Raw genomic sequence first — 185,000 nt, forward strand, 5'->3', positions numbered from 1 at the left:
GTGCGTTGGTTTTCTTTTATTCATAGTAGTTACTTCTAATGATAATCTTCGTAGTCGACTAATATTGCGTTTTCACCTTCGAATTCAAATGTAATACGCCAATTTCCATTTACCCAAACCGACCATCGATCTTGTTCCTTCCCTTTAAGTTGATGCAATTTAAATGAAGATAAATCCATATCCTTTGGATTTAATGAAGCGTCTAATCTATCTAAAATTCTACCTAACTTACCTGCGTGATCCGGTTGAATTCCTTTCTTACTGCCGGTTTCAAAATACTGCTCCAAACCTTTATGTTTAAATGAAATTATCAATCGCCTTCACCGTAACCCAATAGGTTACAGTGTCAAGCGATTTAATGATTCAAAGCCAAATTTGCCAAACTGTCGCCTAACGAAAGAGTCTCCTCGACGTTGCGTCTCCGAAGCGCTTGTGCGCGAAGGAGTTGGCACGAGGTTCGAGTGAGCCTTAGCGAACGGCGCGCGAACCGAAGTGGCAAAGCAATGTGGCTTTAGCCCGAAGTGAGAGTCGCATTAGCGATCTCGAACGGAGTGAGGAGACGAAGTTATGCGAAGATGCGCTCCTCTTAAAACAAAATCAATATTTGTAGAACTCGCTAAAGTTTCCTCGCATAATTGTTTTTCACAAACTTCATTATATAGCTATTCAAGCCTTCTCCAGATTGAGCAAGCCGCTTCATCTGTTCAATATTGCTACTACCTGCTGACTGATAGGTATAAAGATATGCACCACCGGATTTAAAATAAATTGTTATTGAATCTGGTCCAATATCGTATCCAGAAATACTTGAATCATTATCTAAATCTTTGTAATATTCCAAAATTATACTCCCATAACAAAAATTCATAATAAATATTTTTTTCAGTTTTTTCCACACGTAGAACTAACATTTCCTGAAGCAAGTTTTATCGAGCTATCAATAGTTAACGTTTCGTTTTTCTTTCCATTATGTTCCTTACATAGTGGTATAATATACCAGTTAAAATCAACTACATCTCCCCTTTGAACATGAGCACCGACTTCTGGTTTATTAGAACAATTTTCCACAGAGCAGTAAGCAGGAATCTTCTGGGTGCTGAATTTTTCCCAATGAGCAAGCCAACTAGGGCATTTACATGTATTATCGCTTGTTCCGTTAATATTTTTTATTTTCATACAAAATCCTTATTCAACTATTTTATATAATTAGAAAATACTAGCAATACGACTTTATAGTATTAACATTTTGATTCGGATGTTTGCGCATTTTCGCATAACGAAAGAGTCTCCTCGACGTTGCGTCTCCGAGCGCTTACGCGCGAAGGAGTTGGCACGAGGTTCGAGCGACCGTAGTCGCGTCCCGCGAACCGAAGTGACAAAGCAATGTGGCTTTAGCCCGAAGTGAGGGGCGCATGAGCGATCCCGAACGAAGCGAGGAGACGAAGTTAGACGGCGTTTCGTAAACGCTCATCCATTCTCTACTCATTAGCTAAGCGTTGCTTTTTAAGGGGTAAACGAATATCACCAACGAATACGTACCTTATTTTACCATCGTTCATCATTTTATGAATCGATTGTCTACTTAATTTCAATCGTTTTGCCATTTGATCGACGCTTATTAAATCTGCAGCAACGGTAACTTCTGCATCTTTCTTAGCTTTGAATTCAGCAATAACAGAATTAATATGGTTCTGTGATTTTCTTGTAAAAATTCCATCCTTACATGCTTTACAAAAATATCCATCTAACCCAGTAATTTTAATCGAACCATAATTCTTAACTGAATAACTTTCTGTAACTTCAGATTTGAAAATCATACTCTTTTCAGCGCCACAGGAAGGGCAATTAATCCATTTTTTATCCTTCATAAATCCTCAGCTCCTTTGAATGAAATAATAATCGTGTTTTGATTTACGATTTGAATTTTGATATATGCTTTAATATTAATAATTTCTTTTTTGTAAACATCTTGCCAAAGCCGATGATCATTGTGAGAAGTCATAGATTTATAAAAATAGATTGATTCTAATTCAATTATTTCTTTTAGAATCTCTTCTTCAGAAAACCCAAAATGCTCAAGAGCAGTTTTTTGCGCATTTCGCGTAATTATATATTTATTCTCCGAAATTAGCTTTTTAACTAATTTTAAAGAATAATGGCATATCTTTTTCTCCATTCAAATTCATTTTATTTATTGAGTTGACAATGTCAACCAATTAAGCTAAATTTTTCACATAGTACCCGCCAACCTACGAAATGCCGTCTAACGACGTAGGTTTCTCGACGTTTGCGGTTCTGGAGCGCGCTAAACGCGCGGAAGAATTGGCACGAGACTTGAGTGAGCCGTAGCGAACGACTTGCAAGTCGAGTGACAAAGCAAATGTGGCGAAGCCCGCAGTGAGTCCGAACGGGAACCGTGAGTGACGAACGAAGCGAGAAACCGCAGTTAGCCGAAGTTTTCGCCTATTCCAATTGGATTCATATTTCCAATAGAGACAGATAATTTAACTTCTTCATCTTCTTTGTGATCAAGACGTGGTTGTAAGCCAGCTAAAACAAGTATGTATAAATTATAAATCGAGATCTTCGTATCTTTAATTTTTAATTCCCCGATATGTTGCACGTTACAAAATTTAATTCCCCAGTGTTTATCGAAGAACAATTGAAAAATTGATTCTGTTTGGTTGCTTTGATCAAATTTTTCCTCTGGAAAAATTGTTTCCATTATTCTTCGTATTTCCATCTTAGAAAGAGTAATAAAGCTTTCAATTCCATTGAAATAGCGATTAAACCAATCTATTGAATATTCATCAATTAAACATCTATTTAAGCGATCAGTTGAAATCATTCTTGCAGCATTAATAATAGCGGGTCCGTAATAATTATCTCCTATTTTCACAACTTGATCATAGGAAGTCGTATATCGAACAGAGAGTTTTCCGACGATTTCTCGTATTTCCGGACTCAAATGATAAGTATTATATAATTTTAATGCGACTTCATACCACATAATATAAGATATCGCATGGAGTGGCGTGGGAAATATGCAGATTGCCCCATCACCAGTATCCGCGACCACAGGGTCATCTAAACCTTCAAATAAAAATAATTCATTTTCCCGTAGAATGTCCATAGTCATCACATGAACTGCTTGAATCACCAAAGGAATGAGAAGTATTCTTTTAATATCATTCAAAGAATACTTATAGGTATCAATGCAGACAATGGATGCTTTAGTAATCTCCGAAACTTTGAGCAATTTATCTAAATTCTCTTCTGCCTCTTCAATATGAGGATGAGGAGCAGGATTTTTGTAAACGAATCCTTTATTAGAAAAGCATTTAAATAATTCTTCTTTAGAAATCGTGTGGATTTTTGTTTTCATAATTTTAATTGAGAAAATTTCGGCTAACGAAATAGGCTTCTCGACGTTCGCGGTTCTGGAGCGCGCTATACGCGCGGAAGAATTGGAACGAGGTTCGAGCGACCTTAGTCGCGTCTCGCGAACCGAAGTGACAAAGCGAATGTGCCGAAGGCCAAGCGAGAGTTGCGAAGCAATCTCGAAGCGCAGTGAGAAGCCGCAGTTAGGCGCCGTCAATTAAACTCATTCGGAAAAGTCTGACGTGCAATTCGTTTAATGAGTTCATTATTTTTATAGTTTATCTGAATAGCTCTTCGAAAATATAAAACAGATTTGATATTATCACCTTGAATTTTCCAATAAATAGCTAAATTATATAAAGCACTCTGACATCTGATATTTTCAGAATCTAATTTCTCCCACTTTGAATAAGCAAATTCTAAATTACACGTAAATTTTTCCAAACAATCTATGGTTTCGAGTAGCTCAGTTCTTATGTCAAGATTTTCATCGTCTGCTAATAATTCAACAGAGGTTTTTAATTTCTTAGGAACTAAACGTTGTTTAATATTCTCTGCTTTCCCTTCAATTGTATTACATTTTGCACAAGCGGTTAACATTAGCTTGACTGTGTTTTTAGATAGATCAATAAGTCGGACACTGAACATATTCGTGATATTATATTTTTCTGAACTTTCATTACTTTTCATGATTATCATTAAAAAATCAATATTGAATACTTCGATAAATTTTTTGCCTCTACCACTTGCGAGTGCCTTCCAAACCTGATTCAGAGAATATTTTGCAAATTCCTTAGAAAGATCACTCACTCTTAAATATTCCACTTTCCCCAAAGTTTTATAGATCTTTTCTTGGTCTTCTAAACTTTCTATTTCGGAAAATAGTAACCCGATTCTATTTCTTTCATCATAAAATGTTCTTAGTCTAAGCTCTTCTATATCATTTGATGATTCTGGTAAATATAAAGTCAATTCCTTAGAGAACAGATTCATCGAGCATAAATATAATAGTGCGATAAATATCTTAGTCATAATTAATTGATGGCGTCTAACTCAAACTAGCTGATTGTAGACTATAAATCGCCTGTGCGAGTGTCGTATAAACGCCCACAGTATCCGGATATGCGACAGTCGTCAAGGTCAACCGCGCACTCGGGTCATTCCGAGGGTTCAAACTTCCTTCAAACTTCCGGCTTTAGGGACCAGAGATCGAGAGGGCTGGTCACTTCTGTCAGACGAATCTGACTGACACGGGTGTAAATCTCGGTAGTCTTCACGCTTTTATGGCCGAGAAGAAACTGAATGTGTTTGATGTTCGTTCCTGCTTCGAGCAAATGAGTCGCGAACGCGTGACGAAGACTGTGAATGCTGACTGCTTTTTTGACCCCTGCTTTTTCCTTGGCGATCTCGAAGATTCTTTCGGCCGAACGGATATGCAAGTGTTTGGAAGCGTCCTGTCCCGGAAATACCCAGTCTTCGTACGGAAACTTATCTCGGAATTCTTTCCAGAGAACGGCGCACGCCTGCGATAACATCGTAAACCGATCCTTCTTTCCTTTACCTTGTCTTACTTTAAGAGTTCTTCTTTTATCGTCGATATCTTCCGGTCGAAGTTTAACAAGTTCGCTGACCCTTAATCCGCTGGCATAACAAAACGAAAGGAGAAGTTTGTGTTTCGGATTCAGCGTCGCTCCGAGAATATTAGAAACTTCGAATGTGGAAAGAATATCCGGAAGTTTTCGTTCCCGTTTCGGCCTCGGTAAATCTCGGAACCAAGGTTTACCGAGATAGGCGCCGAATAAAGAATTCAACGCTTGAATCCGCGCCGTAATCGTTGCGGGACTCAGTTTCTTTTGCAGAAAGGAAAACTCTAAAAAAGAATGAACGTCCTTTTTCAGAACGTCTTTCGGTTCCTTACCGATCCAGCGCAAGAATGAGACCACGTTCGAATAATACGACTGAATCGTTCTTCGAGACGAATTCCGCATCCTTAGGTTTTTGATCCAATCTCGAAGCGCCAACTCGCCCATAAGGGAAACTTTACAATTTTTGAATCCTTGGAATTTCTCCAGAAGCTCATCGGAAAAAGGGAGAATCCAGTGTTTCTTTACGGGATCCCATTTAACCTTGGGAATACGACGGACAAACGCATATGCCTCCGGATCGTAAGAATGCCGGACAAAAAGAAATCTTCCTCGTTTTTCTAAGATGAAATGCATGAGGAAAGATTACGAAATACTAAATATATGTATAGTTATTTTTGCGATTGAGGGAAGGTACAGCTTCGCCGGGTCGGTCACATGGTTTTGAAAAAATAGATGCGCTGTAGTATACGTCAAGGAGATTCCGACACATTTTCCGACCTAGATTGCTTTCATTTTTCATATCTCTGAAATTCAGAATCATTTTGAACGAAAAGTGACGTTAAGGCGTATAAAATATTGGATTCTTTCCGAAGTCTGGCGTTTGGATCAGCCCGCTCTTCGCGGAAATGCACGAGAAATTTCCATCCGCAGATAGGAATGCGAACTCGGTTTCAAAATTCCTGCAAAACGGAGGATAAGCGGGAGAATAGGACAAAGAACGTTCGTCATCGTTTTTTTCGGACAAGAACGGCTTTGCTGTTCTGATGATGAATCGGGCAACAACCACTACTACAAAAATCAAAGTGGCGGTAAAGCCGCTGCGTCACGATGTACGGACGCGCCAAGAAAGAATATTCTAAAAACGGAATGTTATTTCGATTTCAGGGATGAGAAAGCCTTAGCCCAGTCTCGCTTGAGATATTCGAAAATTTTTTCCTTGTTCAAGCGTGCATCTTGTTTCCCGAGTTCGTACGCCCTTCTGACTCCGATCGGATCGGTATAATCGAAAGAAGTGATCGGCAACGGTTCGGAAGGCATCTGTAAAAAACAACGTTCGAGCAATTTCGGATCCTTCCCTATGATCGTCGTGGGTTCGTAGTAGATTCCGATCGTCTTTTTATCGGGAGGAAACGCTTCGAGCAGAAGGTTGTTCGTCAATCCTCCGTCGAAATAATATTCTTTTCCGAGACTTTGCACGGATACGATCGGCGGTACGGAGGAAGAATTGAGAATGATCTGTTCGACCGTTTGTTCGTTCTCGAAGTCCTTTTCCGTAAATAAGACTTCTTTCATATTCCAATTTCGGAGAATTCTCTGCATTCTTTCGGTGTTGAGTCCGCGGAGACGATCCCGTTCGTCCTCCAGAAACGCCTTTGCGGTTTCGGCGATCAGCCTCGCCAAACGGAACTTATTCTTGAAAGAATCCTCTTTGGGAATGGCGCGTAACGTGTGAATGAATACTTTCGTTCCGGACTTAATGATCTTTTGAAAGTCCATTCCGAATCGGATCGTTTTCCGATACATTTCCTCGTGCGGAAACGCCCTTTCCCCTTTGAAAAGTCGACTGAAATAAAAGTTCGCAGGATTTTTACGGACGATGTTTTCGAAAAAGGCCACACATTCTTCCTCGTCTCCGCAAAGAAGACAAAGAACCATGGCCGCTCCGGCGGAAACCCCGGATACTTCCCGGAATTTAAGCCCCCAGCTTTTCATTTCGTGGCCGAATCCCAATCCGTAAAACGCCTTACAACCTCCTCCGGCGATCGCAAAACAAATTTCGTCTTCAAGCCAAAGTCCTTGAAAGGCTTCTTCGATGGCGTTCGGGGCTTCTTGTTTTCGTTCAAATGCGATCGAGTCGTCTAAAACGGGAGGCATTTCTTTTTCTTTCTCCGGATCCTGATGGAACCATTGTCGAGCGGAGCCCGTCTTTCTGGAAAGAAATTATTCGCTTTTGAAATCGTTCGATTTTCCCTTTTCCGTTTAGAACTTGTCCCAAAACCGGAACTCTGTGGGAACTCCTGCGTGGTCAATCGACGAAAATCCTCTTCGAAAGCCAAATAGGCCGAAATACAAAGCTTTTGTGGGAACTATTACAGTTATGCTCCGAGTTTGGAACAAGTTCCAGAGCTATTTGTGGGAACTCCTGCAATGTTTTTCCGGTTTTAGAGATAATCGCTTATGGCAAACGAACAGATTCTTTTCAACGGTTGCGATAGCGATTGAAGCGGAAATCCCCGAGCGGTTCAAATAGAGAATCCGGATCGAACGATAGAAGTGCGAGGGATTGGAGCGGAAAGCGCGGCGCGAGCACGAAAGCCGGTTCGATCGAACAACAGCCCGCGGCAAGTTCCGCGAACACTGGCCTATTCGCGAGCGAATCGCCCTTATTTTTTACGTGGAATTTCGACGGTTTGAGAATGTGTTGGATTTCCTGTGCGTGAATTCATCTATATCAGAATTACAGCAATTCGTTGTGACAACAATCGACGGAGAACTTTTGTGGGAACTCCCGCGTAATCGTAATTTTTTTTCTTTCCTATTCCTGTTCGGCCGGATTGTCGGCGATCGCCTGCTTCTCGAATCCGTAACCCCTTCTTTCCATAAAATCCCCGACCATAAGCGCGACAAAACTCGCGGTCAAACCCGGGATCGACGCGGGAGTTTCAAAATTCATTATATTCCAAAAAAGCCATACGATGAATCCGACGATCATGGAAAATACGGCGCCTGTCGACGTCGAACTTTTTCGAAAAAGCCCGGCCACAAGCGGAACGAACAAGGATACGAGACTCAGAGCGGACGCCTGCGACACAAGTTCGTAGATATTGCTCTTGGTAATCGCCATCGACAACGATACGACCGTAATGGCGACCACCGAGATCCTCAGAATCCGGAGCAGTTTTTTCTCGTTCGGATCTTTGAGAAACGGACGCACGACGTTTTCGCCTAACACCGATGCAGGCGCTAGGATCGCGCCGCTCGCGGTGCTCATCACCGCGGATAACAACGCTCCGAAGAATAATATCTGCGTGAACAATCCGGTATGCGTCAATACGGTTTTGGGAAGAATCATCTGCGCGTCTTCTCCCGCGATTTCCGGATACACTTTTCGCGCGCAAAGTACGGCGAGAAGCGGAAGCATAGCGACGCTCAAATAAAAAAAAGATCCAAGCAAGGAAGAATACACGGCGATCTTTTCGGATTTGGAAGCCATCACCCTTTGAAATATATCCTGTTGCGGAATCGAGCCGAGTCCGATCGTCATCCAAGCGGCGATATAAACCAAGACGCTCTTCGTTTCCATCTCGGGCACGAATCGGAAAAATCCCGGTTTTGTCGAGGAAAGCACGACGTCCAATCCTCCCGCCTGCGAACTCAGATCCCAAACTAGATAAGCAAGTCCTAATACGATTAAGATCGTCTGTAAAAAATCCGTAAGAGAAATCGCCCACATTCCTCCGATCACCGTGTAGATCAACACCACACCGGCTCCGATGAAAATTCCCGTCGACACGGGCAGATCCGTAAGAGAATGAAGAATGATTCCGAGCGCGACGAACTGCGCCGCGATCCACCCGAAATACGAAGGAATCATAAAGACGCTCGATACGATCTCCGCCCTTCTTCCGAATCGATTCTTATAAAAATCTCCGAAGGTGAGAATGTTCATCCGATAGAGAGGTCGTGCAAAAAACACTCCGACTAAAAAAAGACAAAGGGCCGCTCCGAACGGATCTTCTATGACTCCGAGAACTCCTTCCTCGACAAAACGCGAAGACGCTCCGAGCAAGGTTTCCGATCCGAACCAGGTTGCAAATAATGCGGAGGAAGCGAGAAAAAGCGGAAGTCTTCTTCCCGCGAGAACGTAGTCTTTCGAATCGCTTACGAAGCGCGAGGCGGCGGCTCCGATGAGAATCGTAGTGAGGAGATAGAGGACGACTGAAATTCCGAGCAATGATTTACCTTCGATCTTCTCCTTTCCTATTTTTGTCTTAGGAAGGCAATTCAAATCCCGGATATTTTCAAACGGAACGACGGATTCTTTTTTTCTTCCTCGTTTTTAGGAAACAAATCCGATTTGCGATTCAAGAAGAATCGCGATTCTTTCCGGCTCGCGTTTCGAATTGTGAATCGAATACCTTTCCATTTTTCGGTTTGCCTTTGCGGATAGCCGTCTCGTTCCAATTCACCGCGGGCGCCGCGAGCGAGACCGGAAGACGGGAAAGACTTACTTTTTTAGAACCGCTTTTTTACAAAGCTCGGCCAACTCCGTATGCGATAAGCCCTTTGTTTCACCAAGATTCTTAGGAGAATTTCTGACAGGAAGTCCTGCAAACCCGCCTTCTTTCTCGGAAAGATTGATCAGACATTCCCGAGAGGGTTCGCTTCCTTTTAGTTTCTGCATTTTTTCCGAAGCGGTCGTAAAACCGTCCTTCGTGTTTTCAAAAACGAATTCGGACTTTCCGTCCGAACGACCGGAAACCGCGTTCACACGTTCCGAGATCAATTTGAGTTCGGTCGGAGACAGAATGAGAAGCGTAAAGATGATCAGAATTTCGGACATTCTTTTTATTCCTTAGGAAGATTTCGGAGATTCGTTGCCTCTTGAATGAGAATCGCCGCGGCTTCTTCCTGAAACCGAATCAACAATTCCAATTCTTCATCGGAATATTTTTCGAAAAGGTTTCGCATCGCTTCTCCCATCGCAGCATACACCTTCGCGGTTTCTTGCATTCGTTCCGGATTGAATTCCACCACAACCTTACGCCGGTCGTTCGGGTCCGCCACGCGGCGCACGATTCCGGATTTCTCCAAACGATCGATCACGGTTGTGACCGCCCCCGTTGTTAAACCCAAGGATTGAGCCAATTTTCCGGCGGCGATCGGACCTTCTTCCAGAAGAGGAAGAGTTTTCATATCCGTCGCGTTCAACCCGAATCGTTCCGCCGCGGCCTGATGGAACAAAACGGTCGCGTTGCTGGATCGATGCCCCGTTAGAGACATTTTTTGTAGGAGCTCCTCACGGGAGAGTTTTCGGGAGTTTTTGGTTGACATATTTAGTTAGATTTATTAAGATACTTAACAGTTCTAGCAATTGCAAGAAAAATAGAACCGGAAAAGGAGCTTTTTCATGAATCTACAAGGCAAAGAATGGGAAGAATCCGTCAAGCTTTCGCTCGGAAAATGGTACAGCTGGGATACGCCGATCGGATTGAGCGTGGCGATGGTCAGTTTCGGGATCTTTTTGGTGCTTCTAACAGTTGTCGGTTATATCGGAAAATCCATCGCGCTATTGCAATAAGAAGAATCGGAGACGGAAACCGCTTTCAAAAAACCGTTTCCGAATTCGACAACCCTCCTGTCTATGGACTTTCTTACAAAGGTCGGCGAGTTCGGAATGGCTCAAACATTCCGTCTCGCCTAAATCTTTCGGAAAATCCCGATCGTCAAGAAAGACGCCCGGCGCATTTTAATAAAATGTAACGAGATCCGCGATCGGTTCCCTCGGAGTATGAAACGAATTCAAGTCGGAATCGATCTTCGGGTATCCCAAACTCAAACCGCAAACCACTTTCTCCGTCGCGGGAAGATTCAACTCTTGTCGAACGACTTCGGGAAAGGCGGATAACGCGGCTTGCGGAACGCTTCCCAAACCGTAACCTCTCGCCAAAAGCATCAATGTATTCAGATAACAACCGATGTCCAACGCGATGTAAAAATTCAATTCGAACTCGGTCGTGATGAACACGGCGGTCGGCGCGCCGAAAAATTCGAAGTTGCGCAGCATAAAACCGTCGCGCGCGTCTTTGTCTTTTCGTTCGATACCGGCGACACCGTAGATTTTCATCCCGAGATCGAACATTCTCCGTTTTGCGTCGGAAGGGAAACCGGTAGGCCAAACGGTATCGGGAACCGGATCTCCTTGTTTGGCGCGGTCGACGAGTAGCTCCGCCATACGATCTCTTCTCGCACCGCTCACGACATGAACTTTCCAAGGCTGACTGTTCTTCCAGCTCGGAGCGCGCAAAGAATTCCGAAACAACTCGGAAAGAATTTTTTCGTCGATCGGTTTGGATTCGAAGTCTCGAATGCTATGACGCGTATTGACCGCCTCTTCTACGGTCTTAGCCGCGCCCGTTATATTTACGAATTCGGATTGTGTGGATTCCATAAAATCTCCAAAAAGACTTGCATTTTCGAACGTTTCCGGCTTTGATAAAGGAAGAAAAAACCAGAACAGACAAGTCTGTCTGCTATTGAATCAAAAAGGAAAGAAAATGTCAAGTCGAGAATCCGGACCCAAGGATAGAATTCTAGAAACCGCGGTCCGATTGTTTCAAACGCAAGGCTACGGAAATACGGGAATCAATCAAATCATCCAGGAATCTAAAACCGCTAAAGCGAGTTTTTACGACCATTTCCCATCCAAAGACGATCTTGGAAAGGCAACCATAGAATTTTACGGAAACGAACAAATCCTTTTGCTCGAACGTTTAAAGTCCCGCTCGGAAACTCCCAAAGAATTCATCCGCGCGTGGACCCAAATCCTGCGCAGACAAACCAAAAGCACGGGATTTGCCGGCTGCCCGATGGCAAACACGGTGGCACAGATCGCCTCCACTTCGCATTCCATTTCCGAAGAAGCGAGAAAAGTTTCCCTGCGAACGATCGATATTCTTACCGAATATCTTTCGCAGTGGCAGCAAACGGGTTTGATTACGAAACAAGCCGATCCGAAACTTTTAGCGCGCAGAATTTTTGCCTGTTACGAAGGAGTTCTGCACACTTGGAAATTGACGGGAAAAGTAAGCGCGCTCGACGACTTGCCGATTCTCGTGGAAGCGGTTTTCGCAGCAGCGGCGTGATATCGAAATTGACCAAATAGAATACCCCCTATCCTATGTAACTATGAAATCCGAAACCGGCACAAAATTGCTCATAAATCGAATCCACCGCATCCAAGGCCAATTGGAAGCAGTGGAAAAAGGTCTTCAAAACGACACGATGGATTGCGAAAAAACGCTTCTTCTTTTAAAAGCGGCGAGCCAAGCGATCAAAAAGTTCGGAGAAGCGTATGTTCAAGAGTATATGGATCGTTGTTTAATCGAGAGCAAAAAGAAGCCCGATATGGAAAACATTCGAACCGCGATCAAAGCCGCCTTCTTCCTTTGAGAAATTTCTCTCCCACTTAAGGAATAAAAAATCGATAAATACCGACGTGCCCGTAAAAAACTCTTGTCCGTTTTATATACTATACGGGGTATTGTATAATTATACTCTATGGGGTATATAAAAAAGGAGAATCAGATGAACAGTTGGTATTTGGAAAGGTATTTATTTTTGATCGCAGGCACGGTTTCCCTTGCGGGATTGACTTTGGGATTCTTCGTGAATCAATGGGGATTCGCCTTCAATCTTTTGGTAGGGTTGAACCTGATCCTGTTTTCGTTCACGGGATTTTGTCCGATGTCTTATTTTTTGAAAAAGATCGGCATTCCGTCCCTTGCGGAAATCAAAGGCGGAAACAGATGAGATCCGCGGCCGTCTTTACGATCGTGTTTTTGTCGTTTGCGTTTTTCGAAAACGTTTCCGCGACGGAAGAGAAACGAATCGAGTTCTCGGAAATATGGGATCAAATCCGGTCCCAATCCGCCGTTTTAAAATCCAAAACGGCGGAAGTCCGAGTCGCCGAAATCGGAAAAGACCGCGCCGCAAAACACTGGCTTCCGAAAGTATATGCCGACGTTCGTTCTTACAGAACGAACGATCCTGCTTTGAACTTCCTCGGGAAACTCGGACAAAGATCCGCAAACCAATCCGATTTTTCCACTGCGAGCGTTCGAGCCCAACCTTCGAACTTTCTCGACGCGAACAATCAACCGTATACCGTCTTAAATTCGGATTCGGTCAACCTCTTTGCAAAAGACACGCTCAATCGTCCGGGCGATCACACGTATTCCCGCGGCACGATCGGCGTGGAACTTCCCCTCTTTGAAGGAGGAGGAAAAACGGCGGCTCATTCCGCTCTTGAAAAAAGGTTTTCCGCGGTAAAATCGGAGCAACAATACATTCGTATTTTAGAATATTCAAATGCGGCTGCGGCTTTCCAGTCGATTTCGCTCTCGGAGGAGAATCTCGCGAAAACGGAATCTTTACTCCGGGAGATCCGCGATTTTTTAGGTAGATATAGAATCGGAAATCGCGATAACCCCGTGGGGTATTCCGGTTTTCTCGCGTTACGCAGTCTTCAAAATCTTTTGGAGGTTTCCAAAAAGGAACAGGAGACCGCGCGCAGAACCGCCGAAGAAACGATTCGCATGATGGCTCCGGAGATTTCGGAGGAACAACTTCGTCCGAAGCGAATCTCACTCCTGAAATTTGCGGACCAATATCTTCCTCTTCCCGCTTTGCGTGAATCCGGACATACGCCTCTTTCCGAAGCGTTTCGCTTTCATTCAGAGGAAGCGAAAGCAGGGATCGAAGCGGAACGCGCCCGTTTTCTTCCGAAGATCGCGGCTTATGCGGAAACCTACGCCTATGACGGCAGTCGAAATCAGGCGAACGCTTACAACGCCGGTGTTTATCTTCAGATGAATCTTCTGAGTCCTTCCGATCTTGGCGCTTTGGACGAAGCGAAGGCGAAAGAAGAAGCAGTCCGTAAAAAAGCGGAAGAGATCCGTCTCAAAGAGGAAGGGAATTTTCGGCTTCTTCTTTCCAGAGAAAAAAGTATATTCGATAATTTGAATTCGATTTACGACTCCGTCCGTTTTCAGGAGGAGCAGCTCAAAATTTCTCAGAGATTGTTTCAGAACGGCTCGATTTTCGCGCCTCAAATGGCGGAATCATTTTCAAGAATGGCCGAACTGTTACGAATCAAATCCGCAACGGAAACCGAATATCTCCGTATCCGCGGAGAACTTTCCCTTTACAACGCAAAAGGAGCATCCAATGAAAACGAATTCTAATCCGTCTAAATCCGGCGTCGGCTTTGCGGGAAAAATCGCCGGGGCATTCGTCCATTCCAAGTTGACTCCCGTATTGATTCTTTTCAGTTTACTACTCGGTTTGATCGCCGTGTTTCTGACTCCGAAAGAGGAAGAGCCTCAGATTTCCGTTCCGATGATAGACATTCAACTCGCGGCTCCGGGTTTTAGCGCCCACGAAGTGGAACGAAAAATCACGGAGCCGGTGGAACGGTCCGTTTGGGGTTTGGAAGGAGTGGAGTACGTGTATTCTTCCAGTACGGATCACGGCGCGTTGGTTACGGTTCGTTTCGAAGTCGGTCAACCTTTGGAACCTTCTTTGGTGAAAATCCATCACAAACTTCTCGAGATTAGAAACGATCTTCCGCCTAACGTAAGTTATTCCTCAGTCCGTTCCTTGACCATAGACGACGTTCCCTTTCTTGCGCTGACGTTCAGTTCGGATCAGAGAGACGATTTTTCCCTCCGAACGTTAGTCGCTCCTTTAGCACGAGAATTGTCCGGAACACCCGACCTTTCGAAGGTGGAACTTCTCGGAGGAAGAAAACGATCCGTACGCGTCATCGCGGACCCGGTTCGATTGAATCGTTATGGAATCGGGCTTTCCGATCTGGCAAACGCTCTCCGTGCAAACGACGCGTTTCTTCCCGCGGGTCAAACCTGGGGGAAAAATCAAAATTACGACGTGGAAGTGGGGACAACGATTTCGCGTTCGAACGACGTGCGTTCTCTTCCGATCGCACAAAGAGGCGGACGGGTGATTCGAGTTTTCGAAGTGGCCGACGTCATCGACGGCCCTCAGGAAAAAACGAAAGAATCGATTCTTTATGAACGGGAGAATTCTTCCGTTGCAAAAACCGCCGTTACGATCAGTTTCGCAAAACGGAAAGGTACGAACGTCGTGCCTCTTTCGAAAGAACTTTTGGACAAGGCGGAATCGTTTTCAAAACGTCTTCCTCCCGACGTTCGGATGTCCGTACTGCGGGATTACGGCTCCACCGCCTCCGCGAAATCCAACGAGTTGATCGAACACTTGTTGATCGCCACGATCTCGGTCGCGATTCTCATCGCGTTATGGATGGGTTTGCGCGCATCGCTCGTCGTTTCGGTTGCGATTCCGGTGACTCTCGCGCTGACTCTGGCTTTGTATTACTTTTTGGGATATACGTTGAATCGGGTCACGTTATTCGCGCTTATCTTCTCGATCGGGATCTTAGTCGACGACGCCATCGTAGTCGTGGAAAACATTGAACGCCATCTCAAAGAAAATCCGGAGTTGGGAATTTTACGGGCAGCGTTGAACGCGGTCTCCGAAGTGGGAAATCCCACGATCCTCGCCACGTTCACCGTGATCGCGGCGATTCTTCCGATGGCGTTCGTAAGAGGACTGATGGGTCCGTATATGAAACCGATTCCCGTGGGTGCGAGTCTTGCGATGATTCTATCCCTGCTCGTCGCGTTTATCGTAACTCCTTGGATGAGCGTTCGAATTTTAAAACACGAAGCGGAACATTCTCCCGAAAAACGGGAACGCCAAAAGATTTCCAAACTGGATCGGCTCTACATTCGATTTACCGATTGGCTTTTGCGGAACAAAAAGAATTCCGCCAAGTTCCTCGTCGGAGTGGCGACGCTTCTTTTGATTTCGTTCGCATTCGTCGGATTGAAGATCGTAAAAGTCAAAATGCTGCCGTTCGACGACAAGGACGAGTTTCAGATTCTGATCGACTACGATCCGAAAACTACATTGGAAAAGAACCTGCAGATTTCCAAACGTCTCGCACAAGAAATATTAAAAAATGATAATGTAGAAAAAGTGCAGATTTTTGCGGGAGAAGCGGCGCCCTTTTCCTTTTCGGGTATGGTCAAACACAGCTTTTTACGAAACGACGATTGGAAAGCGGACCTGCATATCGTTCTTAAATCGAAAGACGAACGAAACTCGAAAAGTCACTCGATCATCGAGTCGATCCGTCCGATTCTCGCCGAGTTTGATAGGAATGAAAACGCCCTGACAAAGGTTTTGGAAATTCCTCCCGGTCCTCCCGTGCTTGCCACCTTTGTCGCGGAGATTTACGGTCCTTCGGAAACGGAACGCAAACAAGCGGCGGCCAAGGTGCGCTCGATTCTTTCCGAACAGGAAGGTGTCGTCGATTTGGATTCAAGCTTGAGAACGGGACGTCCTAAGATCATATATCCGTTCGATACGAACCTCGGCGGAATTTTGGGAGTTCGATCTGAAACGGCCGCGAGAGATTCTCGGATTTTGTTTTCGGAAACCGCCCTATTCTCTTTGAGCGAGGCCGTAAACCCCGAAGAAATCACGGTGGATCTTTCCGTTACAAACTCGGCCCGATCCTCCGCGCATCCGTTTCACGGCCTGGGAGTTTCCACGTTCGAAAGCGGAGTCGTATCGACCGAACGATTATTCAATTCTCCTTATATTCAAAATACGGTATATTTGAATCGGAAGAATTTGAGACCGGTGGAATACGTCACGAGCGAGTTTAGCGGAGCGGAAGAAGCGCCCGTCTACGGGATTCTTAAACTGTCTCCGAAAATTCCGTTCCCGACTTCCACGCTCGAAACGCCGAAACAAACCGATCAGGTCTCGATCAAATGGGACGGAGAATGGTTCATCACCTACGAGGTCTTTCGTGATTTAGGAGGAGCTTTTGCGATCGTGATGATTCTGATTTACGTTTTGATTTTGGCGTGGTTCGGAAGTTATTCCGTTCCTCTTGTGATCATGGCTCCGATCCCGATTTCGTTAATCGGAATTCTTCCGGGACATTGGTTTACGGGCGCGTATTTTACCGCGACGTCGATGATCGGTTTTATCGCGGGAGCGGGAATCATCGTACGGAATTCGATCATCCTCGTGGATTTTATCGAATCGGAACTCAAACTCGGGAAACCGTTGCGCCAAGCGGTGATCGACGCGGGAGTCGTTCGATTTAGACCGATGCTTTTGACCGCGGCCGCGGTCGTTGTGGGAAGTTCGATCATGCTCTTTGATCCGATCTTTCAAGGTTTGGCCGTGTCATTGATTTTCGGAGAAGTGGCTGCGACCTTACTCAGTCGATTTACCGTTCCGATTTTATACTTTTGGTTTTTGGGAGAACAAAGAAAGAACGCAATCCTGCATTCTTCTTCCATGACGGATTAAAAAATCTCGCTCCGAACGATTTGAAAGTCTGTACGTTTTTTCAGCACATCCAAGGATCATTCATTTCGGAATCGAATTCACTAATACGTTCGATGTATTGGTGAGCGATTCCCACTTTTTTTTCTAAGAATTTTTCGGTTCAATTTCGCGGAGATATGTCTTTCAACCTTCTTCAATAAATTATTGCAGCAACCTTTTGTAACGGTTGTGCCTCATTTTTTTTCAAAAACAAAATTAGATTCAAGTGCAGAAGAACGACGAAAGAAAACCTTTTGCTCTTACGTTTTGTTCCTTATTTTAAAATTTTTTTTAAAATCGAACGTAGGATCGCTCTGGAAACAAAAGACTTCACTTTATAGCCTGCAATGATTTTGAAGCTTTAAAGAACGATAATCTATCTTGGTCATGAAAAAATCCCTTCGCTTGCAGATTATCGTTATTTATACGATCTTAACGGTCGTCAATCTTACGTTTGTAGCGGTCATGATTTTTGAAAACCAAACCGATCTTTTGATCTCCAATTTCACGCTCGAATCCGATCGAGTCGCGCGCGAAATTCTAAAGAAGGTGGAATCCTTCGGCAATATCAACTTTGAAGACGCGACCCAAACCGACGAGTTTCAATCCAAATTGCTCAGCATCGGACTTACGAACTTTTCCGTAATCGCCGCGGAAGACGCTTCTTTAGAAAAAACGCATACTCTCCTTTCCAACGGAGTTACGGCGTCCGTAGCGGATCTCAAAACGAAACTCAAAAACATGACCAACGCCAAAGCGGCGTTGAATACTTCCTATGATATCGAACTCGATACCGATCATTTTATCGTAAATCTGATCTTTTATCTGAATCCGAAAACGTTTCTGATTTCTCAAATTAAGATGAGGGAGATGGTCGATCGTCTACGTTCTCTTTACATCCAGCTCGGTTTGTTGCTGGTTTGGGGATTTGCCTTTCATATCCTTTTCGGAATTTTTCTCTACCGCAAGATTTTCGTGCGCCTGTTTCTTTTAAAAGAAGTTAGCGAAACGATGGCAACGGGAAATCTCAACGCGAGAATTTCCTGGAACGTCTCCGCGCAAGACGAATTGGACGCGTTAGGAAACACGTTTAACGGAATGGCGGAACAGATTTCCTCTCAATTCGATTCTCTTCGATTGAAGAACACGCAGATTCAAACCGAATTGGAAATCGGAAAGAACGTTCAGGAATGTTTTCTTCCCGAAAAACGGAAGAATTTCAATCTGATCGACGCCGAAATCGTCTATCAACCCATGAGGGAAGTCAGCGGCGACATCTACGACATCATCGAAATCAACGATACAAGAACGGCCTTCTTTTTGGCGGACGCAACGGGACACGGAGTTTCGGCGGCGTTGATCACTTCGATCATCCACTACAACGTGGAAAACATCATGAAAGAAACCGTCAATCCCGCGTTTATCTTCAACCGTCTCAGCGACAATCTGTTCGAGACGTTGCAAGGAACGTTCTTTGCGACGGGAATCTTCATTCTTTTTGAAAAGGAAGGAGGTTACGCCTACTTCTGCAGCGCGGGCCACAACCCGATTTATTACTACCGCAAGGCGCAGAATAAGATCGTCGTTCTCAATTCCACCGGGTTCGTACTCGGAATCGGAATCCCAGACGACTACAACGTGTTGAAAATCAAAACGTCTCCTGGCGATAAGATTCTCGTTTATACGGACGGTGTTTTGGACGCGACCAACGAAACCAACGAACCCTTCGGAGACGATCGTTTGATCGAGGCGTTTCAAAAATACGCGACGCTTCCTACCGGAGAATTAACCGAAAAGCTTAGAGGAGAAATTCATTCCTACGCGAATGTTTTTCCGGACGACGTAACGTTCGGAATCTTAGAGATCACCGAATGAAAAAAAGTGTGTTCATCGCTATTTTAGGATTTCTATTGATCGTCTTTTTCGGTCTTGTCGTACTCGACACAAAACTCTACGAACTCAAAGTCACTCTCGAAAAGAGAAAACTCTTCAACTTCTCCTTTTCGAGCGAAATTCTCCGGTCCAAATTCGAAAGTATTCTTTCCAACCGGGACAATATTCAAGCGGAGATGAATCTCAACAATCTCCAGAGTTCCCTGATCGAAAGCAATCATCTCGAATCGTTCAGCGTCGGGGTTTTACAGAGTTTCGGTTCGGTTTTGATCAACGCGGTCCGTTTCGTAACTGGCAAACCTCCCATCGATTTCGAAATCAATTCCTCCAAAATCCGCGCCTTGGAACACGCATTCAGTCTGGAACGGAACCAAGGTTATAAGGAAGCCTACCAAGCCTACGGAGAAACGTTAGGCGACTTCGCAAAAGGAACGGACGAAAGCGGGTTCATTCTTCTTCATCAAGGATTTTGTCTCGCGGTTCAAGGAGAATTCGATCACGCTCTCAAGGATTTGGAAAGCGTTCTGGAAAACAATCCGGGAACCGTCTTCGCAAACGACGCGGAAATTCTCATCGCGATCCTGCAAAAATCGAAACAAAGCGCTCAAGAGATCGAGGAGAATTTCGACAGTCCCGAATCCAGAGCCAGAGCCTTTTTTGCAAAGGGAAACTACGCCAAGGTTTTGGAAGAATTCGCCAAAGCGAAGATGGATTCCGCCGAGATGCGCTACATCCGCGCCTATTCTCTGGAAAAGACCGGAAATCAGAGCGCCGCGATCACGGAATACGCAAAACTCGCCTTTTCCGATACGGATAAGGAAATCGCGATCAAAGCCAATCGAAGACTTCTGATGCTCGGATATTACTACAACGCCGGCAGCGAGATCGCGAGAATCTCCGATAAAAACGCGGAACGTCTCGGTGATAAGAGCGAAGCAGCGGAAATCAAAGCCTCTTCCGAAAAACTAAAACCCGCTCCCAGCTTGGAGGACAGTTTCAAAAGTTTTCGGGAATCCGCCAAGGTCGACGACAAGAAAAATCTTCTCAGTTCCGAACTGCAGGATATCGTCTCTAAGTCGGACGCGTTCTTAAAAAAAGCGGAAGAAGAAGCGAAAGCCGACGCACGGAACTTTATCGCGGTGCAAGTCGCGGATTCCGTTCCCGTATACGGCGATAAGATCGTAATCGACGGAGATCAGACAAAACTCTACTCCGCTCACTTCCCCGTTACGATACCGACCTACACGATCGATTCCATCGCGTTGATGAGAACTCCCGTGAAAGCGCAGCACAAACTTTTATTCGTTCGGAATTCGCAGAAAACCCCGTTTTTAAAAGCGATCTTCGAGGACGACCAATCGATCACCTTAATCGAAAAAAAATCCAAAAAGAAAATCAGCCTGAGCGAGCCGATACAAATCGAGTTATCCAAATGAGAAGAATCCCGATCTACGTTCTATTGTTTACTTTTATCACGGCGAGTCTTTCCGCGCATCGAGTGATTTTAAAATCCGGAGAAGTTCTTTCGGGAGAATTGAAAGAAACGGAAGGCGCTTCCGATCATATCATTCTCAATACCGAAGACGAAGACATTAAGATTTTCAAAAAGGACGTGGCCGAGATCTTTTTCGAAGAATCCGGAAATCATCTTTGTATGCGTTTGAAAAAACAGACCGAAACGAAATGCGGTTTAAAACTTCTCAAACTCAATTCCAGCACGGTGTATTATATCGACGAAAACAACCGTTATCTCCGTGCGTCTTTCAAAGACTTGGAATCGATCACGATCGAAGCCGCTTCCACGAAGGTTTTGGAACAATTCGCGAAAGCCGGATTTTCCGTTTTAATTACGTCCAAAGATAAAAAAGAAGTTCGAGCGCCGATCGCGGAAGTGAACGAAAATTCGGTTCTCATTCAAAAAGAATCCGAACCCGTGCCGACCGAAATAACACGCGACGAAATCTCCACCCTTCATTACAAAACCGCGGAGGAGGAAAAAGAGATTTCGGAAGAAAGCACGAGCAAGGAAATCCGACTGATCGATTATCTGATTCCGGGTTATTACATTCGCAAACAGGGTTATGTCAAAAGCGGAACGACTTTGATGGGTTTGACGGCTTTTTTGATGGCCGGATCCGTCTATGAATTTATGGCTGCAAAGAACTCGGAAGGGAAAACCCCCGTTTATATTCCGCAAAGCAACGGATCGATTCTGTGGGCGGAACAAGCCAACGGAGAATTTGAAAAACACAAACAGCTGAATCAGCTTTTTTTAATTTCTTTGGCTTGCACGTATTTATTCAATGCGGTACTACTTACGTTTCCGGTGACGTTCGCCTTCTTTTTTCACGACGGAGCCGCGGCCCCCGCAATCAATCCGAGTCCGGAACTCAATCCGATCGGGAAAGATCAAAAAATCGAAATGAAAATCAATATTAATTTTTAGGAAAACAAAAATGGAAGCAACCAATAATTCAAAAGATGAGTTATCCGTAGAGATCGTGTCCAATTCTCACGTAAATCACTTACTAAAACCGCATATTACGATCGTGAAAACGAACGGGGAAGTAAATATTTTCTCTTCTAAGAAACTCAAGGATCTATTCAATCTGAAAATCGACGAAGGAGCGAGGGTTCTACTTTTAGATCTTTCCGCGACGACGCATATCGATTCTTCCGGACTCGCGGTTCTGATCAGCACGCAAGCCAGATTGATGAAGCAGTTAAAAGGAGCATTGATCGTGTATTCGATCCCGAACGCGATCAGCAAAATTTTCGAACTAACAAGATTGGACAAATTGATTATATTGTCGATCGACTTGGACGAAGCAATGGACAAAGCGATGACGTTTTGATCGAAAAAAGAAGCGATTTTTCGGACTCGAATGTTTCGGGTTCCGAAAGGGCCGCCCTACTCGAAAAGAGAACTTTCTTCCGAGGACTGGGCGGATAGATTTTTTTCCGGAAGAATTCTTATCGAAAAAGATCCATTCTTCTAAAATTTCCCTTCAATAACTATCTTTAATCAGATAATCGAGGTGCAGACGAATATCGGACTCGTCGGTCGTATCGTCCAAAAGCGTATCGTTTGAAATCTTCTCATTCAAAACCTGAGCCAATTCCGAATCGTTCTTAGCGAGATAGACTCCGTTAAAAACGGAATAATTTTCGATCCACAATTCCAACTTTCTACACTCGGATAAGATTACGCAATTCTGGTTTACCCGAATCGAGTCCGAGATCATCTTTCGAAAATTGGTAAGATTGATGAACTCTTCGTTTTCGATCTTATTCAAATCCAAAATGTAGATCCCCGAAAATTCGTCCAAAATCGATAGGATGATATCGCGAACGTTCATAATGGAACGATTGTCGATCACTCCCGAAAGTTTAATCAACATAACTTTGGTAGTCGTTCCCTGTACATTGAATGTAACGAACTCATTACTAACCTGCATTTGCGCCCTCATAGTTTGATTTTATTGTCTGATACATAAGATAGAATGACGGACATCGCAGTTCGAATACGAGTCGTCGAAATTGGAACTCATGACCAATGCCGAAACGGTGTTCGCACTCGAAGTCCAGTTCGAACAATCGACCGATGTCTGAAACGAATTGTAATATCCCGACCAAACGACGGGGGGATTCGGCAGAATCGAATTGGGAATCCCGTTGGTCAAAGGAATCGGAAGAATTCCCGACGGATCCTCCGAGGCGGGCGCGGGAGAATACGCCGCTCCTAAGAAGAAATGAATTCTTCTTTCATCGTTGCTGTGAATGTAATATCGCAAACCTCTGCGCATCGGCCAAACGGAGATTCCGCTCTGTTCGATGTTCAGGGCCGGTTTCCGAGTAACCGTAGTCGCTAAAAATGCGGAATATTCTCTTTTATCTCCGGGCAGAAAGTCGCTTTTTTCCGTCTGACAGATCGCATCCGCACCGGCAAGACCGCCTAAATCGCCGGTAAACCCGGTGCCGTTTGCCGTTGCAAAGAACATACATTTATCCGCTTCTTGGATCCGTATATTTACTTTTCCGATCCCAACGTTGTTTTCCGTTTTTAAACCAAGAACATAGTTCTCTTCTTCGCAATTTGCATCCGTAGCGACGGCAAGACGAATGAGAATTTTCGGGGAGCCGGACGTGCGTTGTATTTCCGCTTCCTCGGAGAAAGTCAAGGAGTCGTCGTCGGGTGCATTCAATTCTTTGAATATTTTGACTTTTTGAATATCCGAAGATGTCGTTATGCCCAGCTCTATGGTTCTGGAGCTCCCCTCTTCCAAAATCAGATTCTCAGTTCCGTTCCTCAAAGAATGAGCGCTGTATACGAATGCGTTTAACAGAAATCCGACCGGACTATGCGAAACATCGAGTTCGATCGGCTCCGCTTGTGCGCAGTGTAGAAGAAAAGCTCCCCCAAAGATCCAGAGTATATTTGTAAAATGAGTCGCTTGAAATTGCAACAAAGGATGTTTGAAAGAGCCTTTCCATCGAAAATCAAGACGAAGAACATTTGGCATACCTATAGTTTATAGAATCCACTGTCTTTGTTCGCCGCATTCTATAAAAGGAACACTTTTTTATTATTGGCCCCTTGAAAGTTACAAAGCTATTCTATTCTTTAGGATTTTATGTTTTTCTAACTTATCAATTCGAATTCATATTTCTATTTTGAATACTTTACTTTGATAATTCTGAAAAATGAATTTTAATTTAAAACGGATCAAACAAGTTTTACGATTCTTCGGTTGAAAGATAACCTAAATGCCGAGTCAGAAATCGACTGGAAAAATATTCGAATGGAAAGAGCGTTTAACGCAGAACGCTTGATGGGATTATCGAGGAATTTGAAAGGAAGAAAGATCTTGAATCAAGGTCGGCTTTCCATAGTGATACCCTTGGAGATAATTCGCACCGTAATCGATCGCGATATTTTCCAAGATCGCGTTTTCGATTCCTTCAAAAACGGTTTTCTTACCGAGCGAAGAAAGAACTTGAGAAATGGCTTTCAAAACGCTTCGTTTGCTGTGATTGACGTCGACTCCGATCACAAGGCTTTTATCCAATTTCACATAATCGCATTCGATTTTTTCGATTCTGGAAAAATTCGAATTCCCGATTCCGAAGTCGTCGATCGCAATCTGAAACCCGAAACGTTTTAAAATCGCCATCTGTTCGATGATCAGAGCGGTTTCTTCGTAACGGCTTTCCGTCATTTCCAAAACGATCGAATTCGGATTCAAATTCAGCTTTGAAAAATAAGAAATCAAATTGTCCGCAAATTCGGGATTCTTCAATTGAAATGGAGAAACGTTGATCGAAATCAATGCGTTCGAAACCGAAGAATCGCTTTTTCGAATTTGAGAAAGATCCCAGAGAGCGCTTTGAATCACCCAAGCTCCGATGGAACTGATCAAACCGGATTCTTCCGCTAAAGGAATAAACACGTCCGGACTGATCATCCCTTTTGCGGAATGATTCCAGCGCGAAAGCGCTTCCAAAGAATGAAGTTCTTTCGTTTCCGAACGAACGATCGGTTGATAATACAAGAGGAGTTCCTTTTTGTGAACCGAATTGCGAAGGGATAAATACGTGGAAATCAGATTGGAAGAATCGTTTTGGCTCTGTGTCGCATAACGGCTGAACGGATAATCGATCACTTTTTTCAGATTGGCCCGCAGCCCTTTGAGAATTCGTAGCGGACTCGTATCGGTCTCCGCCGTATGGTAACCGCCGATCGAAAGTTTCAGATGAAATTCGTGATTTTCAATTTGAATCGTGTTCTTCATATACGAAATCAAACTGGAAGGAATCCAATTGATATCGACGTCCGGTTTGTTGATCTGATACGCGAAGAAAATCTGATTCGTGGAAATCCGAAGCCCCACGTTTTGACTGTTCGTAATCGTTAAGAATTCCGTATGCAGATCCAAAAAAACCGCTTCGTATACCTGAGTTTCGTATTTGTGAAGAAAGGGGTGATTGTAAATTTCAATGTTTACCAGATAAAAATACGTTTTTTCAAGCTTGAGAGTTCTCACCAAATCGTGTTTGAGAGAACGAAATCTTTGCACTCGATTCTTTTCGAGATTCGATAGAATTCGAGTCGTGGATTCGATATGCGCGAGAACGTAACCGCCTTTCGGATTGATTTCAAAATTAACCCGATAAATGCGATCGTTGTTCGACCGCACCATCAACTGGACATTTCTGCCGTTCTTGAATCTGCGGAGAGTGGAAACGGCGGAATGAAGATTTCCGTAATCGATAAATCTTTCTACGATTTTTTTGAGTTTTGCTTCGGAATCCAAGAGCGGATTGTAATTCGGTTCGGAATACAATTGCTTCCCTTCCAGGTTATAGAGAGAATAACTATATACATCCATTACATGTGGCTTATTCTCAATGTAGAAAGCGCTGCTTTCAGAAATCATACATCGATTTTATACTATAAATTCATTCTTTCTTTTCATCTTATAACATAAATTTCAAAAGAAATTTAAGGAAAATTTTCAACTTATAGTAATCTATCCACTTCGATAAGAAGACCACAGCGATCAACGCAAATGAACAAACCGATCGAAGAACGTTTCGTTTTGTTTTGTTTTCAAGAAATTGGTAAATTATCACTTTCTAAAGTAGGCAACGGATCCCCGCATGGCTCAACTAAGCTCACATCCTTCTTTTAGAAAAACCTTTTTTCTTCCCGGCGGTTTGTCGGCAGTTCAATTTATGAAAAGGAACGATTCTTTCAAAAAGAAAAAACGTGCAATGGGAACCTGCATTTCGGCAGGGCTCCCGAGTCGAATCTCCCCCAAACAAGGGATTTTTTTACAATTTTCTTTGAATAAAAAAGTGTCACTCACCGTCCTTCTCTTTTCTCGAGATGAATTTTCTGCGCGAGTCGCCTGATATCTTCGAAAACCTTCACGAATTTATGAATTTACATTCCTGTTGAACGGAAGCGTAGGCAAAAGGGGCATTTCCTTTTAATTTTTTTTCTACTTTTACGGAGCGCATCAAAGCGATCATTCGTTTCTATGACGGAAAACGAAGTCGAATTGGGTAAAACGAGTTATACGTTTCTCAATTCAGCATGTTTTTCTTTTTTCAAATCATCGCATTCGCACAAATTCATTTGAATTTCATGAAATCAATTCTTTCCATAATATAAATTGAAATGTGCATTTCCTTTAATTCGACATGAATCTGTTGATTTGATTGCAGGCCCAACAGAAAGACTCAGAAATTAATTTCTTTCATTTCATTTCATTTAACGATAGAACGTTAGATACAATCCTTATTCTCTTGCGACACTTCCGACCCAAGGATTCTTGAACTTCGTTTAACATTTTAAAGATTTCTAAATTAACGACTATACTCCGAAAATAAGAATTGGTTGATCTGTTTGTATTTTTTGAACATCAATTTAAAAAGAATTTATTTTTTTTTACAATACATTGATCGCAGGTTATAAACCGAATAACCATAATCCAATTTAAGGATGGGTTCTGGAATATTTTACATACAAAAGAAACTATTTATCACTTGAATTGATCTTAATCTATAGAGTTGTTAATCGAAATAAAAGTAATCACGAATATTCAAAATTTCTTTTACAATTTAAATGTCAATTTCACCTTCGTATATAGAATGATTTCTTTTAATTGAATTTGAATGGACCAAATTGAATTCAAATTAAAAATGAATCTCGTGATTGGAATATGGTGAGTTCACTGACTTTAATTAGAGATGAGCTTTGGTTTTCTTAACAAATAAATGGAGAAGATACAAAGCGAATAACGGATATGGCGAATATTTTAGATTCAATGTTAAATGAAGAAATCTTATTGAGCTTGATAAGATTTGGAGCGGGCTTTGCCTTAGTCCTGGGAATTGGAAGTTGGATTCGTGCGAACAGACAGATCGATTATCTGGTATCGACCGTCTTGGTATTGACGGCGATTTTTCAGTTCGTCGACGAATCGAGCCTGAATTGGGTCACTCTTCCCTGGCTTCGTAAATTTCTCTTTTTGATCGATATCATCGCTTTAGCCGCAAGCGGCACGATCGTATTTCTGATCTCAACGATGATCTTTAAGAAGTTTTCGACCCTTCCTCTCATCTATTATTGGAATCTGTTGGGGCCTTTTATTCTCGCGCTGCCGATCGCGACGTTTTACGAGCAACAAGGCACTCAAGAGCTGGAATTCTTCTTATTTGCGGCCGATTTGTATGTTTTCGTCTATTTCGTAATTGCGGTAGCCAATGTATTTATCGACAAAAAATACGAATCTTCTTCGTTCAGTTTTCGGACAATTCTTACGCTGGTGATCTTGATTTCGCTGTGTATTCCCTTGGAAATCCTCGGAATCGTGTTTGAAAACAAGATTCTCGTGCTTCTTTCCAGCGTCCACACCACGTTTGCGGTCGTTTTTTACTACTTTCTGACTCTCATCCATCCGAATCTTTTGGATTTTTTAACGATCGAACCCGGCAAAAACCTAGTCAAACGTTCCCTTTTACACGACGTAGACATCAACGCGTTGGAAGAAAAACTCGCGCATATCATCAAAGAGGAAAGAATTTATTTGGATGAAGACATCCGCCTCCCCGACGTTTCGGAAGAACTCGGAATTTCCGTTCATCAGCTTTCCTTTTTTCTGAATAATCATCTTGGAATCAATTTCAACAACTATATCAATCGTTTCCGGGTGGAAGAAGCCAAGTCGATGTTGTTGAACGACCCGGCTCGTTCGGTTGTTTCGGTCGGAATCGCCGTCGGTTTCAATTCCAATTCTTCTTTTTATAAGGCTTTTTTAAAGGAGACGGGAATGTCACCGAAACAGTTTCGGGAAACTCAGCCCAAAGTGCTTCACTTTCAGTCTTCATCGGCGGACATTCAATTTAGAAATTAAGAATCCGGGAAAAGAATTGTATACGGAGCTTCCGGCAAACAAGGGTCATACGATTGTGACCCCGGTTCGCCGAGTTTTTTTCTACGAGTTGTTATACGATCCTACTTCAGATTAAATTAAATTCTAAAATGGCATATATGATATTTATAATTTTCCTTTTTTAGAATTATATTTACCGATGACCGGACGGGATCCGGCGGGTTATACTCGATGGAACGCAATACAAAGATAGAACGATTCTATTGCAAGGGATGATTTCGAATGTTTAATTTCAATAACTTCTCCGAGATTGTATCTTCTCTATTTTTTTCCGAGATTCATCTGTTCTACGCGCACGCGGCCGGCGTCGGAACGGGAATCGTGATGGCGATCGTAAAACTGTATTCGGGCAAAAGGGACGAATTCAGTAAGGCCTATGGAACGATTCTTCTCAGCGTCAGCATCTTTTTGATGGTGAACAACAAGGTCATCTTCCCGCAGGAATCGGACCCGCGATTGGAAAAAGATCCTCTCTTTCTAGGAATTTATTTCGGTCTTGTTCTGTATGCGTCTTCCGCGGTTTTGATTTGTATCCGTTTCGTCCTCGATCGCCTACACAACCCTTGGTTTTACTGCAAGCGACTGATCGTAATCATCCCGATTGCGATGGGAAGCGCCTTCGCGGTTCCAGGAACGATTTTCATTTGTATTTGCGATTCGATCGCGGTTTCTCTGATGTCTTACACGACCGTTTGGTCCATCATAGAAATTCGATCTTCCGCAAAGCCCCGTGTTTTCTTTAACTTTCCTTTTATTACCTCTGCGATTACGCTTTCGCTGATTTTGGACTTGCTCGGAACCGTTCTGCATTCCACGAGAATTCTGATGTTTTCCGAGCTGATTCCGGGAATTATGATCGCGTATATCACTTTGATCGAACGGTTTTATCCGATTCTTTTCAGCCGCGCGTATGGAGAATCGAACAAGGAGTTTGTGGACAGTCATTCGTTGGTTGATTCTCCCGTGGAAGATCTGATGGAATCGGAGATGCTTTCGGAAGGTTCTAGAAACATTTTAGAAGGAGTGGAACTGGAGAAGATCGAAGAAAGAATCAATTCCTTTCTTCAAGTGAGAGGTTACGCGGACGAAGAGTTGCGTTTGCCGGACTTTGCTTCCTATCTCGGACTTTCCACGCACCAAGCTTCGTATTATCTCAACAAACACATGTCCATGAAGTTTGCGGACTTCTTGAACATGAATCGGATCGAAGACGTTAAACGGAATCTAAGAAACAAGTCTCATATGAATTTATTGCAGATCGCTTTAGAATGCGGGTTCAACTCCGCTTCTTCCTTTCATCGAGCTTGTGTTAAATTTACGGGGAAGTCTCCGAGAGAATTTCGAAAACTAATCAATTCTCAGAATTGAAAATTCGTTTCAAAAAACGCAAACGCGGGCAATCCATTGTTTGCGTCGTGTGATCCTTTCGCTCAAAACGAATCCGATCCATACTACACGTTAGTTGTCTTTTCTCTCAATTAAACAAAGCGCTTTGACGATTTAGTCCTTTTGGTTTAAGCGAATACACCTCTTTGCCATTCCATCGACATGAACGAACGAAAGAATTCTTCCTTTTTTTCAAAGAAGCATCCTGGATTTTTGGTCCGAAAAAACGATCCAAATTCATGGCTTTAGAAAAACTTATCAGGTTATAACGCGGGCGGAAATCTCGCTCTTTTTAGAATAAATTTACGTGTATATAGAAAGGATGTTGGATGTCTTGATTCTCTTCTCCGTTTTCAGGAAAAGGAAGCAGTTTCGATTTTGAATCCAAGTTGGATCTCGGGGATTTCCCGATTCTTTCTTCGGAGAATGAATCGATTTTCTTTAGAGAAATCGCACGGAAACCATTCCGTTCGTAAATCATCCAACAAGCGGTTCCAATTCTTTTGAGTCATTTTTTTATTTTTGGATGGATCATTGCAGGAAGTAGGTAAAAAATTTATGAAAGAAAAACATCGATTCAATTCGTTCCAGAGTCGGATTCTTACATTCTTTTTTTGGAAAAGAAATCGCTTCCCCTTGAGAAGCCGCACACCGCTCGTCCTTTCTCCGTTGTTATTCATTTTCCTTTCAATCCATTGTTTAGGAAGTTCGAATTCTTTTAGTTTCAAAGGTTTTTTCGGTCCGATGAATCTTTTTCAATCACCGACAGATCCACTTTCTCTCAATTATTCTTCAAGTCCTTATGTTCTTACGAAAGACGCGCCGATCGCTACGATCCAACCCAGCACCGCGGGGTTGATCGAACAATGTTCCGCAAGCCCCGCGCTCCCGGCGGGACTCGCGATTGACGGCAAAACCTGTGCGATTTCAGGAACTCCGACGGTCAACCAAGCGGCGACGAATTACACGATCACCGCCAGCAATTCTTCGCAAAGCAAAACCAGTTCTATTCTTATAAGCGTGAATATGAATCCTCCCGCGGCGTTGAATTTTGCTACGGGCGCTATGGTTTTTACCGTCGGCACTTCCACGTTTGCGCCGATCGTTCCGACCTATACCGGCACAATTACCGCTTGTACTTCGGACATTCCCCTTCCGACGGGATTGAGTCTGAACGCCTCGAATTGCGGAATTTCCGGAAATCCGACCACGCCCCAAGCTGCGACCAATTATACGATTACGGGAAGCAACGCGTTCGGGAACACCAGTACGACGATTTCCATTACGGTAAACCTCGCGCCTCCTTCCGCTTTGAATTACGCGGGAAGTCCGTATGTCTTTACGGAAAACGCGACAATCGCAACGATCATTCCTACGGTTACGGGAACGGTGACCAACTGCGTCTCCGATATTGCATTTCCTGCAGGTTTATTTTTAGACAATACGAATTGCCGAATCACCGGAACTCCCACCGTTGCGCAAGCGGCGACAAACTATGTAATCACCGCGAGCAATCCGTTCGGAAGCACGACCTTCCCGATTACGATTACTATAAATTTAGCCCCGCCCTCGGCTTTGAATTTTGCAGGAAGCTCTTATACGTTTACGGAGAATTCTACAATTGCAACGGTAACGCCTACGTTCACGGGAACTGCGACGAACTGCGTTTCCGATATTCCGTTGCCGAACGGTTTAGGAATCAATGCGGCTACTTGTGCGATTTCGGGAACTCCGACAACAGCACAACCTGCGACGACGTATACGATCACCGCGAGCAATCCATTCGGAAGTACGAATACAACGATTTCCATCACGGTAAACTTAGCTCCTCCTTCCGGATTAACGTATGCGGGCGATCCGTTCGTTTTTACGCAAGGTGCAACGATTACTACGGCGACTCCAACCGTCACGGGAACCGTCACGAATTGTACTTCGGATATTCCCTTACCGGCCGGTTTGAATCTCAATACGACGACTTGTGCGATTTCGGGAACTCCGACGACCACTCAAGGAGCGACCACATATGCAATCACTGCGAGCAATGCATTCGGAAGCACCACCCGAAACATTTCCATTAAAGTGAACTTGGCCCCTCCTACAGCGCTGAGTTACGCAGGAACACCTTTCACTTTTACACAAGGGGTTACGATCACAACCGCAACTCCTTCCGTTACGGGAACGGTCACCGGATGCAGTTCGGATATCACACTGCCTACAGGACTAGGGCTCAATCCAACCACCTGTGCATTATCGGGAACGCCGACCGTAGCACAACCAGCTACGACGTACACGATTACTGCAAGCAACGCATTCGGAAGCACTAACACTACAATTTCGATCACGGTCAATTTGGCTCCTCCGACGGGACTCGCTTACTCCGGTAGTCCGTTCACATTTACGCAAGGAACGGCGATTCCTACACAAACACCTTCGTTAACCGGAACGATTACAAGTTGTACGTCGGACATCACATTGCCCGCTGGACTTGGACTCAACGCAACCACATGCGCATTGTCCGGAACGCCGACCGTAGCACAACCAGCTACGACGTACACGATTACCGCAAGCAACGCATTCGGAAGCACCAATACGACTTTTTCCATCCAAGTCAACATTCCTCCGCCTTCTTCGTTGAACTACGCGGGTAGCCCGTATGTTCTTTTTAGAGGAATGGCCGCAACGGCGACTCCGACGTTTACCGGAACCGTAACCAGTTGTACTTCCGATATCGCTTTGCCGGCCGGTCTTTCGATCAACGCAACTACCTGTGCGATTTCGGGAACACCGACTTCATTTCAGTTGGCGACTGCTTACACAATCACTGCGAGCAATTCTTCGGGAAGCACGACCGCAAATATCAATATCATGATCTTCGGAACGGCGCCTCTCAAAACGATGCAGATCAATTGTTGGGATTCTTCGGGGACTTTGGACGCAACCTGCTCTTTGGCAAGCTCAGCGGGACAGGATGGGAAACTCCAGAAAGGAGTCAATCCTGCGTTCTCCCTGCTAACCGTAAACGGAAACGAATATATAACACTCGATGCAAACACCGGTCTCTATTGGAAAACCTGTCATCAGGGTAGAACCAATTCGGATTGTTCCGGCGGGTCCAACACTCTCTACGACTTAACGGGCGCGACCAACGCTTGCCTCGCTTTAAACGCACTTAATTCAGGCGCGGGATATGCGAATCGAAATAACTGGCGACTTCCAACAATTTCGGAAATCGAAACGTTAGTCGACTTCAATGCGGCGGCATCTCCTCGAACCTTTACGACCGCATTTCCGAATGCGACGGGAAGCTATTACTACTGGAGCTCGACTCTATATCTCCCGGATACGACGAAGTCATTGGTTCTGTATTTTTCCGACGGGGGAACGACTTGGACCACAAGCTCTTCGGCTGGATCTCTGGCCCGGTGCGTTTCTCCGTAAAAAGGTAAAAACAGTATGAAATTCAAATATGTGAATCTTCCATCGTTGCCCAAAAGAATCCGAAATCCGATTTCGAGAACCGAAACCTCAAAGAACGCAAAGGAGACCGCAATGAGCTTACGACAAATTCGAAATAAAATGAAAATGTGGAATGCAGTTTTTATTTGGGGAATCATCTCCTTCCTGTATGCCATGACACTTTCCTTGTCGGCTGCTCCCTTTGTGGATAACAACGACGGAACGATCACGGACATCGGGAAGGGTCTCATTTGGCAGAAATGTACAAACAACTTATCCGGAACCTCCTGCGGAACGGGAGGGACGAATCAATTAAACTGGGCTAACGCGCTCACATACTGCAACGGCCTCTCATTAGCAGGGAAGACCTGGCGGCTTCCATCGGTGACCGAATTGAGAAGTATCTTGGATCATTCTGTCGGAGTTTCTCCGTTGATCAATGGAACGTATTTCCCCGCAACGCCAACGCAGTATTTTTGGACTTCGACCACATATAAGCTGAGTACCACAAACGCTTGGGCGATCAACTTTCAATCCGGATTCACCTCCGGTAGCGCTTCCAAAGCAACCACCTACTATGTTCGCTGTGTGACCTCCGCACCATAACCGGATGCAAGGATTTAATTTTATAAGGAAAATTCGGGGCGTTCCCGCTCCGCGGTCGGGCTCCAACTCAATGTTGCTCCTTACGGTCGCAACATAATGCTCCAGTCAATCAATCGCGGATCGGGAAGTCGTTTCAAAAGAAGGCGATAAAACGATTGATTGACTCCGCTTCGATCCCTAACGCAGGAATCTCATTCGAACGAATGATAATTCCATACTTTTAGAAAAGATAAACAAAGTAAAAACGATCCCGTTTATCCCGTTCGCGACAGAATCTTCATTTCGCATTAAAAAATCGGATCATTCCTCTTAAAATCAATGCCGAAATGGCATGAGGTAAACTATTTGTCAATTTTCTAGTTTACTTATACTCCCCTTTCAGAGACATGGCTCATAGAAGCGTTCGATAAGAATCAAACCAAATCACTTCGGTTTAGAATGATTCAAATTATACAACGATACTCAGAATCAAAATGAAATCATTTCGTATTAGCAAAACAGCGTCTTTGCAAATCATCGAGTTGTTCAATCGATACTTTGCAATTACGAATCGATTCTTACATTATAGATTCAACGTACAGTATCAAGTTCGAAACCAAGGGATCCAAAAACACGATCTTCCATTAAGCGAAAAAATAAGCCGAATCGAAACAACCCGGAAGTTTTTAAAGAGCCTCCTATTTGAAAATATAAAATTCGAATCCGCAAATAGAGAGCTCGTAGCTTATGAATACTCACATCCAGAATTTCTTAATTACCGTCTATAATTCGAAACTAAGATCAAGCTTCGAGTATAGGTCGGTTTTGAAATCCGATCTGCAATCGTGCATCGAGAGGAATATTTTCTCCGCGTTTATTTTGTTTTTCGGAGCTTACCTTGCGCTCTGGAACGGAATCGTTTCCGAGGCGCTCGATACCGGAGCATTCCCTAAACTCAAATGGATCGCATTGATTTATGGAACCGGAATCTATTCTTTTCTATTGCTCCGAATGACGATCCAAAACGTTCTTCAAAATCCGGTTCCGTGTAAGACCGTTCTCCGAAACGCCGGCGGTGCGGGCGCTCTTTCTTTCATCTTTTTGATTTATTTCGAAGAACCCGCTCCTCTTTTAATCGCCGGAGAACTCGCGTGCTTCAGTATTTGTCTGATTACGGTCGTTGAAAACGGTTTGTTTTTCCGCAAAGCCGAGCCGAATCGGAAAAATCCGTATCTGTTCGCGATCCCGGTCGGATTCGGCGCGGGGATTCTGGGAAATGTAATCGGGATAACGTTTTATAACTCGAACTGGAACAGTATTTCAAACTATACTCAAATACTTCTCGTTTCAATTCTATACTTCATCAACAGGGAAGCCGCAAACCGGAATCTGAAAAAATCCGAATTCAAAGAGTTTACGGAAAACGAAGAGATCGAGGAAATCAACGAACAGCCGTCGACCTTAAACGATTCCGAACGAACAAACGATCGGATCGAGGAAAAAAATCTTCTCAAAGAGGACGATCTTAAACGCGCGGAAGAAAGATTGAGCGCCTTTATAGCGGCGAAATTATACGCGGATGACAGCATCCGTTTGATCGATCTTTCCGCGTATCTGGGAATCAGCCTTCACCAAGCATCTTTTTATTTGAACAATTATAAGAACACCGGCTTTTCCGATTTTATCAATCGCAATCGCATGAACGATGCAGTACGCCTTCTCTCGGAAAAACAAAACATGAATCTCTTGGACATCGCGTTCGAATGCGGATTTAACTCCTACACTTCCTTTCATCGGGCGTGTAAAAAGTGGGCCGGCGATTCTCCAAAGGGACTCAGAAAGAAAGCTCTCCTTTAAGAAATCAGGGAACATCCGTTTCGGTTTTTCCCGAATTCCCGAAAAACCGAAACGTTGACAAAAGATTCCGCGTCCAATCAATAGAACACACACGATTACGATTCCCGATATGATTGAAAGAATTTTAGAGAGAACGACACGGCTTTTTTTATCCGCCGGATTTGCCAAAACGAACACGGATGAAATCGCCAAACATATAGGAATCAGTAAACGTACCCTTTATCGATATTACGACGCGAAAGAAAAATTGATCAGCGCGGTTTTCGATTTCATTAAGGAAAAAATCAAAAGCCAGCACGAAGCGATCATCGCCGATAAATCCAAAAGTCCGAGTCAAAGACTGCGCGAAATCCTGTTTATCGTTTCTGAACTAGGTTCGAAGATGGGGAAACCCTTTGCAAGGGACATTCAGAATCTCCGCCCCGATCTTTACTCCATGATGCAGGAATACCGTCGGGAACGAATGAGACGACTCGCTGATTTAATCCAAGAAGGTCAGGAAATCGGCGAATTTAGAAAGGATATCAATCGCGAACTTACGATCGATATCTTGGTCGCAGCATTGGACGGAGTTATCAATCCCACGTATCTAACCCAAACCGACCACTCGATTGCAAGCGCCTTCGAAAGCATTTTTAACATGTTTTTGCAAGGAATCGAATGCAGGAGCGAAAACATTCCCATAATTGATCGCAAACAAACGCTCCCGCTTGATTCACATTCCGGCATTTTCTTGTTCCAAGTCATGCACTTTGACGACTATGAAGAAAAAGACCCCCACTCGATCGAACCTCTTCTTCCTAAAGAAAACAAAAAAAAATCTACCTGGCTAATGAATGCAAATTAGCCAAATAGATTCAGTGCTGTGTTTATGGAGATATAGGAGCGAGTCGATTGAATCGTTTTCTTTCAATGGAACGTTATTCTTCCTTTATTCTAATATAAGTTTGATTTCAAATCTCCCCTAGTTATAAATTGAATTTAAGAATTAAAGAATGACAACTCGGCAACGATCATTAGCATCACATTCGATTTCCGCAATAGGATTTGATTTTTTCCGATCCCGTCTCCAAGCCGAACAGAAACGATTTACCCCATCCGGCGTTGTCCGAAGTTATACAAAAAATTGCGCAAGGAAATATAGATTTTCTTTAATCAAAATAAAAAGGAAGGAAGAAGTCCGTACTGCGGAGAATCGGAGAAGATTGAAAACGAAAACTCTCTAAAATTATCTATCTGGCTCGTTGTTGCGAACGGAACCAGATAGACGAGTGTAATAGAGTGAGTTCCCTTCTACACTCAATAGTATAACAGATCTAAAATTGGGTTCCCTTCAAAATATAAAATGAATATAAGAAATTATTTTCGCTCTGATTTTTTATAAGAACCTGTCCCACAGAAAACTCAGCGACACCGCTCTCTACGGATCGCAGCGGGAAACTCAGCGACGCTGCTCTCTACGGATCGCAGCGTCAGGACAAGAACCTTGCAGCTTGCTTTTCTATCCAAGTAGAAATAAGTTTTGGCACAAGCTGTAATTCATAATTCGAATTCGCGGATCAAAGAGTCCAGTTCCAACTCTTTTTTTAAATCTTCGAAATTCAGAATCGGGTCCACGTCCCGCAGCTTACTGGAATTTAGAATCCAATTGTAAACTTTTCTTTCACTCGTCATGATAAAGTAACGGACAAAACGCTCCGAAATGCCGAGCAAAATATTGGTAAAGGCTCTTACGAACTCGGCATCGGGATTTTTTACCCCTCGAATATCAATGACCAACGTCCCTTCCAATTCGTGGAATATTGAGTGCAATTTTGCGGGAATCCCTCTCAAGGTTTCGTGATTCACGATGCCGGAAAATTCGATAATGAGAAGCTTATAACAAACCGAATTGACTTGTAGATCTTTTAACCCGTAGTCGATTGCAATTGTATGGCCCATATAAAACTCCGAAACAGGAAACGCGATTTTTTCAAATCAATCTTTCAAAAGAATCGCTTTGTATTTTTACAAACTATAACAAATCGGATTTCGAAAAGCTGCTCAGCTTATAGCTTGAAGAATAAAAGTTAAATCTGAATGATAGATCGACTTCCCTTTAATGAGAGGGAACGGTTGCGGGCATTTTAGGATCAAACGCACAAACTCGATTTCTTCCGGAAGACTTTGCACGATACAAGGCTTGATCCGCGTTCGCAAAGGCTTCTTCCAAGTTTCTCTTTCCTTGTGAAATTCCGATACTCAATGTCACCGGCCTTCCATCCTCGAGGTGAATTCGATTCTCCACTTCTTTGCGCAAGTTTTCCGCGATGTTTATCGAGTCCTCTTGCGTCGCTCCGAATAAAAAGACTGCGAATTCTTCCCCGCCCCAACGGCAAACGGCATCGCTTTGTCGCACGGAATCGTTCAATACCTGTGCGACTTTCACGAGCGTTTTGTCCCCCGTCTCATGGCCGAATTTATCGTTCACCTGCTTGAAGTGATCGATATCCACCATCAAGATCGTCCAATCGTGCTTTCCGTTACGGCTTTGACGGTTTCCGATCGCAAGAGACTTCTGTGTTAATTTCAAAAATCCCCGGCGATTCCAAATGCCGGTCAATGGATCGGTATGAATCAACGTGGAAACCTGATTCATCGATGATCTCAGCTTAATATAGAGAATCAGAACGATGGAAAACGTGAATACGAGAGCCCAAAACGGCAATAGATTTTTCAATATGTAAAGAATATATTCAAAAATCTTAATTTCGTGAACGAGCCACATCTCGTTGTTTTTAATCTGAAATCCTATCCAAAAACTACCGTCTTTGATAAAGAACGATTCTTCGGGGGTCATGATCAGGGAAGCGACGTTTACCGGCAGCCGGTCGTTCAGTTTAAACGGACCGGGTTTTGCGACGATCTTTCCGTTTTCGTCGATGAGCATGCTTTCTCCGATACAATCCCCGCTTTCTAAAATTCTCCGCATCGCATCCAAACCGATATCGATCGATGCGACCCCTAAGAATTTCCCTTTTACATACACGGGCTCGGAAACGGTGATCATCAAACCCTTTCCGGCAAGATCTTCATAGAGATCGGTGATGATCTGACGTCCTTGCGGGTTTGCCTGCGGATTGGCCTGAGTCCAGAAAGGTCCGGTGTAGAGATCGTCCGTGAAATAATAATTTTCGTCCTTGAATTTGGGAGTGATGTAAAGGAATTTCTGCGCGGATAAATAATAAGCCCATACGACTTCGCTTTGTTTTTCGGTGAGGGATTCGAATTGTCCTCTTAAACTCAACGCGGCTTCGATTTCCTTCAAATGCTGCGGCTCGACCTTTGCGATCGATCCGACCGCGGTGAGCGTTCCCGCATCCGCGCCGTCGATCAACTCACGGCTTACATTGGGAATTCCGAAACGATTCAGATTCGGATAGGTCTTTAACTTTTTCAGCAAACTCGGATTGGCAGGCACATCCTCATTAAAGTTGAGATAATCGGCAATCGACAAGCCCAGGGCTCTCGTCTGCGATCCCACTCTGCGGATATAATCGTTCATCACGCGGGCTCTCATGCCTACGATCCGATCGATTTCTTTTTCCATTCTAAGATTTTCGTAGATGAGAAACAAAAACATTAGAATCAAAATCACGGCTAAGAGAGAGAAGATGATTCGCTTTTTGATTCTTACCTTTTCGACTTGTACACCGATACGATTCTTTAACTGCAATGGATTCACCTCGAGAACGGAACCGTTGGACCGTTCTCGAAGCCGATACTATCAACTCTTTTCAAAAATAAATCCAAAATCTTTTTCAGCACTTCTCAAAATAAAATTTGAGAATCAATCCTTTAAATTGTAGAAGATATGAATCTTTAGATGTTTTTCCTCCCAATAGATTGGCAAAAAGTTCTTCAGATTTGACAAAAACGCAACCGTTCCGAGTTTCGAGATGGATTATAAACATGAAATTCTGTTAGCCAACGGATCGCATGATCACTTCGCATACATTATATAACAAAAAGAATTTTTCCGCATTGTGTTTGGATTCAAAGAAGATTTGGGCTCAGCGAAAGAAATAATTTCATCTTATAATAAGGAAAGATGAGACAAGGAAAGCATCGACGAAAAATCCGAGAGCGGGCGTCACTTCCGTTTAGCAAACGAATTCAATCTTTATAATATATCGTCGCCCACGGACGATTCAAATCAAATCCGTGACGGTTTCAAATACGCAGACTCGATTTCTTCCGGATGTTTTGGCCTGATACAATGCTTGGTCGGCGTGAGTAAAGGCTTCCTCCAAACCGCTTCTACCTCCTCTTCCTTCCGAAATGCCGATGCTCAGCGTTACGGCTTTTCCGTCTTGTAGAAAGACTTTGTTTTCCACTTCCTTGCGGAGATGTTCGGCGATGTTCACGGAATCTTCCGGATTGGCTCCGAATAAAAATACGGCGAATTCTTCCCCGCCCCAGCGACAAAGCGCATCGCTCTGTCGAATACAGGTTCCGAGCACTTGCGCGACTTTGACGAGAATTCGATCTCCCGTATCGTGTCCGAATTGATCGTTCACTTGTTTGAAGTGATCTATATCGATCATCAGAATGGTCCAGTTTTGTCCGTGGCGATTGCTGATCGCGAGAGCCTTTTGTGTCAGTTTTAAAAAACCGCGACGATTCGCGATTCCCGTCAACGGATCGGTGTGAATCAATTGGGAAACATGTTCCATCGAGGACTTCAACTTTATATAAAGAATGAGCACGATCCCGAGCGCGCAAACAAGTCCCCAGAACGGCAATAAACCCGTAATGATGTAGAGAATAAACCAAATCGCGGAAATCCGATGTATTAAACGGACATCACCTTCTTTGATGTCGAAGAAAACCCAGTAATTTCCGCCCTGTAGAAAGAATTTCTCCGAAGGTCCGCTTGGAACTTGAATCAACGAATCGTTCAAATCGATCGGCGCCACTTTTGCGATGATCCGATTGTTTTCGTCGATCAGAATACTTTCTCCGATACAATCCCCCACTTCCAAAATTCTCCGCATCGCATCCAAACCTATGTCGATCGAAGCGACCCCGAGAAAACGATCTCGAAAATACACGGGCTCGGAAACGGTGATCATCAAACCTTGATCGATGATATCGTTGTATAATCCGGTGATGACCTGTCTGCGATCCGGATTGGCCTCGGGAGTCGCTTGCACCCAAAACGGCCTTTCATACAATCCGTCATTGAATACGTCCTTGTAAACATTACCTTTAGGCGCGTAATACATAAACCCCTGCGCGGATAAATAATACGCCCATATAAATTCGCTTTTTGTTTCTACAAGCGTATCGAATTGTCCTTTCAAACCCAACGCGGCTTCCGCTTCTTTTAAAAGAAAGGGCGTAATCTGTTTGAAATACTGCGGCGCTGGGGAGGTTTGCGAGGTTTCCCCAGCAAGCGCTGGAGAATTCCTTACATCTCGATTTTCAATTCCGAACAATTTCAAACTCGGAAAGTTGCGGAACTTCCGAAGAACCGATGCGCTTGGAGTTTCATCCGAATGATACAGCATCGCGTTCGTAATCGACGACCCCAATGCCTTGGTTTGATTGCTGACTCTACGAATGTAATCCTGCGTCACTCTCGCTCGCATCCAAACGATTCGATGAATCTCTTCCTGTTTCTTTTTCGCTTCGTAAACGAACGTGCCTATGATTAAAACGGGGGCAATCGTCAAAACCATAAGAATCGTTTTTCGTTGAATTTTCTTCTCGTTCTGATGTACGTTCATGCTTGGAATCGCTCGTATTTCCCGAGTGCAGAATCAGCAGGAAATTGATTCTACGCAAATGTTTATTTAATTTTAGCCAGTTTGGATCGTATGATTCTATATTTTAAGAAGGGATGGAACAAAGTTCCCAAAAGAACCTCGGGAAGAATGATAAAATGATAACTTTTTAGGAGGATGACGTTTCTGAAGAAACAGAATGAATTCTGCTCGGAAGAGGTTCCTTTTGTCGGAACGGATTTAAGTGAATTCTAAAAAATTCCTTAAAAAGAATTCATTTCAATAACTTGAAACGCAATTTAGACACAATTAGAAAGATGATTCGAAAAGCAAAAAGAAGAATGAAAATTTTAAAATCAAATTATAAAAGAAGAACGAGCCTCTTCTTCGATTCGATCGCGGAAGAGACTGCTTTCCGCAAGCAAGTCAACGCTCGTTGCTTGCGGAATTTGCGATCCGATTAAGGGGTTGCGAATTTTTTCTTAACCAATTCCAAAACCGTTCGGAATTGTTCCGGCGTCATTTTGCTCTGAGCGCCCAATTGCGAATTTTCCAAATCGCTGTGCTCATGGCTGTACGGTACATTCGATTTTTGTAAATCGGCGGGCGTGATGTAAATCGTTTTGTTTCCTTTGGTTACCGCCAGGTAATCGGAATCGTTGATCTTTTTGGAATGACTCTGCATATTTTCCAATTCGATTTGACCTTCGCAATGACAAGTAAACGTCATATCCTCGTAGATCGAAGTATAAAATTTAGTTCCCCGTACGCCCGCCGTTGTGGTCGGCGTGTGCAGGCTCATCCGATCGGTTTTGAGAAGTTTGTTCGCAAGAATCCAAGAGCTTCCTTTGTTTTGAAGAAACGACTTCTCGTCGGCGTCCGCCTTGACTTGAAACTCGGAATCCGATTCGATTTCGATCACGTAAGAATTCTCCCCAAATACGAGCGTAGCGACCGATTGAGGACCTGTAACGATCGTATCTCCGACTTCGAGCACTTGCGAAACGGAGGCCTTGCGTTTTTGATCCCCTCTTTGAACGCTCACATCGCCCTTAACGAATGTGATCGCGCCTTTGTGCGGATCCGTTTGTTTTTTTCCGCAATCGGCCAAGAACGCGGCGATACAAACCGCAAAGAACAACATCTCGATTCTTTTCATAAATTCTCCCATAGATAAAGTCAGGTTTTGAAATCGAACTCCAAACAATGTTCTCGGATTGTGAAAAGGCAAACGAAATATTTCCGATCGGATTCCTGAATTCTTTTTTGCGGAGTCGAATTAGAATCGAATCTTAAATTTACAGCGAAGAAAGCCTGTTTTTTCGGTAGAGGGCGGGCGACAGACCCGTGGCTTTTAGGAATTGAGAATTGAACGCCGATTTGGAATTGAATCCCACTTCGAATCCGATATCCAGCACGGCCTTTTGCGGTTCTTCAATCAGAAGCCGACACGCTTCCTGAACGCGATAATGATTGACGAGTTCGTAAAAACTCATTCTCTGAACTTCGTTGAGATAACGGGAAGTTTGATGCAGACTCAAACCCAGACCGGCGGCGAGATCGATCAGTCTCAATTCTCCGTCCCGATAAAAGGCGCGGCTTTCCATCATCTCCTTGAGCTTCCGATCGGCTTGCAGAATTTCTTCGCTTAACAAAACGGTGTTTTGATACTTGGAGCTTTGGATCGCCACGGTCATCTCGTTGAAAAACGCGGGGTGATTTTCCCGCAAAACGAACATCAAAAGAACGACCGAAACGATGCAGGAAGCGCCCGTTTTAAACAGAATTTCGTTTTTCAAAAAGAAAGCGGAGCCGATGAGGACGTTCGCCGATACGGGCAATAGAAGAATGATCCACACGAGTTTCAATTCATAGATCTCGTATTTCCGGCTGATCCGCAGATAAACACGCAGGCAAAGAATGGAATATAAGGAAACTTGAATGCACGCAAGAAAAGTCGCGAGATGAATCGGGTCCCATTGAAATCTGCGGAAGCTGTTCGAAACCCCTTCTTTCAAAACGTCCGGTTCCTGCAAAAAATAGGCGATTTCGAAAATCGCGAATACGACCGCGGGTATAAAATGAAACCAGTATCTGACTCCGATTTCCCGAAAGGAAATCCTTCCTTCGGAAATTTTATGGAGATGGGATTTTACGTAAACATATACGAGCGGACCTACGAGCGTGATTCCCGTAAATAAAAAACAGAATAAATACGGAACCGCAAGCAGGGAAGGTTCGAAATACCAGGCATAACGAAGCAAAATGCTTCCGGTAAGACATTGGATGAGGATCAAAGTCGGATTGATCGGAGTTTTTTTGACCGATTCCAAAATCGAATAGAAGAAGGCGTTCGCCGCTCCGAAGTAAATAAAGAATGTCAGACTCGAATTCAGATATTCCATCTTTTTGATTCCGTTTCGTTTTTCAAATTCTTCCCGGACGATTCGCGGTTTAACGACCTATCCGATAGGATCGCACGGCCCAACCGATCGGGAAGGTCGATCCTTCTTCCCCGATGGTTTATAGTTTCGGACATGAAACGCAAAACACATCCTCTCGCAGTCGTACATCTCATAGGAACCCAGGAAGAAATGGGACGTCAGTTCGGTGAAATCATGAAGAACATCGGAGAGTTCGAACCGATCTTCGATTTTTATCCGGTTATGGCGCGCAACTTACTCTTAGGTAGCCTTCCACGCGACAAACGCAATTTCCCCGCAAAAGGATTCCTATCCATGTATCTCAAGTTCGCGCAGAATCAAATGAGAAAACGCAGGCCGGAAGAATTTTCTAAACGGACAATCGCCGCGTTGCAAGCCGCGGGTAAAACCGCCAAGATCGAGAAGGATCTGTTCACGATGGATGCGTTTCAAAACTCGGTGGGACTTTTAGGCGCGATTCAGATGTTGCCCGAACTCGCCCACTTCGGCGGATTCGGTAATTCGCAATTGGTGCCCGCCTGCACGAGCGCGGCGGTCTGGGGAAGTCACAGCAAGGACGGAATGTTATATCACGCCCGGAACTTCGACTTTCCGGGAGTCGACGTATGGGATTTAAGACCCGTGGTGGTTTTTTGCACTCCGGTAAACGGCCTTCGATACGGATACGTCACTTGCAGAGGAGCGGACGCTCCCGGAATCACGGCGTTCAACGAAGCGGGATTGACTCTTTCGTTTCACACCCGCTTTCACAAAAAGATCGGATCCAAAGGTTTGGGAGTGATCGACTTCGGGCATAAGATCATTTCCGAATCGCATAACATCGATGAGGCGGTCGAGATCGCGAGAAAACACAAAATCAACTCCACGTGGGGAGCGATCGTTACGAGTTTCCGGGACAAAGTTTCAAAGGCGGCGGTCATCGAAACCAACTTCGGCGATATGGACGTTACGTATTCCCAAGCGGGTTCGGAATCCTTCGTAAACACCAATCACTATTTGAGTCCGCGTCTGCAAAGCGGAGAGATCTTGGCTTCTCCGGTTTTTTACAATCACACGTTCGGAAGATACAAACGAGCGCATCAGATTCTCGCCCAAAGCCGTTCCAAAGGAACGAGCGTAAAGGATCTGCAGAATTTGTTAAACGACACGGTTGATCCGAGTAGCGGAGAATTTCGAGTCATGGGTTCCACGATCCGTCAGATCACGTCCGTTAAATCGGTGGTGATGAGCCCGGAAGCGCAGAAACTTTATATCTCCGTCGGAGCCGCCCCCACGGGAGAAGGACCGTATCTCGAAATTCCGATCGTCTGGGAGGACGGGCCCGGCTATTCAATCGTCGATCCGAGCGGCAAACGTACGTCGATCGCAAAGAAAAAGTCGATTCAATCGGAAAAGCCCACGGCCGTCGAACATTATAAAGAAGCGATGTTGATCAACGACAATCCGCAGTTAGGCGGAATCCCCGAGATATTCGATCAACTGGAGCAGGCAAAGAGGCTCTCACTCAAAGATCCGGCCCTTTCCTTTTTGCAAGCGATCCTCAAGTTGGAAACGGGAGAATGGAACGAAGCGATCCGGCTTTTAGAGGAATCTGCCGCGTACGAATCCGGTTCCTTCCGAAAAAACCAGGCTCATCTTTGGCTCGCTCGCACCCAGTCCGCGATCGGAAAGAAAAAGACGGCGGATCATTATTACGAAAAGGTAATGAACGGTCCGAACACCGCGGACGGTTTGATTTGGAAAAAGAAAGCCGTGGCGGACAAAGGGTCATATTCCAAACGAAAATTGAAACAGGTTTCGCCGAATTTTCTGTTGGTCGACGTGAACGAACTCTGAAGAAAACGAAGAATTGCTTTTCCAAAAAAAGACATTTGTCATTCTTTCCAAATAAGAATCGCTAAGAACGTTCCGTTGAATTCGGATCGTTTTTGTTTCTTGAGGGAATTAACGTATGAATTTGGAAGCAGCAAAGAATTTCTGTGTTCGCTGGTTGTCCGCTTGGACCGGTAATCGGCCGGAACATCTTCTCACCTTTTATGCGGACGACGCGTTTTATTCCGATCCGACCGCAAAGAAAGGCTTGCGAGGCCGCGGAAAACTTCTTTCCTACTTTAGGATTTTACTTCGGAATAATCCGAACTGGGTTTGGACGCACGACGAAATCATTCCGAACGAGAAAGGATTCGTTTTAAAATGGAAAGCGGTGATTCCCGTTCGGGATACGGAAGTGATCGAATACGGAATGGACATCGTGGAAGTGGAAAACGAAAAGATCACCCGCAACGAAGTTTATTTCGACACGAGAAAGCTGATGGAAACGATTCAGAATCGTTGAAAGAAAGTTACGATCCTTCCGCCCAGCGTTCTCTTACTTCGAGAAGTTTCGGCATCACTTCCAAAAAGATCGGAATCAAACTCGGATCAAAGTGTTTGCCGGATTCTTTTTGAATGTAATCGATCGCTTCCGAAATTTCCCAAGCTTTCTTATACGGCCTTTGCGTCGTGAGCGCATCGAAAACATCGGCTAACGCGACGATACGAGCCTCGATCGGAATCGCTTCCTCTTTCAATCCGCCCGGGTATCCGGAGCCGTCCCATTTTTCATGATGATTCAATGCGATCGTCTTCGCTAATTGCAACAATCTGGAATCGTGATCGCCGATGATTTCCGCTCCGATGGTGGGATGTTTTTTCATCACTTCCCATTCTTCGGGATCGAGCTTTCCTTGTTTTTGTAATATATTATCCGGAATTCCGATCTTCCCGATGTCGTGCATCGGAGAAGCGTGAAGCAAGTCCTCCGCGCAATCGGGAGAAAAGCCCGCGGCCAACGCGATGATACGGGAATAATGACTCATACGGATTACGTGAAGACCCGTTTCATTGTCCTTGTATTCGGCGGCAAGTCCGAGTCTTTGAATGATTTGCAGACGCGTTTCCCGAAGTTCCTCGGTTCGAACCAACGAAAGATGCGTTTTCACCCTTGCCTTTACGATCGCAGGGCTGATCGGTTTCGTGATATAATCCACCGCGCCCGAATCGAATCCGTCCGCTTCGTCTTCTTCGTCCGCCATCGCGGTCACGAAGATGATGGGAATTCTCGAAGTGGAAGGTTCGGCTCTGAGAATTCTACACGTTTCATGACCGGTCATGCCGGGCATCATCACATCCAGAAGAATGATGTTCGGCTTTTCGGATTTGGCGAGTTCGATTCCTTTGTAACCGTCCTTCGCGAAGTACAAACGATAATCCGCGCTCAGAATCTGTTTCAACACCTGAAGATTCGCGGCTTCGTCGTCTATGATCAGAATTTTGGCCTGTGAATTCGTAACTATGCTCATTTAACTTTCAATTCCCGGAATATTCAAAAAAGATGAAAATTCAAATAATCTCGACCGCGCCTCTTCGAATTCGAACTGATTGACGTTGGAAAGGAATTTTTCGATCCGCTCCTCCTCCACTTTTCCGGCGATCAAGGTCAACAATTCGTTGATATGCGATTCTTCGATCGTTCCTCTTTGAAACGCGTTTAGAATTTCCGGGAACAAAATTCTGATTCGTTCCTTATCGGATTCGCTGGGCGCGATCAACGCGGGAATTTTCGTTTCCTTCCTGGAACCGGAAACCCCGTCCAACCGAAGAACGGAAGCGAGTTCGCTTAACAATTCGGGAAGATCGATCGGCTTGGCGACGAAACCGTCCATTCCCGCCTCTTTCGCCGCTTCCCGATCCTCTTGAAATACGCTCGCGGTCAAAGCGATGATCGGAGTTCTTTTTACCTTCTCCTGCGTTTCATGAAAGCGGATGATTCTTGCGGTTTCCAAACCGTCGATACCCGGCATTTGAACGTCCATAAAGATCACGTCGAACGTTTCTTCCGAGTATTTGCGGACCGCGTCCTCCCCTCTATAAACTACCGAAACGGCGTGACCTTCGTTCGTCAGAAGAAGTTTGAGTAGTTCCGTGTTCTTTTCCATATCGTCCACGACGAGAATCTTGAGTTTCGGGTATCGATAATCGAACGGCTTTTCCTTATGCGAATCGATCCTCGTATTGGGAACCAAAGGAAGCCTAACGTGAAATACGCTTCCTTTTCCGAATTCGCTTTCCACCCAGATTTCGCCCTTCATCAGATCCGTTAACTGTTTACAGATCGTCGTTCCCAAGCCGGTCCCGCCGTAACGTCTCGTGGTCGAAATGTCCGCTTGCGTAAACGGATCGAAGATCTTATCCAATCTGTCGGCCCGGATTCCGATTCCGGTATCCTTTACGGAAAAATGTATATAAGAATCCTCTGAATCGATTCGGAAAACGACCTTGCCTCGATCGGTGAACTTGATCGCGTTTCCGATCAGATTGGTGAGAATCTGGCGGATTCTTAAGGAATCGCCGATGAAAAATTCGTTCAGATTCGGATCGCGGATCACTTCGAACTCGAGATTCTTCTTGCGCGCGTTTAAGCCGAAGATGGACTTCAATTCGCTTATCAATTTAAAAAGGGAGAACGTGTTGTTTTCCAGCTCCACCGCTCCTTTTTCGAGCTTGGCGGTGTTGAGAATGTCGTTTAACAAACGCAACAAGGATCTAGCCGAACCTTTGATGATTTCAAGATGACTGACTTGATCCTTCTTCAATTCTCCCGAAAGAAGAACTTCCGTAAAGCCGATGATCGAATTCATAGGAGTTCTGATCTCATGACTCATGTTCGCGAGAAAGGAGGTTTTAGTAAGCGCGGCGAGTTCCGCTTTTTCCATGGATCTTCGTAATTCTTCCTCCATGTTTCTTCGTTCGGTGATGTCCAAAATAACGCCGTCCAAAAAAAGGACTTCTCCGTTGCCTCCGAAAATGGCGCTGCCGTGGCCCCAGCACCATTTGACGTTTCCGTTTTTATCGAGGATACGGTATTCCAAGACGAAGGCCTTTTTCTTTTGGACCGCTTCCTGCACGACCGCGCCGATGCGTTCCCGGTCTTCCGGAACGATCAAGTCGACGAAGTATCGTTTCGGATTCGGTTCCGTAAAATCGCTGACCGGATAACCGGTTAACGTTTCCACCGCTTCGCTCAAAAACACGATGGTCCATTTATCGTTCAGCAAACAACGATACGTGACGCCGGGAATGTTTTCGATGAGGGAACGTTTTTGAAGTTCGCTTTGTTTCAGAGCGGTCTCGATCAGTTTTTGTTCGCTGATGTCCGTGACAAAACAAACAAGAATGTCTTCGTTCGGAAGTTTCGCATAACCGACCGCTAGACGAATCGGAAATCGCCCTCCGTCCTTTTTTAAACCGAAGGATTCCTGACCCGTGCCGATGAATTTTCCGAGAAGTCGCTTATCAATCCAGTCTTCCTCTTTGTTTCCGAGCGCTTCCGGAATGAGAAGCTGGATGTTCTTACCGATCACTTCTTCGCTTTGGTAACCGAATATCTTTTCGGCGGAATTGTTGAAATCAAGAATGCGGCCTTCCTTGTTAAGAGTAAACACTCCGTCTACCGCGGTCGTAACGATCGCTCTCATACGGGTTTCACTCGCGCGGAGGTTGTTGACAAGTTTTCTATAACGGATGAACGCATTTACCGCAAACGTAAACGCGGTGAACGTGATCGTAGTGATCGAAACCGCCAGCGCTAAAAAAGTAGGATTGGAAGATCCTGCGGCAAAGGAAGTGTCCGGAGTTCCTATGAATCTTGCGGCGAACATTCCGGTATAATGCATACCGGAAATCGCAAGTCCCATCACGGAACCCGCGATCAAAGTGGAAACGTTTCGGCTTAATTTTAAATTCGATAAACCGAAACGGACCCAAAGGGAAAGAATCGCGAGAATCACCGCGACTAAAATCGAAAGCGAGAAGAATACGGGATCGTAACGCAGTAAAACATCGGTTCTCATCGCAGCCATTCCGGTATAGTGCATGGCTCCTATACCCGAACCCACCAACACGCCGCCGAAAACCAATTCCACCCAGTGAATCTTGGGGCGCGCTACGTACGCAAGAGCGATCATAGAAGCGACGAAGCTCGGAATCATCGAAACGATGGTAAGAGTTTTGTCATAAGAAACGGTCGTGCAGAGTTGAAAGGAAAGCATTCCGATAAAATGCATCGCCCAAACTCCGCAACCGAGCGCAAGACTACCTGCAAAAAGAATCAGAAGCTTACTTCCTTTACTAGAAGACTCGGGGTCACTTTGACCGACCATCTGAAGCGCGATAAACGAAGAAAAAATCGAAACAAGAACGGAAAGAACGATCAGCGCCGGATCGTAGGAACTGGGAAGAAAGGGGGTGGACGTATCGAATAGAAAAAAATTCTGAAACAATGTCATAAACGAATCGGATATCCCAAAAATAAAAAGCCGCAAAACTTCGACCAAACCGGTCGATTCCGAAGTTTTTCAGCGTTCGGCTACTTTTTCAAATTTTGGGTCCCGAAAATCCGATTGGACCTCGCGGGTATTCGCTTATTTTTTATAGTTTAATAAGCCCTATTATTTAAGCAATAGAAAATATCTTTCGTTCCGCTTCTTATAAATTAGGAAATCGAGTTGGAAGCTTGAAAGCGGACTCTCCGATTAGCGGGAAGGATTCTGTTGTTCTAAGGAATATCCGGTAATCAGATTCAAACAATATCCAACGATTCCTTTACCTATATACATCGCATCCGATTCCGGTCTGCATTTCCCGGAGTCTGCGCACACTTGATGACTTACGATGCAAGAAATCAGTAATTTGTCGTAATCTCGAGCATCGTTTTCCGCGGAACGATTACACGAGAAGAAACAAAGAAGCAATGGAATTAGAATCGCGTTCCTAAGTATTTTCATTGCCAGTAACATAATTGATCCGATAAAAATCGCACTCGGGAGAATTCCGTAAAGATGAAATCAACGAAATTTACGAAAATGGAAGTTCATCGAAATAGGATCAAAGGTTCTTCGTTTTAAGAAGAGATTTCAACAATTTTAATGTCCTTCAAATCCTCGAAAAAACTTCGCCCAAAAGCTCGGCGACGATACCTGCGCCCGCCATCGAACCGGAAGCGGCGGCCAATAGAACGGAATGACCCATCGTAACATTATCTCCGCAAGCAAAAACCCCGTCCACGGTCGTTGCGCCTCTTTCGTTCACTTTGTAAAAACCGAACTGAGTTTTTTCGCAACCGAGTTCTTCTCCGATTTGCGATTTGAGTTTGAACGGTAAGAGCGGTTGAAAGAAGGCTACTTGCCGTTCCACGACTTGACCGTTTGAGAGTGAAATCCCTTTGAGTTGTTCGCCTTCATGCACGAAACCTACGATCGGATCCTCGATTAGTCGAATACTTCTTCTGTTTAAAACTTCTTTCTGTTCTTCAGTGAACACCGCCTTCCCATTCGTAAGCAAGATCAGATCGGAAGCCAAGTCGTTTATCAAAGATACCATGTGAAACGTCATTTCAGAATTAGAGATCAGACCGATTCGAGAGCCGCGGATTTCGAATCCATGACAATACGGACAATGAAAAATGGATTTCCCCCAAAGCTCTTTAAAACCGGGAACAAGCAAAGGACGGTCCTCCACTCCGTAAGCGAGTACCACTTTCTTAAAAGAAGCCCGCTCTCCCGAAGAAAACTTTGCGGTAAAACCGGAAACGGATTTCTCTACGGACAAAACCGAACCTTCAAAGAAAGAAATCGTCTTATATTTTTCCAAATCCTTTTTCACCAGCCTTCTCCACTCCGCAGGATGAATTCCATCACGCGTAGGAAAATTATTCAGATGAGAGGAAGGGGCGTTTCTGGGACGATTGTCGTCGCACACCAAAGCCGTTCGGCTCATACGACCCAAAGATAGGGCGGCGCTCAGACCCGCAGGTCCGCCGCCGATAATCAACACCTCGGAATCCAACTTCATAAAACTTTTCTCCTTGAAAAGGAACGCTTTTGCGTTCCACTTCGACATTCTAATTAAAAAAATCGAAACGCCGTTGCAGATGTAAAGAATAATGCGGGGAACATTCCATTTTTTTGATATTATTCCGAATTTAGTTGCTTAATTGATACCATAAAGGTATCAATGTTCTATGGACCTGTCAAAACTGAAGTCGTTTATCGTCGTCGCCGAAGAATTGAACTTCCGAAAAAGCGCGGAAATCCTGGGGATGTCGCAACCGCCCCTGACTCGATTGATCTCTTCCTTAGAAGAGGAACTCTCCACGAAGCTGTTCGAACGTACGACACGGCAGGTTCATCTGACCGGCGCGGGAATTTTTCTTTTGAAAGAAGGAAAAGAAATCATTGCACGGGCCGAAAATCTCGAAAGAGAAGTGCGTTCTATCGGCAAACTCAAGGCCGGAAACTTAAACATCGGATTCTCAACAACTTCCTTCTTAGCGAACCTGCCGCAAATCATCGGAGAATTTCAAAATCAGTTTCCGAAACTGAAATTTCAGCTCCATCAAGAAACAAGAATTCGGATTTTAAAAGGGTTACGATCGGGCCAATTCGACGTTTGTTTTATGGAAGGAAGCGGCTTCGAGGAAGGATTGGAAAGTCATTCCGTTCACGACGAAGGACTCGGAGTCTTGGTGCCGAAAAAACACTCCCTCGCAAAACGAAAAGAAATCGAACTTCGAGAATTGAAAGACGAAACGATCATTTTACATCCGAAAAAAGAGGCAGGAAAATTCTACGATACAATCTCTCAGCTTTTCAAACAAAGCGGTATCAAACCGAGGATCTATGTAAAAAACGATCGAGAAAGTTGTCCCATCCTAGTGGCGACAGGCAAAGGAGTTTCACTTACCGTATTAGGAGCTCAGAATATCGCGCCTTCGGAAACTCAATTCGTTCCGATCAAAAGATTATATCTGCCGGTTTCCGTCTTTTGGTCCCCGGAAAACAAAAACCCTTTGCTGAAAACTTTTTTAAGTTTTGTGGTCGAAAGCGATTCCTTTAAGAATAAAAAAGCGGAATGCCTGATGGACGTAATGAGATTGTAGATACGGATTCAAACGAGAAATTCTTTGCTCCGTAGAATATTCGGAATCCTATAAAACCGCGCAAGATCGAAAGCCGTATCTACCGCTCAGCGGCCATCAACAACGCGCATCAGCGAATTCTCATCCGTGTGAGAAAAGATTTTGTCATAGATTTGAATCTTTAATTCTTGAGAATAAAAAAGATGATCGCCTCGAATGATAAGAATATTCTTAAATTCTAAAGCTTTTGCGTTGGATGTCATAAACGGCGGCTGGATAATTCCCCAATCCGCGCTCCCCTCTTTTGCCTTGACTTCCAGATGAATCGGATCGCCCGCCTCGACGTAACTTCCACCCGCAACGACACACGTTCCTCTCGGAATCACAAAGGAATGAAACACGATCCCCGTTTTCGCTTCCCACATCCAATATCCCGTTTGGTCATGAATCACCTGTTTGGTCGACTTATCGGTCACCAACTGTCTGTAAAACAGACCCGCTAAAATCTGAGATTGCGCGTTCGTCGTAATGCCGATCGGTTCGTAAGAAACCGTTTCGTAGTATTGTATGACCCCTTTTCCGATCTTTTGCGGCGAAATATCAAGTCCCTTATCCCCTTCCCATCGTCCGATCAAACGGGCCAATGGACCGTAAATTCCGTTATCATTAGAGTTTTCTTCTTCGCTTGATTCGTTCCTACTTTGATCCACAAATGCTTCCATGACAAGGCGCTCCGTATTGCACTATATTCTACTTTACTAAATTACTTCCGAAAGAATTCCGTTAAGACCGAAGCGCCGTTTCCGTATTTAACTATCTATCGAGCTGATTTAGCGCTGCGAAACTGTCTCTTGTAAGCTTAGACGATTTCCGCAAGAGCCGCCGTCGGTTTTTCGAATAAAATCGACATGGTCTTTAGATCGGGGCGGGTTTCGGGGAAAAAACCTTGTTGTAGCGGTAGGTTTTGTCGAATGTAATCTGACCAATTTTTATAGGAGCATTTTTTATTACCCTGAAACCGCTTCTAATCGAAACGATAACTCTTCAAGGATCGATTCTCTGTTAAATGAAAAAATCGATCTTCATTCTCCATTAGAATTTTAAAAAATCGCTTCATATTTTCCTTATTATGGGAATAATTAAAACGATTGCAGAGTCTTAAATGAAATATTCGCCGAACAAAAAACGATGCTTATGAACCCGTGGAAGGTTATTCTGCTACATTTCGTAATACCTCTTTGCCTCATTGCATGCAATGGCACAGGAAGCAAAACATATGTTGCGGAAAAGGGAATCATCGATTTATCGGATTGGGACCCGACTTCGGGTGCAATCAATCTCAATGGGGATTGGGAATTTTGTTGGGATCGTTTCGTATCGCCGAACGCCGAAGAAAAAGAATGGAAGGAGAATTGCAGCGGATATTTTCCTGTTCCTTCCTATTGGAAATTTTATGAGATAGCCGGAAAAAATCTGCCCCCGGACGGCAAAGCCACTTACCGATTGAAGATTAAACTACCGATCCATTACAACGGCTCCTATGGTCTACGCTGGACGGAGATTTTGTCCGCCTTTAAGATGTATATGAAATCGGATATCGTGGCTCAAGTCGGACAGGTCGGAAGTAGTTATGAAACGATGACCCCTCAATTGAAACCGGATCGAGCCTTTTTAGGGAATCTTGAAAAGGAAGTTACGATCGTTCTTTGGGTCTCGAATTTTAATCACGAAAATCACGGCATCTGGCAACCGATATATTTCGGCGAGTGGGAAGAGATTCGAAATTCTAACCGAATGTATGCGATGCTCGAAACAGCCGGCTTCGCATCCATCTGTCTCATGGGGCTATATCATATTATTCTATTCTTTTTCAGACGAGGTTCCAAAGAGTATCTGTATTTTGGATTATTCTGCATTCTTATGGGAATACGTCAGCTTCACAACGAGAATCACACTTTCTACCCAAACCTTATTATCAAACGGACATTGAACAAATCATCTACGATTGGCTCGTCAAGACGAAGTAGAATCAGATTCTGAAATATTCCATACGATATCCGCGGATTACGCATTGAATCAGCAAAACGTATCTTAAAGGAAAACTGATACGTCGATGAATCGAAGACTCGACTTTTTCGACGTTGGCCCCAAACGAACAACGCCGTTCTTATTTAAGTCGAAATTGTTTAAGCTCTAATCTGTTTTTGACCGTTGCATTCGGGTCATCAATCTCAACGACTTCTCCTCTGGATACCATCGGCGCAATCGCTTGAATGACTTTACCGCGATTCATGAATGAATCTTTAAGACCGATCCGTTTGACAAGCTCGGGTAAGGTCAAAACTCCTCCCGCGTCTTGAAGTTCTTTAAGAATACTCGGTTCTAATTTTTTTCCGCGACGCGCGACGATACCCAGCGCCAAAGCGACGCCGATTCCGGCAACAATACTCGTTATGATCGTGTCATCCATTGTAGATCCCTTTTGGCGATACAAAATACAGACTCTCTCCAATGTGTCAAGACTAATATTAGAGATTCAGAATATTCTAAGTTGTATACAATAACAAGAATGAACCTTTTAAATAAAGGAACAAAGGCGTATTTATTTGGAATATAACTCTCTCCGTTCGTATCCGGGAAATTTTTATACTTCTACCCCGCTACATCCGCAAACTTTGAAAGACAAAAGAAATCACAAACGCAGGAATTCGAAGTTCAGTTTCAAGATTCGATACCAAACGTAAGAGCGCCGTGATTTCCAAAGTTCGTCATTGGGAATAGAGACATTCGTCCAATTCGTTTAAGCTGCCGTTTTCTTGATCGGTGGTTGAGGACTTTTTTTCGGTTTTGAAGAAGTAAATTGATCCACCACTTCCGAGAATTTGTTGCGAACGTCCTCGTATCCCTTTTCTGCCTGGTTCGCTAATCCCGAATATCTTTTGAATATCGTATCTACGAACTCACGCAATCTCATTACGGATTCGGAGTTATCGGCGGCGCCTTTTGCTACCAAATTCTGGAAGTTCTTATTTAAGGTCTGTTTCAGATTTTCAATTTGTTCCCTTCCGATTTGTAGAACACCAAATCCTGCGTTTAATCCGTCTCTGATTTGTTGATCCATTATTTTCTCCTTTGAAAAAGTTGATTCGAATTTATACCGAAAGAGCGAGTTCGTCCAATACTTTAAAAATTATTCTCCGAACGTCGAAACTCGAGATTGAATCGAACGGACTATGTCCCGTAAATGAAGAACCGCCAAATCGATGTTACTTGGTTTACGTCTTTACCGTTATAATCGATTTTCAAAAGCGAAAACTCTCCGCATAAAGTCCTACGAATCGTCTAAAACGATGCAAAAGAATTCGTTTCATAAAAATGAATGCGAACGTTTTGTCGAAGTTTCATCCGATTTCATTCCGGTATAAAGATAATGAATCAATTCCTTCGTGATTCTTCTTGCTTCTTTCAGATCTACGGACCGAAACATAACTTGTTTTCCCGCTAAGAGGACAGCAATGCCGTGCACCATGGTCCAAGCGGAAGTCGCCGAACTTACGGCATCCTCGGTTCGAATGACTCCCGCCCGCTGACAATCGCGGATGATTTCGACGATGATTTGAAAGGATTCATCTTCCGTTCTAACCAAGGATTTGTATTTAGAATGGCTCTCGATCTGATTTCCGTACATGATACGGAAAAGATCCGGAAATTCCAGAGCGAATTCCACGTAACAAACACCCGATTCGCGAAATAGCAGAAGAGGTTTTTTCCTATATTTGATCTGCAATTTTCTTTGACGCTCGGCGAGCAACCGAAAGCCCTCTTCCGCTATGTCCGCATATAAGGATTCTAAATCCTCATAGTGTCGATAAGGCGCGGATTGACTGACTCCCGCGTAGGCGGCGGCTTTTCTAAGACTCAACGCCTTATAACCTTCTTCTTTCAGAATGCGGAGTGAAGCCTCTAATAAGGCTTTTTTTAAGTCGCCGTGATGATACGAAATTTTATCGGAGGAGTTTTTCATGTTGACGATTATTACATCTATCGCTATTATCGGATATACAAATGTGATAACTGTTCACATTAAATCGATCCGGGAGGATTTTGTCAATGAATATCGATCAAATAGGAAACGAGTTCGATATAATATTTATAGGTTCCGGAATGGGAAGTCTTTGCGCGGCCAGCCTTCTGGCTCAATCTTACGGTAAAAAGATTCTTATACTGGAAAAACACTTTCAACCCGGAGGTTTTACGCACGAGTTCCAAAGGAAACAAGTCAAGTATCATTGGGATGTAGGAATCCATTACGTTGGAGACATGCAGGACGACGGCCTTTGCAGAAAAATCTCGGATAAGATTACCCGAAAAAAAGTCCAATGGAAGAGAATGCCGGAACCGTTTGAAAAGTTGATCTTCCCTACGGTGTCTTTCGACATCTATGGCGATCCGGAGAAATTCAAATCGGACCTAGTAAATAAATTTCCAGAAGAAGCGGCAGCCGTCGATCGATATTTCAAAGATATCAAGAAGACTTCGAATCTGTTCGGGAAATCGATCATGATGCGACTTGCTCCTCCCCCTTTGGATTCCGTGGCCGGACTTTTGGGAGAATCGAAAATCTTCACTCTCAAAGATTACTTGGATGTGAACTTTAAAAGCCAGGAACTCAAAGGAATTCTCGCAGCCCAATGGGGGGATTACGGATTGCCTCCGTCGAAAGTCGCTTTTGCAATGCACGCAACTCTTGTACAACATTACCTTTACGGCGGCTATTACCCGATCGGCGGCGCCGGAAAAATTTTCGACGCGGTAGAACCGATTCTGGAGGAATTCGGAGGCGCGGTTCTTTCATCCGTTGAAGTTAAAGAAATTCTAATCAAAGAAGGAAAGACCGTCGGAGTCAGGGCCAAGGCTCTTCGAGGAGAGGAATCGGAAAAGGATTTCTTCGCACCGATCGTCGTTTCCTGTGCGGGCGCTTATCCGACTTATACGAAGTTGATTCCGGAGAATTATCCGATTCCGTTTCGAAAAGGTCTAAAAGAATTTTATAATAAAGAAAAGATGACTACGAGCGTCTGTCTTTATCTCGGCTTGTCGGAAAGTCCGGCAAAGTTCGGTTTTAAGGGAGAGAATTATTGGATCTTTTCCTCAAGCGATCACGACCAAAACTTTTCGGAAAGAAACGATTGGATCGGTGCGGATGGAGAAATTCCCAATCTTTACCTTTCGTTTCCAAGTTTGAAAAACCCGGAGGCGAAAAGTCATACGATGGATGTGATCACGTTCACGGATTACGAACATTTTTCTCCCTGGAAATCGGAGCCTTGGAAACGAAGAGGAGAGGAATACAAACTACTCAAAGAGAAAATCACGGAAAGAATTCTGACAACCTTGGAAGCTCGTTTTCCGGGAATCACAAAAATCGTGGAATACGCGGAACTTTCGACTCCGATCACCAACGAACATTTCACTTCGCATCCGGACGGAGCGATCTACGGCTTGGCCTGCGTTCCCGAAAGATACAAAAAGGAAGAATGCCCTTGGTTCAACGTTCGAACTCCGATAGAAGGTTTGTATCTTACAGGCGCCGACGCGGCTTCTCCCGGAGTTGCGGGAGCGATGATGGGAGGTCTTGCTTCCGCACTTGCGATTACCGGAAGCGCCGAACTTCTGAAAGAGTTACGCAACTAAACAAGTTCTTCCGCGTTCGATCCTTTGGAAAGAATCGGACGCGAAAGATGTCGAGTTTTCGAACGGAAAACATGTCGACTATTTTCGAATATTTTACGGATGATATATTCATAATTTTTAATTTACCAATTTGCGAAGGAGCCTTCAATATCGGACACAGCCCTCCGGACTGCAGCGAAAGGAAACATCCTTAGAATCGCGATTTATTTCGAATTCAATCTCATAATCGTAGAATTTCGCCTTATCTTCGTGAAATTCCAAACGCAGTTTGTATTTTCCGGGTAAAAAGTAAAACCCGATCTCATCGAAACGGGAAGGTTGCACGTGATAGGAATAAAAAAGAGTTCGTTTTTCGGAGCCGATATTCAAGGACAAAGGTTCCTGAAAATCTTTCCACGTCAGCGAAAAGCGGATCTTCGGCGAACCGTCCACGGATAAACGTTTTGTTTTTTTAATCTCGTCGAGAACATTCTTCCAATTCGATTTCCAATACGATCGGATCAGAGTCATTCCCGCATCCGATTTGTTATACGTTTCCCGGTCGATTCCCACTTGTACACTTTCTCCGCCACGATCATAGATCGTTTCCTTTCTTGTTTCGATTCGATCAAAACGATTTTTCACTAACGTTTCGTATAAATTCCGAAACAATACGGGATCGGTCTTAAAACAAAGAATCTCCTCTTTTCGATCCCTTCTTTCCTTAACGTAAGAAAGATCTTTCGAAAAATAAAATTCGGTATTGTCCGGCCGCATTCCTCCGCCGCGATGAAATTCCAAATAAAACTCGGCAGGCATTTCTTTCGGCAGAGCGCTCAAACAAAATACGAAGAACATTTGAATCGAGATCAAGAGCAGACAATTTCTTAACATGCGACGATCCTTTATGCCGGGGGCATTTTTTCGAATTTCGGAATAGACGGATCCATTTGATCCCAAGCGTGACCGCGCACTGTGTAGGTCACCGCTTGCGGTTTGTATCGATGAGGTTCGTCCAAACTCGCGGCGTGCACCGTAAAAAGTTCAGGCATTGCAGCGAAGGTCATGTACACGGGCGAGCCGCATTTTGGACAGAACGCGGAAGTCTTAATGCCGCCGCTATCTCCGACCCTATCAAAATGGGTCGCTTTGCCGTTCAGGTTTACGGCCGTTCGAGTTGGAAACGTCAGATAAGATCCATGACCGGTACCGCTCATCCGTTGACAATCCCGGCATTGACAATCGTTCATAAATATGGGTTCATCGGAAATGGTGTAACGGATTGCACCGCATGCACATCCGCCCGCGTAAGACGCATTCATGAAAGATCCGCACTCGAAGTCGACTTCGGTTTAGCAAAGACATCGATACCCTGCCCCGTTTCCAGCAATGACTTCAGACTGGAAAGCACAATCGGCCAACCTTGTTGGATTCCCTTTGCCATTCCGCTTCCCGCTTCTAGTTCGTCATGAGTGACCGTTAGGCGCACCATATCCTCGTATTCCTCGACATTGAAAGTCACTCGACTATAACTTTCCGGATCTGCCGCTTGGGAAGGGCTCGCCCAAGTGATTACGAGGCGACTCGGCGGCATAACCTCGACCACCTTTCCGACGATGTTCACCGTTCGTTGTTCGTTCGCACGCACATGTTCCCATGTGGATTCAGGTTTCCAGTCGGAGATATTCTCGTGACCCCAATAGAGCCTCGCGACCTCGGGCTTTGTGATCGCCTCGAAGACTTTCTCCGGTGTCGAGCGGATATAGGTCACGTAAACAAAACTCGTTTTCTCTTTACTCATGGTTCTCTCCTTCAAGTTCCTTCTTCAGATCATGCAACAGACTCAGTCGCCGATGTTCAAATTTCCTCACCCACCGCTCGTATATCTCGTGCAGAGGGACCGGATTGATGAAATGCAGCTTCTCGCGACCCCGCCAAACTATGCTGATCAGGTTGGCTGTTTCAAGGAGCCCGATATGCTGCGTTGCCGATTGTCGTGTCATATCCAAGTGCTCGCAAAGCTGACTTAGGGTCTGGCCGTTCTTCTCATAAAGAAGGTCCAATAACTTTCTGCGTGTCGGGTCTCCTAACGCTTTGAAAACAAGATCGGCGTCCATTCGTTGTGCTTGTTAGAAAACAATATGCAGTTAAATACCTGCATGTCAAGTAAAATATTCGAAAAATACCCGACCAATCGATTGATAAAGGAACGGCACTCAGAACAATGAGAAAGAAAATTGAAAACAAATGACCTATTCCTTCTTCTTCACGCAACTCTCCAAAAGCCTTATCACCGCGACTGCAGAAGAACTTAAATAAGGGGCTGAATCGAATGGAAAAACACAGAATCTTTACTATGCCTTTCGCAAGCGTCTACCCTATGTATATTCAAAAAGCGGAACGAAAAGGACGAACCAAAGAGGAAGTTGATACGATTATTTTTTGGCTCACGGGATACGATTCGAAAGGTTTTCAAAAACAACTTAAGAATGAAGTCAGTTTCGAAGAATTCTTCGATCAAGCTCCTCATATCAACGATCACGTTTCTCTCATCAAAGGAGTCGTTTGCGGTCTTCGTGTAGAAGAAATCGAAGATAAACTGATGCAGAAAATCCGTTATCTGGATAAGTTAGTGGATGAATTGGCTAAAGGAAAGGCGATGGAAAAAATTCTACGAGATCCGAATCAAAAGCGATAGCGGTTATAGACTACTCCGTGCCGTTCGGTGATACTTTTATACGGCACGGATAACCTACTGCAGATTTATCCTGCAAGCTCCGTCAATAATCGATCGAGCGATTCGCAAAGCGGTATCCAACCTTCGGCCGCACCAAGTTCCATCTCACGCACTTCGGCGGAAGCGTATTTCCATACGTGCGTCAAAAGCGTGAGATCTCCTTCGGTCGTAAAGGTACGCGACTCCACGGTAGCATCCGGATTTTCCGGACCATCCGGATTAAACGAGGACATGTCCGTAGCATAATTTTCATCGTTCGCCACTTTCTCTGGCGCGATCACTTCTAAAAATTTTCCATAAATACCCATTTTGGTTCCTTTGGAATCCGCAAAGACATACAGATATTTACCGCCGACCCGAAGATCGTTTTCTATAGTCTCAATCGTCCAACCTTCGGGACCGGTCAGCCAACGACGCATCAGTTCGGGTTTGGTAAAACAATCGAATACCAATTTTCGCGGTGCGGCGAAATAGCGCGTGAGTACGACTTCGGTTTCTCCCCGCAATTCTATCTTGACTTCTTTTTGATCCGTTTTCATTTTCATTGATCTCCTTTTGATTGCATCGTCTGCAATTCTTCGAGTAACCCATCGAGCACCTGATAACGTCCCTCCCACATCCGGCGATACTTTTCGATCCAATCCGTGGCTTTCTTGAGCGGCGCGGTTTCAAGTCGTCGCGGTCGCTCCTGTGCGCGGATCGTGGTCGAGATTAGGCCCGCTTCCTGCAAAACTTTGAGATGCCGTGAAATGGCTGGCTGGCTCATTTTGAAGGGTTTTGCGAGTTCCATGACCGTTAATTCGCCTTTTGCAAGGCGCATCAGTATCGCACGGCGAGTAGAATCAGCGAGTGCGGCAAAAGTAGAATCGAGAGTTTGCATAGCTAAATTGTTATATAAATAACCTGCTATATAATAAAATAATGTCAATCCTTTTGCGGTTTCTTTTTGCAAAAAGAAGGTAAACTATAAAGAATTAGTCGGGATTTTGATTCGCACTTGCGCACGAAGCTGTTCGTATCGTTTTCGAAACACTTCGTTCGGAATCCGTTCTTCTCCTTTTCTTCTTAGGTCGGCCAGAAGCCCATTGACAAAATACATTTCGATTTTGCCTTTGTTTTTGGCCGGTACGGCGCAACGATCAAAATTAGAATCTTTTTACAGGATAAAAAAACGTCACGAGTCCGATCGAAACCCGATTTGTTTCACATTTGCTTTCTGTAATGAAGAGCCACGGCGCCGGATTGAAACGTTTCCGAACCCAGAAATTCAAGCCTCAAAACCTCCGGAAGATGCACGGCGTTAAACAAGCGCGGTCCCTTTCCGGCAACAACCGGATGAACCACAAAACGATACTCATCGATCAAACGATGTTCCGTAAGCTGGGAGGCTATGCTTAAACTGCCGACGGCAATGTCTTTTCCGGATTGTCGCTTTAACGCAAGCGCTTCTTCCGCAAGATTTGTGCGAACGATTCTCGTGTTTGTCCCGGGCGCTTCGGTCAATGTGGTTGAGAATACAACTTTTTCGAGCGAATCAAAAACTCGCGCAAAATCGTTGGTTGCTTGCGATTCAGATTGGCTCTTGGCGATGTCGGGCCAATAAGGAACCATAAGCTGATACGTGATTCGGCCATAGAGGATGAGGCTCGTAGTGCGCAAAAAATCCGCAAAATATTCATGCAACCTTTCGTCGGCGATCATACCCGTATGGCTGCAATTTCCGTCGGTCGTCATATTGATTGCAAAAATAATTTTTCTCATAGGCAGTTTATATTTCGTTCGTTGAAAAGTTCAAGCATCAATTGATCGGACTTTACTTTCCGGGGCACTGAGTCAGAAGAAGACGTTGAGAAATCGCGGCGTTTGATTCGACATGGCGAAGATTTAAGAAAAGAAAATTAAAAGAACCGTTTTAAAATCACTTACTCATCGCAAGAATTCAATTGCATTCAGTCGTAATCGCCGGATCCAAAGGGAACGAATTTTTTTCGATCTCCTTCTTCGGTTATATGCCGACTTGATTCCAATCGTGGCAATCTATCTTTACAATTCGTTCACGGTAAAGAAGCGATAGAAATATCGTAAATGCGAGTATATGCTCATGTGCTTATAGATCGACACAAGTACTCATCCGGAATGTATCCGCAAAACGATAACCATGTGCTTTGCAAGTTTCGCGTTTTAAAATATAACTTTCCGATCGCCATAAGATAACTCCTTCTATACGGTTTTGCCACATTTTAAATGAATTTCACCCTCCTCCATTTTTAGTTAGATATAAAACGAATTGAGCGCGAATAATTTCGTAAAATCACTATCGAGTTTATAAACTCGATAGTGCGCAATCCGAGATTCAACTAAAATCGAACCAATCGAAAAACGATCCAAGAGGTTATATATGTCGTTCGATATTTATTTTGCGAGTGCGATCCAGTATATTGTATTGGGTTCAATTTATTATTATAAAAGAAAGAGGCCTTTCCACAAGAAACAAGCCTTGATCCTTATTTTTATCGGTTTCAATCTGCTTATTTTTTCGAATCAGTCTCAAATGACGGAGAAGATTCTACAATCTATAGGGAACTTTCTTTACTCCTTCTTCACCATAGCCGGAAGCATTATCATCTATACCGTCTGCAAAGAATCGTTCGAATTCACCGAGATGAAAAGAAACGATTCTCCTCTCAAGACCGAATTAAAAAGGGAACTACTTCTTATCGGGACCATATCTTTGATTTTTAGCGCGACGATCATCTATTTTTGGCATAATTCCGAAACTAAAACCCTGCCGAATCTCTTTGCTACAGTCAGCGGCGTTTCAATCACGATTCTAACGTTCTATTGTCTTTACGTTCAGTTTTTCGTTAAGAGTTATTACGTAAAGAAAGGGCTTAAACTGATCTATTTTCTCATCGCCCTTATGCTGGTAGAAAAACTAAACCAAATTCTCCCTCTATCTTATTCGGACTCTGCAATGAAAATCAGCTGTATTGTCTATACGATCTCGCCTATTTTCCTGTTCAGCAATCTGATTACATTCCCTTCCCCCAAAAAAGAAAATGTGAATCGAGGAACAGCAAGTTCGTCTTCCAATTCCTACCAAAAAAGAACGACCAGCGATTATCTCATAACGAGTTTGGACAATGAAAGAATTATGGAAAAACTGTACGACTTATTCGTAAAAGAAAAGATTTTTTTGGACGAGGATATAAGGCTTCCTTCCGTTGCTACGGAAATGGGCCTCTCCGTTCATCAACTTTCCGCGTTCATCAATCGTTATCTTCGAACCAATTTCAACACTTTCGTAAACTATTACCGCATCAAAGCGGCAATGTCGCTGCTGAAAGAAGAACCCTCCCGATCCGTAATTTCGATCGGTATGGCGGTCGGATTTAATGCGCTCTCCACGTTTCAAAGATTCTTCGTATATGCCACGAAAATAACTCCGAGTAAATATCGGGAAGAAGCGCTGCAAGGACGCGATGTCGAGTTTAATCCGATATTTCAGCCGATCGAATCCGAAATCCGGAGGTTCGAAGATCAGTATATGAGAAAATCGGACGATTTCACCGTTTCAGAGCGTTATACGAATGCATCCGTTTAAACTTCCCATCTATTTAAAGGAAAGTTGATCGCTGGAATTTCGATGGAAAATTTTTCCGGGATACGGATTTAAAAACGAATTCGAAAAAAAATATTTACTAAAACGAATTCATCGTATAACGTTGCGCGACTATTTTCCAACGGGATCATCGTTCAGGGTAAGCGATCCGAGTTCGGTCATTATGAGTCAAATCGTCGGTTACATTTTTAGTCAGTTTGTAGGTTTCGGCGGCGTTCTTTCTCTGATATTCGGTTTGATCCAAATTCTTAAAGGACGAAGCCGAAAGAACTGGATCGTCTTTGCCATTTTCATCTCCATGAGCTTTTTTCTGATCAAAGGACTCGTATTGCTCAACGGGTTGGGCCTAAACTACTCGCACTTCTTTTCGAGTGAAATATTCTTTATCCTGTTGATCGGTCCTTCCCTTTTTATTTATTTCAATCTACTTCTTTTGGATGAAAAGGTGAATCTGAAAGCGCTCCTTCCGCACTATGTTCCCGCGGTTCTCTTTTTATTCTACTTTTTGATCGATACTTTATTTCTTTTTTACGAAGGTAAGCCATTCTCCGACCTAAATGAAAAATTCGAATCGCGGTACGATCTGGCATACGGATTTTCAACCATAATCACTCTCGCATATATGTTCGTGATTTTGGTCAAATTTCTCCAGCTTTTCCAAGGAAGCTTTTCAGAATATCCCTGGTCCAAACATATCATCGGAATCTTGAGCGTCGGTATAGCCGGAGTCATAGTTAATTTGTGGATCGACTTCCGGTTTTTATTTCCGGGATTCTCTTATTTTCTCGAACTCTATATCTTAGACTTATGTATGCTTACTCTCACCGTTCTTTACGCTTTCGTAATAAGTCAGATCTATCCGATTACGTTTAACATCATATCGGAAACCTTTCAAAAAATGCGGTATCAGAAAACGACGCTGCAAAATATCGACCCGGACGATCTTACCGAAAGATTGGAAAGATTGATGCTGCAAGATAAGATCTATTTAGAGACCGGAGTAACTTTGAATCTTCTCGCCAAAAAACTGAATATAAAGTCGCATCAACTTTCCGAATTTCTCAATAAACATCTCAACAAAAGTTTTTTTACTTATATCAATTCTTTTAGAATTGAAGAGGCGAAAATGCGCCTTATAAACGAAGCCGAAAGTTCGGTGATCAAAATCGCTTATGACAGCGGTTTTAATTCTTTATCCGTTTTTAATACGACATTTAAAAAAGAATTAGGACTTACTCCTTCCCAATTCAAGAAGAAATATTCTAAAAAAACGAACCAATCCTCCGTAAGAAAAAACCTGAAACGAAAAGTCGAACCTCGTTAATTCGCTCGTTGCAAAAAGTATATACGCACGTAGCGTTTTATAGAATTGGGGGACGATTCCCTAAATCGCCGCTATTCTCAGTGCATGCTTAACTCGTTGGAGGACCTCATGAAGTTAAAGGCTGCACATAAGTCTCATATCTTTTTCTGTCTCCGATTCTATTCGTTTCTTTTATTACTTCTGACCGTTGTCTTAAACTGCCTTACGGATGACGGAAAGAGAAACGGTTCTTTTTTCTTCTTCCCGTCTAGCATAGGTCCCGATATCGGAAAGAAGCCTACCATTCCTTCGGTGGGCAAAATCACCTATTCCTCGGCGAATACCATTTATCTCAGCGGACAAAGCGGCGCTATAGAATATTACGATATTCAATGGAGCAGTTCCCTCGATGCTTCCTATCAAATTCGATACGGCGCTACGAATTGCTCGGACGGTAGTTTGTACGATTCAGGTTCGATATCCGCATCCGTTTCGAACACTTCCAGAATTCATGCCGTTGCGGGAGCGGTTCCTCTCATCGTCGGCAGCAATTCGATTCGTATTTGCCTTTTCAATATAAGCGGTACGAATCTTTGGGATTCGTATGCGATCCTGGCTGAAAGAGATGACACGCCTCCTACGGTTAGCTTTTCTCCCTCATCAGGGACGTTCGGAACTGCCGCACCTAGCATTACAATTTCCTGTAGTGATACGGGGAATTCCGGCTGTAACAAAATTGCCTTTCGAACGGACGGAACGGCGGCTTCCATTTCGAACGCGGGAACAGCCGCAACGGGAAGCTCTCTGTTTTCCTCCGCGTTATCGCTACCCAACAATACAACCACAAACTTAAGTGCGATTGCGGTAGACAATGCCGGCAACATCGGATCCGCGAATGCGGCAACGTATGTTGTGGCGGTCGGCAATCCCACAATTACGATCGTTTCGTTAAGTCCAACGATCATCAAGTCATCCGGAAGTTCCAATCTACGTTGGAAATCGGATATTGCCGGTAACTATTCAATCCGAGTGGGCGGAACCGATTGTAGCAACGGAACTTCCCTCAGTACCGGTTCCGCCGCCGCCAATACAAACGTTGATTACACCGTCGCTGGTTCCAGCCTGGTAGCAGGCTCTAACACTCTGCGGGTCTGTCTAACTACCGCCGGCTCCAATCAGGGTTACAGTACAGCGACGATAACGAGAGACGATACCGCCCCTCAGATCGTCGCAACTTCTCCGGTTATCAGTCCGAACGCCGCGGCTTATTCTTTAAACGTTACACAACGAACGTTTAGTCTGACCTTCAACGAAGATATGGATACTTCTTCGATTCCTATTCCGCAACATAGAGATCAAACTCAAGGCGGAGATCCGGAAATCAAATGGCCCGGAGCAATCGGAAGCTGGAGCGCGGATAAAAGAACCTATACTCTGAACGTTCAAAGCAATTTACCCGAGTGGCATAAATTCTATTTTCTCTATGCAAGTTCTTCTTTCAAAGATATTGCAGGAAACATCGTTGCTTCCAGTCCCGTCGTTTCCGTAGTTTCAGGAAACATCAAACTCGATCACGGCACGATTCACGACACTCGATATTTGGCCCCTTCCGATTCCCGGCAAATGGATTGTACGGATACGAACGGAGTCTCGATTTCCTGCAGCGGAAGCGGTCAAGACGGAGAAACGAACGCACTCGCTTCCGGCCTACTCCCTCCCGGAACTCTCGCCGGTTTTCCCTCGGATTACGTGACCGTCGATATTAGAAATTCTAGATATTGGAAATCTTGTCTTGCGGACTATGAATGGAATGGAGTCACCTGCTCCAAAATCTGTGCAGTCGATTTAAAATGGAACGGCTCCGCCTGCGTAGCGGACGTAGGAAATCCGTATAAATCTTTCAATCGATCTGTCGAGGATTGTTCATCTCTCAATACAAGAAATTCAGGAGCGGGATACGCGGGAAGAACCGGTTGGAGAGTTCCCACAATAGCCGAATATTATACGATCTTGGAATACAATGGGAGTTCCGGTAACGAGACGATTCCTGAAACGTATTTCCCCGGGATTTTACGCAGCAATTTCGAACGCTACTGGAGTAGTAGCAATGGAATCACGATCAATAATACAAACCGTTACGGGTACGGCGCAAATCCTCCATCCCCGAATCCATCTCACTCCATCGAACAATTATCCAACGGTCCGATTCCGGCCGCCTACAATTATTCGGACCCTTCGCTTTTGATTAGCTGGGGGGCTTGGTCCGTCACGGTTTTTGAAGGAATTACGCACGTATCCAATAAACTAAAAAATAGCGGATGGTCCGGCAATTTCGATTATACGTCAATGTGCATTTCGGATTAAATTAGGAGTTAAACATGGAAATAATATTTAATAGATTTATAATGTACAAAATAGTCAGAATCCTCATCGTGTTTTTCAGTTTTTCCGCCTCCGTGACTGCTTTGGACGGGCCTTTTACGGATAATTTAAATGGAACGATCACGTCCGGCAGCGGGCTTGTTTGGCAGAAATGCACGCAAGGACAGGGCGTTACGGATTGTAGTATCGGAGCGCCGATCACTTCTAACTGGACTTCCGCTCTCGGCTATTGCAATACTCTTACGTTAGGTGGACGCATATGGAGATTGCCAAACGTTAAAGAGCTTATGAGTTTGGTCGACCACGGCCGATCCGCAAATCCGATCGTCAACACATCCTTTTTTCCGAATACACAAGGAGCTTTCTATTGGACCTCTACATCCGGAATTTCAACGGGAACAAGTCCGAACGTCGCCACAGATTCCGATCCAGCGGTTCACATAGCTACAACGGCATCCAATGACAATACCTATCAAATTCCAAGAAACACCCAGTATCGTAAAATGGCGTACATCGTGGACTTCAGAATGGGTGGAGTTATCGAATTCTTAAAAAGCGATTCGACGACTGCTTACGTCAGATGCGTAAGCGGACCTTAATGAAAGGTGCTATAAACGTAAATCCGAACCGGAACCTTGATTTACGTTTATAGATGTTACTTTCCACTGGATCCAAACCGAATGATTGGGAAGAATTGCGCGGTCGAATTAAAATTCCACGATTGAAAAGATTCATTCATACCGGAGATGGTAGTATTAAAGGCTGATCGATGCAAAATACCGGCAACGAAATATTGGCAATGGAGAGAAGAAGTATCCCGACATTTTATAATGTTTTTAGACTCTGCGTCCTATTCGGATTCTCTGAATTGAACCGTTCATTTATAGGCAACGACTTAGCGCCGACTCAAAAACCCGCAATACATGAGCCGTAATCAAAGTCCATTAAGATTATAAAATAGAAATGTCGCAATCAGATAAGCGTTCACAAATAAAAATAAATTGATATATTAAATATTATTAATATACATATTTCTAATCAATCATAAAGTTAAAGTTAGTTGACAAATCGAATGGGATTCAAGACAACTCATCGAAGGCTATCGAACTCAAGAGACGGAAAGACCCCAAAGAATTCATAGTTTATTTTTTTACGGGAGAAATTGTTGATGCAAAGAAAAATAAAAAAGCCGCTTAAGCTACTGGTATTTGGAATTTTGATAACTTCATTCGGACTATCCGCTGAAAACAAAAGAGGGCCTTTTTTCTTTGAATTTACATACGGGCAAGGATTCAAATATTTGAATGCAACGCCGCGCAAAATGGATGAAGACGGCAATATTATGGATAGAGAAGTTAAATTCGATAACGTTAATATTATCGGACCTTATACAACGGAATTCGGAACGCCAGAAGACAAGATTGCAAGCGTTTATGCTTTTAACAATGCCCCGAAACCTAAAATAAGCGGGCAAAACACTTCTTTCTTATTTGAATATTTAATTAAATCCAAATATGGATTAGGTTTTAGCCTAAATAATGCGGAGTTTCAAGCTTCCAATCTATCTTATCCGAAACTTAGTTATCTTTTAGACCTTGGAATCCTTCGTTCCATTTCGCCTGCGGCGCTATATATACCAATCGATCAACTCGTCAAATCAGAGATAGTCCTCCCCTATTTCACCTATCAAGATAATTCATTCTTACGAATCCGAACCTTCAATTTCCATTTCGCATACCACTTTCTTGAAAATTCCGCCTTCGATCCTTATATTCGCCTCTCGGCTGGTTACGGAAAGGATTCTATTAATAATACGAAAATAATCCAAACAAGTATTATAATCGGTTCTCGATATTTCATTCTCGAAAGAGCTTATTTATTAGGAGAGTTAACAGGTAACAACTACGATGCCTATGCAGAAACAGGCGGTAGCGGCTTTCACAACTTCTTGGATGTAAAGCAAAGACATATTTGGTCATTCCAAGAATACTCAGCAAAATTTGGCATTGGATTCAATCTATAAAAACCAGTTTGATTTAAACTTTGGTTTTCACAATTTCGAATTTAACGGAATATTTTGAAATCCGTTCGCCCATCTCGTAATTGGATATTCTAATGGAAGGGTAAATATTGCATCTTATCGAATATAAACTATACGTTCTCATTCGGCTGCTCTTTGAATCATCGGGAACCGTAATAAGGAGCCGGTCCTGAGTTCCCGAGCAAGCTTTTGTTAAGAGAAGAACTGGAAACAATCAAAGCGTTCTGTATAAGATTAGATATATGTTTAAAATCGTATTATAATAAATATCTAGATTTCAATCCACAGGAAAATTGAATATGACTTATCGAATTCTAAAATACGAAATCACCTATCCATAGATGACAGTCAAAACTCACTTAATAAACTATGAATTTGAACTATATCTTATAAGTTATCGCGATCGCGCAACTCTGCTTTTTGATTTTCAACTTTTTACTCAGAGTTCGATTCTCCGCGAGGAGATTTCTTGGCAGTGATTCTGTACATTCTTAATCTTCTACTTTTACTGGACGTACCGGCTCACGCACACTCGTTTGTTTTTCAAAACCGTTCACAAGGTTCACCACGAATCCATTACGCCTACCCCTTGGGCCGCATATTCATTCAGTCCTTGGGAAGCATTGGTTTATGCGATGATTATGCCGATCGTGGCGTTTTTATTTCCGATCCATCCTTTGGCTCTAATGATCTTTATGACGTTTCAAATCGTGAGAAATGTTTTGGGTCACAGCGGTTACGAAATTTTTCCAAGCTGGATGGGGAGCAATCGGATTCTGAAATACGTGAATACGAACACAAATCACGATATGCACCACGGCACATTCCGTTACAACTTTGGACTCTATACCACCGTATGGAATTATCTCTTTGGACGGCTCATCCGAATACGAAAAAACATTTTTTGAATTAACAACTCGGAAGAACGAAGAAACAAATTCAATATCCAAGAAAGACAAAACAGATTCCGCAACGAAAGAACCGGAAATCATCGCGAGCTAAGATTGAACTTAACTTTTTGAATACGACCGCATTCTATAAAATCTTCTTCTTAAGAATGCGGGTCACAAGGCCTCACTTCTGAGCAAGAAATCCATAGTGATACGGAGGCAAGTCGATCGGATCTGACGATTCGATTTGAAAGCCCGCTTCTTTTGCCCAATCATAGATATTTTCCGGCCTTGGACGAATTTCCATTTTAGGCCCCCGGGGAGTGGAAGAATCGTAATTCCAATGTACAAGTCCTGCTTTTCCTCCGGGTTTTAAAATCCTATATGCTTCCTTTAAAATCGAAATCGGATCATCGTGATGCAATAGATTGAAGATCATGACGTAACCTACCGTATTCTCGTCTAAACCCGTTCCGGATGCGATGATATCCCTTTCAACGGGAAGGATATTTGCGAAATTAAATAAACTCGCCTTTTCGTGAAGATCCCGCACCAATTCATCTTCAATCTCAAAGGCGAAAATTCGATTCTGCGTTTTTCCAGCGAGAGAAAGCGTAAAGGTTCCGTAACCGGAACCGAATTCTACGATTTCCCCTTCCGTTTCGACAACCTTCATCCGATCCAGGATCAAAGGAACGTTAAAAAGTGTATCCCAATAAGCCGCTTCCGGCATTCCGCTGTCTCTGACTTTCATCACTTCATTTCAGTAAAAAGTCTTGACATTGTCAATCAAATATTCAAATATATATTTGAATATTTGAGGGAATATGAAACCAGAAAAAACCGGCCGTGAATTCAAGAACTTCATCTACTCCAATCTGGCAAAGTATGGAAAGGCACTTTCCGATCCGAAACGAATCGAACTGCTGGATCTTTTGATACAAGCGGAAAAAAATGTAGAACTCCTATCCAAAGAAATCGCCATGAGCGTGGCGGCGACCTCGCATCACCTTCAAATCTTAAAGGAAACCAGACTTGTGCGGGATCGAAAAGAAGGCCGGAATATCTATTACCGAATCGAACAAGCGGGGCTTGAAATCTTCAATACGATTTCGTCGGCAGGAGCCGAATTCAACGCGGAAATCAAGATGGAAATGGATTCTTTCTTTGACGGAGAGAGAGAATTAAACGAACTCGATTATAAGGATTTTCTAAAACAAGTTATCTCCAAAGACGTCATTCTCGTCGATGTGCGCCCAGAAAACGAATATAACGCAGGACATGTGCCCGGTTCGCTCTCCATTCCACTTGGCGATCTCAAATCCAAACTCGACCAACTTCCCAAACGCAAAAAGATCATTGCCTATTGCCGAGGAAAATACTGCGTTTTATCGAAAGAAGCCATGGAAATCCTTCGAAAAAAAGGTTTAGATGCATATCGGATCGGAGACGGTCCTATGGAATTTTTGAATCAAGGAATTCGTTTAACAAAACAAGGAGACAACTGATATGAAACGCATAGTAATTGTCGGCGCCGGAGTCGGAGGCATTGTAGCTGCAAGAGAGTTGCGAAAAAAGAACCGCAATGCAGAGATCGTAATGATCGATCGTTCCGACGTGCATACGTTCGCCCCGTCCCTAATTTGGGCCTTAGTCGGGAAACGATCCCCCAAGAACTTTCAAAAAAAGATCCGCCCTAAGGGAGTAAATCTCATTTCCGAATCGGTGCAATCTATCAACTGGGAACGAAAAATCGTAAAAACGGATTCGAAGGAAATTCATTATGATTTTCTGATACTATCACCGGGTTCTGAGTTAAATCCAGATAAAATTCCAGGCTTTCAGGAGAACGCTTTCAACCTTTATTCCTTGGAAGGTGTGATGAAGGCAAAAGAGCAATTGCTTTCTTCTCAATTCAATAAGGTAACAGTGATGATTTCCTCCACTCCGTTTAAATGTCCGGCGGCTCCTTATGAAATAGCACTACTCGTTCAATCCATGCTCCTGAAACAAAAAAGAAAGATCACTGTGGAAATCGTAACGCCCGAAGAAATGCCGATGTCCGCAGGCGGACCGGAAGCAGGTATTCAGCTGGTTGAAATGTTAAAACGAAATGGAATTGAATACCATAATCGTAAAACGGTAGGAAGGATAGATTCGCAAAGTAAAGAACTGATCTTTACCGATGGAGAATCCTTAAAGTTTGAGTTGCTTCTCGGAGTTCCTGCTCACACACCTCCTTCTTTCTTGAAGAACTCGCCGATTGTTTCCGAAACCGGTTGGGTAAAGGTAAATGCAAATACCTTACTAACGTCACTTCCGAACGTTTACGCAATTGGGGACGTTACGTCAATTCCTTTACCATCCGGGAAACCTCTCCCTAAGGCCGGAGTCTTCGCACATGCTCAAGCCGAAGTCGTTGCATCCAGAATTTCTGATGAACTGAATCATCGAACTCCGCAGAGCATTTTTCAAGGTGAAGGAAGTTGTTTTTTGGAAGTGGGAGACGGAAAAGCGGGTTTTGCTCAGGGAAAATTTTATTCCGAGACTGGGCCAGGCGTACAACTCCGCGCACCTTCTTTTCTCTGGCACTGGGGAAAGGTTCTCTTCGAGAAGTGGTGGTTGTGGCATTGGGTTTAAACAAAATATGAAGGAGAATCTTCTATGAAACTCGGCATCGTCATTTATTCCGTGGAACCGGAAACGGTATATAACGCATTTCGAATCGGCAATCACGCGTTGAAAAAGGGAGACTCCGTAAGAATCTTTCTTTTAGGCGCAGGAGTCGAAGTTGTTAAACTGAAGTCCGAAAAATTCAAAATCGAAGAACAGATAGATTCCTTTCGGGTCGGAAACGGAGAAATTTTAGCATGCGGAACCTGTTTAGATCTCAGAGAAACAAATGGCGGAGATTCTTGTCGTTATTCCAACTTAGCAGATCTATACGAAATCATCGAATCCAGCGATAAGATACTTAGCTTTTAATTCGAACCGCTTAGTCAAAGCCGCTTTCTCTGCTTACGGGTATATTCGTCCTGAATATCCTCTCGCTCCATTCCTCACCAAGCTCCCTTTCTTCCAGCATCTTCAGTCCTGCAATCTTTCAAGTCAGGGAGTAGACGAACTCTAAAATCTCTTAAGAATTCCCCTTCCCACTACTCCATCGAACCCGATTCAAGTCCATTCAACATCCCTTTCTATACCAACATCACCAAAAAAGTCCTTAACGAATTCTATCCAAAGCACTGCCCTAACTGCAATGACCAATTCTTAACGAAAGAAATCTCTACAAGACCAGATGTGATTCGATGCGAAGTCTGTAGATATCAATGTTCAAGACTCAGCTATACTCCTTTAAATCACTTTAAGTTACCGCTGTGGATGTTTGGATTCGTATTCTATGAATCATTGATACAGTATCCTAAAGTCCTGACATCAACTGAAATCGCGCGAAAACTCAAAATCAGTTACAAAGCAGCATCATTGTTAAAGAGAAGATTCCAATTACTCTGTTCTGATCTATTACCAATCTACAAAGAACTTACCTTCAAGGCTTTAGAAGAACGGTTCAGAGACTTTAGATTAGATCCGAACTCAGATGCTTCTCTTACTCGTAAAATGGCTCAGAAACCCTATGTATGCGCTGATTCAGCGGTTTTGTACAGTGCGAGTCAAAGAGCGAATAAAGGAAGAGCAAGATACAAGAAGACGGGTTTAACTGCCTCGATTTACCTTTCAGAGAAGTTAGGAGGGAAACAAGTTGGAACGCTATTTCATTCCATTGCGATCAAGAGCGGACCTGCATTCTTCACTTCTATCTCAAATACGAAAGCCGATACCATCGGACCTCTACTTGTAGAACAGCTTCCATACTCTACTCCGCTCTTTACCGATGAAGGTTATCCTTGGCTCTTCGGAGTCTTCAAAAATCACAGGTCAGTGAATCACAACGCTAAGTCGAAAGATGCTCGATACAAGTTAGCGAAGAATCGTTGGTGCAGGGATGGAGTTCACAATCAAGTCGCTGAAGGAAATCATCGATTGGTTAAAGCCGCTTTCTCCGCTTACGGATACATTCGACCTGAATTCAGTCAGTTGTATTTGGATGAGTTCAGTTTCTTGAAGAATGCGAACATTCTTGGCCTGGATTCTCTCGGGAGTAGACGATCGGAAGAAATTCTTAAGAATTCCAATTCCTCTACTCCTGTGAGGAATGGTTCGAAGGGATTCCTGAATTCACTCATCCTTAAACAATTCATCCGTAAATCTTGAATCGCTTACCAATCTGCTTTCCAAAAGATTAAAGCTCACTCTTCGAAAATAGGGATCGATCATTTTCAGATATTGTTTTTTCGTTCTCACGTAGGCGTAAGGATCCTCAAAGTAGATATCCTTCTTCATGCGGATATAATCGTCTTTCGTTGGAACGGAAAAATATAAGTATTTTACGATTTTATGAAGTTTTTCGAAAACGGGTCGCAGATCCCCTTGAATGTATTGAACGACCGAATTACAAATTCCTAAATCAAAAGGAAGATGTACGAAGTATGAAAGATCCAATTCCTGAACGGTCGTGTTCAGTACGGACATATTCCAAGCGCGAATCCATTTTTGAGCGAGCAGTTCGTCGAGCATTTGTTCGGAAGGATCGATGGCTAAGACGCGTCCTGGTTTGAAAATCCTGACCATCTCCTTTAAAAGGATTCCCTTGCCGAAACCGAAATCGGCGATCGAATTCACGTTGATTTCCATCAGATTCAAAATCGATTTCGCATAACGTGCGTGCTCTTTCGCGTTAAAGGTTGCGTCCACGTCCGTTCCGGAACCGTAGATATCCCTCCAATACGCTTTTTCAAAAGGAAGACCGTTTGCGCCTAACGTCAATTCCTCGTCCTCGGAAGAAGTTTCGTTCTTACTCGAACGGGATAAATTCAACTTATCCTTGTAAAAAGCGAAGGAAGAAACGCCCCCCTTCGTTTTGGAATCGGCGTTTTTGTTTTTCAGGTTCGATTTTTTTTTCCAGATCGGTTTCAAAGGTTTCGACTCGCAGAGTTCAAGGAATCAATTCCGGACTCAATGCGGAAGAAGAAAAAATCCCCGTAAGAAAACGATTCATCCCCTTCTCTCCCGTTTTGGAAGGAAGCTGCGCTTTGGCTTTCTCGACCTGAACCTTAATCTGAGTGTTCTCTTTTTCGGCCAAAATTACCTTCGTTAAAAATCCGGTGATGAGAATCTGTTCTCCCGATAAAAATACGAACTGAGGATTTTTGAACTTATACCGTTTGAGCATTTCCCGTTTGTCCGCAAGCCAGACTTCTTCCAAAAAAAGATAATCGCGATTCTTCCATTCTTTCGGTTTGATCGGCTGTAGTCTTTGTTTGGAATGAAAATACACGTAAGACGAAACCGCCGGGCTCGCGTAAATCTTCTCGTCCGTTTGGATGACTTCCCTGTTCTTTAAGTTTACGAGATCTTTGGCAAACGCTCCGAGTTTGGCCGCGTTGATTCCCGATGTCGGTTTAACGGAAAAATAAGCGGACACAAGAAGAATCACGAACAAGACCGCGCTCGCCGCAACGGTGCCAAGTTCCTTTTCCGATCGCAGTAAAAAACTTCCGATATACAAAATCACGAACAACGGTCCGAAGTTCGCCAAGTAGTTCCAGAGAAGTTTGTAAAACGTTTCGAAAGAATTCTCCCCGTAAAAATTCGTCGTGATCAATACGACGAGAAGAGTGATAAAGACTGCCATATAAACGAGAAGCACGAGCTGAGGAATGTTTCTTCGTTTGAAAAACACGGATTGATTCTTCTTTCTTTCGCGAATTCCCACCGTTCCCGCCTTGATCACGAAAATCGTAAGCCCGACAAGAAACACGGTAAAATGAGAAAAGAAACTTCCGAGAATACAAATCACGAGCAGGAATATGTCGCCCAGGGTTTCCATGCGGAACGCGAGAAACAAAATCAAAAGAAAAAACAAGCTGAACAATTCGGGATAAAAAAACAAAGGCATCGAATACGTCAGCGGCGTAATCGCGGAAAGATAACAGAGAAGATAGTGATTCGGTTTCCACTTCTCCCTTTGCAGAGTGTATCCGATCAGATGAATTCCGAGCGAAAATATAAAAGCGGAAAGAGAAAACAAAGCCGTGGTATAATTGAGTCCGGTAAGAGATTTCCAAAGATTCAGGATCAAAAAAGGAAGCGGGGGTTGATCGGAGAAGAATTTTCCTTCTTCCGTTAAGGAACGGAGATTGGCGAGCATTTCGATCGCTTCGGGATTCAAAGGTTCTCCGAACCAGTTGTACAATACCGAAAGGACGACCGCGAGACCGATCGCGGATAGGAAAAGGAAGATTGGGTTGGCTTTATTGCTTCTTTCTAAGTCCATGGGAGCCCGTAGGGTTTTTGCGGAAATCAGAGCAAGGATAAAAATTTGGGTGAAATTCTACCAACACATTTTGAAGTAACAATGAGAACCTCGAATCGGGATAGAATTCATGGAAAACAAAGATCACATCCTTTACGACAAAGCGGGAAAACCGTCCAAAGAACCGGCCTGGATCTTCAGAACCTACGCGGGACACACAAACGCGAGAGAATCCAACGAACTTTTTAGAAAAAACCTCTCCAAAGGCCAAACCGGTCTTTCCATCGCCTTCGACCTCGCGACCCAGTGCGGTTACAGCTCCGATCACGCGATCGCAAGACCCGAAATCGGGAAAGTGGGAGTTCCGATCAACACCTTGGAGGATTTTAGAATTCTCTTTCACCAGATTCCCATCGAGGAAATGAACACTTCGATGACGATCAACGGGACTTCGATGTATCTTTTGTCCCTTTACGTCGCCCTCGCCCAGGAACGAGGCGTGGACATCGGACTTCTCCAGGGAACCACACAAAACGACATCATCAAAGAATATCTCGCCCGAGGAACTTACATCTTTCCTCCGGCTCAGTCGATCCGAGTGATCGTGGATATGTACGAATATTGTCTGAAGAATATTCCGAAATGGAACCCGTCTAACATCTGTTCGTATCACTTGCAGGAAGCGGGAGCGACCCCGGTTCAGGAACTCGCATTCGCGCTCGCAACTGCAATGGCGATCCTCGACGCGATCAAGGAAAGAAACTGTTTTACGCCGGACGAGTTCGAGCAGTGTGTGGGGAGAATTTCGTTCTTCGTAAACGCGGGAATCCGTTTCGTGGAAGAGATGTGCAAGATGCGCGCCTTCACCGATATGTGGGACGAGATCACGAGAGATCGTTACGGAGTGAAACAGGAAAAATACCGCCGTTTCCGTTACGGGGTTCAGGTGAACTCGCTCGGTCTTACCGAAGAACAGCCCGAAAACAACGCGTGGAGAATTCTCATCGAAGCGTTAGGCGTCACCATGAGCCGCGACGCTCGCTGCAGAGCGCTTCAGCTTCCCGCTTGGAACGAAGCCCTTTCCCTTCCAAGACCTTGGGATCAACAGTGGTCTTTGCGATTGCAGCAGGTTCTTGCGTATGAAACGGATCTTCTCGAGTATCCGGATCTATTCGAAGGTTCTAAAGTAGTCGAAAGCAAAGTAAAAGAACTCAAGGAAGAAGCTTACAAAGAGATTCAGAAGATTCTCGATATGGGCGGAGCGATCAAAGCGATCGAGAACGGTTATATGAAATCCCAGCTTGTCAAGTCGCAAGCGGAACGTCTCGCAAAGATCAACAATAACGAACTCATCATCGTCGGTAAGAACAAATGGACCGAGGGAACCCCTTCTCCATTGATGACCGATCAGGACGGAGGCGTTTTCAAAGTGGATCCTAAGTCCGCGGAAGAAACTCTCGAAGTTCTCGCAAAAGTAAAAGGCGCAAGAGACGCGAATAAGGTTAAGGCCGCGCTGGAAACTCTCGAAGCCGACGCAAAAGCGGGTAAGAATCTGATGTACGCATCCATCGAATGTGCGAAAGCCGGAATCTCCACGGGAGAATGGGCGGACGTCCTTCGATCCGTCTTCGGCGAATACAGACCTGCGACCGGAGTCGAAGGACAAAAACTCAATCTGGAAACCGAAAAAGTCGTTCGCGTTCGCGGGAAGGTAGAAGCCTTCCTAAAAGCGAGCGGCTCCAGACCGAAGATCGTGGTCGGCAAACCCGGGTTAGACGGACATTCCAACGGAGCGGAGATGATCGCCGTGTCCGCGAAACACGCGGGATTCGACGTGATCTATTCGGGAATTCGCTTAACACCGGAAGAAATCGTTCAAACCGCGGTGGAAGAAAACGCGGACGTGATCGGAGTTTCCATTCTTTCCGGTTCGCATTTGGAACTCGCGGAACAGATCTTCTCGGAATTGAAACACTACAAAGCCGATATCCCTGTCGTATTCGGTGGAATCATTCCTCCTTCGGACTTTGACGCTTTGACGAAACTCGGAGTGAAGGCGATCTTCACGCCGAAGGATTACGATCTGATGGACGTGATGGAAAGAATCATCGACATCATTTCCAAAACCGTAAAAGCCGCCTAACGCGGATTTGTTTTCGTTTCGGGCACGGTTGTGAAACATCACAAAGAAGATCTCGCCGAACTCATCGAAGGTGCGCGGGAGGGAGAAAAATTTCCTCTCGCGAAACTGATCTCCGGTGTGGAAAGACCGGATTCGTTCGAGTTTCGGAAAGGGTTGTTTGCAGCCCTCGCGCAGCGAGGGCTGAACGGACAGAATTCGTTGACGGTGGGATTTACCGGTACTCCGGGCGCGGGAAAATCCTCGTTACTCGGAGAACTCGCGACTCAATTTCTCAAAGCCGACGACGGTGAAACGATGGCCATCGTAGCGATCGATCCTTCCAGTCATATTTCGGGCGGTTCGTTGCTCGGCGATCGAACCCGTCTTTCCCTTCCCGCACGGGAAAAGAGAATCTACTTTCGTTCCCAACCGAGTCAACTCGAACTCGGAGGAGTGAATCCGTATACGTATCACGTCATCCGGTTGCTTCGTTGTTTTTTTCGCTACGTTTTCATTGAAACCGTCGGGATCGGTCAAAACGAGATCGAAGTCTCCAAGTTGACAGACCTTTCCTTTCTCGTATTGCAACCGTTAGGCGGAGATCAGGTTCAATTTATGAAAAGCGGAATCATGGAAGTTCCGGATTCGTTCATTCTAAACAAATGCGACGAAGAAGTCCTCGCGAATTCCAGTTATCACACGCTGATTACGACTTTGGAATTCTTGAAGGACATTATGCCCGGCAAGGAACTTCCTCCCGTTTTCAAAACCTCCACCAAAACCAAATACGGAATCGCGGAACTTCTGGATTATATCCGAAAGGCAAAACCCGTTGCAGACCGTTCCAAGGAAACCGATCTGCAACTTAGGAAATGGATCAAAAACGAATTCGGGAACTTCGGTTTAAAAGTCATCGAGAACCTCCCCTATTCACCCGGCTTGGGTTTCGAAACTTTGGAAGGTTTGGCTCTTGAGGAGATCCGCAGAAAGTTGAAATCCGAATCGTTTTAAAGAAAAAACCGTTAAACCGACATTCTCTAAAGCAAAAATATTAGAATCTCCTTATCTTTCCCGCAAGAAAACGCTTTCGCACTTTCACGTTCGCTCAACGGCCTTTCTTTTTTCGAAAAGCGATCGTTTTTAGACCTTCCGGTAGAAGGATTCTTCCCTTTGCGCGCGTCAAATTTTCGCATGTTTTTCACCGATTCATTTTCGTTTGTATCGAACCTTTGTTTCGCATTAAAAATTCGATCTCTATCGGTTGCATTTTGTGTCGGAACCGCCGTCGGATTGACCGCCTCTATAAGCGGTTCTATTTTTGCGGATTCCGCCTATTCTAAGTTAGATTGGGAAGTCATCGAACAAGACGACTACCCGCAGATCGCACCCCCTTCTTCGGATGAAAAAGTGAGGAGCTTTCAAGGCGCCTTGATTGCGGGGAATTGGCTTTTGTGGCCCGCGATTCTTCCTGGAGCGAACGACAAGGAAAGCCATGGAATTCTTTTTCGAAACTTAAAAAACGGCGAAGCGAAACGAATCGATTTAGGCGAACCGGTCCGCGGTTTGGCTTGGGATCGGGAGAATGATCGGATCTACGCCCGTCTTAAGAAAGAGATCGCGGTGCTTACGAGCGGTAACCTCGAAGTAAAACGGAAAATCCCGTTCGTTCCCACGAACTCGGGTTGGACCTCGATCGGAATCTTTCAGGGAAAACTATTTGCGATTCAAGGAAATACATTCACTTTTTATGATATAGAAACGGGCAATGAAATCGAAAACAAGGAACTTCCGATTTCCAAGGTTTCACAGGCTTATGTTTGTTCCGACCAGGAGATTTTTCTTTGGTACAGCGAAGGAGAATACAATCTTCATTCTTACGATCCTCTTTTGAACACCGTCAAAGATCGTTATTCAGCGCGGATCGACTCCAAGTCCGCGCCGAAACTCGCCTGCCGCGGAGATCGGCAAGGTCGTTCGAACTCGATCGGATTTGCTTTGATGGACCCGGAAAAAAACGTGTATAAGAATTTGGTCAAGGTCGGAGATCAGTTGTATCCGACCTCAAAAGGGAATCAACTTCTCAAAGGAAATCTGAGTTATCGATTTTCCCCTCAGAAAGATAAAATTTCTTTCAACGTTACGGTCACCGCAAAGGAAAAGGATTCTCCCGAAACCGAACTTGCCGTAGTAATCCCGCCTCGAGAAACGGCGTATCAAATTCTCAGCGGAGAGACGGTTTCTAAAAATGGAATATTCAAAGACGATGATCAAGGGAATAGAACTTTGATCGTTAAAGTCCCGGCTTTGTCGGCGGGCCAGTCTTGGTCGGAGACAGTCTATTCGGCCAAATTGACCCGATTTCATATCGATTCGGGCCTTTCCAATTTTAATACATCCTGGGAAGATTGGAAAGTCGACCGCGACTGGAAACAATTCCTGGAAGATAAGTCGGTTTATAAGATCTATGATCCAGGTATCGTTTCTGCCCGGGATCAACTCAAATCGGAGACGAGCAGCGTCGAAAGTTATATCCAAGCGGTTTATAAACATATTACTAAGAATTTAGTCTACAAGCAGGACGGCAGATTCGATCCCGCGCCGGTCGTTTTGCAGAACGGCCACGGTTCCTGCACGGAACACAGCTATGCGCAGATCGCTTTGCTGAGAAGCGCGGGAATTCCTGCACGCCTCGCTTGGAATTGGCTACCCGGCGCGACCAAAGTCGATTTCAATCATAAGATCGCAGAAGTTTGGCATCCTTCCTTCGGCTGGATTCCGATGGAACCGCTCGCGTACCCGAGAGTAAGGGCCGGGCTAACGCATGCAAAACATATTATATTCGCGGTACTGAATTCGCCTTCCCATTCGATCGTGAAAGGTGGAGACGTTCTATTGAATTTCACGAAACCCTCCGGCGGCGCTTCAAGAAGCATGAACATCGAGTTGATGCCGGACGAATCGGTCTCGTTTCGAAGTGCGTCCTCGGAGGAATCCGTTTCCAAGGATTTCTTTCCAAAGGTCAAACCGATCCAAAATCGGATTCTGGATAAGGGTGAGGAAAGAAACGTGGAATAGTCCTTTATAGCTTACGCGCAATTTATGGTGATTGTTGTTGAATAACGCGATTTCATGTGGGTCGGGTTCGTAAGTAATAAGGATATTCGGTGGTCATTGGGTTTGGTTCGAATTCTAATTCTCGTGAGATGAGATTTTCTCGTAGATTTAAGGTCCAGATCATTCTGTAAGTCCCGTGTAAACTAGGAACTCCTCTGTTTAAAGTTTCCACAATAGAATCCCCGACTCCATTGTCTTCCAGCCAAAGCATATAATTAAACAAATAACACCGCGACACACCATGAGCCGCGGCCAACGCTCCTAAAACGGCCCAAGCCCCGGTGTTCACTCGAATCGTCATTTTCTTCATTCTCCCGACACCCCGATTGTATCGAATCTTACCCGCTTTCCAATGAAGACGCTTTTTAGTCGCAAGATATTTACCGTATCTTCTCAATAGAAACGTAAGCCGATGCGGAAGAATTTTCTTTTCTTGAGGATCCAATCGATCCCAATACGAATAAGGCACCAACAAAGAATCTATACCCAACTGACCTTCGATCAAAATCGATTCGATCTTTTCACCGGACGAAAACCACAACATTTCCATACAAAGAAACGGTTCTCGGAAACGAAATTCCGGTTCAAAATCGAAGATTTTTTTAAACGTTCTCCATAGATCGTCGCTCTTGTCCTTGACATCGGAAATTTATTTCTTACTCTATTTCCCCTATGAATCCGAACAAGACCTTGCTACTTTTCTTAATACTATCCCTTCCCCTATTCGCCGAAACCGAAAAACATCCAAATCATGCGATCGGAGAGTCCTTACTGAAAATTTCCAAACGCGCCAATCTTCCCGAGGCCAGCGTAAGCGGTTCCGGCTATAAAGCGGTAGTTCTTGTGGGAGACGTGGACGGGGACAACGGGCCGGGAACATTAGGATACATTAAGAACATGCAAGGAGTCGCAAAGGTTCTTAGGGAACGCGGCGTCCAAGTAACGGAATACTACAGTCCGAAAAATTCATGGGATCAAATCAAAGGCTCTATCCAAGGAGCGAACTTGGTTCTATATGCGGGTCACGGTGTGGGAAGCAACTTAACCGATTCTCCGTATCATCAAAAGTATGTGGGCGGTTTTGCATTAAAGGGAAAATTCGTTTCGAACGACGATGTGGAAAATACTCTCAAACCCGCGCCGGGTGCTGTCGTACTTTTCTTAGGCGCTTGTTTTACGGCGGGCAATATGGCTTATGATATGGGGGTAATCGATGCGGAAGAAACGAAACACAGGGTTTCGATGTATTCCGCGCCTTTCTTAAAGGCGGGTTTTCAAGGTTATTATGCGACATGGGCTCCTTGGACCGCTCAAAGTTTGATCGCGGAGCTTTTTACGGGAAAGAATTTCGGAACCGTTTATGATTCTCAAACCAATCTTGCCGAAGTGACAAAGATCGAACATCCGGCCTATTCCAACGGAAAGTTATTCTTTCATAAAGGAAAACAAGAATCCAGAGTCGTATTCGATTATGCCTTCGCAGGGAATCCGAATGCGCGCATCTCCGATCGGGCAAAAGAAGAATCGAAACCTTCCGACAACGCGGCGACAACGACCTCGCTGACGCCGGAAGAACAAACCGCTAAAAACAACGCGCTCGTCAAAGCCACTTATAAGAAGGATCTGAAAACTGCAGTCAAATTGTTAAGCGAAGGGGCCGATCCGAATACGGAAACGAAAGGCTGGAGAATCCTTCACCTATCCGTTTATTTCGATCTACCCGAACTCGTAAAGGCGCTCTTGGACAAAAAGGCGGACCCGAATTATCAGGTGGACGGTTATACGGCTCTTTCCCTCGCAACGGCTTACGAACGTTCGGCGATCATTCCTCTTCTGGAGGCTGCCGGAGGAACTAAATCCCGATCTACTTCCACGAAACCGAAACCGTAGGGGATCGATTCTTCGTCAAAAAATCATTTCAATACTTTGAATGCGTGCGTCCAGGATTGTGATAAAAATCCGGGGATACACCAAAGAATACAAAGCGGCTCGATCGCACGGGCCGCTTCGACTTTTCCCATATCTTCCGTTTCCCATCCGAATTCGTCCAAGATTTCTCGAACTTGTTTTTTCGCGGCCTCGTCGTTCCCGCAGATAAACATACTCGGAGTTCCTCCCTTCAAGCTCGGATTGACCATCAATCCGCTTCCAACCGAGCTGAAACACTTTACGAAGTTCGCCTTCGGAACCTGTTTCTGAAATTGCTCCATTAGAGATTCATTGTATGTTGTAAAGAATTTCAATACTCCGTTTACGGGAGGTTCTTCCGAAATCGGGTTGGTCGTATCGATCACCGTTTTTCCGGTAAGCGAATCCACTCCTGCCAATTTCAATACTTCGGATGCGATGTTTCCCTTCGAACAAAGAACCAAGATGTCGCCGAAACTCGCCGTTTCCGCAAACGTTCCGATCGAAGCGCCGCTTCCCGCTTTAGACAACCATTCTTTGAGTTTTCCGGGATCTCTCGTTCCGATCTTTACTTCGGCGCCGTGTTTTAAGAATCCGTTTGCGAGCGTCTGCCCTACTATTCCCGAACCTAAGACTCCGATTTTCTTTCCTTTCATAAAGTTCCTCCGATTCAGGTTACTCTTCGTAGTATTTCAAAAGGATCAAACAAGATTTAAGATCGGCTTTTATTTTTATATAAGACTACACGTCCGAAACAGACACCCCATTCAACGATCGCATTAAATATATGAAAATATTTGTTTCCTAAATCGGGACGGACTTTAGCTTGATTCCTTAAATCGATCGGCGACGATCCGATTAAAATCAATACAATCTATTTAGAGTGAATCTTTGACAAGGAGTCAAAAATGAAAAATCCTTTCCGTTCCGCATGCGCGACCATCGCACTTGTGTTTTCTATCTCGCTTCTTCCTTCGATTCTTTTTGCGGAAGAAGACGCACATTACATTCAACCCGATGATTTTTTTATCACGAAAGAAGAATTCAAAAACCAGTCTTGGATTTACGTTCATCTCGCCAAACAACTCACCGCACCTTCCTCAAAAACGAAAAACGAAGCGGAGTTTCTTCAAGTGCATGACGGCAATAAGGTTTGGACGAAATTCTTTTATGCGACCGAGATTGCGAAACAAAACGATCTGAAAATCGGCAGCATCGTAATCATGGCGGACCTCGGAACCGAAGACGGATATCGCGCTCCGGAAAGCAAAGACGAAGCGCGCACCTGCGGCTGGTTCATCGCCAAAGTAACGGACGTTTCCGATCTTTACAAAGGAATCGTTACCGTTTCAGGCGGTTACAAAATCAAAGTGGATGCGATCCGAGTTCCCGTAAAACCGGTTCACAAAGGAAAATAATCCTTCCGCATTTCTTTTCTAAATCAAAGGGTCGAAGTTCCGGCCCTTTGCGTGGCAAAAGACATCCATTCGGCGAAAATTCCCCGCCTCACTAAATAATTCGCCGCAAAGCGGAATCCGTTCATCGAAATTTTTCCCTTTTCTTTTTTTCGAAACGCCGTAATTTTTCTGCAACCTCCCCCCGGCAACCCGCTCCTATTTATCAACAGGAGTTTACTAGATGGCGATCATTCTATCGTTCTTTATCGGGCATTGGTTCTTATCGGCTTTCGCTCAATCGTTCTTTCTTCACAGATACGCGGCGCACGCGATGTTCAAAATGAACAAGTTCTGGGAAAAGTTTTTTTATCTTTTTACCTGCGTGGCTCAGGGTTCTTCCTTCTTGAATCCCCGCGCTTACGCGATCATGCATAGACAACACCACGCTTACAGCGATACGGGGAAAGATCCGCATTCTCCCGTTGCTTCCAAAGGATTTTTGGATATGATGTGGAAGACCGCGCTGAATTACGAATCGATCCTGGATCGTAAAGCGAACGTTGAAAAAGAATTCAAAGGAAATTATCCGGAGTGGCCGGCGATCGACATGTTGAGCGATTCTTGGACGTTCCGGCTTTTCTGCGGAACCCTTTACACGTTATTCTATCTTTACTTTGTTCCTGCGGGTCAATACGGCTGGTATCTTTTACTTCCGATTCATTGGTTGATGGGACCGATTCACGGCGCGATCGTAAACTGGTGCGGTCACATGTACGGTTACAGAAACCACAAAGAAAATCCGGACAATTCCAAAAACACCCTATTCGTAGACTTTTTGATCGCAGGAGAATTGTATCAGAACAATCACCACGCGCATCCGAATTCTCCGAACTTTGCGTTTCGTTGGTTCGAGTTGGATCTCACCTATCAAGTGATGAAAATCCTTCACATGCTGAGAATCATCAAAATTCAAAGAACCGTCTGGACCGAAAAAGGCAAGAAAGTCCTTCGCGGTTCGGACGTGATCGTCGATCCGACATCCACAATCGCCGCTTAAGTTTTACACCTGATAACCGGCCCGCCTTCGGCGGGCCGCATCACGGCCAAACCCGCTTATTCTATATTTTCCAGATCCTTCAGAACTTCTTCCTCGTAATTCTTTTTTAAACGATCCAAAAATCCCTCCTGCAAAGGAATCCGATCGTTCAGAATCAGGGAAAACAATTCGTTTAACAATTCCCGTTCGTCGAACCCGGTGAACAACCATTCCAACAGTTCAAGCGCGAGATCCATTCTTCCTTCGGTCGCGATCATCGTCTTGAATTCCTGTTTGATCTCGTTTCCTTTTTTGGATTTGAGAAACCCGCGGATTTTTTCGGGATAAAGGTTGAGAAGGGTTTGTTTTTTTGCGTTGGGTGTGAATACGAAATTCTTTTTATCGGAAGGCAAATGCGAAAGAACGGCGGCTTCCGCATCCACGACGTTTACTCCGTCTTCCTGCAAGGTTTTGAATAGAACTTCTCCGAGTAAAAAATCACGGAACGGATGAAACGGAAATCCTCCGCTTGAACCGGCACCGCTTGTTCCGCCGGTTCCGGCTTCGCCTCCACCGGCGTTCATTCCTTTTCGATCTCCACTTGTTTGCGGACTTTCTCGAAAAGATTTTCCAACTCCGAAGGAGTGAACTCTTTCGTCGGTTCGAACGAACAGAACACGGCTCTATAATATTTATCCTTGTGGACCAGATAAAAACCGGCTTCTTCCATCAGCGTTCTCAGTTTTGTTTCTCGGGAAGAAGTGACAACGATGGTGACGGAGGAAAGTTTGCTCTTTCTGTGATCGATATGAAAGTAACAGAGGGCTTCTTCCGGATCGAGTCGATCGATCTCTTCCTTGATCTCGTCGAAACTCGTCACGTCTCTCGGCCCTTTCGGATCGCGGTAATTGATCAGCACGCGTTTGAAGTAATGAACCTTGTTCCCTTCGGGGGTGATCTCGACCCCGTTCAGTACTCTTCTCTCGTCGGCGAGTTCCTTCATGAGGAATTCTCCCCTGCCCCGCGAACTTTCTATGTCGAACAGCTCGGAGGAGAAGTCTCCTTTCTTAACGTTCTCGTTGATCTGCGAAAGGGTGTATTTCATCCCCGGCTGCATCTCGTGTTTGAAGGACATCTTAAAAAAGGGATTCACAACTTCATTATGTAATTCTAATTCGATTTCCGCGTATTTTCCCTGACCGTGTTCCACGATGTTTTGCGTGGCCTCGGTCGCGATGATGCGGATCGTGTCCGGATCGAGTCCGGCTAACGAGGAATAACGATGAACGAAATTTTTGATCTCGTAGAGGGTTCCCAGACTTTCGTCGATTCTTCCCCGAATCTCGTTTTCCACGATCTCTTCGCGGAAGATTCTGGCGTAATAACGAACGCTCGCCATTCCCTTTTTCAGATAGGGAGAATGCGCCGTGTTCTCTATTTGCCGTTTGAGTCGTTTGTTTTCATCTTCTAATTCTTGAATTCGTTTCTCTTCTGGGGACATAAAGCTCTTTATTTCTGTAACGAGATTTTCACATTCCCGATCGCCAAACCGGTGGATTTCTAAACTAACTTTATATGCTTTGGGTTCAAGTGATAATTCGTTTTTTATGCTGAAAAAACAAAACCAATCCGTTCGAGCTTTAACTTCAGCGAGTTTTTATGAGCTTTCGTCAAAAAATATTTTTAATCTTAAGTGCAAGTCAGTTATTTCTCGTTTTGATTTTAGCGGTCACCTTTATCCAGATGATCGATCGAGTCAAAAACGAACCTCAGGATAAACGAGCCCTCGACAAATCCGTCGATTTTCAAAAAGAACTCAGACACAAGGAAGAGACGATCCGTTTTATGCTCAAAGAGTTGGAACGGAATTCCAAAACGATTTCGATTTTGGAGGCGGGTTCCGGCAACCGAGGTCTTTTGGATTCTCAGAGAGAATACTTTTTGGGAATCATGAAACAATACGATCTTTCGATCTTCGAAGTGATTTCCTCTTCGGGCAAGGTAGTATATCGGTTTCACAGACCCGGCGATTTCGGAGACGACAAGTCCAAACAAAAGATCGTTCAGGAAGCGCTGAGCGGCAAGATCGCCTCCACACTCGAACTCGGTCACAGCGGTCTCGGACTCCGAGTCACTTCTCCGCTGCGAAACGGCTCCTTGGTCTTAGTGGGTCAGGTCGTGGATCAAAAATTCACGGAGAACATCACCGGCTCGAGCGACGTTCAGATGGCGATCTACGAAAAGGAAAAACAAATCTCCGCATCCGGTCCCCTCATCCGGGAATATCTGAAACATCATCCGATCGATTCTCTCAAAAGCGGGAACCGTTTTTCGTTCGGAGGAAAATACTTTTATCTTACGCGCATCCCGTACGAAAATAAGGGACTGACCAATCTCGCCCTCGAGTTCGTTCTTTTGATCGACGAAACGGAGCTGCATACTACTACGCGGAATCTCTGGATCTACTGCGGGCTCTTGGCTCTTTCGATCTTTATCGGAATTCTTCTCGTATCCTATCTTTTTTCGAGGGACATCATCAACGCGGTCAAGGCTCTCAACTTCGCGATGAAGAATCCTTCCGAAGACGAAACCACGATCATCGATTTGGACCGCACGGACGAACTCGGTCAAATGGGGGAAGTGTTCGTGAATATGAAAAAGGAACTTCTCGATCATCAGCTTTTTCTCGAAAGAAAGGTGGAGGAAAAAACGCAGGAACTTCAGGAAACGTTAAACGAAGTCCAGTCTCTCAAGGAAAAACAGGACGGGGATTATTATCTCACTTCCCTTCTCATTCAACCGTTGACTTCTCTGCGTTATAGCGACGAGAATACGAAGATCGAATCCATTCTCAAGCAGAAGAAGGAATTCCGCTTCCGCACGAAGAATTCGGAAATCGGAGGAGATCTCTGTTCCATTCAAGAAATCACCTTGAACGGCAAGATTTATCTCGTCGTTTTAAACGCGGACGCGATGGGTAAATCCATCCAAGGCGCGGGCGGCGCGCTCGTGATGGGGACCGTTTTCAAAGCGATCGTAACAAGAACTCAGCTTTCCCGATCCAATCAGAAGAAAACGCCCGAGAAATGGCTGAAGGACTGTTATACGGAATTGCAGAACGTATTCGTCACGTTCGACGGCAGTATGCTCGTGTCCGCCGTCATAGCTCTCATCGATCACGAAACCGGAGCCTTGTATTCCATCAACGCGGAACATCCTTGGATGGTTCTTTACAGAGACGGGAAAGCGAGTTTTCTGGATCCGGAATTGCTTCTTCGTAAGATCGGTTTTACGGAGAATGCGTCCGAGCCGATCATCCGCGTTTTTAAACTGGAACCGAACGACTTTCTGTTTATCGGTTCTGACGGAAGAGACGACATTCTTCTGCGCAAGCCCGGATCCGACGAAACGTTTATGAACGAGGACGAAACTCTTTTTTTGCGGCTCGTGGAACTCGCCAACGGGGATCTGCACGATCTCGAAAAACTGATCGCTCACGCGGGAGAGGTCACGGACGACCTTTCCATTATGAAAATTGCATATAAAATTCCCACGGAGATTTCCCTGCAAAAGGTTCCATCCGCCGGGGACGAATACAATCTTCTCGTCAAGGAAGGGATTCAGCAGATCCGAAAAAAGAACCTTTCACAGACGAGGAATCTTTTCGAAAAAGCCCTCGCGATCAGCGATTCCGACCCGGGTCTTTACAAACAACTTGCAAGAATCTGCATTCATCAGAAGGACTACGCTCCTGCGGCGAACTATTCCGAAAACTACGTCGCCAGGTTTCCGTTCGACAACGAATTTCTATATTACACTTCCTTTACGCTTCGAAAAACGAAGGAATATCTAAAGGCGATCGAATACTCGGAACGTCTTCGTTCCCGCGAACCGGGAAACATACGGAACCTCAAACATCTCGTGGAACTCTATCGTCTCGTTGGGAACCGTTCCAAGTTCCGTATGATTATGACGACTCTCAAAGCGATCGTCTCCGAAAAGGAATCGAGGGACGAGGATCGGGATCAGGACGTTTCTTCCGAACAGATTTTGGTTTGATTCGACTCGGGTCCGATTTTTTTTGTTCGAAGAAACCCGCGCATCTGCGTGAAATTTGCGGCACCGAAAATTCTTTCCCGCCGAAAAATGGGTTTCTGTTTTCCAAACGGTCCTGTATTTGGATCAATCAATGTCTTTGGAGAGATTAAAGGCCGCAAAACGGGTTCTTATCTTGGGGAAACGCACCAAGTTCGAATTGGATTTGGAAGAATGGGGTTCTCTCGAAAAAATCGAAAAAATTTATAAGATTCAAAACGATTCGTTTGCGAGAATCCACGAATCGCATCTCCGACAACTTGCAAACCGGGAAACTCTCAAACGGCTTTTCCCCAATAGCACGTTTATCTTTCGAAAGAATATGGACATCCATCCTCCGTCCGACTTCGATCTCGTGATCGCGCTCGGCGGGGACAATCATTTCACCTTCGTCGCGCACCACGCCGTGGACACGCTCGTTTTGGGCTGTAATTCCGATCCTCCGACGTCCGTAGGCGCTCTTCTCTCCTTTCACGTGGAAGACATCAAAAAAGCCCTGGAAACAGGCTGGTCCAACGCCGCCATCGAAGAATGGCCTCTCATCGAAGTGAAGATCCATTATCCCGACGGGAGAAAGGTCAGCACATTACAGGGGATCAGCGAAATTTCGATCCGAAACAACAGTCCCGATCTCACGAGTCGGTTTTTCATCCACCACGGGAACGAAATGGAGGAACAGAAATGTTCGGGGCTTTTGGTTTATACGGGCGCAGGTTCGACCGGATGGGTTATGTCCTGTGAAAATACGGATACAAGTTTTGACAAACAATCCCCGTTTTTCAAAGTCTATTGTAGAGAGCTTCGAAAGAAGGAACATACTCGGTATACTCTGGACCACTTTACGGTCTTGGATCGTTTTAGTTTGATTTCCGAAATGAAGGGTGGAATTTCGATCGATTCTCTTGCGGAAACGATTTACGATTTTCCGCCGGGCGCAAAAGCTGAATTTAGCCTCTCCAAAAAAAAATTACACGTAGTGGTTCGTAAGCAATGAGTCAACTGAGCATTAAAAAGAAAGAAACTTCGACGGGCGTTTTCGTTTACTCACTCGACGGAAGATTGGATGAAAGCAGTTTTACCGATTTTAAACAGGAAATCATCGATCCTCCTCATCCCGATGTGGTCATTCTTAACCTAAGCGAGCTCAAATACATTTCCAGCTCCGGAATCCGAGCGATCTTCGAGTTGAGAAACAAACTGAGCAACGACGGAAAAAAGCTGATTTTGACCGAAGCCTCGGACAAGGTGATCCAAATCTTCAATCTCTTGGGACTTTGGAAACCGTTCACTCACCTAACAACCGAAGCCGAAGCCATTCAAGTCGCGGCGCAATGATTCGTTGCCCGCGGACCGCTTTCCGCCGACCGCACGGTCAAAACTACTTTAAATAAATTGCAACCACTCCCGGCTTCGGCAGGGAGTTCCCTCCATGCGGCCACCGGCTCGTCGGGTTTTGATAGTCCTTTGTGGTTTCTCCCGGATGTTGCACCGAAAGGAATAATTCCTTTTGATCGGGCGTAAACCAAAGTCCGGTCAGCTCCGCACCCGTGGGGGAAGAAGCGAACTGGAACGCCTTACCCGCGTCCGCTCCTTGCGTGGGAATCACGAACAAACCGTTGTTGCCGTATTTCTTATATACGGATTTGTTTAAGTTCTTTGCGGAAATGTCCGTGACCATCCAGAGATTTCCCGCGCTGTCGAACGCGAGATTGTCGGGCGCCGCAAAACCGGAACCGTTTCCGCCCGCGACAAAGATCTCATAGTCGAATTCCAGCCCCGCGTGATCCCCCGATTTTTCGTGGATACGAACGATCTGTCCGAAATGATTTCCGTGTTTGTCGTTGTTGGTCATCGCGATAAAAACGGTCCCGTCCAACGGATGAATTTCGATGTCTTCCGGGCGGTCCATCGGCGTCGCTCCGCAAACTTTTCCCGCTTCCCTGCAACGAACGAGAACGTCCGCTTGCGATCCGAATCGCCGTTCCCCGTTTTCTTTTTTAGAATTTCGTAATGTTTCGTTCGACTCGAAATCGAGCGGAATCCAAATCCCCTTTTCGAAATCGGCCGCATACAAGGTTCCTTCCTCGAGCAAACTCGAGTTTCCGGCCCCGAGAGAAGGATCGTAAGAATTCTTTGATATGAACTTATACACGAATTCGTCCCTCGCATCGTCCCCCATATAGACCACGAGTTTGCCCGAAGGAGACAATACGAGCGCAGCGTTCTCGTGCGCGAATCTTCCCAATGCGGTGTGTTTGACCGGAGTCGACTTGGGATCGAACGGATCGACCTCTATTACCCATCCGTAATGCGTTTCGTGCGGGAGTTTGCACGGCTCGATCACCCATTCCACGTTTTCTTCGCAGGAAAGAATCGTATTCCAGAACGTGGTTCCTCCCGCGCAATTCGCAAACGTCCCGAAAACCTTGTTCGTATTTCCGAGCGCGGAACTTCCCGCCGCGGGACCGGTCAATCGAAACTCGGTAAGACCGTTGATCCTTCTGCCGTATTTGGAATCGGGAGAAAGTTTCCATTCTCCGTTTTGTTTTGCGATTCGGAGCACCGAGCCGCCTAACGCATATAGATATTGTTCGATCTGCTTATCCGTTCTTAGATTCGGTCCCTGTTTTTGACTGTCGTATCCGTTGACGTAGTATTCCAAGGTTCCGAGAGTTTCATGATTGTTCCACAGAAGACCCGTGTCCTTCTTACCCGCAAAAGGAAGAAAACAATTGAAGTCGGAATTAAAGCCGAACGTATCTCCTTGCGGATTGATACGATCCCCGAAAAGTGCGATCGTTCCGTAACGATAACCTTCCGGGAGAATCAATTCGTCTCGTTCACTCGCCGCGATCGGTCGAAATTTTGGAAATGAGTTTTGTTTGGATGGAAGAAGGTCTTTCTTGTTTCGTTGATTCGACTTTGTTTTCGACGAAGCGGTTGCGGCAAGCGCCCCGGACTTGACGAGAGCCAATGCCGCCGCGCCCTTCCCTAAGTAGCGTAAGAATTGAGATCGGGAAAGATTCATACGTCGAAGTTCGCAAAACGGAAAAACGTCGCCATCCTGAATTTAGCCGTTCGATCCTATTTTATCTGGTTGTAATAATCGCGGGGAATTGAAAACTAACTGTTTAGAACTCGATTTTTCTCATTCTATGGATTCATCGTACTCAACTCCGTTTTACAAGATTCTTTTTACGCTCGGATGGAGTTCGATTCTATTCTTTCTTCCCTTTTATTGGATCGTATCCGGCGAGAACAAACATCTCGATCAAGTTTACGAAAGTCTGCGGGAACCGGGACCCACCGTTTTCGGAACTCTTACCGAATCCGTACGCGTTGAAAAATCGGGGAAACGAGCGTATCTCGTTTCGTATCGAGTGCCCGACGAATCCGGTAAGTTACACGAAATCACCGAACAAGTGGACGAAAATCTTTCTCAAAGACTCCGCGTCGGAGACAGCATCGAAGTACGCAGACAAACCTTCGAAACGTTCGGTAAAGTGCGCGTTTTAGCGAGAATCAAAAAGAATTCCCTGTTCATCAACGATTTCGATTTTCTGGAGATGTTCGCTCTAATCGGACTTTGTTTTTCCGGAACGATCATCGGAGCGGGAATCTATTACTGGATTTTCAAGGGTCGGGCAGCTTGATAAAAAACGGATTTTCCTTTTGGAAGATCAACTGCACCTGATACGGCTCCATCACGTAACGCGACGGATTGATCTCGTAGGAAATATACAGAAAATACTTCTCATATATTACAATATACATATATTCTTGAAACTTAATATGTTGCATCTGGCTGCGGATGCCGCGCATCCAGATCGAATCCGGCTGGACCCGTTCGTATCGGATGCTCGAAGCCTTGATCTGTTTCAGATATTCCTGACTTACGGAAGGTTCCCTTCTTCTTAATTCGAGTTTAAAGCTGCGGATGAGGTTGTATTCGAGTTTCGCCTTTTCGAGGGCGTCCACGTCCGGGATCGTCCGGAAATAATACTCGTAGTATTCCTTATCGAGAGAGGCCGCGTCCTTCTTATGAATGTCTCCGTTTTCCTCGGGAGGTTTGGAAACCGGCGCGGTCCCTTGCGCGGACATAAAATCCGCGGAACCGAGAAGGAATATCAGAAGCAGTTGTATCCGAAGCCGATCCATCGTAAAACGCTCAGTATATGTATCGGATCGACCTCGGAATTCCAAGTCTTTTTTCGTGAAATTTAAGAGGCGCTTAATTCCTCCAGGGTTTCGGTGGTGCGTTTCAGATACTCGGCGAACTCAGCTTCTCCGAAAATCTTAGAAGAGAGAAGAGCCATGTCGTATACTGTGCGCACCAGCTTATCGGCCTTAGACGAATTCACCCCTCCCGCGAGCCCGAGAATGTTCTGAACCAAGGCCGAACGGGTGTTGATCACGAGAGTGTGATTCCTTAGAAGATCGAGTGGTTTTTGGCCGCCCATCGTATTCATCTCGCTGATTCTTCTCAAATGTTCGGGAAGGAGCACGACCGCGGGAACTCCCTCCGCTTTAAGAGGTTCCGCCTTAATTTCCAACCCGTCGCGTTTTAGAACCTTGTCAAAAAGTTCTTTCACACGATCGGCGGGCGTCTTATTTTCCGCATCCACGATCTGAGACGCGTGATCCTTGTCCACGACCCCGTCCGCGAGTTCGGAATCCACTCGTTGAAACTTCATATCCGGATTTTTGGATTCCAAAAACTGGATAAAATGGGAATCGATTCTCGTATCGACCAGGATCGCTTCGAGCCCTTGCGACTTGAGCAGATCCATATAAACGGAAGAAGTCTCCGATTCGTTCGCATAGAACACTTTGCCGTTGTTCTTTTCCTTGTTCTTAGTCCAATAATCTTCAAGACGAGTAATTTCCCCGTTCGAGGTTTTGAAGAACACGAGATCCTTTGCGGCTTCGTAGAACTTATCGTCCGTGAGCATTCCGTATTTTACGAAAATGGAAATCTCGTCCCAATTCTTTCGGAAGTCCTCTTCGTTCTTTTTGAATTCCTCGTTCAATCGATCCGCGATCTTTTTAACGATATGAGAGGAGATTTTTTTGACGAGAGGATCGCTCTGAAGATACGAGCGGGAAACGTTCAAAGGAAGATCCGGAATATCGATCGTCCCTTTGAGAACGGTCAGAAATTTGGGGACCAAGTCGTTCGCGTCGTCGCTTACGAACACGTGATTGCAGTAGAGTTTGATCCCGGACTGATTCACGTCGAGTTCGTGTTTTAGTTTAGGAAAATATAATATTCCTTGAAGACGGAACGGATAATCCACGTTGAGGTGAACGTGAAAGAGAGGTTCTCCCGAAAACGGGAAAAGATAATTGTAAAACTCCTCGTATTTTTCCTTGGTCACGGAGGCGGGAGTTTCCGACCAAAGCGGGGTTTGTTTATTCGCCTGTTCGTTTTTTACGTAGATGGGGACGGGAAGAAAGTCGCAGTATTTACGGATCAGCTCTTTGAGTTTCCACTGATCCAGATATTCTCCCGAATCGGAATCGAGATGCAGCGTGATTTTGGTTCCTCTTGTCGCCTTGTCCGAAGAACGTAAGGAGAATTCCGTTCCCGATTCGCTTTCCCAGACGACTCCGGTGGAACCTTTTTTATACGACCTGGTTTCGATGACCACTTTGGTGGAGACCATAAAACAGGAATAGAATCCCAAACCGAAATGTCCGATGATTTCCGGTTGCGCTCCTTCGCCTTGAAATTTTTTGACGAACTCTTCCGCACTGGAGAAGGCGATTTGATTGATGTATTTCTGGACTTCTTCGGAACTCATTCCGATCCCGTTGTCTTCGATGATCAGAATTCTTTTTTCCTGATCGAAATCGAGATCGATTCTATAATCCGTTCCGCCTTCGAATTCTTCGGAGAACGCGATCTTTTTCAGCTTCGTTATCGCGTCGCTCGCGTTGGATACGAGCTCGCGGATGAAAATATCTTTTTCCGAATACAGCCATTTCTTAATGATCGGAAAGATGTTTTCCGTCTCTACGGAAATCCTTCCTTTGATTTCTTCGCTCATTGGTATTCCTCCTTCTTTTGGGTTGTTAAAAATTGATGCGCGATTCTAAGCAGATTGTTTCTTTCCTGAAAGTTCAATCGGGAAGCGAGTTCCGCAAAGTGGGCATCCGCATCCGCTTTGGAAATTTCCACAAGGAAGGAAACGTCCGCTTCGGGGACCCCTTTCGACAAAAGGGATTGTCTTAATACCAAGCCTCGTTTGCTTCCCGTTCGCTGGTCAAGTTCTTTTAAAACCGGAACTCCTAAGATCGGAAATAGCATCGGAAGCGATTCGATCCAAATGGAAACGGCGTCCGATTTTTGAAATCGAAGCCAAGTCCAAACCGCGACAAAGAATACGGATACGAAACCGATGATATAAACCGGAATCGGAAGATGCAATCCTTCGGAAAGAGAATTCATCGACGGAGATTCGCTCGGCTTTTCTTTTTTTCGAGCTGCAGGAAGAACGTTCACCGAAGGAATCTCGATCGATACCGTTTGATAACTTCCCGAGTTAGGATTAAAAAAAACGAATTCGACCGGTTCCTGTTTCCAAAGGCCCGTCTTTTGCATCGGAATTCCGTATTCGAATCTTGCGATGGAATAAAATCCGTATCCGGAGTTTTCCAATTCGGTGAACTTCCAAGTCCTCGATGTGTCATACAACGTGGAAAAAGAAACGCAATCCTTCCCCGCTTTACAAAAAGAACGCAGAGGATCGGAAACGGAAGAAAGATTTCCTTCTCCCTCCAACACCAAACTCAAATACAACGTATCCCCTACTTCCACGTGTTCTGGTTCGTTCTTGAGTTTCAAGGTCGCCTTAAATTTTCCGACTCCCCCGCTGAAATGTCCCGCAAATTCGGGAAGTTCCTTAACGTGAATCCGATTCGGAGTCGTTGAAACCGTCTTGACGTTGAAGTAGGATTGAAGCTGACCTTCCAAAGAGAACGTCGTCTTGCCCAGAAGGAATTCTCCCGCGCGAAGCGGAATGAGAGAATAGATTTCCTTGTTGTAAACGGCGATGTCGTAGATATTTCCTTCGTATAAAACCTGCTCGGGAACCTTAACCGCCACCCCGGTAAGAATCTCGCTTCTGAAATACGGAAACTGAATCGAATCGGCGGGATTGCGATCGAAGTACGGTTTACGCACGTCCCTATAATACAACGTAAAATAACCGATGATCGGTTCTCCGATCCACGCTTCCTTTTTGCTCGTTTGAAAGATCACCTTGAGATCCGCGTTTTCGGGAAGCTCCTCTCCTTCAAATTGAAAGAATCGATCGAAGAACGAACCGCGGCTCTTTGCGGTTTGAGATCTTGCAAGCACCTGAACCTGCAACGGCCCGGGGGTAAAATTTTTACCGTTCACTTCTATGCTTACGGAAGGAAGCGTAAACACACCCTGTTTGGAAGCCTTGATTCGGAATTTCAAAAGGCGCTTTCGGAATACTTGAAAGTTGATGATCGTAGTGTTTTCTTCGGAGCCCGCATAAAATACGGTGATATCTCCGTTGGAAAAGGAGTTCTGCGGAATCGCGAATTTGGAACCCATATCCATTTCGAAAACGGCATACGATTCCTCTCCGAGATGAAACATGTTTCGCGTAACGTAGAATTTCGTCTCGTCCGCCGAAAGCGATTGATAAGCGAATAGGAGAAAAACGAACCAGATCTTTTTCACCAAAAGACCTCTCTGTCTCGGCTCTTTCTGCTTTTTCTGCGGATCTTGTTTAAGTCCAAAGAATCCATGATACGTTTCGATTCCTCTTCGGTTAGACGATCTCGTTTATCGTGAGGATCGCCGCCCCCTTCCCTTTTAGAAAGACGGTCTTCGCTTTGGGTCCGATTGCCGGAGTTGGAACCGCCCTTGGATTGCGGTTGATTTTGAGAAGGGGATTGGTTCGAATTTTTGGATTGGTTCCCGGAAGGCGGAGGGGTTTTACGAAGATATTCCAGATTCTTCCGCGCTTCTTGGAGATCCGGATTGATCTTTAGTGCCTTGATGTATTCTTCCGCGGCGCGTTTGCGATCTCCGGCACGCAGATAACTGTTTCCCAGATTGAATCTCGATTTCCACTGCACTTCGGGGGAAGAGGAATTGGCCGATTTTTCAAAATGACGAATCGCTTTGTCTAAGTTTCCGGATTTGAATTCCGCCGCTCCTCGATTGAACTCGAGCCTCGGATCGTCCGGAAAATACGGCTCCGCTTCCTGATACGATCGGAGGGATTCGAAATATTCTCCCTGATTGTAGTGTTCGAGTCCTTCGCCGACCCGATTCCCTCCCGGATCGAGCTCGACCGCGTATAACTCGACCCATCCGCTCCGGATTAAAAGAATTATAATAAAAATTGAATATAATAATTTATGAATCAATTTCATACCGGCACATCCGTCTTACGTTTCGGAAAAAGAAAGGATTCCACGAGAATCCAATCCGCCAACAGGAATAAAACCGCTGCAAACAGAAAAACGCCCGAACCTTCCGAACGTTTCAAGTCCTTCCTTCGAGAATATAAATTCTCCTCTAAGGCCAGGATTTCCTTTTTTAGACTTTCCGCGTCCGGCGGGTTCTCGTCCAAAGAATAGAATTTTCCGTCGTTCTTATCCGCCAGATTCCTTAAAAAACTTCGGTTCATCTTGGACTGAATGATCCCCGCCGAATTGATGTTAGGCGTTAAGGTTCCGTCTTTTAAAAGAAATCCGCTCAAACCGGAATCCTCGTCGTTGTAAGCGATCGGTCCGCCCGCTTCCGTGCCGGAAGCCCAGACTTGAAAGCTCGCGGGGAAAGCGATCGGTTCCGGATCGTTTAAATCCTCCCCGTCCGTTACCAAAACGAGAATTCGGTTTCGAAAAATCTTCTCCGATTTAAGAATCGTATCCGCTTTTAAAAACGCTTTGTTCAAGTCGGTTCCCCGGTCCCCCACCATGTCCACGTCCAAACCGCGCACGTAGTCCGAAAACGCTGCGACGTCCGAGGTCATCGGGCAATACAAAAACGGACTGGCCGCAAAGACGATCATTCCGAATCGGTTTCCCGAAAGGGAAGGTAGCATTCGCAGCAAAACTTCCTTAAACCGCGCCAAGCGCGTCGGGCTGCTGTCGATGGCCTGCATGGAAAGACTTACATCCACGAGAAAGAGTATATCGACTCCTTTGAAAGATTCCTCTTTTTTTTCGTCCTTATAATCCGTTTTCAATCCGGATAGAAAGACACAAACCAAGGCAGCAAAGATCAAAAAGATCCTCGCCAAAACGAGACGGACCGCCGGAAACGAAGAACTCCTTTCCAAACCTGGGTATATGATTCTCCATTCCCTAATTTTAAAGATCACGAATATTCTAAGAATGGAATACAACGTCCAAATGACCGCAAGCGCGTAGAAAACGTTCGCCAAATACGGTGAGAATTCCTGGTTCATACGTAATACCTGAAAAAGAAGGCCCGCAACATCAAATCCAAGAGAAGAATCGCGAGAGCTCGGTAGAGCCATATCTCGTATTCGGTCTCGCGAACTTCCTGCGGAGGTGCCTGCAACGGATCTTTTTCCAAAGAATCGATCGATGCAAGCACCGCTTTCATTTCCTCGGGATCCTCCGCTCGAAAGAATTGGCCGCCCGTATTAGCGGAAAGCTCCTGTAGAATTTCGAAATTGATCTCGTACGAACTTTCTTCTTTCCCGATTCCAATGGAATAAATCTTGGCTCCGATATGTTCCGCAAGGTCCGTTGCGGTTACGGGATCGATCTTGCCCGTGTTCGAAACTCCGTCGGTGATCAATACGATCAATCTGGATCTTGCTTGAGAACTTCTCAATCGATATGTGGAAAGAATGATCGCGTCTCCGATCGCCGTACCTTGCTCCGCTACTGTTTCCTCTTCGATCGTTCCTAAAATCTCGTTCAGAGATTCCCTGTCACCGGTCAACGGCGCTTGCAGATAAGCGGCCCCGGCAAATACTACCAAACCCAATCGATCGTTTTGTCTTTTTTCGATAAATCTTCGGAGCAGCTTTTTGGAAACGCCCAGTCTCGTTTCGGGAAGAAAGTCGCGGCTTCTCGACATGGAACCCGACACGTCGAGGGCGATCATGATATCGACCCCTTCCTTTTCGCTCGGAAGAAAAGTCGTTTTTTTTCCGGGTCCGGCAAGCGCGACGATCAACAGACTGATCGAGATCGGACGCAAAAAAGGAAGAAGTTTTCCGAATGTTTCGAGTCCTGAAAAGACGCCCTCCCTTCTCCCCGGAAGACGAATTTCCATCCTTCTCAAATACATTCCATTTTTATAATATATAAACGCCCAAACCCAGACGGGGATCAATAGAAGAAAGGCGTACGGATATTCGAAGTTCATCTTTTATCCCAAACTCCTTTCCAATGAGCGAACTTATCTTCGGCATCTTCCCTTGTCAGAAACGCTTCGCCCGGTCTGAATTTTTTTTCCGTTAAGAATTTTCTCCAGGATTGAAGCTCTTTTTCTTCGAATGGAAATTGATCGTATAAGAATCGAAACAGCTCCGCCTCGGTGAATGCGGAAGTTTTTCTTCCCGATAGATTCGCAGACTTCTCCCGAATATAACCGGAAAGCAGACGTGCGAACTCCCGCGCGGGAATCGGATCTTTTTTAAGAAGTTCGTTCAACCGAATTTCGAAAACCTCCATCCTTTCGAGAGTCGGTTCGGCTTGAATGATGGCGTCTAACGGAGAATTTTTTCCGGAGTAGATTCGATACGCGTAAAATGCGAAGGCCGACAATAGAGCGGCCAGAATTAAAAAGACGATCAAACGCCCGAGATAGGAACCGGAAAACGCCAACGGAGGAATGATATCCGCCGGGCCCGTATCGTTATCGGCGATAGCCGATTCCACAAGAATCGTCTTTTTGGAAAATTCTTTCATCCCCGCCGCGGTCGTCCACGAAACCGGAATCGGATATTCTCCCGTTACGTAATAGGCGAACTCCACGGTCAGTTTCGTTTCCTTTTTTTCGGAGAATAGAACCTCGAACCAAGGAATATCCGGCGCATTCTCGAGATAATGAAGTCCCGCTTCGGGGAAACGAACGTCTTTCACAGCTCCGGCGGTCCAATTTAGCTCGTATCGGATTTTCTGCGCGATCAGGGTTCGATCGGGAGAAAGGGACTCGACCGCCTCCGCGCTCGCGGCCCGGGAAAACATTAAAATCGAAGAATATACGAAAATTAGAATATATGATTTCATTTCGAAAAATACCGGATCAGATCCTTGGCTTGGAGTTCGTGTTCCGTCAAATCGAGCAAGGAACCTTGAAAAAAAGAACGCAATGATTTTAATTCGTATTCGGGCGAAAGGCTTCTGCCGAAAAAACCTCCGTTTCTCTCTTCCGGATCGCGCGTATAAAAAAAAGACAAAAGAGATTTCGGAGGATCGATTTCGACGGGATCTCGGAAACGAACCGCGTGCAGCGAATAATACTTTTTCAAACTCGCGTATTTTTTCAGGGAACGGATTCCGATAAAGTCGCTTAACAAAAAAACTTCCGCGTGCCTATGAACCCGGTTTTTCAAATATTGAAACGGCAACAGTGGATTCGATTGTCCGGATGCGGGCTCGCGAACGGAAATCTTCTTCAGAACGGGCAAAAGTTCGTCTCTGGATTTCAGAAAATCCGTTTCCCATTCCACCTTTTCGCAATAGAGAACGATTTTAACACGATTGCCTTTTTGAACATAGAGCAACGATAGGAGCGCAAGAACTTGAAACGCGTTTTCCGCGCGGGAGAATTCTCCCGTTCCCCACTCCATCGATGCGGAAATATCGTAGAAAAGAATGGCTTGTCTTTCTTTTTCCTCGTAGAATTCCCGCACATACAATTCTCCGAAACGCGAAGTTACGTTCCAATCGATGAGGCGCGTGTCGTCTCCGAAGCTGTAAAGGCGAACGTCCTTGAAGTCGAGTCCCCTTCCCCGTTTTGAGCTTTCCGCGCTACCGGTCTTCTCCTTCAACGAGCGCGTTTTGCGTCCGAGTTCGAGACTCGAAAGGATGGATAAGAATTCTTTACGGATCATAAGATCGATCGCCCGGAAAACGCGGCCTTAGGGAACCGGAGTCGCCTCCACAACGGTCCGGATCAAGGATTCCACGTCCAACTCCTCCGAAATCGCCTCGAAGGTAAGAAGGATTCTATGTCTTAAAATCTCCACCAAGGAAACTTTCACGTCCTCGGGGATCACGTAGGTTCGTCCGTTTAACAGCGCGTTTGCTTTAGAACTTTTTAATATACTTAAGGAAGCCCTCGGAGACGCTCCGTGGCGGATGTACGGAATCAGTTCGGGGACGGTTCTTTCTTCCGGTCTTGTATTACGGACTAAACGCACGATATAGGATTTGATTTTTTCTTCGATAAATACGTCGTCGAGGAGGGAAGAAAGTTTTAGAATCTCCTTGGCGGTAACGACCTTTGCGATCTTTCCGTTTTGTGTGTTGAGTTTTCCATGTTGATCGAGAATCGCGATTTCTTCTTCGAGCGCGGGATAACTCACGTTCACTTTCATAAAGAATCGGTCCATCTGCGCTTCAGGCAACGGATACGTTCCGTCTTGATCGATCGGGTTTTGCGTCGCGATCACTAAGAACGGTTTGTCGAGTTTGTACGTTTTATCACCGATCGTGATCGTCTTCTCTTCCATACTTTCCAGAAGTGCGGATTGAACTTTGGCGGGTGCGCGATTGATTTCGTCGGCGAGGAGAACCCCCGTAAAGACCGGACCTTTTCTCGTTTCGAACTCCGTGGTTTTAGGATTGAATACGACTGTTCCGACAAGATCCGCGGGTAAAAGATCGGGCGTAAATTGGATTCGTTTGAAGTCCAAGTCCAAGGCGCTCGCAAGCGATCTTGCAAGAAGGGTTTTCGCGAGTCCCGGCATTCCTTCAAGAAGCACGTGTCCTTGACATACCAAACAAACCAAGACGTTTCGAATGACTTCGTCTTGTCCGGTGATTTCTTTTCCTAATTCTTTTTTGAGGGTTTCCAGTTTGATTCGAGCGAATTCTACGTCTTCTGCGGAAAGCGGATCTTTTTCCATAGGGTAAGAATTCGACAACCTGCGATCGGATTCAAGCATTCTTCGAAGTGCGCGAGGTGCGTCACCCGATGTCGAATACAAAAATTTTTCGTTTTTCTTCTTGACTCTACTTACAACTTATGTAAGTACTCAAGGATTGATCCAAAGTTTTAAAGGCAAGGATACCGCAAAGGTCAATATAGTATTCGAACAACGATCAATGGCGTATTTGTTTTCGCTGGAACGAGAAAGGAGCACATGACGTAGAAATCGTTGATTATCGTTGAAAATACTCTACGCCATTACGATTGAAAGATGAAAAAATGGATCAAAAACCCGCACCCGGGCGATATTCTGAGCGAGGAATTTCTCAAACCTTTGGGCTTAAGCGCATATCAACTTTATAAGGATACGGGCATTCCTCAATCTCGATTGAGCGAAATCATTCACGGTAAACGGAATATATCCGCAAACTATGCTCTTAAATTAGGAAAGTATTTCGATTTGCCTCCGCAATTTTGGTTAGGGCTTCAGAACGACTTCGACCTTATGGAAGAGGAAAGAAAAATTCAAAGTCAACTTTCCAAGATCAAAAAATTCTCTCCGAAAAATCGGCCGGCCAAAAAAACGAAATCTCCGTCTGTCGCATAAACCAATGCGGCGCGGGGTTCAGGCCGCATCGTAGGAACTACGACAACCTTACCGTTTTGCGTCCCAGTTTCCGGAGCTGTTGTTTCCGCGGTAGGTTCCGCTAATCGAACGGCCTTCCAACACGCCGGAATACTTCTGTGAAAACGGGACATTGCTTCCGATCTCGGAACATTTTACTCCGGCGCAGGAACGGACGAATTGGATTTGATTTCCTTTCGTGAAAATACCGCTCAAAAACTCGGGCTTCCCCTTCCCCCAATTGGCGAACTTCAAAACTCCGACGAGTCTTCCGTTTTTGCCTCCGAAAAACTGAAGCGTTCCCTTATGAGGACCGACGGTAAGCTGAAACGTTCCTACGAACAATTTATCGTTCGCGGAAAGTTCCGACGACGCGTCGGCCGTTTTTTCATCCGCTAAGAATTCAATCTTTTCGACCGTTTCCAAAGGAATTTCCTGATCGGGATCGGCGATCGTTAACGTCTTGGGATCGATCGAAACCAAAACGCCTTGCGTAAACGATCCGTTATACGACACTTTCGCGGTGCGGTTGATGTTTTGCCCGCAGGTTCTTAGAAAAAAACCGAGAATAAAAAACAAAACGGCGGTGGGGAAAAAAATTGCGAGGTCGCGCTTCCAAAAAGAGCGGGAAGAAGTTTCTGAACTCATACGATATTATCGGAGAATTCCGGAAAGGATATACATAGGAAAACAAAAAAGCGGAAGCTTTTACGCTTCCGCTTTTCGGATTTCAATTTTTTTGTCGAAACACAGATATGCTTTAAAGCAGCAAACGAATCATTTACAGCCTTGCATTTCTCCCATTCTCTTGTTCTCGTTTCCGTTGATGTAATACACCTTGCCGGAACCCACGGTCCAACAACCGTTCTTCTTGTTGGTTCCCACCATGATCGGACCTTCTCCGATTTTAGATCCGTTGTCGTCGTATTCGATCGCCTTCGAGTCGCTTACGATCTCGAACTGTTTGTTTCCGTTTTTGTAATATGTAAACGGAATATCCGGCTTATAGCTCGCCTTGAGTTCGTTCGTCGCTTCGTCTATGTTCATGATCGAAAACTGAAGTTTCCCTTTTCCGATCAACTGTCCTTCCTTGTTATAGGCTTCCGCGGAAGACATCATGAACTCGTTCATCATCTCGCCTTTGTAAGCGGGATTTCCGTTGCTCCAGTTGAACTTCCAAACGCCTTTGCGGGTGTGTTCTCTTTGGCCTTCGGCAAAGACATTTCCATTTTTATAATATTCTTTCCAATAACCGGAACGAAGAGCCTTCTTTTCCTTCGGATCTTTTTCCTTTTCGGTTCCCGGTTCCAACTTAGGTTTGTAGCCGCCTTCCATCTGGATCGAACCGTTATCGTAATACGTCTTCCAGATTCCGGTTTTCAGATCGTCTTTGTAAGAACCTTCGCTCTGAACGGTGCTGCCGTCCTTATGATACGAGGTTTCCGCTCCTTGCTTTTGTCCGTTGGAGTAGTTGGAAACTTTCTTCTTCGCGCCGTTTTGACCCGGTTCCGCGTAGTATTCCGTCCAAAGCCCGTCTTTCTGATCGTCCTTATAAGAACCTTCTTCGTCCATCAGACCTTCGTTGTTCTTCTTCCAATACGGACCGTGTTTCTTATCCGCTTTGTACGTCGTGCTTTCGGTTTGAACTCCGTCGCGCTTGAACTTCTTCTCTTCTCCTTCCTTCACGCCGCCGACGTACGGAGTATCGCGAAGAACTTCTCCGGTTTCATACAGGGTTTTCCAAGAACCTTCTCTTTTATCGTCCTTGTATTCGCCGGTTCTGATAAGAACGCTGATCTTCTTCTTAGTCGCGGAATCTTCCTTTTCTTGGTATTCTTTCCAAGCTCCGTTCTTTTTGAACTTCTTGATTTGATCCGGTTTTAAACCGTCGAGTTGTTCCGGAGTACAAGGTTTGCCGCCGCAATCGGTCGTCACCGGACCTTCCGCCTTCATGTTGAAGGTTTCCTTATATTTTTCCACGCGGATATTCGGAGGTAAAATTTGAATTTCCAGATCCTTTCCTTTGTTCTCCACTCCCGGAGTGGTAGAACAGGCGACGGCAAGGACCGCAAGAAGAGACAAGCAGAGTCGTTTCATGATTATTCCTTTCAGTTTGAAAACTTCCCGCAAACGTTAAAGGGTAGAATCCAAAAGTCAAGAAATTCCGAAACCTTACGCAAGGGCTTCGTAAAATTTACTTCTTGTCGAGATAGTAGTGAAGCAGAATGAATCGGATAAAGGGACGGTAGCAATCCAAGGAGATATGGCCGCTGTCCGCATACGTGTTGCAGGAATAAAAAGAATCTTTGCTCATATCGACGAGAGGAATTCCCGCTTTTTCGTGCATCGGCTTTACGATCGCGAACCACGGCTCGGGAATATTCAGTTCGTTCAGAACCTTTTCCATCGGCGGAGAAGTTCCCGGTTTCACGAACATCGCATTCCATTTCCTTTCTGAGAGTAAGTTTAGAATTTTCTCATAGAACGAATATTGCATTTCGGAAGGAGCGTACGAAGGATAGATCCATCCGACCGTTTTACGAGCAGATTCCTGAATTTTTCCGAAATCCTTTTCGACATACGCACCCGCAGGAGAAATGGAATTTCCCTTATCGGTTTTCAGAGTCGCGATCGTCATCGACTTGAGCATTTCTCCGATTTCGAAGTTCTCGTTTTTCAGACGTTTAATCACGTTTCCGATATACGGCTTGTTGTAACTCACTCCGAAAAGGTAATTCGCGAAATAGTAGTTCACGTTTTCCTTACCGAGCGTCCACGCGTATTTCAGGATAAAAATCGGATCGAAGCTGTTGGCTAAATTCGATTTTTTGAATGTAGTGCTGTTCTTGTTGAATTGAAACGGATCGCTTTCGATCACGATCAGATCGGGATTCACCCCGCCGTTTGCAAGACCTTCCAGAAAATAAAGATAATACGCGGGAGTCGTGACCGCGGAAGAAAGATTGTAGATGTCCCAATCGGGATAAAACGCCTGAAGATCCGAATTTTGAAAGTAAAGCATTCGAGAAGAACCCATGAGGATCATGAGCTTTTTCTTTTTTTCGGGGCTTTTGGAAAATTCGCCCTCGCTTCCGTATTTGGAAACGATCTCTTGAAGAAGTTCCTTTTTCACGTCGTAGTAGATATACGTGAATTCCTGTTTCACGTAATCGCGAACCTTGTCCAAAAAGAAAAGTTTATCGAACAGGAAGATGGCGGCAAAAAGAAGAATCGGATACCAGAGAAAGGGTTTTGACTTCAAGGGATTCTCCCTAAGAGATAAGTCGATAAAAGAAGAGCCGGCAAAGTCACCGGCTCAGATTCTTTGAGAAGCGGGTAGCTGTCAAATGAAATCAGGCAGTTACCATGTCTTTCTGAGAGAACTGTTTGCGTTTCTTTTGCAATTCCGCAAACCATTCCTCAGCGTGCTTATGATAAGCGACAAGACGTTTGACGTAGATTCTTCTTTCGGGAATCAAAACGCGTCTTGCTTCGTGAATGATTTCTTCCACGATCTTTACGTGAAAGGTAAAGTGACTGGAAAAGAGATTGAAGTAATCTCTTTCGGAAGCTTCCCAAGGTCTGGAAGCGACGTCCGCAAAATACTGCTCTAACTGACCGATGTCCTGCTCGAAGTCCGATTCGTACGGAGAATTGACTACGGCGATGGTATCGGTGAGGTCTGTGAGCGTTTGAAAGTATGTCTCTAATTCGGGTAGTTCCACAGGTAAAATCACCGTTCCTACAGGTTCCTTTTACCATCTTTTTTAGAGGCCTTACCCGTTCAAGATTTTTTTAGATAGTCTCTCAAATGTTTGCCTTCTTCTTCCCAGCCTTCGGAAGCGGCTTCGATCCAAACGTCGTATTTATCGCCTACGGGATAACCCGAATTGGTAACGACTAACTTGGAGGAATTCTCTCCTAAGGATTGGAATTCCAACTTCAACTCGATATTTCCCGCGGGATGATCCTGCCAAAGCAGTATCAATTCTTTTAAAGGAACGATCTTTTTATAAATACCGTTGGTCGTGAGATCGCCTTCCATTCCGAGTCTCCAAGTCCACGCAAAGTTCGCGCCTTCTTTCGGACGACCGGTCACCTTATCGGCAAGCCAATGGATCAATTCTTCGTTTACCGTAACCGCGTTCCAAACTCTCATCAGAGGATAGTCGAACTGAAATTCTTTGACAATGCTTCTCGTTTCCATGCTTTCCTTCTAGTGAAAATCTTTATAAAGTTTTTTGAATAGAGTTCTTTCTAAAAACGCGGGTGCGATATTGCGCAGCCATTTTAAGAAGAATCCGGAACTATCCATGATAACGAGTCGCGACTCCGGATCTTCCACCGCGACGAGCATCTTGTCCGCGACTTCTTCGGGGGATTTGACCTTCTTCCCTTGGAATTGACCTTCGTTCAATGGATTTCCGTCTCCGTCCAAACCGGATGCGCGGAGCTTTGTTCTCGTATAAGGAGGACAAAAAATGATAAACGACAATCCTTCTTCGGAGAGTTCGATTCTCGCGGCTTCCAAAGCGGCGTGTAACGCGGACTTGGAGGAAGAATACGCGCTTCTTCCCGGAATTCCGTACAAGCCGCTGACGGTCGACGTAGCGATCACGGAACCCTTGACCAACTTGATCTGGGGCAATAATCTTTGGATGAGATACAAAGGACCGAAGAAATTGATATCGAACGTTTTGCGGAAGGTTTCGATTCTCGTTCCGTCAAAACGCGAATGAGTCGTAACGCCAGCGTTCGCAAACAAGACGTCGATCCCGCGATAGTCTTTGGAGATTTTCTTAACGGCCTTATCGATTTCCTTTTCGGAACTCAAGTCCGTGGGGATATGAATCAGATCGGCCGCGATGTTGTCTTTTCGTTTTAACAACTCGGGCTGCGTTCTGGATAGATTGATAAGATTGCAGCGGATTTTTGAAAGAGAAGCGAGAACGGCTTCTCCGATTCCGGAAGAACCTCCGGTGACGACAATCGTCTTTCCTGTCCAAAACGCCGGATTCATTTCGGATCATTCTTCTTGCAAGAGGGGAGTATTCAAGAATTTTTTTATGTCGGAATGCACGCGTTTGTTCCGTTTTAAGCAGTTACAAACGCATGTCGATTTACGGAGAATTAAACCGAATTCTTATCCGCGCTGATCTCGTCCTGGATCACACGCGCTTCCGCGCGGAACGCGATGTAAGACCAAACCCATGTGATCAGAATCGTCACCTTGTTTTTAAAGCCGACCTGATAGAACAAATGCACGAACAACCACGCAAGCCAACCGAAAAACCCTTTCATCTTGATCGCACCGATCTGGGCGATGGCGTCCGTTCTTCCGATGGTCGCCATCGAACCCTTATCGACGTAACGAAATGGTTTGCGTTTTTTGTTTTTGAGATCGCCTTGTATGAGAGCCGCGACGTAACGGCCTTGTTGCATCGCAACCGGAGAAACTCCCGGCAACGGACGTTCGAGACCTTTCGAATAATTCGCGATATCCCCGATGACGAATACTTCGGGATGACCTTCGATGTTGCAGAACTCGTCGACCATCACCCTTCCTCCCCGATCCAAGGTTGCGCCTAACGTGGCGGCGATCGAATTCGCCTGAACCCCGGCGGCCCAGATAACCGTTTCCGTCGGAATCGTCTTCCCTTCCAGTTGAACCCCGTGTTCGTTGATGTCGACGACTCTGGTTCCGGTCAAAACCTCCACTCCCCTTCTCTCGAGACGGTGTTTTGCGAACTCCCCCAAAGCCGGGTCAAAGGTCATAAGAAGTCTCGGAGAAGCTTCGATCAAAGTGATCTTGGACAAAGCCGGATCGATCATGTGGAATTCGTCCCGAATGATCTGGTGGGAAAGTTCCGCTATGGAACCCGCCAATTCCACGCCGGTCGGCCCTCCCCCGATGATCACATAGTTTAACAGCGATTTTACGACTTCGGGGTCCCCGGAAAGCTCCGCCTTTTCAAAGGAGATCAGAAGTTTGTGGCGAATCTTCAACGCGTCCTTGAGATTTTTCAGACCGATCGTATGTTTTTCCCAGTGATCGTTCCCGAAAAAACTGGATTTAGCTCCCGCCGACAATATTAGATAATCATAATTTGTGGAAGTGTTTTGATAATGGACCGTTTTTGTCGCCGTGTCGATCTTGGTCGCTTCGCCCAAAACGACCGTGACGTTCTCGCTTTCTCCCACGAGGGAACGCGTAGGAATCGCAATGTCGGCCGGACTCAGAACCGCGGTGGCGACTTGATAGAGTAGGGGTTGAAAGAGGTGGTGATTTTTTTTATCGATGACCGTGATGTCGAGGTTTTCGTTTTGAGAGAGTTTTTTAACGGCCTGAAGACCGCCGAACCCCGCGCCGATGATGACTACTTTCTTTTTCCTGGATTCACTCATGTGTGAGAATCTTCCTCCCGGATTAGGCTTTTAAATCCAGTTTTCTAGAGAGGAGAAATTCCAGAAAGTCTTCTGCGGTATCGGAAACGATATTTTGCACTTCGTCAAAATCCTTCAAGGTTCCGTAATACGGATCGGGAACTTCCAGATCCTTTTTGGAATCTTTTTGGAAGAATCGGAAGAGCTGCACCTTCTTGCGTTCCTCGTCCGAGGATGCGAGATAAAGAACGTCCTTTTGATTCGACTTATCCATCGTAAGAATGTAATCGAATTCACGGAAATCCTCTTTGCGGAATTGTCTCGCCTTGTGAAAAAGTTCGATTCCCTTTTTGCGCGCGGCCTGTCTTGCTCTCGGATCGGGAAGTTCTCCGATATGATAGCGTGACGTACCGCAGGAATCCACGACGAAAGAGGATTCTAAATTTCTTTTTTGAACCAAATCCAAAAAAGCGCCTTCCGCCGCGGGAGAACGGCAGATGTTTCCGAGGCAAACGAACAAAACACGAATGGGAGTTCCGTTTTGCGGACTTCTTCTTTCCAAAGGATGATTTATTTCGGACTGATCTTCGACCATAAAAATTCGGGAATCCGTTTCATAAGATATCCCACGAACGCCCATGGGAACCAAGGAACTGTAGCCGATAAAACTTTGTTTTCAATTCTTTTATAAATTTTTTGTGCGCCTTGTTCCACCGGGACGACAAACGGACGAGACTTCATCTGATTGTTGATCGGAGTATCGATAAATCCCGGATGAATCACGGTCACGGTAACGCCGAAACGTTTTACTTCCCCTCTTAAACCTTCCATATACGTGGAAAGACCGGCCTTGGAAGAAGAATAACTCGCGGAACCCGGTAAACCTCTAAAAGAAGCGACGGAAGAGATCGCGGCAATCTGACCGGACTTCTGTTTTTGAAAGAGGGGAAGAGCCGCTTCCACGCCGGCCATCGCACCGATCAGATTGGTCTCGATCACTTGTTTGTCCGCTTCGAAACTTCTTCCTCCAAAGGAAGAAGAAGTGGAAATGCCCGCGTTTAACACGATCAAATCCAAACCGCCCAAGTCCTTTGCAAGCTTAGGAATCACTTTAAAATTCTGATCGTAATCGGAAACGTCCAAGGCCGCAAAGACGATCTTCCCTTTGGCTCCGGAAGCTTTCAGTTCTTCCGCAATCTTTTTGAGAGAATCCTTTCTTCTTGCCGTAAGAGCCACATTCGCTCCGGCCTTCGCGTAGAGCTTCGCCAATTCTTTTCCGATTCCGGAACTTGCACCCGTGATGATTACATTTTTCATACGGAACAACTTAGTGTATGATTATAACTTGCTTCAAACACTAATTTCAAGAAAGACTTCGTTTATTTAGTTTACCGAAAAAACCTTCGAACCAAAAGTTTGTAAAAGAAGCCTCTTCGATTCGGGAAGGCTCGTGCGAAAAAGAAGGCGGTAAGGTTATGGACCTGAACCAGCAAGACGAAATTACCAGACTTCGCGGTTTGGTGGAACTCTACGAAAGAGTTTCAAAGCTCAGCGAAAGCGAACTTTTGGAAGCGGAGAAACATCTCGACGGTTCCGAAAACACGGCGGGTCTTGCGAGGCTCGAATTGATTCGGATGAGCGAACAGCTCAAGAGCATCCGCAATATCGGACCGGATCTGAAGACCAAGGTCATATCCCTGCTTCACGATCACGAATCCGGTTTGAAGGAATTCAAAACGAGAATCGCCGAACTTTCCGATAACAATCCCTTTTTTTATTCCGATTTTTTCAGAATCATATCCCACCTTGAAATTCAAGAGAACGACGCAAGAGAACTCTGGGAAGAGATCTACAACCACGGAGAGAACATGAGTTCCTCTTTGGGGAGAAGCGTAAACTTCGTCGTATCGATGTTAGATTACATCTTCAGCAAAAAAAGAATCATCGAAAATCCGAAGATCGTGGAACTCTATTCCTTCGAAGAGATCATCCTCAATACGGTCATCGACGAAACGAGCGGAATTTACAATCGAAGATATTTCAACATAATTCTCAACAAAGAAATCAATCGAAGCGCGAGACACCAAAGGGATTTTTGTCTTTTGATCTTCGACGTGGACAACTTCAAAATCATCAACGATACGTACGGACACGGATTCGGAGACGATATTCTCAGATTGATCGCCGGAACGATGTTGTATTCGTTCCGTCAGGAAGACATTTGTTGCCGGATCGGCGGGGAAGAGTTCGCCGTGATCTTGCCCGAAACTCCGAAAGAGAACGCACTCGTTGCGGCCAATCGGTTTCGAAATTATCTCCTCGAAGCTTCGATGAGTCAGTACGGTTTGGCCGTGACGGTTTCCGGAGGAATCTGCAGATTTTCGGAGGACGGAAAAGATACGAACGAATTGTTCAAGAACGCGGACGCCGCCCTTTACAAAGCGAAAAAAACCGGAAAGGACAAGTTCCTCGTTTTCTCCCCGGACTTATAAAGCCGACGAGCCTGAAGTAGTCCAAGCGATATACGATTTTTTGCATATACCGCGCGATCGGTTTTCGACGGAGTCGGCCCAACGGCACGAATCGAACCGTCGATCCGTGCGTTTATTCTTCCGGAACCTTGTACTCGTATTCGCCCGAATATTCTTCCAGTTTGGAAATGAGGATCGCGTTCGTGTTCGCCAAACGATCGGCTAGGATTCTCACCATCTTGGCGGCGAAGTCCGGATTGTTGATTAGAAATTTCTCAAGTTGTTGTTTGCTTTCGATCACGGCGAGCTGACAATCCAAAATCGCTTTTGCGGTCGCAGTTCTCGGCATCGCGCGAAACAAAGCCATCTCGCCGAAAAAATCCCCTTTTTTCATCACCGCGAGACGCTGGACGATATTCTTCCTCGTAAAGAAAACCTCTACCTGACCGGAGAGAATCACATACATCGCGTTATTCGATTCCCCTTCCCGAAAGATGATGCCGCCGGCAGGGATCTGCACCTTATTCATTTTTTAAACCGACCTAAAATATTTGCTTCTTTACCGATAAATCGCATATTGACAGATGAATATTAATTCTACTCCCCCGGAAAAGTACACTCTTTTATGACTTCGAATCTTTCACTTTTTATCGATCTCTTCGGGCTTTGTATTCTCTTTTTTATCTGCATTCTATCGAACCGGCCTTCTCAAATTCTGCTTTCCGATCCTCCGAAAAACGGTTCCGGCGGAGGAAGAAGCGAGTCCGTGGACTTTATCCGCGGCCTTGCGATCACGGGAATCGTGTTCATCCACGTGAATTCGTATTATCAGTACTTTGGTCCCGATCGGAACGCGTCCGTTTTGACCTTGTTTCTTTCGAACCTATCGAGATTCGGAGTTCCGGCCTTTATCCTTTCTTCCGGAATTTTTTTAAAACCCGCCAACTTTAGAGACTACTGGAAACCCAAGATCCTTTCATTGCTCGTTCCCTATTTTCTCGTAAGTCTTTTGGCCGCATCCATAAAACTCGGAACGTTTCCGGACATAAGAGAATACTTATACGGCATTCTTTTGGGAACCTGGTGCGCTCCGTATTACTTTGTCCCGCTTTTGATTTCCTTTTATCTGATCTTTCCGGCAATGAACGCGATCCGCGCAAAGTATAACTCGAAAAAAGCGGCCTTGAGCCTCCTATTCGCGTCCCTCCTTTTGAACTTTGCGGCCAACCACGCGTTTCGTTTTTCCGAAAACCCCTGGCTAAAAACGATCGAGCCGATCCTGTTCGGCGGGTTTTTGTTTTTTTTCACCTTCGGCTTGTTAGCCGGAAAGTGGTTCAAAGCCCCCGGAGAATTTCTGAATTTTTCGCAGGAACCCGGTTCTCCCCTCCCCTACTCTCTGCGGAAACTTCTTTGGGTCGGAATTTCGATTTATCTGACTGTCGTCTTTCTCGCGGGAATTTTTTGGAAGTTCGATTCCTCCAATCACCTGCTCTTTTATCCTTTGGCGATGTTCCTTTTTCTTTTCTTTTGGGCTGAAAACGTTCAGAAACGGAAGGGACATAAAACTTTGATTTCCGTTTTCTCCTTTGTCGGGAAGAATAGTATGGGAATCTTTTTGCTGCATCCGATCCTCATCCATCTGATGCACGCGTGGAGTCCGTTCGCTTGGGGGGAAGGTTTCTCTTGGGTCGCGATCGCAATCACCGGCTTTGCCAATGTCGCCTTACCTCTTGGAACTTGGCTGCTCGTAACGAAGTCGCTGGATCGGGTCGTAAGTTTCGGAATTTCCCGGAAAGTGGACGGAACTTCGGCCAATTAACGGGATTTCCCGGTTTCACAGTCATATCGCTGACGGATTTCCTGAAAACATGACTTCTTAGTAAGCCTACAAACGATTTATATTCCGACAATCGACGGAGAATTCTTCCGTCGTTTTAGCCTTGCCTCTTCGTTTTAAAGGACTTCGGATTCTATCAAAAGATTTTCGGAAGTTTCACAAGACTTCCGAATCTTAGAACGGATTTTAATGTCACTATCGAACCCGCATGCAAGATCATCCTGTAAAAGATCGCAATCCTTGTTCCGACAAACCTTTTTTCAAAAAAAAATTTCGACTTTCGGATCCAAGAAAACGGGGAAGCTCGCAGAAGCCGCACTTAAAGCTAAAGAATCTCGAATGATACTACGTTTGAAACACAGAAACTTCTACAAGACGAAAGAATCGGAACGAGTCACATCCCGTTCGCAAATTCTTTTTTAACCGTAACACCCGAGTCGCGAACCGTCTTCAGAGCGTCGCCATAACTCACGAGAATTTTAAGAGCGAAATCGATCCGATCCCGCAGATAAGAATCCTCTTTGCTCATGGAATCCGGTCCGTTTAAAACGTGTTCCGCGTCCCGCACGATGATATGTTCGGGGATATAACAAAGCTTTGTGTTCTTGTAGCTGCTCATTCTCAGCTCGGCCACGGGGTAAGCGCCGCCCCGACTCGCGGAGACGGTCGCAATCAAAACCGGCTTATGGCCGACCGCCGCCGAGTTGCAATAGAGGATAAAATTCTTCAAACCGGGGGAAGCCATTCCCGAGTACTCCGGGGAAACGAACACGAGCGCGTCCGCATTTTTCAGTTCGGCTTCTATCGGCTTCCAAATCCCGTCCCAATATTCTCCTCCATCCCAAAAAGAATCGTCCCAAACAGGAAGTTTATGATTTCCCAAATCCAAAATCCATGCCTGATGACCGAACGTTTCCAAACGTTTCCCGATCCATCCGGCGACCTTTGCCGACTGGGATACCTTCCTGTGAGGACCGGCGATGATAGCGAGTTTCATATTCTCTCCGTATTAAATTAAAGAATCGAATTAGTCTTTGAGTCCGTATTTCTTTTTGAGAGAAGATAGTTCCTTCAGGAACCTTTCCCTTTGCTGCGGGGCGAGTTTGCCGAGCTGAAGAACCACTTTTGCCGGCGCCGACTTTCGGGGTGAAATCATTTCACCCCCTCTGCCTTCTTTTTGTTTTAAGAGCTCTTCCAGATTTTTTACGGAAGCGTCTTTTCCGGATTTAAGGAGATCGGCGACGGACTTTTGGTCGAGCCTCGCGATGGAACTGAGCTGCTTTACGTATCTTTCGGTAAATCCTAGAACTTTCGCGACCTCATCTGCGGTTTTACGCTTTTCCTTTCTTAAAAACTGAATCGCACGACCGACTTCCCAAGGATTTAAGCTTTTACGTTTTTCGTTTTCCGCAAGAGCCATTTCAAAACATCTTTCTTCGGAGGCGGAAGTTTCAATGGAAGGAATCGTATTCCACTTCAAAATTCTGGCGGCTTGGTATCGTCTTTCACCCGCGACGATCTGATACTTCTTACCCTGTTTTTTGACTACGATCGGCTCGATCAGGCCGAGGCGCTTCATAGACTCGACCAAATCGGATACGTCCTCTCTCCCGAAAACCCTCGGCTGCGTCGGATTGGGTGAAATATCGGAAAGAGCGATCTCGGTCTTGGACGATTCTTTTTCTCCGAACGCGGTAAGAAGATCCATACCCGCAAAGTCAGAACGTTTAGCCATTTGCAATTTTCTCCATCACCTCATCCGCCAAGGAAGAAAACATCTGCATCGCCTTGCCGTCGTATTCTCCCAGAAGTTTTTTCTTCGCCTGCGCCTGCGGAATCGACTCCCGCCTGTAAACCACGGTTCTAAAAACCTCGAAATACTTTCGGATCGCGTCCGCAAGGCCCGCCAGCGCACGAGCGTCCTCGTATTGATTCAAAACGGCGCCCAAAAGATTGAGGGAAGGATTCGCCTTCTTCTTGATCTTAAGAATGGTGGCGTGAAGATCCTTCAGCCCCTGAACGCTGAACGCTCTGGTTTGAATCGGAATCAAAACGTGGTCCGCGGCGATCAAAGCGTTCTCCAAAATCAGGCCCAGGGATGGAGGGCAATCGATGATGATATATTTGTAGCTCGAACGCACCGGCTTGAGCGCATCCTTCAGCAATTCGAAATCATCCCTTTCATAGGGAGTCGTAAAGTTCGCAAGATGAATCGAAGAAGGAAGCAGGTCCAAACCCGGCGCGAGCTGGACCAAAAGATCCTTAACCGGAACCGGTTCTTCTCCTCTGTAGCCGAGAGAATGAAAAACGGATCTTTCCACCGACCCGAAAAAAAGCTGAGTGATATTCGCCTGAGCGTCCCAGTCCACGAGAAGAACCGGTGCCGATTTGGATAAGGCTTCCGCAAGACAAACGGAGACGGTCGTTTTTCCTTCTCCGCCTTTTTGATTGGAAACCGCGATGATCGTCGAATCGTAAACGTCCCGATTCGATTTTTGAAAATATTTTTCGATCGTTTCCCGATCGTATTTTCCTTTGCCCGAGGAAGGAATTTTCCATTCCTTTACTTTCGATAAAAATTCATCTTCAGAAGAAATTTCGTAATCATCTAAGATCTGTTGGGTTGTTAGAGTTTTGGAACTCATGGAAGAACTCTTCGGATAGAATCGTCCGAACGTATGCGATCTGTCAAATCAATACTATGTCCCATGAAGTCCGGAAAGCTAAAAAACGGAATTGCATGAGTAGGGTAGGGTGGCTAATCTGCCTTGATCCGCATTTGCGGTCGTAAGGGGTGAAATCGTTTCACCCTCGGAATCCCATACGGCTCATAAATAAACAGCATTATGAATCAAAACAAAAAAACGATCCAATCCGCTCTAGTCGCAATTCTCCTCCTATCCACCGCTTCAATCAAAGCGCAAAACGCAAACCCGATCGAAATCGGACCGCCGCCGGCGCCGCAGGAAAAAGAAAAGCCGTTCGCGGAAGACGAGCCTTTCCTCAAAAAACTCATTCGCCAATCTTCGTTTACGATTCTTGCGGGACGCAATGGAGGAGACAATATCTTTGAAACAGGAACGAAATACGCCAACCTTTCCGGCTTGCGCGGCGGCTCGCGAATCACGTACGAGCGAGATTTTAATTACGGCGGACTCGGATTTACCTTGCGATGGAAAAAATGGGAAGCGGATCTGAACGTCAAAACGACCGGACGATACGTCAATTCGGGAGAAGGAAGGGACGAAGATTTCTATTTAGGAGACCCCACGATCGAACGAGGGACAAAAATCTCCACACGCGAATTTTCATACTACGATACGCCTTACACCTTCATAGGATCTCGCAACTTTGCGGACGGCAAAGGACGGCTTTCGATGAAACAGGACAGGCAATCCCTCATTTTTAGAAGATACTTCGGCGATTCCGATCCGGATGCACGCAAAGAAGGGAAGGGGCTTTTTCTAACGGGCGGCTTTCAATATACGTTTACGAAATACGTTCTCTACGATGTGTTCCAATACTTCGACTCGAACCCCGTTTTTTTGAATCGTATCGGATTAGGATTGAGTCTTTCTTATTCGACCTACGAATTTCCTCTCGGACTCGGATACAGATATTCGAACGCAGAATGGATTTTCGAGACTTCTTTTTCGGGAGTATTTTGGTCTGGACACTTTAGGGACTTCCATTATCAAAGAGCGCTCAATTTTATCGGAGACGTAGGCGGATTCGGAATCGATTTTAACGTATCGGCGGGAAGAATTTTCGGCAACTATCTTATCTTCTTAAAACTCAACGAACACCGACTTTTCGGCGACGGACATTTTCAAACCAAAGGCGGGCTCAGCCAAAACGACATTCTTTCCCAACACTTAGGCCAGTATAAGAATTACATGAATCTCAAGGAATGGAACGTCGAACTTTCCCTTACGGGCTTTTTATACTGATAAAGGAAAAATCGAATTGAAGAACCGAATTCTTCTCATCAATCTCGGAGGACCGAGAAACACGTCGGAGATCGAAAAATTCCTGATCGATCTTTTTGAAGACCCTTATGTTTTCGACCTTCCTCTTCCCGAATGGCTCCGCAAATCGTTGGGAAGATGGATCGCAAAAAGAAGAGCGCCCAAGGTCGCCAAGACGTACGAATCGATGGGTTTTGGCGGAGGTTCTCCGCTCGTATCTGAAACACAAAAACAGGCGCAAGCGATCGCAAAAGCCCTCGAAAAAATCACGGGCGAGAATTGGGAAGGCGACGTCGCTATGACCTGCGGTTATCCGGACATTAGAACGTTCGACTCAGAACGTCTCACACCCGCAAAACGAAATATTCTACTCCCTTTATATCCTCATTTCTCCAGATCCACCGTATTGAGTACCGCCAAACTCGTGGAACAAACCCTCCGCGTATGTCCGATCGGAAAAGAAGGCTGGGTTCCGCCGTTTCACGCGTCCTCCGAATACCTGGAAGCGATCCGAGATTTGATTCTCGATTTTTTTCAAGGACGATTGAACAAAAAAGAATTCCTGCATTCGGAAGCATTTCAAGCGGTTCCGAATTGGGAAAAAATCGATCTCGTTTTCAGCGCACACGGAATTCCGATGCGTTTGATTCAAAAGGGGGATCGTTACCGGGAAGAGATCGAAACGAATGTAGAAAATTTAAAACGACTTCTTCGGGAGAAAGGATTTCAAGGGAATTGCCATGTTTCATTTCAGAGCAGAGTAGGGCCGTCCAAATGGACCGAGCCGAATACGATCCACAAACTCGAAGAACTTGGAAAAAACGGAGTCAAACGCGTCGCGGTTTATCCGATCAGTTTCGTCGGGGATCACCTGGAAACATTGGAAGAAATCGGAGAACAACTCAAAGAAGTCGCTCGTGAAAACGGAATCGCCGAATACTTTCGAATCCCCGCGCCCGGCATCTACGGAAAGTTCATCGAAGCGATCGCAAAGCTCAGTTTAGAATCGACTCAATCTCGGAAACAAGAATGTATCTGCAAAAAAAGAGGCGGCCATATTCCCAAAACGGGAGAATGCTCCGCTCAGTTATCTTGACGGTTCCGCATAACGTTCCAGGCTCTTTCCAGGATGGAACTGAGACCGATTCCGTATCGAAAATTTCCTTCCGCATACACACCTTCGGGCAAACTTCGGTCCAACTCCTGATTGAACGCCAACAATGCCGAATCATACACAGGCAAAGCGGATTTCCAGACCGTAACGTAGTGATTGACGGGAACTCCGTTTTGAACCGCGATCTTTTTCCGATCCTCTTCCAAAATCGCGACGATTTCATTCTCTTTGAGTTTGGAAATCTCCGTGTCCATCGCTCCGCCGAAGATGAACGTTTCCGAATCATATCCGTCCGAAACCCTTCCCGAAAAAATCGAAGAATTGATCAGAACGCCCCGAGCACGAAGCCCCGCCTCGGGTGGAAATAAAATGCCGAATCCCGTTTTGTTTCCGAGAAGAGATTCGTGTCCGAAACGCGTCGCGGTTACGACCCCCAACGTTCTGCATACCTTTTCGTATCGTTTAAAAACGGGAACGCTTGCGGATAAAATTTTCAACGTGGATTCCAAGCCGCAGGCGAGCGTGATCCTCGCATTCGGATATTTTTTTCGTAAAGCCGATAGGGCAGGGGGCTCTTCGGACTGTAAAATCCTGGAATTCGGAGAGGATTTGATTTTCGCTTCCATGGCGTTTAACAATTCCCCCAAACCTCCCCGAAAACTAACCGTTCCTTTTCTTTGTTTCGGGACCTTGGGCTCGGATTTTCTTTTTTGAAAAAGGGTCTGCAAATTTTTCCAAAGCGTCTCATCCGTAACGACGAACCTGCCGATCACCAACTCTGCGGACATCTCCTTTAGATTTCCCGCATATACTCCCGCAAGTCCCGGCTCGAGCACGCTTTTAACCGCGTCTTCCCCCAAAACACGGTTCCCCCATTGATAGACGGATTCTCCTCGTTCGATTCCCGCGGAGATTCGAAACATTCCGTATAACGCGCGTAAGGCGCCCCAAAAAGAAAGGGGCAGTCTTCTCGGCGCGCCGTTCTTCCAGATATAACGCCTCCGAGAAGCTTTGAGCGTGGGAAGGATTTCCAAACCCAATGCGGAAGCCAATTCTTCCAACCGATACGAATTTAAGATTCCGTTTGCGGCGGTTTCCACAAGACCGAACGGAGTGCGGATGGATTGAATCAATCCTCCGGAGCGATTTTTCTTTTCGTAGATTAGAACCGATTCTCCCTTTAAAACCGAGAGGGTGGCGTAAAGAAGTCCGGTAAATCCGGCGCCGACGATGATATGATCCGGTTGTTGAGTTGCCACGGATCTATTTTTACGGGAATCAAAAGATTGTAAATCAGCAATTCAAGGAACGATCGCTTCCCATCGTCCCTTAAAGACCAAAGAATCGAAGTCGAATTAAAATTGGAATCTATATCCGAAGGTATATTTGGATTCGAGCGTGGAAGATGTCGCTCCGCCGTTCAGCATTCCGGAGTTTGCCATCGGATTGTAATCCAAGATCAATCCTTTTGACGATCCGTCCGAAAACCCCACTTTGGAGGAAATTTGTCCGCCGAAAATATACGCATCCGCCAAGTTGATCAGATAAATTCCGGCTAACACGCCGATGCTCGTCTGAAGATTCTTATACGCTTTGTCGACGGCTTCGCGCTTGCTTTGATACGGACTAAATTCCTGGTTGTAGACATACAAGGCTACCGGATCGGTGATGACGGGTGATAAGTTCGGATTTGCGACTCCGATCGCCGCCAGAGTGAGGGAATCCGTCGAATACGGATTTCCGTAACTCTCGTAATCTTTTTTAGCGACGAGATACTTGCGATTATTCTCATATACCGCATAACCTGCGGCTAAGAAAAGAGTAGGGTAGATGATCGCTGCGAACTTTCTTCCGCTCGCCCATTGTCCCCAACCGGGAAGGATCGCGGACCTCCCCAAGGCCCCGGCTTTCGATACGGCGGGTTTTGGAGGAGGTGGAGGAGGAGGAAGCGGCTTGTTCTTTTCCGCTTCTTCTCTTTCCTTTCTAAGGCGTTCTTCCTCTTCCTGTTGCTTTTTGAGATCGACGTTTCTTTGTTTTGTGAGCTTCTCGTCTTCCAAACGTTTGATCTCGGCGTTTCGGATTCGTTCTTCCTCTTCTTCGTCGATATCTTTATAGATTACTTTTAAGATTTCTTTTTTGGCGATAACCCGTTTGCCTTCTTTGGTTTGAACCGTAATCGTCTTCTGATTTTGCGTGATTACCTTACCGCGGAAACTTCCGCCCTCGTGCAATAGAACGGTCTCGGCCGAGACCGAAACGATCCCTAAAAAGAATAAGCAGAAGGTTAAAATAAGTTTTCTTAAGAACGATATCAACGCGGGCCTTCCCATATTCAGTTATACGATTCCGTTCGGAGGAACCGCCACTGCTACTCAATAATTTATTGGACGACTTTTTGACCGAAAACCGCGCTGTCCGTTCCTAAATCGATCTCGAAAAAACTCTCGATTCCGGGCTTTTTCTCCGCAATCGAAGATCCAATCCCGTACAAACGTTTCTCAGAAAGGGCCAACCCTTTTCGGTCAAAGAGAGAAGATTTCCTTCCCATCTAATTAAAGTATCGTCTTCCATGGAGGCCAAATACAGCCTTACGTCCTGCAAAATTTGCTCCGGTACTATAACCTTTCCGGTCGTCGATAATTGCAGAATTAACGATCTTTGTATCAAATCCTCGCCGTCCAACTTATGTCCTCTCAAAGTGGCAAATCGGTCTTCACGAATTCTTTTTTGATATTTTTTGACAATTTTTTCGTTTTGATGGAAACAATCCCAACTATCCGAAATCGCGGAAACACCCAACCCTAAAAGCATGTCAGTGGTTCGGGTCGTATAACCCATAAAATTTCGATGCAGGGTTCCGTTTTTTGCGGCTTCGGAAAGTGAATCCGATTCCAAAGCGAAGTGATCCATTCCGATTTCGATATATCCCGCCTTAAGGAACAGCTCTCTCGACACTTCGTATAACTCGCGTTTTTCGGAACCGGACGGAAGATCGGCCTCTGTGAATAATCTCTGCGCCGCTTTGATCCAAGGGACGTGCGCGTAACTGTAGAATGCGATTCGATCCGGACGCAGTTCGAGAGTTTTCCGAACCGTATGTTTCATGCTCTCCAGATTTTGCTGCGGCAATCCGTATATAAGATCGAAGTTCACCGAAGTGTAACCGAGTTTTCTGGAAAGGTCCGTGATTCTCTCGGTCATTTCGAAAGGTTGCGTGCGGTTGATGAGTCTTTGAACCTCGGGATCGAAATCCTGAACTCCAAGACTAACCCTTCTGAATCCGAAGTCGTGAAGAAGTTTCAGCTGCGTATCTCTGGTTCTTCTCGGATCCACTTCCAAGGAGAATTCCGGCGCGGAAACCACATTCATCTTTTTTAATATGGAATCGAGAAGAAGCTCAAGATTCTTTTCCGCGAGATACGTCGGAGTGCCTCCTCCGAGATGGAGTTCCTTCAATTCTCTTTGTCCGATTTCGGGGACTTCTTTCAGATAATTGGAAAACTCCGCAAGAATCGCATCGATATACGGCTCTTCCACGGAATGATTTTTTGTGATCGAAGTGTTGCATCCGCAAAAGGAACAAAGAGTTTCGCAGAAAGGAAGATGAAGATACAAAGCTAAGGAAGAATTCTCCGGCGTTAAACGATTTCGAACCTTGTCCAGCCATTCTTCCGTGCTTGGATTTTCGGACCAATAAGGAACGGTGGGGTAGCTCGTATAACGCGGAGCCGGTATATCATACTTTGCGATCAGTTCTTTTGCACTCATCATTGAAATGTCTCTCTTACGATTTCCACGAAGGTTTTTACGTTGTCTTCGGGGGTCTTGGGCATAACTCCGTGTCCGAGTCCGCAGACCCAGCCGATCCGTTCTTCGGGGGGAAGATCCCGAAACGGACGGAGAAAGTTGATTAGAGTTTTCTTAAATTCGTCGCGCTCCATAAACAATAAGGCCTGATCGAAATTTCCCTGGATCATCCTGCTTTCGGTTCGGAATACTTGTCTTAAATCCCATCTGTGATCGAATCCGAATCCCGCAAGCGAAGGAATGTTTCGGATTAAATCGAAGTGCGAGGTCGCCGTTCCTCTACCATAATATCCGACTTTTCCCGGATAGGCATCGGCCAAGGTTTTTACGCCGGGAATGACGATCTCCTCGAAAAAATCGGGAGATAAATCCCCGCCCGCCGTATCGAAGATTAGGATCAACTCGGCGCCGCCGTCCAACTGAAGAGCGATATTCTCTTTTAGGAATTGGACTATCGTTTTCAAGAATTCTTTTCTGACATTTGTCAACGTTTTCGGCAAAGATAGATTGCCCTCGTGTTTTCCCGAAACTGCGTATGTAAACAAGGTCCAAGGACCGCCCACGAATCCGATCACGGATTTATCTTTGGGAATTCTTTCCCGAGTGAGCTCCATGGCGTCCTTTTGAAACTGCATAAAGGAAATTGAATCCTCGACGGACTTGAGTTTTTTCAGATCGGCTTCCGAACGGATCGCAAAACTCAAGTTAGGTCCCGCGTCCGTGTATCGCAGACCCATCCCCAAAGCCTCCAAAGGAAACAGAATATCGGAAAAAAGAATCGAGACGTCGAAATCGAACTCGTTCACCGGGCCGAACGCGACTTCCGCAGCGAGTTCGGGAATCTTGCACAATTCCTCGAAGGAATGTTTTTGTCTGAGGGCTTGGTAGTGTTTGTGATAACGTCCCGCCTGTCTCATCATCCATACGGGAGGAATCTTTTGTGCGATTCCGCCGATCGCGTTGGAATAGCGCTCATTCGACATTTCTTAATTCTCCGGTCCATTGATAACCGACGCCTCGTACGGATCGTATGACTCGTTCTCCTTCTTCTCCGAAGGCTTGTCTAAGCCGCACGATCGAATTGTCGATCGTTCTGTTTGTGGGGAAACTTTCTTCTCCCCAAAGTTTGTCCAAAATTTCCGCGCGGCTTACGGTGCGTTCGCGTTCCGCAACCAAGAAATGAAGAAGAGCGCAGTCCCGTTTGGAAAGAGGGATTTCTTCGTTTCCCTTTTTAATCTGAAATCCTTGAAAATCCAAGACGTAGTCTTTGTAAAAGAATCTGGATTCTTCTATGGAATGTTTATGGGATTCCAATACGTGTTTGACTCGGAGAAGAAGTTCCTTGAGATGAAACGGCTTCGGAATGAATTCTTCCGCTCCGAGTTCAAAACCGCGGAGCCGTTCGGGCGCGCCCGCTTGTGCGGTTAAAAATAAAAACGGAGGACAATCCTTGGTTTCTTTGAGTTCTTCCGCAAGAGTGAATCCGTCCCCGTCCGGCAAACGTACATCCAAAAGAATGAGATGCGGCTTTTCGTCTTTGACCAATTTTTTTGCGGACACGGCGGAAACGGTCCAAAGGACTTCGTATCCTTCTTTCTGAAGTCGTTCTTGTAGGGTTTCCCCGAGAGAACGATCGTCTTCGACTAACAAGAGTTTGGCCTTCATCGCGGCGCTCCCGGAAGAACCAAGTCCACTCTGAATCCGATTTTTTGAGGAACGATTTTCATCGAACCTTTCATTTTATTCGTCAGTTTTTTTATGATATACAATCCGATTCCGGTCCCACTCGAACTCCCGTGTCTGTAAAAGGGAACGCCGAGCCCTTTGTATTTCCCGTCGAATCCGCTACCGTTGTCGACGAGCGATATCAGAACTCGTCCGGATCTTTGCCGTTCGGAACTCACCGTAAGCGCGGTCGCCTTTCCGTGTTTCAAAGAATTCTCCGCAAGATTCTTAAAAATACTTTCGAGCGCCTTTCGATCCGAGAACACGAAAACGTTCTCCAAAGACTGAAGATCGATTTCAAGTTCGGGGAAATCTTCTCCGATCGAAAGAAAGATTTCGCGCACGTTCGTTTTTTCTATATAAAGAATTTCGGATCTTGTCAGACTCGCGAGATACATCGCGCGATTCATCTGCGATTCGATTCTCACCGAGTCCATAAGCAATCTTTGAAGCAGTTTGCTCTCGTGATGATTGGGCAATTCTTCCTGAAGACTTTCCGCCTGCAGACGAAGGCTCGCGAGAGGAGTTTTCATTTCGTGCGTCACCGTGGAAAAAAAGTCGTGGATCATTTTGTTTCTGCGTGTTTCTCGATAAGAAAACCAAATCAACGTCGCTCCGCCCAAAAACAACATCAGAAGAAAAAACGCTCCTTCCATCTTGATCATTCTGCTTTGTCGCTCGAGGAGGAGAAGATTTTCGGAGGCGGCAGACGCGTTGAGCTTGGAACTGAGTCCCGCGACCGTATTCGTCAGTTTGAGTCCGAGCAGAAACCACCAAATCCCCAGCGAGACCGTGGCAAGCAGCCAAACGATCGCGAATAGGATTCTCGTATTTTTCCAAAGAGAAGACATCAGATTTCTTTGAGCGCTTTCTCGGCCAACTCCAACGTCTTCGCGACGACCGAGTCCGTGTGCGCCCAGGATAAAAAGCCGACTTCGTAACCGGAAGGAGCGAGATAAATTCCGTGCTTTAGCAAAGCATGAAATACTTTTGCGAAACCTTCCCTGTGACCTTCGGGAATTCGATCGATTCTTCGGACCGCATCTTTCGTTTTCGCGCGAAACCAGAACAGGGAAGAATGTGCGACCGCCTCCCATTCCCGATCGGATTTCGCGTTTAAAAGCCGAATCATTTCCTGCGTCAGAATTTTAGTTCTATCCTCTAACACGGAATAAACGGAATCCCTCTGCGCTTTTCGCAGCGTAGCAAGGCCCGCCCTCATTCCGAACGGATTCCCGCTCAAGGTTCCCGCTTGATAGACCGGACCGGAAGGAGCGACGAGATCCAATAATTCCTTTTTACCCGCATAACAACCCACCGGAAAACCGCCTCCGATGATCTTTCCATACGTTACGAGATCGGGACGGATTCCGAGCAAACCGGACATCCCTTGAAAGCCGGTTCTAAAACCGGAAATCACCTCGTCAAAGACGACTAACGTTCCGTGTTTTCTCGCGATCTCGACGATCTTCGATAGGAATTCTTTTCTTTGGATCAAAAGTCCGTAGTTTGCAGGAAGAGGTTCGATGATCAATGCGGCGATATTCTTCCCTTCGGTTTCAAAAACTTTTTCGACAGCCGCCTCGTCGTCCAAAGGGAGAACGAGAGTGTTTGCGATAGCGGTTGCGGAGATTCCCGCGCTATCGGAAGAGGATTCTCCCGCGAGACCGGAACCGGCTTTTACGAGCAAGGCGTCCAAATGGCCGTGATAACATCCGTCGAACTTTAAAATTTTTTCCCTTCCGGTTGCGGCCCGAGCGACACGAAGCGCGCTCATCACCGCCTCCGTTCCGGAATTCACGAAACGAACTTTCTGGGCCCAAGGGACATTGTTTGTGATAAACTCGGCGAGTTCGAGAGAGTAGGGCTCGGCGGCCCCGAAGCTCCACGCAAGACCCGCGGTTTCACGAACGACTTCTTCCACTTCGGGATCTCTGTGACCCAAGATCAAAGGGCCGAAACTCAGACAATAGTCGACGTATTCTTTCCCATCGATGTCGGTTAACGTGGCTCCGTTTGCCGAAACGAAGAAGACGGGAGTTCCGCCCACGGACCTGAACGATCGTACGGGAGAATGAACTCCTCCGGGAGAAACCTTCATCGCTCTTTCAAAAAGTTCTTTGGAGTTTTGACCTTTCCACGATTCGGAAATCAACTTTGAATGGGACGTTTGCGAATTCACGATAAAATCTCCTTTCCTCTTCTTGCGGCATACGTGATCAAATACGAAGCCCCGGCTCTCGAAAAGATCTGCCAGGTTTCGCGGAGCGCCGCGTCAAAATCGCAGAACCCGTTTTGCGCGAGATAATGAATCGATGCGTATTCTCCGCTGACCTGATACGCTCCCGTCGGCAGCCCGGTCCGTTCTCGGATCGGGGCTATCAAATCGATCGAAGTCATTCCGGGTTTGACCATCAGAAAATCGGCGCCTTCTTCCTTGTCGCGAAGCGAAGAAAGAATGGAATCCTCGCGATTGCGAACGTCGATCTGATACGAAGAACGATCTCCGTGCCCCGGAGCCGAATCCGCGGCCGCACGAAACGGTCCGTAAAAGTTGCTTTTGAACTTAGTAGAATAACTTAAAATTGGAATATTCGAAAAACCGTTCGTATCCAAGATCGTACGATGGCTGCGAACCCTTCCGTCCATCATGTCGCTCGGTGCGATTCCGTCCGCGCCTGCCTGCGCGTACGCAAGAGCGATTTTAGAAAGATGTTTTACGGAAGAAGGATTGTCGATACTTCCGTCTTGATGCAAAAGCCCGCAATGTCCGTGCGTCGTCAAAGAACACATACAAGTATCGATCCACAAAAACGCGTCCGGAAATTCTTTTTTTAAAGTCGAAATCGAACGTTCGTAAAACGCCTTCGGGATTTCCGTATTCGATTTGAGCTCCGGAACCAAAAAAAGAATGAAGTGAGAAGTTCCCGCCTTGAGATCGGATTCCACTTGTTTTAAAACGGACGTTTCCGTATCCCGAAACACACCGGGAAGAGAATCCATTTTCTCTTTTTCCTTCAGGCCTTCCACGATAAACAAAGGTTGTATTAGTTTTTTTGAATTTAAACTTTCCGAAGACGCGAGTTCTCTGAGCGGAGCGTTAAGCCTGATTCTTCTTTGTTTGGTTTCCAAGGTCGTTTCCTTTGAATTCTTTGAGTCCGAGACTTTCCAACCAAGACTCGTAGCGTATAAAGACGGATAAATTTGCGGATTCTCCCAATACGTTCCGGATATGGGAGGAAGTGATTCCGGGTCCGCAAGCGTGGAATCGATTTCTGATCTGCGGATATAAGGAAAGCGCCTTATCGAATTGGGAAGCGCTCATCCAAAATAAGTGCGTCTTTTCGGATAAGTCGGGATGATCTTCCATCGGTTGCGCTTGGTAGGTAAGCACGCGTTCCAATCCGGAAGCGATCTCCGTCGAACCGACGTGCGTGCATTTTACGAAGTCCAACCGCTTTCCGAAAAGAATTCCTTCGGGCAACTCTTCTTCGCCGAGAGCATCCAAGGAACCGTGAACCCAAATGTCCCGTTCGGCAAGTTGAACCCATGTTTTTAAACCGGAAGTCCACACAAGACCTTTGTGTTCCAAGGCCGGATCGATGATCGGATATGCGTTTCCTCGAGTGACGAGCCAATCCTTGAGAACCAATTCTTTCGGAAGAATTCTCCGATCCTCTTTGCCGTCCGCGGAAAGAACAAAACCTTCTTCGGAAGAAAGCGGAACCCGCTTTTGTTTTACGGCTTCTCCGGGAACGGGATACGCTCTGAGCACCGATTCGGCGGGAGGAGCAATCGTTTCGGAGAATTGCTCTTCGATTTCGAGCGTTTCGCCGGAATCGGTCAATCCGCGTTGGTATAAAACTTTTCCAAAGGGCCGATATAAAATCGAAACGCCGATCTTTTGATGACAACCGCCTCCGAATTTTTTTAAGATGCGCCGCTCTTCTTCCACCGCTTGAACGACTTGCGGTTCACTCAAAGTCCGAACGAGATCGATCGTCCACGAATCGTTCGACCTGGCTTCCGCGGCGATCGCGCCTTGCGCCGGGGCGGAAGGATTGAGAGAAAGAGGGAAAATCTGAAAAACGGATTCGGCAAGCGCCTCTTTTAAGAACTTTCGTATTTCTTGATATTCTAATTCGTCCGAGTTCGGAAAATTCTCCGATAACAATCGATCGAGCGCGGCCTTTGCAAGGACCAAACCGTCGGCGTCGGATTCTCTCCATTTGCGGATTCTCGTCTGGATATTTCCGCGCACCGGCAAAAACGTAAGGGAGGAATTTTTATAACGGGAAGGCAGGGACTTCGCTAAGAATTTCTTCAGGTTGTATTCTCTACGCGGAGAAGAAGTCTGAATCTTCAGTTCCCGGGGAGAATATTTGTCGAGAGAGGATTTTTTCCAAAGAAGCACGTCCCTTTGATCGGCTCGGCCCAAAACACCGAGAATCGTCGTTCCCGAATGACCTTCCAGATCCAAATCCTTCCAAGAATGAATCACGAGATCGACCTTTTCATCCACAAGATCTTTCGTTAAATCCTGCGTAAAAACGCCCCTGCTTCCCATCTTCCAAAGAGGGGTTTGCAGATCCTGATCTCCGGAAGCTTCTCTAAAATGAAGTTCGACGATTAGATCAGGATATTTTTCTCGGAGGGCGCCGAGTACAAGGTAAGTCTGAAGTCTTGCGAGTGCGCTTTTACGGGAACCGATCTTCAGAACGCGGGACAAGTCAAATCTTCCCAACCGAAAATGAATTGCTGCGCCTCGAGTTCCCGTTCTTCGACGAGATCGTCTAACGCGGGCAGCACTTGCTCGCGGATCTGCATCGCCCTTTCTTCGGTTTCACGAAGGGAATCTAACATCGCCGCAAACGAAATATACCGCACCGAATCGGGCCATTTTTGTTCCAGAGGAACTTCCCTAAAGTCTACGACGATCGTTCCCGGTTTGATTGCGTCGAGAACCGAGGAAAGATTCAAAGGCGCAGCGATGACGATCGCTTCTCCCGAAGGGTTCCATTCGCTTAACAATTTCACGGAAGCGTCCGCTTCTTTGGAAAGAAACGCGAGCCGTTCTTCGTTGCGTCCCACAAGCGTCACGTTTCTCGTCTTCAACCAAGGAAGAATTTTTTCGGCGAGTTGCCCCGTTCCCAACAAAGAAACGGATTTCGTATCCTTGAGATATTTATTCGCGAGCCCGCCGTAGGATTGTTCTCCTATGTTCTGAAGATAACGGGAACGAATACTTCTCGAATCTTGAATCAGACTGTCTCTGAATTTTGCGAGATATTCCCCGAACGCGGAAGAGGGGAGCGAAGCATTCTTAAATCGTTCCCGGAATTGAGCGAGAACTTCCGTCTCACCCAAAAGTCTGGAATGAAGTCCGGAAATGACTTCGAGCAAAAAACGATACGCTTCGTAACCGGAATACGATTCCAAAGTGGAAGGAAGTTTAGAAGGTTCTTTATGAATTCGGCTGTCCGTGACCCAGATCGTACGCATGCAAGTCATCCAGGAATAAGAACCAGGAATCTCAACATTCTCTCTATCCTTTTGGATCGAATGATAAACTCGCAGAGTGGACCACATATCGATAAAAGAACTATACCAGTTTTAAAGCTTTGATTGTCAAAGAAGTGTCACTGTCTCAAAAAACTTTCTGTTGACTTTATTGAGACTGATTTTCAATTTGGTAATATGCACCTGGAGATACAAACGCAGGATTGGATCGTCTACGGAATCGTCAGCCTAACGGCGATTCGATTATTCTTTCCTTTGATCTCCCTGATCCGCGAATTTACGGATAAATCTTCTGGAAACAACGAAGAGGATTTCGGTTGTTACAACGGAGCGTGCAAAAGCTGCGGACCAGCGCCCGTTTCAAAAAAGAACGATCCCATTCTCCACTAAGGCGAGAGCGACTCCGTCTTCTTCGTTGCTGTATCGCGTAACGTGCCTCGCGGAATTTCTGATTTCGGGAATCGCATTTCTCATCGCAAAGCCCGCGCCGCTGTGAAGCAGCATCTCCAAGTCGTTTCTTTCATCCCCGAAAGAGATGACACCGCTTCCATCCAATCCCTTAAGAGATAAGAACCGGGAAATGCCCGACCATTTGGATACGGAGACGTTGATGATTTCCACACAATACGACACCCCGGGGATTTTGGTGAGAATACATCGAAGAGAAGAGGCTTCCGGTAACGCGGAAATTTTATGAACCAGAGAATCCAAATCTTCTTTGAGAAGAGACAAAAAACAAATCACCAATATTTTTTCAAGATCGGCGGACAAAAGATCTCCGATGGATCTTGTTCGCGAATGATCTCCGCCGGAATAGTTGTGATACATTCCGTCCGTGATCGGAACCTCGGTCAACATGTCGATGCCTTCCTCGAATCGATCCACATGAAGAATCGGAGGCGTATGAAATTCTTTTCCTAAATGAAGAATTTTATGTACGACGTCGAGTTCCAGATAACTTTCCGCAATCCGCTCGGCGTTCGGAGACTTACGCAGGATCTGCCCGTTGTTGGACACGACGTGAACTTCTCCCTTGAATTCTTTCGCAAAGGCGAACGTGGAATAAAATCTTCTGCCGGTTGCGATCACGAGATTTTTTCCCTGATCGATCGCCTTTTGCAAAACGGAATGGGTGAGGGGAGAAATTCTGCTTTTGGAGTTGAGAAGAGTTCCGTCCAAATCGACGGCGATCGTGTGAATTTGTGTCGGGTCAAAGGACATGATTCTTTCAGTAAATCAGGGCGATCGCTTTCGTGAATGATTTTTTGAGGATTTGTCGGAGGTACGACATTTTTTTGTGAAACGGGCGCCCTGGCCCCACCCTGAAATTGGGCGGTGGTGGAGAGGAGGCGGGAGTGCTCGGGCCAATTTTCCTTTATCAGAAAATCCCGCATTTCACAATCGAAAATCAAAGATGCTGTCGGAACATTTTCGGTTTTCAGATAAAGAATCTCATCAAAGTTCCGACAACATCTGCAAATTAAAGTTGCAAGAAGAGACTTTCTTTTTTCGGCAAAATTCGAAACAATGGAATCTAAGTAGAAACATGATGGAACTCAGCTTAGCTTATTCTCCCTGTCCTAACGATACGTTTTTATTTTATCATCTTGCGCACGGAAAGGCTACGGATCAATTCCGAGTCCGTGAAGAACTGCACGACGTCGAAGAACTCAATCGTGCCGCGTTTGCCGGAAAATACCAAGCAACGAAACTTTCCTTTGCCGCATATTTTTCCGTTATGGATCGATATTCGATTTTGGATTCAGGCTCGGCGCTTGGGAGAAATTGCGGACCGCTTCTTGTTTATAAAAAAGGGAAGAATCCCGGAAACGCAAAAGGAAAAAAAATCCTGATTCCGGGTGAACTAACCACCGCGAACTTGCTTTTGAAACTTTTCTTAAAGAACGACTTTCAACCAACCGCGGTTCGGTACGACAAAATCATCCCGCTTCTTCTTGCAGAAGAAGCCGACTTCGGCGTTCTCATTCACGAAGAAAGATTCACTTACGAAAAACAAGGATTGGTCAAACTTCAGGACCTCGGAGAATGGTGGGAAGAAACGACGGGCAAACACATTCCGTTAGGCGCGATCGCCTTTCGCCGAGATTTGGGCGCTCCGTTAAAGGAGAATTTCGATTCTTCCCTGAAACACAGTTTGGACCTTGCCTACAAAAATCGAGAAGAGACTTATGAATACATCCTCAAACATTCTCAAGATACGACTCGAGAAGTAGTGGATGCGCATATCGGATTGTATGTGAACGAATTTACGCGTTCCCTCGGAACCGATGGAAGAGAAGCGATTCTTACCCTGTATCGAAAGGGAGTGGATGCGGGTTTTCTGCCTGCGGGGAAAGAAAAAGATCTCTTTTAAAGTAAAATCGCGAATGCGCAAAAATAAAAAACAATATCAATCGTTTTTTCAGAGGGGAACCGTAGGAGCTCCCACACTTTCCTCACAAGAAAACGGTTTACAAAAAAAGAATCTTCTGATATAGAAAAATCCTCCGAAATTCCCCACCAAACGCCCGCCTCCTCCACCCTAAGAGGGTGGGGCGCTGCTCTGTTTCACGAAAAGATCCTGTCGTAGCTCTTACCTTATCCCTTCAATTCCCGCACAATGTCGTAACTCGCATGCGATTGATTGAGCGTATAAAGATGAATCCCGGGCGCTCCCATCGCGAGCAGTTCGCGACACTGTTTCACCGTAAAATTCAAACTTCTCCGATAAAATTCCTCGGGGCGATGCTCGACTTCCTGCAAATCCTCGATCAAAGAAGAAGGAAACTCGCATGCCGCCAAGGAACGAAACCGTTCAATCTGAGAAAACGAAGTGATCGGCATAATTCCCGGAATCACAGGAATCGTAATTCCGACCTTTCTCACGAGATTTAAAAAATTCTCAAAGATGGAATTTACAAAGAAAAGCTGAGAAACCAAAAAATCCGTCCCCGCTTCCACTTTTAACTTTAGATGGCGAACGTCTTCTTCCAACGTTTTTGCATTCGGATGTTTTTCGGGATAACACCCGCCGCCGATACAAAAGTCCATCTTCTCGGAACGGATAAACGAAATAAGCTCCGTCGCGTTTGCAAATCCGCCCTCGGTTTTTTTGAATTCGCCTTCGCCCTTAGGAGGATCTCCGCGTAACGCCATCAGATTGACGATTCCCGCCGAACGAATTCCTTTCAACATTTCCCGAATCTGATCTCGATTTGCACCGACACAGGTAAAATGGGAAACCGTCGGAACGGAATAATTCTTAGAAATCTCGGACAAAATTTGCACGGTTTTATCCCTCGTCGAACCTCCTGCGCCGTATGTCACCGTTACAAAGTCGGGATTCAAACGAGACAGTTCCTTTACCGTCTCCATCAATTTCACATCTCCTTCCGGAGTTTTCGGAGGGAAGAATTCAAACGAATACACCGACCCTTTGGCAGAGCCGTAAATTTCAGATATTTTTTTCATAAATTCCCGTTTATTGAAAGCAAAGAAGAATCTGGATCTGACCTTTTCCGGATCGAAGAGGACTCAAAGCCTTGCCAAACAAAGAACCCGGCCGAAGAGATTCCGCCGAAATTCGAACAGCGTGTCCGCCCGTCAAACCGGTCACGAGCAAACTTCCGGGTTGAATCGGATATGCGGACGCATCCGCATTCACCAGAACGACACCCGAAACCGCAACCAGCCAATGAGTTCCGTCCGCAGGAGCTTCGTTTCCGAAGAGTAGGGCCGCCGATTTCACGGCAACGCCGATCGCATGCGTTGCGTTAGCCGTCTTTGCCTTTTGCAATCTTCCGTCTTCCCCCATAACCAAAATGTCGCCTTCGGAAATCACGTCCGAAGGATTTACGGGAAAGAATCTTGCGATGCAGTCGGAATTCTTTCCCGTCGAAATCCGAACAGTACCGGAAAATTCGGATTCTCCTTCCGCAAGTATCGCCTTGCCCGATCCCGTTTCTCCCAAAGAAGCGATTCCTTTTCCGGTCGCATAAAGCGCGATTCCGGATCTCGAATGGAACATTCCGCCAAACCCTCGTTTGGCGAGACCGACAACTCCGGCTGCGTCCTTTTCGCCCGAAGAAGAATCTCCACGAACTCCGTATTGTTCTCCGTAGCCGATTAAGCCGGTGTTCCGACCCGCGCCGACAATTCCGGCTCCTTTCTCGCTTTCATTCTTCCCATAAATGGGCGCATGATTTTCCGGCGGGGGAGAAATGTTCGTATAAGAAGCTTCGGTATTTCCTTTTACTTTTAAGAATCCCGTATGAGAACTAAAGTCGTGATCCAGCGGTGCGTAATCGTGTGCATGCGGTTTCGGATCTCTTTTGTCGGATAATCTCGGGTCGTCGGCGGAAACCACTTTGCCCGGCGCATTGCTGCCCAATGTCGCAATTTCCACGATTCCGGGATAAGAAGTCGTGGCATTGCGAAGTCGCTTATCATTTCCTTGAACGACAAGACCTTCTTTCGATTCACCCGACTGTGCTAGCTGAACGATTCCATACGATTCCGCGGTGGCGATTTTTAGGCGTTTGTCATTTCCCTGCACCGCCGCCTCCGCCGAGTCTTCTCCGCTTTTCGCAAACCGAACAATCCCGGGAAATTCCGTGTTCGCTTTTCGAATTCTCGGATCATCGGCAGTAACCGCTTTTCCCGGTTCCGAAGCGCCCGGTTCGGAAAGAATCGCCAATCCGTATTTTTTCGTGGTGGCGATTTTCAGTCGATCGTCGTTTCCTTGAACGACAACACCTTCTTTTGTTTCACCGTTCTCCGCGAGTTCGACAATCCCGAGACTGGAAACGGTTGCTGCCTTCAAACGGTCGTCACTTCCTTGAACAACTCTTTCCGCCCGATTTTCGCCATTCGACGCCAGACGAACCAAACCGTGCGCGAGTTCCGTGGAATGTTTTAAACGTTTGTCGTTTCCTTGAACGACTACGCCTTCCTTATCTTCTCCGTCTCCCGCAAGTTCGACGATCCCCTTGTATTCGGTAGAAGCGTCTCTCAATCTTCTATCGTTGGACTGAACCGCAACTCCCTCCGAATTTTCCCCGTCCACTGCCAAACGCACCAACCCCGACCGCAACACGGTCGCGTAAGGAAGAGGTTCGGCCGTCGGTTTATTCGTGAGATCGCTCAAATGCGGCGTCGCATACAATTCCAATTCTACGATTTTTGTCTGATAAATTTCTTGGCCTTTCTTTTCTTTCTGGCGCGCGACGAGCTTCAGATAACGCACGTTCGTCGGCAAAAATCTCCACTGATACCAAACCCCCGGCTCGGATAAGAATTGATTCTCCTCAAGCAACTGGTTCCAAGAAAGATCGTCTTCGCTATAATAAACGGTAAATCTTTCGGGAAAAAAAGTCGGGTTTAATTTCGGAGTCAGAAGTCGCAGCTCATTCACGCGACTGATCGATCCTAAATCCACAAGAAAGAATTCCTCCGACGGCTTGGAAGATTCTTTTGATGACCATCCGTAGTCGGGCCGCTCGTCGATGAGATTTTCTTTTACCCAGAATCGATCCTGTTCCGTGCTGACTCCGATTTTGACGATGCCCGAAATTCCTACTTCTAACTGACCAAGAGCGATCTTATATTTTCCCGAGGCGTCTTTCTCGCTCACCTGGCAGATCAGCTTTAAAAACTTAGCTTGAACCAGAGAAAAATTCCAAAGCCCGGTCTTCTGATTCAAACGCCTAAATCCGGTCTCTTGCAAAATCGGCTCCCATACAACCCCGTCCATCGAGATTTCGAAACGGAATGTGTCGGGAAAAAATGCTACCTCTTGCGGATTCGAATGAAGACGGATTTGATTGAGACTGGAAACTCCGTCAAAGTGCAAGGTGAGGGCGGAAATTCCGGGAGAATCCTTCGCTTCCGAATAACGGAGTAATTTTCCTTCTTTTAAATCGCTGGTTCCCGATGATTTGATTTCACGGATTTTGATCAGACCGGGGTGACTGATTCGAATTGATTCAGAATTCATTCAAGATTTGTCCTGGTTCTCTTTTTAATATTTCGAGGATGTAGTTCGATTTTCTTCGGTTTTCGCGGAAAATATAACCAATATCGGGGGACGGATTTCCTCTGTGAAGTACTTTGCTATGATCATTCGCAACGACTCCGGCACACCGTCCAACACACAGAGCGTTCTTCCATCCGGCTCGACTCGAATTCGTTCTAAAATTTCTATGCTCGATCGGGTGAGTCTTTCCCGCGACCAATGAAGGAATCCATTCCAAGTTGCGTCCTGTTTCGGCGTTTCGGATTCCTGATTAAATTCCGGCATTGTCCCCGAGTGAGTCCGCATTAAGTTCTTACAGATCCCTTGAACATACTTTAAATTCGTTTCCATTCCTCGAGCTTTTGCAATTCCGAGCGCTTCCGCTAAAGTAGAAGCCCCGTATTTTTCTTCCAAAGAATCCAAATCTAAATGTACTTTTTTCCTTTCTGGTTCCTGATTTTGATTGTTGGTTATGGTTATATTGATATGGTTTGGGGCTCCTTCTGCCGACCCCTGAGGTCGCCGTCCCGACACCTCCGGAGATCCCGATTCGCCACCCCCGGGGTGCCCGAAAATATACCCCTGCGGTGGAATTTTGGAACCGGGGTAGTTGAAGCAAAAATAATAACGCGAACTTGTATGTCCTGTACCCGGAGTCACTTGAAGCAACCCCGCTTGAATCAGATCTCTCTTTCCTTGGATGATGGACTTTTTTGTTTTAAAGCCGGTCAGTTTGAGCAAAATTTCCGTACTGGGCCAGACGGGTTTGAAATGCTGATCACTAAATTTAAGCAGCACCAAATAGAGTGTTTTTGCGGCCGAAGAAAGGCTCGCCCAGACGCCAGATTCGATGATATCTGCGAAAAATTTGATGTATGGATAATGTTCGCCCATCTTTCTTTTCGGGTCCCTCCGCTTCGGAAGTACATTAATTTTAAGCAAAAATTCCGAAGAAGGTTGACATTATCCGACATAATGATACTTATGTCTCATCCAACAACATTCCTTCGGGAAAATCCGGCCCCTGGTTCTCCAGGGGAATTTTTTTATCCGGATCCAGAAAATACGCCTTCGGCCCGAATCCTTCCGGATTTGAGCTTCGTACTATATTTCCGTTTACTATATTATGTCACATTAAACATTCGAGGTGGAGCTTTGTCAATCCCATTGAATGTTTTTTCCGGGGTTTTGAAAATTTCTTTTGCTAAGTACCTGTATGTACCTTTTTAATGTCGCTTAATAATTTTGTTAAGCGACATTCTGTCCGCAATTATGCTGATTCGAATTTTTTGCGGATTTCTTTTTTGATCAGTTTTAAAATTTCTCCAAGCAACTCTTCGTTTTCGGAACTGATCTGAATCAAACCTTGTTTTTTTGTTATCTTGTATTCGACTGTTTTTGATCCGGAGGAAGAAGTCTTCGGGCCTGCGTTGTTTAAGGCCTTGGGAGAGAAGAGGTTGTCTTCCTCGCGATTGAACGACTTCGCGTCCTTGACCGTTTTGAGCGCCCCGGTTTGGAATAAATTTAAGAATTCCGAAAATGTTCCTTTGCGGGACGCGGAAACTGCCTGGATCAATAGATTCTTACTTTCGATTCCGGCTTCTTTGCAGAATCTCAATTCGTCCTTGCTTAAGTCTGAAATTCCGAGGAGTTCCGTCATGTAACTTCTGCTTTTTCCAAACAGCGTTCCCAGTTCTTGATCCGTGTATTTGAAGCTTGTCTTCAAATGAGACATGGCCTCGACTTCTTCGTAAGGAGATAGGTTTTCTCTTTGGAGGTTTTCGATGATAGCGAGCCGAAAGGTTTCTTTTTCATCCCGGTCTAAAATTTTACATTCTACTTCGATCCAGCCGAGTTGTTTGGCCGCGTGGTATCTTCTTTCTCCCGCAACGATTCTGTAATTTTCGTCTTCCGGATTCTGTTTTGTTACAATGATGGGCTGCAAAAGTCCGTCTTTTTCCAAGCTTCTCGCAAGATCTTCCACGCCTTTTTTTCGATCCTGGCGGGGTTGATTTTCCGATGGAAGAATTTTTTCGAGGCGGATTTTTTTGACGGTTCCTTCCAGCTTTTCGGCTTGGAATACATCCGCAAGGGAGCCGAGTCGTTTACTTTTTGAGCTCATTCAAAAACTCCTCAATGAAGCCTTCGTATTCTTGGGCCTGCTTGCTCGTTTTGTTATACTCAAATACCGATTTTTTTGCAAGATGAGATTCTCCCACGGCCACTCCGTCGGAAATGCTCGTTTCAAAAATACGGAAATATTTTGTAAGAACGGGGACAATCGTTTTGGTCAAAAGAGTTTGCGGTTTGAGTTGTGTTACGAGCGCGCCTAAGATTTCAAGTCCGGGATTGATTCTTTTTTTGATACTCGTGATCGTTTGCTGCAGCCCGACAATCCCATCCACGGAAAATTTTTCCGCCTGCAAAGGAATCACAACATAGTTTGATCCAACCAGCGCATTGATCGTAAAAATCGACAAACTAGGAGGGCAGTCGATGATGCAAAATTCGATTCCGTCCACACTTTGGAGAGCGTCTCGCAAAATATAGGGAGCGTCAACAGAAGTTCCGGAAAGGGTTTCCACTTCGGCAAGATTTGTCTTCGAAGGCGCCAGATACAAATTGGGTTGTTTGGTTTCGATCATGATTTCCTTGATCGTCATTTTCGAGTTAAAAACCCCGTGCATCGATTTTTCCAGAGTTTCCGGATTCGTAAAAATGCCGGTTGAATTTGCCTGAGGATCGATGTCGACAAGCAGGGTTTTTTTTCCTCTTCTCGCGAGCCCCATGGACAGATTGAGAGAAGTAGTCGTTTTTCCTTCTCCGCCTTTCTGGTTTGCTATAGATACAACTATCATGATTCTACCTTATACTCTATTGTCGGATATCCGACATTGAATCCTTATCGAGACCGGGTTTGGATTGGAGGAATTTTTCTTGTACGAAATGCGCGTCGTCGTTTCGAGTTCGGTCTCGTTTCCAGATGGGCCGAAGGTTTTCTATCTTCAATCATTTATCCGAAATTAGATCTTTTTTGAGTAAAAAATCTTTTTCAGAATCGATTTTGTCGGACGTCCGACATTCTCCTGTACTTGGTTGACAGGATGCTTAATTTTAAACATCTTCCCTTTGTGCATCCGTCCTATTTCAATCCATTCTTTGCGGAGAATTCTTCCTTGGAAACCATGAGGAAAGAGTTCGCAAACGCCTTTGAAGAATGGATTCGGATTTCCGGCGCGGCTTGCGGAGTTCTTACGTTGAGTTCCGACCACGGTCAAAGTCTGGAAGAAGTGGCGAGCGTCGGTTATGACGAAGACGGATTTTTCTATTCTTTCTTGTCCCGGTCTACCGGGAACTTGGATCGACTCAATCGCGGTTCCGACTTTATTCCGGTCTGGTTTGGGGCGACCGAAAATGATATGTTTCATCCAAATTCCGCCGGGTGTTTGGTTGCCGGGATTCGGGGAAATTCTTTCCTGGAAGGATTTTTTCTCGCCGAGTTTTTGGAAAAACCTGGAGATTCCGTTCTTTTACTTTGGGCCTTGGCGGCCCAAAAAATCTCGGCAAATGCGGAGGTGAAAACCTCCGTTTTGAAAGCACATTCTTCTTCTCATTCTCGTGCTGATTCTTTGAAAAAGGAAGGGGTCGCGGATTGGCTCGCGGAAATTTCCGGATGCGATTCTCCTCCCGATTGGCTCGAAAGAAAAAATTCCTGGGCTCGAATTTTGGGTCCTGCGGGCTCCGGAAAAAAGACGCTCGGAAAATGGCTGCATCGAAATTTGAACCCGGAAAAGGGAATTCTGGTTTTGGGATTTTTGCCCGAGCAAATTTCCAAGCTGGAAAAGTCTTTGGACGAGTGGATTCGAATGACCGATTCCGGAACGATTCTGATCGAGGGTGCGGAAAAATTCACCTCGATCCAACAAAAATTCTTCTTTCAACTTTTGTCCACGGCGTCGGGAAAATTTCGTCTTATTTTTACCGAAACCGCAGGCGTCGAGCCCAATGAAATCTTTCGTCCGTTTCGGGAGTTTTTACTCCAAAGGACGATCGAAATTCCGAGTCTGGACAAACTGGATTCTTCCCAAAAACGAATCGCGATCCGGTTGATTTTGGAGGAATTGAAAGAATCTTCCGGCCGCGAAGACCTTCGTCTTTCGGAGGAAAATCTTCAAAAGATCGCAAAAATGGGGTTCGAGAAAAATCTTTCCGGCTTGCGCAATCTTTTAGAAGAATCTATTTTGAGTTCCTCCGGTTCCGAAATTGAAATTCAGGACCGAACGGAAATTCGGGATCGAATTCTGACAATTCCCGATTCCGAAGACCTCGATCTACGCAGAGCGGTCGAGGCCGTGGAACGACAGAAGATTCTTCTGGCCCAAAAATTATTCGGCGGAAATCAAATTCGAATGGCGCGGGCCCTCGGAATTTCGAGGGGATCTTTGCAATACAAACTCAAACAATTGGAGATTGGCTAAAGTGGATCTCGATTCTCTCTATGAAGAACGAAAAACGCCGGGTGGATTTTTAGTAAAAGTCCGCCTCGCAAAAATGACCTACGTGGTCTTTACCCAAAAAGGGCCGGAAGTGCCTCGGGGTGCGAAAAACAATTCCATCGTCGTCGCCGTTCCGCGGGTCGTTTTTTTAGGGGTAGAATTCAATCTCTCCCACTTTCGTTTGGGAGAACTGAGTTTCGTAAACGTAAAGCAGGGGAAGCTCGTGATCCCGTATCAGCATTCCAATTCCGGAAACGAGGTTCGAACTATTTTTCTCAATAGCGGAAGCGACTGCGACGTCCTTCCGGTTGTCGTGTATCATTTTCAGAATAATGAGGATTTGATCCGTTCTCGGGAAGAAGGGGTGGAAATGCACCATCTCGTTCTGGATGAATCGTATCCGCGCCAGGATTTGATCACTCTGAAAATCCGTTTTCCTTCTCTCAACATGCTGATCGTTCGCAAAAAAGTCGCGGCTCATAAAGCCGTCGAAGCGGCGCCTTCCGAAACGAACAATAAAAAAGAATCCGGAATCGTAGACTTCAACAAAGTTCGCGCTGCGGATATTATGGATTCGGGAAATCTCAATATTCATTCCGGGAACCCGGTCTTTTTGGCTCGGATTCATTTGAGGAGAATGGATCTGGAAAAGGTAAAACAACTTCTACTCGATTTCCAATTAAAGCCGGAGGAAGTTTCTTTTATTCGAACTTTTTTTGCGGTAATGATTCGAAATGAATTTGAGAAGGACGATTTAAAGTTAGCTAAGCAAAAACTTTTGAATCTGGACGAAGGCTTTCGTCTTGCGGAGTTGATTTTAGAAATGAAAATTCCCGAGTTCGAAGTTGAGTTAGGGAAAAATTTTGGGCCTGAAATCGCGAGCATGTGTTACGCGCTTCTTGAAAAAGAACAAGACCGCGCCGAAGAAGAGGAAAAAGGAATTATTCTCTGGGAATGGAAGTTGAGAGTGAAGCGCCTTTTCCGCAAGACTGCTTAGGCCTGAATCTTAAAAAAACTCCGAAAAACACGAAAAAAAGCTTCCATTTTCTTGAAAAACGGGCAAATTATAGAAAATTGCTATGTTTTTTCGAGCAAAAACAAAATTTCTGGCACAAATCTTGCTTACTGGGCTGGTCGGGTTCGGGATGGTTGGATCCTTGTCCGCGTCCGAAAATCAGTCGGAAGCGAAGTCTGAAATTTTAACGCATCAAACGGAAGTGGACCGAGTTTTATTGCAACCGGTCGCAAGTGATTTTGATTTGGATCAGTTGGACTTTTCCATTTCAAACACAAGGCTCGTTGCTCAAAAAGAAATTTCTAAATCGACTTCAAAGCCGATTCTTGATTTTGGTTCCGGCAAAAACGGAATCGTCGCAAATTTGTCTGCCTCTGAATTTCACTTTTTAGCTTTCAGTTTGTATACCGGATGTCGCGCTATTGTTCAAAGTAATCCGTCTCAAAATTCTTTCAAAGATACTCGCAATTTTGTTTTTGCCACGAGCGATTTTTCTCATTCTCTTTTGCCTGAGAATTTTGTAAGTTCGTTGTCGGAACATTCTTCCGCACTTTCTTCGATTCCGATCTTTTCGGTCGGATGCCTCTCGAACGCTTCCGCATCAAAAGAATCAATCAGCTCCGAAGCTGCATTTTCTTCCCGTGATTCTTTCGATCGAGTTCGGACTTTTGTCGGTGAAAGGATGTCGCAAGTTGTTCTTTTAGGTCTAAACGCCGAAGATCGGAAAAATAGGGGACAATGGCAGGGTGGGCAGAGGGCACTGATTTCCGAGGATTGGGCTGAAATCCGGGAAATGTCGGAATTGCAAGATTTATCCGAAAGGTTCCGTGCCGTCCAAGAAAACGGCGACCCTTGGGTAATCGGGGGTAAGCTTCCACGGGAGCTAAAAACCAAGGTTGATCTACTGGGAATTTTTCCTTTGATTCGAATACAAACCCGACAACCTGCAAATGTCGGAATTCTTGGAGAAAGCGTTCCGGTTTCAGGATTCACTAAGGCGGCATTCATCCTCGAAAGTCAAAACCTGGTCGAAAATTCTCATCTTCAAAATAATGAAATTCTTTCCGGCGGGCTGTCGACTAACGGCGACAATCGGAAATCAAAACTTTCATTCCAAGTTCGCCCGAACTTCGACACAGAAATCCGCTCGTAGAGAAAATTCTTATTTTGTTTGTTTTTCAGCCTACGGCTGAAAATCTTTGTCCATGGCTTCCAAAGTGAAACGGTCTTCTTTTCAAAAATTGCTGAACGCAATGAAAAAGATGTCTCTTGAGGTAAACGATTACGAAATTTGCAGACGATTGGAAACGATCATGATGACGAGCAAAGAAGATTTAAGCCAAGTAGTTGTGAAGTCTCTTCTGGATAATCCCCTCGATTTTGATCCGAAAACGTTGCCGGAACCCTACGGGCAATACATCCGTCACTTCGTATATATGGTCAAAAGAAACAAAAAACAGGGGATTGATACGAACTTTGACGCACCGTCCGGCTCAAGAACATCCGACAAGCAAACATCTCTTCCTGTCGATCTGACAAAAGCACCCGCTAAAAAAACATCCTCCAAAAAAGCCCCAAAACGCTAAAAACCCCCTGTGCTGAGCACAGGGCATAAAATCAAAGTTGCAAATGTCCAAAAATGGGCAAATGCTGACATTTCCGCGACATCCTCCGCCAAATTCAGGAAACCAAGGCTGTCCTTTGGGCAAATAGGTAACTGCCTAAATTTAAACATGATCGGTCGGCGTCAAATAGGGGCGGTTCAGGTAGGATGCCTATAAAACCGAAATCAACAAAGTACAGGGAGACTGGGAATCTAAGATCTTTGGGATTATGTCACATATAGAAGTTTTAATGCTCAAAAATAGGCCAATGCTAAATGTCGTTGAGAGCCTTTGTTTACGGTTTCTGCGAAGAAGCGGCAGGGAAGGCCATTGGATCGGCGAATGGCTGCTTTGATCAAATAAGGGCACGTGAATCCTTTAAAAACGGGCCTAACTTCTGCAGGACGTTCTGCGATATGCCCGCAAAAGGAAAAGCCGTGCCGGAGTGACGGCAGATAGATCAAAGGACGAAGGCTCGAGCTGCGGAGCCGGAGTTCCTGTGGAAAGGGCTCCTTTGGGGGGATTATAGACAAAAACAGATCATAGCTTATCAAGAATCATGCAAATCTGTCATGTGTAGGAAAAATTCCTGCAGATGCAAAGGTGTCAGAAAAAGGAATTTACGAAAGCCCGGCATTTCCGACAATCTACGGAATATTTATGGCTGAAGTAATTAAACTCCGCGTGCGGTGCCACGCCTGTTCGTATATGATTGAAGGCTCCGCGAAATACGGAGCTGGGCATTATGTCCCGGAGGGTGTGGATTTCGAGTTCGTTGCTATTGGAAAAATAGAAACACCAAAAGGCCGAAGAGTAAAGGCTGAAATTTTAGCAGTTTGCCCAAATTGTGGAGTAAAGAATAAATGGACGGTTTGATTTCCGCAGTAATTGATTAAAAATAATCTATAAAAAAGAATCGAAATGAATCAGCTTACTTAAAATCGATTAAAATTAGGCATATGTCATCCTCCGCCTTGTTGGATCCTCTGAATTCGATCAGGCGCTGGTCGATGCTCTCGGGGGTAATTTCGGCAATGGCCGACGAAGCAGTGCCGCGCTGCGTGAGCCAGCGGTAGAGCTCCCGGTCGCCTAACATCTTTTGTTCTGCGTTGTGGGTTTCCGGGATTCCGTCGGTAAAAATCGCAATTCTATCTCCGGAACTAAGCCGAATCTCCCTTTCTTTATAGTCCATTTTAGGAAAGATGCCTAGGATCTTTCCTCCGGGAGAAAGAAAGCGGAGCTTAAAATTGGGTAATTGCTGATTAAAAATAATCCCTTTATTATGACCAGCATTAGCGTATTTAATTAGCTTTTTTTTGATATTTAGATAAATATAAATTCCTGTAATGAAGTTATCGTTCAGTTTACCATACACATCTTCATTGATTTTTCTTAAGAGTTTGCCGGGACGCTCCCAATATCCGGAATTTTTTTCAAAACTGGATTTGAGCGTATTGGAAAACAAAGCGGCTCCGATTCCATGGCCCGAAATGTCCGCAAGAAAAATTCCGTATTCGGTGCCGGAAATTCGGCGGATCGTGTAAAAGTCGCCTCCGACAGGAAGCACGGGCTTGTACAGAATTTGTATTTTTACGCTTTCTTCAGGACCGGGAAGATCCGCGCGTAATGATTTTTTCTGAATCTTCTCCGCTTGGCGAAATTCTTTTTCGAGGTCGAGCTTTTCTTTTAAAATATTCTCGTGCTCTAACTGCCGCATACTGAGCAGTTCTTTCAAACGTGTGGAAATGACTGCGTGCAGGTTTTGAATGAGGGAATCGGATTCTAAGCTTAAAATCTCCGTGGAAATCAAATATTTGAGACGGTTTTCCGATCCGATTTTTCGTAAAAGATGGAATTGAAAATTTTTCCGTAAAAGAACTTCGGCCTCGTAGATCTGCGCAAAGTTTAAACCGGAACCTTCGGGAGATAGAATTCTTTCGATGACTTGAGATGGGTTTTGATACGTAAAAGGACGTTCTTCTGCAAAGGAATACAGTTTCCAGCGATATAGTTGGAACGTATCTACCACCCTTTGAAGGTTGAATGTCCACGTTTTGGAAAGCCCCTGAAACCAGGATTCAAGCAATGAGATTCTGGAATAATCTCGTCCTGGATGGGGTCTGTGATAATTTCCGAGTTCTTTCAGAATTGCGAGAATTTCGCGATGAATCGGCGTTAGGTCCGGAAACGAGTCGTTTACGAATTTCGCTCCGGAGAGAATTTTTTGCAGAGAATACACCATGTCCTCTCGAAGAATCTGGAACAAGGTTTGCTTGAGTTCGTCTCGATCGATTTCCCGAGTTTCGTTTCCCTTTTTAGAACCGAGAAGCCGAAGCTTGGACAAAAACATTTCCACTTCGAAGGCCAGGTCCTCGGACAAGGAATCGGGGATTTCGGAGACGGCTTTCTGAATTGAGTTTAGAATTTCGTTCGATAAATCTTTCAGCTTCTTTTCTCCCTAAGATGTTCGCTGGAATTGAAAAACGGCTGGAGGATTTCCGTTTTGCCGAAATTCTGGATTCGTACGTCGCCTTGGTTTGAATGAATTTTACGACTCCACAATACTTTCTTTTTTTTGCAATCGTTTGGTGCGTTCGATGGGCTCTTGCCGCGTTCTTTCCGAAGAAGAATGTTTTCGTTTTGTATTTTCTGCTTTTGGTCAGTTATTTTTTCTATCTTTCCTGGGATTATCGCTTCGGGGTCTTGATTCTTTTTACTACCGTTCTGGATTACTCCGTGGGTCGGGGTTTGGATGCTCAGGAGAATCTTCGAAAGCGGAAAATTCTTCTCCTTCTTTCTTTAATCGGAAATCTTGCGGTCCTCGGATTTTTTAAATATTTCAATTTCTTTACGGATTCGTTTTTAAAGTTCTTTCATTCGTTTGGCTGGAACGTCGAGGCTCCGGCTTTGAAGGTGATTCTACCGGTTGGGATTTCGTTTTACACGTTTCAATCGTTGAGTTATTCGATCGACGTTTATAGAAAACAAATCCCGGCGGAAAAGAGTTTCGCGCATTATGCCCTATTCCTTTCCTTTTTTCCGCAGCTTGTGGCCGGTCCCATCGTTTCCGCGAGAATTCTTCTGCCCGCGCTTCGTTCCCTGTTTCGCTGGGAAAACGTTCCGATTCGAGAAGGAATTTGGCTGATTCTTTTGGGTTTCGTGAAGAAGGCCGTGATCGCCGATCGCATTTCCGTGATTTCGGACTTCGCTTATCAATTCCCGGAATCCGTCTCCACCGTTTTCGCTTGGATGGGCGTCGTTTCGTATGCGATCCAGATATATTGCGATTTTTCCGGTTATACGGACATCGCGATCGGTTCGGCGCTTCTTTTGGGAGTGCGTCTTCCTGAAAATTTCAAACTTCCGTATACGGCGGATAGTTTTTCCGACTTTTGGAGAAGATGGCATATCTCCCTGTCCGGTTGGCTCCGCGAATATCTTTACATTCCTCTCGGGGGAAATCGAATCAGCGGACTTGTGACCTATCGCAATCTTTTGATCACCATGATTCTAGGCGGCTTGTGGCACGGAGCGAGTTGGAATTTCGTGATCTGGGGATTTTTACACGGGCTTTGTTTGGCGTTGGAACGATGGTTTCGGGACCGGATCCGTTTTCCTTGGACGGAAGGTTTGTTCGTAGCTCGGATCGCGAAAATTCTATATCAGATTTTTGTAATTCTTTTGGTATGTTTGATTTGGATTTTTTTTCGATCGAAAACGTTTTCGGGATCGATGGATCTGTTTGTCGCTCTTTTTCGGTTTCGCGACGGAATTGAACCCACTTACACGATGCAGACTCAGTTCCTGACGATTTTTGGGCTGATGGTCGCGGCGGCCTGGATCGGTAGAAAAGAAGAATTCTCCGGTTCTTTTTCATCCTTTCGGGAGAATCTTCACTGGAGTCTTTTCGCTTTACTGAGCGCCCTCGGTTTTATCGTGGGCGTTGTCTTGACCGTGGAAACAAAACCCTTTCTCTATTTCGTTTTTTGAAACGGACGACGGAGCGCTTCCTGAATTCTGCGGGAATCTTCGTAGAGTAAGAACGCTTCGTTTTCGCAGGAAAATCGTTTGGACGGAACTCCGTAAACCTCCCGAATCCGCTCTTCTCCGAATCCTTTCGTAAACACCGCGACGGTTCCGGCGTAATTTTGCAAATATCGATCTTTGTTCGAAATCGTATGAGAACCTTCTAATGTTCCGTAGGCGACATGGATGGAGCGAATTTTCTTTTTTGAAAAAACGAAAATCCTTTTCGCAGCCCAAAAATCGCTCACGACCAGTGAAATCGGCGTTTTTTCGACGATTGTGTCGATACACGCGGTTTCCTGTGGTACCCTCAGGGAGAGCCGAATCGGTTGATTTTGACCGTTTTCGGTCGATTTGTGCCCGAGAAGCAAAAGCAAAAGGAATAAAAGAAAAATTCCGAGAGTAAGATAACGTTTCGGAAATCCGGCGACGAAACATAGAAAAAATGGTGCGAGGATCAAAGCCGGTGCCGCATAACGCAGGCTATATTCGTCGATGTATGATCCCGTTGCAACGGGCGCAAGGACGAGAACCGCAAAGAAAAAAAACAGAAACGCGGTTGATTTCGTTTTGCGAATTCTTGTTAAACCGGCAAGGAGGGCAAGCGCGAGAAGTAAGAGTAAGATCGCGGGCACCGGAACGTTCCCTTGCAAACCCGACGTGAACCAAAGTCGAGCTTCGGTAAAAAAACGGATTCCGTCTTTCGTTGCCTGCGCGACCGAAAGTTGCACTGGGATTCGTCCCGCCTTTTCGATGTATAAAAACGATTTTAGAATCGCATGCAGGATCAATCCGAAAACACCCGCGAGTAAAAGAAGTTTGGAACTTTCGGGAAAATACCGTTTCCATCCTTTGTCTTTTCGATTTACTGTGAACGAAAAAACAAAACCGGCTAAGATTCCCGAAACGATCAACTCGATAAAGAGAATCCGATCGGACGCTGTGGTAAGCGCGATCCAAAGAAACAAAAAGATCGCGTTTCGTTTTTCCATTCTTTGGTGAAGAAGAGGCCAAACATACAACACGATTAAGAACGCACTCGCATGGATCGACGGTAAGAAGAGAATGTATAAAGCCGGGAACAGGCCTGCGGCGAGCAACAAAAACGAAATCAAAAGTAACACCCAGGCTTTCACGCGCCGTTCTTCCTTTTGGGAGAGTTTTTTTCGGTTCCGTTCTTCCTGTGCGAAAATCCAAAAACGTTCCATAAGAACTGTGAACGTGATCGTCTGTAAGAATGCGAAACAAAGTAGAGCCTGATATGCGTTTTCAAAAAGCAAAAGGAGGATCGATACGATCGGGAAGTCCGGAAAAAAATACGGAGAGGGGGTGAACGACCAGGAAAGAAAATTTCCTCCGTCCCGAAACACATCCAGAGCAAGCGCGGGAAGATACAAAATATCCGAGTTCAGATAGATCCCTTCCGGGCTTCGCGTCAGGGAATAAAACAGGGAAAGAAAAAAGAGAATCAGGCTGAGAACATACTTCCACATTCTTCCCGAAAGGATTCCCGGATGGAATTGAGGGTAAAGTCAAAAAAGAAGTTCCTGGACAGACGACGCTCGGTTGCAAGAATTTGCAACGTCGGGTTTTGAAAACGAGGGATTATTTGGAGCAACGGGAAACTGCGGAATCGAAAACGGAACGATCGCAACGAAGCAGGAAACAATGGATTCTTCTGGGGAGCGGGATTCTTTTTTTATTCCTCATCGACTTTTTATTCTTTCGCGTTTTGATCTGGAAGGTTCCGAACGAATCTCCTTGGAGTTCCAATCACTTCTATAATTTTTTGTACGAATACTTTTCGCTTCGGGAAAAACAAAAACGGAATCCTAGGATTCTCATCGTAGGTTCGAGCATCGCACATTATTCCTTCGATCGGGAATCTTTCCGCAAAGAGATCGTTGCCAGGACGGGAAAAGAAGTCGAGGTGGAGTTTCTTTCTTACGCGGGGATGACTCCTCTCGACGCGTGGCTTTGCCGGAAAAAGATCGTCGAACTGGAGCCGGACTTTGTCGTGTTTCCGATCAACTTCATCGATTGGAGATTGCACCGTGCATACTCGATGAATCCCGCAAATAAAAATGAAACCATGGATCCTAGGATTCTTCTTTTGGACGCGCTGAATTTTTTCGAAGCGCCTCAGTCCCGTTTTATTTTTCCGTTGGAAACCGCGATTGAATTTTTTTCAGATCTCGGCTTTGCAAGAACTTCCGAGTATATCGTGTCGGGACTTTTCGGTTTTTATCGGTATAAGGACGTTTTTTGGAAGAATCTTCGTTCTCTCTACGATCATCGTTACGGAAGAAATACGAGTTATCATGGCTACAACGGGGTTCAAATCCCGGAACGGGTGACTTCTCTCGGCTGGACCGGACAAAAATTTTCGTTTGTTCCGACGGAAACGATGAAAAAGAACGGATTTTTAATCCAGATCGTTCCGGAAATTCTCGCCTCCGGGCCGCTTAAAATCACATTCCAAAAAGAGAATGTAGTTCAATCGTTTTTTTTTGCGGAATCTGGCTGGAAAAGGATTCTTTTGGACGAAGCTTTTTATGAGAGCGATGTGTCCGGCTCGAGTGGCGGCGTAAATTCGGCCGCGGGAACCGACGATGTGTCGTCGGGTACGAAGGACGTTTCGCGCGATCCGCTGATTCACGCTGAACTTTCGCATACTTGGATTCCGTATTATGCCTCGGGTGAAAACAAGGACTGGAACTACGATCGACTCGGTGTTCGGCTGCAGCAAACCTTCGGAACGGATATCCCCCGAAACGGAATGCAATATACCAGGGAGGAGCGGCTGGAGGATCTTCGGTATATCGGTATGAGTGATTTAGAATATTCTAAATACTTTAACTTCCGATTGCTCGACGATTATTCTCAAAGGCCCGGGATCGGTTATCTGATCGCCCTTCGGGAAGCGAAACTCCGCATCCGCGACGAAAACTTCGTTCCGGTGCTTCATTTCCATTACCTCGAAAAGTTCGCAGGATTTTTGAAAGAAAAACGGATTCCGCTCTGGATCGTCAACAATCCCGAAAACCCGATCAGCCTCGGATGGTACGAGCATTCGAGCTGGTATCGGGAACATATTGCATTTTTGGAATCCCTCGCCGGAAAAGGGGTTTCGTTCAGCGATTTACGCCATTCTTTGCTCATGCAGGATTTCAGCGATTATCATCATTTCACATATCCGGGTATGATGAAAATGAGTTCGATTTATGCGGAAGAATTCGTCAAAATTTCTGAAAGACAACGCAAGAATCCTTTAAAACCATGATAAACGAGCCGAATTCGGCTAATACTATCGAAATGTGAGGGCGGGCTTTTCCGTTTTATTCAATTATGAGCAGGGTCAAAGTTGCCGTTTTAGGCGCCACCGGTTCCGTAGGTCAGCGATTCATTCAATTGCTGGAGAATCATCCGTACTTTGAAGTCACACATCTTTGTGCTTCCGAAAACAGCGCCGGCAAGACGTACGGCGAAGTTATGAAGACGAGATGGAAGATTTCTTCCGATATTCCTGCTTATGCAAAAAACATCGTCATCACGATCCCCGATCCCGAAAAGACGAAGGGTGTCGCATTAGCGTTTTCCGGTTTGGACGCGAGTATCGCGGGCGAAGTGGAAACGAATTACGCGAACGAGGGAATTCATATCATATCCAATTCTAAAAATCATAGAATGGACCCGACGGTTCCTCTTCTTTCCGCGGAAGTCAACGCGTCTCATCTCGAAGTTCTGACTTCTCAAAAGACCAAAGGAAAGATCATCACCAATTCGAACTGTACGATCATGGGCGTTACGATTTCTCTCAAGCCCCTTTACGATCGTTTCGGAATCGAATCCGTTATGCTTTTTTCTATGCAGGCGATCAGCGGCGCCGGCTATCCCGGAGTTCCGACCATGGACATTTTAGGAAACGTGGTTCCTCATATCGGAGGGGAAGAAGACAAAGCGGAGATCGAACCTCTCAAATGCCTCGGCAAAGTGGAGAACGGCAAGATCGTTCACGCGGATTTTCCGATTTCCGCACATTGCAACCGCGTTCCGGTCTTTGACGGACATACTGTGTGTGTGTCGGTGAAGTTTAAAAAGAAACCGACGCAGGATGAAATTCTTACCGCTTGGAAAGAATTTTCCGGAGAGCCGCAAAAGCTCGGGCTTCCGTTAGCACCGAATCCTCCGATTTTATATCGTGAAGAAGCGGATCGTCCGCAGCCGAGATTGGATCTCGATACAGGAAACGGCATGACTACGGTAATCGGTCGTCTCAGACCCGATCCTGTGTTCGATTGGAAATATGTCGTCTTGAGTCACAACACGATTCGAGGAGCGGCGGGCGCTGCGTTATTAAATGCAGAACTTCTTTACAAAAAAAATTTCCTTGGATGATACTGTCATTCCATGTTGGAACCTCAGTCTCCTGAACTCAAAGTAGCGGATTATAATACTGCATTGCAGTTGACTCAGTCTCTTGAGTCCAGGGGCGATTTCCAATACAAGGGAATTCACAAACTTCTTCTCGTGGTCGGCGATTGGACGGATAAGTTCGTCGCGAACAAAATTCTTCCCAACGCCGATCAATTAGCCAGAGAATTAAACATCGAGAAGGAAAGAATTCAAACCTATCTCAAAGAACTCTCCACCAAATACAATCCCCCGATCGTAAAAAAAATCTGCATGGTGGATTTCAATCCGAGCGGAGACGGCGCCGACGGAAGAATCGATTCGTATCTCAGAATGAACCCGGTCTTTGCGAGACCGCAGCCGACCGACGCTTCCACGAGCCATCGTTACGTGGACGGCGTTAATCAAACCACGTTCGCTTCCATCCAGCGTTGGGCGAAAGAAAAACGGGTTTTCCCCGGAAAGGAAGAATTTGTTAAGCGAATTCATACCGCGATCCTGGAAAACAAACTCACGGACACCTATGCTTCCACTGAAATCGGAAGTCTTTTTAACGACCCTTTGGACGTTACTCCGGGCCTAAAACAGGTTACGGTGAACATTCATCTCAAACCGGTTCTCAAAAAACTAGTGGAACAGAAGGTGTTGTTCTTCTTTCGGAACGAACACGCCCTCAATCCGGGGAACAGGTCCGTTTTTTACTACAACGTTCACGACGAGATTCTCGGAAGAATCGAAGCGTATAAGAGTTTTCTAATGGATCGTCTGGTTCCCGAACTCCAAAAGATCGGGGCGATAAGCGCTTTGACCGCGGAGGAAAAGGAAAACACGAGAACCCTCGTCAACTCCATCATGCCTTTCTTAAGTCCGGCGTACGGAGATCAGAAAACGGCGATGGAAGAACTTCTCGCGCTGATCCATTTCGAGGAAGAAGACAAGGAAAAAAAGGAAAAAGAAGAAAAGAAGGTCAAGCTGGGCGAGATTCTCGACTATATCAAATCCGCGAACCGTCTTGTGGATCTGAATTTTCTCCGGTTCCGCGGACAACAGCTCGAAGAGGATATCCGCACGCTTGTCGCCAATCACGAACAGATTCTTCATACCGAGTTCGCCGACAAAAACGCCCTTTATACGTATGTTCTTCATAAACTTTCGATTTCAGGCGCAATCGAAGCCGCGCGGAAAATCTTCGCTTCCACCGGAAATGACGCGGAGATTCGGATTCTCGATCGGATGAAGGTGAAGGATTTTATCGACAACCGCGATGTGGCGGCTTCTTTCGATAAGCTCGAACTTTCGAGTCTGTTCAAGTATCTTCCGTTCTTTACGAGACTCTGGAGAAATCTTTTCGGCAACGCGACGGTTCATAAGTTCGAAGCGGAACAGATCCGGGCGCATAACGCGGTCGAGTTGAACAAACGAATCGTCGAAGCCCGCACCAAAAAGATTCAGGAAGACGCTTCCAAACTCGCGGAAAAACGGGTTAAGGAAAAAGACGCCAAAGAACAAGCGGAGAAGCAGGCGCGCAAACAGGCCGCGGCTCACGCGAAGGACGACAAAGTTCCCGCGTCTTCCGCACCGAAAGAAGTCGATCCTCAGAACGCGAAACTTCTCGAACGGGTTCTGGATATTCTGGACGATTATTGGTCTAGCCGTCAATATCCCGATCGCAATATTCTTCTGTATGAAATGGACGGAGAAATCGACGAGGAAGGTTTGATCAACTTTCTCAAGAAGTTCGGTAAGAACGAAATCTTCTCCTTTATGGTCCGCAATCAGGAAGAACGATATACGTTTCCGATTCTCGTGACGAAGCGTTACCTCAAAAAGAACGGAAGGGATCTGATGGAAAAATCTTCCGCGATCATCAACGAACAGAAGGACGCGAGCATGCCCGATCAGGATTTGTTCGACTTCTGTATCTCTCTCGACGATTTTCTGAAGAAAACCCTGCCGAAAATCTGATTCCAGATTGTCCTACGCCCCGCGCTCCCGAATAAAGGTACTACATGAAGAGCGAATCCTCTGTTTTTAGAAAAACGAAAATTATCTGCACCATCGGACCCGCCACCGCCGACAAAAAAATGATTCAGGCGCTCGCCGAAGCGGGGATGAACGTGGCTCGTCTGAACATGTCCCACGGAAATCACGACTTTCACAGAAGCATCATTCGCAATATTAAGGCTCTCAACAAAGACGTTCTCAAAAATCCGATCGCGATTCTGCTCGATACGCAAGGCCCCGAAATCAGAACGGGGGATCTTCAGGTCGATCACCTCGATTTGAAAGTGGGAGAAACGTTCACCTTTCATATCATTCCCGGAGAAGAATCCGAGGAACAATCCGTTTTCGTAAATTACAAGGACATCGTCAAAGATCTCAAAGTCGGAGATCCGGTCACGGTCGACAACGGTTTGATCAATCTCGTCGTCGAAGAGATCAACGATTCCGCTCTCAAGTGTAAGGTGTTGGACGGAGGAAGACTCGGTTCGAGAAAGCACATCAATCTTCCGGGAATCCGCGTCAATCTTCCTTCGATCACGGCAAAGGATCATAAGGACATTCTTTTCGGATTGGAAGAAGACGTGGACTTTATCGCGCTTTCCTTCGTTCGTTCGGTGGAAGACATCAATCAGCTGAAACAAATCATCGAAGAAAACGAAGGTCACGCGCAGATCATCGCAAAGATCGAAGATCAGGAAGCGGTTCGCAACATGAAAGAGATCGTAGCGGCCTCGGACGGAGTCATGGTCGCACGCGGAGATCTCGGCGTCGAAGTTCCGATCGAAGAACTTCCGATTTTGCAAAGGGCGATCATCAAAGAATGCGCTCTCAAAGGAAAACGAGTCATCGTCGCGACCCACCTTTTGGAATCGATGATCAGCAATCCTTCTCCCACAAGAGCCGAAGTAACGGACGTCGCAAACGCGATCTACGAAGAAGCCGACGCGATCATGTTGTCGGGCGAAACCGCCGCCGGAAAATTTCCGGTCCGTTGTGTGGAAATGATGGACAAGATCGCACAGCGCGTCGAGAAGACGGGCGGCGTGGATTACGTAAAAGATAAAATTCCTCAGGACAAAAAGGAACAGATGGCGAGATCCGCATCGGAACTTGCGGATTCTCTAAAGTGTCCCGCGATCATCGTGATCACGAGAAGAGGAACGACCGCGCTCAACGTGGCGGGATTTCATCCTCATTATCCGCTTATCTACGCTTTTACGAACATGACCACGGTTCGCCGGAAACTCTGGCTGACACGAGGGGTGATTCCGTATCGGATCGATTTTTCCAGAGATCCCGAAAAGACGATTCGACTTGCGATCGAAACTCTAAAGAAAGCGGGAAGAATCGAGGACGGCGATCAAGTTGTGATTCTATCCGACATCATCGCCGGAGAGGATCGTGTGGAAACGATCCAGATCCGCGAGGTGAAAACCTATCCGACAACCGAAGTGGAAACCGCTTCCAAATAAAACTCGCGAACTCGACTCGAGGTCGGTGGCGACTCAATCCTAAGCGGAATCGAGCCGTTTGACCGAGTTACGTCGGCGTTCCGTTGAAAGTTTTCACTCTACGTTCCCGAATAAGTCGAGTAGGCCTTCTCGAATTTTTTCTTCTTTAAATCCTTGCGATCGATTCGAATGTGAAAGTGGCCTTCGCCGATTTCGGAATGAAATATTAGAATTTCCGAATTTTCTTCGATCTTGGATGAGGATTTCTTGCGACGACGGGATTTGCCGTTCTCTTCTTCGTCGTCCTCATCGTCCATACGTTCGTCTTCGCCCTGCCAAAACAAGGGTCTTCCGAAAATTCTCAGACTCGGATTCCAGGTCGCGACTTCCGCTTTGAGAAGTTTGGTCAGCTTGTCGTACAACGCTTTCGGGAGAAGTTTTGCGATCGTTCTGTAATCGTACGCGTCGCCCGCCACATAGAAAAGATATTTCGGTGAAAAGGAAAGTCTGTAGGTCGCGTCTCTGTATTCTTCCAAATAATATTCCGGTTCGGGAAGGGAATCCTCGTCGGGGTACTCGACGACCTTTAAATCCTCGATCGGCCCTTCGTAGAATTTTAAGATGAACTCGCCTTCGATCGTATCGAAGATGTAGAGAATTCCTTCGTCCGGAAAAAGATTTTCAATATCATACTTTTTGAATTCGGCGATATTGAGCTGCGCGAAAAAATACGTTTCTTTCGGCCAAAATTTCGCGTTGGGAAGATGGGGAAGCCCTTTCAACTTCGAGGAGCCGAGCGGAATCTTTTTTTCCGGCGTTTCCTTTTCGTCGATATCGATGAAGTAGTGCAATGCCTTGGCAAGAATGGTCGGCGTGACTTTCTCGTCCTCCTGAAAATAAACCGAAGAAGTTCCGTCGTAATAGGTTCCTTCCGCCGGAATCTTTTCCAAAAGACCTTTCGGATACGGATACTCGAGAACGAGTTTTTTTGCTGTAGAAATCGGGGTGCTCATAGAATTCCTTTTTGTTCGTTTTTATAATTCGAAAGCGTTATGCGTCTTGCGAACAAACAATCAACAAAGAAGCAAGGAAAGTATTGAGTCGGAAATGGGGGAGTTCCCACGTTTCTAGGTTTTAAAAAACGAATTACTCTTCGTCCGGAGAATACACGTGATCCGGCACTTTCAGAAAGGACTGTAAGAATTCTCCCATGCCCAACTTATCCAGAGCGTCGACGATCATACCGGTATAATTGATCGAAGACTGGAATTTTTCGAATTCCAAACGCACTCTCAGTTTTTGAATGTGGAGATAGAGTTTTAATTCCTCAAGGCTCATTTCGGAAGGATCCTTACCAAGAAAACGATCGCTTCCTTCAAACGGATTGAGATCCGGAAATTCCTTCATGACCGGTCCTTGATCCGAAGAGAAGAGGCGGCTAACCACAAAAAGACGATCGAAAGGAAAAAACTGATTCCCCCCGTGCCCAGGCTGGAGATGAGAAGATCGCCGCCCGTGATTCTATGGATAAAAACGAACGCCCCGCCTAACAACCCGATGGAGCCGAATGCCAGAAAAAAAAGCCCGATCTTGAGAAAAATATAGGCTTGGATTCCCGCCTGAAAGCGCTTGATGAGGAATTTTTTTCCGTAGAGGAGAAGGGTTTGGAAGTATTCCAGAACGGAATCCACCAAAGAGAGGAAATGCGATTTAAGATCGTTTCCTCGTTTCGTATAATCGGAGTCGTACGATTCCGATTTGGAATCTGATTTTCTTTTTTTAGCCATCGGTTCCCGGCGGTTCGTATTATTTTCTGCGAATCAACATTCCGACGAGAAGTCCGATTCCGAGTCCCACTCCGAGTCCGATCAAAGCCGCCTTCTGCGGATTTTCCTTGATATAAGTTCCGGTTTCGTCAATAATTTGTTTCGCTCTTTCGGAAGTGTCGCCCGAGATCTGTTTGATCTTTTCCTTAAGATCGGAAACGTGTTCGAGATATTCTTCGCGGGCTTTGCCGGTGATGCGTTTCGCTTTGTCCTTTAAGGACTCCACTTCTTCATTGAAATCTTCCGCCTTGGATGTCATGGATGATTCCTCCCGATTCTTTTTGTAAGTTCTCCGTCTGTGGAATCAACCACTTTCGTTCTTTCGCAGGGCGGTTTTTCTCTCGAATTTTGAAGTCTAAGTAAAAGAGTGGAAAAATCCGTTCGAGAAAAGACGCAAACGCCCGGAACCTTTTCGGATCGCCTACGATCAAAAAGTCGGTTCCGCGTTTCGATGTGAAAATTTTTTGCAGGCTAAGAATCATCCCAGTGTTAGGATAAACAAATGAATTGGATCGGCAAGCTGGTTCGTCTCAGAAGACGTCAAAAGCAAAGAATCTTTAACAAGGCGTACCGCCAAGCTCTGAAGTTAATGAAGAAAGAATTCAAGGCGGAACGAGACCGTCATCTTCAGGCGGAGAAGGAACTCGAGAAATATTACAGAAAAGACGTGGATACCGAGGCGAAAAAAACTCGGAAGAAGATTCAGGAACTCGACAACTTCAAACTTCTTTTGGAAAGAAGGGAGATGGAATTGGATTCCAAGATCGTGTTCTTAAACGAACAACTTCAAAAGATCGAAGAACTCAAGGCAAGAATGGACGGCGCGGTCAACTTGATGGCAAGGGCCGGATCACTTTCCAACGGAGCCGTCGACGACGCGGAAAAAATCAAACAAACCCTCAAAAAGGTTTTCTAATCTTTTATGAACGACCGCGAACTGCAAGACCTGAAAGAAAAAATTCCTTCAGGTTGGGAAGTGCGGTTCCGGGAAAACGTTCCTTTCCTTTTCAAAACCTATTCGTTTAACAAATACGTCGGCGGCGTAGAGTTCGTAAACGCACTCGCGAATATCGCCGAGCGGATGGATCACCATCCCGATCTTTTTCTGACGTATCGAAAGGTTACGGTCGAGATCTTCACTCATTCCAAAAATTCGGTCACCGAACTCGATCTTCGTTTCGTTCACGAAGCGGAAAAAATTTTTAATTCTTAAATCAGTTTGTCGAGAGCCCGGCCGCTTTCGCGGCAACGCCCGAGAAATAAAAAAGCCCGGGGTTTAAGCCGGGCTTTTGCGTTTCAAAGCGGGGGTTGCTTCGAAATCTTCCGGATCTTAGTCCGGGATTACGATGTTATCGTAGTTGTCCGTGAATCGGTAACCGATTCCCCAGATCGTTTCGATCCATTCCGGTTGAGCGGAATTTTTTTCCAGTTTGGAACGGATTCTTTTTACGTGGGAGTCGATCATTCTTTCAAAACCGTCCCATTCCATCCCCCAAACCGCTTCGAGGATCATTTCTCTGGAAAAAACTTTTCCGGGAGAAGCCGCCATCAACTGAAGAATGTCGAATTCTTTCCGAGAGATGTTTACGATATTGTCCTTCAAAGTGACTCTTCTGCGAACCGGATCGATTTTTAAAGAACCGCGGATGATTTCTCCGCTTGCGCCGACGTTCGGTTTGATTCCGGCTTTTTTGTCCCATCTGCGGAAGAATACGTCCACTCTCGTCTTGAGTTCTCGAACGGAAAAAGGCTTCGTGATGTAATCATCCGCGCCCAACTCCAGTCCCATTATTCTGTCGATTTCTTCGTTTCTTGCCGTAACGATGAAAATCGGAGTGTTTTCGTCGTTGCGTCTGACCGTTCTGCAAACTTCGATTCCGTCTATGTCCGGAAGGGAGAGATCTAGGATAACCATGTCAGGGTGATTTGCTTTATAAAATTTGAGTCCTTCTTCTCCGCTTGTTTGTAGAGTTGTTGAGTAGTGCGCCGAATCCAAGGATTTACGGATTAAATTTCCGATATCCGGATCGTCTTCGATGACTAAAATTGTTTTCATTACCAAGCCCCCGGTAGAGATTAGAGGATAAAATTACCTTATCTGCAACAGATAAAACCGATGAAATGTTAATAAAGGAATTTTTTTTATTCGCCACATTTTTACCAGATTCTAGGTCGTTTCATAATTTCGAGCCTTCGAGTTTCTCCGCCGAACGGTGATAAAACTGTGGATTGTGTAAAATTATAATCAAATATACGTAAAGTTTGAAAGTGTGTAAAATATCATGAGCCATCCTTTGTCCAACCCGCTCACATGGGCGATCCTCTCCGTCAACGAAGACGGACTCAACTCGGAATCCGTCACGCGTGAGTTAGACCTCAAACCCGATTTTAGTACTCCCAGAATTGCAACGGACAAAGAAGGAAAACCTCTCGGTTTCGGTCACTGGCAGCTCCATTCCACGTTGGACGCACAGGCCCCGCTCGAAGATCATATCCTTCAAATTCTGGAGAAGGTGCTTCCTTCCCGTCATAAGGTGAAGGAGTTCGCGACGAAACATCATCTTTGCATGTACGTTTCGGTGGAGTTCTCGGATTACTCTCTCAAGGAAACGGAAATTTCTCCGAAGCTTCTTTTGCTTTTGGGAAACTTGGGGATCAAACTCGTGTTTCAACCTTGGAAGCGGGACGAAAAAAGAAGAAGGTCAGAAGACTAAGACGGCCTTGTCGAATCGATAGAATTGAATCAGTTTTTTAAAGGAAGGGCTCGCACCGGATATGACAAGGGTTCTGTTTTTCAAACGAAGATCGAATGCGAAAGAAAGAATCTTCATTGCGACCGGAAGAGGCAACACCTTGACGCCGCTCAGATCGAGTTTTACGTGAAGACTGGACTGATAGAACACGAGCGCGAGAACGGACTTCAATTCGTCGAACGAAGAATCGTCGAACGAAGCGAAAAGAGGGATCACTTCCGTCGATTGGCGGTTCTTGCGGATTTCGAAATGTTCGTGTCTTTGAATCGGGTCCATGCGTTTTGTTCGCCGAAGAATTTTCGATCGGCGGGAAAAATCAAACGAGATCCTATGCTCCCTCTTTTTAAAATGGAATCAAGAGGAAAACGAATTCAAAGATGAACGAATTGAGCCGGGAAATTCTCGTCAAACGCGCCAAGTTTTTATCCGTGTTGCGCCGCTTTTTCGAAGAACGAAATTATCTGGAAATGGATACGCCTTGTCTCAAGGCGGTCCCTTCGATGGAACCGTATTTGGATCCGTTTCAAGTTCAATCTCCTTCGGGAAAGGAGAGGGGATTTCTCATTACGTCTCCCGAATATTCTCTGAAGGAAATTCTCTCCAAGGGTTTGGAAAGAATCTACGAGATCACGCACACATTCCGTTCCGGCGAAGAAGGAAGTCCGTATCACAGCGCCGAGTTTTTGATGCTCGAATTTTATACCGCCGGAATGCGGCTCGAAGGTCTGATGGATTTTTGCGTCGAACTTCTGGAGGTTCTGGATCGGGACTTTCATCCTTTCGGTTTTGAGAAGAAGTCGGTGCGTAGAATTTCCGTCGCGGACGCTTTCCGCGAATTCGCGAACTGCGGAATTTCCAAGGAAGAATTGGACCGAACGATTTCGCTTAACAAACTCAGCGAGATTCCCGCGGAAAAAAGAGCAACCGAAGATTCCTTTTTTATTGTATTCTTAAATTTAGTGGAGGCGCATCTTCCGAAAGGGTTTACGTTTTTATACGATTATCCGCCGGAGTTGGCCGCGCTTTCCAAAATCGAATCCGGTTTCGGGAAACGTTTCGAACTCTATTACGGAAATCTGGAATTGGGAAACGCGTTTCAGGAATTGACCGATCCCGTGGAACAGATTTCCCGGTTTCGTTCCGAGCAGATTCTTCGGAACAATCTCGGAAAGGAAGTTTTCCCGATCGATTCCGGTTTGGAGCGCGCGCTCCAAGAAGGGATTCCAGAATCGTGCGGAATTTCCATCGGTTTGGACCGGCTTCTTCTCGCCATTTTGGGCGGCGGATCGCTTCGGGAAATCAGTCCGTACTTCGGTAGATTCTGAACGCAAAACGCGGCTCAACAAATCGAGTCGAAAGGTCGATCTTATAAAAGAGAGTAAAAACTTTGGTTGCAGGGAATGAATTCTTCCTTAAACCTTGGTGCGGCGGGGATCATGGCGAAAAAAGAGAACTACTACGTTACCATCAAAGGTAGAAAATACGATCGGGAGTTGATCAAACTCGCCGAGGAATTCACTTCCGGCAAACGGGACGGTAGAATTTCGGTTAACGACGCGAAACAACTCTTGAAGGCCGTCAAAGATAACAACAGTTATACGGACATCGAAAAACACACGATCGAATACATCCGTGAGAATTATAAATTTACGGAAAAGTCGGACGAATGGTTCCGCACTGAAATCCGCAAATGGGCCGCTAAAAAAGTGCAAGAAGCCAAAAAGAAAGGAACTCCTTCTTCGGAATCGATCCTAGTCGACGAGAACGAGGCGCCGGACGCGAATTTCCCGTCCAGTTGGTCCGACGACAAAGGGAGCGGCGCTTACGAAACTCCCGCAAAAGATTATACGAATTACATTCCTACCCCGTCCGCAAAACCGCATCTGAAAAAGGACAAGACCGTTCCGATCCTGATTTTCTTGGCGGGACTTTTGATTCTCGTGGGATTGATCTATTTCTTTTGGACCCTGTTCTCGAACGAAAACAAGGATCGTTCGGAAGAATTGGCAAAGTCGAAAACGAAATCTTCCGTTACGGCGAGCGCGTCAAAAGCGACGGAGGAATCCGCTTTGACTTCTTCCGCAAAAGAAAAGACTGCTCCTTCGTTGAAGGATGCCTTTTCGGAAGGTACTAAAAAAGAAACCCTACAGGGTCCGGTCGCGATTCTCAAAACGAAAGAGGAAAAACAAGAACCGAAGGTCGAACCGAAATCTTCTTTTTCTTGGTGGCGCAAGAATGACTCGGAAGAATTGTCTTCCAATCCGAAATTCCGCCAACTCGAAGAAAAGACGATCCGCTTTGAAAAGAACAGCATTCAAGTTCACAAAGAATCGAGACCGAATCTCAACCAACTTTCCCGTTGGATGCGGGAGGATTCTTCCCTTCGCGTAAAAATCATCGGTCATACTTCTCTGGAAGGTTCCGAAGCCGCGAATCTAAAAGTTTCCCAGCTTCGCGCGGAGATGGTTCGGGATTATCTCGTCGGGAACGGAATTTCGCAGGATCGTTTTGAAATCGTTCCGAAAGGTGCGAGCGTTCCGATCGGAGACAACTCCAAGGAAGAAGGGAAGGAGATGAATCGCAGAGTGGAACTGAGAATCCGCTGAGTTAGAACGCGACCCGTAGGAAGCGTTCTGCTGAGTTCACTACGCGACCCGTAGGGAGCGTTCTGCTGAGTTCACTACGCGACTCTCGAAAACTTATCGAACGACCTATCGAACGACCCGTAGGGAGTGAGATAAAAGATAAGATAAGAAATTGAATTCCAGGAAGCGTTCTTGATTTCCACGAATTCCGAAAAAGTTATTTTTCAATCGACCGTTTGAAAAATCCTATACAAACAAAATGCTTACAACAGCATGATTTTATAACTTGTCCCAACCACCAACCTTTCTGAGGCTCGGAAAGTTTGCCGACTCCAATACGCATACCGGGCTTGTCTAAGGTTCTTGTCCTCCTCGATGAACTCAGGGCATTCTTGGGGCAGGTGCATAACCTACGGAGAAAACAATGGCATTCGATATAGAAATGATTCGCGCCCGATACGCTAAGATTGGGGATCTCGTTACAAAAGCGAGAAACGTTGTTGGAAGACCTCTTACTCTTACCGAAAAAATTCTTTATTCCCACCTCTGGGAAGGCGAACCAAAGACTGCTTACGAAAAAGGAAAGTCTTACGTGGATTTCGCTCCGGACAGAGTCGCGATGCAGGATGCTACGGCTCAGATGGCTCTTTTGCAATTCATGTCTGCTGGAAGAGACAAGGTCGCGGTTCCTTCTACCGTTCACTGCGATCACCTGATCCAAGCAAAGGACGGCGCAGCGGAAGATTTAAAAACCGCAAACGATGTAAACAAAGAAGTCTACGATTTTCTTTCTTCCGTTTCGAACAAATACGGAATCGGTTTTTGGAAACCGGGCGCCGGAATCATTCACCAAGTAGTTCTCGAGAATTATGCGTTCCCCGGCGGAATGATGATTGGTACCGATTCTCACACCGTAAACGCGGGGGGCTTGGGTATGATCGCGATCGGAGTCGGCGGCGCGGACGCCGTGGACGTGATGGCGGGCATGGCTTGGGAATTGAAGTTCCCGAAACTCATCGGCGTGAAACTCACCGGTAAACTTTCCGGCTGGGCTTCCGCAAAAGACATCATCTTAAAAGTTGCCGGAATTCTTACCGTAAAAGGTGGAACCGGTGCAATCGTGGAATACTTCGGCGAAGGCGCGGACAGTCTTTCCTGCACGGGAAAAGGAACGATCTGCAATATGGGCGCGGAAATCGGCGCGACCACCTCGGTGTTCGGTTACGATCAGAACATGAAGGAATATCTCTTAAAAACGAACCGCAAAGACGTCGCGGAACTCGCGGACAAAATCGCGGAGCATTTAAACGGAGACAAAGAAGTTTATGCCGATCCCGCGAAATACTTCGACCAAGTCATCGAGATCAACTTGTCGGAACTCGAACCGTATATCAACGGGCCGTTTACTCCGGATCTTGCGACCCCTCTTTCCAAGTTCAAAGAAGCGGTTCAAAAGAACAACTGGCCTACCAACTTGGAAGTCGGTTTGATCGGTTCGTGCACGAACTCTTCTTACGAAGACATCACTCGCGCGGCTTCCGTTGCGAAACAAGCTGCGGAAAAGAATCTCGAAGTAAAAGCGGAATATACAGTAACTCCGGGTTCCGAAATGATCCGTTATACGATCGAAAGAGACGGACTTATCAAAACATTCTCCGATATCGGCGGTGTGGTTCTTGCAAACGCATGCGGTCCTTGCATCGGTCAGTGGAGCCGTCAGACGAAAGATCCGGAAAGAAAGAATTCCATCATCACTTCGTTTAACAGAAACTTTGCGAAACGGAACGACGGTCTTGCGGGAACGCACGCATTCGTCGCGTCACCCGAAATCGTGACCGCGTTTGCGATCGCCGGAAAATTGGACTTCAATCCTCTTACGGATGCGCTCAAAACCAAGGACGGAAAGGAAGTGAAACTCGATCCGCCTACCGGTTTGGATTTTCCTCCGAACGGTTTCGACGTAAAAGACGCGGGTTTTATCGCTCCCGCCGCGGACGGTTCCAAGGTCAACGTCGCGGTCGATCCAAAGTCGGATCGTCTCCAACTTCTTTCTCCGTTTACTCCTTGGGAAGGAAGCGATCTCAAAGGTCTGAAACTTCTGATCAAAGCAAAAGGAAAGTGTACTACGGATCATATTTCCATGGCGGGTCCTTGGTTGAAATACAGAGGTCACTTGGACAATATCTCCAACAACTTGTTGATCGGCGCTGTCAATGCGTTCAACGATAAGACCAACGAAGTGAAGAATCAGCTTTCCGGCGGTTACGAGCCGGTGCCTCAAACCGCAAGAGCGTATAAAGCGAAAGGAATCGGTTCCGTTATCGTCGGAGACGAAAACTACGGAGAAGGTTCTTCCCGAGAACACGCCGCGATGGAACCGAGACATCTCGGTGCGAGAGCGGTTCTCGTAAAGTCTTTCGCGAGAATTCACGAAACCAACCTGAAAAAACAGGGAATGCTTGCGCTTACGTTCGCGGACAAAGCCGACTACGATAAGATTCAAGAAGAGGATTCAATCGACATTCTCGGTCTGACTTCGTTTCAGGAAGGAGTTCCTTTGACTCTCGTGTTACACCACAAAGACGGTTCTTCGCAAGAGATTAAGGTGAATCATACGTTCAACGCGCAGCAGATCGCTTGGTTCAAAGCGGGGAGCGCTCTGAATCTGATCAGCGAAGAGCAAAAGAAAAAAGGTTAATTTAAAAACTTGGCGGGGCGCCCGTTCCGATGTTCGGAACGACGCGCTTTCCGCGAGCTAACTCAATCTCACTCCCTATGGGTCGTTCGATAATGCATCGCTTCGGCCGCAAGCGGCCGCGAGTGCGTCGCTCCAATCGCTGGCGTGGGGGAGTGTTGATTCGAGATTTTGTGGGAGTTCCTACAAAGTTGTGAGTTGGGGATTTTACTTTACAAAATTAGAATTTTCTGATAGAGGAAAATTGGCCCGAATCACTCCCGCCTCCTCTCCACCGCCGCCCAAAATTAGGGTGGGGCGCGCTTTGTTTCAGGGAAGAACTTGTAGGAGCTCCGACAAACGTATTCTTTTTTATTTGGATTTTTTCTTTTCCGCTTCCGGTTCTAAACCTTTACGGAAGATCCTCGCGACTTCTTTGATGGTGGCTTGGATTTCCGCGGGAGGGATTTTATAAACGCATTGACCCATAAAGCCTAACGCAAAGGTAAGAGAAGAAATCGCATACGCGATGGATTTGAGATCCGCTTTCGGATCGATTTTTCCGGCCTTCTTGAATTTTTCCAACTCGGCCATAAACTCGGGAAGGGCTCTCGTATAAATTTTCTTTTGAATGATCTGGCTGACTTCCGGGTCCAGTATGATCTGACTTACCGCAACTTTCATAAAATCTTCCGCGTCTCGAAAGTCTCTGCATTTGCCGGACATGGAATACTGAAGGCTCGCTTCCAAGTCTTGATAACTTTCCGGCGTTTTGTTCGCGCGGGTAGGGGTCTCTTCTTGTTTGATGTCTTCGGATCGGGTGAGAATGGCTTCGAGAAGACCTTTTTTGTTTCCGAAGTATCGGAAGATCAGAGCTTCGTTCGCATTAGCAAGCTTGGCTATATCTTTCGTATTAGCGGCATCGTATCCTTTCTTCGCAAAGACTTGAATCGCAGCTAAAAGAATCGCCGTTTCCGTGGCGGAACGATCTCTTTTGCGAATCATCGTTTCACAGGCAGCCTCATCCTTCATTTGTTGAATTTCCGAGTTGTTTGCCTTCGATCTAACCGACTTCATTTTGATCCCTATAAAAGTTAAGACTGGCCCAGTGTCACTCACTATTTCGGTAAAGCCCCGCTCCCTTCAAAAAGCAGAAATGCAAAGCATGCGATAACGTGGAAATTCGAGGAGTCTTGTACTCCTATAACCGACCTTAAGCCTATTTTTTTCAATATGACCCGACCGATACTTTTTTCCGTTCACGATTTTATTCTAGATTGTCATTTTTTAGATTAGACGAAACGATTGCAATAAGTAAGTAAGTAATTACATAAAAAGAAGGTGCAAAATGTTAGGCAACTCTTCTAAAAAAATAGAGTATCCCCTCGTTTCGGATGTTTCGTCGAAAGATTCCCTTCGAAAAATTTCCTCCAGTCGGAGAGATCTGCTCATGGCGGCCGTTCTTTTCGTCATTTCGGTGCTTTTCCTTTTTCCCAACATAGGTTCGAGAGCCGTGTTGCCTCAAGGCGACGAGGAAATGCATATCGCGACGATTCGGGAAAGCATTCAAACCGGAGAAATTCTTTTTCCGAGGTTCGAAGGTTTTATGAATCTATACAAGCCTCCCGTTCTTTTTTGGACCGGGATCGCTTCCGACTTGATTTTCGGAACGAGTTTAACCTCCGAAAGACTTCCTTCTTTGTTTCTTTTTGCGGGAACGGGAATTTTGATCTACTTCGCGTTACGGTTGTTCAAGGCGGCTCCGATTTATTCGGCGATCATCGCTTCGAGTTATCTTCTGACCCTCGGAGTTTTTAAGTTTTCTAGATTGGTGATGATGGAAGCTTTGATGACGTTTTTATTGGCGGCCTCCACCTATCTACTGTTAGTTTATTTTAAAAAAAGAAACCGTTCCTTTCTCATTGCGGCGGCGCTCGTTTCGGGCTTTGCCTGTCTCGTCAAGGGACCCTTGTTCCAAGTATACTCGGGAACCTTACTTGCAGGTTGGGCCTTCCTTCACGCCTTTCAATTTCAGGCAAACGGAGAATGGTCCGGTAAAAAACGTTTGATCCGAATGATTCTGGATCAGGTTCTGTTTCACGCCCTCGCGCTCGGAGTTCTCGCGGCTTGGGGAGGAATTCTTACTTCTCTTTCGCCTGCGGGAAGCGCTTTCTTAAAAGTATTCTTCTTCACCGAGAACCTCGGTAAATTCTCGTCTGCTACTACCAATCAGAATGAGTTCATTATCCTTTTGGGATGGATCCTGTACTGTCTTCCATTTTCGCCGTTTCTTTTGGAAACGATGTCGAAGACGATCGTAAAGTCTTCGAAAAGTTTCGGAGGGATGATAGGCAGGGTCCTTATTTTTTCAAGCGTTGCGATTTCGATCATACACGAACTTCCCAATCGAAAGGATTATTATTATATTCTACCGCTCATACCTCTTGCGTTTATCGGAGTGGGTTTGTATTTTTCGAGAAAGGATCAGGAAGTTTCCTTGTCCGGTCCTCTTTCACGCAACTTCCGATTTTTGATTTTCGTTTCGATCGTTCTCGGTCTCGGAAAGATTCTATTGGATTTTCGTTCGGGACAAGAGGCTTGGGTCGATCTTCTTTGGGTCGGCTTCGGGAATATCGTGGGCGCGTTCTGGATCATTCCCCATAAAAAGACCATCCTTTATAAGACGTCTTTGACTCTTCTGCTCGGAACCGGATTCATGTTTTACTTGCAGCTTTTGTTGATTCCTTCGGTGAATCTTCCCGACGTTCCGTTAACGGGAAGAATCCAGGAAAGCAAGAATCTCTGCGTCGTATCGGAAAATCCTTGGGTTTCTCTTACGTTCAAAAACGCGTTACCCGGAACCTCGGTGGAACATTCGCTTCCCGGAGCGCAGATGAATTGTATGGACGGAAAACGAGACGTAGTATTGTATCGAGTGGAATCTTCCTTGCCGAAAGGATACGCTCTCGCACAAACTTGGTCGATCTGGAAACGCGACTTAGGATTAAAGGAAGTTCTTATCCACCAGGATCTGTACGATAAGATCCGTTTTTACAGTCACGATTCTTCCTTGCAGCAAGCCGCGGAGAATGGCCGATGAACTTTTCCGAAAGCCCGAAAAACGGGTCCATAAACGCGACTCTTCGGCATATCGTCCGATACGCCCCCGTCTACGCTTTGTTAGTTCTTATGTTCGCGGTCGTTTTGGTGAAATACGGAAGGGCGGTTCAAAAAGAAGAATTCTATTCTTCCGAATCTAAGGAGATTTGTCTCGCGTATTGCACGAAGTTGACCGGTTGTGTGGCGGAGTTGTTTCCGGGAGCTGTCGTTTCCGAGCAGATGGGGAAGATCGAAAATTCCTGTTTGCGTGGATGCAGAAAACACTTCGATAAGATGCAGGTTTGTTTAAACGGGATCGAAACCGCGAGTTGCAAATCTCTTACGGGTTGTCTGCAAACGGAGATCCAAAAGTATTACTGATTTGTGGGAACTCCTTCAGGAAATCGCGGCGGATCGCGGCACCGAGCCGCGGATCCGACCGAATGCGACTAAAAATGTGGGAACTCATACGATTTCGGAAATTACGAAAAAGTTCCGATCCTAAACGAAACGATTTCGAAACTCCTACGAGATTATTCCGAAAAATCTTTGTAATACCGTTTAACCTTCTCCACGTATTTCTGCGTTTCCTTATACGGAGGAATTCCTCCGTACTTATCCACGGCTCCCGGTCCCGCGTTGTAGGCCGCGAGCGCGTGATCCAGATTCTTGTATTTGCTCAAAAGATCGCTTAAGAATTTCGTACCGCCCGCGACATTCTCCGCCGGGTCGGAAGGATCATCCACTCCGAGAAGGTTCGCGGTGGAAGGCATGAGCTGCATCAATCCGATCGCTCCTTTGGGAGAAACCGCATTCGCCTTAAATCCGGATTCCGCTTTGATCACGCTTTGAACCAAAGAAGGATCGAGATGATTCTTTTCCGATTCTTTGCGGATGATCTCCGCGAGAGTAGGTTCAATGCCTTTGAGATCGCCTCTGGAATCTCTTCTCCCAGGTTCTGTTTGCAGATTCGGTTCCGCGGTTTTTTCCTGAGCCGCCTTCAGAATGGAATCAAAGTCCTGCTGCGAGGCGGAAACTCGCTCCGGCGTCGGCGTTTCCCGGACAAATTGATTCGGAAGACTTTCGATTTCACGAATTCGGTTCAAAATCGTTTGCACAGTAGGCAATTCTTCGATCCTCATATTATGTCTCTCGGAGAATTCTCCCGAAAGAATGAACTTTTTTTTCTTTTTGAGGAAATTTCAAGGGATTCTTGATAAATCTGCCGCGTGCGAAATACTGCCTTTTGTGATCGAAATTGCAATCACATCCAGAATCACGGCGTTCCCGATCGTATACGCGAAGTCGCGGGGCTTTTTTGAAAAAGAAGGAGTTCCGGTTCAGATCCGGGTGCTCGAAAACTACGATGCGGTTCTCGCTTTTTTGAGTTCGGGAAAGGTGGAGGCCGGTGAAATTCCGTTTACGACTTGGTTGGATCTGCATTTCAAAAAGGCGGCGCCGAACAAATCGATTTATCGAGGAATGATTCTTTCGAGAATGATCCATTCCTTTTACTCGAGATACAACTCGACCGCGGATTCCATCTTGGAAGGAACTCCGTATTTAATCCCGGTTCTGCAAAGCACTTCTCTTGATAAATTGCTCGCGCAGGAATTTTTAAGTTCGAGTCGTCTTCGTAAAAAAATCTCCGCTTCCTTCGTTTATTCCCGGTCGTATCTTTTGGAGAACGAGTTCGCTCAAACGGGAACGCTCGGCCTCGTCGGTTCCGTTCAGGAATCCCATTTTTTAAACAACGGGTTCCGCATTTCGGACGGAAGGGATCTTCCTCCGTATCGATTGCCGGTCAACATGCTCGCGTTTAACGGAAGATTTGCGAGAACGTATCCCGATCGCATTCAAAAAGTGCAAACCGCTTTGACTCGAGCGATCCAATCCCTGATCGAGAACACGAGCGTTTCCACCGAACACGTGATTCAGGAAAGTATTCCCGAGTTCAAGATCGAAGCCGAACAACTGCATTACTTTTACAAACAACCTTCTCAAGATCTAAAGGAAATTCTTTCTCCGGTCGCCGCGTCGGAGGAGTTGGAATATCTCGGAAAAATTTATTGGAGATCGATGGGACATCTCATCGATCCTCCTCCGGTTCTTTTGGAAGCCCTAGACTTTGCGGCAAAAGATCCGATTCCTTCGTATCCATCCGCGTTTAAAACGAAAAAGACGGCGTTGATGGAAGAACAGTTCAACCGCAAGGACGAGTCGAACAAACTTTTACAACAAGCGGGTGATCGACGAGAACTGGGGGATTTGGTTTCCGATCTTCAGAATCTCGTGTTGAACATCTACAATTCCAAGAAAGGAGTTCGTCTTCCGATACTTCCTTTGAAAGGAACCGCTTCCGCGATCCGTTCCGGAGTCAATTCGATTCTCGATTTTCTTTTTCAGGAGATTCGTAGTCAGGAAATCCGTACATCAGCAATCGATAATGTTCTTATGATGCAGGGTTTGGAGATGGACAAACGAAGCATCGAACTTCAATTCTCGGACGATCGATTCAATTACCTTTTCGAATTTTCTCCGATTCCGGTCATTCTTTTGGATTCGGTTTCGGGAGCGTTGATCGCCGGGAACTATAATTTTAGAAGTTTGACCGGTTATAGCAAGGACAACATCACCAATCTCAGACTCGAGGATCTGTTTCCCGGTTTGAACGAAATGGGGGATTGGTCCTCTCCCACAAAGTCCGCCGAAACGATGTTGCGTGTCGATCAAGCGAAGATGAGGCTTCGGGACAAATCGGAAATGGGAGTATCCTTGAGCATTACCGCGTTGTTCGAACGCGCGCGGAAAATTTATCAGGTTCATATCCTTTACGATTCGGAAAAGAAGGAAACCGAACAGGCAAAACACGAATTCATATCCAATATAAGTCACGAACTTCGTTCTCCGATGACGAACATCCAAGGTTACTTCGAACTTCTCCGAGCGGAGTTGAATTCTTCCATTTCCAAAGAACAAGTCGGAATGTTGGATGTGATCGAAAAGAACATCAAACGTCTGAATCACCTGATCGAAAACCTGCTGAAGTTCGAAGAAGTTCGGACGGAAGACAACTCCGGTTTGATCGAGAATTTCGATCCCGCTCTCGTCATCGAGGAAGTCGTCTATTCGAACGGGCCATCGGCAAAGGAAAAAGGGCTCGGAGTCGAACTCTCTCTGATCAAGAAGTTGAAAGTACGCGGAATCCGTTTCGAATTCTCGCAGGTGATCACGAATCTTTTCGTCAATGCGATCAAATACACCGAACGGGGAAAGATCGAAATCCGAATGATCGAATCGGGGACCGGCAAACTCGAAATTAACATCAAGGATACGGGAGTGGGAATCGATCGCCAATACGTCGAAAAGGTGTTCGAACGTTTTTTCAGAATTCCGAACGATCGAAACAAACGGATCGGAGGAACCGGACTCGGTCTTCCGATTTCCAGAAGTATTCTTCATAAGATGGACGGGGAGATCACTTTGGAATCCCGCGTCAACGGCGGAAGTAATTTCCGCATCTTCCTTCCTTTGCAGAAACAGGAATCGTGATGAACAAAAAAATCTTATATTCTAGTATTTTAATTCTTTTATGTATTTTCGCGTATCTCGCTTTTTTCGAAGGAGACGGTCCGTTCGGCGGCGGAAGTTCTTCGAGTAATGATCGTTTGGCGAATGGACTCAGCCGAGACACGGTCAGCCGGGAAGAAGGTTCTCTCTTTGAATCTGGAAATTTTTTGGACTTCTCCAGTGCGAGCGAGTCGGATACAAGCGTCGTTTCGACCGGTGATACGTCCTCTGCGGAAGCCGCCGGCGGTTATTCCAATCTTTCCCCCGAAGAAAAGGAACGAATCCGAAAGGAAGTCATTCAAAAAGTAAAACCTTTGGCCGACCGTTTTCCGAATAACAGCCTCATTCCGAGGGAGTTGACCAAGGAACAGGAAGAGAAGAAAAAAAAAGACGAAGAAAGAATGGATGAAGTGCGCGCGGCTCTTCTCGAAGGAAGAGAAGTCGCTAAGCCGGAAATGACGTTTTATCTGGATTCTAAGATCAAACGTTCGGACGACATGACCGAGATTCTGGAATACAGCGTGCAGTTCTTTAAGGACGCGGGAAGAAATTATCCTGCTTCTTCCCTTAAAGTGATCGAAGAACGGCTTCATTCTCTGCGTGAAAGCAAGAACGAACTTTTAAACGCAAAAAAGAATTTGGATCAACCTCAGTAAAAAAAAACGTCCGAACCGACCGTTCACCGATTCGGCGGAACTTCGTCCGGCATTCTTTCGTTATTGAACGTTGATCTTTTGTTCCACTTTTTTCCCGTCCGCTCTTTGCGGAATCGCGAGTTTTAGAATCCCATTCTCGTATTTCGCAGTGATTTTTTCCCGGTCCGCCGTATCGGGGAGGTTGAACGAACGGCTAAAGGATGAATAATTGTATTCCCGTTTGCTGTAGTGTTTGTCTTCCTCTTTGGATTCCGTTTTTTTCGTTGCACTGATCGTCAGCAAATCCCCTTCGAGATCGATCTTGAAATCCTTCTTATCCAAACCGGGAGCGGCACATTCCAATTCGTACCCTTCTTTCGTTTTGACTACGTTCACCGCAGGTATATGACGCACCCAATCTTTTTGCAGGAACTCGTTCCAGTTGTGGAAGAAGTGGTCCAGGTTATTCAGACTCAAAAAGTGGTCGTGAGTTTTTGCGAGACTGTTCATAAAATTCTCCTTTTGTTTGAAACGAATTTTTATCATCCTTGTTTTGTTTGGTCAAGATTGGCTTGGGTGAACGGCCGGAATAAGGCGAGACCTGCAAATTTACAGGATTTTCGGAATGGAAGAAACACAAAAAGAACTGAATCGGTTACGAAATGTCGTCGATTGCCTGGAAATGTTGTCAGGTTTATACGGCAAGGCCGTGGACTTGGAAGAGGCTTTGTCGAAAATTTTAGAACGATTGTCCCAGGTTGCCAATTGTCTGTACGGCCAAGCCTGGCTTTTCGACGAATATGCGAATTCCTTTTTGCTGGAAGCGGTATTTCTTCCGGATCGATTTGCCTCTATTCAAAAGGATCGTTCCGATGCGTCCGCTAAGATTGCACCCAACGGTCCGCTATACGAACGCTTCTTCCGAAATACCGAGGGCACGCGAATCGTTTGGGACGTTTCATTTACGCGGCCGCTTTCGATTCCTGAATCGCTTTCGACTCAAATCGGATCCGTGCTCGATTTTTCGATTATTGACGGGAACGAAGTCGTCGGGGTATTTCTTCTATTTTTGGAAAACAGTTCGGAGCCCGGGGCCAAATTCGCGGCCGAGTTGAACTGCGTTACGCGTCATTGGGGCGGTCTGATTTCGGAAAAACGTCTTCGCAGATCTCTGCAGGAAAGCGAAGGAAGAATGCGGAAGGTTCTCGAGAACATGCCGATTCTCTTTATGGCGGTGGACAGCGGATTTCGTCTCGTATCTTGGAATCACGAATGCGAACGGGTGATGGGTTATTCCGAAAAAGAAGTTCTTGGAAAAGAGGAATTCCTTCAGGAAAAACTTTTACCGGAATCCAATTCCGGATCTTTGATGAAGATGGATTCGAAAATTTTCGATTCCGACTTTAAGAACTGGGAACTCGAACTCATCGCCAAGGACGGAAAAACGAAGACGATCTTCTTATCCAATCTTTCCTCCGAGTTTCCTTTACCCGGTTGGGAAAAATGGTTCGTCGGTGTGGACATCACTCACACGAAAGAGATCGAACGCGAGTTAAAGGGTTCTTTAAAAGAATTGTCCGATTTTCAAACCGCGTTGAACGCGGTTTCCATCGTTGCGTTCACCGATCGGGCGGGAACGATCATCTACGTGAATCAAAACTTCTGCAATATCAGCGGTTATTCGCGGGACGAACTTCTCGGACAAAATCATCGCATCATCAACTCCGGTTATCATTCGAAGGAATTCTTCAAGGATCTTTGGAAGACGATTTCCAAAGGAAAGATCTGGAAGGGAGAAATCAAAAACAAGGCTAAGGACGGAAGATTTTATTGGGTGGATACGACGATCTCCCCGATCTTGGACGAAAACGGGAAACCGTATCAATATCTCGCGATCCGAAACGACATCACCGAACGAAAGGAAACGGAAGAGAAGGCGAGACACGCGGAGAATAATCTGAAGACGCTTCAGGATAGAATGAGTCCGCACTTCTTGTTCAATACGCTCAGCATCATTCATTCGTATCTGCAGACCAATCCCGAACTTGCGGATTCCGCGATTCTGATGCTTGCGGATAATTATCGATTTCTTACCGATCAAGCGGTCAAACAACTCGTTCCGTTCGACGTGGAGTGGGAGTTTATGGAGAATTATCTTCAACTTCTCAAGCTGCGTTTTTCCGATTTTATCGACGTAAAGGTCGAGAAGATCGGGAACTTCAGCAAATGCCAGCTTCCGCCTTTGACGTTGCAGCCGATCGTCGAGAATTCCTATCTTCACGGACTGCGAAACAAAAAAGGAAAAGGGATAATTTCCGTTCAGGCTTATATCGAAGGGACAAAAACCCATATCTTAATTCGAGACGACGGGGTCGGGTTCAAATCGGATATGATCCATTCAAGAACCTTAACAAACATCTCGGATCGACTTAAATTTTATCTTTACGAATCCGAAGTAAAAATCGAGAATCACCCCGAAGGCGGCACGGTAGTGACCGTGACTTTTGATAAACCGAACAACGAAAAACTTTCGGATTCAATCGGAAAATGACTACGGGAAGAGAATGGAAAACGATGATCGTGGAAGACGAGGCTCCCACTCGGGAACTCCTCGTTAACTTTTGTTTGTCTCGTCCCGAACTCAAGCTCTGTAAGGTTGCAAAAGACGGAGAGGAAGCTCTCGAATTTCTATTAGCCGAACCGATCGATCTCGCCTTCTTCGACATCAACCTTCCCTTGCTTTCCGGTTTGGAAATTTTGGAACGGTTGGAGGTTCCTCCGTATATCATCTTCATCACCGCGTTGAAGGACAAAGCGATCGAAGCGTTCGAGTTGGGGGCGATCGATTATCTGCTAAAACCTTTTTCGAAGGATCGCTTTTACAAAGCCGTTGACCGCGCCGTTCAATTTCTCGATCAAAAGGTGGAACCCGCTCCCAAAAACGTATTCAACGAACACGGACTTTTCATACTCGAAAAGGAGAATCACTTTCTGATTCCGTACAAAGAGATCAATTACATCTCTTCTCGCGACAACTTCAGTCTCGTTCATACGGACGCGAGAGAATACGTTACCTATAAATCCTTGAAAAATCTTGAAACCAAACTTCCGCCGACTCGCTTTTTAAGAATCTATAAACAATACATCATCAACCTGGAAAAACTGTCGCACCTTCAGAGCGATAATATGGGAAATTATTCCGTCTACTTAAAGGACGAAGAGGAAACACAACTCCCTGTCGGCCGCAAATACATCGCAAAGATCAAGGAACTTCTGTAACTTAAGTACCAAGTTTCGTACAGTTTCGTCTAACGTTCAATCGTGAGATCTCCATAAAAACCGATCCTTCTTTTTTACCCTCTCATTTCACCGAAAACCTCTCCCATTCGCAACATCCCCCGGGGGTGATTGACCTGTCGTTTGGAATCGATTACGATTCTTCATCCGTGCCGGAAACTCTGCACGCCGAGACGCGATTTGTTGTAAGTGCGCGCGTTTCAAATTCGGAAAAAGCGTTCAAACGATTTATGATGAGGGAAAGAAAAGATCATAGCAAAACCATCGCCATTCGAGTGAATCGGATCGGCTTAAAGGGTGAACTGCGTCTTCCTCTTCATTCCAAATTGCTCGTGATTACGGTTTTGGGAGAGAAGGAAGGCAGACATCTGGAACGGTTCGACGCTCTTTGTAGGACTTTGTATGCGAACGGGATCGGTACTTTTTTTCTATCCGGGCTTTTGACCGAGGATGAAAAAAAAATCTCCGCAAATCTTTTCGACGAGTCCCTGCTCGCGGATCGTTTGGTCGAAGTAACGAAAAAATTAGAAGCGCTTTCCGAAACAAAAGGACTTAAGTTCGCGTATCTCGGTTTTTCCAATATCGCCGAAAGAATCTTTCGTGCCGCTTCCACATTGAAGGGAAAAATCGAAAGTCTGATCTTGATCGGAGACGGATTACTGCCTTTGAACATCGTGTTTAGCGACGTTTCGATCCTGAACATCATCGGAGCCCTCGATTTTAAAACGATCCAATCCAATCAGATCTTTCTGAATCGAATCGAGACTCCGTTGAAAAAATTGTATTTGATACCCGGTTCTCCGAGTCATTTTGAAGATCCGCAAAAATGGAGATTGGTGTCGGATACGGTTTTGAAATGGTTCTCTCACCCGGAACGAAGAACGCTGGAGTTCGCCGAATAAAGAACCCGAACCGGGTTCGTAAAAACCCGGTTCTCTGTGTTTCACTTCTTCATGGGGCAGGTGCTGAATCCGAATACGGAGTATAACGGACACCATCCTAAAACACCGGTTCCTAACGGAACGAAACCCGCCACCAATAGGACCGTACCAATCACTCCCTGAGTCGCATATCCGAAACCGATGAGAGCGATTCCCAAAACGATTCGAATGATGCGGTCGATTGTTCCTTCGTTGATTTGCATAGCCGACTCCTTGTTGTACATTAGAACTATTGGATGCTGAAAATCGAATTTCGCAAATCCGAATCGATTTTCTCGGGAATGATAATTATCATCCGATTTTTCTCCTCTAAATCCGCCGAAAACCGTCCAAATCCGCCTCATACCCCGTCGCCCGTTGACGGATCGATCGAATCGGAGTATGAATGAATCACTCCGATAGAGGTAGATAAGAATGAGTGCACTCAAAAAAACCTTCACACCGTTTCCAGAAAACGACGTAACCTCCGAAAAAGGTTCCTTGCGATTGGTGAATCCTTCGAGTTTCAATCAAGATAAGAAGATCAAGACTTTCGAGAAAGGAGAGGTTCTATTTCGAGAAGGCGAATCGTCCAAAGGATTCTATATCATTCTGAAAGGAGCGGTTCGCGCTTATCGCGCTTCCAAAAACCAGGATAAACAACAGACATTCAAAATCCATTGTGTAGGAAGCTGGGTCGGATTGAGGGATTCGATCGGAGGAGGAAAGTATCTTCACAATGCGACCGCGTTGGAGGATACGGAAGTGCAATTCATATCCGAATCGGAATTCAGACTTCTTCTGCAGGCGGATCCCGGATTTCGGGACTTGGTTTTCGATCGAATCGCGAACGAAAGCAGGGAAGCCGAAAATAAGATCTATTCGATGGGAACCCGTCAAGTGCACGCTCAGGTCGCCGAATATCTTTTAGAGAGCATGAACGAACAGGGACAGGAAATCGAACTGCCTTTTACGCGAGAGGTTATGGCTTCGATCATCGGAGTGAAAACGGAAACTCTCGTTCGGACCCTTTCCGATTTAAAATGCAGGGGTTGGATCGAGATTGATAAGAAAAAAATCATAGTTCAAGACAAAGAGCATCTCGCCCGATTGCTGGATTGAATCACCGGAAACGTAAGTTAAATGAATCTAATTCGAGCTTATTTTAAAATCGTAATCGGATCCCGCTGGGGACGCGTCGCACTCTTAGGAGTTTCTTCGATTATTATAATATCCGTAATTTATATAATCCTAAATAACAAACGATCCGAGTTCACTCCCAAGGTCGGACCGATCGTAGAACTGGTTTATTCGCTGGGAACGGTAAAGTCGGAACGGGTCTATCATCTCAAAATGGGTGTGACCTCCTCCGTTCGTAAGCTGTATGTGGAGGAGGGTCAGGTCGTAAAGGCCGGTCAATTGATTCTTATAACGGATTCCGGAGTTTCCTTTACCGCGCCTTTTTCCGGAACAGTCACTTCTCTCTTATTTCAGGAAGGCGAAATCGTCATGCCGGGAACGCCGGTTCTCACCATGATGGATTTGAACAAAACATACGTCCTTCTTTCCCTGGATCAGGATTCGATGTTGCGGATTCGCACAGGACAAAAAGCGGAACTAAGCTTCGAGAATTTACGGGGAAATAAGATGCTCGGAAAGGTCAGCCGTGTTTATCCTTCCGACGGTCAATTTTTTGTCCGCGTCGACGTGGATTCCATGCCCGAAGGAATTTTACCGGAGATGACGGCGGACGTCGCGCTGGAAGTTGCACGCAAAGAAAACGCCGTCTTGATCCCCATCAGAGCCGTTGAAAAAGGCAGAATCCGCGTTAGACGAAACGGGAAGACGTTCTGGGTGCAGGCGAACGTCGGCGCGGTCGACGGAGAGTGGTGCGAGGTCTTGGAAGATTCGGTGTTACCGACCGATACGGTCTTTTTAAACGGAGAAAAGTAAATCCATATGTTTTTTCTCGCGATTCGGCAGTTATTAAAGAGACCTCAGCAGACTTTTCTGACTTTTTTGGGGATTCTCTTGGGAACCGCCGGGTATGTCGTTTTTTCCGGGATGATGTTGGGCTTTCAGGAATATATCACGGATCAACTCGTGAACAACGACGCGCAAATCCGCATCTCGCCCAGGGACGAAGTTTTAAAGAAGGAAAGTTTCGAAGGCATTTTTTATCCCGATTCCACGGTACGATGGATCAATCCTCCTTCGGGAAAAACGGACTCTACTCAGCTAACAAACGTTAAAGGCTGGTTTTTGAAATTGGATCAGGACGAACGCGTGGAAGCGTATGCCCCGCAGCTCAATAGACAACTGATCTTCAAATTCGGAAAACAGACTTTGCCCGGAAAATTGCAAGGGATCGATCCCGCTCGTCAAACCAGAGTGACGACCATCGGTAAATATGTGGAGAAAGGAAATCTCCGGGATTTGGATCGGGGAGGCGATATGATTTTTGCCGGATCCGGATTGTTGGAGAAACTCGGCGCCGAAACCGGCGATACTCTTCAAGTGGTTACCACGAACGGCAAATTATCGAACGTCAAAGTCGGCGGAGTCTTTCGGGTCGGGAATCGAATGATCGATGATACGACCGTCTATGCCTCTCTGCGGACGGTTCAGAGGATTACGCAGTCTAACGGAGTCATTTCGGAAATAGCCGTTCGATTGATCGACGTTTCGAAAGCGGCCGAAGTCGCAACGGAGTGGTCTTTTTTTACCAAGGACAAGGTTCAAAGCTGGGATCAGACGTACGAAAGCGTTTTGTCCGTGTTCAAAACGCAGAATATCGTAAGGAATACTACGACGTTTACGATCATACTCGTTGTCGCTTTCGGAATATACAATGTTTTGAATATGGTTGTGAATCATAAAAAAAGGGAAATCGCGATTCTTCGATCCGTAGGTTTTGACGAAGGGGACACGATCCGACTCTTTATCATACAAGGGCTTTTGTTGGGTCTGCTCGGAGCGGCTTGCGGTCTGATTGTGGGAGCGATCGCGTGTTACGCTTTGGACGGTTATCCGATCGGCGGTAAAACGACCAAGGGACAAATGATGGTCAACGTGATGAAGATTTCTTGGGATTATACGATCTACGTTAAGGCCTTCAGCTTATCCGTAATTACGAGCGGAATCGCGGCTTATATTCCCGCTAAGTCCGCTTCGAAACTTTCTCCAGTCGAAATCATACGGGGTAGCGCATGAGTCCGGGGCGAAATCACACTATGGAAAAGGAAGAAACCGCAGCGATCGCGTGCACGTCCTTATCCAAACGATTCGGAGAACCGCCCACATACGCGGTGCAGGACGCGGAGTTTCGTCTGCAGCGCGGAGAGTTTGTCGCTTTAACGGGAAGATCCGGTTCCGGGAAATCCACCTTGTTGTATATGTTGAGCGGATTGGATCAGCCGAGTTCCGGAAAGGTGTTTCTGAACGGAATGGATCTATTTTCGATGCCGAGCAAAGACGCACATATATTCCGAAATTTGAATATAGGATTCGTATTCCAATTTCATTATCTTTTACCCGAGTTGACCGCAATCGAAAACATATTGATGCCGACGCGTAAAACCGAAAAGAATATCCTTAAACGGGACGAAGCAAGGCGACTCCTATCCGAGTTCGGTTTGGAACACTGTAAGGACAAATTTCCTTCCCAAATGTCCGGGGGCGAGCAGCAAAGAACGGCAATCGCGCGGGCTTTGATCATGAATCCGATTTTTCTGTTTGCGGACGAACCGACGGGAAATTTGGACACGGCGAACGGCGACAAAGCGATGGAAATCCTGAAACGGATCAATCAGGAGAACAGAACCACCGTCGTTTTTGTGACGCACGACCCCGATTACGCCGCCTTGGCTGGACGTAGAATTAACATGGTGGACGGAAGAATCCATTCCGATTCCCTGCAAAAGATGAGTAAGGCGGTTGTCCGTTAAAAACGTTTTGTCCGCGTCTTCCACTTTAGAAGTTTCTAATTTACGAATGTTTTCGTTTCTTTTTGACGGGAGCCTTCTTTTTCGGCTTCGCCTTTTTCTTGGAGGATTTTTTAGAAGCGGCTTTCCTGGATTTGGCGGAAGCGTTTGCCGCGCCCGGAAGTTTCATTCCGGAAATCGTATACGCGAGTTCGATCAGCTCCTCCAAACCTAAAACGCCCATGATGTGAAGGTTCTTTTCAAATCCGAGCGTTCTCAAAAACACCAAAAGATTCTGAACGCCGAAGGCTTCGATGAGTCTCGGAATATCTCCGATTCCCCTTTGACGGATCCAGATGCCGGATTGTTGCGGAGTCAATTCGGCGACCACGGGGATCAGTTTGGTGGGCGGAACCTTTAAGGAAAGTTCGATGAAGTTTTGAACTCCGACTTCGTTTAACAAAGCGATCGATTTGTGGGGACCGATGTTTTTTAAAAGTTCCGCGGAGGATTCTTTACCGGTTTTTAAGGACATTTCCGCGATGTCGGCCGCGGGAATCGAAGTGGATAATAAAACAAGATCGTCCATCGGAATACTATTTGCGAAATACGTAATGTCCGCCGGACGAACCGTGGATAAAAGTTGCACTAGGGTTTCTTCCGGAATTCGGTTTAAAAATTCGATGATGGTTTTTTCGTCGAGGTTCTGGCTGATGTACAAAAGGGTTTTGTGATCCACCTTCTCCGAAAGGGAATACAGTTTTTCATAACCGAGTGACCGAAACAGTTGAAAGGATTTGCCGGTGCCGAGTTTGTCCAGGTATTCGAGGGCCTTTCCGATCTGATTGATCACTTTTTTCATCCAAGCACATCCTCCAGCAGATCCGTTACGAGCCCAGTCAGCGGTTTTTGTTTGTGAATGGCAAGAAGGTTTTCCGCGGTCGTTTTAGAAACGGAATTTTTAAAGCGAACGTATTCCTCTTCGGAATAGCCCAGGAATTCCTTCAAGGTTTCCCCTCTGTATTCGTTTAATATCGCGTCCCTGAAATTCTCGTAAAACTTTTCTATACTTTGTTCCAGAAGTGGATCTTTGGAAACCGCTTCTCTCAGTTTTTCCAAATGTTTTCGGAGATCTGCGGATTCGAGATGGCCGATGTCCGCAAAGCCGGTTTGAAAAAGGATCTTCAACGTGTTGCGGATCAGAATTTTGCCCGCCTCGCTTTCCGAGGAAGAATGCAGAACCTCCGCCATCTTTTCCGTAAAACCGGGAAGTAAAACCGAAAGAAATCCGGAGATCTGTTTCTCGAAACCCGCGGCTTGAAACACTCCCGCGAGAGGGTTCAGCTTTTTATTAAATTCTACTAATATCTTTTCGAGACCTTGCGAAAACATCTCCTGAATCGGAGATTGATTGAGAATCTTCATCAAAAATAGTTTGGAAGGGGCCGCGACCGTTCCCGCCGCGAGTTCCAAGATCGCTTCCTGCGTATCGGCGCTCATCGCTTCGGAAACCGAGTTGAACGGAAGAAGAGTCCTTACATCCAAACCTTGTAAAATGATTCTCGCTTTTTCTTCCGGAACTCTGAGTCCCGCTACCGGTTCCAAGGAGACGGAAATTTTTTCCGGCAACAATTCTTTCAAAGTGGAATCGAAAACGAAGTCGAAAATTCTTCCGATGCTTTTCTGAACTCGTTCCGGATTTTCGATCCAGGCTTTTGCCGCGGATCTAAATTCTTTTTTAGGGGAGAAGAGGCGTTTCCAAAATCCCATCGAATCAAATTCCCGAATCGCTTAAAGAAAGAAGAATTTTATCCAGCTCCGGTTTGTGAAAGGTGAGCTGGTTTGCGTGATACAAGAACGGGTTTTTCTTTCTCAAATTTCTCGTGTCTCCTTCCTTATGAAGAAGTTTTTCCGTAGCAAGAACGTGTCCGTTTCCGTCGAGTTTGAGAAGTTTATGTTCAAAGCCTCTCTGCAGAATATGTTGAAACGCATCCTCGAGGTGAGAACCGAACAACTTACCGGAGACGTGAATCTCCTTCCCCTTTTTTTTGACTTCGGAAGCGAAACTTTGCAGACGTTTTAACAAAACGTCCTTGCCGACCGCGGCTTCGGAACTCAAACGCATTAGAATCATGGAAAGCAGATTGCCGGTCGTCGCGACGTAATTTTTTCCGAGTCTTTCTTTGACGATGTTGGCGACCTCGTCGCTGTTCGCGCTTTCGGAAACGTCGAAATTCTCCCCGTATGCGATGTGAAGCTGGGTCTTTTTCGCGGAGATGTAATCGTACGTCAGAGTGAAGGAGATGAAGTGAACGTCCTTGATCTTCGTGCGGATAAAGTAGACTCCCTTTTTGATCTGATTCAAATAGCCGTCGTGGTTGAACGTTCCTTCGGGGAACATGAAGAGATTTCTGCCCGAGTTCACCCGCTCCACAAGAGTGTTCCATTCCTGATCGACCATGTTTCTGAGTTCTCCGCTTTTGAGAAGTTCTCTCGCATTGTCGCGGAACGGGCGTTTGATGGGAAAGGCTCCGATGTATCTTAAAAATGTCGGAATCAAGTTGGTTCTATCGATAAAACCGAAGATGAATTTCAGTGTTCCTTTCGGACGGAACTCCTTTACTAAAAAATGTTTTTTTAATATATCTTCCCGTGCGGGGATCGCGAACTTGATCTTGGGTTGAATCACTCTATGGATCGCGGC

Annotated in this window: 172 protein-coding genes (1 of these 172 running past the window's edge); 76 read left to right on the forward strand and 96 right to left on the reverse strand. The window is 45.5% G+C overall.

Going from position 1 to position 185,000, the window contains the following annotated elements; translation table 11 throughout:
* Window positions 1–35: 35 nt before the first annotated feature.
* From LFX17_RS17990 to LFX17_RS18045, 12 genes are all read right to left on the reverse strand, one after another.
* Window positions 36–314, reverse strand: a complete 279-nt coding sequence (locus tag LFX17_RS17990) for a type II toxin-antitoxin system RelE/ParE family toxin (RefSeq protein ID WP_238747878.1) — start codon at window positions 312–314, stop codon at window positions 36–38.
* Window positions 315–616: 302 nt separating this feature from the next.
* Window positions 617–841: a hypothetical protein gene (locus LFX17_RS17995; RefSeq protein ID WP_238747880.1), complete on the reverse strand. Its 225-nt coding sequence runs from the start codon at window positions 839–841 to the stop codon at window positions 617–619.
* A 41-nt stretch (window positions 842–882) separates the two neighbouring features.
* Entirely contained in the window at window positions 883–1,176 is a 294-nt protein-coding gene (locus tag LFX17_RS18000; RefSeq protein ID WP_238747882.1) for a hypothetical protein, read from the reverse strand.
* A gap of 302 nt (window positions 1,177–1,478) precedes the next feature.
* On the reverse strand, window positions 1,479–1,868 hold the full coding sequence (locus LFX17_RS18005; protein ID WP_238747885.1) for a type II toxin-antitoxin system MqsA family antitoxin: 390 nt from the start codon (window positions 1,866–1,868) through the stop codon (window positions 1,479–1,481).
* Complete coding sequence (locus LFX17_RS18010) at window positions 1,865–2,176, reverse strand: type II toxin-antitoxin system MqsR family toxin (protein WP_238747887.1); 312 nt, start codon at window positions 2,174–2,176, stop codon at window positions 1,865–1,867. The genes LFX17_RS18005 and LFX17_RS18010 overlap by 4 nt, the downstream gene beginning before the upstream one ends.
* A gap of 270 nt (window positions 2,177–2,446) precedes the next feature.
* Window positions 2,447–3,385, reverse strand: a complete 939-nt coding sequence (locus tag LFX17_RS18015) for a hypothetical protein (RefSeq protein WP_238747889.1) — start codon at window positions 3,383–3,385, stop codon at window positions 2,447–2,449.
* 209 nt (window positions 3,386–3,594) lie between these two features.
* A complete protein-coding gene (locus tag LFX17_RS18020; RefSeq protein WP_238747891.1) occupies window positions 3,595–4,413 on the reverse strand; it encodes a transposase in 819 nt (272 codons plus the stop codon).
* Between the two features lie 149 nt (window positions 4,414–4,562).
* Window positions 4,563–5,600 (reverse strand): tyrosine-type recombinase/integrase, encoded by a 1,038-nt coding sequence (locus LFX17_RS18025; protein WP_238747894.1) that lies wholly within the window; start codon window positions 5,598–5,600, stop codon window positions 4,563–4,565.
* A gap of 516 nt (window positions 5,601–6,116) precedes the next feature.
* Window positions 6,117–7,121 (reverse strand): patatin-like phospholipase family protein, encoded by a 1,005-nt coding sequence (locus tag LFX17_RS18030; protein WP_238732001.1) that lies wholly within the window; start codon window positions 7,119–7,121, stop codon window positions 6,117–6,119.
* Window positions 7,122–7,782: 661 nt separating this feature from the next.
* The gene (locus LFX17_RS18035; RefSeq protein ID WP_238732002.1) at window positions 7,783–9,201 is read right to left on the reverse strand and encodes a sodium:solute symporter family protein; all 1,419 of its coding nucleotides are present in this window, start codon (window positions 9,199–9,201) and stop codon (window positions 7,783–7,785) included.
* A gap of 273 nt (window positions 9,202–9,474) precedes the next feature.
* Window positions 9,475–9,810, reverse strand: coding sequence for a hypothetical protein (locus LFX17_RS18040; protein WP_238732004.1), 336 nt, complete (start codon window positions 9,808–9,810; stop codon window positions 9,475–9,477).
* Between the two features lie 5 nt (window positions 9,811–9,815).
* Window positions 9,816–10,250 (reverse strand): MarR family transcriptional regulator, encoded by a 435-nt coding sequence (locus LFX17_RS18045; RefSeq protein ID WP_238732005.1) that lies wholly within the window; start codon window positions 10,248–10,250, stop codon window positions 9,816–9,818.
* Between the two features lie 127 nt (window positions 10,251–10,377).
* Between LFX17_RS18045 and LFX17_RS18050 the strand changes: the two genes are divergently transcribed.
* Window positions 10,378–10,548, forward strand: a complete 171-nt coding sequence (locus tag LFX17_RS18050; RefSeq protein ID WP_238732006.1) for a hypothetical protein — start codon at window positions 10,378–10,380, stop codon at window positions 10,546–10,548.
* Between the two features lie 168 nt (window positions 10,549–10,716).
* Here the strand turns inward: LFX17_RS18050 and LFX17_RS18055 are convergent, their stop codons facing one another.
* Window positions 10,717–11,418, reverse strand: a complete 702-nt coding sequence (locus tag LFX17_RS18055) for a nitroreductase (protein ID WP_238732007.1) — start codon at window positions 11,416–11,418, stop codon at window positions 10,717–10,719.
* A 106-nt stretch (window positions 11,419–11,524) separates the two neighbouring features.
* On the opposite strand from LFX17_RS18055, the gene LFX17_RS18060 reads away from it, so the two are divergent.
* From LFX17_RS18060 to LFX17_RS18100, 9 genes are all read left to right on the forward strand, one after another.
* A complete protein-coding gene (locus tag LFX17_RS18060) occupies window positions 11,525–12,112 on the forward strand; it encodes a TetR/AcrR family transcriptional regulator (RefSeq protein WP_238732008.1) in 588 nt (195 codons plus the stop codon).
* A gap of 43 nt (window positions 12,113–12,155) precedes the next feature.
* Window positions 12,156–12,419 (forward strand): metal-sensitive transcriptional regulator, encoded by a 264-nt coding sequence (locus tag LFX17_RS18065; protein ID WP_238732009.1) that lies wholly within the window; start codon window positions 12,156–12,158, stop codon window positions 12,417–12,419.
* 135 nt (window positions 12,420–12,554) lie between these two features.
* Window positions 12,555–12,779 carry a YgaP family membrane protein gene (locus LFX17_RS18070; protein ID WP_238732010.1) on the forward strand — a complete coding sequence of 75 codons (225 nt, stop codon included), beginning with the start codon at window positions 12,555–12,557 and terminating at the stop codon, window positions 12,777–12,779.
* A complete protein-coding gene (locus tag LFX17_RS18075) occupies window positions 12,776–14,212 on the forward strand; it encodes a TolC family protein (RefSeq protein ID WP_238747896.1) in 1,437 nt (478 codons plus the stop codon). Before LFX17_RS18070 ends, LFX17_RS18075 begins: the two co-directional genes overlap by 4 nt.
* A complete protein-coding gene (locus LFX17_RS18080; protein ID WP_238747898.1) occupies window positions 14,196–17,399 on the forward strand; it encodes an efflux RND transporter permease subunit in 3,204 nt (1,067 codons plus the stop codon). The genes LFX17_RS18075 and LFX17_RS18080 overlap by 17 nt, the downstream gene beginning before the upstream one ends.
* A gap of 405 nt (window positions 17,400–17,804) precedes the next feature.
* The gene (locus LFX17_RS18085; protein ID WP_238747900.1) at window positions 17,805–19,292 is read left to right on the forward strand and encodes a SpoIIE family protein phosphatase; all 1,488 of its coding nucleotides are present in this window, start codon (window positions 17,805–17,807) and stop codon (window positions 19,290–19,292) included.
* Window positions 19,289–20,746, forward strand: coding sequence for a tetratricopeptide repeat protein (locus LFX17_RS18090; RefSeq protein WP_238747903.1), 1,458 nt, complete (start codon window positions 19,289–19,291; stop codon window positions 20,744–20,746). The genes LFX17_RS18085 and LFX17_RS18090 overlap by 4 nt, the downstream gene beginning before the upstream one ends.
* A complete protein-coding gene (locus tag LFX17_RS18095; protein ID WP_238747905.1) occupies window positions 20,743–21,756 on the forward strand; it encodes an LB_137 family protein in 1,014 nt (337 codons plus the stop codon). Before LFX17_RS18090 ends, LFX17_RS18095 begins: the two co-directional genes overlap by 4 nt.
* Before the next feature lie 10 nt (window positions 21,757–21,766).
* Window positions 21,767–22,165: an STAS domain-containing protein gene (locus tag LFX17_RS18100; protein WP_238732018.1), complete on the forward strand. Its 399-nt coding sequence runs from the start codon at window positions 21,767–21,769 to the stop codon at window positions 22,163–22,165.
* A 153-nt stretch (window positions 22,166–22,318) separates the two neighbouring features.
* Here the strand turns inward: LFX17_RS18100 and LFX17_RS18105 are convergent, their stop codons facing one another.
* The 3 genes from LFX17_RS18105 to LFX17_RS18115 all read right to left on the reverse strand — a co-directional run bounded on the left by LFX17_RS18105 (window position 22,319) and on the right by LFX17_RS18115 (window position 25,747).
* Window positions 22,319–22,711 carry a hypothetical protein gene (locus LFX17_RS18105; protein ID WP_238732087.1) on the reverse strand — a complete coding sequence of 131 codons (393 nt, stop codon included), beginning with the start codon at window positions 22,709–22,711 and terminating at the stop codon, window positions 22,319–22,321.
* 78 nt (window positions 22,712–22,789) lie between these two features.
* Entirely contained in the window at window positions 22,790–23,779 is a 990-nt protein-coding gene (locus tag LFX17_RS18110; RefSeq protein WP_238747907.1) for a DUF1554 domain-containing protein, read from the reverse strand.
* 369 nt (window positions 23,780–24,148) lie between these two features.
* Window positions 24,149–25,747 (reverse strand): EAL domain-containing protein, encoded by a 1,599-nt coding sequence (locus LFX17_RS18115; protein WP_238747909.1) that lies wholly within the window; start codon window positions 25,745–25,747, stop codon window positions 24,149–24,151.
* A gap of 1,374 nt (window positions 25,748–27,121) precedes the next feature.
* On the opposite strand from LFX17_RS18115, the gene LFX17_RS18120 reads away from it, so the two are divergent.
* The 6 genes from LFX17_RS18120 to LFX17_RS18145 all read left to right on the forward strand — a co-directional run bounded on the left by LFX17_RS18120 (window position 27,122) and on the right by LFX17_RS18145 (window position 36,401).
* The gene (locus LFX17_RS18120) at window positions 27,122–28,231 is read left to right on the forward strand and encodes an AraC family transcriptional regulator (protein ID WP_238732021.1); all 1,110 of its coding nucleotides are present in this window, start codon (window positions 27,122–27,124) and stop codon (window positions 28,229–28,231) included.
* Between the two features lie 261 nt (window positions 28,232–28,492).
* Window positions 28,493–29,638 carry a helix-turn-helix domain-containing protein gene (locus tag LFX17_RS18125; RefSeq protein ID WP_238732022.1) on the forward strand — a complete coding sequence of 382 codons (1,146 nt, stop codon included), beginning with the start codon at window positions 28,493–28,495 and terminating at the stop codon, window positions 29,636–29,638.
* A 762-nt stretch (window positions 29,639–30,400) separates the two neighbouring features.
* Window positions 30,401–33,094: a putative Ig domain-containing protein gene (locus tag LFX17_RS18130; RefSeq protein WP_238747911.1), complete on the forward strand. Its 2,694-nt coding sequence runs from the start codon at window positions 30,401–30,403 to the stop codon at window positions 33,092–33,094.
* A 144-nt stretch (window positions 33,095–33,238) separates the two neighbouring features.
* The gene (locus LFX17_RS18135; protein ID WP_238732088.1) at window positions 33,239–33,718 is read left to right on the forward strand and encodes an Lcl C-terminal domain-containing protein; all 480 of its coding nucleotides are present in this window, start codon (window positions 33,239–33,241) and stop codon (window positions 33,716–33,718) included.
* 804 nt (window positions 33,719–34,522) lie between these two features.
* A complete protein-coding gene (locus tag LFX17_RS18140) occupies window positions 34,523–35,554 on the forward strand; it encodes a helix-turn-helix domain-containing protein (RefSeq protein WP_406600715.1) in 1,032 nt (343 codons plus the stop codon).
* A gap of 109 nt (window positions 35,555–35,663) precedes the next feature.
* Window positions 35,664–36,401, forward strand: coding sequence for a TetR/AcrR family transcriptional regulator (locus LFX17_RS18145; protein ID WP_238732025.1), 738 nt, complete (start codon window positions 35,664–35,666; stop codon window positions 36,399–36,401).
* A gap of 692 nt (window positions 36,402–37,093) precedes the next feature.
* Here LFX17_RS18145 and LFX17_RS18150 read toward each other — a convergent pair.
* The 5 genes from LFX17_RS18150 to LFX17_RS18170 all read right to left on the reverse strand — a co-directional run bounded on the left by LFX17_RS18150 (window position 37,094) and on the right by LFX17_RS18170 (window position 43,727).
* Window positions 37,094–37,495, reverse strand: a complete 402-nt coding sequence (locus LFX17_RS18150) for a hypothetical protein (RefSeq protein WP_238732027.1) — start codon at window positions 37,493–37,495, stop codon at window positions 37,094–37,096.
* Between the two features lie 157 nt (window positions 37,496–37,652).
* A complete protein-coding gene (locus LFX17_RS18155) occupies window positions 37,653–39,269 on the reverse strand; it encodes a sensor domain-containing diguanylate cyclase (protein WP_238732028.1) in 1,617 nt (538 codons plus the stop codon).
* Window positions 39,270–39,744: 475 nt separating this feature from the next.
* Window positions 39,745–41,325, reverse strand: coding sequence for a sensor domain-containing diguanylate cyclase (locus LFX17_RS18160; RefSeq protein ID WP_238747913.1), 1,581 nt, complete (start codon window positions 41,323–41,325; stop codon window positions 39,745–39,747).
* 457 nt (window positions 41,326–41,782) lie between these two features.
* The gene (locus LFX17_RS18165; protein ID WP_406600723.1) at window positions 41,783–42,493 is read right to left on the reverse strand and encodes a FecR family protein; all 711 of its coding nucleotides are present in this window, start codon (window positions 42,491–42,493) and stop codon (window positions 41,783–41,785) included.
* Between the two features lie 127 nt (window positions 42,494–42,620).
* Window positions 42,621–43,727: an AraC family transcriptional regulator gene (locus LFX17_RS18170; RefSeq protein WP_238747918.1), complete on the reverse strand. Its 1,107-nt coding sequence runs from the start codon at window positions 43,725–43,727 to the stop codon at window positions 42,621–42,623.
* A gap of 132 nt (window positions 43,728–43,859) precedes the next feature.
* On the opposite strand from LFX17_RS18170, the gene LFX17_RS18175 reads away from it, so the two are divergent.
* Both LFX17_RS18175 and LFX17_RS18180 read left to right on the forward strand, forming a co-directional pair.
* Entirely contained in the window at window positions 43,860–45,602 is a 1,743-nt protein-coding gene (locus LFX17_RS18175) for a C45 family peptidase (RefSeq protein ID WP_238747921.1), read from the forward strand.
* Window positions 45,603–45,717: 115 nt separating this feature from the next.
* Window positions 45,718–46,101: a nuclear transport factor 2 family protein gene (locus tag LFX17_RS18180; protein WP_238732034.1), complete on the forward strand. Its 384-nt coding sequence runs from the start codon at window positions 45,718–45,720 to the stop codon at window positions 46,099–46,101.
* Window positions 46,102–46,108: 7 nt separating this feature from the next.
* On the opposite strand, the gene LFX17_RS18185 is transcribed toward LFX17_RS18180, so the two are convergent.
* From LFX17_RS18185 to LFX17_RS18195, 3 genes are all read right to left on the reverse strand, one after another.
* The gene (locus tag LFX17_RS18185; protein ID WP_238732035.1) at window positions 46,109–47,107 is read right to left on the reverse strand and encodes a response regulator; all 999 of its coding nucleotides are present in this window, start codon (window positions 47,105–47,107) and stop codon (window positions 46,109–46,111) included.
* Window positions 47,108–50,092 (reverse strand): MHYT domain-containing protein, encoded by a 2,985-nt coding sequence (locus LFX17_RS18190; protein WP_238747923.1) that lies wholly within the window; start codon window positions 50,090–50,092, stop codon window positions 47,108–47,110.
* Between the two features lie 646 nt (window positions 50,093–50,738).
* Window positions 50,739–51,656, reverse strand: a complete 918-nt coding sequence (locus LFX17_RS18195; protein WP_238747925.1) for an NAD(P)/FAD-dependent oxidoreductase — start codon at window positions 51,654–51,656, stop codon at window positions 50,739–50,741.
* Between the two features lie 169 nt (window positions 51,657–51,825).
* On the opposite strand from LFX17_RS18195, the gene LFX17_RS18200 reads away from it, so the two are divergent.
* On the forward strand, window positions 51,826–52,743 hold the full coding sequence (locus LFX17_RS18200; protein ID WP_238747927.1) for a LysR family transcriptional regulator: 918 nt from the start codon (window positions 51,826–51,828) through the stop codon (window positions 52,741–52,743).
* A gap of 86 nt (window positions 52,744–52,829) precedes the next feature.
* Here LFX17_RS18200 and LFX17_RS18205 read toward each other — a convergent pair whose 3' ends face one another.
* Window positions 52,830–53,444 (reverse strand): heme-binding beta-barrel domain-containing protein, encoded by a 615-nt coding sequence (locus LFX17_RS18205; protein ID WP_238747929.1) that lies wholly within the window; start codon window positions 53,442–53,444, stop codon window positions 52,830–52,832.
* A gap of 472 nt (window positions 53,445–53,916) precedes the next feature.
* Here LFX17_RS18205 and LFX17_RS20890 point away from each other — a divergent pair, with 472 nt between their 5' ends.
* Window positions 53,917–54,762: a 7TM diverse intracellular signaling domain-containing protein gene (locus tag LFX17_RS20890; protein ID WP_406600716.1), complete on the forward strand. Its 846-nt coding sequence runs from the start codon at window positions 53,917–53,919 to the stop codon at window positions 54,760–54,762.
* A gap of 127 nt (window positions 54,763–54,889) precedes the next feature.
* On the opposite strand, the gene LFX17_RS18215 is transcribed toward LFX17_RS20890, so the two are convergent.
* From LFX17_RS18215 to LFX17_RS18225, 3 genes are all read right to left on the reverse strand, one after another.
* Window positions 54,890–55,192: a hypothetical protein gene (locus tag LFX17_RS18215; RefSeq protein WP_238732040.1), complete on the reverse strand. Its 303-nt coding sequence runs from the start codon at window positions 55,190–55,192 to the stop codon at window positions 54,890–54,892.
* Between the two features lie 330 nt (window positions 55,193–55,522).
* Window positions 55,523–55,843 carry a phasin-related domain-containing protein gene (locus LFX17_RS18220; RefSeq protein ID WP_238732041.1) on the reverse strand — a complete coding sequence of 107 codons (321 nt, stop codon included), beginning with the start codon at window positions 55,841–55,843 and terminating at the stop codon, window positions 55,523–55,525.
* Window positions 55,844–56,089: 246 nt separating this feature from the next.
* Window positions 56,090–56,746 carry a TetR/AcrR family transcriptional regulator gene (locus LFX17_RS18225; RefSeq protein ID WP_238747931.1) on the reverse strand — a complete coding sequence of 219 codons (657 nt, stop codon included), beginning with the start codon at window positions 56,744–56,746 and terminating at the stop codon, window positions 56,090–56,092.
* A gap of 86 nt (window positions 56,747–56,832) precedes the next feature.
* On the opposite strand from LFX17_RS18225, the gene LFX17_RS18230 reads away from it, so the two are divergent.
* Window positions 56,833–58,416 (forward strand): phytoene desaturase family protein, encoded by a 1,584-nt coding sequence (locus tag LFX17_RS18230; RefSeq protein WP_238747933.1) that lies wholly within the window; start codon window positions 56,833–56,835, stop codon window positions 58,414–58,416.
* 144 nt (window positions 58,417–58,560) lie between these two features.
* Here the strand turns inward: LFX17_RS18230 and LFX17_RS18235 are convergent, their stop codons facing one another.
* The 4 genes from LFX17_RS18235 to LFX17_RS18250 are packed head-to-tail and all read right to left on the reverse strand — an operon-like array spanning window position 58,561 to window position 60,512.
* Window positions 58,561–59,289, reverse strand: coding sequence for a hypothetical protein (locus LFX17_RS18235; protein ID WP_238747935.1), 729 nt, complete (start codon window positions 59,287–59,289; stop codon window positions 58,561–58,563).
* Between the two features lie 11 nt (window positions 59,290–59,300).
* Window positions 59,301–59,717: a GFA family protein gene (locus tag LFX17_RS18240; RefSeq protein WP_319937455.1), complete on the reverse strand. Its 417-nt coding sequence runs from the start codon at window positions 59,715–59,717 to the stop codon at window positions 59,301–59,303.
* On the reverse strand, window positions 59,714–60,196 hold the full coding sequence (locus tag LFX17_RS18245) for an SRPBCC family protein (RefSeq protein WP_238732046.1): 483 nt from the start codon (window positions 60,194–60,196) through the stop codon (window positions 59,714–59,716). Before LFX17_RS18245 ends, LFX17_RS18240 begins: the two co-directional genes overlap by 4 nt.
* A complete protein-coding gene (locus tag LFX17_RS18250; protein WP_238732047.1) occupies window positions 60,189–60,512 on the reverse strand; it encodes an ArsR/SmtB family transcription factor in 324 nt (107 codons plus the stop codon). The genes LFX17_RS18245 and LFX17_RS18250 overlap by 8 nt, the downstream gene beginning before the upstream one ends.
* 215 nt (window positions 60,513–60,727) lie before the next feature.
* Between LFX17_RS18250 and LFX17_RS18255 the strand changes: the two genes are divergently transcribed.
* Window positions 60,728–61,093, forward strand: coding sequence for a DUF2200 domain-containing protein (locus LFX17_RS18255; RefSeq protein ID WP_238747937.1), 366 nt, complete (start codon window positions 60,728–60,730; stop codon window positions 61,091–61,093).
* A gap of 65 nt (window positions 61,094–61,158) precedes the next feature.
* On the opposite strand, the gene LFX17_RS18260 is transcribed toward LFX17_RS18255, so the two are convergent.
* From LFX17_RS18260 to LFX17_RS18270, 3 genes are all read right to left on the reverse strand, one after another.
* Window positions 61,159–61,671: an SRPBCC domain-containing protein gene (locus LFX17_RS18260; protein ID WP_238732049.1), complete on the reverse strand. Its 513-nt coding sequence runs from the start codon at window positions 61,669–61,671 to the stop codon at window positions 61,159–61,161.
* Between the two features lie 2 nt (window positions 61,672–61,673).
* Window positions 61,674–62,012 carry an ArsR/SmtB family transcription factor gene (locus LFX17_RS18265; RefSeq protein ID WP_238748753.1) on the reverse strand — a complete coding sequence of 113 codons (339 nt, stop codon included), beginning with the start codon at window positions 62,010–62,012 and terminating at the stop codon, window positions 61,674–61,676.
* Between the two features lie 323 nt (window positions 62,013–62,335).
* Entirely contained in the window at window positions 62,336–62,893 is a 558-nt protein-coding gene (locus tag LFX17_RS18270; RefSeq protein ID WP_238747939.1) for a dihydrofolate reductase family protein, read from the reverse strand.
* 901 nt (window positions 62,894–63,794) lie between these two features.
* Here LFX17_RS18270 and LFX17_RS18275 point away from each other — a divergent pair.
* From LFX17_RS18275 to LFX17_RS18300, 6 genes are all read left to right on the forward strand, one after another.
* Complete coding sequence (locus LFX17_RS18275; RefSeq protein WP_238747941.1) at window positions 63,795–64,736, forward strand: AraC family transcriptional regulator; 942 nt, start codon at window positions 63,795–63,797, stop codon at window positions 64,734–64,736.
* A gap of 181 nt (window positions 64,737–64,917) precedes the next feature.
* Window positions 64,918–66,078 carry a helix-turn-helix domain-containing protein gene (locus tag LFX17_RS18280; RefSeq protein WP_238747943.1) on the forward strand — a complete coding sequence of 387 codons (1,161 nt, stop codon included), beginning with the start codon at window positions 64,918–64,920 and terminating at the stop codon, window positions 66,076–66,078.
* Between the two features lie 108 nt (window positions 66,079–66,186).
* Window positions 66,187–68,421, forward strand: a complete 2,235-nt coding sequence (locus LFX17_RS18285) for an Lcl domain-containing protein (RefSeq protein WP_238747945.1) — start codon at window positions 66,187–66,189, stop codon at window positions 68,419–68,421.
* Window positions 68,422–68,462: 41 nt separating this feature from the next.
* A complete protein-coding gene (locus LFX17_RS18290) occupies window positions 68,463–69,038 on the forward strand; it encodes an Lcl C-terminal domain-containing protein (RefSeq protein WP_238747948.1) in 576 nt (191 codons plus the stop codon).
* A 569-nt stretch (window positions 69,039–69,607) separates the two neighbouring features.
* Window positions 69,608–70,462 (forward strand): hypothetical protein, encoded by an 855-nt coding sequence (locus LFX17_RS18295; protein WP_238732056.1) that lies wholly within the window; start codon window positions 69,608–69,610, stop codon window positions 70,460–70,462.
* A gap of 554 nt (window positions 70,463–71,016) precedes the next feature.
* Window positions 71,017–71,388, forward strand: a complete 372-nt coding sequence (locus LFX17_RS18300) for a sterol desaturase family protein (protein ID WP_238747951.1) — start codon at window positions 71,017–71,019, stop codon at window positions 71,386–71,388.
* 166 nt (window positions 71,389–71,554) lie between these two features.
* Here the strand turns inward: LFX17_RS18300 and LFX17_RS18305 are convergent, their stop codons facing one another.
* The gene (locus tag LFX17_RS18305) at window positions 71,555–72,124 is read right to left on the reverse strand and encodes a class I SAM-dependent methyltransferase (protein ID WP_238732058.1); all 570 of its coding nucleotides are present in this window, start codon (window positions 72,122–72,124) and stop codon (window positions 71,555–71,557) included.
* Window positions 72,125–72,197: 73 nt separating this feature from the next.
* Between LFX17_RS18305 and LFX17_RS18310 the strand changes: the two genes are divergently transcribed.
* The 4 genes from LFX17_RS18310 (at window position 72,198) to LFX17_RS18325 (ending at window position 75,642) form a co-directional block, all read left to right on the forward strand.
* Entirely contained in the window at window positions 72,198–72,878 is a 681-nt protein-coding gene (locus LFX17_RS18310) for a metalloregulator ArsR/SmtB family transcription factor (RefSeq protein ID WP_238747955.1), read from the forward strand.
* 1 nt (window position 72,879) lies between these two features.
* A complete protein-coding gene (locus LFX17_RS18315; RefSeq protein WP_238732060.1) occupies window positions 72,880–74,010 on the forward strand; it encodes an NAD(P)/FAD-dependent oxidoreductase in 1,131 nt (376 codons plus the stop codon).
* Between the two features lie 24 nt (window positions 74,011–74,034).
* Window positions 74,035–74,355: a DsrE family protein gene (locus LFX17_RS18320; RefSeq protein WP_238747957.1), complete on the forward strand. Its 321-nt coding sequence runs from the start codon at window positions 74,035–74,037 to the stop codon at window positions 74,353–74,355.
* A 69-nt stretch (window positions 74,356–74,424) separates the two neighbouring features.
* On the forward strand, window positions 74,425–75,642 hold the full coding sequence (locus LFX17_RS18325; RefSeq protein WP_455429377.1) for a transposase: 1,218 nt from the start codon (window positions 74,425–74,427) through the stop codon (window positions 75,640–75,642).
* On the opposite strand, the gene LFX17_RS18330 is transcribed toward LFX17_RS18325, so the two are convergent.
* Window positions 75,607–76,305 (reverse strand): class I SAM-dependent methyltransferase, encoded by a 699-nt coding sequence (locus LFX17_RS18330; RefSeq protein ID WP_238732062.1) that lies wholly within the window; start codon window positions 76,303–76,305, stop codon window positions 75,607–75,609. The two genes, LFX17_RS18325 and LFX17_RS18330, sit on opposite strands and share 36 nt — an antisense overlap.
* Window positions 76,306–76,423: 118 nt before the next feature.
* Window positions 76,424–77,764 carry a hypothetical protein gene (locus tag LFX17_RS18335; RefSeq protein ID WP_238747959.1) on the reverse strand — a complete coding sequence of 447 codons (1,341 nt, stop codon included), beginning with the start codon at window positions 77,762–77,764 and terminating at the stop codon, window positions 76,424–76,426.
* A gap of 109 nt (window positions 77,765–77,873) precedes the next feature.
* Between LFX17_RS18335 and LFX17_RS18340 the strand changes: the two genes are divergently transcribed.
* The 3 genes from LFX17_RS18340 to LFX17_RS18350 all read left to right on the forward strand — a co-directional run bounded on the left by LFX17_RS18340 (window position 77,874) and on the right by LFX17_RS18350 (window position 82,940).
* The gene (locus LFX17_RS18340; protein ID WP_238747961.1) at window positions 77,874–79,886 is read left to right on the forward strand and encodes a protein meaA; all 2,013 of its coding nucleotides are present in this window, start codon (window positions 77,874–77,876) and stop codon (window positions 79,884–79,886) included.
* 30 nt (window positions 79,887–79,916) lie between these two features.
* Window positions 79,917–80,876, forward strand: a complete 960-nt coding sequence (locus LFX17_RS18345) for a P-loop NTPase family protein (RefSeq protein ID WP_238747963.1) — start codon at window positions 79,917–79,919, stop codon at window positions 80,874–80,876.
* 279 nt (window positions 80,877–81,155) lie between these two features.
* On the forward strand, window positions 81,156–82,940 hold the full coding sequence (locus tag LFX17_RS18350; RefSeq protein ID WP_238747965.1) for a transglutaminase-like domain-containing protein: 1,785 nt from the start codon (window positions 81,156–81,158) through the stop codon (window positions 82,938–82,940).
* Between the two features lie 52 nt (window positions 82,941–82,992).
* On the opposite strand, the gene LFX17_RS18355 is transcribed toward LFX17_RS18350, so the two are convergent.
* On the reverse strand, window positions 82,993–83,529 hold the full coding sequence (locus LFX17_RS18355; protein ID WP_238731656.1) for a DUF1564 domain-containing protein: 537 nt from the start codon (window positions 83,527–83,529) through the stop codon (window positions 82,993–82,995).
* A gap of 122 nt (window positions 83,530–83,651) precedes the next feature.
* Between LFX17_RS18355 and LFX17_RS18360 the strand changes: the two genes are divergently transcribed.
* Window positions 83,652–84,869: an ankyrin repeat domain-containing protein gene (locus tag LFX17_RS18360; protein WP_238747967.1), complete on the forward strand. Its 1,218-nt coding sequence runs from the start codon at window positions 83,652–83,654 to the stop codon at window positions 84,867–84,869.
* A 23-nt stretch (window positions 84,870–84,892) separates the two neighbouring features.
* Here LFX17_RS18360 and LFX17_RS18365 read toward each other — a convergent pair whose 3' ends face one another.
* A complete protein-coding gene (locus LFX17_RS18365) occupies window positions 84,893–85,543 on the reverse strand; it encodes an NADPH-dependent F420 reductase (RefSeq protein WP_238731658.1) in 651 nt (216 codons plus the stop codon).
* A gap of 252 nt (window positions 85,544–85,795) precedes the next feature.
* Between LFX17_RS18365 and LFX17_RS18370 the strand changes: the two genes are divergently transcribed.
* Window positions 85,796–86,305 carry a hypothetical protein gene (locus LFX17_RS18370; RefSeq protein ID WP_238747969.1) on the forward strand — a complete coding sequence of 170 codons (510 nt, stop codon included), beginning with the start codon at window positions 85,796–85,798 and terminating at the stop codon, window positions 86,303–86,305.
* Between the two features lie 220 nt (window positions 86,306–86,525).
* The gene (locus tag LFX17_RS18375; RefSeq protein WP_238731660.1) at window positions 86,526–87,341 is read left to right on the forward strand and encodes an acyl-CoA desaturase; all 816 of its coding nucleotides are present in this window, start codon (window positions 86,526–86,528) and stop codon (window positions 87,339–87,341) included.
* Between the two features lie 56 nt (window positions 87,342–87,397).
* On the opposite strand, the gene LFX17_RS18380 is transcribed toward LFX17_RS18375, so the two are convergent.
* Together LFX17_RS18380 and LFX17_RS18385 are read right to left on the reverse strand one after the other, a co-directional pair.
* Complete coding sequence (locus LFX17_RS18380; RefSeq protein WP_238731661.1) at window positions 87,398–87,904, reverse strand: hypothetical protein; 507 nt, start codon at window positions 87,902–87,904, stop codon at window positions 87,398–87,400.
* Window positions 87,901–88,821: an ATP-binding protein gene (locus LFX17_RS18385; protein ID WP_118956944.1), complete on the reverse strand. Its 921-nt coding sequence runs from the start codon at window positions 88,819–88,821 to the stop codon at window positions 87,901–87,903. The genes LFX17_RS18380 and LFX17_RS18385 overlap by 4 nt, the downstream gene beginning before the upstream one ends.
* Window positions 88,822–88,979: 158 nt before the next feature.
* On the opposite strand from LFX17_RS18385, the gene LFX17_RS18390 reads away from it, so the two are divergent.
* The 3 genes from LFX17_RS18390 to LFX17_RS18400 all read left to right on the forward strand — a co-directional run bounded on the left by LFX17_RS18390 (window position 88,980) and on the right by LFX17_RS18400 (window position 92,750).
* Window positions 88,980–91,379 carry a SpoIIE family protein phosphatase gene (locus tag LFX17_RS18390; protein ID WP_238747977.1) on the forward strand — a complete coding sequence of 800 codons (2,400 nt, stop codon included), beginning with the start codon at window positions 88,980–88,982 and terminating at the stop codon, window positions 91,377–91,379.
* A 130-nt stretch (window positions 91,380–91,509) separates the two neighbouring features.
* Entirely contained in the window at window positions 91,510–92,409 is a 900-nt protein-coding gene (locus tag LFX17_RS18395; RefSeq protein ID WP_238747979.1) for an NAD(+)/NADH kinase, read from the forward strand.
* The gene (locus LFX17_RS18400; protein ID WP_238731664.1) at window positions 92,406–92,750 is read left to right on the forward strand and encodes an STAS domain-containing protein; all 345 of its coding nucleotides are present in this window, start codon (window positions 92,406–92,408) and stop codon (window positions 92,748–92,750) included. The genes LFX17_RS18395 and LFX17_RS18400 overlap by 4 nt, the downstream gene beginning before the upstream one ends.
* Before the next feature lie 43 nt (window positions 92,751–92,793).
* On the opposite strand, the gene LFX17_RS18405 is transcribed toward LFX17_RS18400, so the two are convergent.
* Window positions 92,794–94,443: a PhoX family protein gene (locus tag LFX17_RS18405; protein WP_238747986.1), complete on the reverse strand. Its 1,650-nt coding sequence runs from the start codon at window positions 94,441–94,443 to the stop codon at window positions 92,794–92,796.
* A 127-nt stretch (window positions 94,444–94,570) separates the two neighbouring features.
* On the opposite strand from LFX17_RS18405, the gene LFX17_RS18410 reads away from it, so the two are divergent.
* Window positions 94,571–95,068, forward strand: a complete 498-nt coding sequence (locus LFX17_RS18410; RefSeq protein WP_238731666.1) for a hypothetical protein — start codon at window positions 94,571–94,573, stop codon at window positions 95,066–95,068.
* Here LFX17_RS18410 and LFX17_RS18415 read toward each other — a convergent pair.
* From LFX17_RS18415 to LFX17_RS18455, 9 genes are read right to left on the reverse strand one after another with little or no spacing between them, the layout of a single operon-like run.
* Window positions 95,049–95,618 (reverse strand): hypothetical protein, encoded by a 570-nt coding sequence (locus tag LFX17_RS18415; protein ID WP_238731667.1) that lies wholly within the window; start codon window positions 95,616–95,618, stop codon window positions 95,049–95,051. The genes LFX17_RS18410 and LFX17_RS18415 overlap by 20 nt on opposite strands.
* Before the next feature lie 17 nt (window positions 95,619–95,635).
* The gene (htpG, locus tag LFX17_RS18420) at window positions 95,636–97,465 is read right to left on the reverse strand and encodes a molecular chaperone HtpG (RefSeq protein ID WP_238747989.1); all 1,830 of its coding nucleotides are present in this window, start codon (window positions 97,463–97,465) and stop codon (window positions 95,636–95,638) included.
* Window positions 97,462–99,135, reverse strand: a complete 1,674-nt coding sequence (locus LFX17_RS18425; protein WP_240009329.1) for a BatD family protein — start codon at window positions 99,133–99,135, stop codon at window positions 97,462–97,464. Before LFX17_RS18425 ends, htpG begins: the two co-directional genes overlap by 4 nt.
* Entirely contained in the window at window positions 99,129–99,833 is a 705-nt protein-coding gene (gene batC / locus LFX17_RS18430) for a TPR repeat-containing protein BatC (protein WP_238747999.1), read from the reverse strand. The genes LFX17_RS18425 and batC overlap by 7 nt, the downstream gene beginning before the upstream one ends.
* Window positions 99,830–100,873 carry a VWA domain-containing protein BatB gene (gene batB / locus LFX17_RS18435; protein ID WP_238748016.1) on the reverse strand — a complete coding sequence of 348 codons (1,044 nt, stop codon included), beginning with the start codon at window positions 100,871–100,873 and terminating at the stop codon, window positions 99,830–99,832. The genes batC and batB overlap by 4 nt, the downstream gene beginning before the upstream one ends.
* Window positions 100,870–101,808 carry a VWA domain-containing protein BatA gene (gene batA / locus LFX17_RS18440; RefSeq protein ID WP_238748023.1) on the reverse strand — a complete coding sequence of 313 codons (939 nt, stop codon included), beginning with the start codon at window positions 101,806–101,808 and terminating at the stop codon, window positions 100,870–100,872. The genes batB and batA overlap by 4 nt, the downstream gene beginning before the upstream one ends.
* Window positions 101,805–102,674, reverse strand: a complete 870-nt coding sequence (locus LFX17_RS18445; protein ID WP_238748025.1) for an LB_053 family protein — start codon at window positions 102,672–102,674, stop codon at window positions 101,805–101,807. Before LFX17_RS18445 ends, batA begins: the two co-directional genes overlap by 4 nt.
* On the reverse strand, window positions 102,671–103,501 hold the full coding sequence (locus tag LFX17_RS18450) for a DUF58 domain-containing protein (protein ID WP_238731674.1): 831 nt from the start codon (window positions 103,499–103,501) through the stop codon (window positions 102,671–102,673). The genes LFX17_RS18445 and LFX17_RS18450 overlap by 4 nt, the downstream gene beginning before the upstream one ends.
* Before the next feature lie 27 nt (window positions 103,502–103,528).
* The gene (locus LFX17_RS18455) at window positions 103,529–104,518 is read right to left on the reverse strand and encodes an AAA family ATPase (RefSeq protein WP_238731675.1); all 990 of its coding nucleotides are present in this window, start codon (window positions 104,516–104,518) and stop codon (window positions 103,529–103,531) included.
* Between the two features lie 294 nt (window positions 104,519–104,812).
* Between LFX17_RS18455 and LFX17_RS18465 the strand changes: the two genes are divergently transcribed.
* Complete coding sequence (locus LFX17_RS18465; protein ID WP_238748037.1) at window positions 104,813–105,148, forward strand: HigA family addiction module antitoxin; 336 nt, start codon at window positions 104,813–104,815, stop codon at window positions 105,146–105,148.
* 48 nt (window positions 105,149–105,196) lie between these two features.
* On the opposite strand, the gene LFX17_RS18470 is transcribed toward LFX17_RS18465, so the two are convergent.
* From LFX17_RS18470 to LFX17_RS18510, 9 genes are all read right to left on the reverse strand, one after another.
* Window positions 105,197–105,814: an LIC20036 family protein gene (locus tag LFX17_RS18470; RefSeq protein ID WP_238748039.1), complete on the reverse strand. Its 618-nt coding sequence runs from the start codon at window positions 105,812–105,814 to the stop codon at window positions 105,197–105,199.
* 129 nt (window positions 105,815–105,943) lie between these two features.
* The gene (locus tag LFX17_RS18475) at window positions 105,944–107,263 is read right to left on the reverse strand and encodes an LIC20035 family adhesin (RefSeq protein WP_238731678.1); all 1,320 of its coding nucleotides are present in this window, start codon (window positions 107,261–107,263) and stop codon (window positions 105,944–105,946) included.
* Window positions 107,264–107,360: 97 nt separating this feature from the next.
* Window positions 107,361–108,428, reverse strand: a complete 1,068-nt coding sequence (locus LFX17_RS18480; RefSeq protein ID WP_238748042.1) for a DUF1574 domain-containing protein — start codon at window positions 108,426–108,428, stop codon at window positions 107,361–107,363.
* Window positions 108,429–108,519: 91 nt separating this feature from the next.
* Window positions 108,520–108,891 carry a hypothetical protein gene (locus LFX17_RS18485; protein WP_238731680.1) on the reverse strand — a complete coding sequence of 124 codons (372 nt, stop codon included), beginning with the start codon at window positions 108,889–108,891 and terminating at the stop codon, window positions 108,520–108,522.
* A 59-nt stretch (window positions 108,892–108,950) separates the two neighbouring features.
* The gene (locus tag LFX17_RS18490) at window positions 108,951–109,373 is read right to left on the reverse strand and encodes an SRPBCC family protein (protein ID WP_238731681.1); all 423 of its coding nucleotides are present in this window, start codon (window positions 109,371–109,373) and stop codon (window positions 108,951–108,953) included.
* Window positions 109,374–109,382: 9 nt separating this feature from the next.
* Window positions 109,383–110,186, reverse strand: a complete 804-nt coding sequence (locus LFX17_RS18495; protein ID WP_238748052.1) for an SDR family NAD(P)-dependent oxidoreductase — start codon at window positions 110,184–110,186, stop codon at window positions 109,383–109,385.
* A 110-nt stretch (window positions 110,187–110,296) separates the two neighbouring features.
* Entirely contained in the window at window positions 110,297–111,571 is a 1,275-nt protein-coding gene (locus tag LFX17_RS18500) for an NAD(P)/FAD-dependent oxidoreductase (RefSeq protein ID WP_238748054.1), read from the reverse strand.
* 22 nt (window positions 111,572–111,593) lie between these two features.
* Window positions 111,594–112,145, reverse strand: coding sequence for a low molecular weight protein-tyrosine-phosphatase (locus LFX17_RS18505; RefSeq protein WP_238731684.1), 552 nt, complete (start codon window positions 112,143–112,145; stop codon window positions 111,594–111,596).
* On the reverse strand, window positions 112,121–112,867 hold the full coding sequence (locus LFX17_RS18510) for an SDR family oxidoreductase (RefSeq protein ID WP_238731685.1): 747 nt from the start codon (window positions 112,865–112,867) through the stop codon (window positions 112,121–112,123). The genes LFX17_RS18505 and LFX17_RS18510 overlap by 25 nt, the downstream gene beginning before the upstream one ends.
* Window positions 112,868–113,025: 158 nt before the next feature.
* Between LFX17_RS18510 and LFX17_RS18515 the strand changes: the two genes are divergently transcribed.
* Window positions 113,026–114,042 carry a GGDEF domain-containing protein gene (locus LFX17_RS18515; RefSeq protein ID WP_238731686.1) on the forward strand — a complete coding sequence of 339 codons (1,017 nt, stop codon included), beginning with the start codon at window positions 113,026–113,028 and terminating at the stop codon, window positions 114,040–114,042.
* 112 nt (window positions 114,043–114,154) lie between these two features.
* Here LFX17_RS18515 and LFX17_RS18520 read toward each other — a convergent pair whose 3' ends face one another.
* On the reverse strand, window positions 114,155–114,550 hold the full coding sequence (locus LFX17_RS18520) for a cyclic nucleotide-binding domain-containing protein (protein WP_238731687.1): 396 nt from the start codon (window positions 114,548–114,550) through the stop codon (window positions 114,155–114,157).
* 96 nt (window positions 114,551–114,646) lie between these two features.
* On the opposite strand from LFX17_RS18520, the gene LFX17_RS18525 reads away from it, so the two are divergent.
* Window positions 114,647–115,840 carry an acyltransferase family protein gene (locus LFX17_RS18525; RefSeq protein WP_238748057.1) on the forward strand — a complete coding sequence of 398 codons (1,194 nt, stop codon included), beginning with the start codon at window positions 114,647–114,649 and terminating at the stop codon, window positions 115,838–115,840.
* A gap of 412 nt (window positions 115,841–116,252) precedes the next feature.
* On the opposite strand, the gene LFX17_RS18530 is transcribed toward LFX17_RS18525, so the two are convergent.
* Genes LFX17_RS18530 through LFX17_RS18540 form a run of 3 tightly spaced genes read right to left on the reverse strand, consistent with a single transcriptional unit; the run spans window position 116,253 to window position 118,503 of the window.
* Entirely contained in the window at window positions 116,253–116,855 is a 603-nt protein-coding gene (locus LFX17_RS18530; RefSeq protein ID WP_238748059.1) for an NADPH-dependent FMN reductase, read from the reverse strand.
* A 30-nt stretch (window positions 116,856–116,885) separates the two neighbouring features.
* Complete coding sequence (locus tag LFX17_RS18535) at window positions 116,886–117,593, reverse strand: ParB/RepB/Spo0J family partition protein (protein WP_238731690.1); 708 nt, start codon at window positions 117,591–117,593, stop codon at window positions 116,886–116,888.
* A complete protein-coding gene (locus tag LFX17_RS18540; protein WP_238748061.1) occupies window positions 117,586–118,503 on the reverse strand; it encodes a ParA family protein in 918 nt (305 codons plus the stop codon). Before LFX17_RS18540 ends, LFX17_RS18535 begins: the two co-directional genes overlap by 8 nt.
* Before the next feature lie 201 nt (window positions 118,504–118,704).
* Between LFX17_RS18540 and LFX17_RS18545 the strand changes: the two genes are divergently transcribed.
* Both LFX17_RS18545 and hemH read left to right on the forward strand, forming a co-directional pair.
* Window positions 118,705–119,808 carry a putative porin gene (locus LFX17_RS18545; RefSeq protein ID WP_238748078.1) on the forward strand — a complete coding sequence of 368 codons (1,104 nt, stop codon included), beginning with the start codon at window positions 118,705–118,707 and terminating at the stop codon, window positions 119,806–119,808.
* Window positions 119,809–119,824: 16 nt separating this feature from the next.
* A complete protein-coding gene (hemH, locus tag LFX17_RS18550; RefSeq protein ID WP_240009330.1) occupies window positions 119,825–120,922 on the forward strand; it encodes a ferrochelatase in 1,098 nt (365 codons plus the stop codon).
* On the opposite strand, the gene hemG is transcribed toward hemH, so the two are convergent.
* From hemG to LFX17_RS18600, 10 genes are all read right to left on the reverse strand, one after another.
* A complete protein-coding gene (gene hemG, locus LFX17_RS18555; protein ID WP_238748095.1) occupies window positions 120,910–122,199 on the reverse strand; it encodes a protoporphyrinogen oxidase in 1,290 nt (429 codons plus the stop codon). The two genes, hemH and hemG, sit on opposite strands and share 13 nt — an antisense overlap.
* 96 nt (window positions 122,200–122,295) lie before the next feature.
* On the reverse strand, window positions 122,296–123,270 hold the full coding sequence (locus tag LFX17_RS18560; RefSeq protein ID WP_238748103.1) for an LA_0442/LA_0875 N-terminal domain-containing protein: 975 nt from the start codon (window positions 123,268–123,270) through the stop codon (window positions 122,296–122,298).
* A gap of 91 nt (window positions 123,271–123,361) precedes the next feature.
* Window positions 123,362–124,711, reverse strand: coding sequence for an oxygen-independent coproporphyrinogen III oxidase (gene hemN / locus LFX17_RS18565; RefSeq protein ID WP_238748105.1), 1,350 nt, complete (start codon window positions 124,709–124,711; stop codon window positions 123,362–123,364).
* The gene (locus tag LFX17_RS18570) at window positions 124,708–125,730 is read right to left on the reverse strand and encodes a uroporphyrinogen decarboxylase family protein (RefSeq protein WP_238748114.1); all 1,023 of its coding nucleotides are present in this window, start codon (window positions 125,728–125,730) and stop codon (window positions 124,708–124,710) included. The genes hemN and LFX17_RS18570 overlap by 4 nt, the downstream gene beginning before the upstream one ends.
* Window positions 125,720–126,412 (reverse strand): response regulator transcription factor, encoded by a 693-nt coding sequence (locus LFX17_RS18575; RefSeq protein WP_118956976.1) that lies wholly within the window; start codon window positions 126,410–126,412, stop codon window positions 125,720–125,722. The genes LFX17_RS18570 and LFX17_RS18575 overlap by 11 nt, the downstream gene beginning before the upstream one ends.
* Window positions 126,409–127,323: a sensor histidine kinase gene (locus LFX17_RS18580; protein ID WP_238748127.1), complete on the reverse strand. Its 915-nt coding sequence runs from the start codon at window positions 127,321–127,323 to the stop codon at window positions 126,409–126,411. The genes LFX17_RS18575 and LFX17_RS18580 overlap by 4 nt, the downstream gene beginning before the upstream one ends.
* Entirely contained in the window at window positions 127,323–128,654 is a 1,332-nt protein-coding gene (gene hemL / locus LFX17_RS18585) for a glutamate-1-semialdehyde 2,1-aminomutase (protein WP_238731698.1), read from the reverse strand. Before hemL ends, LFX17_RS18580 begins: the two co-directional genes overlap by 1 nt.
* Window positions 128,651–129,604, reverse strand: a complete 954-nt coding sequence (gene hemB / locus LFX17_RS18590) for a porphobilinogen synthase (RefSeq protein ID WP_238748151.1) — start codon at window positions 129,602–129,604, stop codon at window positions 128,651–128,653. Before hemB ends, hemL begins: the two co-directional genes overlap by 4 nt.
* Entirely contained in the window at window positions 129,573–131,201 is a 1,629-nt protein-coding gene (locus LFX17_RS18595; RefSeq protein WP_238748153.1) for a type 2 periplasmic-binding domain-containing protein, read from the reverse strand. Before LFX17_RS18595 ends, hemB begins: the two co-directional genes overlap by 32 nt.
* Complete coding sequence (locus LFX17_RS18600) at window positions 131,186–132,061, reverse strand: Rossmann-fold NAD(P)-binding domain-containing protein (protein WP_238748155.1); 876 nt, start codon at window positions 132,059–132,061, stop codon at window positions 131,186–131,188. The genes LFX17_RS18595 and LFX17_RS18600 overlap by 16 nt, the downstream gene beginning before the upstream one ends.
* Window positions 132,062–132,169: 108 nt before the next feature.
* Between LFX17_RS18600 and LFX17_RS18605 the strand changes: the two genes are divergently transcribed.
* The gene (locus LFX17_RS18605; RefSeq protein WP_238731702.1) at window positions 132,170–132,382 is read left to right on the forward strand and encodes a hypothetical protein; all 213 of its coding nucleotides are present in this window, start codon (window positions 132,170–132,172) and stop codon (window positions 132,380–132,382) included.
* Here LFX17_RS18605 and LFX17_RS18610 read toward each other — a convergent pair.
* Complete coding sequence (locus LFX17_RS18610; RefSeq protein WP_238731703.1) at window positions 132,353–133,213, reverse strand: HAD family hydrolase; 861 nt, start codon at window positions 133,211–133,213, stop codon at window positions 132,353–132,355. The two genes, LFX17_RS18605 and LFX17_RS18610, sit on opposite strands and share 30 nt — an antisense overlap.
* Before the next feature lie 328 nt (window positions 133,214–133,541).
* Here LFX17_RS18610 and LFX17_RS18615 point away from each other — a divergent pair, with 328 nt between their 5' ends.
* Entirely contained in the window at window positions 133,542–134,366 is an 825-nt protein-coding gene (locus LFX17_RS18615) for a 1,4-dihydroxy-6-naphthoate synthase (protein ID WP_238748756.1), read from the forward strand.
* A 224-nt stretch (window positions 134,367–134,590) separates the two neighbouring features.
* Here the strand turns inward: LFX17_RS18615 and metF are convergent, their stop codons facing one another.
* From metF to LFX17_RS18640, 5 genes are all read right to left on the reverse strand, one after another.
* The gene (metF, locus tag LFX17_RS18620) at window positions 134,591–135,463 is read right to left on the reverse strand and encodes a methylenetetrahydrofolate reductase [NAD(P)H] (protein ID WP_238748178.1); all 873 of its coding nucleotides are present in this window, start codon (window positions 135,461–135,463) and stop codon (window positions 134,591–134,593) included.
* Between the two features lie 10 nt (window positions 135,464–135,473).
* Complete coding sequence (locus tag LFX17_RS18625) at window positions 135,474–137,987, reverse strand: discoidin domain-containing protein (protein ID WP_238748179.1); 2,514 nt, start codon at window positions 137,985–137,987, stop codon at window positions 135,474–135,476.
* A 24-nt stretch (window positions 137,988–138,011) separates the two neighbouring features.
* Window positions 138,012–138,899, reverse strand: a complete 888-nt coding sequence (locus LFX17_RS18630) for a helix-turn-helix domain-containing protein (protein WP_238731706.1) — start codon at window positions 138,897–138,899, stop codon at window positions 138,012–138,014.
* A 376-nt stretch (window positions 138,900–139,275) separates the two neighbouring features.
* Window positions 139,276–140,127 carry a ParB/RepB/Spo0J family partition protein gene (locus LFX17_RS18635; protein ID WP_238731707.1) on the reverse strand — a complete coding sequence of 284 codons (852 nt, stop codon included), beginning with the start codon at window positions 140,125–140,127 and terminating at the stop codon, window positions 139,276–139,278.
* The gene (locus LFX17_RS18640; RefSeq protein ID WP_135570808.1) at window positions 140,111–140,863 is read right to left on the reverse strand and encodes a ParA family protein; all 753 of its coding nucleotides are present in this window, start codon (window positions 140,861–140,863) and stop codon (window positions 140,111–140,113) included. Before LFX17_RS18640 ends, LFX17_RS18635 begins: the two co-directional genes overlap by 17 nt.
* Before the next feature lie 246 nt (window positions 140,864–141,109).
* On the opposite strand from LFX17_RS18640, the gene LFX17_RS18645 reads away from it, so the two are divergent.
* The 5 genes from LFX17_RS18645 (at window position 141,110) to LFX17_RS18665 (ending at window position 145,996) form a co-directional block, all read left to right on the forward strand.
* Window positions 141,110–142,483 (forward strand): helix-turn-helix domain-containing protein, encoded by a 1,374-nt coding sequence (locus LFX17_RS18645; protein ID WP_238731708.1) that lies wholly within the window; start codon window positions 141,110–141,112, stop codon window positions 142,481–142,483.
* 1 nt (window position 142,484) lies between these two features.
* The gene (locus LFX17_RS18650; protein WP_238732065.1) at window positions 142,485–143,498 is read left to right on the forward strand and encodes a hypothetical protein; all 1,014 of its coding nucleotides are present in this window, start codon (window positions 142,485–142,487) and stop codon (window positions 143,496–143,498) included.
* Between the two features lie 700 nt (window positions 143,499–144,198).
* Entirely contained in the window at window positions 144,199–144,669 is a 471-nt protein-coding gene (locus tag LFX17_RS18655; protein ID WP_238731709.1) for a hypothetical protein, read from the forward strand.
* Window positions 144,670–144,721: 52 nt separating this feature from the next.
* Window positions 144,722–145,102, forward strand: coding sequence for a phosphatidylinositol phospholipase (locus tag LFX17_RS18660; protein WP_238731710.1), 381 nt, complete (start codon window positions 144,722–144,724; stop codon window positions 145,100–145,102).
* 678 nt (window positions 145,103–145,780) lie between these two features.
* Window positions 145,781–145,996 (forward strand): hypothetical protein, encoded by a 216-nt coding sequence (locus tag LFX17_RS18665; protein ID WP_238748181.1) that lies wholly within the window; start codon window positions 145,781–145,783, stop codon window positions 145,994–145,996.
* 55 nt (window positions 145,997–146,051) lie between these two features.
* On the opposite strand, the gene LFX17_RS18670 is transcribed toward LFX17_RS18665, so the two are convergent.
* Complete coding sequence (locus LFX17_RS18670; protein ID WP_238748183.1) at window positions 146,052–147,464, reverse strand: PP2C family protein-serine/threonine phosphatase; 1,413 nt, start codon at window positions 147,462–147,464, stop codon at window positions 146,052–146,054.
* A 197-nt stretch (window positions 147,465–147,661) separates the two neighbouring features.
* Here LFX17_RS18670 and LFX17_RS18675 point away from each other — a divergent pair, with 197 nt between their 5' ends.
* Window positions 147,662–149,110, forward strand: a complete 1,449-nt coding sequence (locus tag LFX17_RS18675) for an MBOAT family O-acyltransferase (RefSeq protein WP_238731714.1) — start codon at window positions 147,662–147,664, stop codon at window positions 149,108–149,110.
* Here the strand turns inward: LFX17_RS18675 and LFX17_RS18680 are convergent.
* Window positions 149,095–150,639 (reverse strand): hypothetical protein, encoded by a 1,545-nt coding sequence (locus tag LFX17_RS18680; RefSeq protein WP_238748185.1) that lies wholly within the window; start codon window positions 150,637–150,639, stop codon window positions 149,095–149,097. The two genes, LFX17_RS18675 and LFX17_RS18680, sit on opposite strands and share 16 nt — an antisense overlap.
* 179 nt (window positions 150,640–150,818) lie before the next feature.
* Here LFX17_RS18680 and LFX17_RS18685 point away from each other — a divergent pair, with 179 nt between their 5' ends.
* From LFX17_RS18685 to pyk, 4 genes are all read left to right on the forward strand, one after another.
* On the forward strand, window positions 150,819–152,429 hold the full coding sequence (locus LFX17_RS18685; RefSeq protein WP_406600724.1) for a hypothetical protein: 1,611 nt from the start codon (window positions 150,819–150,821) through the stop codon (window positions 152,427–152,429).
* A gap of 65 nt (window positions 152,430–152,494) precedes the next feature.
* The gene (gene asd / locus LFX17_RS18690) at window positions 152,495–153,544 is read left to right on the forward strand and encodes an aspartate-semialdehyde dehydrogenase (RefSeq protein WP_238731717.1); all 1,050 of its coding nucleotides are present in this window, start codon (window positions 152,495–152,497) and stop codon (window positions 153,542–153,544) included.
* Window positions 153,545–153,556: 12 nt separating this feature from the next.
* Window positions 153,557–155,524, forward strand: a complete 1,968-nt coding sequence (locus LFX17_RS18695; RefSeq protein WP_238731718.1) for a hypothetical protein — start codon at window positions 153,557–153,559, stop codon at window positions 155,522–155,524.
* 44 nt (window positions 155,525–155,568) lie between these two features.
* Window positions 155,569–157,035, forward strand: a complete 1,467-nt coding sequence (gene pyk / locus LFX17_RS18700; RefSeq protein ID WP_238748189.1) for a pyruvate kinase — start codon at window positions 155,569–155,571, stop codon at window positions 157,033–157,035.
* A 98-nt stretch (window positions 157,036–157,133) separates the two neighbouring features.
* On the opposite strand, the gene LFX17_RS18705 is transcribed toward pyk, so the two are convergent.
* From LFX17_RS18705 to LFX17_RS18720, 4 genes are all read right to left on the reverse strand, one after another.
* Window positions 157,134–158,027 carry a DUF1963 domain-containing protein gene (locus LFX17_RS18705; protein WP_238731720.1) on the reverse strand — a complete coding sequence of 298 codons (894 nt, stop codon included), beginning with the start codon at window positions 158,025–158,027 and terminating at the stop codon, window positions 157,134–157,136.
* A gap of 133 nt (window positions 158,028–158,160) precedes the next feature.
* Window positions 158,161–158,421 carry a hypothetical protein gene (locus LFX17_RS18710; RefSeq protein ID WP_238731721.1) on the reverse strand — a complete coding sequence of 87 codons (261 nt, stop codon included), beginning with the start codon at window positions 158,419–158,421 and terminating at the stop codon, window positions 158,161–158,163.
* Complete coding sequence (locus tag LFX17_RS18715; RefSeq protein WP_238731722.1) at window positions 158,418–158,801, reverse strand: LBF_4227 family protein; 384 nt, start codon at window positions 158,799–158,801, stop codon at window positions 158,418–158,420. The genes LFX17_RS18710 and LFX17_RS18715 overlap by 4 nt, the downstream gene beginning before the upstream one ends.
* A gap of 19 nt (window positions 158,802–158,820) precedes the next feature.
* A complete protein-coding gene (locus tag LFX17_RS18720; RefSeq protein WP_118957005.1) occupies window positions 158,821–159,099 on the reverse strand; it encodes a DUF883 family protein in 279 nt (92 codons plus the stop codon).
* 243 nt (window positions 159,100–159,342) lie between these two features.
* On the opposite strand from LFX17_RS18720, the gene LFX17_RS18725 reads away from it, so the two are divergent.
* Window positions 159,343–159,756 (forward strand): hypothetical protein, encoded by a 414-nt coding sequence (locus LFX17_RS18725; RefSeq protein ID WP_238731724.1) that lies wholly within the window; start codon window positions 159,343–159,345, stop codon window positions 159,754–159,756.
* 6 nt (window positions 159,757–159,762) lie between these two features.
* A complete protein-coding gene (locus LFX17_RS18730; protein ID WP_238748191.1) occupies window positions 159,763–160,053 on the forward strand; it encodes a 4a-hydroxytetrahydrobiopterin dehydratase in 291 nt (96 codons plus the stop codon).
* Between the two features lie 117 nt (window positions 160,054–160,170).
* On the opposite strand, the gene LFX17_RS18735 is transcribed toward LFX17_RS18730, so the two are convergent.
* Window positions 160,171–160,896 carry a response regulator transcription factor gene (locus LFX17_RS18735; protein ID WP_069609813.1) on the reverse strand — a complete coding sequence of 242 codons (726 nt, stop codon included), beginning with the start codon at window positions 160,894–160,896 and terminating at the stop codon, window positions 160,171–160,173.
* A gap of 238 nt (window positions 160,897–161,134) precedes the next feature.
* Here LFX17_RS18735 and LFX17_RS18740 point away from each other — a divergent pair, with 238 nt between their 5' ends.
* Window positions 161,135–161,554: a DUF4279 domain-containing protein gene (locus LFX17_RS18740; RefSeq protein WP_174714596.1), complete on the forward strand. Its 420-nt coding sequence runs from the start codon at window positions 161,135–161,137 to the stop codon at window positions 161,552–161,554.
* On the opposite strand, the gene LFX17_RS18745 is transcribed toward LFX17_RS18740, so the two are convergent.
* On the reverse strand, window positions 161,543–161,869 hold the full coding sequence (locus tag LFX17_RS18745; protein WP_118957238.1) for an anti-sigma factor antagonist: 327 nt from the start codon (window positions 161,867–161,869) through the stop codon (window positions 161,543–161,545). The genes LFX17_RS18740 and LFX17_RS18745 overlap by 12 nt on opposite strands.
* Before the next feature lie 101 nt (window positions 161,870–161,970).
* On the opposite strand from LFX17_RS18745, the gene epmA reads away from it, so the two are divergent.
* From epmA to LFX17_RS18760, 3 genes are all read left to right on the forward strand, one after another.
* On the forward strand, window positions 161,971–162,918 hold the full coding sequence (gene epmA, locus LFX17_RS18750) for an EF-P lysine aminoacylase EpmA (protein ID WP_238731726.1): 948 nt from the start codon (window positions 161,971–161,973) through the stop codon (window positions 162,916–162,918).
* A gap of 66 nt (window positions 162,919–162,984) precedes the next feature.
* A complete protein-coding gene (locus tag LFX17_RS18755) occupies window positions 162,985–164,199 on the forward strand; it encodes an OmpA family protein (RefSeq protein ID WP_238748193.1) in 1,215 nt (404 codons plus the stop codon).
* A 403-nt stretch (window positions 164,200–164,602) separates the two neighbouring features.
* Complete coding sequence (locus LFX17_RS18760) at window positions 164,603–166,876, forward strand: aconitate hydratase (protein WP_238748202.1); 2,274 nt, start codon at window positions 164,603–164,605, stop codon at window positions 166,874–166,876.
* A gap of 348 nt (window positions 166,877–167,224) precedes the next feature.
* Here the strand turns inward: LFX17_RS18760 and LFX17_RS18765 are convergent, their stop codons facing one another.
* Window positions 167,225–167,929, reverse strand: a complete 705-nt coding sequence (locus LFX17_RS18765; RefSeq protein ID WP_238731729.1) for a TetR/AcrR family transcriptional regulator — start codon at window positions 167,927–167,929, stop codon at window positions 167,225–167,227.
* A 373-nt stretch (window positions 167,930–168,302) separates the two neighbouring features.
* Between LFX17_RS18765 and LFX17_RS18770 the strand changes: the two genes are divergently transcribed.
* Together LFX17_RS18770 and LFX17_RS18775 are read left to right on the forward strand one after the other, a co-directional pair.
* Window positions 168,303–169,952, forward strand: a complete 1,650-nt coding sequence (locus LFX17_RS18770) for an ArnT family glycosyltransferase (RefSeq protein ID WP_238748217.1) — start codon at window positions 168,303–168,305, stop codon at window positions 169,950–169,952.
* Complete coding sequence (locus LFX17_RS18775; RefSeq protein WP_238731731.1) at window positions 169,949–170,332, forward strand: Cys-rich protein; 384 nt, start codon at window positions 169,949–169,951, stop codon at window positions 170,330–170,332. Before LFX17_RS18770 ends, LFX17_RS18775 begins: the two co-directional genes overlap by 4 nt.
* Window positions 170,333–170,484: 152 nt before the next feature.
* Here the strand turns inward: LFX17_RS18775 and LFX17_RS18780 are convergent, their stop codons facing one another.
* On the reverse strand, window positions 170,485–171,093 hold the full coding sequence (locus LFX17_RS18780) for a lytic transglycosylase domain-containing protein (protein ID WP_238748219.1): 609 nt from the start codon (window positions 171,091–171,093) through the stop codon (window positions 170,485–170,487).
* Window positions 171,094–171,190: 97 nt separating this feature from the next.
* On the opposite strand from LFX17_RS18780, the gene LFX17_RS18785 reads away from it, so the two are divergent.
* Window positions 171,191–173,503, forward strand: coding sequence for an ATP-binding protein (locus LFX17_RS18785; RefSeq protein ID WP_238732067.1), 2,313 nt, complete (start codon window positions 171,191–171,193; stop codon window positions 173,501–173,503).
* On the forward strand, window positions 173,503–174,177 hold the full coding sequence (locus tag LFX17_RS18790) for an LIC_20245 family lipoprotein (RefSeq protein ID WP_238748221.1): 675 nt from the start codon (window positions 173,503–173,505) through the stop codon (window positions 174,175–174,177). Before LFX17_RS18785 ends, LFX17_RS18790 begins: the two co-directional genes overlap by 1 nt.
* A 60-nt stretch (window positions 174,178–174,237) precedes the next feature.
* Here LFX17_RS18790 and LFX17_RS18795 read toward each other — a convergent pair whose 3' ends face one another.
* Window positions 174,238–174,666: an Hsp20/alpha crystallin family protein gene (locus LFX17_RS18795; RefSeq protein ID WP_238748223.1), complete on the reverse strand. Its 429-nt coding sequence runs from the start codon at window positions 174,664–174,666 to the stop codon at window positions 174,238–174,240.
* A gap of 115 nt (window positions 174,667–174,781) precedes the next feature.
* Between LFX17_RS18795 and LFX17_RS18800 the strand changes: the two genes are divergently transcribed.
* The 3 genes from LFX17_RS18800 to LFX17_RS18810 all read left to right on the forward strand — a co-directional run bounded on the left by LFX17_RS18800 (window position 174,782) and on the right by LFX17_RS18810 (window position 178,355).
* Window positions 174,782–176,707 (forward strand): PAS domain S-box protein, encoded by a 1,926-nt coding sequence (locus tag LFX17_RS18800; RefSeq protein ID WP_238748225.1) that lies wholly within the window; start codon window positions 174,782–174,784, stop codon window positions 176,705–176,707.
* On the forward strand, window positions 176,704–177,435 hold the full coding sequence (locus tag LFX17_RS18805; RefSeq protein ID WP_238731736.1) for a LytR/AlgR family response regulator transcription factor: 732 nt from the start codon (window positions 176,704–176,706) through the stop codon (window positions 177,433–177,435). Before LFX17_RS18800 ends, LFX17_RS18805 begins: the two co-directional genes overlap by 4 nt.
* Window positions 177,436–177,683: 248 nt before the next feature.
* Window positions 177,684–178,355: a dienelactone hydrolase gene (locus LFX17_RS18810; protein WP_238731737.1), complete on the forward strand. Its 672-nt coding sequence runs from the start codon at window positions 177,684–177,686 to the stop codon at window positions 178,353–178,355.
* Between the two features lie 41 nt (window positions 178,356–178,396).
* Here the strand turns inward: LFX17_RS18810 and LFX17_RS18815 are convergent, their stop codons facing one another.
* A complete protein-coding gene (locus LFX17_RS18815) occupies window positions 178,397–178,597 on the reverse strand; it encodes a YgaP family membrane protein (protein WP_238731738.1) in 201 nt (66 codons plus the stop codon).
* Between the two features lie 211 nt (window positions 178,598–178,808).
* Between LFX17_RS18815 and LFX17_RS18820 the strand changes: the two genes are divergently transcribed.
* The 4 genes from LFX17_RS18820 to LFX17_RS18835 are packed head-to-tail and all read left to right on the forward strand — an operon-like array spanning window position 178,809 to window position 182,320.
* Window positions 178,809–179,495: a Crp/Fnr family transcriptional regulator gene (locus LFX17_RS18820; RefSeq protein WP_238731739.1), complete on the forward strand. Its 687-nt coding sequence runs from the start codon at window positions 178,809–178,811 to the stop codon at window positions 179,493–179,495.
* Window positions 179,496–179,516: 21 nt separating this feature from the next.
* Window positions 179,517–180,326 carry an efflux RND transporter periplasmic adaptor subunit gene (locus tag LFX17_RS18825; RefSeq protein WP_238731740.1) on the forward strand — a complete coding sequence of 270 codons (810 nt, stop codon included), beginning with the start codon at window positions 179,517–179,519 and terminating at the stop codon, window positions 180,324–180,326.
* Window positions 180,327–180,332: 6 nt separating this feature from the next.
* Window positions 180,333–181,586, forward strand: coding sequence for an ABC transporter permease (locus LFX17_RS18830; protein WP_238731741.1), 1,254 nt, complete (start codon window positions 180,333–180,335; stop codon window positions 181,584–181,586).
* Between the two features lie 20 nt (window positions 181,587–181,606).
* The gene (locus tag LFX17_RS18835) at window positions 181,607–182,320 is read left to right on the forward strand and encodes an ABC transporter ATP-binding protein (protein ID WP_238732068.1); all 714 of its coding nucleotides are present in this window, start codon (window positions 181,607–181,609) and stop codon (window positions 182,318–182,320) included.
* 40 nt (window positions 182,321–182,360) lie between these two features.
* Here the strand turns inward: LFX17_RS18835 and LFX17_RS18840 are convergent, their stop codons facing one another.
* The 3 genes in view from LFX17_RS18840 to LFX17_RS18850 are tightly spaced (at most 4 nt apart) and all read right to left on the reverse strand, a layout consistent with a single transcriptional unit that may run on beyond the window.
* On the reverse strand, window positions 182,361–183,158 hold the full coding sequence (locus LFX17_RS18840; protein WP_238731742.1) for a hypothetical protein: 798 nt from the start codon (window positions 183,156–183,158) through the stop codon (window positions 182,361–182,363).
* Window positions 183,155–184,066: a hypothetical protein gene (locus LFX17_RS18845; protein ID WP_238731743.1), complete on the reverse strand. Its 912-nt coding sequence runs from the start codon at window positions 184,064–184,066 to the stop codon at window positions 183,155–183,157. Before LFX17_RS18845 ends, LFX17_RS18840 begins: the two co-directional genes overlap by 4 nt.
* Window positions 184,067–184,070: 4 nt before the next feature.
* On the reverse strand, window positions 184,071–185,000 hold the 3' portion of the coding sequence (locus LFX17_RS18850) for a 1-acyl-sn-glycerol-3-phosphate acyltransferase (protein ID WP_238731744.1). 222 nt of this gene lie beyond the right edge of the window; only the last 930 of its 1,152 coding nucleotides appear in the window; its start codon lies off the right edge, out of view; its stop codon occupies window positions 184,071–184,073.

The organism is Leptospira sanjuanensis, assembly GCF_022267375.1.
Lineage (GTDB): Bacteria > Spirochaetota > Leptospiria > Leptospirales > Leptospiraceae > Leptospira > Leptospira sanjuanensis.

What these genes read in the sequence shown, in the direction of transcription:
- LFX17_RS18000 (WP_238747882.1), bottom strand. Translation starts at nt 1,176, where the DNA reads ATGAAAATAAAAAATATTAACGGAACAAGCGATAATACATGTAAATGC.
- LFX17_RS18005 (WP_238747885.1), bottom strand. Translation starts at nt 1,868, where the DNA reads ATGAAGGATAAAAAATGGATTAATTGCCCTTCCTGTGGCGCTGAAAAG.
- LFX17_RS18010 (WP_238747887.1), bottom strand. Translation starts at nt 2,176, where the DNA reads ATGGAGAAAAAGATATGCCATTATTCTTTAAAATTAGTTAAAAAGCTA.
- LFX17_RS18015 (WP_238747889.1), bottom strand. Translation starts at nt 3,385, where the DNA reads ATGAAAACAAAAATCCACACGATTTCTAAAGAAGAATTATTTAAATGC.
- LFX17_RS18020 (WP_238747891.1), bottom strand. Translation starts at nt 4,413, where the DNA reads ATGACTAAGATATTTATCGCACTATTATATTTATGCTCGATGAATCTG.
- LFX17_RS18025 (WP_238747894.1), bottom strand. Translation starts at nt 5,600, where the DNA reads ATGCATTTCATCTTAGAAAAACGAGGAAGATTTCTTTTTGTCCGGCAT.
- LFX17_RS18030 (WP_238732001.1), bottom strand. Translation starts at nt 7,121, where the DNA reads ATGCCTCCCGTTTTAGACGACTCGATCGCATTTGAACGAAAACAAGAA.
- LFX17_RS18040 (WP_238732004.1), bottom strand. Translation starts at nt 9,810, where the DNA reads ATGTCCGAAATTCTGATCATCTTTACGCTTCTCATTCTGTCTCCGACC.
- LFX17_RS18045 (WP_238732005.1), bottom strand. Translation starts at nt 10,250, where the DNA reads ATGTCTCTAACGGGGCATCGATCCAGCAACGCGACCGTTTTGTTCCAT.
- LFX17_RS18050 (WP_238732006.1), top strand. Translation starts at nt 10,378, where the DNA reads ATGAATCTACAAGGCAAAGAATGGGAAGAATCCGTCAAGCTTTCGCTC.
- LFX17_RS18055 (WP_238732007.1), bottom strand. Translation starts at nt 11,418, where the DNA reads ATGGAATCCACACAATCCGAATTCGTAAATATAACGGGCGCGGCTAAG.
- LFX17_RS18060 (WP_238732008.1), top strand. Translation starts at nt 11,525, where the DNA reads ATGTCAAGTCGAGAATCCGGACCCAAGGATAGAATTCTAGAAACCGCG.
- LFX17_RS18065 (WP_238732009.1), top strand. Translation starts at nt 12,156, where the DNA reads ATGAAATCCGAAACCGGCACAAAATTGCTCATAAATCGAATCCACCGC.
- LFX17_RS18070 (WP_238732010.1), top strand. Translation starts at nt 12,555, where the DNA reads ATGAACAGTTGGTATTTGGAAAGGTATTTATTTTTGATCGCAGGCACG.
- LFX17_RS18075 (WP_238747896.1), top strand. Translation starts at nt 12,776, where the DNA reads ATGAGATCCGCGGCCGTCTTTACGATCGTGTTTTTGTCGTTTGCGTTT.
- LFX17_RS18080 (WP_238747898.1), top strand. Translation starts at nt 14,196, where the DNA reads ATGAAAACGAATTCTAATCCGTCTAAATCCGGCGTCGGCTTTGCGGGA.
- LFX17_RS18085 (WP_238747900.1), top strand. Translation starts at nt 17,805, where the DNA reads ATGAAAAAATCCCTTCGCTTGCAGATTATCGTTATTTATACGATCTTA.
- LFX17_RS18090 (WP_238747903.1), top strand. Translation starts at nt 19,289, where the DNA reads ATGAAAAAAAGTGTGTTCATCGCTATTTTAGGATTTCTATTGATCGTC.
- LFX17_RS18095 (WP_238747905.1), top strand. Translation starts at nt 20,743, where the DNA reads ATGAGAAGAATCCCGATCTACGTTCTATTGTTTACTTTTATCACGGCG.
- LFX17_RS18100 (WP_238732018.1), top strand. Translation starts at nt 21,767, where the DNA reads ATGGAAGCAACCAATAATTCAAAAGATGAGTTATCCGTAGAGATCGTG.
- LFX17_RS18105 (WP_238732087.1), bottom strand. Translation starts at nt 22,711, where the DNA reads ATGTTGATTAAACTTTCGGGAGTGATCGACAATCGTTCCATTATGAAC.
- LFX17_RS18115 (WP_238747909.1), bottom strand. Translation starts at nt 25,747, where the DNA reads ATGATTTCTGAAAGCAGCGCTTTCTACATTGAGAATAAGCCACATGTA.
- LFX17_RS18120 (WP_238732021.1), top strand. Translation starts at nt 27,122, where the DNA reads ATGGCGAATATTTTAGATTCAATGTTAAATGAAGAAATCTTATTGAGC.
- LFX17_RS18125 (WP_238732022.1), top strand. Translation starts at nt 28,493, where the DNA reads ATGTTTAATTTCAATAACTTCTCCGAGATTGTATCTTCTCTATTTTTT.
- LFX17_RS18130 (WP_238747911.1), top strand. Translation starts at nt 30,401, where the DNA reads ATGAATCTTTTTCAATCACCGACAGATCCACTTTCTCTCAATTATTCT.
- LFX17_RS18135 (WP_238732088.1), top strand. Translation starts at nt 33,239, where the DNA reads ATGTGGAATGCAGTTTTTATTTGGGGAATCATCTCCTTCCTGTATGCC.
- LFX17_RS18145 (WP_238732025.1), top strand. Translation starts at nt 35,664, where the DNA reads ATGATTGAAAGAATTTTAGAGAGAACGACACGGCTTTTTTTATCCGCC.
- LFX17_RS18150 (WP_238732027.1), bottom strand. Translation starts at nt 37,495, where the DNA reads ATGGGCCATACAATTGCAATCGACTACGGGTTAAAAGATCTACAAGTC.
- LFX17_RS18160 (WP_238747913.1), bottom strand. Translation starts at nt 41,325, where the DNA reads ATGAACGTACATCAGAACGAGAAGAAAATTCAACGAAAAACGATTCTT.
- LFX17_RS18165 (WP_406600723.1), bottom strand. Translation starts at nt 42,493, where the DNA reads ATGGGAGAATTTATGAAAAGAATCGAGATGTTGTTCTTTGCGGTTTGT.
- LFX17_RS18170 (WP_238747918.1), bottom strand. Translation starts at nt 43,727, where the DNA reads ATGGAATATCTGAATTCGAGTCTGACATTCTTTATTTACTTCGGAGCG.
- LFX17_RS18175 (WP_238747921.1), top strand. Translation starts at nt 43,860, where the DNA reads ATGAAACGCAAAACACATCCTCTCGCAGTCGTACATCTCATAGGAACC.
- LFX17_RS18180 (WP_238732034.1), top strand. Translation starts at nt 45,718, where the DNA reads ATGAATTTGGAAGCAGCAAAGAATTTCTGTGTTCGCTGGTTGTCCGCT.
- LFX17_RS18185 (WP_238732035.1), bottom strand. Translation starts at nt 47,107, where the DNA reads ATGAGCATAGTTACGAATTCACAGGCCAAAATTCTGATCATAGACGAC.
- LFX17_RS18190 (WP_238747923.1), bottom strand. Translation starts at nt 50,092, where the DNA reads ATGACATTGTTTCAGAATTTTTTTCTATTCGATACGTCCACCCCCTTT.
- LFX17_RS18195 (WP_238747925.1), bottom strand. Translation starts at nt 51,656, where the DNA reads ATGAAGTTGGATTCCGAGGTGTTGATTATCGGCGGCGGACCTGCGGGT.
- LFX17_RS18200 (WP_238747927.1), top strand. Translation starts at nt 51,826, where the DNA reads ATGGACCTGTCAAAACTGAAGTCGTTTATCGTCGTCGCCGAAGAATTG.
- LFX17_RS18205 (WP_238747929.1), bottom strand. Translation starts at nt 53,444, where the DNA reads ATGGAAGCATTTGTGGATCAAAGTAGGAACGAATCAAGCGAAGAAGAA.
- LFX17_RS20890 (WP_406600716.1), top strand. Translation starts at nt 53,917, where the DNA reads ATGAACCCGTGGAAGGTTATTCTGCTACATTTCGTAATACCTCTTTGC.
- LFX17_RS18215 (WP_238732040.1), bottom strand. Translation starts at nt 55,192, where the DNA reads ATGGATGACACGATCATAACGAGTATTGTTGCCGGAATCGGCGTCGCT.
- LFX17_RS18220 (WP_238732041.1), bottom strand. Translation starts at nt 55,843, where the DNA reads ATGGATCAACAAATCAGAGACGGATTAAACGCAGGATTTGGTGTTCTA.
- LFX17_RS18225 (WP_238747931.1), bottom strand. Translation starts at nt 56,746, where the DNA reads ATGAAAAACTCCTCCGATAAAATTTCGTATCATCACGGCGACTTAAAA.
- LFX17_RS18230 (WP_238747933.1), top strand. Translation starts at nt 56,833, where the DNA reads ATGAATATCGATCAAATAGGAAACGAGTTCGATATAATATTTATAGGT.
- LFX17_RS18235 (WP_238747935.1), bottom strand. Translation starts at nt 59,289, where the DNA reads ATGTTAAGAAATTGTCTGCTCTTGATCTCGATTCAAATGTTCTTCGTA.
- LFX17_RS18240 (WP_319937455.1), bottom strand. Translation starts at nt 59,717, where the DNA reads ATGAATGCGTCTTACGCGGGCGGATGTGCATGCGGTGCAATCCGTTAC.
- LFX17_RS18245 (WP_238732046.1), bottom strand. Translation starts at nt 60,196, where the DNA reads ATGAGTAAAGAGAAAACGAGTTTTGTTTACGTGACCTATATCCGCTCG.
- LFX17_RS18250 (WP_238732047.1), bottom strand. Translation starts at nt 60,512, where the DNA reads ATGGACGCCGATCTTGTTTTCAAAGCGTTAGGAGACCCGACACGCAGA.
- LFX17_RS18255 (WP_238747937.1), top strand. Translation starts at nt 60,728, where the DNA reads ATGGAAAAACACAGAATCTTTACTATGCCTTTCGCAAGCGTCTACCCT.
- LFX17_RS18260 (WP_238732049.1), bottom strand. Translation starts at nt 61,671, where the DNA reads ATGAAAACGGATCAAAAAGAAGTCAAGATAGAATTGCGGGGAGAAACC.
- LFX17_RS18265 (WP_238748753.1), bottom strand. Translation starts at nt 62,012, where the DNA reads ATGCAAACTCTCGATTCTACTTTTGCCGCACTCGCTGATTCTACTCGC.
- LFX17_RS18270 (WP_238747939.1), bottom strand. Translation starts at nt 62,893, where the DNA reads ATGAGAAAAATTATTTTTGCAATCAATATGACGACCGACGGAAATTGC.
- LFX17_RS18275 (WP_238747941.1), top strand. Translation starts at nt 63,795, where the DNA reads ATGAAAAGAAACGATTCTCCTCTCAAGACCGAATTAAAAAGGGAACTA.
- LFX17_RS18280 (WP_238747943.1), top strand. Translation starts at nt 64,918, where the DNA reads ATGAGTCAAATCGTCGGTTACATTTTTAGTCAGTTTGTAGGTTTCGGC.
- LFX17_RS18285 (WP_238747945.1), top strand. Translation starts at nt 66,187, where the DNA reads ATGAAGTTAAAGGCTGCACATAAGTCTCATATCTTTTTCTGTCTCCGA.
- LFX17_RS18290 (WP_238747948.1), top strand. Translation starts at nt 68,463, where the DNA reads ATGTACAAAATAGTCAGAATCCTCATCGTGTTTTTCAGTTTTTCCGCC.
- LFX17_RS18295 (WP_238732056.1), top strand. Translation starts at nt 69,608, where the DNA reads ATGCAAAGAAAAATAAAAAAGCCGCTTAAGCTACTGGTATTTGGAATT.
- LFX17_RS18305 (WP_238732058.1), bottom strand. Translation starts at nt 72,124, where the DNA reads ATGAAAGTCAGAGACAGCGGAATGCCGGAAGCGGCTTATTGGGATACA.
- LFX17_RS18310 (WP_238747955.1), top strand. Translation starts at nt 72,198, where the DNA reads ATGAAACCAGAAAAAACCGGCCGTGAATTCAAGAACTTCATCTACTCC.
- LFX17_RS18315 (WP_238732060.1), top strand. Translation starts at nt 72,880, where the DNA reads ATGAAACGCATAGTAATTGTCGGCGCCGGAGTCGGAGGCATTGTAGCT.
- LFX17_RS18320 (WP_238747957.1), top strand. Translation starts at nt 74,035, where the DNA reads ATGAAACTCGGCATCGTCATTTATTCCGTGGAACCGGAAACGGTATAT.
- LFX17_RS18335 (WP_238747959.1), bottom strand. Translation starts at nt 77,764, where the DNA reads ATGGACTTAGAAAGAAGCAATAAAGCCAACCCAATCTTCCTTTTCCTA.
- LFX17_RS18340 (WP_238747961.1), top strand. Translation starts at nt 77,874, where the DNA reads ATGGAAAACAAAGATCACATCCTTTACGACAAAGCGGGAAAACCGTCC.
- LFX17_RS18355 (WP_238731656.1), bottom strand. Translation starts at nt 83,529, where the DNA reads ATGGAAATGTTGTGGTTTTCGTCCGGTGAAAAGATCGAATCGATTTTG.
- LFX17_RS18360 (WP_238747967.1), top strand. Translation starts at nt 83,652, where the DNA reads ATGAATCCGAACAAGACCTTGCTACTTTTCTTAATACTATCCCTTCCC.
- LFX17_RS18365 (WP_238731658.1), bottom strand. Translation starts at nt 85,543, where the DNA reads ATGAAAGGAAAGAAAATCGGAGTCTTAGGTTCGGGAATAGTAGGGCAG.
- LFX17_RS18370 (WP_238747969.1), top strand. Translation starts at nt 85,796, where the DNA reads ATGAAAAATCCTTTCCGTTCCGCATGCGCGACCATCGCACTTGTGTTT.
- LFX17_RS18375 (WP_238731660.1), top strand. Translation starts at nt 86,526, where the DNA reads ATGGCGATCATTCTATCGTTCTTTATCGGGCATTGGTTCTTATCGGCT.
- LFX17_RS18380 (WP_238731661.1), bottom strand. Translation starts at nt 87,904, where the DNA reads ATGAACGCCGGTGGAGGCGAAGCCGGAACCGGCGGAACAAGCGGTGCC.
- LFX17_RS18385 (WP_118956944.1), bottom strand. Translation starts at nt 88,821, where the DNA reads ATGTCCCCAGAAGAGAAACGAATTCAAGAATTAGAAGATGAAAACAAA.
- LFX17_RS18390 (WP_238747977.1), top strand. Translation starts at nt 88,980, where the DNA reads ATGAGCTTTCGTCAAAAAATATTTTTAATCTTAAGTGCAAGTCAGTTA.
- LFX17_RS18395 (WP_238747979.1), top strand. Translation starts at nt 91,510, where the DNA reads ATGTCTTTGGAGAGATTAAAGGCCGCAAAACGGGTTCTTATCTTGGGG.
- LFX17_RS18400 (WP_238731664.1), top strand. Translation starts at nt 92,406, where the DNA reads ATGAGTCAACTGAGCATTAAAAAGAAAGAAACTTCGACGGGCGTTTTC.
- LFX17_RS18405 (WP_238747986.1), bottom strand. Translation starts at nt 94,443, where the DNA reads ATGAATCTTTCCCGATCTCAATTCTTACGCTACTTAGGGAAGGGCGCG.
- LFX17_RS18410 (WP_238731666.1), top strand. Translation starts at nt 94,571, where the DNA reads ATGGATTCATCGTACTCAACTCCGTTTTACAAGATTCTTTTTACGCTC.
- htpG (WP_238747989.1), bottom strand. Translation starts at nt 97,465, where the DNA reads ATGAGCGAAGAAATCAAAGGAAGGATTTCCGTAGAGACGGAAAACATC.
- batC (WP_238747999.1), bottom strand. Translation starts at nt 99,833, where the DNA reads ATGAAATTGATTCATAAATTATTATATTCAATTTTTATTATAATTCTT.
- batB (WP_238748016.1), bottom strand. Translation starts at nt 100,873, where the DNA reads ATGAACCAGGAATTCTCACCGTATTTGGCGAACGTTTTCTACGCGCTT.
- batA (WP_238748023.1), bottom strand. Translation starts at nt 101,808, where the DNA reads ATGAACTTCGAATATCCGTACGCCTTTCTTCTATTGATCCCCGTCTGG.
- LFX17_RS18445 (WP_238748025.1), bottom strand. Translation starts at nt 102,674, where the DNA reads ATGAAATCATATATTCTAATTTTCGTATATTCTTCGATTTTAATGTTT.
- LFX17_RS18450 (WP_238731674.1), bottom strand. Translation starts at nt 103,501, where the DNA reads ATGATCCGTAAAGAATTCTTATCCATCCTTTCGAGTCTCGAACTCGGA.
- LFX17_RS18455 (WP_238731675.1), bottom strand. Translation starts at nt 104,518, where the DNA reads ATGGAAAAAGATCCGCTTTCCGCAGAAGACGTAGAATTCGCTCGAATC.
- LFX17_RS18465 (WP_238748037.1), top strand. Translation starts at nt 104,813, where the DNA reads ATGAAAAAATGGATCAAAAACCCGCACCCGGGCGATATTCTGAGCGAG.
- LFX17_RS18470 (WP_238748039.1), bottom strand. Translation starts at nt 105,814, where the DNA reads ATGAGTTCAGAAACTTCTTCCCGCTCTTTTTGGAAGCGCGACCTCGCA.
- LFX17_RS18475 (WP_238731678.1), bottom strand. Translation starts at nt 107,263, where the DNA reads ATGAAACGACTCTGCTTGTCTCTTCTTGCGGTCCTTGCCGTCGCCTGT.
- LFX17_RS18490 (WP_238731681.1), bottom strand. Translation starts at nt 109,373, where the DNA reads ATGGAAACGAGAAGCATTGTCAAAGAATTTCAGTTCGACTATCCTCTG.
- LFX17_RS18495 (WP_238748052.1), bottom strand. Translation starts at nt 110,186, where the DNA reads ATGAATCCGGCGTTTTGGACAGGAAAGACGATTGTCGTCACCGGAGGT.
- LFX17_RS18500 (WP_238748054.1), bottom strand. Translation starts at nt 111,571, where the DNA reads ATGAGTGAATCCAGGAAAAAGAAAGTAGTCATCATCGGCGCGGGGTTC.
- LFX17_RS18505 (WP_238731684.1), bottom strand. Translation starts at nt 112,145, where the DNA reads ATGGTCGAAGATCAGTCCGAAATAAATCATCCTTTGGAAAGAAGAAGT.
- LFX17_RS18510 (WP_238731685.1), bottom strand. Translation starts at nt 112,867, where the DNA reads ATGAAAAATGTAATCATCACGGGTGCAAGTTCCGGAATCGGAAAAGAA.
- LFX17_RS18515 (WP_238731686.1), top strand. Translation starts at nt 113,026, where the DNA reads ATGGACCTGAACCAGCAAGACGAAATTACCAGACTTCGCGGTTTGGTG.
- LFX17_RS18520 (WP_238731687.1), bottom strand. Translation starts at nt 114,550, where the DNA reads ATGAATAAGGTGCAGATCCCTGCCGGCGGCATCATCTTTCGGGAAGGG.
- LFX17_RS18525 (WP_238748057.1), top strand. Translation starts at nt 114,647, where the DNA reads ATGACTTCGAATCTTTCACTTTTTATCGATCTCTTCGGGCTTTGTATT.
- LFX17_RS18530 (WP_238748059.1), bottom strand. Translation starts at nt 116,855, where the DNA reads ATGAAACTCGCTATCATCGCCGGTCCTCACAGGAAGGTATCCCAGTCG.
- LFX17_RS18535 (WP_238731690.1), bottom strand. Translation starts at nt 117,593, where the DNA reads ATGGCTAAACGTTCTGACTTTGCGGGTATGGATCTTCTTACCGCGTTC.
- LFX17_RS18540 (WP_238748061.1), bottom strand. Translation starts at nt 118,503, where the DNA reads ATGAGTTCCAAAACTCTAACAACCCAACAGATCTTAGATGATTACGAA.
- LFX17_RS18545 (WP_238748078.1), top strand. Translation starts at nt 118,705, where the DNA reads ATGAATCAAAACAAAAAAACGATCCAATCCGCTCTAGTCGCAATTCTC.
- LFX17_RS18560 (WP_238748103.1), bottom strand. Translation starts at nt 123,270, where the DNA reads ATGGGAAGGCCCGCGTTGATATCGTTCTTAAGAAAACTTATTTTAACC.
- hemN (WP_238748105.1), bottom strand. Translation starts at nt 124,711, where the DNA reads ATGATGAGTGCAAAAGAACTGATCGCAAAGTATGATATACCGGCTCCG.
- LFX17_RS18570 (WP_238748114.1), bottom strand. Translation starts at nt 125,730, where the DNA reads ATGTCGAATGAGCGCTATTCCAACGCGATCGGCGGAATCGCACAAAAG.
- LFX17_RS18575 (WP_118956976.1), bottom strand. Translation starts at nt 126,412, where the DNA reads ATGAAGGCCAAACTCTTGTTAGTCGAAGACGATCGTTCTCTCGGGGAA.
- LFX17_RS18580 (WP_238748127.1), bottom strand. Translation starts at nt 127,323, where the DNA reads ATGTCTTCTCTTTGGAAAAATACGAGAATCCTATTCGCGATCGTTTGG.
- LFX17_RS18600 (WP_238748155.1), bottom strand. Translation starts at nt 132,061, where the DNA reads ATGTGGTCCACTCTGCGAGTTTATCATTCGATCCAAAAGGATAGAGAG.
- LFX17_RS18605 (WP_238731702.1), top strand. Translation starts at nt 132,170, where the DNA reads ATGCACCTGGAGATACAAACGCAGGATTGGATCGTCTACGGAATCGTC.
- LFX17_RS18610 (WP_238731703.1), bottom strand. Translation starts at nt 133,213, where the DNA reads ATGTCCTTTGACCCGACACAAATTCACACGATCGCCGTCGATTTGGAC.
- LFX17_RS18615 (WP_238748756.1), top strand. Translation starts at nt 133,542, where the DNA reads ATGGAACTCAGCTTAGCTTATTCTCCCTGTCCTAACGATACGTTTTTA.
- metF (WP_238748178.1), bottom strand. Translation starts at nt 135,463, where the DNA reads ATGAAAAAAATATCTGAAATTTACGGCTCTGCCAAAGGGTCGGTGTAT.
- LFX17_RS18625 (WP_238748179.1), bottom strand. Translation starts at nt 137,987, where the DNA reads ATGAATTCTGAATCAATTCGAATCAGTCACCCCGGTCTGATCAAAATC.
- LFX17_RS18630 (WP_238731706.1), bottom strand. Translation starts at nt 138,899, where the DNA reads ATGGGCGAACATTATCCATACATCAAATTTTTCGCAGATATCATCGAA.
- LFX17_RS18635 (WP_238731707.1), bottom strand. Translation starts at nt 140,127, where the DNA reads ATGAGCTCAAAAAGTAAACGACTCGGCTCCCTTGCGGATGTATTCCAA.
- LFX17_RS18640 (WP_135570808.1), bottom strand. Translation starts at nt 140,863, where the DNA reads ATGATAGTTGTATCTATAGCAAACCAGAAAGGCGGAGAAGGAAAAACG.
- LFX17_RS18645 (WP_238731708.1), top strand. Translation starts at nt 141,110, where the DNA reads ATGCTTAATTTTAAACATCTTCCCTTTGTGCATCCGTCCTATTTCAAT.
- LFX17_RS18655 (WP_238731709.1), top strand. Translation starts at nt 144,199, where the DNA reads ATGTCGCAAGTTGTTCTTTTAGGTCTAAACGCCGAAGATCGGAAAAAT.
- LFX17_RS18660 (WP_238731710.1), top strand. Translation starts at nt 144,722, where the DNA reads ATGGCTTCCAAAGTGAAACGGTCTTCTTTTCAAAAATTGCTGAACGCA.
- LFX17_RS18665 (WP_238748181.1), top strand. Translation starts at nt 145,781, where the DNA reads ATGGCTGAAGTAATTAAACTCCGCGTGCGGTGCCACGCCTGTTCGTAT.
- LFX17_RS18675 (WP_238731714.1), top strand. Translation starts at nt 147,662, where the DNA reads ATGAATTTTACGACTCCACAATACTTTCTTTTTTTTGCAATCGTTTGG.
- LFX17_RS18680 (WP_238748185.1), bottom strand. Translation starts at nt 150,639, where the DNA reads ATGTGGAAGTATGTTCTCAGCCTGATTCTCTTTTTTCTTTCCCTGTTT.
- asd (WP_238731717.1), top strand. Translation starts at nt 152,495, where the DNA reads ATGAGCAGGGTCAAAGTTGCCGTTTTAGGCGCCACCGGTTCCGTAGGT.
- LFX17_RS18695 (WP_238731718.1), top strand. Translation starts at nt 153,557, where the DNA reads ATGTTGGAACCTCAGTCTCCTGAACTCAAAGTAGCGGATTATAATACT.
- pyk (WP_238748189.1), top strand. Translation starts at nt 155,569, where the DNA reads ATGAAGAGCGAATCCTCTGTTTTTAGAAAAACGAAAATTATCTGCACC.
- LFX17_RS18705 (WP_238731720.1), bottom strand. Translation starts at nt 158,027, where the DNA reads ATGAGCACCCCGATTTCTACAGCAAAAAAACTCGTTCTCGAGTATCCG.
- LFX17_RS18710 (WP_238731721.1), bottom strand. Translation starts at nt 158,421, where the DNA reads ATGAAGGAATTTCCGGATCTCAATCCGTTTGAAGGAAGCGATCGTTTT.
- LFX17_RS18715 (WP_238731722.1), bottom strand. Translation starts at nt 158,801, where the DNA reads ATGGCTAAAAAAAGAAAATCAGATTCCAAATCGGAATCGTACGACTCC.
- LFX17_RS18720 (WP_118957005.1), bottom strand. Translation starts at nt 159,099, where the DNA reads ATGACATCCAAGGCGGAAGATTTCAATGAAGAAGTGGAGTCCTTAAAG.
- LFX17_RS18725 (WP_238731724.1), top strand. Translation starts at nt 159,343, where the DNA reads ATGAATTGGATCGGCAAGCTGGTTCGTCTCAGAAGACGTCAAAAGCAA.
- LFX17_RS18730 (WP_238748191.1), top strand. Translation starts at nt 159,763, where the DNA reads ATGAACGACCGCGAACTGCAAGACCTGAAAGAAAAAATTCCTTCAGGT.
- LFX17_RS18735 (WP_069609813.1), bottom strand. Translation starts at nt 160,896, where the DNA reads ATGAAAACAATTTTAGTCATCGAAGACGATCCGGATATCGGAAATTTA.
- LFX17_RS18745 (WP_118957238.1), bottom strand. Translation starts at nt 161,869, where the DNA reads ATGGACCCGATTCAAAGACACGAACATTTCGAAATCCGCAAGAACCGC.
- epmA (WP_238731726.1), top strand. Translation starts at nt 161,971, where the DNA reads ATGAACGAATTGAGCCGGGAAATTCTCGTCAAACGCGCCAAGTTTTTA.
- LFX17_RS18760 (WP_238748202.1), top strand. Translation starts at nt 164,603, where the DNA reads ATGGCATTCGATATAGAAATGATTCGCGCCCGATACGCTAAGATTGGG.
- LFX17_RS18765 (WP_238731729.1), bottom strand. Translation starts at nt 167,929, where the DNA reads ATGAAGTCGGTTAGATCGAAGGCAAACAACTCGGAAATTCAACAAATG.
- LFX17_RS18770 (WP_238748217.1), top strand. Translation starts at nt 168,303, where the DNA reads ATGGCGGCCGTTCTTTTCGTCATTTCGGTGCTTTTCCTTTTTCCCAAC.
- LFX17_RS18775 (WP_238731731.1), top strand. Translation starts at nt 169,949, where the DNA reads ATGAACTTTTCCGAAAGCCCGAAAAACGGGTCCATAAACGCGACTCTT.
- LFX17_RS18780 (WP_238748219.1), bottom strand. Translation starts at nt 171,093, where the DNA reads ATGAGGATCGAAGAATTGCCTACTGTGCAAACGATTTTGAACCGAATT.
- LFX17_RS18790 (WP_238748221.1), top strand. Translation starts at nt 173,503, where the DNA reads ATGAACAAAAAAATCTTATATTCTAGTATTTTAATTCTTTTATGTATT.
- LFX17_RS18795 (WP_238748223.1), bottom strand. Translation starts at nt 174,666, where the DNA reads ATGAACAGTCTCGCAAAAACTCACGACCACTTTTTGAGTCTGAATAAC.
- LFX17_RS18800 (WP_238748225.1), top strand. Translation starts at nt 174,782, where the DNA reads ATGGAAGAAACACAAAAAGAACTGAATCGGTTACGAAATGTCGTCGAT.
- LFX17_RS18805 (WP_238731736.1), top strand. Translation starts at nt 176,704, where the DNA reads ATGACTACGGGAAGAGAATGGAAAACGATGATCGTGGAAGACGAGGCT.
- LFX17_RS18810 (WP_238731737.1), top strand. Translation starts at nt 177,684, where the DNA reads ATGATGAGGGAAAGAAAAGATCATAGCAAAACCATCGCCATTCGAGTG.
- LFX17_RS18815 (WP_238731738.1), bottom strand. Translation starts at nt 178,597, where the DNA reads ATGCAAATCAACGAAGGAACAATCGACCGCATCATTCGAATCGTTTTG.
- LFX17_RS18820 (WP_238731739.1), top strand. Translation starts at nt 178,809, where the DNA reads ATGAGTGCACTCAAAAAAACCTTCACACCGTTTCCAGAAAACGACGTA.
- LFX17_RS18825 (WP_238731740.1), top strand. Translation starts at nt 179,517, where the DNA reads ATGAATCTAATTCGAGCTTATTTTAAAATCGTAATCGGATCCCGCTGG.
- LFX17_RS18830 (WP_238731741.1), top strand. Translation starts at nt 180,333, where the DNA reads ATGTTTTTTCTCGCGATTCGGCAGTTATTAAAGAGACCTCAGCAGACT.
- LFX17_RS18835 (WP_238732068.1), top strand. Translation starts at nt 181,607, where the DNA reads ATGGAAAAGGAAGAAACCGCAGCGATCGCGTGCACGTCCTTATCCAAA.
- LFX17_RS18840 (WP_238731742.1), bottom strand. Translation starts at nt 183,158, where the DNA reads ATGAAAAAAGTGATCAATCAGATCGGAAAGGCCCTCGAATACCTGGAC.
- LFX17_RS18845 (WP_238731743.1), bottom strand. Translation starts at nt 184,066, where the DNA reads ATGGGATTTTGGAAACGCCTCTTCTCCCCTAAAAAAGAATTTAGATCC.